Source organism: Streptomyces sp. NBC_00654 (assembly GCF_026341775.1).
Classification (GTDB): Bacteria; Actinomycetota; Actinomycetes; order Streptomycetales; family Streptomycetaceae; genus Streptomyces.
On record NZ_JAPEOB010000004.1, the window covers coordinates 1 to 230,686 of the forward strand.

Annotated in this window: 190 protein-coding genes and 3 pseudogenes (1 of these 193 cut by a window edge); 127 read left to right on the top strand and 66 right to left on the bottom strand. The window is 70.7% G+C overall.

The features are described from left to right. Positions 1–149: 149 nt before the first annotated feature. From OHA98_RS38275 to ltrA, 6 genes are all read left to right on the top strand, one after another. Positions 150–1,169 carry a methyltransferase gene (locus tag OHA98_RS38275; RefSeq protein ID WP_266932665.1) on the top strand — a complete coding sequence of 340 codons (1,020 nt, stop codon included), beginning with the start codon at positions 150–152 and terminating at the stop codon, positions 1,167–1,169. 33 nt (positions 1,170–1,202) lie between these two features. Beyond that, positions 1,203–2,426, top strand: coding sequence for a cytochrome P450 (locus OHA98_RS38280; RefSeq protein WP_266932667.1), 1,224 nt, complete (start codon positions 1,203–1,205; stop codon positions 2,424–2,426). Positions 2,427–2,484: 58 nt separating this feature from the next. Continuing rightward, positions 2,485–3,504 carry a methyltransferase gene (locus OHA98_RS38285; protein WP_266932669.1) on the top strand — a complete coding sequence of 340 codons (1,020 nt, stop codon included), beginning with the start codon at positions 2,485–2,487 and terminating at the stop codon, positions 3,502–3,504. Between the two features lie 53 nt (positions 3,505–3,557). Then, entirely contained in the window at positions 3,558–4,841 is a 1,284-nt protein-coding gene (locus OHA98_RS38290; protein WP_266932670.1) for a nucleotide disphospho-sugar-binding domain-containing protein, read from the top strand. 28 nt (positions 4,842–4,869) lie between these two features. Then, a complete protein-coding gene (locus OHA98_RS38295; protein ID WP_266932671.1) occupies positions 4,870–6,063 on the top strand; it encodes an acyltransferase in 1,194 nt (397 codons plus the stop codon). 696 nt (positions 6,064–6,759) lie between these two features. Beyond that, positions 6,760–8,190: a group II intron reverse transcriptase/maturase gene (gene ltrA / locus OHA98_RS38300; RefSeq protein ID WP_266932673.1), complete on the top strand. Its 1,431-nt coding sequence runs from the start codon at positions 6,760–6,762 to the stop codon at positions 8,188–8,190. Positions 8,191–8,319: 129 nt separating this feature from the next. On the opposite strand, the pseudogene OHA98_RS38305 reads toward ltrA, so the two are convergent. Together OHA98_RS38305 and OHA98_RS38310 are read right to left on the bottom strand one after the other, a co-directional pair. Then, positions 8,320–9,170: pseudogene (locus OHA98_RS38305) on the bottom strand (IS5 family transposase); the annotation flags it as partial. A 2-nt stretch (positions 9,171–9,172) separates the two neighbouring features. After that, complete coding sequence (locus OHA98_RS38310) at positions 9,173–9,784, bottom strand: S1 RNA-binding domain-containing protein (protein ID WP_266932675.1); 612 nt, start codon at positions 9,782–9,784, stop codon at positions 9,173–9,175. Between the two features lie 341 nt (positions 9,785–10,125). On the opposite strand from OHA98_RS38310, the gene OHA98_RS38315 reads away from it, so the two are divergent. The 4 genes from OHA98_RS38315 (at position 10,126) to OHA98_RS38330 (ending at position 14,463) form a co-directional block, all read left to right on the top strand. Next, positions 10,126–11,241, top strand: a complete 1,116-nt coding sequence (locus tag OHA98_RS38315; RefSeq protein WP_266932677.1) for a winged helix DNA-binding domain-containing protein — start codon at positions 10,126–10,128, stop codon at positions 11,239–11,241. Positions 11,242–11,365: 124 nt separating this feature from the next. Continuing rightward, positions 11,366–12,382 carry a methyltransferase gene (locus tag OHA98_RS38320; protein ID WP_266932679.1) on the top strand — a complete coding sequence of 339 codons (1,017 nt, stop codon included), beginning with the start codon at positions 11,366–11,368 and terminating at the stop codon, positions 12,380–12,382. Next, on the top strand, positions 12,372–13,094 hold the full coding sequence (locus OHA98_RS38325; RefSeq protein ID WP_266932680.1) for an SDR family oxidoreductase: 723 nt from the start codon (positions 12,372–12,374) through the stop codon (positions 13,092–13,094). Before OHA98_RS38320 ends, OHA98_RS38325 begins: the two co-directional genes overlap by 11 nt. A gap of 94 nt (positions 13,095–13,188) precedes the next feature. Next, complete coding sequence (locus OHA98_RS38330) at positions 13,189–14,463, top strand: nucleotide disphospho-sugar-binding domain-containing protein (protein WP_266932682.1); 1,275 nt, start codon at positions 13,189–13,191, stop codon at positions 14,461–14,463. Positions 14,464–14,539: 76 nt separating this feature from the next. On the opposite strand, the gene OHA98_RS38335 is transcribed toward OHA98_RS38330, so the two are convergent. Continuing rightward, the gene (locus tag OHA98_RS38335) at positions 14,540–14,905 is read right to left on the bottom strand and encodes a hypothetical protein (protein WP_266932683.1); all 366 of its coding nucleotides are present in this window, start codon (positions 14,903–14,905) and stop codon (positions 14,540–14,542) included. Between the two features lie 203 nt (positions 14,906–15,108). On the opposite strand from OHA98_RS38335, the gene OHA98_RS38340 reads away from it, so the two are divergent. Continuing rightward, positions 15,109–15,552 carry a nuclear transport factor 2 family protein gene (locus OHA98_RS38340; RefSeq protein WP_266932684.1) on the top strand — a complete coding sequence of 148 codons (444 nt, stop codon included), beginning with the start codon at positions 15,109–15,111 and terminating at the stop codon, positions 15,550–15,552. Positions 15,553–15,572: 20 nt separating this feature from the next. Further along, positions 15,573–16,724: a nucleotide disphospho-sugar-binding domain-containing protein gene (locus OHA98_RS38345; RefSeq protein ID WP_266932685.1), complete on the top strand. Its 1,152-nt coding sequence runs from the start codon at positions 15,573–15,575 to the stop codon at positions 16,722–16,724. 27 nt (positions 16,725–16,751) lie between these two features. Here the strand turns inward: OHA98_RS38345 and OHA98_RS38350 are convergent, their stop codons facing one another. From OHA98_RS38350 to OHA98_RS38360, 3 genes are read right to left on the bottom strand one after another with little or no spacing between them, the layout of a single operon-like run. Continuing rightward, a complete protein-coding gene (locus OHA98_RS38350) occupies positions 16,752–17,675 on the bottom strand; it encodes an MBL fold metallo-hydrolase (protein WP_266932686.1) in 924 nt (307 codons plus the stop codon). Further along, the gene (locus tag OHA98_RS38355) at positions 17,672–18,208 is read right to left on the bottom strand and encodes a flavin reductase family protein (RefSeq protein ID WP_266932688.1); all 537 of its coding nucleotides are present in this window, start codon (positions 18,206–18,208) and stop codon (positions 17,672–17,674) included. The genes OHA98_RS38350 and OHA98_RS38355 overlap by 4 nt, the downstream gene beginning before the upstream one ends. A gap of 26 nt (positions 18,209–18,234) precedes the next feature. Further along, entirely contained in the window at positions 18,235–19,020 is a 786-nt protein-coding gene (locus OHA98_RS38360) for an SDR family NAD(P)-dependent oxidoreductase (RefSeq protein WP_266933025.1), read from the bottom strand. A gap of 192 nt (positions 19,021–19,212) precedes the next feature. On the opposite strand from OHA98_RS38360, the gene OHA98_RS38365 reads away from it, so the two are divergent. From OHA98_RS38365 to OHA98_RS38390, 6 genes are all read left to right on the top strand, one after another. Continuing rightward, complete coding sequence (locus tag OHA98_RS38365; protein WP_266932689.1) at positions 19,213–19,677, top strand: SRPBCC family protein; 465 nt, start codon at positions 19,213–19,215, stop codon at positions 19,675–19,677. A 32-nt stretch (positions 19,678–19,709) separates the two neighbouring features. Next, positions 19,710–20,825, top strand: a complete 1,116-nt coding sequence (locus tag OHA98_RS38370; RefSeq protein ID WP_266932690.1) for a hydrolase — start codon at positions 19,710–19,712, stop codon at positions 20,823–20,825. A 192-nt stretch (positions 20,826–21,017) separates the two neighbouring features. Next, on the top strand, positions 21,018–21,548 hold the full coding sequence (locus tag OHA98_RS38375; RefSeq protein WP_266932691.1) for a nuclear transport factor 2 family protein: 531 nt from the start codon (positions 21,018–21,020) through the stop codon (positions 21,546–21,548). 77 nt (positions 21,549–21,625) lie between these two features. After that, positions 21,626–22,846: a cytochrome P450 gene (locus OHA98_RS38380; protein ID WP_266932692.1), complete on the top strand. Its 1,221-nt coding sequence runs from the start codon at positions 21,626–21,628 to the stop codon at positions 22,844–22,846. A gap of 84 nt (positions 22,847–22,930) precedes the next feature. Next, a complete protein-coding gene (locus OHA98_RS38385) occupies positions 22,931–23,953 on the top strand; it encodes a YafY family protein (protein ID WP_266932693.1) in 1,023 nt (340 codons plus the stop codon). A gap of 158 nt (positions 23,954–24,111) precedes the next feature. Then, complete coding sequence (locus tag OHA98_RS38390) at positions 24,112–25,533, top strand: MFS transporter (RefSeq protein ID WP_323179709.1); 1,422 nt, start codon at positions 24,112–24,114, stop codon at positions 25,531–25,533. 62 nt (positions 25,534–25,595) lie between these two features. Here the strand turns inward: OHA98_RS38390 and OHA98_RS38395 are convergent, their stop codons facing one another. Continuing rightward, complete coding sequence (locus tag OHA98_RS38395) at positions 25,596–26,564, bottom strand: Gfo/Idh/MocA family protein (protein WP_266932696.1); 969 nt, start codon at positions 26,562–26,564, stop codon at positions 25,596–25,598. Next, positions 26,561–28,027, bottom strand: coding sequence for an NDP-hexose 2,3-dehydratase family protein (locus tag OHA98_RS38400; RefSeq protein ID WP_266932698.1), 1,467 nt, complete (start codon positions 28,025–28,027; stop codon positions 26,561–26,563). Before OHA98_RS38400 ends, OHA98_RS38395 begins: the two co-directional genes overlap by 4 nt. A 213-nt stretch (positions 28,028–28,240) precedes the next feature. Between OHA98_RS38400 and OHA98_RS38405 the strand changes: the two genes are divergently transcribed. The 5 genes from OHA98_RS38405 (at position 28,241) to OHA98_RS38425 (ending at position 33,590) form a co-directional block, all read left to right on the top strand. Continuing rightward, entirely contained in the window at positions 28,241–29,482 is a 1,242-nt protein-coding gene (locus tag OHA98_RS38405; protein ID WP_266932700.1) for a class I SAM-dependent methyltransferase, read from the top strand. Positions 29,483–29,487: 5 nt separating this feature from the next. Then, positions 29,488–30,111: a dTDP-4-dehydrorhamnose 3,5-epimerase family protein gene (locus OHA98_RS38410; protein WP_266932701.1), complete on the top strand. Its 624-nt coding sequence runs from the start codon at positions 29,488–29,490 to the stop codon at positions 30,109–30,111. Further along, positions 30,108–31,094, top strand: coding sequence for an NAD(P)-dependent oxidoreductase (locus tag OHA98_RS38415; protein ID WP_266932702.1), 987 nt, complete (start codon positions 30,108–30,110; stop codon positions 31,092–31,094). The genes OHA98_RS38410 and OHA98_RS38415 overlap by 4 nt, the downstream gene beginning before the upstream one ends. A gap of 117 nt (positions 31,095–31,211) precedes the next feature. After that, a complete protein-coding gene (locus tag OHA98_RS38420) occupies positions 31,212–32,333 on the top strand; it encodes an epoxide hydrolase family protein (RefSeq protein ID WP_266932703.1) in 1,122 nt (373 codons plus the stop codon). Between the two features lie 27 nt (positions 32,334–32,360). Further along, the gene (locus OHA98_RS38425; protein ID WP_266932704.1) at positions 32,361–33,590 is read left to right on the top strand and encodes a cytochrome P450; all 1,230 of its coding nucleotides are present in this window, start codon (positions 32,361–32,363) and stop codon (positions 33,588–33,590) included. 65 nt (positions 33,591–33,655) lie between these two features. Here the strand turns inward: OHA98_RS38425 and OHA98_RS38430 are convergent, their stop codons facing one another. Continuing rightward, on the bottom strand, positions 33,656–35,140 hold the full coding sequence (locus tag OHA98_RS38430) for an alpha/beta fold hydrolase (protein ID WP_266932706.1): 1,485 nt from the start codon (positions 35,138–35,140) through the stop codon (positions 33,656–33,658). Positions 35,141–35,239: 99 nt separating this feature from the next. After that, positions 35,240–36,682 carry a DHA2 family efflux MFS transporter permease subunit gene (locus tag OHA98_RS38435; protein ID WP_266932707.1) on the bottom strand — a complete coding sequence of 481 codons (1,443 nt, stop codon included), beginning with the start codon at positions 36,680–36,682 and terminating at the stop codon, positions 35,240–35,242. A 146-nt stretch (positions 36,683–36,828) separates the two neighbouring features. On the opposite strand from OHA98_RS38435, the gene OHA98_RS38440 reads away from it, so the two are divergent. Next, positions 36,829–37,152 (top strand): 2Fe-2S iron-sulfur cluster-binding protein, encoded by a 324-nt coding sequence (locus tag OHA98_RS38440; RefSeq protein ID WP_266932709.1) that lies wholly within the window; start codon positions 36,829–36,831, stop codon positions 37,150–37,152. Beyond that, positions 37,152–38,387, top strand: coding sequence for an NAD(P)/FAD-dependent oxidoreductase (locus OHA98_RS38445; protein ID WP_266932710.1), 1,236 nt, complete (start codon positions 37,152–37,154; stop codon positions 38,385–38,387). The genes OHA98_RS38440 and OHA98_RS38445 overlap by 1 nt, the downstream gene beginning before the upstream one ends. A 50-nt stretch (positions 38,388–38,437) precedes the next feature. Here OHA98_RS38445 and OHA98_RS38450 read toward each other — a convergent pair whose 3' ends face one another. Next, positions 38,438–39,538 carry a winged helix DNA-binding domain-containing protein gene (locus OHA98_RS38450; protein ID WP_266932711.1) on the bottom strand — a complete coding sequence of 367 codons (1,101 nt, stop codon included), beginning with the start codon at positions 39,536–39,538 and terminating at the stop codon, positions 38,438–38,440. Positions 39,539–39,706: 168 nt separating this feature from the next. On the opposite strand from OHA98_RS38450, the gene OHA98_RS38455 reads away from it, so the two are divergent. Then, positions 39,707–40,933, top strand: a complete 1,227-nt coding sequence (locus OHA98_RS38455) for a cytochrome P450 (protein WP_266932713.1) — start codon at positions 39,707–39,709, stop codon at positions 40,931–40,933. A 449-nt stretch (positions 40,934–41,382) separates the two neighbouring features. On the opposite strand, the gene OHA98_RS38460 is transcribed toward OHA98_RS38455, so the two are convergent. The 3 genes from OHA98_RS38460 to OHA98_RS38470 form a co-directional block, all read right to left on the bottom strand. After that, positions 41,383–42,420 carry an NADP-dependent oxidoreductase gene (locus tag OHA98_RS38460; RefSeq protein ID WP_266932714.1) on the bottom strand — a complete coding sequence of 346 codons (1,038 nt, stop codon included), beginning with the start codon at positions 42,418–42,420 and terminating at the stop codon, positions 41,383–41,385. Positions 42,421–42,478: 58 nt separating this feature from the next. Beyond that, the gene (locus OHA98_RS38465) at positions 42,479–43,945 is read right to left on the bottom strand and encodes an MFS transporter (RefSeq protein WP_266932715.1); all 1,467 of its coding nucleotides are present in this window, start codon (positions 43,943–43,945) and stop codon (positions 42,479–42,481) included. A gap of 165 nt (positions 43,946–44,110) precedes the next feature. Then, complete coding sequence (locus OHA98_RS38470; RefSeq protein ID WP_266932716.1) at positions 44,111–44,893, bottom strand: SDR family NAD(P)-dependent oxidoreductase; 783 nt, start codon at positions 44,891–44,893, stop codon at positions 44,111–44,113. A gap of 220 nt (positions 44,894–45,113) precedes the next feature. On the opposite strand from OHA98_RS38470, the gene OHA98_RS38475 reads away from it, so the two are divergent. The 5 genes from OHA98_RS38475 to OHA98_RS38495 all read left to right on the top strand — a co-directional run bounded on the left by OHA98_RS38475 (position 45,114) and on the right by OHA98_RS38495 (position 52,026). Continuing rightward, positions 45,114–46,349 carry a CaiB/BaiF CoA-transferase family protein gene (locus OHA98_RS38475; RefSeq protein WP_266932718.1) on the top strand — a complete coding sequence of 412 codons (1,236 nt, stop codon included), beginning with the start codon at positions 45,114–45,116 and terminating at the stop codon, positions 46,347–46,349. Positions 46,350–46,431: 82 nt separating this feature from the next. Beyond that, entirely contained in the window at positions 46,432–48,063 is a 1,632-nt protein-coding gene (gene cimA / locus OHA98_RS38480; RefSeq protein ID WP_266932720.1) for a citramalate synthase, read from the top strand. Positions 48,064–48,089: 26 nt separating this feature from the next. Further along, positions 48,090–49,124 carry a ketoacyl-ACP synthase III family protein gene (locus OHA98_RS38485; protein ID WP_266932722.1) on the top strand — a complete coding sequence of 345 codons (1,035 nt, stop codon included), beginning with the start codon at positions 48,090–48,092 and terminating at the stop codon, positions 49,122–49,124. Between the two features lie 76 nt (positions 49,125–49,200). Next, positions 49,201–50,160 carry an aromatase/cyclase gene (locus OHA98_RS38490; RefSeq protein WP_266932723.1) on the top strand — a complete coding sequence of 320 codons (960 nt, stop codon included), beginning with the start codon at positions 49,201–49,203 and terminating at the stop codon, positions 50,158–50,160. A 126-nt stretch (positions 50,161–50,286) separates the two neighbouring features. Next, the gene (locus OHA98_RS38495; RefSeq protein WP_266932724.1) at positions 50,287–52,026 is read left to right on the top strand and encodes a fatty acyl-AMP ligase; all 1,740 of its coding nucleotides are present in this window, start codon (positions 50,287–50,289) and stop codon (positions 52,024–52,026) included. A gap of 44 nt (positions 52,027–52,070) precedes the next feature. Here OHA98_RS38495 and OHA98_RS38500 read toward each other — a convergent pair whose 3' ends face one another. After that, positions 52,071–52,685 carry a response regulator transcription factor gene (locus OHA98_RS38500; RefSeq protein WP_266932725.1) on the bottom strand — a complete coding sequence of 205 codons (615 nt, stop codon included), beginning with the start codon at positions 52,683–52,685 and terminating at the stop codon, positions 52,071–52,073. Positions 52,686–52,691: 6 nt separating this feature from the next. Continuing rightward, complete coding sequence (locus OHA98_RS38505) at positions 52,692–53,828, bottom strand: sensor histidine kinase (protein ID WP_266932726.1); 1,137 nt, start codon at positions 53,826–53,828, stop codon at positions 52,692–52,694. A 609-nt stretch (positions 53,829–54,437) separates the two neighbouring features. On the opposite strand from OHA98_RS38505, the gene OHA98_RS38510 reads away from it, so the two are divergent. From OHA98_RS38510 to OHA98_RS38535, 6 genes are all read left to right on the top strand, one after another. Then, the gene (locus tag OHA98_RS38510; protein WP_266932727.1) at positions 54,438–55,229 is read left to right on the top strand and encodes an AfsR/SARP family transcriptional regulator; all 792 of its coding nucleotides are present in this window, start codon (positions 54,438–54,440) and stop codon (positions 55,227–55,229) included. Positions 55,230–55,555: 326 nt separating this feature from the next. Next, positions 55,556–56,818: a beta-ketoacyl-[acyl-carrier-protein] synthase family protein gene (locus tag OHA98_RS38515; protein ID WP_323179710.1), complete on the top strand. Its 1,263-nt coding sequence runs from the start codon at positions 55,556–55,558 to the stop codon at positions 56,816–56,818. After that, the gene (locus tag OHA98_RS38520) at positions 56,815–58,035 is read left to right on the top strand and encodes a ketosynthase chain-length factor (protein ID WP_266932730.1); all 1,221 of its coding nucleotides are present in this window, start codon (positions 56,815–56,817) and stop codon (positions 58,033–58,035) included. The genes OHA98_RS38515 and OHA98_RS38520 overlap by 4 nt, the downstream gene beginning before the upstream one ends. A 31-nt stretch (positions 58,036–58,066) precedes the next feature. Continuing rightward, positions 58,067–58,339 carry an acyl carrier protein gene (locus tag OHA98_RS38525; protein ID WP_266932732.1) on the top strand — a complete coding sequence of 91 codons (273 nt, stop codon included), beginning with the start codon at positions 58,067–58,069 and terminating at the stop codon, positions 58,337–58,339. A 160-nt stretch (positions 58,340–58,499) separates the two neighbouring features. Continuing rightward, on the top strand, positions 58,500–60,191 hold the full coding sequence (locus OHA98_RS38530) for an acyltransferase domain-containing protein (RefSeq protein ID WP_266932734.1): 1,692 nt from the start codon (positions 58,500–58,502) through the stop codon (positions 60,189–60,191). After that, positions 60,191–60,370 carry a DUF6059 family protein gene (locus OHA98_RS38535; RefSeq protein ID WP_266932736.1) on the top strand — a complete coding sequence of 60 codons (180 nt, stop codon included), beginning with the start codon at positions 60,191–60,193 and terminating at the stop codon, positions 60,368–60,370. The genes OHA98_RS38530 and OHA98_RS38535 overlap by 1 nt, the downstream gene beginning before the upstream one ends. A 123-nt stretch (positions 60,371–60,493) precedes the next feature. On the opposite strand, the gene OHA98_RS38540 is transcribed toward OHA98_RS38535, so the two are convergent. Both OHA98_RS38540 and OHA98_RS38545 read right to left on the bottom strand, forming a co-directional pair. Continuing rightward, positions 60,494–61,531: an alpha-ketoacid dehydrogenase subunit beta gene (locus OHA98_RS38540; RefSeq protein WP_266932738.1), complete on the bottom strand. Its 1,038-nt coding sequence runs from the start codon at positions 61,529–61,531 to the stop codon at positions 60,494–60,496. Between the two features lie 33 nt (positions 61,532–61,564). Then, the gene (locus tag OHA98_RS38545) at positions 61,565–62,548 is read right to left on the bottom strand and encodes a thiamine pyrophosphate-dependent dehydrogenase E1 component subunit alpha (RefSeq protein ID WP_266932740.1); all 984 of its coding nucleotides are present in this window, start codon (positions 62,546–62,548) and stop codon (positions 61,565–61,567) included. 660 nt (positions 62,549–63,208) lie between these two features. Between OHA98_RS38545 and rfbA the strand changes: the two genes are divergently transcribed. Continuing rightward, positions 63,209–64,081, top strand: a complete 873-nt coding sequence (rfbA, locus tag OHA98_RS38550) for a glucose-1-phosphate thymidylyltransferase RfbA (protein ID WP_266932741.1) — start codon at positions 63,209–63,211, stop codon at positions 64,079–64,081. Positions 64,082–64,239: 158 nt separating this feature from the next. Here rfbA and rfbB read toward each other — a convergent pair whose 3' ends face one another. The 7 genes and pseudogenes from rfbB to OHA98_RS38585 form a co-directional block, all read right to left on the bottom strand. Next, positions 64,240–65,235: a dTDP-glucose 4,6-dehydratase gene (gene rfbB / locus OHA98_RS38555; protein ID WP_266932743.1), complete on the bottom strand. Its 996-nt coding sequence runs from the start codon at positions 65,233–65,235 to the stop codon at positions 64,240–64,242. Positions 65,236–65,497: 262 nt separating this feature from the next. After that, a pseudogene (locus tag OHA98_RS38560) lies at positions 65,498–65,599 on the bottom strand (DUF3892 domain-containing protein); the annotation flags it as partial. Between the two features lie 71 nt (positions 65,600–65,670). Further along, on the bottom strand, positions 65,671–66,225 hold the full coding sequence (locus tag OHA98_RS38565) for an XRE family transcriptional regulator (RefSeq protein ID WP_266932744.1): 555 nt from the start codon (positions 66,223–66,225) through the stop codon (positions 65,671–65,673). A 9-nt stretch (positions 66,226–66,234) separates the two neighbouring features. After that, positions 66,235–68,340: pseudogene (locus OHA98_RS38570) on the bottom strand (multiprotein-bridging factor 1 family protein). 17 nt (positions 68,341–68,357) lie between these two features. Then, on the bottom strand, positions 68,358–68,744 hold the full coding sequence (locus OHA98_RS38575) for a hypothetical protein (RefSeq protein ID WP_266932745.1): 387 nt from the start codon (positions 68,742–68,744) through the stop codon (positions 68,358–68,360). Positions 68,745–70,101: 1,357 nt separating this feature from the next. After that, positions 70,102–71,841, bottom strand: a complete 1,740-nt coding sequence (locus OHA98_RS38580) for a hypothetical protein (protein ID WP_266932747.1) — start codon at positions 71,839–71,841, stop codon at positions 70,102–70,104. Between the two features lie 384 nt (positions 71,842–72,225). After that, a complete protein-coding gene (locus OHA98_RS38585; protein ID WP_266932749.1) occupies positions 72,226–74,604 on the bottom strand; it encodes a DEAD/DEAH box helicase in 2,379 nt (792 codons plus the stop codon). 227 nt (positions 74,605–74,831) lie between these two features. On the opposite strand from OHA98_RS38585, the gene OHA98_RS38590 reads away from it, so the two are divergent. From OHA98_RS38590 to OHA98_RS38605, 4 genes are all read left to right on the top strand, one after another. Further along, positions 74,832–75,851 (top strand): TniQ family protein, encoded by a 1,020-nt coding sequence (locus OHA98_RS38590; protein WP_266932751.1) that lies wholly within the window; start codon positions 74,832–74,834, stop codon positions 75,849–75,851. Between the two features lie 86 nt (positions 75,852–75,937). Beyond that, positions 75,938–78,301 (top strand): Mu transposase C-terminal domain-containing protein, encoded by a 2,364-nt coding sequence (locus OHA98_RS38595; RefSeq protein WP_266932753.1) that lies wholly within the window; start codon positions 75,938–75,940, stop codon positions 78,299–78,301. After that, positions 78,298–79,344 (top strand): TniB family NTP-binding protein, encoded by a 1,047-nt coding sequence (locus tag OHA98_RS38600; RefSeq protein ID WP_266932755.1) that lies wholly within the window; start codon positions 78,298–78,300, stop codon positions 79,342–79,344. The genes OHA98_RS38595 and OHA98_RS38600 overlap by 4 nt, the downstream gene beginning before the upstream one ends. A 33-nt stretch (positions 79,345–79,377) precedes the next feature. Beyond that, on the top strand, positions 79,378–79,551 hold the full coding sequence (locus tag OHA98_RS38605) for a hypothetical protein (protein ID WP_266932757.1): 174 nt from the start codon (positions 79,378–79,380) through the stop codon (positions 79,549–79,551). Between the two features lie 82 nt (positions 79,552–79,633). Here the strand turns inward: OHA98_RS38605 and OHA98_RS38610 are convergent, their stop codons facing one another. Beyond that, the gene (locus OHA98_RS38610) at positions 79,634–81,532 is read right to left on the bottom strand and encodes a hypothetical protein (protein WP_266932759.1); all 1,899 of its coding nucleotides are present in this window, start codon (positions 81,530–81,532) and stop codon (positions 79,634–79,636) included. Between the two features lie 506 nt (positions 81,533–82,038). Between OHA98_RS38610 and OHA98_RS38615 the strand changes: the two genes are divergently transcribed. The 8 genes from OHA98_RS38615 to OHA98_RS38650 all read left to right on the top strand — a co-directional run bounded on the left by OHA98_RS38615 (position 82,039) and on the right by OHA98_RS38650 (position 88,676). Then, positions 82,039–82,245 carry a hypothetical protein gene (locus OHA98_RS38615; protein ID WP_266932760.1) on the top strand — a complete coding sequence of 69 codons (207 nt, stop codon included), beginning with the start codon at positions 82,039–82,041 and terminating at the stop codon, positions 82,243–82,245. Positions 82,246–83,390: 1,145 nt separating this feature from the next. After that, a complete protein-coding gene (locus OHA98_RS38620) occupies positions 83,391–83,699 on the top strand; it encodes a transposase (RefSeq protein WP_266927975.1) in 309 nt (102 codons plus the stop codon). Positions 83,700–83,725: 26 nt separating this feature from the next. Next, positions 83,726–84,301 carry an IS3 family transposase gene (locus OHA98_RS38625; RefSeq protein WP_266933026.1) on the top strand — a complete coding sequence of 192 codons (576 nt, stop codon included), beginning with the start codon at positions 83,726–83,728 and terminating at the stop codon, positions 84,299–84,301. 32 nt (positions 84,302–84,333) lie between these two features. Then, positions 84,334–85,731, top strand: a complete 1,398-nt coding sequence (locus OHA98_RS38630) for an IS30 family transposase (protein ID WP_266927527.1) — start codon at positions 84,334–84,336, stop codon at positions 85,729–85,731. A gap of 64 nt (positions 85,732–85,795) precedes the next feature. Next, positions 85,796–86,068: an IS3 family transposase gene (locus OHA98_RS38635; protein WP_266932762.1), complete on the top strand. Its 273-nt coding sequence runs from the start codon at positions 85,796–85,798 to the stop codon at positions 86,066–86,068. Between the two features lie 348 nt (positions 86,069–86,416). Further along, positions 86,417–87,277: a hypothetical protein gene (locus tag OHA98_RS38640; RefSeq protein ID WP_266932764.1), complete on the top strand. Its 861-nt coding sequence runs from the start codon at positions 86,417–86,419 to the stop codon at positions 87,275–87,277. 103 nt (positions 87,278–87,380) lie between these two features. Continuing rightward, positions 87,381–87,716 (top strand): hypothetical protein, encoded by a 336-nt coding sequence (locus OHA98_RS38645; protein ID WP_266932766.1) that lies wholly within the window; start codon positions 87,381–87,383, stop codon positions 87,714–87,716. Positions 87,717–87,974: 258 nt separating this feature from the next. After that, entirely contained in the window at positions 87,975–88,676 is a 702-nt protein-coding gene (locus OHA98_RS38650) for a DUF3592 domain-containing protein (protein ID WP_266933028.1), read from the top strand. A 73-nt stretch (positions 88,677–88,749) separates the two neighbouring features. Here OHA98_RS38650 and OHA98_RS38655 read toward each other — a convergent pair whose 3' ends face one another. Then, a complete protein-coding gene (locus OHA98_RS38655; protein WP_266932768.1) occupies positions 88,750–90,150 on the bottom strand; it encodes an amidase in 1,401 nt (466 codons plus the stop codon). Between the two features lie 47 nt (positions 90,151–90,197). Here OHA98_RS38655 and OHA98_RS38660 point away from each other — a divergent pair, with 47 nt between their 5' ends. Together OHA98_RS38660 and OHA98_RS38665 are read left to right on the top strand one after the other, a co-directional pair. Next, positions 90,198–90,848, top strand: a complete 651-nt coding sequence (locus OHA98_RS38660) for a TetR/AcrR family transcriptional regulator (protein WP_266932770.1) — start codon at positions 90,198–90,200, stop codon at positions 90,846–90,848. After that, positions 90,845–91,717, top strand: coding sequence for an alpha/beta fold hydrolase (locus OHA98_RS38665; RefSeq protein WP_266932772.1), 873 nt, complete (start codon positions 90,845–90,847; stop codon positions 91,715–91,717). Before OHA98_RS38660 ends, OHA98_RS38665 begins: the two co-directional genes overlap by 4 nt. A gap of 21 nt (positions 91,718–91,738) precedes the next feature. Here OHA98_RS38665 and OHA98_RS38670 read toward each other — a convergent pair whose 3' ends face one another. Then, on the bottom strand, positions 91,739–92,869 hold the full coding sequence (locus OHA98_RS38670) for a hypothetical protein (protein ID WP_266932774.1): 1,131 nt from the start codon (positions 92,867–92,869) through the stop codon (positions 91,739–91,741). Between the two features lie 34 nt (positions 92,870–92,903). Beyond that, positions 92,904–93,974 carry a GlxA family transcriptional regulator gene (locus OHA98_RS38675; protein WP_266932775.1) on the bottom strand — a complete coding sequence of 357 codons (1,071 nt, stop codon included), beginning with the start codon at positions 93,972–93,974 and terminating at the stop codon, positions 92,904–92,906. A gap of 98 nt (positions 93,975–94,072) precedes the next feature. On the opposite strand from OHA98_RS38675, the gene OHA98_RS38680 reads away from it, so the two are divergent. Further along, positions 94,073–94,897, top strand: a complete 825-nt coding sequence (locus tag OHA98_RS38680; RefSeq protein ID WP_266932777.1) for a dienelactone hydrolase family protein — start codon at positions 94,073–94,075, stop codon at positions 94,895–94,897. A gap of 74 nt (positions 94,898–94,971) precedes the next feature. Continuing rightward, entirely contained in the window at positions 94,972–95,139 is a 168-nt protein-coding gene (locus OHA98_RS38685; protein ID WP_266932778.1) for a hypothetical protein, read from the top strand. Between the two features lie 163 nt (positions 95,140–95,302). Here the strand turns inward: OHA98_RS38685 and OHA98_RS38690 are convergent, their stop codons facing one another. After that, on the bottom strand, positions 95,303–95,572 hold the full coding sequence (locus OHA98_RS38690; RefSeq protein ID WP_266932780.1) for a hypothetical protein: 270 nt from the start codon (positions 95,570–95,572) through the stop codon (positions 95,303–95,305). Between the two features lie 4 nt (positions 95,573–95,576). After that, on the bottom strand, positions 95,577–96,089 hold the full coding sequence (locus OHA98_RS38695) for a hypothetical protein (RefSeq protein ID WP_266933030.1): 513 nt from the start codon (positions 96,087–96,089) through the stop codon (positions 95,577–95,579). 153 nt (positions 96,090–96,242) lie between these two features. On the opposite strand from OHA98_RS38695, the gene OHA98_RS38700 reads away from it, so the two are divergent. The 4 genes from OHA98_RS38700 (at position 96,243) to OHA98_RS38715 (ending at position 98,966) form a co-directional block, all read left to right on the top strand. Beyond that, complete coding sequence (locus OHA98_RS38700) at positions 96,243–96,584, top strand: PadR family transcriptional regulator (RefSeq protein ID WP_266932781.1); 342 nt, start codon at positions 96,243–96,245, stop codon at positions 96,582–96,584. Further along, a complete protein-coding gene (locus OHA98_RS38705; protein ID WP_266932782.1) occupies positions 96,581–97,261 on the top strand; it encodes a permease prefix domain 1-containing protein in 681 nt (226 codons plus the stop codon). The genes OHA98_RS38700 and OHA98_RS38705 overlap by 4 nt, the downstream gene beginning before the upstream one ends. Before the next feature lie 350 nt (positions 97,262–97,611). Continuing rightward, positions 97,612–98,565, top strand: a complete 954-nt coding sequence (locus tag OHA98_RS38710; protein WP_266932784.1) for a nitroreductase/quinone reductase family protein — start codon at positions 97,612–97,614, stop codon at positions 98,563–98,565. After that, on the top strand, positions 98,562–98,966 hold the full coding sequence (locus tag OHA98_RS38715; protein ID WP_266932785.1) for a VOC family protein: 405 nt from the start codon (positions 98,562–98,564) through the stop codon (positions 98,964–98,966). The genes OHA98_RS38710 and OHA98_RS38715 overlap by 4 nt, the downstream gene beginning before the upstream one ends. A 36-nt stretch (positions 98,967–99,002) precedes the next feature. Here OHA98_RS38715 and OHA98_RS38720 read toward each other — a convergent pair whose 3' ends face one another. The 4 genes from OHA98_RS38720 to OHA98_RS38735 form a co-directional block, all read right to left on the bottom strand. Beyond that, a complete protein-coding gene (locus OHA98_RS38720) occupies positions 99,003–99,560 on the bottom strand; it encodes an XRE family transcriptional regulator (protein ID WP_266932786.1) in 558 nt (185 codons plus the stop codon). 9 nt (positions 99,561–99,569) lie between these two features. Continuing rightward, positions 99,570–101,867, bottom strand: a complete 2,298-nt coding sequence (locus OHA98_RS38725; protein WP_266932787.1) for a helix-turn-helix transcriptional regulator — start codon at positions 101,865–101,867, stop codon at positions 99,570–99,572. A gap of 124 nt (positions 101,868–101,991) precedes the next feature. Next, entirely contained in the window at positions 101,992–103,164 is a 1,173-nt protein-coding gene (locus OHA98_RS38730; RefSeq protein WP_266932788.1) for a ParB/RepB/Spo0J family partition protein, read from the bottom strand. After that, positions 103,161–104,402, bottom strand: a complete 1,242-nt coding sequence (locus tag OHA98_RS38735; RefSeq protein WP_266932790.1) for a ParA family protein — start codon at positions 104,400–104,402, stop codon at positions 103,161–103,163. Before OHA98_RS38735 ends, OHA98_RS38730 begins: the two co-directional genes overlap by 4 nt. A 713-nt stretch (positions 104,403–105,115) precedes the next feature. Between OHA98_RS38735 and OHA98_RS38740 the strand changes: the two genes are divergently transcribed. The 6 genes from OHA98_RS38740 (at position 105,116) to OHA98_RS38765 (ending at position 110,355) form a co-directional block, all read left to right on the top strand. Then, complete coding sequence (locus tag OHA98_RS38740; protein WP_266932791.1) at positions 105,116–106,228, top strand: bifunctional DNA primase/polymerase; 1,113 nt, start codon at positions 105,116–105,118, stop codon at positions 106,226–106,228. Beyond that, on the top strand, positions 106,225–107,772 hold the full coding sequence (locus OHA98_RS38745; RefSeq protein ID WP_266932793.1) for a phage/plasmid primase, P4 family: 1,548 nt from the start codon (positions 106,225–106,227) through the stop codon (positions 107,770–107,772). Before OHA98_RS38740 ends, OHA98_RS38745 begins: the two co-directional genes overlap by 4 nt. Next, entirely contained in the window at positions 107,769–108,170 is a 402-nt protein-coding gene (locus OHA98_RS38750) for a DUF6009 family protein (protein WP_266932794.1), read from the top strand. Before OHA98_RS38745 ends, OHA98_RS38750 begins: the two co-directional genes overlap by 4 nt. Before the next feature lie 168 nt (positions 108,171–108,338). After that, a complete protein-coding gene (locus OHA98_RS38755; RefSeq protein WP_266932795.1) occupies positions 108,339–109,298 on the top strand; it encodes a hypothetical protein in 960 nt (319 codons plus the stop codon). A gap of 130 nt (positions 109,299–109,428) precedes the next feature. Next, positions 109,429–109,830, top strand: coding sequence for a DUF6009 family protein (locus OHA98_RS38760; RefSeq protein WP_266932796.1), 402 nt, complete (start codon positions 109,429–109,431; stop codon positions 109,828–109,830). Positions 109,831–110,031: 201 nt separating this feature from the next. Next, complete coding sequence (locus OHA98_RS38765) at positions 110,032–110,355, top strand: nuclear transport factor 2 family protein (protein ID WP_266932797.1); 324 nt, start codon at positions 110,032–110,034, stop codon at positions 110,353–110,355. Positions 110,356–110,464: 109 nt separating this feature from the next. Here OHA98_RS38765 and OHA98_RS38770 read toward each other — a convergent pair whose 3' ends face one another. Next, complete coding sequence (locus tag OHA98_RS38770) at positions 110,465–111,910, bottom strand: phage/plasmid primase, P4 family (protein WP_266933031.1); 1,446 nt, start codon at positions 111,908–111,910, stop codon at positions 110,465–110,467. A gap of 619 nt (positions 111,911–112,529) precedes the next feature. Beyond that, complete coding sequence (locus OHA98_RS38775; RefSeq protein WP_266932798.1) at positions 112,530–113,447, bottom strand: ScbA/BarX family gamma-butyrolactone biosynthesis protein; 918 nt, start codon at positions 113,445–113,447, stop codon at positions 112,530–112,532. A gap of 161 nt (positions 113,448–113,608) precedes the next feature. Between OHA98_RS38775 and OHA98_RS38780 the strand changes: the two genes are divergently transcribed. Both OHA98_RS38780 and OHA98_RS38785 read left to right on the top strand, forming a co-directional pair. Further along, positions 113,609–114,256 (top strand): ScbR family autoregulator-binding transcription factor, encoded by a 648-nt coding sequence (locus OHA98_RS38780; RefSeq protein WP_266932799.1) that lies wholly within the window; start codon positions 113,609–113,611, stop codon positions 114,254–114,256. A 168-nt stretch (positions 114,257–114,424) separates the two neighbouring features. Further along, the gene (locus tag OHA98_RS38785) at positions 114,425–115,147 is read left to right on the top strand and encodes an SDR family oxidoreductase (RefSeq protein WP_323179716.1); all 723 of its coding nucleotides are present in this window, start codon (positions 114,425–114,427) and stop codon (positions 115,145–115,147) included. An 80-nt stretch (positions 115,148–115,227) separates the two neighbouring features. Here OHA98_RS38785 and OHA98_RS38790 read toward each other — a convergent pair whose 3' ends face one another. After that, a complete protein-coding gene (locus OHA98_RS38790) occupies positions 115,228–115,833 on the bottom strand; it encodes a TetR/AcrR family transcriptional regulator (protein WP_266932800.1) in 606 nt (201 codons plus the stop codon). A 320-nt stretch (positions 115,834–116,153) separates the two neighbouring features. Here OHA98_RS38790 and OHA98_RS38795 point away from each other — a divergent pair, with 320 nt between their 5' ends. Beyond that, a complete protein-coding gene (locus OHA98_RS38795) occupies positions 116,154–117,383 on the top strand; it encodes a transposase (protein WP_266932801.1) in 1,230 nt (409 codons plus the stop codon). Positions 117,384–117,450: 67 nt separating this feature from the next. Here the strand turns inward: OHA98_RS38795 and OHA98_RS38800 are convergent, their stop codons facing one another. Together OHA98_RS38800 and OHA98_RS38805 are read right to left on the bottom strand one after the other, a co-directional pair. After that, positions 117,451–117,897: a hypothetical protein gene (locus OHA98_RS38800; RefSeq protein WP_266932803.1), complete on the bottom strand. Its 447-nt coding sequence runs from the start codon at positions 117,895–117,897 to the stop codon at positions 117,451–117,453. Positions 117,898–117,946: 49 nt separating this feature from the next. After that, positions 117,947–118,510, bottom strand: a complete 564-nt coding sequence (locus tag OHA98_RS38805; protein ID WP_266932804.1) for a hypothetical protein — start codon at positions 118,508–118,510, stop codon at positions 117,947–117,949. A gap of 143 nt (positions 118,511–118,653) precedes the next feature. Between OHA98_RS38805 and OHA98_RS38810 the strand changes: the two genes are divergently transcribed. The 9 genes from OHA98_RS38810 (at position 118,654) to OHA98_RS38850 (ending at position 132,522) form a co-directional block, all read left to right on the top strand. Beyond that, a complete protein-coding gene (locus OHA98_RS38810; RefSeq protein ID WP_266932805.1) occupies positions 118,654–119,097 on the top strand; it encodes a helix-turn-helix domain-containing protein in 444 nt (147 codons plus the stop codon). Between the two features lie 139 nt (positions 119,098–119,236). After that, entirely contained in the window at positions 119,237–120,220 is a 984-nt protein-coding gene (locus OHA98_RS38815; RefSeq protein ID WP_266932807.1) for a DUF1702 family protein, read from the top strand. A gap of 95 nt (positions 120,221–120,315) precedes the next feature. Next, positions 120,316–121,302, top strand: coding sequence for a DUF1702 family protein (locus tag OHA98_RS38820; protein ID WP_266932808.1), 987 nt, complete (start codon positions 120,316–120,318; stop codon positions 121,300–121,302). Beyond that, entirely contained in the window at positions 121,299–123,227 is a 1,929-nt protein-coding gene (locus OHA98_RS38825) for a CRTAC1 family protein (RefSeq protein WP_266932809.1), read from the top strand. Before OHA98_RS38820 ends, OHA98_RS38825 begins: the two co-directional genes overlap by 4 nt. Before the next feature lie 2 nt (positions 123,228–123,229). Then, a complete protein-coding gene (locus OHA98_RS38830; RefSeq protein WP_266932810.1) occupies positions 123,230–124,342 on the top strand; it encodes an enediyne biosynthesis protein in 1,113 nt (370 codons plus the stop codon). Next, entirely contained in the window at positions 124,339–130,155 is a 5,817-nt protein-coding gene (locus OHA98_RS38835) for a type I polyketide synthase (protein ID WP_266932811.1), read from the top strand. Before OHA98_RS38830 ends, OHA98_RS38835 begins: the two co-directional genes overlap by 4 nt. 5 nt (positions 130,156–130,160) lie before the next feature. Next, a complete protein-coding gene (locus OHA98_RS38840) occupies positions 130,161–130,631 on the top strand; it encodes an acyl-CoA thioesterase (RefSeq protein ID WP_266932812.1) in 471 nt (156 codons plus the stop codon). Further along, complete coding sequence (locus tag OHA98_RS38845) at positions 130,628–131,176, top strand: flavin reductase family protein (protein ID WP_266932814.1); 549 nt, start codon at positions 130,628–130,630, stop codon at positions 131,174–131,176. The genes OHA98_RS38840 and OHA98_RS38845 overlap by 4 nt, the downstream gene beginning before the upstream one ends. Further along, positions 131,173–132,522, top strand: coding sequence for a cytochrome P450 (locus OHA98_RS38850; RefSeq protein WP_266932815.1), 1,350 nt, complete (start codon positions 131,173–131,175; stop codon positions 132,520–132,522). The genes OHA98_RS38845 and OHA98_RS38850 overlap by 4 nt, the downstream gene beginning before the upstream one ends. A gap of 82 nt (positions 132,523–132,604) precedes the next feature. Here OHA98_RS38850 and OHA98_RS38855 read toward each other — a convergent pair whose 3' ends face one another. Further along, entirely contained in the window at positions 132,605–133,381 is a 777-nt protein-coding gene (locus OHA98_RS38855) for a helix-turn-helix domain-containing protein (RefSeq protein WP_266932817.1), read from the bottom strand. A 25-nt stretch (positions 133,382–133,406) separates the two neighbouring features. Further along, on the bottom strand, positions 133,407–134,486 hold the full coding sequence (locus tag OHA98_RS38860; RefSeq protein WP_266932819.1) for a transcriptional regulator: 1,080 nt from the start codon (positions 134,484–134,486) through the stop codon (positions 133,407–133,409). Positions 134,487–134,755: 269 nt separating this feature from the next. On the opposite strand from OHA98_RS38860, the gene OHA98_RS38865 reads away from it, so the two are divergent. The 5 genes from OHA98_RS38865 (at position 134,756) to OHA98_RS38885 (ending at position 139,912) form a co-directional block, all read left to right on the top strand. Beyond that, positions 134,756–135,334: a DUF5987 family protein gene (locus tag OHA98_RS38865; RefSeq protein ID WP_266932821.1), complete on the top strand. Its 579-nt coding sequence runs from the start codon at positions 134,756–134,758 to the stop codon at positions 135,332–135,334. Then, positions 135,331–136,989 carry an FAD-dependent oxidoreductase gene (locus OHA98_RS38870; protein ID WP_266932823.1) on the top strand — a complete coding sequence of 553 codons (1,659 nt, stop codon included), beginning with the start codon at positions 135,331–135,333 and terminating at the stop codon, positions 136,987–136,989. Before OHA98_RS38865 ends, OHA98_RS38870 begins: the two co-directional genes overlap by 4 nt. Positions 136,990–137,203: 214 nt before the next feature. Continuing rightward, the gene (locus OHA98_RS38875; protein ID WP_266932825.1) at positions 137,204–137,680 is read left to right on the top strand and encodes a thioesterase family protein; all 477 of its coding nucleotides are present in this window, start codon (positions 137,204–137,206) and stop codon (positions 137,678–137,680) included. A 306-nt stretch (positions 137,681–137,986) separates the two neighbouring features. Next, positions 137,987–138,790, top strand: coding sequence for a TIGR03084 family metal-binding protein (locus tag OHA98_RS38880; RefSeq protein ID WP_266932826.1), 804 nt, complete (start codon positions 137,987–137,989; stop codon positions 138,788–138,790). 69 nt (positions 138,791–138,859) lie between these two features. After that, a complete protein-coding gene (locus tag OHA98_RS38885) occupies positions 138,860–139,912 on the top strand; it encodes a prephenate dehydrogenase/arogenate dehydrogenase family protein (protein WP_266932827.1) in 1,053 nt (350 codons plus the stop codon). 62 nt (positions 139,913–139,974) lie between these two features. Here OHA98_RS38885 and OHA98_RS38890 read toward each other — a convergent pair whose 3' ends face one another. After that, positions 139,975–141,009, bottom strand: a complete 1,035-nt coding sequence (locus tag OHA98_RS38890) for an alkylhydroperoxidase (protein ID WP_266932829.1) — start codon at positions 141,007–141,009, stop codon at positions 139,975–139,977. 149 nt (positions 141,010–141,158) lie between these two features. After that, positions 141,159–141,617 carry a hypothetical protein gene (locus OHA98_RS38895; RefSeq protein WP_266932830.1) on the bottom strand — a complete coding sequence of 153 codons (459 nt, stop codon included), beginning with the start codon at positions 141,615–141,617 and terminating at the stop codon, positions 141,159–141,161. Between the two features lie 595 nt (positions 141,618–142,212). Here OHA98_RS38895 and OHA98_RS38900 point away from each other — a divergent pair. Both OHA98_RS38900 and OHA98_RS38905 read left to right on the top strand, forming a co-directional pair. Further along, positions 142,213–142,695 (top strand): hypothetical protein, encoded by a 483-nt coding sequence (locus OHA98_RS38900; protein WP_266932831.1) that lies wholly within the window; start codon positions 142,213–142,215, stop codon positions 142,693–142,695. Positions 142,696–142,804: 109 nt separating this feature from the next. Continuing rightward, on the top strand, positions 142,805–143,515 hold the full coding sequence (locus OHA98_RS38905; protein WP_266932832.1) for a 4'-phosphopantetheinyl transferase superfamily protein: 711 nt from the start codon (positions 142,805–142,807) through the stop codon (positions 143,513–143,515). Between the two features lie 77 nt (positions 143,516–143,592). Here OHA98_RS38905 and OHA98_RS38910 read toward each other — a convergent pair whose 3' ends face one another. The 3 genes from OHA98_RS38910 to OHA98_RS38920 all read right to left on the bottom strand — a co-directional run bounded on the left by OHA98_RS38910 (position 143,593) and on the right by OHA98_RS38920 (position 147,134). Further along, on the bottom strand, positions 143,593–144,567 hold the full coding sequence (locus OHA98_RS38910) for a proline dehydrogenase family protein (RefSeq protein ID WP_266932834.1): 975 nt from the start codon (positions 144,565–144,567) through the stop codon (positions 143,593–143,595). A gap of 80 nt (positions 144,568–144,647) precedes the next feature. Further along, a complete protein-coding gene (locus tag OHA98_RS38915; protein WP_266932836.1) occupies positions 144,648–145,523 on the bottom strand; it encodes a hypothetical protein in 876 nt (291 codons plus the stop codon). 375 nt (positions 145,524–145,898) lie between these two features. After that, a complete protein-coding gene (locus OHA98_RS38920) occupies positions 145,899–147,134 on the bottom strand; it encodes a helix-turn-helix domain-containing protein (protein WP_266932837.1) in 1,236 nt (411 codons plus the stop codon). 307 nt (positions 147,135–147,441) lie between these two features. On the opposite strand from OHA98_RS38920, the gene OHA98_RS38925 reads away from it, so the two are divergent. The 5 genes from OHA98_RS38925 to OHA98_RS38945 all read left to right on the top strand — a co-directional run bounded on the left by OHA98_RS38925 (position 147,442) and on the right by OHA98_RS38945 (position 153,223). Continuing rightward, a complete protein-coding gene (locus OHA98_RS38925) occupies positions 147,442–148,074 on the top strand; it encodes an acyl carrier protein (protein WP_266932839.1) in 633 nt (210 codons plus the stop codon). A gap of 503 nt (positions 148,075–148,577) precedes the next feature. After that, the gene (locus tag OHA98_RS38930) at positions 148,578–149,111 is read left to right on the top strand and encodes a carboxymuconolactone decarboxylase family protein (RefSeq protein ID WP_266932841.1); all 534 of its coding nucleotides are present in this window, start codon (positions 148,578–148,580) and stop codon (positions 149,109–149,111) included. 241 nt (positions 149,112–149,352) lie between these two features. Further along, positions 149,353–150,351, top strand: coding sequence for a class I SAM-dependent methyltransferase (locus OHA98_RS38935; protein ID WP_266932843.1), 999 nt, complete (start codon positions 149,353–149,355; stop codon positions 150,349–150,351). 92 nt (positions 150,352–150,443) lie between these two features. Then, complete coding sequence (locus OHA98_RS38940) at positions 150,444–152,108, top strand: thiamine pyrophosphate-binding protein (protein WP_266932844.1); 1,665 nt, start codon at positions 150,444–150,446, stop codon at positions 152,106–152,108. Between the two features lie 101 nt (positions 152,109–152,209). Then, positions 152,210–153,223 carry a GNAT family N-acetyltransferase gene (locus tag OHA98_RS38945; RefSeq protein WP_266932846.1) on the top strand — a complete coding sequence of 338 codons (1,014 nt, stop codon included), beginning with the start codon at positions 152,210–152,212 and terminating at the stop codon, positions 153,221–153,223. A 134-nt stretch (positions 153,224–153,357) separates the two neighbouring features. Here the strand turns inward: OHA98_RS38945 and OHA98_RS38950 are convergent, their stop codons facing one another. After that, entirely contained in the window at positions 153,358–154,941 is a 1,584-nt protein-coding gene (locus OHA98_RS38950) for a 4-hydroxyphenylacetate 3-hydroxylase family protein (protein ID WP_266932847.1), read from the bottom strand. A gap of 257 nt (positions 154,942–155,198) precedes the next feature. On the opposite strand from OHA98_RS38950, the gene OHA98_RS38955 reads away from it, so the two are divergent. From OHA98_RS38955 to OHA98_RS38965, 3 genes are all read left to right on the top strand, one after another. Next, complete coding sequence (locus OHA98_RS38955) at positions 155,199–156,380, top strand: acyl-CoA dehydrogenase family protein (protein ID WP_266932848.1); 1,182 nt, start codon at positions 155,199–155,201, stop codon at positions 156,378–156,380. A 104-nt stretch (positions 156,381–156,484) separates the two neighbouring features. After that, a complete protein-coding gene (locus tag OHA98_RS38960; protein ID WP_266932850.1) occupies positions 156,485–156,916 on the top strand; it encodes an SgcJ/EcaC family oxidoreductase in 432 nt (143 codons plus the stop codon). Positions 156,917–156,957: 41 nt separating this feature from the next. Further along, positions 156,958–158,307: an NAD(P)/FAD-dependent oxidoreductase gene (locus OHA98_RS38965; protein WP_266932852.1), complete on the top strand. Its 1,350-nt coding sequence runs from the start codon at positions 156,958–156,960 to the stop codon at positions 158,305–158,307. Positions 158,308–158,531: 224 nt separating this feature from the next. On the opposite strand, the gene OHA98_RS38970 is transcribed toward OHA98_RS38965, so the two are convergent. The 4 genes from OHA98_RS38970 to OHA98_RS38985 all read right to left on the bottom strand — a co-directional run bounded on the left by OHA98_RS38970 (position 158,532) and on the right by OHA98_RS38985 (position 164,475). Continuing rightward, on the bottom strand, positions 158,532–159,776 hold the full coding sequence (locus tag OHA98_RS38970) for a cytochrome P450 (protein WP_266932853.1): 1,245 nt from the start codon (positions 159,774–159,776) through the stop codon (positions 158,532–158,534). A 144-nt stretch (positions 159,777–159,920) separates the two neighbouring features. After that, a complete protein-coding gene (locus OHA98_RS38975; protein WP_266932855.1) occupies positions 159,921–161,162 on the bottom strand; it encodes an acyl-CoA dehydrogenase family protein in 1,242 nt (413 codons plus the stop codon). Between the two features lie 44 nt (positions 161,163–161,206). Continuing rightward, on the bottom strand, positions 161,207–162,583 hold the full coding sequence (locus tag OHA98_RS38980; RefSeq protein ID WP_266932857.1) for a condensation domain-containing protein: 1,377 nt from the start codon (positions 162,581–162,583) through the stop codon (positions 161,207–161,209). Positions 162,584–162,699: 116 nt separating this feature from the next. Continuing rightward, positions 162,700–164,475 (bottom strand): non-ribosomal peptide synthetase, encoded by a 1,776-nt coding sequence (locus OHA98_RS38985; protein WP_266932858.1) that lies wholly within the window; start codon positions 164,473–164,475, stop codon positions 162,700–162,702. 326 nt (positions 164,476–164,801) lie between these two features. Between OHA98_RS38985 and OHA98_RS38990 the strand changes: the two genes are divergently transcribed. From OHA98_RS38990 to OHA98_RS39025, 8 genes are all read left to right on the top strand, one after another. Then, entirely contained in the window at positions 164,802–164,981 is a 180-nt protein-coding gene (locus OHA98_RS38990) for a hypothetical protein (RefSeq protein WP_266932860.1), read from the top strand. Positions 164,982–165,110: 129 nt separating this feature from the next. Continuing rightward, positions 165,111–167,216, top strand: coding sequence for an MMPL family transporter (locus tag OHA98_RS38995; RefSeq protein WP_266932862.1), 2,106 nt, complete (start codon positions 165,111–165,113; stop codon positions 167,214–167,216). A gap of 262 nt (positions 167,217–167,478) precedes the next feature. Further along, on the top strand, positions 167,479–168,225 hold the full coding sequence (locus tag OHA98_RS39000; RefSeq protein ID WP_266932863.1) for a flavodoxin family protein: 747 nt from the start codon (positions 167,479–167,481) through the stop codon (positions 168,223–168,225). Positions 168,226–168,236: 11 nt separating this feature from the next. Next, positions 168,237–169,646 (top strand): phenylacetate--CoA ligase family protein, encoded by a 1,410-nt coding sequence (locus OHA98_RS39005; protein ID WP_266932865.1) that lies wholly within the window; start codon positions 168,237–168,239, stop codon positions 169,644–169,646. Positions 169,647–169,662: 16 nt separating this feature from the next. Continuing rightward, positions 169,663–171,147, top strand: coding sequence for an anthranilate synthase component I family protein (locus tag OHA98_RS39010; RefSeq protein ID WP_266932867.1), 1,485 nt, complete (start codon positions 169,663–169,665; stop codon positions 171,145–171,147). Further along, the gene (locus tag OHA98_RS39015; protein ID WP_266932868.1) at positions 171,144–171,800 is read left to right on the top strand and encodes an aminodeoxychorismate/anthranilate synthase component II; all 657 of its coding nucleotides are present in this window, start codon (positions 171,144–171,146) and stop codon (positions 171,798–171,800) included. The genes OHA98_RS39010 and OHA98_RS39015 overlap by 4 nt, the downstream gene beginning before the upstream one ends. 205 nt (positions 171,801–172,005) lie before the next feature. Beyond that, positions 172,006–173,286: a phenylacetate--CoA ligase family protein gene (locus tag OHA98_RS39020; RefSeq protein WP_266932870.1), complete on the top strand. Its 1,281-nt coding sequence runs from the start codon at positions 172,006–172,008 to the stop codon at positions 173,284–173,286. After that, positions 173,255–173,527 carry a DUF6052 family protein gene (locus OHA98_RS39025; protein WP_266932872.1) on the top strand — a complete coding sequence of 91 codons (273 nt, stop codon included), beginning with the start codon at positions 173,255–173,257 and terminating at the stop codon, positions 173,525–173,527. The genes OHA98_RS39020 and OHA98_RS39025 overlap by 32 nt, the downstream gene beginning before the upstream one ends. A 69-nt stretch (positions 173,528–173,596) precedes the next feature. Here OHA98_RS39025 and OHA98_RS39030 read toward each other — a convergent pair whose 3' ends face one another. Next, positions 173,597–175,006 (bottom strand): extracellular solute-binding protein, encoded by a 1,410-nt coding sequence (locus tag OHA98_RS39030; RefSeq protein WP_266932874.1) that lies wholly within the window; start codon positions 175,004–175,006, stop codon positions 173,597–173,599. A gap of 35 nt (positions 175,007–175,041) precedes the next feature. Further along, the gene (locus OHA98_RS39035; RefSeq protein ID WP_266932875.1) at positions 175,042–176,220 is read right to left on the bottom strand and encodes an epoxide hydrolase family protein; all 1,179 of its coding nucleotides are present in this window, start codon (positions 176,218–176,220) and stop codon (positions 175,042–175,044) included. Positions 176,221–176,513: 293 nt separating this feature from the next. On the opposite strand from OHA98_RS39035, the gene OHA98_RS39040 reads away from it, so the two are divergent. Continuing rightward, positions 176,514–178,061, top strand: a complete 1,548-nt coding sequence (locus tag OHA98_RS39040) for a class I SAM-dependent methyltransferase (RefSeq protein WP_266932877.1) — start codon at positions 176,514–176,516, stop codon at positions 178,059–178,061. Beyond that, positions 178,058–179,440, top strand: coding sequence for an FAD-binding protein (locus OHA98_RS39045; protein ID WP_266932878.1), 1,383 nt, complete (start codon positions 178,058–178,060; stop codon positions 179,438–179,440). Before OHA98_RS39040 ends, OHA98_RS39045 begins: the two co-directional genes overlap by 4 nt. Before the next feature lie 144 nt (positions 179,441–179,584). Here OHA98_RS39045 and OHA98_RS39050 read toward each other — a convergent pair whose 3' ends face one another. Beyond that, on the bottom strand, positions 179,585–181,237 hold the full coding sequence (locus OHA98_RS39050) for an MFS transporter (RefSeq protein WP_266932880.1): 1,653 nt from the start codon (positions 181,235–181,237) through the stop codon (positions 179,585–179,587). A gap of 338 nt (positions 181,238–181,575) precedes the next feature. Between OHA98_RS39050 and OHA98_RS39055 the strand changes: the two genes are divergently transcribed. Next, positions 181,576–182,583, top strand: coding sequence for an NAD(P)-dependent alcohol dehydrogenase (locus OHA98_RS39055; protein ID WP_266932882.1), 1,008 nt, complete (start codon positions 181,576–181,578; stop codon positions 182,581–182,583). Between the two features lie 112 nt (positions 182,584–182,695). Here OHA98_RS39055 and OHA98_RS39060 read toward each other — a convergent pair whose 3' ends face one another. Both OHA98_RS39060 and OHA98_RS39065 read right to left on the bottom strand, forming a co-directional pair. After that, the gene (locus OHA98_RS39060) at positions 182,696–183,148 is read right to left on the bottom strand and encodes an SRPBCC domain-containing protein (RefSeq protein ID WP_266932884.1); all 453 of its coding nucleotides are present in this window, start codon (positions 183,146–183,148) and stop codon (positions 182,696–182,698) included. Continuing rightward, positions 183,145–183,489, bottom strand: coding sequence for a helix-turn-helix transcriptional regulator (locus tag OHA98_RS39065; protein WP_266932886.1), 345 nt, complete (start codon positions 183,487–183,489; stop codon positions 183,145–183,147). Before OHA98_RS39065 ends, OHA98_RS39060 begins: the two co-directional genes overlap by 4 nt. 318 nt (positions 183,490–183,807) lie before the next feature. On the opposite strand from OHA98_RS39065, the gene OHA98_RS39070 reads away from it, so the two are divergent. The 3 genes from OHA98_RS39070 to OHA98_RS39080 all read left to right on the top strand — a co-directional run bounded on the left by OHA98_RS39070 (position 183,808) and on the right by OHA98_RS39080 (position 187,294). Then, on the top strand, positions 183,808–184,677 hold the full coding sequence (locus OHA98_RS39070; protein ID WP_266932888.1) for an alpha/beta fold hydrolase: 870 nt from the start codon (positions 183,808–183,810) through the stop codon (positions 184,675–184,677). A 314-nt stretch (positions 184,678–184,991) separates the two neighbouring features. After that, a complete protein-coding gene (locus OHA98_RS39075) occupies positions 184,992–185,960 on the top strand; it encodes a methyltransferase (protein ID WP_266933035.1) in 969 nt (322 codons plus the stop codon). A 98-nt stretch (positions 185,961–186,058) separates the two neighbouring features. After that, positions 186,059–187,294 carry a cytochrome P450 gene (locus tag OHA98_RS39080; protein ID WP_266932889.1) on the top strand — a complete coding sequence of 412 codons (1,236 nt, stop codon included), beginning with the start codon at positions 186,059–186,061 and terminating at the stop codon, positions 187,292–187,294. A gap of 127 nt (positions 187,295–187,421) precedes the next feature. On the opposite strand, the gene OHA98_RS39085 is transcribed toward OHA98_RS39080, so the two are convergent. From OHA98_RS39085 to OHA98_RS39095, 3 genes are all read right to left on the bottom strand, one after another. Beyond that, positions 187,422–188,741 (bottom strand): acyltransferase, encoded by a 1,320-nt coding sequence (locus tag OHA98_RS39085; RefSeq protein WP_266932890.1) that lies wholly within the window; start codon positions 188,739–188,741, stop codon positions 187,422–187,424. Positions 188,742–189,120: 379 nt separating this feature from the next. After that, positions 189,121–189,546: an SRPBCC domain-containing protein gene (locus OHA98_RS39090; protein ID WP_266932891.1), complete on the bottom strand. Its 426-nt coding sequence runs from the start codon at positions 189,544–189,546 to the stop codon at positions 189,121–189,123. A gap of 163 nt (positions 189,547–189,709) precedes the next feature. Beyond that, the gene (locus tag OHA98_RS39095; protein ID WP_266932892.1) at positions 189,710–190,150 is read right to left on the bottom strand and encodes an enediyne antibiotic chromoprotein; all 441 of its coding nucleotides are present in this window, start codon (positions 190,148–190,150) and stop codon (positions 189,710–189,712) included. A gap of 392 nt (positions 190,151–190,542) precedes the next feature. Here OHA98_RS39095 and OHA98_RS39100 point away from each other — a divergent pair, with 392 nt between their 5' ends. From OHA98_RS39100 to OHA98_RS39150, 11 genes are all read left to right on the top strand, one after another. After that, positions 190,543–191,082, top strand: coding sequence for a carboxymuconolactone decarboxylase family protein (locus OHA98_RS39100; RefSeq protein WP_266932893.1), 540 nt, complete (start codon positions 190,543–190,545; stop codon positions 191,080–191,082). A 13-nt stretch (positions 191,083–191,095) separates the two neighbouring features. Continuing rightward, complete coding sequence (locus tag OHA98_RS39105; RefSeq protein WP_266932894.1) at positions 191,096–192,400, top strand: MFS transporter; 1,305 nt, start codon at positions 191,096–191,098, stop codon at positions 192,398–192,400. 134 nt (positions 192,401–192,534) lie between these two features. Continuing rightward, a complete protein-coding gene (locus OHA98_RS39110; RefSeq protein ID WP_266932896.1) occupies positions 192,535–192,822 on the top strand; it encodes a DUF4287 domain-containing protein in 288 nt (95 codons plus the stop codon). Positions 192,823–192,997: 175 nt separating this feature from the next. Further along, positions 192,998–193,834: an alpha/beta fold hydrolase gene (locus tag OHA98_RS39115; protein ID WP_266932897.1), complete on the top strand. Its 837-nt coding sequence runs from the start codon at positions 192,998–193,000 to the stop codon at positions 193,832–193,834. Between the two features lie 123 nt (positions 193,835–193,957). Further along, positions 193,958–194,887, top strand: coding sequence for an LLM class F420-dependent oxidoreductase (locus OHA98_RS39120; protein WP_266932898.1), 930 nt, complete (start codon positions 193,958–193,960; stop codon positions 194,885–194,887). 207 nt (positions 194,888–195,094) lie between these two features. Then, complete coding sequence (locus OHA98_RS39125; RefSeq protein ID WP_266932899.1) at positions 195,095–195,604, top strand: hypothetical protein; 510 nt, start codon at positions 195,095–195,097, stop codon at positions 195,602–195,604. A gap of 365 nt (positions 195,605–195,969) precedes the next feature. Continuing rightward, positions 195,970–196,860, top strand: a complete 891-nt coding sequence (locus tag OHA98_RS39130) for a DUF4097 family beta strand repeat-containing protein (protein WP_266932901.1) — start codon at positions 195,970–195,972, stop codon at positions 196,858–196,860. A gap of 42 nt (positions 196,861–196,902) precedes the next feature. Continuing rightward, a complete protein-coding gene (locus OHA98_RS39135; protein ID WP_266932903.1) occupies positions 196,903–197,946 on the top strand; it encodes an ABC transporter ATP-binding protein in 1,044 nt (347 codons plus the stop codon). After that, on the top strand, positions 197,943–198,734 hold the full coding sequence (locus tag OHA98_RS39140; protein WP_266932904.1) for an ABC transporter permease: 792 nt from the start codon (positions 197,943–197,945) through the stop codon (positions 198,732–198,734). The genes OHA98_RS39135 and OHA98_RS39140 overlap by 4 nt, the downstream gene beginning before the upstream one ends. Positions 198,735–198,903: 169 nt before the next feature. Next, positions 198,904–199,665 (top strand): MerR family transcriptional regulator, encoded by a 762-nt coding sequence (locus OHA98_RS39145; RefSeq protein WP_266932905.1) that lies wholly within the window; start codon positions 198,904–198,906, stop codon positions 199,663–199,665. A 181-nt stretch (positions 199,666–199,846) separates the two neighbouring features. Next, positions 199,847–200,911 carry a cobalamin-independent methionine synthase II family protein gene (locus tag OHA98_RS39150; protein ID WP_266932906.1) on the top strand — a complete coding sequence of 355 codons (1,065 nt, stop codon included), beginning with the start codon at positions 199,847–199,849 and terminating at the stop codon, positions 200,909–200,911. A 333-nt stretch (positions 200,912–201,244) separates the two neighbouring features. Here OHA98_RS39150 and OHA98_RS39155 read toward each other — a convergent pair whose 3' ends face one another. Beyond that, positions 201,245–202,054, bottom strand: a complete 810-nt coding sequence (locus tag OHA98_RS39155) for a nucleotidyltransferase domain-containing protein (RefSeq protein ID WP_266932908.1) — start codon at positions 202,052–202,054, stop codon at positions 201,245–201,247. Positions 202,055–202,134: 80 nt separating this feature from the next. Further along, positions 202,135–203,040 (bottom strand): endonuclease/exonuclease/phosphatase family protein, encoded by a 906-nt coding sequence (locus tag OHA98_RS39160; protein ID WP_266933036.1) that lies wholly within the window; start codon positions 203,038–203,040, stop codon positions 202,135–202,137. 433 nt (positions 203,041–203,473) lie between these two features. Here OHA98_RS39160 and OHA98_RS39165 point away from each other — a divergent pair, with 433 nt between their 5' ends. The 3 genes from OHA98_RS39165 (at position 203,474) to OHA98_RS39175 (ending at position 206,053) form a co-directional block, all read left to right on the top strand. Further along, positions 203,474–203,752: a polyprenyl synthetase gene (locus OHA98_RS39165; RefSeq protein WP_266932909.1), complete on the top strand. Its 279-nt coding sequence runs from the start codon at positions 203,474–203,476 to the stop codon at positions 203,750–203,752. Continuing rightward, on the top strand, positions 203,745–204,797 hold the full coding sequence (locus OHA98_RS39170; protein ID WP_266932911.1) for a polyprenyl synthetase family protein: 1,053 nt from the start codon (positions 203,745–203,747) through the stop codon (positions 204,795–204,797). Before OHA98_RS39165 ends, OHA98_RS39170 begins: the two co-directional genes overlap by 8 nt. 89 nt (positions 204,798–204,886) lie before the next feature. Further along, complete coding sequence (locus tag OHA98_RS39175; protein ID WP_266932912.1) at positions 204,887–206,053, top strand: oxygenase MpaB family protein; 1,167 nt, start codon at positions 204,887–204,889, stop codon at positions 206,051–206,053. Between the two features lie 45 nt (positions 206,054–206,098). On the opposite strand, the gene OHA98_RS39180 is transcribed toward OHA98_RS39175, so the two are convergent. Continuing rightward, positions 206,099–206,680, bottom strand: coding sequence for a MarR family winged helix-turn-helix transcriptional regulator (locus tag OHA98_RS39180; RefSeq protein ID WP_266932914.1), 582 nt, complete (start codon positions 206,678–206,680; stop codon positions 206,099–206,101). 68 nt (positions 206,681–206,748) lie between these two features. Here OHA98_RS39180 and OHA98_RS39185 point away from each other — a divergent pair, with 68 nt between their 5' ends. Continuing rightward, positions 206,749–207,468: an SDR family NAD(P)-dependent oxidoreductase gene (locus OHA98_RS39185; protein ID WP_266932915.1), complete on the top strand. Its 720-nt coding sequence runs from the start codon at positions 206,749–206,751 to the stop codon at positions 207,466–207,468. A 381-nt stretch (positions 207,469–207,849) separates the two neighbouring features. Here OHA98_RS39185 and OHA98_RS39190 read toward each other — a convergent pair whose 3' ends face one another. Then, positions 207,850–209,118 carry a choice-of-anchor A family protein gene (locus OHA98_RS39190; protein ID WP_266932916.1) on the bottom strand — a complete coding sequence of 423 codons (1,269 nt, stop codon included), beginning with the start codon at positions 209,116–209,118 and terminating at the stop codon, positions 207,850–207,852. 627 nt (positions 209,119–209,745) lie between these two features. Between OHA98_RS39190 and OHA98_RS39195 the strand changes: the two genes are divergently transcribed. Beyond that, positions 209,746–211,089 (top strand): helix-turn-helix domain-containing protein, encoded by a 1,344-nt coding sequence (locus OHA98_RS39195; RefSeq protein WP_266932918.1) that lies wholly within the window; start codon positions 209,746–209,748, stop codon positions 211,087–211,089. A gap of 143 nt (positions 211,090–211,232) precedes the next feature. On the opposite strand, the gene OHA98_RS39200 is transcribed toward OHA98_RS39195, so the two are convergent. Continuing rightward, entirely contained in the window at positions 211,233–211,382 is a 150-nt protein-coding gene (locus OHA98_RS39200; protein ID WP_266932919.1) for a hypothetical protein, read from the bottom strand. A gap of 271 nt (positions 211,383–211,653) precedes the next feature. Between OHA98_RS39200 and OHA98_RS39205 the strand changes: the two genes are divergently transcribed. Beyond that, a complete protein-coding gene (locus OHA98_RS39205) occupies positions 211,654–212,916 on the top strand; it encodes an alanine--tRNA ligase-related protein (protein WP_266932921.1) in 1,263 nt (420 codons plus the stop codon). 94 nt (positions 212,917–213,010) lie between these two features. Here OHA98_RS39205 and OHA98_RS39210 read toward each other — a convergent pair whose 3' ends face one another. Beyond that, entirely contained in the window at positions 213,011–213,952 is a 942-nt protein-coding gene (locus OHA98_RS39210; RefSeq protein WP_266932923.1) for a helix-turn-helix transcriptional regulator, read from the bottom strand. A gap of 721 nt (positions 213,953–214,673) precedes the next feature. On the opposite strand from OHA98_RS39210, the gene OHA98_RS39215 reads away from it, so the two are divergent. The 5 genes from OHA98_RS39215 to OHA98_RS39235 all read left to right on the top strand — a co-directional run. Further along, the gene (locus OHA98_RS39215) at positions 214,674–214,943 is read left to right on the top strand and encodes a phosphopantetheine-binding protein (RefSeq protein ID WP_266932925.1); all 270 of its coding nucleotides are present in this window, start codon (positions 214,674–214,676) and stop codon (positions 214,941–214,943) included. Positions 214,944–215,120: 177 nt separating this feature from the next. Then, positions 215,121–215,306 carry an MbtH family NRPS accessory protein gene (locus OHA98_RS39220; protein ID WP_266932926.1) on the top strand — a complete coding sequence of 62 codons (186 nt, stop codon included), beginning with the start codon at positions 215,121–215,123 and terminating at the stop codon, positions 215,304–215,306. A 56-nt stretch (positions 215,307–215,362) separates the two neighbouring features. Continuing rightward, positions 215,363–227,602 carry a non-ribosomal peptide synthetase gene (locus OHA98_RS39225; protein ID WP_266932928.1) on the top strand — a complete coding sequence of 4,080 codons (12,240 nt, stop codon included), beginning with the start codon at positions 215,363–215,365 and terminating at the stop codon, positions 227,600–227,602. Continuing rightward, positions 227,596–229,221 carry an amino acid adenylation domain-containing protein gene (locus tag OHA98_RS39230; RefSeq protein ID WP_266932929.1) on the top strand — a complete coding sequence of 542 codons (1,626 nt, stop codon included), beginning with the start codon at positions 227,596–227,598 and terminating at the stop codon, positions 229,219–229,221. Before OHA98_RS39225 ends, OHA98_RS39230 begins: the two co-directional genes overlap by 7 nt. 6 nt (positions 229,222–229,227) lie before the next feature. Beyond that, positions 229,228–230,686: the 5' end (the start) of an amino acid adenylation domain-containing protein gene (locus OHA98_RS39235; protein ID WP_266932930.1), read on the top strand. It continues 1,835 nt past the right edge of the window; the window shows 1,459 of its 3,294 coding nt (coding positions 1–1,459); the start codon lies at positions 229,228–229,230; its stop codon lies off the right edge, out of view.

Genomic DNA, 230,686 nt, shown 5'->3' on the forward strand with positions numbered 1-230,686 from the left:
GGCTACTGGCAGCATCGCGGCGGTACACCGTTCGCTGCGTTCATGCGTCGTGCGAGGCGTACTGTGCCCCCGCTCATGCCGGCTCGGCCAGGGTGAGGCCGTACCGAGTGCCCGCCCACGGGACTTCTGTGACCTTCCGGAGGTACGCGATGACGTCCGCCCCGCGCGATACCAGCGAGCTGAGCGCGCAGCTGTCGGAACACATGAACGGCTATCTGTACACCGCCTGTCTCTACACAGTGACGAAGGCGGGCATCGCCGACCACCTCTCCCAGGGCCCCCGCACCGCGGCCGAGCTGGGCGAGAAGACCGGCCTGCACGGCCCTCACCTGCACCGCGTCCTGCGCTACCTCGCCACCCGCGAGGTATTCCGCGAGGACGAACACGGCCGCTTCGCCCTCACCCCCATGGCCGAACTGCTGCGCACCGACATACCCGGCTCCCTGCACGACCCCTTCCTCATGCTCGGCGAAGACCTGTACTGGAAGCCACTCGCCCGCATGTACGACACGGTACGGACCGGGCACACCGTGTTCGACGACATATTCGGCACCGGCTTCTTCGCCCACCTCCAGACCGTCCCCGAAACAGCCTCCGTCTTCAACGCCGGCGCAGCAGGGTTCTCCCGGCTGTGGAACGAACACATCGCCACCAGCTACGACTTCCCCCACGGCGCCAGGATCATCGACATCGGCGGCGGCACCGGCAGCCTCCTGCGCGAAATCCTCACCACCCACCCCCACACCACCGGCACCCTCTACGACCAACAGTCCGTCATCGCCGAACACCAACTCGACACCCCCGACACCACCGGCCGCTGGAACGTCGCAACCGGCGACTTCTTCGACAGCGTCCCCACCGGAGCCGACTACTACATCCTCAAATCCGTCCTCCACGACTGGAGCGACACCGACTGCCTGCGCATCCTCAAGTCCGTCCGCGAAGCTGTCCACGACAACAGCAAACTCCTCGTCGTCGACCCCGTCATCCCGCCCGGCAACCAACCCCACGCCAGCAAAACCATCGACGCAATGATGATGGTCATTCACGACGGCAAGGAGCGGACCCAGGCGGAGTTCGAGGACGTCCTGGGCAAGGGCGGTTTCACCGTCACCCGGATCCTGCAGACCCCCTCCCTGATGTCCATCGTCGAGTGCGTCCCCGCCTGAACGCGTGCTCCGAGACGGAAAGAGATCCCTGGGATGAGTGAAGAGGCAATCGTCGATCTGGCCGCGCTGGGACCGGACTTCGCGCGCGACCCGCACCCGACGTATGCGGATCTGCGCAGGCGGGGACCCGTGCACCGGGTGCTGCTGCCGGAAGGTTTCACTGCCTGGCTCGTCGTGGGATACGAGGAAGCCAGGGCATCACTGTCCGACCCACGTCTGTCGAACGACTGGCGCAATTCGCCGGGTGCGGCGGACACGGACGACGACCCGTGGTCCAGTCCTCACATGCTGATCTCCGATCCGCCCCGGCACACGAGGCTGCGCAAGCTGGTGGTGAAGGAGTTCACTCCCCGGCGTGTCCAGGCGCTCGGGCCCCGAGTGCAGGAGGTCACCAACGAGCTGATCGAGGCGATGCTCGCCCGCCCAGACGGCCGTGCCGACCTCGTCCAGGACTTCGCGTTCCCCCTGCCCGCAGCGATCATCTGCGAGTTGCTCGGAGTTCCGTTCAGCGACCGTGACAAGTTCCATCGCTGGACCACCCAGGTGACCAAACAGTGGAACGGGGCCGAGGCGGAGGCGGCCCTCGCCGAACTGGACGGCTATCTGACGGCACTGCTGGAGGACAAGCGCGCGAACCCGAGCGACGACCTGCTCAGCGGGCTCGTCCGCCAGCGCGAGGAGGACGAAGACTCCCTGTCCGACACCGAGATGGTAGGTCTTGCCGTGCTGCTCCTCGTCGCCGGGCATGAGACCACCACAGGCCTCCTCTCCAACGGCATGCTTGCGCTGCTCCGGCATCCGGATCAACTGAGCGCGCTGCGCGCCGACTTCTCGCTCCTGGACGGAACCGTCGAGGAGATGCTGCGGCACAGCGGGCCGACCGGAACCTCACTGCACCGCTTCACCACCGAGCCCGTCCAGATCGGCGGCACAACCATCCCCGGCGGGGGCGAACTCGTTCTAATCGGGAACACTCCCGCCAACCGCGATCCGAGCCGCTTTCCGGACCCGGACCACTTCGACATCCGGCGCGGAGCGGCCAACCATCTGGCCTTCGGGCACGGCGTTCACGCTTGTTTCGGCGCCCCTCTGGCCAGACTGGAGGCAAGGACTGCCGTCCGGTCTCTGCTGGAACGCTGCCCGGACCTGGCCCTCGATGCCGATCCCTCCTCACTGACCTGGTACCCAAGCGCGATGATGCGCGGCCTGCCCCACCTCCCGGTCCGTGTGCGCTCCGCGGACCATACCGGTTCGTGACCTTCTGATCACCTGTACCCGTCCATCCCCCGCTTTCGCCATCTTCCGGAGGTACGCGATGACGTCCGCCCCGCGCGATACCAGCGAGCTGAGCGCGCAGCTGTCGGAACACATGAACGGCTATCTGTACACCGCCTGTCTCTACACAGTGACGAAGGCGGGCATCGCCGACCACCTCTCCCAGGGCCCCCGCACCGCGGCCGAGCTGGGCGAGAAGACCGGCCTGCACGGCCCTCACCTGCACCGCGTCCTGCGCTACCTCGCCACCCGCGAGGTATTCCGCGAGGACGAACACGGCCGCTTCGCCCTCACCCCCATGGCCGAACTGCTGCGCACCGACATACCCGGCTCCCTGCACGACCCCTTCCTCATGCTCGGCGAAGACCTGTTCTGGAAGCCGTTTGCCCGCATGTACGACACGGTACGGACCGGGCACACCGTGTTCGACGACATATTCGGCACCGGCTTCTTCGCCCACCTCCAGACCGTCCCCGAAACAGCCTCCGTCTTCAACGCCGGCGCAGCAGGGTTCTCCCGGCTGTGGAACGAACACATCGCCACCAGCTACGACTTCCCCCACGGCGCCAGGATCATCGACATCGGCGGCGGCACCGGCAGCCTCCTGCGCGAAATCCTCACCACCCACCCCCACACCACCGGCACCCTCTACGACCAACAGTCCGTCATCGCCGAACACCAACTCGACACCCCCGACACCACCGGCCGCTGGAACGTCGCAACCGGCGACTTCTTCGACAGCGTCCCCACCGGAGCCGACTACTACATCCTCAAATCCGTCCTCCACGACTGGAGCGACACCGACTGCCTGCGCATCCTCAAGTCCGTCCGCGAAGCTGTCCACGACAACAGCAAACTCCTCGTCGTCGACCCCGTCATCCCGCCCGGCAACCAACCCCACGCCAGCAAAACCATCGATGTGTCCATGCTCGCGGTGGTGGACGGCAAGGAGCGGACCCAGGCGGAGTTCGAGGACATCCTCACCAAGGGGCGCTTCACCGTCACCCGGATCCTGCAGACCCCCTCCCTGATGTCCATCGTCGAGTGCGTCCCCGCCTGAACAAAACCCGTCGGCCCGTCAGCGGCCTCGCGTCCGACCGGAGGAGACCCCAAATGCGCGTCATGATCGTCGTGTGGCCCCTGCCGGCCCACCTCTATCCCGCACTCCCACTGGCCTGGGCGCTGCAGGGCGCGGGACACGAGGTCTGCGTCGCCTCGCACCCCGATCTGGCCAGTGTCATCACAGCGGCCGGGTTCGACGCGGTCACGCTCGGCAACCCGGAGACGATGCCCTCGCCGTCGGCGGTGGGCGACTTCCTCCCCTCCGAGGAACAACGAAGGCGTCTCACCGAGGCGCTCTCCCTGTCGCCGGAGGACCATGTGTGGGCGACCTTCAGCACCTACACCTACGCGTCCTCGCGGATCTTCCACCCGGAGGACGGCGCCCCGGAGGAGTGCTGGGCAGGTGTGGACGCCCTGGTCTCCAAGGCACGTCACTGGCGTCCGGACCTGGTGCTCTGGGATCCGAACTGGCCGTCCGGGGCGGTGGCGGCGCGGGACTGCGGCGCGGCACACGCACGGGTGCTGTGGGGGCACGACTTCGTCGGTTGGGCTGCCCACAGGACCGCCCAGGGCCGGGAGGCGCTGAGGACGGCCGGCCTGGCCGATCCCGTGACGGAGCTGGTGCGGCCGTGCGCCGAGCGGTACGGCGTCACGGTCGACGACGAACTGCTACTCGGCCAGTTCACCGTCGACCCGATGCTGCCGGACATGCAACTGCGGGCTCCGTGCCGCAGGGTTCCGGTCCGCCGCATCCCCTACGGGGGGCCTGATGTCGTCCCTGCGTGGCTGCACACGCCGACCGGCCGACCGCGGCTGGCAGTGTCACTGGGCACGACACAGCGCGCGTACGACAACGACCGCGGCCTGGTCGCGGATCTACTCGACGTAGTGTCCGGTCTGGATGTCGACGTGGTCGCGACCTTCGACGCGTTGCAACTGGCGGGCAGGCCGGTGCCGGACAACGTACGCACGGTCAGCTATCTGCCACTCGGCCTGCTGCTGCCGACCTGCTCGGCGATCGTCCACCACGGCGGCATCGGCACGCTCACGGCGGCGGTCGCGCACGGAGTGCCCCAGTTCGTGGTGGCGGACGCGACGGCGGCGTACGCGGGCAACGCGCGCTATGTGCACGACTACGGAGCCGGCCTGACCGTCGGCCCGGGGACGGCTGCGGACGAGATGCGGAAGAACCTGGTGCGGGTACTGACGGAGCCCTCGTTCCAAGACGCCGCAGAGCAGTTGCGCCGCGACTGGCTTGCCGTGCCGAGCCCCAACGACATCGTGCCCGTGCTAGAGGGACTCGTGTCGTCGCTTCGCCAGGGTCACCGCATCTGACTGCCGTACTGGACGCAAAGGAGGCATCATGACAGCGTCACCGAGCACGTCGTCGACCGCGAGCGAGCGGTCACGGTTACCCTCTCTCACCGGTGCCAGGTTCCTCGCCGCCTGCATGGTGCTGGTCTGTCATGTGGGCGTCTCCTTGATTCCCCGGCTCGGAAACACACGGGCGGCCGACTATCAGCGTTACTTCGACGCCGCGGGAAACGTCGGCGTGTCCTTCTTCTTCGTGCTGAGCGGTTTCATCCTCACCTGGGTGAGCAGGCCGGACGCCCCCCCGGGGCGTTTCTGGCGCAGGCGTCTCGTGAAGATCTTCCCGAACCACCTCGTCACCCTGGCGGCCGCGCTGTTGCTGATGCTGTCCGCGAGTGTGGCAATCACTGCCGTCAACACGGTACCGACGGTCTTCCTCGTGCAGAGCTGGATCCCCGACCAGGAGGCGGTCATCAACTACGGTGCCAACGCGCCGAGTTGGTCCCTCGCCTGCGAGTTGCTGTTCTATCTGTCGTTCCCCCTGCTGCTTCGGCTGACGCGGGGCATCCGGCCGCAGCACCTGTGGCGGTGGGTGGTGGGCGTGGCCGTCGTGATCGCCCTGGTTCCGCTGTTGGCCCGGCTGTTGCCCGGACAGCCGCGGATGCCGTTGACGAACGAGCCGTGGTGGGAGGTGTGGTTCACCTACTACTTCCCCGTCACCCGCATGCTCGAGTTCGTCCTCGGTGTCCTGATGGCACTGATCGTTCTGTATCGGCGCCGGATCCCCCTCGGGCGCGGGCCGGCTCTGCTCCTGGCAGCGGGGGCCTTCGTCGGCGGGTCGCACCTGCCCGGCATGTACGACCGGGTGGCGGCGACCGCGCTCCCCATCGCCCTGCTGATCGCCGCCCTCGCCAAGGCTGACGCGCTTGACCGGGGCAGGGTGCTGGGCAGCCGGCCCATGGTCCGCCTCGGCGAGATCTCGTTCAGCCTGTATCTGGTGCACTACCTCGTCGTGTGTTACGGACCGATCGGTGCCGTCCACCCGGAAAACTGGGCGAAGCAGGTGAGCGTCCCCGAGGCGCTGGGGTACGGGATCCTGACGCTGGTGATCAGCCTGGTCCTGGCGTGGCTGCTGTACACGTTCGTGGAGGCCCCGGCCATGCGGCGCTTCAGTCGCCGGGCGCCCGGGAAGGTTCCTCCGCGCCTGGAGGAACCCGCCACGGAGCGGCCGGCCCCCACCATCTAGGACTTGTCCGGGCGATCACGTGCGGAGCCAGATGACGAGGGCTGCTGCGGTGGCGGTGCCGAGGAAGACGTAGCCGCGCTTGTCGTATCGAGTGGGTGCGCCACGAGGCGCCGTGGAATCGAGTGAGGTGAGAGACCTTCACCGCCAGTTTGTCGCAGCAATCCGGCTGAAGCTGGGGGCAGTTCGGCTCGGGGGATGCCGAGTCGAGCGGTAAGCAGCCCCGACAACGTCGGGACGGGCTGGCACTGCCAGACAGCCCGGGTCCGGCAAGTGAGATGGGAAGGTGCACGCGAGGAATCAGTGCTTGACGCCCCGTAATTACGACACCGGCTCCAACCTGGCGGATATGGGCCGGACGCAGTGCACGACCGCCATTGACTGGTGGTCGACTCCGAAGCCGACTCCACTTATCGGCGGGGAGGCCACGCCGAAAGCCTGCGGCGTAAGCGTGGCGATGCTGTCGGGGTAGAGCTGGGCACCTCACCCGTCGATCGATTCCGTGGTGAACGTGGGAACTGCCCACGGTCGCCCCAGGCCGGACCTCCAGTTCGGTCGAGGGCAGGTCCATCGCCGGCTGATGGCCGTCGGGCAGGGCGGAGGCTCCGTAGTACTCCGAGGCCGGGAGAGCCGGCCACACGGGGAAGGGAGCCAGCAAGTCAGCAGTAAGGAAACTGGAATGCCAGGAGGTTGTCGCCGGTGAATACCGACGAGCTGGAATGGGCCTTGATGAAGGCCGAACGCCGGGTACTGGAGATCCAGACCAAGCTGCACCGTTGGGCAACCGATGATTCTCATCGCAGGTTCGACGATCTGTTCAATCTCGTGGCCGACCCCGCCTTTCTGTTGATGGCGTGGGATCGGGTCCGGGGAAACAAGGGTGCCCGCACGGCCGGAGTGGACGGCAAGACCGCACGCTCCATCGAGGCCGGGCAAGGAGTCGAGGCTTTCCTCGGCACGCTGCGAACTCAACTGAGAGAACGTAGCTTCCAGCCGGTCCCTGTCCGTGAACGGATGATCCCGAAGGCGAACGGCAAGCTCCGTCGTCTCGGCATTCCGACCGTGGCGGACCGGGTGGTCCAGGCATCCTTGAAACTGGTGCTGGAGCCGGTGTTCGAAGCGGATTTCCTTCCGTACTCGTACGGATTCCGCCCGAATCGCCGGGCTCATGACGCGATCGCCGAGACGCACTACCTTGCCAGCCATTCCTACGAATGGGTGGTGGAAGGCGACATCACGGCGTGCTTCGACGAGATCTCGCACACGGCTTTGATGGATCGGGTGCGGAATCGGATCGGGGACAAGCGGGTGTTGCTCCTGGTGAAGGCGTTCCTCAAGTCCGGGATCATGTCCCGGGACGGCGCCTTCACGGACACACGCACCGGAACCCCGCAGGGTGGAATTCTCTCGCCCCTGCTGGCCAACATCGCACTCTCGGCCCTGGACGAACACATCGCCCAGGCTCCCGGAGGACCAGGCAGTACCTCCGGGGAACGGCGCAAGAGACGTCGCCGAGGGTTACCCAACTACCGGCTGGTCCGGTACGCGGACGACTTCCTCGTACTCGTCTCCGGCAGCCGGGAGCACGCCGAGGAACTGCGAAGGGGTGTCGCAGAGGCGCTGACACCGATGGGCCTTTGCCTGTCGGTCGAGAAAACGAGGATCACTCACATTGACGAGGGCTTCGACTTCCTCGGATGGCGCGTCCAGCGTCACCGGAAGCGAGGCACTGACCGGCAGTACATCTACACCTATCCGGCGCGGAAATCTGTGCGCTCGGCGACGGCCAAGGTGAAGGAACTGACCGGAAGACAGAATGTCGGTCTTCCGTTGACGTCCCTACTGCACCAGCTGAACTCGGTGCTGCGGGGATGGTGCGCGTACTTCCGCCCCGGGGTGTCGAACGTCGCTTTCTGCTACCTCAGCCACTTCGCATGGATGAGGGTTATTCGGTGGATCCGGCGCAAGCACCCAGGGATTACGTGGAAGCAGCTTCGCCGCCGCTACTGCGACGGCGGCTGGTGGCCCGCCACCGAGGGCGGAGAACTGTTCAATCCGGCGAAGGTAAGCACGACCAGATACCGATACCGAGGAACAGTGATCCAGAGTCCGTGGCCCACTACGGCATGAGAATCGGAGTGTCCCAATCGGGGCTTGTGGAGAGCCCGGTGCCCGGAGACGGGCACGCCGGGTTCGGGAGGCGGCTCGGGGAAACCCACTGGTGGAAACACCAGCAGGGCGCCCCGAGTCGACCTCACCGACGGCTCTGGCGTGCTTGAGCTTGTTGATGGCTCGCTCGACGGTGTTGCGTTTCTTGTACCGCTCTTCGTTGAACGCGGGCGGTCGCCCGCCGCCTGAGCCTTTGCGTAGGCGGGCGGCCTGGCTGTCGGTCTTCTCCGGGATCGTGTGCCGGACGCCTCGGCGCCGCAAGTAGTCGCGGACGAGGCCGTTGCTGTAAGCCTTGTCCGCAGCAAGGCTGTCCGGCTTCTTGCGGGGCCTGCCCGGCCCGAGACGGGGGACCCGGATCTTCTCCAGCACCGATTTGAACTGGGTGCAGTCCGCCCGCTGCCCTGGCGTGACGACCAGGGACAGCGGACGGCAGCGGCCATCCGCGCTCAGGTGGATTTTGCTGGTGAAACCGCCCCGCGAGCGGCCCAAGCCCTCGCCTCCCGCACCACCTCCACCAAGCGGCCGTGAAAACTCTGCCACGGCGTCTCGTCCTGGTGTTCTGCCTTCGCGGCCCCCTTTGAAGCGGGGGCCGGCGGCGGGCCGGTGCGGGCGCCGGCCGCATGCTGATGCGCACGCACGACGGTGGAGTCGACAGAGATGTCCCAGTCGATCCCCCCAACCGCGTCGGCCTCGGCCTGGACCTGCTGGAGCAGACGCTCCCAAGTCCCGTCGGCCGACCACAGACGGTGGCGTTCATAGACGGTCTTCCACGGCCCGAACCTCTCGGGCAGATCACGCCACTGCACTCCGGTCCGCACCCGGTGCAGAATCCCGTCGATCACCTGCCGATGATCCCGCCACCTGCCACAACGCCCGTTACTGACCGGCAGAAACGGCCGCAGCCGTGCCCACTCGGCATCCGTGAGATCGCCCCGCCCCATGCTCACCTAAACGATTGGGCACCGCGGCCGTCACGCAGGCAGCACGACACCTGCGTACTGGCCGCTCTCCGCCTGGAGAGGAACACCCGGCGGGTTGACAGTTCGATCTCTGCGACGACGACGGCAATATCCTCTCCGACCTCGAAGTGCCCTGCCGGACTCGCCGCAGGGCGGTCGTCGATCTCTCTGAAGGAGACCAGCCCGAAGATCCCATCCCCGAGGCCGACGAGGACACCGATGGGAAGCACCTTCTCAACCGTCCCGCGGAATTCCTGGCCCACCACTGTGCGGTCGGCGAAAGCCTCCAGGGGGTCGGGCTCCAGTGCCTTCAAAGACAGTCTGGCCTCAGCGTTGTGGGTATCGAACCCCATGAACTCGCACGCGACACGCTGCCCTACCTGAACAGCATCGGCGGGATCATCGAAGCGCCGCCAGGACAGTTCGGGGATACCGAGGAACCCGACACCGGGCAGGGTGGGATGACCAGGCCCGTCGTCCAAGGCCACGAAGACCCCGAATTCTTCGATCACCGCGACGGTGCCGGACAGGATGTCGCCGGGGTGCAGGGACTTCAGGAACGCCCAAAGCTCCGGGCTACCAGATTGCCAATCCATACCCGCAACCCTGGCACACGTGTGCCAGTCATGTCCTTGAACCGAGGCCCCGTCCGTAATCCCGCCATGCCTCAACCGCCAGCACCTTGATCGCCCGGACAAGTCCTAGGCGCCGCCCGGGCGCCGTCTCAGCAGTTCCGGGCACGGGCCTTTCGAGGCGCTGTGACCGGTGACCGCCCATGTCGCGGTCGGTCGTCCACGGACGACCGACCGCGACATGGGCGCTGTTGTGCCGCTGCTAAACTCGCTGCTCCTTTTGCGAGCCATCAGAAAATCGGAGGGCCTTTTCCATGAACTTCGACGCTCCAGGTCTGTCGTGGCCCGAAGTCTCCGCGAGGCGCATGGACCGAAGCTCCCTTTCCGTGCCTTCGCGACAAGCTGGTCCCGCCGAGATCGTCAGCGCCCTGTGCGGCGCGCACGCACAGGTGCTGTCGGCTGCCGAACTGTCCGTGGCGCTGCGGATCGACGGCGCCACCCGCAGCGATGTCCGCACCGCGTTATGGGACCGGCGGCAGATGGTGAAGATGTACGGTCCGCGCGGCACAGTTCATCTGCTGACCACCGCCGACCTCCCCGTGTGGATCGGTGCGTTCAGCTCCATCCCGCAGTCTCCCAGCCCCTTCCCCAAGGACGTCCGCATGACCGAGGACCAGACGGAACAGGTCGTCGCGGCCATCGGAAAGTCGTTGGAGAACACCGAGCTGACGATCGACGAACTCACCGACGCTGTGGTGGAGGCCACCGGTCCCTGGGCGGGAGACCTCGTCATGGAGGCTTTCCAGGGGAAGTGGCCGCGCTGGCGGCAGGCCATGACCCTGGCCGCCCATCGAGGGGTCCTGTGCTTTGCCCCGAACCGTGGCCGCAAGGTGACCTACACCAACCCGCTGCTCTACCTGAGCGGCGTCAGCCCGCTCGACGGACCCACCGCCCAGCGCAAGCTGGTCCAGCAGTACCTGCACGCCTACGGGCCAGCCACCCCGCAGAACTTCGCCCAGTGGCTCAGCGCACCCCGGGGGTGGGCCAGTGACCTCTTCCGCTCCCTCGACGGCGAGATACAGCGTGTCGACTTCGAGGGCGCCACCGCCTGGGTCAACGCCGGCGACATCACGGCCCCCGCCGACCCCCCTCGGGGCGTGCGGCTGCTGCCGTACTTCGACGCCTACGTGGTGGCCTCCCAGCCACGCAACCACCTCTACCCCGGCCGCGCCGCCGAGCGTGCCCTCACCCCGTCCGGGCAGGCGGGCAACTATCCGGTTCTGCTGGTCGACGGCACCATCGCGGGGGTATGGCACCAACGCCGCTCCGGGCGCAGGATCCACGTCACTGTGGAGCCCCTCGAACCCCTGTCCGCCGCCCACCTCGCCGAACTGGACGAACAGGTCGAGCGTGTGGGAGCCGTGCTGGAGGGCAAACCCGAACTCACGATCGGCACGGTGACCGTGGGCGGGCACGCCTGAGCCGTCCGGTCGCCGCCGCGTCCACGGACCGGCCGCTTGCGGTGCATCCGTCCTCAAGCCCTCGTTGAGTGCTCTGCCGCACGCTGTTACCCCCACCGTCATGACGAAGGAGTGGAGACAGCGGATGAGCAGCGCTCTGGAACAGGACAGCAGTCTGCGCCTGCTGGCGCTCGGTGACGGCTTCATCTACGCACGGGCGCTGCACCTCGCCGCGGAGCTGGGCATAGCCGATCTGCTGGCGGACGGCCCACGGCCCGCAGAGGAACTCTCGCGGCTCACTGCGACCGATCCGGGCACCTTGCACAGCATGCTGCGGGCCCTGGCCGGCTGCGGTGTGTTCACGGAGCAGTCACCCGGTTGCTTCGCGCTCACCGCGGTCGGCGAGTGCCTGCGGTCGGACCACCCCCGTTCGGTACGGACCACGATCGCCCAGTCCGGGCGGATCACAGCCCGGGCCTTTCAGCACGCCGATCACGCTCTGCGTACCGGCGACGGAGCGTTCACCGAGGCCTTCGGCCAGCCGTTCTGGGAGTTCCTGCGGGACAACCCGGAGGAGGGCGCCGCGTTCAACACGGCCATGCAGGAGCACAGCCGGGTCGAACGGGGGACAATCGTCGAGGCGTACGACTTCCCTGACACGGGCCGGATCATCGATGTGGGGGGCGGGGACGGCACACTGCTCGCGGCGGTGCTCCAGGCTCGTCCCAAGACGACCGGCGTGCTGTTCGACCTGCCGCACGTGGTGGAGCGGAACTGCATCGGGGATGTGGGACTCGCCGAGCGCTGCGAGGTCGTCGGCGGCGACATCTTCGGGGAACTGCCCTCGGGCGGGGACCTGTACCTGATGAAGTCGGTACTGCACGGCTGGACCGACCACGACGTGCTCACCATCCTGCGCGGCTGCCGACGAGCTATGAAGCCGGACAGCCGGCTGCTGCTCATCGAGCGGGTAATCCCCCCGGGCGATGTCCCACACACGAGCAAGGCGTTCGACTTCGCCATGCACGTCATGGCGGGCGGCCAGGAACGTACCGGCGACGAGTACACGCGGCTGCTCGCCGAGGCCGGGTTCGCCGTCGGCCGGGTCATCGCGACAGGCTCGGTGCAGAGCATCGTGGAAGCGGTGCTTCATGGCTCCTGACGGCAAGATCGCCCTGATCACGGGCGCCAACAAGGGAATCGGATTCGAAATCGCGCGGCGCCTGGGCGCCTTGGGCGCCGTGGTGTTGGCCGGGGCCCGTGACAAGGCCCGCGGCGAAGCCACCGTGGAGCAGTTGCGCGGCGAAGGGGCCGACGCGCACTTCCTTCATCTGGACGTGACGGACCCGGGCCTGATCGAGCGGGCCGCCCACCGTATCGACGAGCGCCACGGTCGGCTGGACATCCTCGTCAACAACGCCGGGATTAACATCGAGTGGCCGTTCAACGTCCCCAGCAAGGTCAGCGTCGAGCAGCTCAGGACCACGTTCGAGACGAACGTGCACGGTGTGGCGGCGGTGACGAACGCCGTCCTTCCGCTGCTCCGCCGGTCGGCGGCGGGCCGGATCGTCAACGTCTCCAGCGAGATGGGGCTGCCCGCCTGGCTGGACGGATCCGAGATGCCGGCGATCACGGCGTACAGCGTGTCCAAGGCGGCGCTGAATATGCTGACCCTGCTGTACGCCAACGAGCTGCGAGACACCTCGATCAAGGTGAATGCCTGCTCACCGGGGTTCGTGGCAACGGACATCAACGACGGCGTCGGTGAGCGCACGGCCGAGGAGGGTGCCGCCATAGAGGTCCGCCTCGCCACGCTCGACGCGGACGGCCCCACGGGCCGGTTCGTCACGGACGAAGGCATCCGGTCCTGGTGACCGCCCGACGGCCCCGCCGTCGCAGCAGCACAGGTATCCGACGATCCGGCCTTAGGAACCCAACGCCCTGGTGAGCCCTCCGAGGAGTTCTCTTATGCGCATCCTGTTCGTCGTCTGGCCCATGGCGGCGCATCTCTACCCGATCGTTCCCCTGGCGCGTGCATTCCAGGCCGCAGGGCACGAGACCCGCGTCGCCTCACACCCCGCCCTGGTCGAAGAGATCACCGCCGCCGGCCTCGCCGCGGTCTCGGTGGGCACACCGGACACCATGCCGAAACTGTCCGAAGTGGGCGATTACGTAGTGCCCGAGGAGGAGCGGAACCGTCTGGCCAAGGCGTTCAACGTCACCGGTGCCGACGAGCACGCCTGGTTCATGTTCAGTTACTTCGCTCTCGCCGGGACCCGGATCTTCCACTCCCCCGGCGCCGCGTCCGACGGAGCCATTCCCGGAACGGACCACCTGGTGGATCTCGCCCGCGCCTGGGAACCCGATCTCGTCCTCTGGGACATGTGGCCCGCCGCGGCTATCGCCGCACGGGTCACCGGCGCGGCGCACGCCCGTTTCCTGTGGGGGCCCGACTACTGCGGCTGGGCACGGCAGCGGTACCTAAGGCTCGGCGGAGCGGAGTGGACGGGCCAGCAGGACCCGCTGACGGAGGCGGTGACGGAGGCGGCCCGGCGGCACGGCGTCACGGTCGACGACGAACTCCTCCTCGGCCAGCTGACCCTGGACCCGACGCCGACGGCGCTGCGCCTGGACACCCCGGCACAGACCGTCTCGATGCGCCGGGTGCCCTACACCGGGACGGATGTCGTGCCGGACTGGCTCCACCAGCGTCCGCAGCGGCCCCGGGTGGCCGTGTCCCTGGGCATGTCGGGCCGGGAGTACGCGACCAACGGGGCTCTGATCACGAAGTTGCTGGAGATGGTGGCCGACCTGGACGTCGAGGTCGTCGCCACCCTCAACGAGGTCCAGCTGGCCGGGCAACGGGTCCCGGACAATGTCCGTGTCCTCGACTATGTCCCCTTAAACCAGTTGCTGCCCACCTGTTCGGCGATCGTCCACCACGGCGGCAGCGGCACGGTCATGGCCGCCGTGGCCCATCGGGTGCCGCAACTCATCGAGGAGGAGGGACTGGAGTCGGCAACGTACGCGCCCTATGTCATGCGGCACGGGGCTGGACTGACCCTCGATCACAAGCGGCAGTCTGTCGACGTGATGCGCGCGCGGCTCCTGCGGGTGCTGCACGAGCCCTCGTTTCACGCGGGGGCGGACTCCCTGTACGCCGAGTGGCTGACCATGCCGTCTCCGCGTGACGTCGTGCCGGTCCTCGAGGAGCTGACGAGGCATCACCGCCTGCGTGGCTGAGAAAGGCACGTCATGCTTCGACGGAACGCGCCGCACCCACGTCGGAGTGCGGCGTGCTCCGGCGGTGCCGGGGCCGTCAGGCGCGGGTCGACCTGCCCTCGGCACGCACACTGGCCAGCAGTCGGTCGTCCGCGTCGTAGACGTGGGAGATGCCAGTGCAGGTAAAGGTGTCACCGCTCAGCACTCCCGCCTGATCGATGTCCACCCAGCCGGAGAAGATCCCGCTCTCGTCAAACTCCAGTTCCACGATCCGGAACGAGAACGTATCCGGGCCGGTCCTGCTCCAGTACCCCGCTCCGACGGAACCGGGGCGTGGCCCGGCGAGGATCATGGCCCGTCCGTTCTCGGTGAAACGCAGCGTGCTCGTGTACGACTGCCCCTCAACCGTTAGGTGTTCGGTCCAGGTGCCAGCCAGCGTCGTAGTTCCCAGAATGTCGTCCATGCCTTTCCCACCCTCTCGGCTGCGGTGCGCTGACGGGTTCACGGTGCGTCCTCCGGCTCGACGAGCGCTTGAGGCCGGGCCACATGCACAGGAGGCGGCGGGCCGCACCTCGTACATCGTCCGATTGACCTGGTCTCCAGCAGAGTTGGAGGGGGGGCAGGCACCGTTGATGGCGTCTCGTACATCGTCTAAGGGGAGTCGCCGTGTCCCAAACCGTGCACCACGCCGTCGCGCAGGTCACCGGAGACCTCTACGCGGAGGTCCAGACGTTCTACGCCCGTCAGATGCGGCGGGCCGACTCCCTCGACATCGAGGGCTTCGCCGAGACGTTCACTGACGAGGGCGAGGTAGTGCACGCCGACGGTGGGCGGACCCGCGGCCGGGCCGAGATGATTGCCGCCATGCGGGCCAGGCTGTCCCGATACCGGGGCGTGTCGACCCAGCACTGGTTCGGCCAGTTACTCATTGAGCCGCTGGCCGACGGCGCCCTGGGCATCTCCTACTACACACTCGTTGCCCAGGTGGACGAGCAGGGGCTGTCCTTCCAACCGACCTACACCGTGGACGATGTGCTGGTGCGCGAGCCAGGCGGTGACCTGCGGACGCGTTCGAGGGTCATCCGCCGAAGCGCCCCCGCCCAGCGGTGACGGCGAGGCCGGGAAGATCCATGAGGGTTCTTTTCAGCACCGTGCCCCTTGCGGGGCACTTCCTGCCGCTGGCGCCACTGGCGTGGGCACTGCGCGCGGCAGGTCACGAAGTCCTGGTGACGACACCGGACAATATTGTCGCCTCTGTTCTGGGTTCGGGACTACCGGTCGCCTCCTGCGGCCCGCAGGCTGAGTTCACCGGACTCATCAGACGGGAAGACCTGTCCGAGGTGCCAGAGGGCCTCGTGCCTCAGCGCTATCTGCACGGGCGCGCCTTCGGCCGTATCGCGGGCGGTTCGCTGGCCGGCATCGCCGCGCTGGCAGAGTCATGGCAGCCAGACCTGCTGATCTGCGAGCGGGCCGAGTTCGCCGGACCGCTCGTCGCCGCCTCACGGAACGTCCCCTGGGTGCAGTATCACTGGTCGGTGGCGGAACTGCCCGAGTACCGACACGCCGCGGCGGAGGAACTCAGCACGGCGATGGCGGCGTCGGGCATCCGGGATCTGCCGCGGCCTGCTGCGGTCTTGGACCCCTGGCCTGCCAGCCTGCGTCTCGGGCACGCGGCGGGCCACCAGGAGATCCGTCATGTCCCGTCCCACGGTGACGCCCAGGTGCCCAGCTGGGTGTTCGAACGGCGGAGCCGGCCGCGGATCTGCCTCACATTCGGCACGGTCCTCCCCCAATACGGCGGCGGTGGCCTGCGCGGCCTGATGACGGCTCTGGCGCAGGCCCTGGCCGAGACCGGGGCGGAGCTGCTGCTCGCGGTGGACGACGCCCTGGCCGTCCAGTGGACGGCACCGCACCCGGCGATACGCCACATCGGCCGGCTGCCGCTCGCCGACACCTTCCCCACCTGCGATATCGTGGTCCACCACGGAGGGCAGGGCACGTCCCTGACCGCGCTGGCGGCGGGACGGCCGCAGTTCGTGTTGCCGGAGCTGGACGACCAGTTTGACAATGCCCGGGCCCTGGAGACGGCTGGGGCGGCCGTCGTGCTGCCCATGGCGGCCGCCGCCCCGGAGACGGTGGTCAAAGGGTGTCTGCGGCTACTCGAGGACGACCGGTATGCCAAAGCCGCGGCGCGTCTGGCCGAGGTGTCCGCTCTGATGCCCGCGCCCTCGGCGCTGGTGGCACCGCTCGAGGCACTGGCCCTGGCCGGGACGGGCCCGTGACGCACTGGTGCGTCACGGGCCCGTCCCTCAGGCGCGGCACTCCGGCAGACCGCCGTGGAACTCGCACATCTCCTTGAACGACCCGGATACGTCGATCCGGGCCCCCGGTGGCAGTCCCTCCAGCTCGGCGTAGGCGCGATGGAGGTTGCCGACGAGGCGTTCCGGGTCGGTCAGGGCGGCGTACGGGCCCGGCTGGGCCCGCCGGGCAGCCTCGAGCGGGGACAGACCGGCCAGCAGGCCGTCCTGCGCCAGTCCTCGGCACCATCGCAGGTACTCCTCGGTTTGGTCCAGCAACTCCGGGCCTCCGACCGCGCCGTGGCCCGGCACCACCACCCGGGGCCGCAGCGCGCGCATCCGGGCCATGGCCTGTAGCGAACCGGCCACGGACCCCATGAGCACGTACGGCGTGACGCCCGACCAGACCACGTCACCGGTGAACAGCACACGCCGCTCGGGAACCCAGACGGCGACGTCGGTCGCCGTGTGAGCGGGTCCGATGTGCAGTAGCTCCACGCGCGGACCGGCTCTGCCCAGGTGCAGCGTGAGTGCGGTGCGGAAGGTCAGCGTCGGCAGGGCGAGGGGGGTCTCGCCCCACGCGACCTGCGGCCACAGGCCGCGCAGGCCCAGTCCCGCCTCCGCCATGTCGGCGCGGGTCCCCTCGTGCGCGACGATGGTCGCCCGCGGCGCGAAGAGGCTGTTGCCGAAGACGTGGTCGCCGTGGAAGTGGGTGTTGACGACGATGTCCGGGCCGCCCCCGGCGACCGCGTCGACCTGGTCTGCCAGGTGCCTGGTACGGGCTTCGGTAGCGGCGGTGTCCACCAGCACGGAGGCTTCGGGGCCGACGACGAGTCCGGCGTTGTTCAGGCACCAGCCGCCCGGAAGCTGGAGATAGGCGTACACGCCGTCGGCGAGCCGGGTCAGCCGTCCGGGCGGGGCGACGACGCCGGTCACGGCCGTACCCCGGGCGGGTCGGGCAGGGCTGTGTAGCCGCCGCCGTGGAAGACGAGGGGCTGCCGGCCCGACGCGCCGCCGGAGACGGCGACCACCCGGCCGACGAGCAGCGCATGGTCCCCGGCCTCGAACTCGTGGTGAAGCTCGCACTCGAACCAGGCAGCCGCCGAGGGGACCACGGCGTTCCCCGTGATGCCGGGCACGCCACCGAGGCGTCTCATGGCAGTGGCGCCCTCAGGCCGGTCCGGTAGGCAGAACTCCCGTGCCAGGTCGTGCTGGTCACTGTTCAGCACACTGACCGCGTAGCCGCCGTGGGCCCGCACGCGCGGCCGCATCCGGCCGTCCGCCTTGACGGACACCAGGATCAGCAGCGGGTCCAGGGAGACGGAGGTCAGGCTGTTGAGGGTCATGACGACCAGGTCGTCGTCCCGGCCGCACGTGAGCAGGGTCACCCCGGTGGGGAAGCAGCCCATCGTCGCCCGGAAGACTGCCGCGTCCGGACGCGTCTGTGTGGTGGCGACCGGATTCGTCATCGTTTCGCTCCGGATAGTGGGAGTCATCAGTAGTTGCCGAGTCCACCGCAGACGTTGAGTGCCTGGGCCGTGATCGCGGCGGCGGCGTCCGTCGTCAGGTAGCCCACGAGCCCGGCGACCTCCTCCGGTGACACATAGCGCCCCATGGGGATCCGCCCTTCGAACCGGCTCCGGATCTCCTCTTCGCTGACGCCGTGGTAAGAGGCGTGTCCCTGGCGGACGCGTTCGGCCATGGGGGTCTCGACGAAGCCGGGGCAGACGGCGTTCACGGTGACGCCGGTGCGGGCCAGTTCCAGGCCGACGGCCTTGGTGAAGCCGACCACGCCGTGCTTGGACGCCGAGTAGGGGGCGGCCAGCGCCACGCCCTGCTTGCCGCCCGTGGAGGCAATGTTGATCACTCGCCCCCAGCCGGCTTCGACCATTCCGCCCCTGGCCAGCACTTCGCGGGTGACCCTGAAGACACCGTGCAGGTTGGTGTCGATCACGTCGAACCATGTGGCGTCGTCGAGCCGCGCGGTCTCGCCGCCGCCGTTGCGTCCCGCGTTGTTGACCAGCACGCCGATCGGTCCGTGGGCGGCGACCGCGTCCGCCACGGCCGCCCGCACCTGCTCCGTCGAGGTGACGTCGCATACCGTGCCTGAAACCTCCAGTCCTTCCTCACGCAGCCTCTTCACGAGGCCACGCACGTTCTCCGCACTGCGTGCGCACCCGAAGACCGCCATGCCCTGGCGGGCCAGCAGCTCGGTCACGGCCAGGCCGATCCCGCTGGTCGCACCAGTGACGAGGGCCACCCGGCGTTCCATGCCTGTCATCGTCATCCTGCTCTCCCGCCATCGACAGTCCGCCGTGCACGACCGTGGCAACGTCTGCTTGCGCGGGTCTCGAAACGGGCTGGAGGCCCCGGCCGGTCGAGCACGGTTCGACGGTGCGTCGAGGCCCCGGCGCAAGAGTGGACGACGTCCGTACGCGCGGGCACCGCGCCGCCCGGAGTTGAGGAGTTTTCGATGCCCGAAGAGATCCCTGACGTCAGGAAGTCGGTCGTTGTAGCAGCGTCCATGGAGCACTGCTTCGAGGTCTTCACCCAGCGTCCCGCCGACTGGTGGCCGCCCTCACACGTACTGGTGAGGAAGGAGCGCGCGGGTCTGGCCTTCGAGCCCTTCGTCGGCGGCCGCTACTACGAGTGGGACGTCGACGGCGCCGAGATCGCCTGGGGCCGCATCCTGGAATGGGATCCGCCGCACCGGCTCGCCATGACCTGGCGGATCGACGGCCGCTGGCAGCCCGTTCCGGACGACGACCGGGCCAGCGAGATCGAGGTCGACTTCACCGCGGCCGGCAGCGGAGGCACACGGGTGGAGCTGGCGCACGTCAAGCTGCACCGGCACGGCGACGGCGCGTGGAACATCCACAAAGCACTGGACGGCCCGGACCCGGGAGAGACTCTGGCCCGTTTCGCGAACGCCATCTGACCCGTCACAACGGCCGGCAGGAAGGGCACGAGATGTACGAGGCCACCCCACGGAGCGCCGAACCGACCGGCCCTGTCGAGAAGTTGTGCACCCTCGCCGCACAGCAGGCCGATACCGCCGACCACACCGGCCGGCTCGCGCCGGAGGTCACCGACTCCCTCCGGGAGGCCGGGTTCGCCCGGCATTTCGTGGCCACCCGGTGGAGCGGCTCCGAAGGATCGTTCGCCGACCTCACGCGGGCGGTCGTCGCCCTGGGGCAGGCGTGTCCGGCCACCGCCTGGTGTGCGTCGCTGAGCGCTTACTCCGCGCGATTCGCCTGCCACCTTCCGCCCGAGGGACAACAGGCGCTGTGGGAGGGGGGGCCGGACACCGTGATCGCGACGGCGCTGATGCCTGGCGGACGAGCCGAGGCCGCCGGGGGCAGCTGGCGGCTGGCGGGCCGGTGGAGTTACGTCAGCGGCATCGACTTCGCCGACTGGGTCCTGCTCTGCGCCACCGTGGACTGCGGTGACGGGGCTCCCCGGCTGAGGTTCTTCGCCCTTCCCCGGGGCATGTACACGGTTCACGGTGACTGGGACAGCGTCGGCATGCGGGCGACTGCCAGTCACACCGTCGTCGTGGACTCCGTCACCGTCCCGGACCATCTGACGTTCGACCGGAGTGTCATGATCACCGGAAGCAATCCGCACTCCGACGTCCCCGCCCACAGCGTGCCGTTCCAGGCGGTGGGCGGACTGACCTTCATCGCACCGGTGATCGGCGCGGGGATCGGCGCGCTGAGCGCCTTCGCCGCCGGTCTCACCGGACGTCGGCGTACAGCGGCCAACGAGTCAGCTCTGGTACGTGCCTCGGGTCGGGTCGACGCCGCACGCCACCTCGTCGAAGAGAACACCCGGGTGCTCGACGAGCGGTGGTTCACGCCCGACCACATGGCGCGCAACGAACGCAACGCCACCTACGCCGCGGAGGCTGTCAGGGAAGCCGTCGGTCTTCTCATCTCCGCAGCGGGCACCGCGGGTCTCGGGTCCCGGCATCCGCTGCAGCGGTTCTGGCGGGACGTCACCTCCGCGACGAGCCATGTGGCACTGCAGTACGACACTGCGGCCAGGAAGAACTACTCGGCGGTACTCGCTGGACCGGCGCGGTGAGGGCCCCGTTCGCCGACCGGGCGACGTGGCAGATCAGGAGAGACGGCGAGGGGCAGGCTTCGCCAGGCAGACGGCGGTCGGCCCGTGGTGGCCCTAGCAGCGTTCCAGGGCCGGTCCAGCCCACCGCACGAAGGTGAGGAGCGGCGCGCGAGGCCGGGACCTGCACGTACTCCGAGGTCATGAGGAGATCAGGTGACACACGCATCGCAGCGTTCCGTTCGGCGGGTCAACGCGGAACTCTACGTCGATGTCCTGCAGTTCTACGCCCGGCAGATGCCGTTGCTGGAGGAGCGGCGTCTGGAGGAGTTCCTGGAGACGATGACCGAGGACGGCTCCATCGAACACGTGCCCAACGGTTGGCGGATCGAGGGCAGGAGCGCCCTGCTCGCCGAGATGCGTGCTCGCCGGGGCGATCCCGGCCGGCCGCTGGTCGGGGAGGTGTCAGCGCGTCAGGCGCGGGGGGACGACGTGGCCTACTACGACGGGATCGTCTACCGGTACTGGTTCGACAGGATGCGCATCGAGCCGGAGTCGGACGACGTCCTGAGGGTTGGCTACCAGGCGATGGTCAGCATGACGGACGCCACCGGCAAGGTGAGCTTCGAGCCGACGACGACGGTCGAGGACGTACTGGTCCGCCATGACGGCGAGTGGTACACGCGGTCGCGACGGGTCACCCACGACTCGCCCAACTGGGCCGACAAGATCCATAACCCGTCGTGACCGGGTGCCCGGCTCTCATTCCGACGTTCCCAGCCGCATGCCCACCGGTAGTCGACACCAACGGAGGTGCCACGATCGTGTCATCGTCTCAAGAACCCGAGGTCTTCCCCTTCGAGGGCTCCTCCTACAGGGGGCCGGACCCCCGGTACGCCCGGTGGCGGGCCCAGGAGCCGGTGAAACGCGTCCGTACGGCGGGCGGGGTGGATGCCTGGCTCGTCACCCGGTATGAGGACGTGCGGGCGGCCCAGGCCGACCCCCGTCTGAGCAGGGCCCTGGCCTGCGGCCCCGGCGCTCCCCGGATCGGCGGCACCATGTACACGACTCCCGACATGATCATTTCCATGGACTCGCCCGAACACTCCCGCCTGCGCAAGCTGGTGGCCGGGGCCTTCACAGGCCGCCGGGTCGAGCGGATGCGGCCGCGTGTGCAGTCGGTGCTGGACGAGCTGCTCGACGGTATCGAGGCCAAGGGTTCGCCGGCGGACCTCGTACCGCAGCTCACCCTCCCCTTTCCCCTGACGGTGATCGGCGAGCTGCTTGGCGTCCCGCCCGAGGACCTGCGGAAGTTCGAGGTGTGGGCCCGTGCCTTCGCCACCGTCGACGACCGGGCGGGTGGCGAGGCGTCGCTGGAGGGCCTGGCGAAACTGAGCGAGTACATCGTCGGCCTGATCGCGGACAAGCGGACCGGGCCGGCGGACGACATGCTGTCGGAGCTGATCGCGGCCCGTGACCAGGACGACCGGCTCAGCGAGCCGGAGCTGGTCACGTTCGGCTTCACTCTCATCGGCGCGGGTTTCGACACGACGGCCAATCAGCTCGCCAACTCGGTCCTGGCACTGATCGCGCGCCATCGCGACCAGTGGGACCTGCTGGTCGAGGACCCCGCCCGCGTCCCGGCCGCGGTGGACGAGCTTCTCCGTCACGTCAATCTGTTCGCCACGGACACGTCCGGCTTCCCGCGGATCGCGGCACAGGACATGGAGATCGGCGGTGTCAAAATCTCCGCCGGTGACGCGGTCCTTCTGTCGCTGGCCTCGGCGAACCGGGACGAGACCGTTTTCGAGGATCCGGACCGCTTGGACCTGGGCCGGGTGCGCAACCCGCATCTGTCCTTCGGCCACGGTCTCCATCACTGCCTCGGCAAGCACCTCGGCCGGATGGAGATGGAGATCGCGCTGACCGGCCTGGTCCGGCGCCTGCCGGACCTGCGCCTGGCGGTGGACGAGGGGGAACTGCCCTGGCATGTGGGCGAGATCAACCACACCTTGACGTCCCTGCCGGTCACCTGGGGACCCTGATCCCGTGGCCGAGACATCGCCGCCGTTGGTACGGCCGCGGACGGGCCCCGGGGCCGCCTGCGAACAGCTGACATCCTGGACGCCATGAGTGAGACCTCAGCCCGATTACTGAAGTTGTTGTCCCTGCTGCAGACACCGCGGGAGTGGCCCGGCAGCGAACTCGCCGAACGCATGGGCGTCAGTCCCCGTACCATCCGCCGGGACATCGACCGCCTGCGTGACCTCGGGTATCCGGTCCACGCCACGAGAGGCGCGGTGGGCGGCTACCGTCTGGTCGCGGGAGCCGCCATGCCCCCACTCCTGCTGGACGACGACGAGGCCGTCGCCATCACCGTCGGACTGCGCACGGCGGCACACGCGGTGGACGGCATCGAGGAGGCCGCCGTGCGGGCGCTGGTGAAGCTGGAGCAGGTCCTGCCGTCGCGTCTGCGGCACAGGGTGAGCGCCCTGGGTGCCGCAACCGTACCGTTGCCGGGTTACGGACCCGGGGTCGCCGCCGAGCATCTGACCGTGCTCGCCGCGGCCGTTGCCGGCCGGGAACAACTGCGATTCGCGTACCGGTCGGCATACGGCCGGCCCAGGCAGGAGCCGAGCCGGCCGCAGGACACCCAACGGCTCGTGGAACCTCACCGGCTGGTGTCGACCGGCCGCCGCTGGTACCTCGTGGCGTACGACAACGAACGTGAGGACTGGCGGACGTTCCGTGTCGACCGCATCCGGGGTCCGCGGCCGACGGGCGTACGCGTGCCAACTCGGTCCCTGCCGGTCGAGGACGCCGCCGCGTATGTCACCCACCGGCTCTCGGAGCTCGCTCCCCTCTACCGGGCTGTGGCCACCTTGTACGCCCCGGCGAGCGAGGTCGAGGACCGGCTCGGGGGCACCGGCGACGAACTCGAGGAACTGTCCGAACACAGCTGCCGGTTGCGCACGCAGGCGGATTCCCTGGGGTGGCTGGCGTTTCGGCTGGTGAGCATCGGATGCCCGTTTGACGTGCACGAACCGCCCGCTCTGGTGGCATACATGCGTGATCTGGGCGCCAGGGCCAGCCAGTCCGTCGACGGCTCCGCACGGCCTCCCGTGGGGCGGGCCATCTCGGACACCCCCTGACCTATATGGGGTCTAGCGTCGAAGCGTCCGTGGGACGACACCCCGCACCCCTCAAATCTTCAGGAGCGAAGGCCATGAACCCTGCCCAGGAGGCTCCTCCGGGCTCTGCCGAGGACCGGCGCCGATGGATCGCGCTGGCCGTAGTCCTGACCGCGTCCTTGCTGGACCTGGTCGACGCGACCATCGTCAACGTCGCGATCCCCGCTATCCAGCGGGACATCGACGCCTCGTACAGCGCTATCCAGTGGATCACGGGCGGCTACACCCTCGCGTTCGCCGTGGGTCTGATCACCGGCGGGCGGCTCGGCGACATCTGGGGCCGCAAGCGGGTCTTCCAGCTCTCCATGCTGGGCTTCACTGCGGCATCCGCCCTCTCCGGTCTGGCGATGGGCCCCGAGATGCTGATCGGCGCGCGTATCCTGCAGGGCCTCATGGCCGCCATGATGGTGCCGCAGGTGCTGTCGATCATCCATGTGACGTTCAGTCCCCAGGAGAGCGGTAGGGTCTACGGGCTGTTCGGCGCCATCAGCGGCATCGGCGCGGTGTCCGGACCGGTCATCGGTGCGCTGCTCGTCGAGGCGGATCTGTTTGGCCTTGGCTGGCGACCGATCTTCCTCATCAACCTCCCGATCGGCCTCGTCGGTCTGGTCCTGGGCCAGCGCTACCTCACCGAGTCAAAGGCGCCGCACGCCGTCCGTCTCGATCTCATCGGGGTCGCCCTGGCCTCGCTGAGTCTCCTGCTGCTGGTCTACCCGCTCACCCAGGGCAGGGAGGCGGGCTGGCCGGCCTGGAGCTTCGTGGCCATGTGCGCGAGCATCCCCGCCTTCGTCGTCTTCGTACTGCATCAGCGAGCCAGGATCCGCGCCGGTAGCACCCCGCTCATCGAGTTGTCGCTGTTCAGGATCAAGAGCTTCGCGGCCGGCATCACCGTTCAGTTGAGTTTCGGCACCACGTTCGGCCTTTTCTCGCTCACCGGCGCCCTGTACATGCAGATCGGGCTCGGCTGGAGTGCGATCCACGCCGCTCTCACGAGCTTGATGTTCGGTGCCACAATGGCTTTGTCGACCAACGTCGCCATGCGAGTGCTGATGCCGAAGTACGGGCGCACGGTGCTCCAGGCCGGTGCCCTGCTGATGATCGCCGGGCTATTCGGCTATTACTGGGTCGCCGACAGCCAGGGAATCGGCACCACGTCCTGGGAGCTGGCGCCGGTCATGGTCGTGGCGGGCTGGGCTCTTGGCATGATCATGGCACCCTTGATGAGTGCGGTCCTGACCGACGTCCCGTTCCAGCACGCCGGCTCCGCTTCCGGACTGACCAACACCGTCAACCAGATGGGCATGGCGCTCGGTCTCGGCCTGGCCTCGGTGGCATACTTTGCCGTCGTCGACGACGCCACCGAGGCGGATCAGGCCAGTGGTGCCGCCTTCGTCGACGCTTTCATCAACACGTTGTGGTGGGTGATCGGCGGCATGGTGCTCGCCTTCCTCCTCATGTTCGCGCTGCCCGCGATGAAGCCTGGCGCGAAGGCAAAGGAGCGGGAGGCCGTCCCCGAAGACGTCTCCGAGCCGACGCGCTGAGGACCCGTACGGTGGGCGGGCTCCGGCACTCGGCCGGGGCCCGCCCAAGGCTCCGTGGAGACTCAACCGCGCAGCGAAGCCGCCGCACGCACGTCGTCGAGCAGGCGGGCCTGCTCCAGGCAGACACCGTCGGGCGTGCCCCCGGCACGGGCCGCCGCCGCGAACGCCATCACGGTGTTGTACGCCTGGTCCTCGGGGGGAACAAGCAGGTCCCGTGGGCCGGAGCCGTCGTCCACTCGGATGACCGGCCGATGGTCGGCGGGGGGTGTGAAGGCCTGGCCCACCGTGATGCTGCCGCCGGTTCCCCACAGGGCGTACGTGCTGCAATAGGCGTGATCCAGACCGAAGGAGACGTGCACGCCGGTGCCGTCCGGTGCCACAAGAAGCGCCGACCCGGCCGAGTCGACCTGGTGCCCGCTGCCCCGCACCAGGGACGCACCGACAACCTCCAGACCCGGCCCCAGGAAGTGGCAGGCGGCGCGCAGCGGATACACACCTGTGTCCCACAGGGCGCCGCCGCCCAGCTCGGGCCGACGGCGAATGTCGTCCTGGGCACGTCGAGGCACCATGAAGTGCGCCTCGAAACCGCGTAATTCACCGACGGCCCCCTCATCGAGGAGTTTCCGAACGACGGCGTGCAGGCCATGGTGGACGAACATGACGTTCTCCATCAGGGCCAGACGCTGGCTCCGGGCCAGTTCGACCAGCCTGCCGGTCGACTCGCGGCGCAACGACAGCGGCTTCTCCACAAGCACGTGCTTGCCCGCGAGCAGTGCCGCTTCGGTCCATTCGGCGTGCAGGGCCGCCGGCAGCGGCACATACACGGCCTCGACCGCCTCGTCCGTCAGTAGCGCCTCATATCCGTGCACCGCCCGGCAGCCGTAGACGTCGGCCAGTTCTGCGGCGCGCGCCGGGTCACGGCTCGCCACCGCGACGACCTCGGTCCGCGGAGCGCGAGCGATGGCGGGGAGCATTCTGCGCCTGGCGATGTCCGCGCACCCCATGACCCCGATCCGAAGCGGTTCCGTCACAGCTTCACCGCCCCGCTGTTGAGGGCCGACAGCAGAGAGCGAGCCTGCACGTTCACATAACGGCTGTGCCGTACGAGCCAGTTCAGCTGCCCCGGGGTCACCCAGCGGTATCCCGGAGGCGGCGTCGACAGTCCGGCGGCGGCGACATCATCGATGTCCACGACGAGATGACGGCTGACTGCGTTGAGGAAACGGCCGCCTTCCTCGGAGTGCAGCGCGGCGTAACGGATGTTCGTCGGCGCGGCGTCCAGCACCAGGTCGAGAAAGCGCGGGGCGGCGGGCTCCGTGTACCCCTGGTAGTTGTCCGGGACGCACTGCACGGTGGGTCCCAGTTCCACGGTCTCGAGGAACCCGCCCTCCGCCCGGGCGTGGACCAGCACGTGCGGCACCCCGTCGAATCGGCCCGCCAAGAAAGCCGTCACGCCGGTCGCGACCGGCTCGAACAGCGGCTGCGTCCAGCCGGACACCTCCCGGTTCGCCGCCTCGGCCCGAACGGCGACCACCTGGAAGAACCGGTTGTCGGGACGGCGGACGGCTGATTCGGTCCGCACCCATCCGTCCACTTCGGCGAGCGGCAGCGGCTCGGCGCGCACCTGGTGCCGGGCCTTCTCCCTCGTGACCCAGGACAGCAGATCGGTGTCGGAGGACAGCGCGTCCGGCTCGGCCCGGAGGTTCGGTGCGCACGCCAGGACCGTCCGTGCGTCCATGTTCACCACGTGGTCCTGCAGCAGCAGTTCGCCGAGCTGGCCCAGGGTCAGCCAGCAGAAGTCCGGGTCGGCCGGCACGTCCTCGCGCGTCTCGACGATGACGTTCCGGTTGGCCTTGTGCAGGAACCACGACCCGTGCTCGGACTGCAGGACGTCGACGAGGACGCGGGCCGGGCGCAGGCCCGTAAAGTACTCAAGGTATTTTACGGCCGCGCCGCCGTGCGCCTTGGTGTAGTTGCTGCGGGTGGCCTGCACGGTCGGCGAGAGCTGGACCAGCCGCGGATTGCCCGGCTCCATCTTCGCCTGCATCAGGAAGTGCAGCACGCCGTCGAACTCCTTGGCGAGGATGCCGAGGATGCCGACCTCCGGCTGGTTGATGATCGGCTGCTGCCAGTCATGGGCTCCCTCCCCCACCTGCACTCGCAGACCGTGCACGGTGAAAAAACGCCCGCTGTCGTGGACCAGGTTTCCCGTGGACCGTTCGAACGACCAGCCCTCGAGCTGGTTGAACGGAATCCTGTGCACCCGGAACGGATGAGCGGCACTGCGCTCGGCCATCCAGCCGAAGAAGTCCGCAGTAGGCATCCCGGCACCGGACCCGGCGGCCTCCGCGGAACGCCGGAATCTCTCCGGCAGCGCGGCATCCGCACGGGGCCGCAGGAGGGTGGCCCCTGTCGGGAGGTCACCCTTCAGCCTCGTGCGCTGTGCCCACCCCGCAGAGGTGTCGACCAGCGCCGCTTCGGTCAGTTCGCTCATGCCGGTGTCCCTTCCAGAAGGAGCCGTCGGCCTCTGATGGCGCTCACCGTAGAAGCAGGGTCTGGAGACCCGGTCGTACGGTCCTCGGTCCACTCGGCGGACCACGAAGGAGCGAGTCGACGGATCCTCAAGGCCCTCATGGCACCGTCTCGACTCACTGGCTTCTGCGGAGCCGGTCGGGACAAGAGGGCGCTTTCACCACCAGGAGGACGAGTGGTCATCGATCGCTGCCGCGTCTGCGGCAACCGCACGCTGCTGCCCGTACTGGACCTCGGTCCACAGGCCCTGACCGGTGTCTTTCCCCGGTCGCGCGAGGAAATCGTCCCCGTCGTCCCGCTCGAACTCGTCCGGTGCTCGCCGGACGGCTGCGGCCTCGTGCAGCTGCGGCACGTCGCCGACTTCGGCCTCATGTACGGCGGCAGTTACGGCTACCGCTCGGGCATACGCCCCTTCATGGTCCGGCACCTGGCGAGCAAGGTGAACGCGGTCATGAAGCTGGTCACTCCCGGCCCCGGTGACCTGGTGGTGGACATCGGCAGCAATGACTCCACCTTGTTGCGGCAGTACCCAGCGGACGGCCCGGCCCTGGTGGGCGTGGACCCGGTCGGTGCCAAGTTCCGTCATCTGTACCCGGCCCGGGCGGAGTTGATCACCGACTTCTTCTCCAAGAAGGTGTTCACCGAGCGGTTCGGTTCGCGCCGGGCCAAGGCCGTCACCTCAATCGCGATGTTCTACGACCTGCCGCACCCCCTGCAGTTCATGCAGGGCATCCGCGACATCCTTGCCGACGACGGGGTGTGGGTGACCGAGCAGAGCTACCTGCCATCGATGCTTGATGCCACCGCCTACGACGTCGTCTGCCACGAACACCTGGGGTACTACAGCCTGCGGCAGATCGAGTGGATGGCCGAGCGGGTGGGGCTGACGGTCATCAGGGCGGAACTGACCGACGTGTACGGCGGCAGTCTGGACGTCACCTTCGCCAGGACCCCCACCCGTCACCGGGTGGACGAGACGGGCCTGGCCGCGATCCGCGCGCGGGAGTCCGCTCTCGGTCTGGACGGCCCGGCCCCGTTCGCCCGGTTCGCGGAACGGAGCAGGCGATACCGCGACGCGCTCCGGGAGTTCCTCGACGACTCCCGCAAGGCCGGAAAGCTGACGGTCGGCTACGGCGCCTCAACCAAGGGGAACGTGATCCTCCAGTACTGCGGGCTGGGCCCGGACGACCTCCTGTGCATCGGCGAGCCCAACGAGGAGAAGGCCGGGTGCTTCACTCCCGGCACCGGGATACCGATCGTCTCCGAATCCGAGGCCAAGGCGTATGGGCCCGACCAGTTGCTGGTACTTCCGTGGATCTACCGCGACGGGTTCGTCGAGCGGGAGCGCGACTTCCTCGACGGCGGGGGAAAGCTGGTCTTCCCGCTTCCCGTCCTCAGCGTCGTCGAGGGGCGGTGACCGGGATGCGCACCCGCGCGCTCGCCGTGGCCGGAGCCTTCGAGTTCACGCCCGAGGTGCATAGCGACGAGCGCGGTCTCTTCGTGTCCCCCCTGCAGCAGTCCGCGTTCGTGGCCGCGGTCGGCCATGGTTTCACAATCGCCCAGACCAATCACAGCAGATCGGCGAAGGGGGTCCTGCGCGGCATTCACTTCACGACCACTCCGCCGGGGCAGGCCAAGTACGTCTACTGCGCGCGGGGACGCGCGATGGACGTCGTGGTGGACATCAGGGTGGGCTCACCGACCTTCGGCCGGTGGGACGTCGTCCACATGGATCCCCACACTTTCCGGGCGGCGTACTTCCCGGTCGGGGTCGGACACGCCTTCCTCGCCCTCGAGGATGACACCGTCATGTCCTACCTGGTCAGTTCCGCGTACCGAGCCGAACTGGAGCTGGCCATCGACCCGTTCGACCGCTCACTCGGCGTGCCCTGGCCGAGCGGCATGGAGTTCGTCGTCTCCGGGCGGGACCGGGCCGCACCGGGTCTGGCGCAGACGGAGGCCGCAGGCGGACTTCCGCGGTACGCCGACTGCCTGGACCTCGAGGACGGCCATCCGGCCGCCGGCCGCGCCGGCGGTCCGGAGTGACCCAGCACGGAGCGGCCGGGGCGGTCGCGGTCCTCGGCGGCACTGGCTGCATGGGCCGCCACATCTGCGCCGCGTTCGCGGAACAGGGCGCTCACGTCGTGGCCGTCTCTCGCCGCCGTACACCCGCCGTCGACGGGTACCGGTTCCTGCCATTGGACGCCGCCCGGTGCACGGCCGAGGAACTGGCCGCCGTGCTGGCCGCCGAGAAGGTCGACACGGTCGTCAACGCGACACTCGGCTGGGGCCGGACCAAGGAGGAAATGGGCTACACCAACGTCCGTCTGGTGGAGCGGCTGCTCTGCGCCCTGCGCAGCATGGCGCATCCCCCGCGCCTGGTTCATCTGGGCACCATCCACGAGTACGGCCCGGTGTCGCACGGCACGCTGATCGACGAGGACGTGCCGCCGCGGCCACAGACGCTGTACGCCCTGGCAAAGCTCACCGCCTCGCACATGGTGCTGGAGGCTGTTCGGGCCGGCCGGCTGGACGGCACCGTGCTACGGGTAACGAACACGATCGGCCCGCATCCGGCCCCGGAAAGCTTCTTCGGCGCGCTCGCCGCCCGGCTCCGGGACAGCGGAGCGGCCGAGGGCATCGAGCTGACCATCGCCGACGCCCGACGGGACTACGTCGATGTCAGGGATGCGGCCGACGCCGTGGTCCGGGCGGCCCAGAGCCCGCTCGCCGGTCCTCTGGTGAACATCGGCCGAGGTGAGGCTCTGCACATCCGCGAGCTGGTCGACGCGCTGGTCAGGGCGACGGGGCTGGCGCCGGAGAGTGTTCGTGAGCGTCGGGGCGCCGTGACCGGCCGGAGCGCCGGAGCCGACTGGATCCGGGTCGACAACTCCCGTGCCAGGCAGCTCCTGGGTTGGCAGTCCCGCTACGGCATTGACGAGTCCATGCAGGACCTGTGGGACACCGTTCGTCCGGCGTCCGCCCCACCGGCGCCAGTCCCCACCAGGGACGACCGGCCCCGGCGGTGACGCGTCGGTGCCGGGCCGGGTCACCGCTGCACGCGGACTCTAGCCCCGTTCGACAGCAGCACGCGACCTTGTTGCCCGGCCGCCCGGGCCGTCCCGAGGATCCCAAAAGGAGCCTGTATGAGCCCGCCCGTCACCCCTTACCTGGTGCACATCCCCGACGCGCAACTCGCCGATCTGCGGCACCGGCTGGCAAGCGCCCGGTGGCCGGAGGCCGAGACGGTCGGCGACTGGTCCCAGGGGATGCCGCTGACGTACGCGAAAGATCTGGCCGCGTACTGGGCGCAGCGGTACGACTGGCGGGCCGCCGAGGCCCGGCTGAACGCCGTTCCCCAGTTCCGCACCGACATCGACGGGCTGGGGATCCACTTCCTGCACGCCCGCTCGCCTCATCCACGGGCACTTCCCCTGCTGGTCAGCCACGGCTGGCCCGGGTCGGTGGTGGAGTTCCTGGACATCGTCGATCCGCTCACCGATCCGCCGGACCCCGCAGACGCCTTCCACGTCGTGTGCCCGTCACTGCCCGGATATGGATTCAGCGGCAAGCCGTCGGACTCCGGCTGGCCGGTGGACCGGGTCGCCGGCGCCTGGGCGACGCTGATGGGGCGACTCGGTTACGACCGGTACGGGGCGCACGGCGTGGACTGGGGGTCCTTTGTCACTGCGGCCATGGCGGAGACCGACACCGGCAACCTGGCCGGCATCCATCTGACGATGCCGTTCGCCCGGCCGCCCAAGGAGCAGGTCGCGCTGGACGAACGCGACCTGGCAGGGCTGGCCGCGATGAAGGAGTTCCAGCAGCAGGAGGGTGGCTATTCGGTCGTCCAGAGCACCCGCCCGCAGACGCTCGGCTACGCCCTGAGCGACTCGCCGGTGGGGCAGCTGGCCTGGATGGCTGAGAAGTACTGGGCCTGGAGCGACCACGACGGGGATCTGGACAAGGTCATCCCCAGGGACCGGCTGCTGGACGCTGTGTCGGTCAGCTGGTTCCGCTCGACGGCAGCGTCCTCGGCCCGCATTTACTGGGAGAGCCAGAACAAGCTGGCCCTCGGCCCGGTCCGCGTGCCAGCCGCGGTCTCCAACTTCCCGAAGGACGGCCGGATGCCGCGGCCGTGGATCGAACACAGGTTCACGGATCTGCGCCGCTGGACGGACCATCCCGTCGGTGGTCACTTCCCGGCTCTCGAACAGCCTGACGCCCTCGTCGGGGAACTGCGCGCCTTCTTCCGCACCCTGCGTTGACGACATGCCATCAGGAGGGATTCACCCGTGACGACGAGTTCGACCGAACCCGAGGCCGGCACCGAACCGGAGGCCAAGACCTTCCCGTACCAGCGGAAGTGCCCCTTCAGCCCGCCGCCGGAGTATGCGGCGATGACCGAGCAGAACGTCTCGCAGGTCGTGTTGCGGGGCTCTGGCCTGCGGATATGGACGGTCACCGGATACGACACCATCCGTGGGCTGCTCACGGATCCGCGCGTCAGTGCCTCTCGCAAGCACGCGAACTTCCCCTTCTACTTCATCGCCCCGCCGGAGTACCGCACCGAGACGTCCTTCATTGGCTATGACGGCGACGAGCACGTACGCACCCGTCGCAAGGCCGCGCTGACCTTCACCAACCGGCAGGTGCAGCGACTGCGCCCGCGCATCGAGGAGATCGTCGACGCGCATCTCGACAAGATGTTGTTGCTCTCCCCGCCGGTGGACATGCACCGGGTCTTCTCGCTGGCCGTCCCGATGACCGTCATCTGCGAACTGCTCGGTATTCCGCAGGACCGGCACGACTTCTTCATCAAGCACGGGACGGCGCTGCTGGGTGGGCACAGCAGCACCGAGGAGCGGCAGGCGGCGATTGTGGAGGTCAACGCCTACATCAGCGACCTGATCCGGGCCAAGCGCCGTGAGCCCGGGGACGACCTGCTCAGCCGCGCTATGGCGGACTACGAGTCGTCGGGCGAGGAGTACACGGACCGGGACCTGTTCAACATGGTCCGGTTGCTCATGAACGGCGGGCACGAGACCACCGCGAGCCAGATCTCTCTGGGCACCGCCTGCCTGCTGGAGCACCCCGACCAGTTGGACCTGCTCCGCAGCGATCCCTCGCTGGTGAAACCTGCCGTCGAGGAACTCATCAGGTTCGCCACCATCGGGGACACGGCCGTACCCCGGGTCGCTCTTGAGGACATCGAGATCGGCGGCAGGCTGATCCGCAAGGGCGACGGCATTCTCTGCCTGGGGCTGGCCGCCAACCGGGATCCGGAGGTCTTCCCGGACCCCGACCGCCTCGACATCACCCGGGGCAGCCGCAAGCATCTCGGCTTCGGCCACGGGGTGCACCACTGCATCGGTGCGGACCTGGCACGCCTGGAGCTGGAGATCGTGTGGAGCAAGCTCTTCCACCGTATTCCGACACTGAGGCTCGCCAAGCCCTTCGACCGCGTCCCCCGCAAGGAGGGCGCGGTGATCTACAGCCTGTGGGAGCTGCCGGTCGCCTGGTGAACCCCCGTTGTGCGGACGGCTCCGTCCCGGGGCTGGCCTCGGGACGGAGCCGTCCGCACAACGGTTCAGGTGGGGTCGGCAGGGATGTCCGGGCGGGGCGACACGCCCCGGCAGAAGGTGTTCTCCGCGGGCAGTCGGCCGTCCACCAGGTAGCGGTGAACGACTGCGTCGACGTGCGGATTGGCACCGAGAACGTAGATCTCGTGCTCGCCGGCATCCTCGACCGTCAGCAGCCTGTGGCCCAGCAGCTCCGCCATGGCGACGCCACCCGCGTAGTGGTCCATCGGGTCTCCGTCGGCCTGGACGACCAGGCCCGTCGGATAGCCGTCGCGGCGCAGGAGCGTCGGCGGCTCGGCCGGCTGGAATGTGCGGAACGCCCCGACCCAGGGCTGAGCCCGCAGCACTCCGTAGCCGTACGGGAAGCTTTTGCGGAAGTCACGCATGTCGTTGTAGTAGACCTCCAGATCGGAGGGCCACTCGTGTTCGAGGGTGACGGCCTCCAGCACACCGATGCGCATCGTGCCCTCGCTGTCCGCAGGCCGCCAGGTGGCCTGCTCGGACAGCAGTTCCTCACAGGCCCGCGGGCCTGCACCACCGGGTGCGGCCGCGGTCAGCAGCGCGCCGACGACCTCGGCGAGTTCCGCCCAGCGCCCGCGGTCGGCGGAGCGGGTCCCCACCGCCCCGTCGAAGAGCGTGCGCAGCCGAACGCCGCCGGGCTGGCGCTCCAGCAGATCGGCGGCCTGCTCCACGGCCGCGAGCACTTGCCCCCTCCCCCGGCCCAGCCCGAAGACGGTGTGGCGCTGTCCGGTCCACCGGGCCCAGTGGCTCACGTTGCGGTGCACGGCGTCGCCCTGCCACAGGAACTGTTCGCGCCAGGTCCACCGGGGTCCGACGCAGGAGTCCAGCACACTGCGGTCCAGATGCGCCGGGAACATGCTGCCGTACACGGCCCCGACGTAGGCTCCGTATGCATAGCCGACGAAACTCAGGTGTGCCTCACCGAGCACCCGGCGGATCATGTCCATGTCCCGGGCGGTGTTGCGGGTGCTGATATGGCGGCGCAGGGCGCCCCCGGCCCGGTTGCAGGCCAGCTCCCGCTGCCGCATGTCCTCCGCGAGCTGGGGGAACGCCGAGTCGGGGGGCCGCGAATCGAACGGCGCGGTCGGGACGGAGACCTCGGCATAGAGCCTCGTCGACTCACCGGTGCCCCGCGGGTCGAAGCCGATCAGGTCGTAGACCTGATGCAGTTCGGTCTCGGCGAACCGCTCCGGCAGGGCCCTGCCAAAGCCCCCCTCGCCGCCGGGACCGCCGTTGACGGCCAGCAGGATGCCACGGCGTCGTGCGGGGTCGGCGGCGCGCAGCCGGCTGATGGCGAGCGTGATGCGTTCTCCTGAGGGGTCCGCGTAGTCGCGGGGCACTTCGATGGTCGCGTACTCGGTGCCGGAAAAGCCTTCCCGCTCGGCCAAGGGCTTCGCCGACCAGCACGGTCGCTGGGTGTGGAACTCCTCAGGAACGGGCGCCGCATCGGTGCCGGGCCAGATTGTTGCCACCTCATACCTCCGTTCGGATCAGGGTGTCCAGGGTTGCGGATGCGCCTCGAAGGCCCCTGGAACAGGGTTGGACCGTCATCGGCCGCGACCGGTGCGGCGTCAGCGGGGGGAGCGCCCCGCCCGCGCCGGTACGGTGAGTGCCGCCAGGAAGCCGAGCACGGCGCAGCCCGCCGCACCGGTGAAGGCCGCTCCGTAGGCGGACGCCAGAACCTCAGGGGCCGCCTCGGTGCCGTTGGCTTTGCCGGTGCGGGAGGCGGCGAGGGTGGCCAGGGCCACCAGCCCCACCGCGCTGCCGAGTTGGCGCGTGGTGTTCAGCAGCCCGGAGGCCAGCCCGGCACGCTCCGGTGGGAGGCCGGAGGTGGCAGCCGCCGTCGTGGCGTTGAGCACCACGCCCATGCCGAGGCCGAGCAGCAGCGAAGGCCCCAGTAGATCGGCCGCGTACGTGGCGTCCACGCCGGCCCGTGACAGCCATACCAACGCGGCGCAGGCCGTCCCCAGACCGCACAGCATCACCGGCCTCGGCCCGATGGCGGGTATCACGGCGGAGATCCGCCAGCCGGCGAGGGCGATCCCGGCGGACAGGGGCAGATAGGCCAGGCCGGTCTCCAACGGGCTGTAGCCGAGGACCTGTTGGAGAAGCATGGTGAAGAAGTAGAAGGTGCTGAACAGCGCCGCAACGCCGAAGAAGGCGACCAGGTTGGCCGACGCCACCGCGCGGTTGCGGAACACACCCAGGGGCACCAGGGGCGACCGGGCGAACCAGCGCTCGACGACGAGGAAGAGCGACAGCAGCACGGCCCCCGCCGACAGGGCGCACACCACCCGGGGCGACGTCCAGCCGTGACTGCGCGACGCGGCGATCCCGTACACGGTGGCCATGAGGCCGGCCGTGGCGGTCACAGCGCCTGACAGGTCGAGTGCCTGGCGCCGGTGCGGTTGCTCGTCCTGCGGCAGCAGCCACCCGACAGCGACGACGAGCAGCGCGCCGAGGGGCAGGTTGACCAGGAGGGTCCAGCGCCAGGAGAGCCACTGGGTGATGATCCCGCCGAGGAGCACGCCCACCGTGCCGGCCGATCCGCCCACCGCGCTCCACGCTCCGAAGGCCCGGGCGCGAGCGGCGGGCTCCGTGAAGGTGACACTCAGGACGGTGAGCGTGGTCGGGGCCATGGCAGCCGCGCCCAGTCCCTGGAAGGCGCGGGCGATGACTAGGGTCGACGGATCCGTGGCCGCTCCTGCGACGCTGCTGGCCAGCGTGAACATGACCGCGCCGCAGAGGAAGACCCTGCGCCGTCCGTACAGGTCGGCCAGCCGCCCGCCGAGCAGCAGGAAGCCGCAGAGCACGACGGCGTACGCGTTGTTGACCCACTGGAGCGCCTCCTGCCGGAACCGGAGATCAGAGGCCAGGACGGGCAGCGCGACGTTCACGACCGATGCGTCGACCACGATCATGAACTGGGCGAGGCAGCAGACGGCCAGGACCAGACCGCTCCGGTGTCGTCCGAGCCGTCCTGACGTGGTGGCCCGCAGCGGCTGAGTACTCATGCGCGCACTCTTGCGTGTGGTCGTCGACGGCCGGTAGCGGCCAGGTCGAGCCAGGCGGCTTCGAGGTCTTCTCGACCCCGCTCCCAGCGGAGGCCGTCACAGTCACCCGCTCAACCGGTCACGCGGCCTGCCACGAGGAGGGCACCATGGCCAAGATCACGTACCAGCATCCCGACGGCACGGAGACCGTCGTGGAGGTGGCGGCTCCCAACACGGTCATGCGGGGCGCGAAGCTGAACAACATCGAGGGCATCGTGGCCCAGTGCGGCGGCTCGGCCCAGTGCGGGACGTGCCACGTGTACATCGACGAGGGCAACACACTGCCGCTCCCCGAGATGCACGAGGCCGAGGACGACGTGCTGTGCGGCACGGCCGCCGAGCGCCGGCCCACCAGTCGGCTCAGCTGCCAGCTGCCCGTCTCGGAAGCCATCGACGGGTTGATCGTGCACCTTCCGACGACCCAGATCTGATGGGCACCGGACCAGTCGTCATCGTCGGAGCGGGCCATGCCGCGCTGGAGGCCGCGGCGGCCCTGCGAGCGGAAGGTCACACCCGTCCCGTCATCCTGGTCGGCGCGGAGACCGCACCTCCGTACGCGCGACCGCCGTTGTCGAAGGACTACCTCACCGGGCGGATCCGGCCGCACGAGTTGTGGCTGCGTCCCAGGAGCTTCTTCGCCGAACAGCACATCACCGCGATGCTCGGAGACAGGGCCGTCGAGATCGACCGTGACGCAAGCCGGGTGAGACTCGCGTCAGGAGAGCGGATCACCTACGACAGGCTGATCCTGGCTACCGGGTCCAGACCGCGTCGGCTGAGTGTCCCGGGGGCGGACCTGGAGGGTGTCGTGGCCCTGCGGAGCCTTGCCGACGCCGAGGAGCTGCGGTGCGCGCTGCGCGACGCCGGTGATCTGCTGGTGGTCGGCGGTGGCTTCATCGGCCTGGAGGTGGCCTCCGTCGCCCGGGGGCTGGGTCTGCGGGTCACCGTCGTGGAGTCCGGCCCGCACCTGATGGGCCGTTCGGTCAGCCGGACGCTGTCCGCCCACCTCGCGACCCTGCACCGGGCCGAGGGCACCCGGGTCCTGCTCAATCGGGAGCTGGTCGCCCTGCGGGGTGAGAGGGGCCATGTCCGTGTCGCCGAACTGAACAACGGCGCACGTGTCGCCGCCGACGTGGTGGTGGTCGGCATCGGCGTCCTGCCGAACACCGCACTGGCCGCTCAGGCGGACCTGACGACGGGTGACGGCGTCATCGTGGACCGGTGGCTGCGCACCTCTGACCGGAGCGTGTACGCCATCGGAGACTGCGCGCGCTTTCCCAGCCCCCACACGGCGCGCCCGGTGCGGCTGGAGTCCGTCCAGAACGCGTCCGACCAGGCCCGTTGCGTGGCCGCCGCGCTCACCGGACACCGGCGGCCGTACATTTCTGTGCCCTGGTTCTGGACCGAGCAGTGCGGTGCCAGGGTGCAGATGGCCGGCATCACCCGGGATCACGACCGTACGGTCGTCTCCGGCTCACCGGCCGAGGGGCGGTTCTCGGTCTTCTGCTTCCGCGGCGGGCGCCTCGTGGGGACCGAATCGGTGAACCGGTCGGCCGACCACATGATCACCCGTCGGCTGCTGGCCAACGGCGCGGCGGGACTGGCTGCAGACGACGTCGCCCGTCCCGGCTTCGACATCCGGCGGTGGCCGGCACAACCCATCTGACCGGGGACCAGGGCCGTTGCGGCGGTGGACCGCCGCAACGGCCACTCCCGTCACGCGCTTCGATCCGGTTCAGGGCCAAGCCGGACGTCCGGCCGGGCACCATCCGGGAGCACGAACTCCGCCAGCCGCCACGACTCCTCCAGTACGGCCGCGAGATCGGTCTTCGGCAGGGTACGGAACGGGGAGACCAGCAGCCGCCTCTCTTTGACCGACCAGGTGCCGCTCACGAAGCCGTCGACGAGGAAGGTGGGCCGTACCATCGCCTGCCCGGGAGCAACCAGCTTCCGGTACTCGTCCGCGATCACCCGGCTGCGGTCCGCGTGGCCGAGGAGGAGGTTGTCGAAGGACGGCAGGAAACGCACCGGCGCCGGGCGGTCAGGGTCGCCGGGATCCGCCTGCGGCAGATCGAACAGTTCCCTGCCGTGCTCGTCGCGGTGGACTCGCAGCCGCGGCCGGAGTTCGTCGACCACCTCGCGCAACCTGCTCAGTCCCGACCACGCCTGGATGTCCTTCACATCGGCCGGGCCGAAGGCGGCCAAATACCTGGTGACCATCGCCTGGATCCGCGGTGCCGGCTCCAGCGGCTGCCCTATCCAGTCTTCCGCGAGCGTGCACGGCACCGCCCCTCGCCGCCCCCACAGACCGCTCGGCGGGGGATGGACCATCGCCACCAGGAAGTGCGCGGACACGGCGAGGGCGTTGGCCCGGTGATCCGGGAAATGCTCGGCGAGCAGAGTCCCCAGTTCCTGTCGGGTCAGGGTCCGGCCCGCCAGCAGCCGTCGTCCGGCGGCGGCGAGTTCGGCCAGTTCAAGCCCCTCGATGTCGCGCCGCAGGCCCCCCAGCGGAGCGCGGTCCAGCCGGGGCTGGAGCAGCGGACGCAGCCAGAGGAAGTCCTCCGCGAGAGCAAGGTGCTGGGTGGTGCGCAAGTGGGCTCCGCGCACGATCCGGCGTTCGTGCAGCAACGACGACAACGCGTCGTGCCGGAAGCCGGCGATCCGCGTCCAGAGTCCCACGTACGGTGCGTCGGGCTCCTGTCCCTGCATCGCGACCAGGCGCCCGACCACCTCGGGCACGGACCACTCAACGCGGTCGAGCAGTAACTGGCGTTCCAGCAGGGACCGGTTGAGCGCGCGTGTGGAGAGTAACGGCATGCCGCTCATTATCACCGGGCCTCGCTGGCCTCATGCCCCGTCCGAAGAGGCGGTCCTGCCCTTCATGAGCTGGGCACGAGCGAAGGTCGAGGGCCACGGCCTACGTTTTCGGACCGGGCGCCTGCCGCTCCTGCGTAGCCATCACCGTTCCGACTCCCTGGAGCCGTCATGACCGAGGCCCTGGTCGCCGATCTCACCGGATCCGACCCGAGTTTCACCGCCGACCCCTATCCGCTCTTCGCCGAACTGCGCGAGCGGGGTCCGGTTCACCGGGCCCGCGTCCTGGACGGACGTGACTGCTGGCTGATCACCGACTACGAGGTAGCGCGGGCCGCCTTCACCGATCCGCGGCTGAGCAATGACATCCGACATCTGAAAGCGTGGGAGAACCTCGGCCGGAACGTCGTGGGTAAGACCTTGATGCAGGTCGACCCCCCGGACCACACCCGTCTGCGCAGGTTCATCGCACGGGAGTTCACACTGCGCCGCGTGCAGTCCATGCGCCCGCGTGTCGAGCGGATCGCCCACGAACTGCTCGACTCCATGCTGTCGTTGGGTGAGGCGGACCTGGTCAAGTCCTACGCGCTGCCGCTTCCCATGTCCGTCATCTGCGAACTGCTGGGCGTCCCCGAGGGGGACCGCGCGGACTTCCACCGGTGGTCGAGCGATCTGTCGGCGCCGCCGACACCCGAACGGGGAAACGCCGCGCAGGAAGCGATGACTGCCTACCTGTCCGCCCTGGTGGATACCAAGCGCAAGAAGGGCGGTGAGGATCTGCTCGGCGCGATGGCCCGTGCTGTGCAGGAGGACGGCGACCGGCTCTCCCCGGAGGAACTCCTCGGTATGGCGTTCCTTCTGCTGGTCGGCGGGCACGAGTCCACAGCAAACGTCATCTCCAGCGGAACGCTGGCGCTGCTGCGCAACCCTGATCAGCTCGCCGTGCTGCGGGCCGACTGGTCTCTGCTGGAAGCCACTGTCGAGGAAGTCCTGCGGTTTGACGGGCCGGTTGAGGTGTCCGCGTACCGCTACACCACCGAGCCGGTGCTCATCGGCGACACCGAGATCCCGGCGGGCGAGGTGGTACTGATCGGTATGTCGGCCGCCGGGCGGGACGCTCGGCGGTTCCCCGAGGCGGACAGGTTCGATCTCGGCCGGGAACTGCGCGAGGTGCGCGCGCACCTGGCGTTCGGGCATGGTGTCCATCACTGCGTCGGTGCCCCGCTGGCACGGATGGAAAGTGCCATCGCCCTGCGCGCGTTGCTGGAGCGGTGCCCGGATCTGGCGCTGGCGGTGTCATACGAGGACCTCGCATGGAAGCCCCCCACGTTCCAGTTGCGGGGTCTGCAGCACCTTCCGGTGCGGTTCACGCCGGTCGGACCGGCCTCCCGTTCGTAGCCGGGCAGGTGTCCGCGGCAACGGCGGGAAAGCCACCGCCCCGTGCTCCTTCGACCCTGGTCGGCACCTGGACGGCTCGGGTGAGCAGGCCAGGAGGCGACTCAGTCGGCTCGTTCTGCTTCACGGCCTACGGACACGCACTGCTCACCGCGGGTGGGATCGGTGCCGGGCGCTGGTCGTCGCTCGGGCCGGGTGGCTTTCTGTTCCGTATCACGGAGCCGGTTGTCGACGACGGCGGACGTTGTGTCGGGTGGGTGGACATCGAGCAGCACGCAAGCCAGAGCGGCCGGTCCTTCGCCAGCCGGGGGACTTCCCGGGTCTACGACGCGGACGGCCGGCTCGCCAGGGCCGTACCTGTGGAGATCCACGCGACTCGCGTCGGGTCTTGAAAACGATGGCGACACGACGGTGGCGGGTGCCGGACGGCACCCGCCACCGTCGTCGTACTGTCAGCCGGAGGTAACCCGTACGGCGACGTTTCCTCGGTAGCGCCCCTTCAGCAGCGCGAGCATCGCCTCGGGGGCCTGCGTGAGGCCGCCCTCGACGGTGGTGTGCGGGAAGACGAAGCGGCCCTCGCGGTGCCACTGCACGAAGTGTTCGTACCAGGCGTTGATCTGCTCGGGTGTGTGGTAGCAGGCGAACGGCCTGATCTCCAGGTGCCTGGTGATGGCCCGCATGAGGTCGAACTTTGGGTGACCGGCCTGACCGTCGCCGATCTGACCTGCCAGCGCCCCGCACAGAGCGAAGCGCGCGTGCGGGGCCGCTACCTGGACCGCGGCCTCGAACTGCTCGCCGCCGACGTTGTCGAAGAACACGTTGATCCCGTCGGGCGCGAGTTCTCGCAGGTGATCGACGACGGGCCCGTCGTGGTAGTCGAAGGCGGCGTCGTAGCCGAGTTCGTCGACCAGGTAGTCGGCCTTCTCCTTGCTGCCGGCGCTGCCGATCACCTGGGCGGCACCGCGGCACTTGGCGATCTGTCCCGCGAGGGACCCGACCCCGCCCGCAGCACCGGAGACGAAGACGACGTCCCCCTCGCCCGCCCGGGCGATGTCAGCCATCCCGTAGTAGGCGGTAGGGCCCTGGCTGAGGAAGTACACGGGGCTCGGGAAAAGGCCCGGCTCAAGCTTGACGTACGCCTCGGCGGGACCTGCCGAGTACTCCGACCAGCCGCTCATCGACTGAACCAGGTCTCCGGCTGCCAGTGTCTGGCTGGCGGAGCGCACCACCGTGCCCAGCACACCGCCGCCGAGGCGTTCGCTTGGCAGGAAGGGGGGAACCGGTAACTGGCAGCCGGGCCGCATGAGGTCTGCGTAGGCCGCTGCCAGGGACAGGTAGTCGGTGCGGACGAGCACCTCACCCCTGCTCGGCTGCGGGACCTGCGTCTCGACGATGTCGAAGTGGTCGAGGGTCAGTTCCCCCTCCAGCTGTTTGGTGAGCCGGACCTCCCGAGCCGTCTTCGGTATCTTCGGAACGTTCCGCGTGCTCATCGTTCTCCTTCCGTGGTGATCTTGTGGGCGAGGTGGGGCCGCGGCCGCGCACGGTGGCTCAGACGGCCGAGGAAGTGCCGCCCGCCGCCACGCCGGGCGCCCGGGACACCTCCGACGGATGCCGCCGAGGATGCCGAGGCAGCGCAAAGGTGAGCAGGAAGGCCGTCGCGAGGAGACAGGCCAACCACCGCAGGGTGTGGGAGAAGGCCACGGAGACCGGATGTCCGGTGTCCAGCAGCCCTGGGAAGGCCACCGGGAGCAGGATCATCCCAAGCGCTGTCCCCAGCTGATAGGTCGTGTTGCCGAGCGCCGCCGCAGACCGCAACCGCTCGTGAGACACATCGGCCAACAACACCGTTGACAGCGGTGCCACTGTCAGTCCCATGCCGCCGCCGAGCAGGACCAGTACCGGCAGAATCTGCCACGGTTGGATGTCCGTACCGTAGTGCTGCGTCTGCCAGCCGTACACCAAGGCCCCGGTCAACTGCGTGAGCGCTCCGGCCTGAAGCACCTTCCGCCCGTACCTCGGGAACAGCGTGTCACGCGACAGTCCGGCGAAGACGGCCACCGCCGCGCCGAAGAACAGCATGCACAGGGCGGCTCGCAACGGGGACCAGCCGAGCCCGGCCTGCATGTGAAAGCACCAGGCGAGAAAGTAGATGCCGCCCAAAGTGCCGTAGAGGAATTCGATTCCGACGCCGACGGCGTAGCTCCGGATGGTGAAGAGGGATGTCACCACCAGCGGACCGCCGCGTCGGCCGCCCCTGGCCCGTTCATGGCAGACGAAGGCGGCCAACATGCCCGAGCCTCCTGCAATGGACAGAAGGCCCCACGGCGACCACCCCGTCCCCGGTCCGCGGCTCAGCGGGTAGAGGATCATCAGCAGTCCGGTGGCAGCCACGGCCGTCCCCGGCCAGTTCGAGGCGGAGGTCAGGCGGTCCCGGCGCTCGGCGATACACAGGCGTCCAAGTACCAGACCCGCGAGCCCGATCGGCAGATTGACCAGGAGCACCGAACGCCAGCCGAGGCCGAACAGGTCGCTCTCCAGGAGAGCGGCACCGAACACCGGGCCAGCCACCGAGCCCAGCCCGATCACCGCGCCAAAAAGGGCCACAGCCTTCCCCTGCCCGCCTGCGGGGAACACGGCGTCGATGATGAAGGGCACCTGCGGAACCATGAGCGCCGCCGCCGCACCCTGCGCCACCCGGGCGGCCACCAACGTCTCGGGGCCGGGTGCGAGCCCGCCCATCGCAGACGCGACAGTGAAGGCACCCATGCCGACGAGGAACACCCGCCGGCGGCCGTGAATGCCGCCCAGCCAGGTACCAGGCGCGAGGACGACGGCGAACGCGAGAGCGTAACCACCGGTTATCCAGGGGAGCGTGCCGGAGGGAACGCCGATGTCGGTCCGGATGTTTGGAAGGGCGACATTGACCATGGTGAGGTCGACCAGGTCCATGAGGCTCGCTGCCATGACCACGGCCATGGCCGACCGGCGCATCCGGGCGGCCGCCAGCTTCGGCACGGGCGCTTCGCTTGCCGCAGGACGAGACGTGAACCTCATTGGATTTCTCCCTGCTCACAGTGGTGGTGGACCCTCGTGAGCGACGCTAGGTGCCATTTAGGTCAGGTGACGTCCGCGAGGGGCAGCGCACCAAGCCGAACGGCACACGATCCGGCGCGCCCTTTCTCAGCGGTCATGGCCAGCCTGGTCCGAGCCCGTGTCCATGCCTCCGTCGACGGTGATGATCTGGCCGGTGACCAACGACGCCGCCGGGTCGGCCAACCGCGTGATCCACGGGGTGATGTCGTCGACGTCCGCCACCCGCCCCAGCGGAATGTCTGGGGTGATCGCGTCGAACAACCCCGCCACCTGCTGCGGTGTCATGCCGTTGGCCTCGTAGGCCTCGGTACGCACGAAGCCGGGGGCCACCGCGTTGACCCGGATCCCGTGTGAGGCAAGCTCTGCCGCCCAACTGCGGGTCAGGCTGTGCACGCCCGCCTTGGTAGCCGCGTACACCGAACTTCCGGGGCCCGGGTTGTGACCAGCCCGGCTGGAGACCAGGACGATGCTTCCGCGCTGCGGGAGCAGGTACGGCAGCAGGTGCCCGGTGACGAGCAACGGTCCCAGGAGGTTGGTGTCCAGCACTTCCCTCACGGTGTCCGGCCCGAGCCCGGCAAGCGGTGTGAAGCGGAAGACACCGGCGCTGTGCACCAGGACGTCCAGCGCGCCACCGCGGGCCCGCACCTCGACGGCCAGCGCCTCCGCTCCCGCTTCGCTCGTCACGTCGGCGGTCACCGGTACGACGGCCGGATGCTCGGCCGCGACCTGGTCCAGACGTTCCTTGCGGCGACCGCAGACGATCACGGTGGTGGCGCCCTGCGCGGCGAAGGCCAGCGCGGTGGCGCGGCCTATGCCCGTGCCCGCGCCGGTGACGACGACGGTGCGGCCCGCGAAGGTTCGGTCCGGCATGGTTTCCCTCCTCGAAGCGGTCGGCTGAGGGCGGACCGGCGACCCACCGTGCCGCCGTGAGCCGAAGACGGTCGGACGGCCAGCGTGGACCACCACGGTTGTGCCCCTCTGGACCTCGGGTGGACCTGTCTGCGCGAGGGCGCTTCCTGCGTTCGAGCCGCTCTTGACCGGTGTAGCGAAGGCTGAACCGCAACCGTGTCGCCGATCGACGGAGCGTGTCATGTCAGCATTCGGTGGTCACTCACCCGCAGGAGCGCAGGCGGAAGCGGGGTCAAAACCGCTGTCCGGTCTGCGCGTACTGGAGTTGACCGGCATCGGCCCGGCGCCCTTCGCCTGCATGCTGCTGGCCGATCTGGGGGCCGAGGTGATCCGGGTCGACCGGGCCGACGGCGACCGCCCCTTCGCCGAGTGGCACCGGGTGCTGGACCGGGGGCGCCGCTCGGTCGCTCTCGATCTGAAGAATCCCCACGCGGTGCGGGCCACGCTGCGGCTGGCGGAACAGTGCGACGTCCTCGTCGAGGGGTTCCGCCCGGGAGTGGCCGAGCGTCTGGGCATAGGGCCGCACCAGTGCCACGCCCGCAATCCCTCCCTGGTGTACGCCCGCATGACCGGGTGGGGACAGCACGGCCCGCTGGCCCAGACACCGGGGCACGACATCAACTACATCGCGCTGACCGGCGTCCTAGACGCGATCGGCCCGGCCGGAGGGCCCCCGGTTCCTCCGGTCAACCTGCTGGGCGACTTCGCGGGCGGCGGGATGCTGCTCTTCGGCGGCATCCTCGCGGCTGTGCTGGAGCAGCGGCGGACGGGCCGGGGCCGGGTAGTGGACGCGGCCATCGTGGACGGCACGGCACTGCTCATGAGCATGCTGCTGGGCATGTCGGGCACCGGGCAGTGGCAGTCCGCCAGAGGCGGCAACCTGCTCGACGGCGGAGCGCCGTTCTACTGCGTATACCCCTGCCATGACGGGAGGTACGTCGCCGTGGGAGCCATCGAGGACCGGTTCTTCACGGCCCTGGTACGGGGTCTGGGACTGGACCCCGGCCGGTTGCCGGACCGGTGGAGGCGCGCCAACTGGGACGCGCTGCGCACCGTGTTCGCGGAACGCTTCGCCCGGCGTACCCGGGACGAGTGGGCGTCCGCTTTCGCCGACACCGACGCGTGCGTGACCCCGGTGCTGAGCGTTGAGGAGGCGGCCCGCCATCCGCACCTGAGGGCCCGCGGATCGTTTCTGCCGGACGGGTCGGCCCTCCAGCCCGCCTCCGCGCCGCGGTACGACGGTGGCGAACCGCCTCGGCCCGCGCCGCCCCCGATTCCCGGCCAGCACACGCGCGAGGTCCTGGCCGAGTCCGGGTGGTCCGAGGAGGAGATCGAGCGGCTGCTGTCGTCCGGCGCCGCACGCGCCGGCACCGAACCCGCCGACGGTGTGCGTCGGGGCGCGCCCAGCCGCTCTTGAGCGCGACGCGAGCACCCGGCCGCACGCTTTCGCGTCGCAGCCGACACGACCTGGTACCCCACCAGCACCGGAGGACGGGCAGATGGCAGGACAAAGCTTCCAGCTCTACGACACGACCCTGCGGGACGGGATGCAGCAGGAAGGTCTCGTGCTGTCGGTGGAGGACAAGCTCGCCGTGGCGCGTTGCCTCGACACGTTGGGTGTGGGGTTCATCGAGGGCGGCTGGCCGGGAGCCGTACCGAAGGACACAGAGTTCTTCCGGCGCGCGGCCACCGAACTGCACCTGGACAACGCCGTACTGGTGGCGTTCGGCGCCACCCGCAAACCCGAGACCTCGGCCGCCACCGATCCGCAGGTGCGGGCGCTCGTCGCTGCCGGAACTCCGGTCGTGACCCTGGTGGCCAAGAGCCATCCCCGGCATGTGGAACTGGCCCTCAGGACAACCCTGGCCGAGAACCTCGCGGCGATCGGCAACACCGTGCGGCACCTGGTCCTTGCCGGCCGGAGGGTCTTCCTCGACGCGGAGCACTTCTTCGACGGCCACCGGGCCAACCGCGACTACGCCCTGGAAGTCGTGCGCACCGCCGCGGAGGCCGGCGCCGAGACCGTCGTGCTGTGCGACACCAACGGCGGTTCGCTGCCCGACGAGGTGGGCGCGGTAGTGACCGACACGCTCCAGAGCACGGGTGTGCCGCTGGGCATCCACTGCCACGACGATTCCGGGTGCGCGGTCGCCAACACGATGGCGGCGGTGGCGTCCGGGGCCCGCCACGTCCAGGGCACGGTGCACGGCTACGGCGAGCGGTGCGGCAACGCCAATCTCCTCACGCTCGCCGCGAACCTGATCCTCAAGCGCGGTGTGCCGGCCCTGCCGCCCAGCCGGTTGGGCGACCTGGCCGCCGTAGGCCGCGCCATCGCCGAGATCACAGGACGCTCCCCGGCCGCCGGCGCCCCGTACGTGGGAAGGTCGGCCTTCACGCACAAGGCGGGTCTGCATGCCTCCGCGCTGCGGGTGAACAGTGAGCTGTACCAGCACGTCGACCCTCATGACGTCGGCAATGCCATGCGCACGCTGGTGTCCGACATGGGCGGCCGGTCGTCGGTCCTGCTCAAGGCTCGAGAGCTGGGCTACGACGTCGCCTCCGCAGGGGACGCGGTTGCACGGCTGGCTACGAAGGTCAAGGAGCTGGAGCACCGCGGCTACAGCTTCGAGTCCGCGGACGCCTCCTTCGAGTTGCTGCTGCGCGCGGAGCTGTCGACGGACCGCACCGTGCCGTCGGTCGATGTCCTCTCCTGGTACGTCGGCACGGAGGCGGGCGGCGCCGGCCGGACGCGGTCCAGCGCATCGGTCAGTCTGCGTGTGAACGGCATGCCGTTCGAGGGCGACGGCGCCGGCGCCGGCCCGGTCGACGCCCTCGAACGGGCCGTGCACCAGGCCCTCGACCCGTGTTTTCCCCGGCTGCGGCAGCTGCGGCTGGCCGACTACCAGGTCCGCCTCCCGGCCGGCGGGTCCGGCGGCCGAGTGACGGCCCGGGTTCTCGCCTCCTTCACCGACGGCCCCGCCCGGCTGAACACCGTGGGGGTGGACGGTGACACCGGGTCCGCCTTCTTCCAGGCTCTGATGGACGCCGTGCGTTACCTGCTGACGCCGGTCGACGGCCTGAACCCTGAAGCGCGGGCCGCCGGCCACGAATCGGCCGCCACAGCGCACTGACGGACCGAGCCCCAGGACGGAAGATCATGCGTTTGGAAGGCATCTTCATACGGGCCACCGGCATCCGGCTCCCGGCCGCGCTGCGGGTGAGCGACGCGGTCGCCGCGGGCGAGTGTCCGCCACGGACCGCCGACACCACCGGCATCGTCTCGGTGGCGTACTCGCCCGACGAGTCGGCGGCGGAGATGGCGGTCTCGGCGGCCGCCAGCGCCCTCGACCGCGCCGAGGCGCAGGCGGACGACATCGACCTGATCCTGCACGCGAGCACCTACCACCAGGGCCAGGATCTCTGGCCGGTGGCCTCCTACATCCAGCGGGAGACGCTCCGTAACTCCTGCCCCGCTCTGGAGATCCGACAGATGTCCAACGGCGGCCTGGCCGCGCTCGACCTGGCCGCCGCGTATCTGAGGTCCACGCCCAGCCGCCACGAGGCTCTGCTCACCACCGCCGACCGGTTCTGTCCACCTGGCATCGACCGCTGGCGCACCGACCCCGGCACGCCCTACGCCGACGGAGGTACCGCACTGGTACTCTCCCGACGCGCCGGGTTCGCGTCGGTGTCCTCGCTGGCGTTGTTCGCCGACTCCGAACTCGAACCCCTGCACCGTGGCAACACTCCGTTCTCACCGGCGCCGTTCACCCATGGCATGCCCGTCGACTTCGACGCAGCCAAGCAGTCTTTCGTCGAGCGCATGGGTATCTCGTACGCCGTCGCCCGCAGCAGTGCGGGGCAGTACAGCGTCGTCAAAGAGGCGTTGTCGGACGCCGGGATGGAACTCGCCGACGCCGCGTGGGTGATCCTTCCGCATTTCGGCCGCCGTCGGCTGCAGTCCATCTACTACAGGCCGTTCGGAATCGATCCGGACCGCACCACGTGGGACTGGAGCCGGACGGTTGGCCACCTGGGCGCCGGCGACCAGTTCGCGAGCCTGGACCAACTCGTCGTGTCCGGCCTGGCCGTGCCCGGTGACCGCTGTGTCCTGATGTCGGTGGGCGCGGGATACAGCTGGGGCTGCGCGGTGGTCGACATCCTCGACCGTCCGGCCTGGGCCGCTGGCTGACGTTCTGTCCGGTGTCCGACCGACCCTCGACCCCGGAAGACGCCGCTGCGGCGGCCCTGCTGAAAGGAAGCGTCCTGTGGTGCGTAGCAGTGCGGCAACGACCCATGTCGCGGAGCACAGTGTCATCGTCGCGGCGCCTGCCGCAGACGTCTACGGTCTCATCGCCGACGTGGCCGGCTGGCCCGATGTCTTCGGTCCGACGGTCCACGCCGAGGTGCTGGAGGAGACCGGGCAACACCAGTTGCTGCGGATCTGGGCGTTCGCGAACGGCCAGGTGCGCAACTGGACCTCTCGTCGGTCCCTCGACCCGTCGGCCAGCACGGTGACGTTCCGTCAGGTGGTGTCCGCGCCGCCGGTGGCGTCGATGGGCGGCGTGTGGCGGATCGAGGAGACGGCGGGCGGCTGCCGGGTGACGCTGCTGCACGACTACCGGGCCGTCGACGACGACCCCGAGGCGCTGCGCCTGATCGAGACCGCCGTGGACACCAACAGCACAGCGGAGCTGCATGCGCTGAGGACCACGGCCGAGCGGTTCGCCGACTTCACGCAGTCGAGGTTCACCTTCAGCACCCATCAGGACATCAGCGGCAGTCCGCGAGAGGTATTCGACTTCCTGGCACGGGCCGAGTCGTGGCCGAGCCGTCTTCCGCACGTCGCCCGGCTCGAGCTGAGCGAGGACGAGCCCGGCGTGCAGCACATGACCATGGACACCTACGGCCCGGACGGCTCCGTGCACACGACGTCCTCGGTCAGGCTTTGCTTTCCTGACCGGGGGCTGATCGTCTACAAGCAGACGACGCCACCGCCGGTGATGACCGGCCACACGGGGCGATGGGTCGTGGATTCCGTCCAGGACGAGTCCGGTACGCCCGTGGTACGTGCCACCTCCTGGCACACGGTCGTGCTCGACCCGGAGGGCGTACGCCGGGTGCTGGGGCCCAGCACGAAGCTGGCCGAGGCGCGTGCCAGGGTCCGTCGGTCCCTCGGCACCAACAGCTCCGCGACCCTGCTCATGGCTAAACAGCACGTGGAGTAGCGCGCCCGACGGCGGGGCGCCAGGGACGCTTCGTCCCAGTCCTCCGCCGCGCGGTCGCCGTTCGAGACCACCGATGCGTGACCCGGGGCGATTGCCGACGGGCCCGGCTGCTTTCCAGGGGGAGCGTTGAAGAACGACCGTACGTATGGCGAGGTGATCCGCGAGAGGGCCGCGGCGACCCCCGACCGGGAGGCGCTGGTGTCCCTGGGCGAGAACGGCACAGGCACGCCGATCGAGCGTCTGACCTACGGTGAACTCGACCGCGGCGCCGCGGCACTGGCTGGCTGGCTGCGGGAGCACGGCCCCGCCGGTCAGCACGTGCTGGTGCTGCAGCCCTCCCCCCTACTCTTCGCGGTCAGCATGCTCGCCTGCCTGTACGCCGCCGCGGTCGCTGTGCCTGTCGCGGTGCCGGGTGCGAGCCGCCATCACGCGGAGCGGGTGCTCGGGATCGCCAGGGACGCGTCAGCCAGGGTCGCCCTCACGGACGCTGCGACGGCCCCGGACCTCTCCGTGCTGCTGGCCCGTCACGGCCACGACCGGATCAGCTGCCTGGCGGTGGAGTCGGTGCCGGACGGGGACGGACTGCGCACGCCGATGGCCGACGCCGACGAACCGGCGCTCGTGCAGTACACGTCAGGTTCCGCCAGGGAACCCCGTGGCGTGGTCCTGACCCACCGGAACCTGCTCGCCGGCCAGCGGGCCGTCGCCCGGGCGCTGGACACGCGGCCGGGCGACCGAATCGGCGGCTGGCTGCCGATCCACCACGGCATGGGCCTGGTCGGACAGTTCCTGCACCCGCTCTGGCTCGGAGGCACCTGCATCCTGCTGAGTCCGAGCGTGTTCACCCGGCGACCGGCGGCCTGGCTGGAGGCCGTCTCGGCCCACCGGATACGAGTGAGCGGAGGTCCCGGCTCGGCGTACGACCTATGTGTGCGCCAGGTCGGTGACCGGGAACTGGCCGGGCTGGACCTGTCGGGCTGGGAGACGGCCGTCAGCGCGTCGGGGCCAGTCCGGCCCGAGACGTTGCGCGCCTTCGCCGACCGGTTCGCTCCGGCGGGTTTTCGGTCCGACTCGCTCAGGACCTGCTACGGACCGGCCAAGGTCCCCCTGCTGGTGTCCGGTCTCGGACCGGGTGCCGAAGCGGCCCACCGCACCGTGGACGTGGCAGGACTGGAACACCAGGAGCTGTGTGATCCGGTTCCCGGCCGCCCTACGCGCACCCTAGCGGACCGCGGCACCCCGGTCGGTGCCGAACTGCGCATCGTCGACCCGGTGAGCCTCGAGGTCCTGCCGGACGGACGGACCGGCGAGATCTGGGTCCGGGGGTCGGCGGTTGCGCACAGCTACTGGAACCGTCCTCGGGAGACCGCCGAGACGTTCAACGCCCGAACCGGCGACGGCGCGCGCGGCTTCCTGCGCACGGGAGACCTCGGCGCGCTGTCGGACGGCCGTCTGTATGTGACCGGACGGATTGAGGACACCGTTGTGCTGGCCGACCGCCATCTGTTTCCCGGGGATCTGGAACGTGCTGTCCGCCAGGTCAGCAATCTGTTCGGGGCCGGCGCCGCTTTCGGGGTCGGCGCTGAGCGCGAGCACGTGGTGGTGGTCCTGGAACTGCGGGGGGACGGCCACTATGACGTCGATCTCCCCGCTCTCGTCAGCGCGGTGCGGGAATGCCTCGCCGCGGAGTTCCAGCTCACCCCGGGCGGGGTGTTCCTCGTACGATCCGGGACGATACGCCGGACAACCGGCGGCGCGCTGAAACGCGGCGAGTTGCGTCAGCTCCTGCTCAGCGGCGAACTCAAGGCCATCCATCAGCTGGTGGCGCGCGACGTTCAGGAATTCATCGGCGCCGGGGACGCCTGAGCCGCCACATCGAGGCGGCCCGTTCGGCGCTCCCCTGCCGGCTCTCAGGGGATCCACCCCGCCTGTTCGGCGATACGGATGGCGTCGACCCGGTTGCGGGCGTTGAGCTTGGTCACGATGGACGTCAGGTAGTTCCGGACGGTGCCCTTGGACAGGTACAGGCGTCCGGCGATCTCCTCCGCCTCCGCGCCCTGGGCCGCCAGCCTGAGCACCTCCAGCTCTCGCCTGGTCAGGGGACTGTCCTGGACGTCCCAGGCCGACAGTGCCAGTTCGGGATCGATGGCACGCTGCCCCGCCGCGACGGCACGAATGGCGTGGGCGAGTCGTTGCGGATCGGAATCCTTGAGCAGAAAACCGGAGACCCTGGCGTCCAGGGCACGGCGCAGTGTGCCCGAGCGGCCCAGCCCGGTCAGCATGATGGTGCGGCAGTTGGGCAGTTGTCGGTGCAGCTCCATCGCGGCGCTCAACCCGTCGATGCCGGGCAGGCTGATATCTATGACGGCGACGTCCGGCTGAGTCCTGAGGGCGGTCGGCACGATCGCGTCCCCGCGTCCGACTGCCGCCACCACTTCCAGGTCCCACTCCAGTTCCAGCAGGGCGACCAGGGCCCCACGAAGCATAGAGACGTCTTCGGCAATGAGCACTCTGACGGACAACATGGACCTCTAATCTCCCTGTCGGGAGGCTGGCCGGACGGATTCCAGTGGGACGGCCAGGGGAATCTCGCCCACCAGGTGGAACCAGCCGTCATCCATCACTCCCGCGACGATGCGGCCCGCGACGACATCGAACCGGCTGGCCAGGTTGTGCAGACCGCTGCCGTCGGAACAACGTTGTCCGGATGCCGTGCTGACTACGCCGTCGTTGGCCACCATGAGCCGGACCTTCCCCTGCTCGTCGACCACCCGAATCGTGACGTGCCTGACGTGGGCGTGTCGGAGGGCGTTGGTCACGCCCTCGCGCACCGCGGTGGCCAGGACGGTGTCCACGTCAGGTGGCAGACTCCCGCACCGGATGTCCACGTGGGCGACGACGCCGAGGGAGTTCAGCACCGACTCCGCGGAAGACGCTTCCCCCTCCAGCGACATGCCCCGGTAGCCCCTCGCCACCAGCCTCACGTCCGACAGGGCCTGGCGGGAGATGTCGAGGATCTCGTCGATCTCCTTGCGCGCCTGATCCGGCTGGTTGGGCACCAGCCGATAGATCAGCTCGCTCTTCAACGCGATCGACGACAGGCTGTAGCCGAGCAGGTCATGCAGGTCCATGGAGAAGCGGAGCCGCTCGCGCACGACAGCCGTGCGAGCTGCCTCCGCGCGCGAGGCCCATGCCTCCGAGACGAGATGGGTGAGCCGGGCGAGGCCGAAGACGACGAGCCCGCTCAGACCGGCGGCCAGAGCGAAACCGACGGAAGGCAACAGAGCTGCCCCGTGAACCGCGGCACGCACGGGTGCGCTGACGACGACTAGTGCGTAGGCGCCCCACGCGCGGACTCCGGGCAGCAACAGCAGCGCGGAACCGGCCAGTGGCGCGGCCAATCCATTCCAGTTCGCTCCGCCGAACACGACGGCGACGTACGTAGCTGTCCCAACGAAAAGGAAAACAGAAACTCTGCATGTCGACGCCCATTGCCGATAGGGCAAGAATGGGAGAACGGCTTGAAAACCGAGCAGCGGTACCGCACACAGCACACAGGCGACGATTTCACCCGCCCCCCGAGCGCGCTGCGCAACGTCGGCCAGAACCAGCACACCGTGGCTCAACACCACAGCGACGACCAGCATCCGGGCATTTCGCAGAGCCATACAGGTGAGGTTTGATCGCCTCCCGGCACGGGACTCACCACGAAATAAGGAATCCATGCATCCCCCGAATACCTGAATTCAAAAATGCCCTATTGGTCATATTATAAAACCATTGGCATATCGAACTGATAATAACAGGAGGACAACTGCGCCCATCCGTGCGATCACAGGCAGTGATTTAAACCTGCACAAATCAGCCTCCCTCGGCTCAGAGCTCACTCCAGCGACGCGGCCGATCCCGGACCCGGGGAGTCCGGAACTCACGCCCCACTGCGAGCAGTAGGGCGAGAACCGCCTACTCCAGTTGCGACTCAAAACATGGCTGGTTCACTGCGGTATATCGCTTCTGGAAGAAGTGGCGCATAGGGGGCGCATCCCGCGAGACTGCCCGCCACGCGCTCCCTGCTCTCACGATCCCCACAGGCAGTGGCCTGTGCGGCACATCGTCAGTACAGATCCTCAGTGCAATTCTGTGGCTCTTGGTAGTGCAGCCTTCACACACTCGGTATGACATATTCACAACGCCGCTCGTGTCTCCCTCACTGTGCCACGGAGCAGCCGGAGTGCGAGGCTCCACCACTGTCGTACCGGTGTGCGAGGGGAGCGCAGATGGAAATCAAGGTACTGGGTCCGCTAGGCGCTGAAGAGCGCGGGATCTCGGTGGTGCCGAGTGCGGCTAAGCCCAGACAGATCCTCGCTTTGCTCGCCCTCCAGGCAGGGCGGGTTGTCACGGTGTCCACCCTGATGGAGGAGATCTGGGGAGAGGCCGTGCCCCGCAGTGCCGCGACCACGCTGCAGACCTACATCCTCCAGCTGCGCCGCAAGATCACAGCGGCGTTCCCGGACCGTCCCGGACGGGGGGCCAAGGACGTTCTGGTCACCCGCCACGGCGGCTATCTGCTCGACATATCCCCAGGGCAGGTGGACGCTGAGGAGTACGCGCGGTATGCGTCCGCCGGGCGGGCCGCGCTCGACGCGCATGACGACCACGCGGCGTCCGAACTGCTCAGTACGGCCCTCGGCATGTGGCGGGGGCCGGCCCTGGTCGACGTGCGCGTCGGAAGGGTGCTGGAACTGGAGGTGCTCCGGATCGACCAGGACCGGCTGGCGGTCCTGGAGCGGCGTATCGGCGCCGACCTGCGGCTGGGCCGCCATTCCGAACTCGTGCCGGAGCTAACCGTGCTGACGGCCCGTTACCCCATGCACGAGAACTTCTGCGCGCTGCTCATGCTGGCCGCCTACCGCTCCGGCAACGCCTGGCGGGCTCTTCAGGCGTTCCAGCAACTGCGGTCCACTCTCGTCGAAGAGTTGGGCCTCGAGCCTTCCCCCCGGCTGCGGCGGCTGCATCAGTCGGTACTGACCGGTGACCCGGCGCTGGACCTGGAAGTCGCCGCGCTCTGAACCGGTCCGCTCGCCCGAGGTGTGGACGTGCCCTCGGCACGTCCACATTTTCGCGTCGGCGTGCCCGCCTCAGCCCCAGCGACGCGCTCCATGTCGGCACAAGCGTTCATCGAGGGGGCCACCGAACGATGAACCGGATCGACAGCGGCGGCGCGTCACGAGCGCACCCCGACCGATTCAGCGGGCGGGACGCGAAGGCAGAGACCCTGCGGCGTCTCGCCCGCTGGCCCGGCTCGATGAGAGAGGAAACCCACAGTGACTGGCACAGCTCGGCCCGGCCCACGAACCCGCAGCCGCTCGGTCCTCACGGAAACGAGGTGACGAACTTGCGCAGAGTCGCCATCACGGGTCTGGGGGCGGTAGCCCCGGGAGGCATCGGGGTGAAGGAGTACTGGGAACTCCTCACCGCCGGCCGGTCCGCCACACGCACCATAAGCTTCTTCGACCCTTCGCCCTTCCGCTCACGGGTCGCGGCCGAGTGCGACTTCGATCCGGTGTCCGCGGGCCTGACGCCGCAGGAGATCCGACGACTCGACCGAGCTGCCCAGTTCGCCGTGGTGAGCACCCGCGAGGCACTCGCCGACAGCGGCTTGGACGTCTCCCGCCTCGACCCTGGCCGGATCGGCACGTCGATCGGCAGTGCAGTGGGGTGCACCACGAGCCTGGAGCGCGAGTACGTGGTCGTCAGCGACGGCGGGCGCAAGTGGAACGTTGACCACGAGTACGCCGTACCGGAGCTGTACCGGCATTTCGTACCCAACACGATGGCGGCCGAAGTCGCCTGGGTCGCACAGGCCGAAGGCCCTGCCGCCGTAGTGTCGACCGGCTGCACCTCGGGGCTCGACGCGCTCGGTCACGCGGTGGAGCTGATCCGCGAGGGAAGTGTCGACGTGATGGTCGCGGGCGCCACCGAGGCCCCGATCTCCCCCATTACCTCCGCCTGCTTCGACGCCATCCACGCCACCACCCCGCACAACGACGAACCGGAACGCGCCTGCCGGCCCTTCGACCGCACCCGCGCCGGCCTGGTGCTGGGGGAAGGCGCGGCGATCGTGGTCCTCGAGGAGTGGGAGAGCGCCCGGAGGCGTGGGGCACACATATATGCCGAGATCGCCGGGTTCGCCTCCCGTTGCAACGCGTACCACATGACGGGGCTCAAGCCGGACGGACGCGAGATGGCCGAGGCCATCGACGCCGCCCTGCAGGAGGCCCGCCTTGCGCCGGATGCCATCGGCTACATCAACGCTCACGGCTCCGGCACCAAGATGAACGACCGCCACGAAACGGGCGCGTTCAAGCGCAGTCTGGGCGATCACGCCTACAAGGTGCCGATCAGCTCGGTCAAGTCGATGATCGGGCACTCGCTCGGCGCGATCGGCTCCCTGGAGATCGTCGCCTGTGCGTTGGCGATGGAACACGGTGTGCTGCCCCCGACCGCCAACCTGCACGAGCCCGATCCCGAACTCGACCTCGACTACATCCCGTTGACGGCGCGCGAGCGGCAGGCAGACGTGGTGCTCAGCGTCGGCAGCGGCTTCGGCGGTTTCCAGAGCGCCATGCTCCTCACCCGTCCGGAGACGCGGTCATGACCGCCGCTGTTGTGACGGGCCTCGGTGTCGCCGCGCCCAACGGCCTCGGAACGGAGGCTTTCTGGAAGGCTACCCTGGCGGGGCAGAGCGGTCTGGCCCCGCTGACCCGCTTCGATCCCGCCCAGTACCCGTCCGTGCTCGCCGGTGAGGTCAAGGGCTTCGTCGCCGAGGAGCACATACCCAGCCGGCTGATGCCGCAGACGGACCACATGACCCGGCTCGCACTCGCCGCCGCCGACTGGGCCATCGGCGACTCCGGTGCCGACCTGCGGCAACTGCCCGAGTACGGCATGGGTGTGGTGACCGCCGCCTCCGGCGGGGCCGTCGAGTTCGGCCAGCGGGAACTGGAGAACCTGTGGAGCAAGGGCAAGGAGTACGTCAGTGCCTACCAGTCCTTCGCCTGGTTCTACGCGGTCAACACCGGCCAGATCTCCATCCGGCACAAGATGCGCGGCCCCAGCGGAGTCCTGCTCACCGAACAGGCCGGGGGCATCGACGCCATCGGCCACGCCCGGCGGCACGTCCGCAAGGGCACTCCCCTCGTCGTGTCCGGCGGTGTGGACGCGGCCCTGTGTCCCTGGGGGTGGGTGCCCCAGATCGCTTCCGGCCGCATGAGCACCGTCACGGAAGCGGACCGCGCCTACCTGCCCTTCTCCACGGACGCCTGCGGGTACGTCGTCGGCGAGGGAGGTGCCGTCGTCATTCTCGAGGACGCCGCGTCGGCGCGGGAACGCGGTGCTCCACGCGTCTACGGCGAGGTCGCCGGCTATGCGGCGACCATGGACCCGGCGCCGGGCACCGGCCGGCCATCCGGCCTGCGGCGGGCGGCCGAGAACGCCATCACCGACGCGGGCCTCACCCCACAGGGCATCGACGTGGTCTTCGCCGACGCGGCGGGCGTACCCGAACTCGACCAGGCCGAGGCGGCGGCCATCACCGGGCTGTTCGGGCGGCGCGCAGTGCCGGTGACCGCTCCCAAGACCATGACCGGCCGACTCCTCGCCGGAGGCGCCGCCCTCGATGTGGCCACCGCGTTGCTTTCCCTGCGTGACGGGGTGATTCCCCCGACCGTCAACGTGCGCGTCCCCGCGCCCGCGTACGGGCTCGACTTGGTCACAGGGCAGCCCCGCGACACGAACCCGAGCTCGGCCCTCGTCCTGGCGCGCGGATACGGGGGCTTCAACGCGGCCCTCGTCCTGCGCCGTACCGAGAACTGACCGTCCGACACCGAACGAGAGGATCCCTGGCATGTCTGCCACGACCACGGTAACCCTGACCGACCTCACCCGGATGCTGCGTGAGAGCGCGGGCGAGGAAGAAGGTGTCGACCTGGACGGGGACGTCCTGGACGTCCCCTTCGACGAACTCGGCTACGACTCCCTGGCCATGCTCCAAGTCATCGGCCAGATCCAGCGCGAATACGGCATCCGGCTGCCGGACGAGGCAATCGCCCACGCGGACACCCCGCATGCCCTGCTGACGCTGATCAACACCAGTGGGGAAGTACCGCAGGCCGGCTGAAGCACCACGTGCCCGCCCCCGGGGCGGGCTGGAGGCCCCCTCTGCCCGGGCGCTGCCTCTCGCCACCCGGGCCGACGGCCGACCAACGCGGCACCCACCCCACGTCCGGACGGCGGGTTGCCCCGACCGTCGTCGGCCCATGCGACCCCAGGAGACACAGATGCTCTGCACAGCTCTGGCCGTGGTCACACGTGAGCTGACAGTCCCCGAGGAGAACCCGGCGATTTACCCGCCGGCCGACCGGCAGGGCGTCAGTGCCGCACTCGCGGCCTACGGCCTCACCAGTTCGATGCGCTCCAGGACCGTCGTCTTCATAGTGAGCGGCGATTGCCCGCTGCCAACCGGCTCCGGCATCGAGGGTATCGCCGTGCACATGGCGGAGTCGATGGTCGGGGCCCTGATGCTGGCACACGCCGCACTCACCGACGGCACCAAGGACGTGGCGCTGGTCCTGGCCGGTCCCAGTGAGCCCGGCACCGTCCGGGCCAGCCGGGTGACCCTGCGCAGGATGCCGTCGCAGGACCGCACGGCACCCGCATCCGGTTCGTTGCACGGACCGCTGTACGACGCCGCGCGGATGCTGCTCTGGTCCGGCCGCCATGCGAGCGACGAGGCACAGACCCGTGCTCAACTGCGCTCGGTGGTCGACCGGATGACGGACCACGTGTTCCGCGCCCTGCCCGCCGTGGTGCCCTGCGGACAGGACGCAGGTCCCGTCCGGGCGGCCGCGCTGTGCAGCCGTGAGGACCCCACCGCCGCGCTGGACGCGGCCCGCGCGGTCACCGTCGGCAACCCCCGTCCAGTGGCCCTGCTCTTTCCGGGCCAAGGCTCCCAACACACCGCGATGGCCTGCGGGCTCTACACGCACGAGCCGGTGTTCACCGAGGCCGTCGACACGGTCCTGGACCTCATGGGCGACGAGGGCGCAGCCGTCCGCGCCGACTGGCTCGCCCCACGGGAACGGGCCATCGGCATCGACGACGTCCGGCGCGCGCAGCCACTGCTGTTCGCCGTGGACTACGCGCTCGGCAAGGTGATCATGAGCTGGGGAGTCCGTCCGACGGCACTGCTCGGCCACAGTGCCGGCGAACTCGTGGCCGCCACCTTCGCCGGCGTCATGTCGCTTGAGGACGCTGTCATGATGATGCGTGAGCGCGTCCGCCACGCACTGTCCGTTCCGGCCGGGGGAATGCTCGCGGTCGCGGCGTCCGAGGCACAACTGCGCCCCTACCTGGTCGGCGAGGTGGCTATCGCCGCGGTCAACACCGGCTTGCAGACCATGCTGGCCGGACCGGCGGAACAGTTGCTCTCCGTAAGGAAACGGCTGCAGGCCGACGGCCACACCGTCATGCCGGTGCCGGCGACCAGCCCCTTCCACTCTCCCGCGATGGCCCCGGCCGCCGACGCCATCGAACGGGAGTACGCCCGGATCGGGTTCCGTCCCCCGCGCCTTGCGCTCTACTCCGGTTACACCGGGGAGCTGATGAGCGAGCGGGACGCGCTGAGCCCGCGGTTCTGGGCCCGCCAGATCACGGACACCGTGTACTTCAGGCCGGCCCTCGACCAGTTGCTCGCCGCGCAGGACATGCTCTTAGTCGAGGCCGGACCGCTCCAGACTCTGACCGCGTTCGCACGCCGGCACCCTGCAGTGCGGAGCGGGGCGAGCGCGGTGGTGCCTATGCTTCCAGCCCGCCCCCAGGGGCAGGCAGCGGACCGGCGGTCCCTGCTCGGCGCGGTGGCCCGGCTGTGGACCGAGGGCCATGATCTGAACGCCGCCTCACTCAGTCAACTGTGGGCCGACGGCGAGAGCCATGCCGCCCGCCGGTCACCGGTCGCACCGGGACGGTCGTGATGCTCGTGCGACTCCTGCGTGCCGTTGCCCAGGCGATGATCGCCGCAGGGAGCATCTGGGTGTACGTCCCGCCCGTCCGCCAGCTCGACGAACCCGGCCCGGGACATCCCGAGAGAGTCGTCCCGCTCAGCGACGTCGAGCGCAGCCTGGAGCGTGCGCTGCTCGGCGAGTGCGAATGACGGCGGATCCTCGCCCGGACACCGTGGGGGAAGCCGACAGGTCGCGTCACGCCGGCCCACCCGGCGTCCGGGTGGGCCGGCCGCTGACGGTCTGCGAAGCGGTACGCGGGCCGCCCGCGGCGGTCAGTATGGTCCCTGAAATCCGGCGGCAACGTCCGCCAGCGCGGGCAGGTCCACCGGTGCCTGTCCGCACAGTTGCAGACATGCCTCCACTATGCTGCCAGCACCGGGGTGGAACGCCTCCTCCAGCGGCCAGGACACCGGCGCCGGACAGTCCGGCAGCGCCAGCCGCCGTACCGGCGCCGTCAAGGCGTCCGGTATGTGCTCGGCCACCACCGCCGCCACCTCTGCGGTGAATCCGTACCGTGCCCAGCTGGTGTCGGCCACGACCAGCCGCCCCGTCCTGGCAACCGACTCGCAGATGATCCGCTCGTCCAACGGCCGCAGGCTGCGCACGTCGATCACTTCCGCGCTGATCCCACGTTCGGCCAGCTGACCGGCCGCCCGTTCCGCCTCGTGCACCATGAGCGAGGTCGCGACCACGGTGACATCGTCGCCTCGTCGCGCGATCCGTCCGACGCCGAAGGGGATTCCGATGGCCTCCGCCGGCACCTCTCCGGTCAGCGGATACAGGTTGCGGTTCTCCACGAGTACGACGGGTGTGTCACCGGTCAGCGCCTGGACCAGCAGCCCCTTGGCATCGGCCGGCGACGCGGGTGCCGCCACGTACAGTCCCGCGTAGTGGGCGAAGGTCGCGTGCGGGCTCTGCGAGTGCGTCGCACCCTGTCCCCAGCCGCGGCCGACCACGCCTCGCGTGACGACGGGCACCCCGCCCTTGTCGCCGCCGTACATGTAGCGCCACTTGGCGGCCAGGTTCACCAGCGGGTCCAGCGCCAGGAACATGAAGTCGGCCCGCGTGTGCACCAACAGGGGCCGCAGTCCGCCAGCTGCAGCACCCACGGCGAACCCCGCCGTGGCGTTCTCGGAGTTGGGCACATCGATCACGCGGCTCGCGCCGAACCGCGCGAACGCCTCCTTCGTGGTGCCGAAGGTGCCCTTGACATCGTCAACTCCCTCCCCCGCGATGAAGATGCTCTCGTCCGCCTCCATGCACTGCACGGTCGCCTCGCTGATCGCCTGCCAATAAGTGAGAGTACGCACGTGTGCTGGTCCTCTTCGTCGAGTGCACCGGAGTCAGCGGGGCACGGGCTGGTAGACACCGTCGAGCAGCGCTTCGATGTCAGGGAAGGGCTGCTCCTTGGCGTAGGCGACCGCGCTCTGGATCTCGTCGTCGAACCGCACCCGCCACTCTGCGACCGTCCGGTCGATGTCGGGGTCCTGCTCACGCAACGTTTCGGTGGCACGCAGAATCGGGCAGCGGGCCATCCACCCCTCCGTCTCCTCCACCGGGCGGTACCCGTGGTCATGGCCGTGGTCGAAGCCCGGCCCCACGTGTTCCCGCCACCGATAGGTCGCGAGTTCCAGCAGGTACGGACCCCTGCCTTCCCTGCAGTGCCGCAGCGCTAGTCGCGCTGCATCGTGCACGGCGAACACGTCGTTGCCGTCCACCTGCACTGCCGTGACCCCGGCTGCCTCGGCACGGTCCCGGATGGTCGAGCCCGCAGGCTGCCGGGCGCCGATCGAGGAAGAGATGGAGTACAGGTTGTTCTCGCAGACGAAGACCACCGGAGCTCGACGCACCGCCGCCAGGTTGAGCGACTCGGCGAACACGCCCTCCTCCGTCGCACCATCACCGAAGAAGGTGATCGCAGCCCTCGGTTCGCCGCTGCGTGCGAAGGCCCAGGCCGTTCCCACCGCCACCGGGATCATCTCGCCAAGGATGGCCGCCGAGCCCGCGAAGCCGACCTCGCGGTCGACCAGGTGGATCGAACCACCGCGACCGTGTGCGCAGCCAGCCTGCTTGCCGTACAACTCGGCGACCATGGCCTTGAGGTTGCCTCCCTTGGCCAGGTAGGGGGCATGGGAACGGTGGGCGGTGTAGACCCAATCCCGGGTAGTCGTGGCGGCGCAGACGCCTACGGCGGTCGCCTCCTGACCGATCGAGAAGTGCGTGGGGGTACGCATCTGCTGCTCGTCGCGATAATAGTCGGCGAGCGTTTCCTCTACTACGCGGATACGCACCATGTCGCGAAGCAACCGGGCACGGCCGGACGTCATGTTCGAGCCTCCCTACAATCAGTTTCGGGGCGCCGCCAAGGACATCGAGTTCTCCTCACGCGCGCTGCCCGGTCGTTACCTGCCCGCCGACGCCCGGCGCGGCCTTCACTCGGAACGGACCCGGTGGCTTCCGCTGACCTTCTGACGGCACGCATCCGAGTCGCCGCCCGAAGAGAGCGAGAGCCGCCACACCCGCGCGTGCCGCAGTGGGATCCTGTGATCGGCTTTCTCCTCCCTCCGAACGGTGCCGACCTGCCGGACGACGACCCCATCGGGGCCCTTATCGTCGGAGCATCGCCTAGAGGGCTGGTGAAGTCGGACTGGACGCCCCTGGGGACGCCCGCTCGCGGGCGGAGTCCGTCGACGCCTCTGTGGCCAGCACCAGGAGTCGAGCCTCGTTCAAGAGACAAACAAGCCGTGTGCGGTGCTGTGGATGCCTTCGCCTGGACTGGTGATGAGGTGTTCAACGGGGTAGCAGGTGCCGATCACCTGCCTGTGACCACCGCGCAGGGCGGCGGGAGCCGATCGCCGCGCTGGCCGACCCCGGACCGGCCAGCGCGGTGCCGGCACGGACCAGTCCTCACCCGCGACACGGAACGGGCCCGCAGCGCCGCCTCGCCGGGACACGAACCCAACGCGATTCCGAAGGGGCACGCGCACATGAAGGGCATCATTCTCGCTGGCGGGACAGGAACCCGTCTGCACCCGATCACCATCGGCACTTCCAAGCAGCTTCTTCCGGTGGGCGACAAGCCGATGATCTACTATCCGCTCTCGGTGCTCATGCTCGCCGGCATCCGGGACATACTCACCATCACCAACCCCTCCGACACACCGAGGTTTCAGGCACTCCTGGGAGACGGTTCCCATCTCGGACTGCGCATCACCTACGCAGAGCAGAACGCCCCGCGCGGCATCGCGGACGCGATCCTCATCGGTGCCGAACACATCGGGGACGGTCCGGTGGCGTTGGTCCTCGGTGACAACATCTTTCACGGCAACAACTTCTCAGAGACGCTTACGGAGAACGTCGGGAACGTCCGTGGATGCGTGCTGTTCGGCTATCCGGTCAACGACCCTCAGCGGTACGGCGTGGGAGAGACCGATGCCAACGGCGCTCTCGTCTCCATCGAGGAGAAACCCCTGCGCCCCCGCTCCAACCGTGCGATCACCGGCCTCTATCTGTACGACAACGACGTGGTCGACATCGTGAAGAACCTCCGGCCCTCGGCGCGCGGCGAACTGGAGATCACCGATGTGAACCACGTCTACATGGAGCGGGGTCGGGCCCGGCTCGTGGACCTGGGCCGGGGATTCGCCTGGCTGGACACCGGAACGCCGGAATCGCTTCTCCAGGCGGGTCAGTACGTCCGTACGCTCGAGGAGCACCAGGGTGTGCGGATATCCTGTATCGAGGAGATCGCGTTGCGCATGGGCTTCATCAACGCCGATGCCTGTCACCGGTTGGGGTCGCGGATGGCCGCCTCGGACTACGGCAAGTACGTCATGGCCGTCGCCTCCGAATTGGAGTGATCCGACGGCCGTCGGATCCGTACCAGAAGTTCGCGGGCAGACCCGCATCGGGCCTCGTTCGGCGGGCATCCTGCGGGGCTGCCCGGGCGCGCAGCCGCGTACGCACCACGCGGCGTGATCGCGTGCTCTGGCGTCGAGCACAGCTGGTCCAGGACCCGTCAGCCGGCGGGGGCGCCGAATGTGGTGGCGCGGCGGGCGAGCGGCTCCCACCACGCCCGATTCTCGCCGTACCAGCGGACGGTGTCGGCCAGCCCGTGTGCGAAGGTGATCCGGGGTTCAAAGCCGAGTTCCTCCCGGATGCGCGAGGCGTCCAGGGAGTATCGCCGGTCGTGTCCCGGGCGGTCTTCAACGTACTCCACCTGATCCCAGCCGACACCGAGTTCGGAGAGTACCTTCCGAGTCAGCTCACGGTTGGTCAGCTCCGTCCCGCCGCCAACGTTGTAGGTCCGTCCCGCCCTGCCCGACTCCAGGACGAGGTGGATCGCACGGCAGTGGTCGTCGACGTGCAGCCATTCACGTACGTGCATGCCGTCGCCGTACAGCGGCGCCTTCGCGCCGTCGAGCAGACGCGTGACGAAGAGCGGGATGATCTTCTCGGGGAACTGAAAGGGGCCGTAATTGTTGCTGCACCTGGTGACGGTGGTCCACAGACCGTACGTGCGGTGAAAGGCCCGGACGACCAGATCGGCAGCGGCCTTGGAGGCTCCGTAGGGCGAGTTGGGCTCCAACGGGGACGACTCGGTCCATGAGCCCTCCTCAACCGACCCGTACACCTCGTCGGTCGAGACGTGCACAACGCGTTCCACGCCGGTGCGCCGACAGCATTCGAGGAGGGTGTGCGTGCCGACTACGTTGGTCGTGATGAAGGGCGTGGAACCAGCGATTGACCGGTCCACGTGCGATTCGGCGGCGAAATGCACGACCGCATCGTGCCCCGGCAGGACGTCCATGAGCAGGACGCGGTCGCAGATGTCGCCCTGCACGAACGTCAGTCGCGGGTGCCCGTACGGAAGACTGGTGAGCGTGCCCGAGTAGGTGAGCTTGTCCACCACGGTGAGCCAGGTCTCCTCGTGCCCGGGGTACACACCGGCGAGGAGACTGCGGACATAGTGGGAGCCGATGAAACCGGCGCCCCCGGTGATGAGGAGCTTCACGGCCGCCGACCCTCCGAGTCGCGCCCGGGCCCACCGTCGGACACCAGATGGTTTGGATACCCCCCGTGGATGTGCATGTTGACGCCGTCCCTCACACCGATGGGGAACACCCCTGTCGCGCGCCGCGTTCCGTCCCGATCCGAGGTCATCTGCCACTCCTTCCGATCGCCGTGTTGGTCCCGTCGAGAATGGCAGCCATCCGGTCGCAGGGCCGTCGACAATCGCTCGAACCCCTCTTCCTTCTAGCCCCGGGGCGAGACTCTCAGCGGCGGGGAAGGGCCAGGAGGTTGTTGGTCCACACACCGTCGGCGCGAGTCCGCAGGTACTTCTCGCCGCGCGGCGGAGTCACCACTGCGACCTCCGCCCGGCTGCCGCTGTGACATCAGTCGTGCGCCGGTTCACCTGGGATGTGCGGGCAGATTCCTTGCCCATCCCTCAGAAGCCGAGTTCGACGTAGTCGATGTCGGTGAAGGCCACTTGCAGGCCGGGGGCGCGTTGTCCGCGGTCTTTGAAGTAGACCTCCTGCAGGCCTTCGGCGGCGATCTCCTGGAGCTGCTGGTCGGTGGCGCCTGCGGTGTGGGCGTCGAGGAGGCGGGCCGCGTAGTGGGGCGGCAACTGCTGGGTGATCAGGCGGATGCGGGCGTTGTCGGTGGTGCCTGGGGCGGCGGTGAAGCCGAACCGGGCGCGGGTCTCGATGACGATGCCGCCGGTGGTCGCAGCATGTCTCTTGGCCCGTTCGCGCACCCGGGGCTGCCAGCGGCGGCGTACCTCGTCCACCAGGCGGGTGGCGAGGTCCGGGCGCGGCTGCTTGATCTGTCCTTTGAGGTAGCGCTCCACGGTGCGCTGGGAGATGCTCAGCGCTTCGGCTGCGGCCCGGGTGCCTTTGGCGGTTTTGACGAGGAAACGCATCTGGGCCTGCGGGGACTTGGGCAGGGGGCGGGTGAAGGTGTTGGCGGTGGCTTTGTCGAGGCTGTCGCTGAAGATGCCCATGTGCGGTTCCTACTCCCCGCCCGCAGCGGCGTCGGTGCCCTTGATGTGCCGGGCGGGGTTGTGGCCTTCGTCTAGCATCTTCACCGCCCACATCAGTGACTGGGTGCCTTCGTGCTTGACCATGCCGGGGCTCACCCCGAGGCGGAAGCCGCCGGGCAGCGGCTTGTCCTCGGGGGTGCGGGGCAGGAAGTCCAGCGGGGTGGGGCCGTCGGAGAGGTAGACGGCGCAATCGGACAGCACGGCGATCGGGAACAGGCCGGTGGCGGCGAGTCTGAGCATCTTGCGGTGCATGTTGACGCGGGCGGCGGCGATGACGGCGGCGCGGATGTCGGGCCGCCAGGTGGGGCGTTCCAGCGCGGGCCAGCGCTCGCCGGGCCGGTAGCCGGCGCCCTGGGGGCGTTCGCGGAGCTTCCCGATGCCGCCCTTGACGGTTGCCTTGATCGCGGAGAGGACGGCGGCCTGGGCGGGATCGGTGTCCTTGTGGTGTTCCATGGCGGCCAGGAAGTCCGCCTAGTTCATGCCCGCGCTGACGCCGAGGCGTTCCATGGTGGCCAGGTAGGCGTCGCGCAGCCGGGTGTACCAGCCGTCCAGGTAGGAACCGGACTCGGGGCGCAGCCAGGCCTCAAGCGGGTTGATGTCGCAGCCGAGCTCGGCGGCGTAGGCGACGGTGGGGGTCGCGTACCAGGCCGGGCCTTCGGGCCGCAGGCCGTGCGGGGTGAAGGGGTTGGGCAGGCGGGTGTCGAGGTCAATGTGGGAAAGGTCGACGAGCCAGCTGCCGGGCGTCTTCTTGTCGAAGCGGGGGTGGTTGACGTGGACGGGGGCGCCGAGGCCGACGGTGAGCCGGTTGACGGCCGCGGCGAAGGCCATGTTGACGTCGACGCCCACCGCGAACGGCTTCGCGCATTCGTCGTCGGTGAGCTGTTCCGGGTCGCGGATCCACTCGAAGGCTTCTTCGTCGAGGACTTCGGCGGGGGTGCGCTGGTGGCCGCGCGGGGAGCGGGCGGTGACGACGGGGTGCTCGTCGGGTGCCTCTGGCGGTGCGGGGTCGACCGCCTGGGTGAGGGCGCCGGAGTTCGGTCCGGAAGTCCAGGTGCCGGTGGCGGGGTCTTTGACGGGGCGGGTAGGCGGGCGCAGTGCGGTCATGAGTTCCAGACCGCACACGGCCGCTGAGCCGCGCGGGGTGATCACGCGTGTGGCGTAGTCGCCGAGGACCTGGGCCAGTTCGGGGGCCGGGAGCTGGCGAGCACTCCCCCAGGTGCGGGTATCGAGGGCGTCCCAGGGAAGCACGGCGAGCTGGACGCACTGGCGTCGGCCGCCCTCGGCGGGCCGGTAGACGCGGGCCCAGGGGCCGAATCCGCGGCGCGTCAGCTTCCACTTGGCGCGGGCGAGTTCACGCACCACCGGGTGGTTGTCGGCCAGCCGCAGTGCGCGGCGGTCCTCCAGGGCGGGGGGCAGGCCGAAGCGGGCGGCGGCCTGGGCGGTGAGGAGGATCAGCGGATCGGAGTCCTTGCCGTGGCGGTGCAGCCTCTCGGCACCGAGCCCGGACTTCTTCACTGCCCAGTCGGCCAGTTGCGCGATGGTGGCCGCGGGGCACTCCAGCAGTACTCCGCCCCTGCAGTACGCGGTGCCGTCTGCGTCCAGCACCGCCAGCGGCCCGTTCGGGAACCATGAGTCGGCGGCGGGCGTGGCGTCCGTCGGCCGGGCAAGGCGCCGCGCAACCGGCGTGGGCGTGTGTGGCGTGTCCTGTGCCGGGGGTGCCGTGGGTGGAGCCGTCGCGGCGCCCACTGCTGCCTGGACCGACGGCACGGAGAGAGGCTCTGCCGGGATCGCGGGGCTGCCGGGGGGCGGGGCGGGTGCGGGATGGCGCTGGACGAGGCCGTCGAGCAGTCTGCGGTAGGCCTCGCGGCGCTCCCCTTTCGGCTCGGCCCGTCCGGCCTCCCATGCCTCAATGCTCGGCACTCGCGTGCCGAGAGCCTGGGCGAGGGCCGCCTGAGTCAGCCCGGCTGCTTCACGCAGCCTCACCCGCTCGGCCGGGAGGGGCAGCACGGTGCCGTCGTCGACGGCGGCAAGCAGCGAGTCGACGGCTGCGAACAGTTCCTGGGGCTGGTCCGTCATCTGTGCTCCTCCTCCCTCTACCTGACGCCCTGGCGGATCTCTTCGAGGCGGGTCATCAGCCGCTGATAGCGCTGCGAGGCGGCCTGGGAGGAGTTGAGCCCCTGGTACTGGGCGATCTGTCGCCATTCCATGTCGCGGCGCCTGGCTTCGATGACCACCTGGGTTTCCAGCCGGTCCAGCGACAAGCGCATGTCCTCGAACAGACTGAGCGCCGCACCCACATCGTCCGGGGCCACGTCCGCCGCCCGCCCGGCGCTTTGCTGATGGCTCGCGGCAGCCATCAGCAGCCGCCCCAGCAGTGCGGCATCCTCTTCCAGACTGCGTGCCGGGGCCCAGTGGGCGGTGGGGTCCGCCGCAAGCGCGGACAACTGCCGGCGGGCCTCGTCGCGAGCATCACGTGCCATGCACTCAGCCTACTGCAATGATTCAACGAAACAACGTACCGTTGTTTTATTTTCCACATCGCAGAGCGGTCGGAGGGCAGGCATCCTGCCGCTTGGGGGACGATGAGGACATGCCCCTTCAAGAGGGACGCCGGATGCGCCTCCCCTGCAGATCCCTCGCCGCATCCGGTCCGTCGGCCCGGGCTGGCACCCTGTGCTGCTCCGCCTGCACGAGCAGTTGGGCGCCGTCTGCCCCGGCTACCGCGTTGTCGATGTGAAGGAGAAGTTCGGCGGCCTGCGGGTGTACATCGAAACCGCTGGAGGAAACGCCCGCGGTCCGCTCGCGTCTCTCATCAGGGCCGCCGAGGCGGATGCTTCCGTTCTCTGCGAGTTCTGTGGTGCTCCTGGACGGGCAAGGTCTCGCGGTGACGCACCGGCAGAGTGGATCAAGACGGTGTGCGACAGATGTCACCGGGCATGGTCGGCTCGCGAGTTGATGATCGTCAGCGGTGCGGTCCGGGCATCCGGCCGAGGCCCGGACACCTCTGCGGCACAGGCCTGACGGCCGGACCGCCCATGCCGAACTGCTCACCGTCTTAAGCCGGTTGCTGTCTTCACCCGGGGAGGGCGGCAGCCCAGCACTTGGGCAGCAGCCGGCAACCGGCCGTGCCGGGCGAGTTGGCGCACTTGCTCAGTTCGGGCGTGGCGAACGTCGTCGGTTCCGTGGTCCGTCGGGCAGCAGCCGCGATCTGCGCGGCGGGGGCAACGCCACGTAAGACAGCCGGAGTTCTTGTGCATTCCTCGGCGGTCCGGGCTTCGGTCAGCACGGACCGCCTCAGCGAGGTCCGCAGAGTCCGCGGAGACGGCCCAGAAGCGCAGGAACGGCGCGAGTGTCCCGGAGGAGGCCATGATCCATACGTTGAGACCGGTGTCCTTGCGGGACTCGGCGTCGTTCATGACCACTGTGACCACACCGGCCATGAAGCCTGGCGCCGTGCAGAAGCGACCCGGACGGCCTCCGCGGAGCGGCGGCGGAACCGGTAGAACAGCAGCAGCCTGCTGACCGAGACATGCGATTCCTCGTCGGTGTCGGCCTGCTCGGCCGCGCGGACGCCCCGTCCAGCCAGCCGTTCGCCACCACGGTCGGGGTCTGGAGCGCTTCCGGTGTACCGGCGGTCAGCTGCTTCGCCTTCCACCACTCGGCGGCGAAGGCCACCTGCCGGGCCGCGTCCTCGAAGGCCAGTCGGCGGCGGCCCGCTCGCGATCGGCGCACCCGCCGGTCCTTCGCCCGCAAACTCACCACGCCGGCGGCCACGGTCACGACAGGGACCAGCATCGCCACAGAGGCAGTCACCATGCAGGGACCCACGCTCACCGCTCATCCGGTGCTGTCCTCCCGGAACCCGAGCCGGTCCGCGATCATGTCCGTGGTCTCGTGCAAGGCGGCCTCAATGTCGTCGGGACGGCCGATATTGCGGCCGCCGAACCGCAGAGTCAGGAAGCTACGGAAGGACGTCTTGCTGTACTCGGATGCCTGCCAGTCGGCCAGCAGGTCCGGCAGGGTGAGGTGCAGGTTCTGGTGCAGGGCCTCGCAGGCTTCCAACTCCTCCATGTCCAGCAGGGCCAGGTCCTGAATGCCGCCGTGCTGGAAGAGCCTTTCGTCGGCGAAGCACTCTTCGAGGTAACGGCGGGTGATCGGGTTGACGGGGAAATGACCGCCTCGGACCGCGACCGGGAAGATTTTCTTTGCGGGCCCGGTGAGCGGGGAGTGTGCCGGCTGCGGATCGGTGAGGAGGTTGTGGGCCGTCACGGAGAGCTGTCGTGCTTTCTTCACGACGATCTTCTCCGCGTCCTTGCGGAAGGCATCGGCATCGGCGTGCTCGCGAGTGGCGACACTGACGGTCGCGCTCACGATCTCGACCAGCACGGTGCTGGTCCCGAAATCGATACCGACATCCGCCGCCTTGGTTTTCGGGAAGGCCAGGGCGAGATCGTCCTCGGTGAAGAGGGTGCTGGCGCCGGCCCCCACGAGGGGTGGAGCCAAGCGGCGCAGCTGCTCCTTCACCCGGTCTTCCACCATCGCCGCGTAGACCTGGGTCCATTGCAGGCGCGCCCTCTCGCCGTGCTGGTACTTCTCGTGGTCGTGGACCAGCCAGTACAGCCCTTGGGTGGCCCGCTCCAGGAGATAGCGCTCGTCCAGGACCACGACGCTGTCGTCCAGGCGCAGCAGCGGGCGGTCCTGGATCGGGAGCAGTTGCCACGGCAGCGGGCAGTCACGCAGTTGTGCGGCGAGGTCATCGGGGCGAACCGCGAAGCGGTCGAGGAAGCGTTCGATCACTTCGGGGTCGACGGCGATGCCGGTGAAGGCGTTCACCGCGACGGGGTTGTCAGGGGCGTGCGAGGCGATGCTGGAGTAGTAGACGAAAGCGAGGGCGATGATGTCGTCGAAGGCCAGGCCGGTGGCCTCTTCGAGCATGCTCACTGGGCGCGCCCTGGCGCCCGCCACGCGGTCTCCGTGCAGGATCCACAGCAGACGGTGTCGCGCGAGTAGGTCGCCGGCGTCGTCCGGCTCGTTGAACAGGTTGTTGGCGATCATCTCCATCGCCAGGGACTGCGGACTGCCGCCGAGCAGGGGCTCCCGGGGCGTCCGCTCGCGGGTGAGGGTGTCCCCGACCAGGTGGACCAGCAGGACCGAGGCACACTCCAGATCGAGTTGCCCGACCGCGGTGGCGATCTCCGCCTGCACGCTGTCGATCTCGGGGCGGGGTGACACCAGGACCAGGCTCATGGTGCGCAGCACGATCTGCCGCGCCAGGAACCAGCGCTGCTGTCCGTCGACCCCGCCTGCCAGGGCCGTACGCAGGAGCTGCGCTGCGTCGGGGGCGAGCCGGGCGAGGAACCGTTCCTGGTAGACCTCCGTCAGCACGTCACTGGTGGTCGCGTGGTTGAGGGCCGCCAGGACATGCAGGTACTCCTCGCGGGAGTACCTGGCCAGCAGCGCGGTGATCCATGCCGCGCAGTCCAGTTCCCGGCCACGGGCGTGTTCGGCGGGTCCCAGGTACTCGCGGGCGATCACATAGACCCGGGCAAGCTCCAGCCATGAGGCACTGGCAGGCACCGGGGTGAGTCCCAGGCGCTGCGCCGCCCACGCCCGGCCGGGCTGGGCCGACCCCGCTCCCGCAGCGCTGCCCGCGGCGGGCGGCAGAGGAAGGAAGAGGCGGGGGCCATCTGACGGAAGATCAGGCACGGAACAACCCTACGCTTCGCAATCCCCGCAGGGCCGTGGGATATCCACCGCCTCTGCCGGCCAAGACGTGCCATGGTGCGCGCCGTCCAGAGCCATGACCAACTCCGTCCGGCGTCATGGTGACGGAAAGCCAGGACGCTGGGTGTAGCCGTCCCCGGCCCCGGCACGGAGAGCTGGTGGCGGGCCGACGGGCTGACTGCGGGTCGACGCCGAGGGCGGCACCGGCCTCGCCGCGGCCGGTGCTGCCGGCTGTGCTCAGGCGGCGCGCAGTGCCCCGCTGTGGTGGTATGCGGTAGGGCTGGTGCGGGGGGCGTGGCTGTGCCAGACCATGCCCAGTGATGTCAGCGCGAGGATCTCATAGGGGGTCAGGCGGCCACGGTTGGTGCGTTGGCGGGACAGCCAACGGCCCAGGTGGAACCGTTGCCGACGGCTGGTCTCCACGTACCGGTAGGGGACGTTGAGGTGTCCTTCGCGGGCCCGGTGGGCGGCTGCGGCCAGCAGACCGGTGTGGAAGGCGGTACCGCGGCGTCCGGTCAGCCGGTGGCGCAGGAAGTGGTCGGCGGTGGGGGTGGCTCCGATGTTGGTCAGCAGGTGGCGCTGGGTGGGGTGCAGGCGCAGCCAGGTGACGTGCTGGCGCTCCAGCCAGAACTCCAGGTCCTGTCCGGTGGGGGTGAGGTCGTCGGTGGGCGTGTCCGGGCCGCGGTCTTGGCCGGCCTGGGCGCGGGCGAGGTGGTAGGCGCGCTGCCAGGTCAGGGACCAGGGCGGGTTCCAGTAGGGGTCCAGGGCGGCGAGGGCCTGGGCGTGTGCGTGGGGGAGCGGGCGGTGGCGCTGGGCGGAGAGCCAACTGCCCAGGCGGTGGCCGCCGACGGCGTGCCGGGTGGGGACGGCGAGGTGCCCGTGCCGGCGGGCGTAGGCGGTGGCGACGGCGAGGTGGCGGTCGAAGGTGTTGGCGGGCCGCTTCCACAGCATGCCGATGTGATCGAGCGCCTCGACGCGCTCGGGAGCCAGGTTTCCGGTGGCGTGCAGTTTGCGCTGGTGGGTGATCCACAGGCCGATCGGGCGGTGACGATCGTCGGTGTAGCGGGCGGGGATGTCCAGGTGTCCGAAAGTGTGCAGGTAGTCGATGGCGGCGTCCAGGCCCATGCCCCAGGAGCCGTTGTCGGGCTGCAGCATGCGCAGGCCCATGACCATCGCGATCTCGTTCACGCGTTCGGGTGCGTCGGGCCCGGGCTGCTCGACGGTGGCCAGCAGGTCGCGCAGGAGCGGCTCGAGGCGTTCGCGGAAGCGTTCGTCGTGGGCGCGCAGGCCCTGCAGGATCTGCCACAGGGTGCGGTAGTCGGAGGAGTTCAGGACCGATTCGACGTCCTGGCCGCGGGCGATGTAGACGGGGACGACGATGGTGGCCTTCTTGCCCTGGCCGGGGGCTTGGCGAAGGGCGCGGCCGACGGCCTGGATGGCGGCGATGGCGCTGCGTTTGGGGGCCAGGAAGACCACCGCGTCGATCGCGGGCGCGTCGACTCCTTCGCGGAAGACGTTGACGTTGGCCATCACGGCCCGGCGCAGCCGTGCCCGGGTGCGGCCGGTGGCCGCCAGGGGGTGGGCGGAGAACTCGCCGATCAGCCGGCGGCGGGTGGCGGGTGAGTGGCGGCCGCTGACGTAGGCGGTCCACAGGTTGGCCAGGCGCAGGTGGTCTGGGGCGGCTGCGGCGGTGGTGGCGAAGGTGCGGGCGAAGACCTCGGCGTGGCGCACACTGGAGGTGAAGACCAGCACGCTGCGCAGTTTCTTCTCGTTCATGGCGCGCAGCACCATGGCCTGCTTCGCGCCCAGGCGCAGGCGGTCGAAGTCGGCGGTGGTGCCGTCGGGGATCGCGGCGAGGATCCCGTGCAGTTCGCTGTTGTTGATCTGCGGGACGATGACCTCGTAGTCGGCGAGGATGCCCATGCTGATGGCGGTGGGCAGGTCGAGGCGGAACACCGTGGGGCCGAAGATCTTGGGGTCGTCCATCGAGGCGGCGGGTGCGGTGTCGGGGCCGAGGCCGCGGTCGGTGTCCTTCCACACGCGCGGGGTCGCGGTCATGTAGAGGCGGCGGCGGGCGGGGACCTTGGTGTCCTGGTGGATGGCGGCCCAGGGGCTGGTCAGGGCGCCGCAGGTGCGGTGGGCCTCGTCGACGACGACCAGGTCCCAGGGCGGCAGGCGGTACTGCTTGTGGGCCTGTACCAGGCGTTGCAGGGAGGCGTAGGTGGCGAACACGGTGACCGGGCCCTCGTCGTGGTCGCGTACGTGGCGGGCGATCGCGGCCGGGGCGGTGGTGACGGCGTCGAAGCCGGCGCGGGCCGGGTCCTTGGACGGCAGGTGGTAGACGCCGATCCGCGCTCCCCGACGTCCTGTCTGGGCCCACTCCCGGGCGGTCTGGGTGAGCAGGTCCACGCTGGGGACCAGGACCAGGACCCGGCCGGCGGGGGCCAGGCGCAGTGCCGCGTGCGCGGCCATGATCGTCTTGCCGGTGCCGCAGGCCGAGACCACGGTGGCGCGTGGCAGGTGTTCCAGCGCGGCGGTGATGGCGTCGACCGCCTGCTCCTGGTGCGGCCGCAGAACCTTGGCTGCCGCCGTGCCCGGTGGGGTGCCGGTGGTCAACGGACGCCTCCCGCACGGATGTCGGCGTATGGCGGCGCGGGTGCTGCGCCCTGCTTGTCTGAGCGTCGGCGGTCGGGGGCCGGCCGTGGCGGCGATCCGCGCCAGGATTCACCCGAAGGGGTGACACCGGGTACTGCACGGTTTGGATACTGGGGTGCGGTGGGCAGGGGGCGCCGCGAGCCGCCGTCCGGGCCGCAGGGGGCGGGCACGGGCGCAGGGAGGCCGGGGTGCCGCGCACGCAGGAGCAGGGATCCACGCTCGAGGGTGGGCCGGCCGTTTGGGACAGCGGCGAGTTCGAGGCGTGGGAGCTCGATGACCGTGCCGCCTGGCGGCCGGCGGGGGCGTTGCCGGTCAGGGTCCGGGCGCTGGGCGGGGAGTCGAACGGCTCGTACCTGGACCGGCTGGCCAGGGGGAACGGGCTGGCCCTGGACCGGCTGCTGCGCGGCCTGGGCGAGGGCGCCTTCGCCTCGGAGCCGGATGCCGCCGAGATCTACTTCAACCAGGCCTCCGCGCAGTTGCTTTCGGTGGTCTGCGGGCGGCCGGTGGAACATCTGCGGCGGGCCCTGCCGAGCCTGGCGCCGCAGCGGATGCTGGTCCAGGGGCCCGATCCGGTGTGGCAGTGGCCCTGGCGGCGCGCGTGCACGCTGGTTCCCGCGTGCCAGTTGTGTGCGGCGCGTCACGGTGCGCAAGGTCCGGTGTGGCTGGCCAGCGCGGACGGGTGGCAGGTGTGCGCCCGGCATGGGCGCTGGCTGGACGACGGGCGCCGGGCCGGTCGCGGTTTCGTGGACCTGGGCCCGCTGCCTCAGGTCCTGGCCGCGCACCGGGAGCGGATCGCCCTGCTGCTGGACTTCGCCCCCGACATCCGGACCTTCTCCTCGTGGCCGATGCGGCTCGTCTGGCCCCACGCGGACGGGAGCGACCGCACGATGGTGCCCGACTTCTTCGCCCGCCGCTGCGACGGGGCCGGCCTGCTGGTGGCCTGCCCGCCCGCTGACGGATCCTCCCGAAAGTGGGACGCCCATCAGGCGGTGCTCGGACAGGTGTGCGTGCAGGCTGACTGGCATCTGGCCACCCCGCAGGTCCCCGACTCCCCGGCCATGGCGGTGCTGGCGATGCTCGGCGAGTACCGCACGGTGCCCGCGCCGCGCCCCGATCTGGAGAAGCAGCTCCTGGAGGCGTTCGCCCGGCCACGGCCTCTAGAGGAGGCGGTGGCCTCGGTGGGCGACCCGATCGCGCTGCTGCCGTGAGCCTATCACCTGATGTGGCGCCAGCTGCTGCGCCTGGGCTTCGCCAGCCCCCTGCATCTGGGCGCCCTGGTGTGGGCGCAGGCGTCATGAGCGCGGTGACGGCGGGGGTCCTCGAACCGTGCCAGGGCGTCCTGGTCGTCGGCGACCAGGTGCGCTGGGACGGGAACCTGTACCGGGTCGCCATGCTGCGCGGCAGCATGGTCCATCTGGAACCCGAACCCGGCACGCCTGGAGTGGCACGGCTGGCGGACGTGAGCCTGCTGGCCGCCGCCAGCCGCTTCGAACTGGCCGCGGAGCGCACCATGATGGTGCCCGACCTGCCGCCCACCGACCTGCTGGCGGGGCTGGCCGAGCACGCCGAACAGGACGCGCGGGACTGGGAGCCGCACATCATCGAGTGCCACACCGGCCTGATGCCCGGGCGCACCGTGCCCAGGACCGGCTACGACCCGGCCGCCACCACCCTGGTCCAGCGCTACCAGGCCAAGTCCGCGGAACTGGCCGAACAGGGCGCGGAGGTGTCCTGGCAGACGATCCAGCGCAAACGCCTGCGCTGGGTCGAAGAGGGACTGTGGGGCCTGGTGGACAAGCGGCACACCCGCTGCGCCACCGCGTTCGGGCGGGTGGACGCGCGCGTGGTCGACGCGCTGCGCGCGATCCGCCGCAAGGAGGCCGAGGACCGGGAGTCCCCCGGCAACGGCAAGCGGCTCCAGGAGCGCCTGGAGCGGTACATCAGCGACCACACCAAGGACTGGGGAGGCGATGTGCCCAGGCTCCCGTCGAAGACCACCTTCTACAACCTGCTGGTCAAGCTGGGCATCCGGCCGCGCCGTCACGCCCACCTGGAACGCGGCGGCGGCAGGAAGCCGTCGACCGCGTACGCACCCACGCTGGCGAGCAGGCCCGGTGAGGCCGTGCAGATGGACACCACCGATCTGGACGTGATGGTCATCGGGTCCTTCGGGCAGCCGGTGCCGGTCGAGCTGGTGCTGGCCGTCGACGTGGCCACGCGCAGCATCTGCGCGGCGGTCCTGCGCGAGAAACTGACCGCGGAGAAGGAACCGCGCCGCAGCCGCGCGAAGGGACGCAGGAGCCGTAGAGGGAAGAAGCAGGCGAAGCGGCGTGTGCTGCGGCGCGGCCGCGCCCACAAGGGCATCGACTGCGCTCTGCTGCTGGGGCGGATGCTGGTGCCCGAGCCGATGCGCCCCACCTGGCCGCAGCGCGCCGCGATGACGTCCTCGCGGCTGCCGCACCAGCGGCTGATCGAGATCGACGCCCGCCTGGGCCAGGCGACCGCCCGCCCCGTGATCACGCCCAAGCACGTCTACATCGACCAGGGCGGCCCCTACATCTCCCAGACGTTCCTGGACGCCTGCGCCAGCATGCGGATCGTGGTGCACCCGTGCCGATACGTCACCCCCACCGACAAGTCGGTCGTCGAGCGGACCAACCTGTCGGTCAAGACCCTGCTCGCGCAGCACCTGAAGGGCTACACCGGCGGCGACCCCGCCCACCGCGGCCGCGGTGCGGCCGCCGGCCCGCTGTTCACCCTGTACGAGGCCAACGAGATCCTGCAGCAGTGGATCGTGTTCGGCTGGCAGGAGCGCGAGCACGACGAACTGCGCGACCCGCAGGTGCGCGGGCGGGCGCTGACCCCCAACGAGAAGTACACCGCGTGCGTGGCCACCGCCGGCTACCTGCCGGTCCCCATGGACGCCGACCGCTACCTGAGCCTGATCGACACCACCTTCGCACCGGTCACCGACCAGGGCATCGAGATCGACCACCGCCGCTACGACAGCGACGAGCTGGGCGAATACCGGCGCACCCCCTCAGGGCTCAAACGCACCCCGAAGTGGATGATCCGCCACGACCCCTACGACCTGTCGCGGGTGTGGCTGTGCGACACTCGCGGCCCCGAGCGCCGCTGGGTCCCGGCCCTGTTCACCGACCTGTCACTGGTCGGCGGCCCGTTCACCCAGGACATGTGGGAAGCCGCCCGCCAGCAGCACCTGAGCGAGGGCGGCCGCAAGGACGACCAGGACGCCATCGCACGCCTGACAGCCGACCTGCTCGCCCGCGCCAGCGCCGGCCCCAAGGCGCTGCGCCCGGAACTGGTCGCCGCTCCCCCGCCCCTGCTGACCGCCCGCCCGCCCCTGCCCGGCGACCAGCTCGACCTGACCGGCCTGCCGCCGCTGGACCCCGCCACCGTGCAGCCTTTCGGGGAATTCGACCCCGACGAAGACGAGAACGCCTACACGTTCGGCCACCCCCCACTTCCAGGCCGTCGCCCGCCGCCCCGCCCAGCCCCGCCCCAGCAAGCCCGCAGCCGCCCCGCTCACCGTGCAGGAAGCCGCCCGCATCAAGGCTCTGGGCAACGCCGAGGACGACGACTAGCCCCCACCCCAGCGCACCGTATGCGTCCGAGCGAAGGAAGCCGGCCACGATGATGCAACCGCCCCCGCAGGACCCCGCCCCGGACGCAGTGCCGACCCCCGGCCCCGGCCCGGACGCAGACGCGGAGCGCAACGAGCTGCCCATCACCTTTCCCGCCTGGCACGCCTTCGCCGAACGCGAACTGGTACGCCCCGACCTGGCACTGTGCCCGCCCGCGGGCACCAAACTGCTCCCGAACCACCCGAGGATGCGCTACCACAGCAGGCTGACCGTGGTGCGCACCCCGGCCCTGGTAGAAGCACGCAAACGCGTCGCCCAGCTGGTGCGGGTGGGCTCCGGCCGCGACGGGGTCCACCTGGGCCTGGTCCTGGACGGCCGCGGCGGCACCGGCAAGACCACGATCCTGCAGCAGGTAGGCCGCGCCCACCAGCGCCGCCAGTACCCCCAACTGGACGACACCATCCCGGTCGTCTACATCGCCCTGCCCGCCCAGAACGACCGCAACAACGCCTACAACATGTTCGTCGCGATCGCCGAGTTCCTGCAGTTGCCCACCACCGGGTCACTCACCAGCCTGGTCGCCTCGATCCGCACGGTGATGGACCGGGCCCGCACCGAGCTGATCCTGGTCGACGAGATCCATCTGCTCGCCGACGCCGCCGACCGCGAGCACACCTCGGACCACCTCAAGACCCTCAGCGAGCGGCTGTCCGCGACGATCGTGTATGCCGGCATCGACGCCTGGAACATCATGACCTCGGGCACCCGCGGCGAACAGATCGCCCGCCGCAACCAGCGTCTTCAGATCCGCCCGTTCAACTACACCACCACCGAGGAGCGGGCCCTGTGGCACAGCGCGGTCGCCAGCTACGACGACGCCCTGTGCCTGTTCCACCACATCCCCGGCGAGCTGACCGCGCTCGCCGACTACCTCTACGACCGCACCCAGGGCTTCATCGGGGCCCTGTCCTACCTGGTGTGCATCGCCGCCCAGGAAGCCATCAGCGACAACACCGAACGCATCACCCGTGACCTGCTGGAGAGCATCTACATCGACGGCGCCAGCGAGCAGGGCCACGGCGGCCACGCCGCCTGACGGCTGCCGCGCAACGAGCCGAGGAGCGCCACTATGAGCGAGCCGGACACCGATTTCACGATCGTCCCCTCCACCTGCACCCAAGGGCCTGTCCACATCGTGCTGGGCGCGGACCGGGCCACCGGCTCGATCGTCTTGGGCACGGTGACCGACCGTTCCCCCACCGCGGTGATCGAGGAGTTCCTCGCCACGCGGAGGACGTCCTGACGGACCCTCACCGACCGGACCTCCTCCCTGCGCGGAGCCGGCGGCCGGTGACACCGGGACGCAGCCGTGGCCGGTCTCGGTGTCACCGGCCGGGGACGATGCTGCCGGCCAGCCTGGCCCGCAGCGCGGGAACGGACAGGTCGGCGCCGAGCAGCCGGACGAAGTCCTCCAGCCCCCAGGTGATCAACTGGCCGCTGCGGGTGAGGTAGAAGCCCACCTGGTCCAGGCCAAAACGGTCCTCGAAGTCCAGCAGTGCGTACCCGGCGAGCTGGTACAGCGCGGACGGGGCGAGCCGGACCGGGTCCTTCAGTGCCTTGAAGTCCACCAGCAGGCTGCCCGCGATCAGGTCCGCGTCGGCGCCGCCCACCGCGTGCGAACCCGCGAAGGTGGGCCCGGAGTGGCAGTTGTCGCGGCCGGTTTGGGCGCGCAGCCCGGCGAGTGCGTGTTGCGCGAGGCGCACCTGCACATCCAGGTCCCGGACCACGTAGCCGGGGACCTCCGCCAGGAGGGCGGGCAGCGTCAGACCGGCGCCGAGGCGGGCGATCGGGCTGGTCACGGCGAGGACGCCGCTGCGGTACACCTCCTCGAACCAGACCATCGCCACGCACAACCGGTCCAGGCGTTCTTCGGCCGCCGCCTCCAGGAGCACGGGCCGGTCCCGGTCGTCGGGACGCTCCCGCTCCAGCAGGCCGGCCAGTTCGGCCACCAGGTCGGCGCCGACGGCCAGCAGAGCCTCGGCGTGCTCGGCACGCCGCGCCTGGGCCGCCAGCCCCGCCGTGTACTCAATGCCTTGGCGAACGGCTCCGTCCACGATGTCGCAGCAGGTGAAGGCGTAGCGCAGGCGGTGGTCGATCGCCGCGCCGATCGTGCCCCATACCGGCCTGGTACCCGGGGGCGCTCCCGGCTGCCGTGGCACCGGTGCGGCGCGAGCGGCTGTGCGGTAGCCGTCCATCACGGTTCGCTGGCGGGGCAGGTGCCGGGCGGCGAACATCGCGAACGGGCTGTCGGGCGCGCTGATCTGTGAGGTCAGGGACACGGCCACGGCCCCCTTCCCGGGGAGCGTGCGCGAGCGGGGTGCCGGATACTCCGCGCGCAACAGCGCCATCGTCGCGGCGATCCTGCCCCGACGGTGGTGCTTCAGCAACTGCGCCACCGGCGCACGGAGGCACCCGACCGTCCGCGGCCCAAATGGTGTGCGCCGGAGCGCAGTTGACTGTCCGGCGAGAACCCGGGCCCAGATCGCACCGTGCCGGGGCGGCTCAGCGTCCCCGGTGTTCACGGTAGGCCGCCGACAGTTCCTGGAGGTCCTCCTGACGGGCCTGGAGCAGGTCGTCGGGTTCACGCAGCGCCGTGTCCAGGAGCCATACGCCGCGCCGGAAGGGGCGGAAGCCGACACTCTCCCACAAGGCGGCGATCTTCGTCTTCGCCGCTGCCGGTAGTCCTCGGTGACCTCGTCCCGGTTGCCGGAGTACTCGGACATCGCCGGGTAGGCCGCGACCGCACAGCATCCGCCGGACAAGCGGCGGATCGCTTCCGCAGCGCACAGCGGCCCGAGCCCGAAGCCGCGCCATGCCTTGTCCAGCCGGACCCGGTCCAGGATCAGCAGGTCACCGAACGGCAGCTCGATGGCTTTGTCGAAGGCCTTCGCGTACGTACCGTGTTTGCGGGAGAACACCGCGCTCGCAATGACCTCCAGGTCTCCCGAATGCGCGTCGGCGACCTGCCAACGGTCGCGTCCGGTGACATCCCGCAGCCGGTACAGCATGATGCCGCCCACCGACGCACCCAGCGCGGGCTGTTCGGGCAGATCGCTGTCCTCGTCCTCATCACCGGGAAGTCCGTAGGTGATCGCGACGTGCCAGCACTCTAGAGTGTCCTCGTCGCCCCACTGTTCGACCGGATGGCCATGACTGTAGGAAAAGTACAGGCGGGCTGGATCGCCCGGGAGCTCATCAGCGGGACGCGTGAGTGTGCGGCTCATCCCGGGAGCGTAACGGCCGGGTGTGACAAGCAGCCTGCGGTTCCGCCAGAGTGAGGCCCGCCGAGTGGCGGAGTGGCCCAGGGCCTCCTCCAGCCCCCGGACCACGCCAAGATCACGTCCGTCGGCTCCCCCGCCAACTTCGGGTATCTGCCCCCAGCAACCGCCGCTTACCGGCCGAGTCGCGCCACCGCCACGGATCACCCGGACAAGATCCCCACGCCCAACCAAGGTCAAAAACCCAAGAGTTGATCACCATTACACCCGCCCACAAGGCGGACAAAATATGGCAATAAAGACTCAAGATCGCCACCGGCTTCCTACGCGCGACCCGAGACGCCTGCGACATCCCATCAGACTTGCAACATTGATCTACAGCCAATGGCGAAAATCATTCGCATTCAACCCAAAGCCACCTGACAGGCCATCAAATATCGCAACCATCTGAGGAAACGATCTCCAAGATTCTTTCGGACATATTTAAAACAGCACAGGCCAGAGATCCGCCGATGTCGCAAGAGCATCGGGCGGCGACAGGCCGCTACCGCAGCTACTTCATCCACCCGTACTTCGCCGGGTACTCCGACATGGAGGAGATGGAAGAAGCGCTGCGCAACGCGATCGAGGCCATCAAAGCCGGTGAACTCGCCGAACCGGCGCTGCCGACCCCTCCCAAGCGCCACCTAGCCGCCGTACCCACACGCCGAACCGTATAGCCAGCAGCCCGGCTATACGGCACGACACCAGTGGCACGGCCAAACGAGGAGCGGGCAAGCCCCGCCGGACGGCAAGGCCAGCGCATGCGTCATCCCGCACGCCAAACGAGGATCCGACGGCGCCGCACCTCCGAGTACGGCGCCTACCGCATACCCGCCCGCACCCACGCCGGTAGCACCAGGTGAACCGGATTGTTCTAAGTGTCCAGAACAACCAGCTGCTGCTCGGACCGCAGCGGATCCATGCAGCAACTGTGCATGGATCTCGCGCGGAGCATCGCAGATCTGTGATGCTCCGCAGTCGCCGGAACAGGTCTCAGCTACTGCACCAGCCAAGGCGGGACTGCACGCGAGCAACCGCGTGCAGTCCGGGTCGTACGCAGCAGCGCCAGCCTCCCGACAGCACCCCGCGAAGCCCCACCACCACCAGGACCACGAGCAGCACGACCAGAAGCACCAGCTGTCCTCAGGGGGCAGCGGCGAGGGCGTTGTCGAGGGTGTCGCCGATCTGGTCGTACAGCGGGGCGAGGAGTCGGCGGCCTCGGTGTCGGACAGCTACGCGGGGCGACTTCGAGCATCAGCTCCCGAGCCGGTGCACTGCGTGCGCGCCGCACGGAACCACAAGGAACCACAAGGCGAGCGGCCGTCTCACACCCGGCGCGGCCGCGCCGGGTGTGAGAAAAGGGAGACTCACACGGCCTTCCCTGTGGTCGGAATGGAAATGTACTCCGTGCGTCCGAAAACGAAATATCGAGCCCTCTCCACGGTCACGAATTCCACCACCAGGCCGCACTGTCAATTCCGTCCCACCGGAAAGGAGGGCCCGTTGTCGCTTCCGGGATTGGTTTGTGCGGGAGCGTGGCCCGTCGCTCCGGCCCGTCGCTCCGGCCCGCCGCGCCGCCAGGACTGCGGCCGCGTGGAAGGGTCAGAAAACAACGGTCAGGTGGTGCCGACTGGATCAGTGAGCCTTTTCCAACCTTGCTCTGGAGTGCGGCAGTCAGTCTGGCAACAGGGCGAAGTGCCCGGTAGACGTGTTTTCGACCAAGAGACCCCTTATATGCGGATACCGCCCGCAGTGAGGTTCCCCCGAGATGCGGAGTCGGTTGACAGCAGGTCAGATGGGACTCATGAGAGGAACATCGACCATGGCTGCTCCCCGGAAATACTCGCTTGAGTTGCGTGAGCGTGCGGTACGGATGTATCGCACTACTGAGCCGAAGCCGCAGATCAAAAAGATGGCCGTCGACCTCGGCGTGCACCCCGAGGCTCTGCGCGGCTGGATCCGCCAGGCCGAGGCGGACGCCGGCGAGCGCGACGACCGTCTCACCACGGACGAACGCGCCGAGCTCACGGCCCTGCGTAAGGAGAACGCCCAGCTCAAGCGGGCCAACGATGTCCTGCGGACAGCCTCGGCGTTTTTCGCGGCGCAACTCGACCCGACCCGGCCCAGGTAACGGCGCTCGTCAGCGAGCATCCCCGCCTGGGAGTCGAGTGCGTACTTCGGGAACTGCATATCCCCTCCTCCACCTACTACCGCTGGCGCCGCGCCGAGAAGGAGCCCTGCGAACGCCGGCGCCGCGACGTCGAGCTGACCGAGCGGATCAAGGAAATCCATACGGAGTCCGGCGGGATCTACGGCTCTCCGCGCGTGCACGCCGTCCTTCATCGCGAGGGCGCCCGGGTGGGCCGCAAACGGGTCGAGCGATTGATGCGCGAAGCCGACATCTCCGGGGTCAGCCCACGCCGCAAGGGCTTCACCCGCCGGGATCCCAAGGCCACCCTCGCCCCGGACCTGGTCAACCGGAACTTCACCGCACCGGCGCCGAACCGGTTGTGGGTCACCGACCTGACGATGATCTCCACCGGGGAGGGGCCGCTGTGGCTCTCGGCGATCCGCGACGCCTTCTCCCGCCGGGTGGTGGCCTGGGAGACCTCTGCCCGCGCGGACGCCGACCTGGTGCTGACCACGTTGGAGTACGCGCTCGCCAGCCGCGAGGTCGAGCCCGGAAAGCTCATTCACCATGCGGATCACGGCTGCCAAGGTGGATTCAACTGATCGTCGCAACACCTCGACCCTGGAGGTGTTGGATGGGTCGGCCAGCGGGATGGGCCACGCGGCTGACGGGGCGTCCGGCAATGCGGTCGCCGGGACGGCCCCCAATCCGTCGGGAGGTGGAGCGGGCTTTCTGGATGAAGATCGCCGAGGGGATGACCAGCGAGGCGGCGGCGGTCTCGTGCGGCGTATCCCCAGTGGTGGGGTCCCGTTGGTTCCGTGAACGTGGCGGCATGCCGTCGATCCAGCTCAGCACGCCCTCGGGCAGATACCTGTCCTTCACGGAACGCGAAGAAATCGCGCTGCTCAACGCCCAGGGCCTGGGAGTCCGCGAGATTGCACGCCGCCTGGGCAGGGATCCGTCGACCATCTCGCGGGAGCTGCGACGCAACGCGGCCACCCGCGGCGGGCAGCTCGGCTACCGGGCCTCGATCGCCCAGTGGAAGGCGGAACTGGCGGCACGGCGTCCGAAGACGCCGAAGCTCGTGGCCGATGAACGGCTGCGTGAGTATGTGCAGGACCGGCTCGCCGGGGATGTACGTCGTCCGGACGGAACACAGGTCACCGGGCCGAAGACGCCTCGGTGGAAGGGACGGAACAAGCCCCGCCGTCAGGACCGGCGGTGGGCGACGGCCTGGAGTCCCGAGCAGATCGCGGGCCGGCTCAGGACGGATTTCCCCGATGATGAGTCCATGCGCATCTCGCACGAGGCGATCTACCAGGCGCTTTACATCCAAGGACGTGGAGCCCTCAAGCGTGAGCTGGTCGGCTGTCTGCGTACCGGGCGTGCGCTGCGGGTTCCCCGCGCCCGAGCCCGACGGCGGGCGAACGGGCACGTCACCCCCGAGGTGATGATCAGCCAACGACCGGCCGAGGCCGAGGACCGGGCAGTCCCGGGACACTGGGAAGGCGACCTCATCATCGGCACCGGCAAGTCCGCGATCGGCACTCTGGTCGAGCGCACGACCCGGTTTACCATGCTGCTGCACCTGCCCCGGATGGAAGGCTTTGGCACCGAGCCGAGGGTGAAGAACGGGCCGGCGCTGGCCGGTCTGGGGGCCGAGGCCGTCAGGGACGCGATCGCCTCCACGATCACCACGCTGCCCGAGCAGCTGCGTCGCTCGTTGACCTGGGACCGCGGCAAAGAACTGGCACAGCATGCCCGGCTCCGCGTCGACACCGGCCTCGAAATCTACTTCGCGGACCCGCACAGCCCGTGGCAACGCGGCACGAACGAGAATACGAACGGGTTGCTGCGGCAGTACTTTCCGAAGGGCACGGACTTGTCCCGATGGCAGACAGACGACCTCGCAGCCGTTGCACTCGCCCTCAACAGCCGCCCCCGCAAAACCCTCGGATGGAAGACACCCGCTGAAGCCCTCAACGAACACCTACTCTTGACTCAAGAAGCCGGTGTTGCGACAACCGATTGAGTCCGGGCAATACACATCCATCAAGCTCACAACCCGGTTGATGCGGTCGGGAGCTGAGGCGTCCATGGGGTCCGTCGGAGATTCATACGACAACGCCCTCGCGGAGAACCTCTGGATGCTCATCAAAACCGAGGGACTCCGCGGCCGCACCTTCGCCACCCGGGCCGAGGCGAACGTCGCGCTCTTCGAGTACATCGACGGCTTCTACAACTCCCGCCGCATCCAGGAACGGCTCGGCTTCCTCAGCCCGATCGAGTTCGAGGAAAGGCACTACGCCGAGCAGGCGACAGCCAAACAAGCGAACCTGAACGCCCGCCAACCCGTCCTGACCAGCTGATCAGCGACTCCCGAGTGACGGGGGAACCTCACAGTCGCCTCTCTTCTTCCGCCAGCCCGGCACGCCTCCCACCCCCGGCAGACATCAGTCGCCTGGCCCGAGCAGTGCAAGGTCCGGAGCCGGTGGAAGGCGTTCTACACACGCCAAACGAGACGAAGCGTCGCGGAATCCGTTTTGGACCATGCGGATGCCGCCCTCTCAGTTGACTCACTCTCTTTCGGAAACAGCTCAGTTCCGGAATCATGTGTGCATGTCACCTACAGATTTAGCGAGTGCCGTCGTCACGCCCTCGCTTCAGGTGCCGCGTCCGGTGCTGGCACCGCTGCCTTCACTCGCCTCGTAGAGCTCGTGCGCAGTCGCCTCGGCCGCTCGGATGAGGGGCGCGGGGCACTCGGCCTGTGGGACGCGGAACCCGGATCGGAGCAGGCGGCGGAGGCGGTGCGGGCACGCCTGACCGTGGAGCTGGAGGGGGATCCCGGTCTCGCCGAGCAGTTGCGGGCCGCTCTGCAGCACGGGCCTCCACCGGTTCCGACGCACCCGCCGGCGATTGTCCAGCGTGTCCACATCGGCGGCGACGCCAACCGTGCCACCATCAACGTTGGGCCGCTGCACCTGAAGAAGACCACGGGCGTGGTGGCGACCCTCGCTGTCATCGGCGTGGTGTTGGCCCTGCTGGTCACACTGGGCCTCCGCAGCGTGGTGCAGTCGCTCGACGACGACGAAGGTGAGCGCAAGGTGGCTCCCCTCTCCGAGATGGCCACCGTCAAGAGCGTCCTCCCCGACAGCGACAGCCTGCCGGCCGAGTTCAAGAGCCAGGGCGATCCGGTGGTGACCACGGATGAACAGGGCTGTCAGCCCGTATGTAAGGGGCTTCTGTTCGCTGCCAGTACGACCATGGGGCGCGAGAGACCGCAGAAGACGGCCGCGCTCTACGTTGCGGCCTACGACAGCGCCCCGCACGCTGCCCAAGCGTTCGAGAAGATTCGTAGGGACTTGACCGACTCGTCGGAGAAGACCCTCATCTCGTTCCCGTCCATGGGCGACACCAGTACCGCCTACCAGTTCACCCCCGGCAACGTCGTCCTCGTCCGCTACACAACCGCGGTAGACGACCTGGAGCCGTCGCTCACCGCACTCGCACGGATGCTGGCGGACCGGGCACAACAAGCGCAGAACGGGAACAGCCCCTCTGCCACCGCGTCCTTCTGATGCCTGCGAGGTGCCGGTGCTCACCTGGTCGGCCCTCCAGAGGAGCCCAGCCCTGACTGCTCTCAGCGGCCCGGATGAATGAGCCTTTTCCGAGCTGGTGGTGATGGCCGCGAGTTGGACGGGCCTGCGCAACGACGAAGCTCCTGAGCCGGTCAAGCTCGGCGGGGAACAAGGCGGGCGTGGTCTGGTCACCGTGACGCTCACCGGACCTCAGCTGGTCGAGTACCTGCGGATGCTCGACTACGACGCGCACGGCGGCGCCAACGCGAACAGCGACGACGGTCCCATGGCGCGGCGCATGTACAACGCGCTCACCCCGGTCATCGACCGCATCAAACCGGGCCAGCCGCCCACAGACGTCCCCCGAGCCGTCGTCGACGACGCAGCCGTCCCGGCCGGCCCCGCCCCCTCCCCTCCACCTGCGCCCTCCAAGAACTGACTCGCAGGAAGCGGCGGGGGCCTTCACCAGCGTCAGGCCCCCGCCCGAGCGGGCACAGACGGATGGCGGCGCGCGTCAGAGCCGCCACACGGCGTTGGGCTCGGCAGCGCGTGACGAATCCAGCTCAGACCCGCCAGGACCGGATGCGGTCCGCGGCGTCGTACGCGTCGGTCCGTCCGGCGTCGATGTCGCGGGCCAGCGCAGGGACGACCTCGTGACGATCCTCATCGACACGAAGAACGAGATCAAAACAGCGGTCTGAGGTTCCCCCGAGATGCGGAGTCGGTTGACAGCCCGGCCTCCGGTCAGAAGGTCACGGTGACCAACGACGGTGAGCGGGGCGAAACGATCACTTGTGCGTGGGAGGGCCGGGAGATCGGGGTCAGCCACCCGCGGGGCAGACCGCACGCCTACCGGTTCTCCAACACTCCGGAGGAGCCCAGCCGTGGGCTGGGATGGCCGGTTTTCGCGGTCTTCCTGGTCTACGTGGGGCTGGTGGTCCTCGCCGCGGTCGGCTGGGGGTGGCCATGGGCGCTGATCGGCTTCTGCGGGCCTTGGGCGGTCTCCACCGCCGTTTATCTGCCCGGGGCAGTACGCGCCAAGAACCGCCGCGTCGAGAGACTGGCCACGATGGAATCCGTGCAGGGACGGGTCGTCGCGGTTCTGAAGGACGTCAGCGTCGACCAGGACGGCGGCCACACCTCGACCACCATCACCCCGGTCGTGTCGTTCACCACCCGTGAGGGCGCGGCCGTCACGGCCCACTGCGTGTCGCACCTTCCGGACCCCGCCGGCGCGTACGGCCGTGACGTCACGGTCCACTACGCGTCCGCCGACCCGGCCGGGTTCACGCTGGACCGTGCGGCCGCACACCGCTCGGAGGGGCGGGAGGTGACGTTCAGCGTTCTGTTGTTCGTCGTGCTCGTGGCGACGGCCGTGGTGGGAATGACGATGCTCTGAGGCCCGGGCCCGGACCGATCGTCCGGGCTCGCGGTTCGGGGCGGCCCGCCAGGGCCGACGAGGCGCTGCGCCCTCAGCCGCCGTAGCGGTGGGCCCATGGCAGGGCCTCCTCCAGCGCGGCAGAGACGCCGAGCAGGAGGTCCTCGCGGCCCCAGCCGGCCGTCAGCGAGACTCCCAGGGGGAGCCCCTGGGAGCTCCAGCCCAGCGGCAGGCTGATGGTCGGGTATCCGGTGGCGTTCCCGATGACGGTATTGCCCGTGAAGGCGGTCATCGCCGCCAGTTCCGCCGCCGGATCGTCGTCGTCGCGGAGCCGGCCGATGAGTGTCGGCGGGGTCGTCACGGTCGGGGTGATCACGATGTCGGCGTCCGCGTAGTCGAGCGTCCAGGCCCGGGCGCGGGCCTGGACGACACCGATGGCGGCCGCCAGTTCGCCCGAGGTGCACTGCTGTGAGCGGGTCCGCAGATGACGGACGATCGGGCGCAGGGCCGTCTCGTCGAACGCCATGACCCTGGAGCCGACCAGCGCGGTGAACATCACCTGGAACCCCTCGGTGAACTCCGGGTCCGGCGCCTGGTCCCGGGCGAACACCTGGTGACCCTGCTCGGCCAGTGTCCGGGCGGTGAGTTCCGCCGCCGCGGCGACCTCGGCGTCCACCCGGGACCCCGAGACCGACCCCTGTGCGAGCGCCACCCGGAGCCTGGGCACGGGTGCGTCGCAGGCGTGTTCGTAGCTGTCGGCACGGAACGGATGCACGGTCCCGGCTCCCGTACGGGTGGTCAGCGCGTCGAGGAACGCGGCCGTGTCGCGTACGGTGCGGGCGAGCGGACCCCGTACCGAGAGCCCCATCCCGTCGGAAGCGGCCGGCCCGGCCGTGACGAGCCCGCGGCTGGGCTTGAGCCCGACCACACCACAGGCGCTCGCGGGAGAGCGCACGGATCCGGCGGTGTCACTGCCCTGCGCGAGCGGCACCAGCAGAGCACCGACCGCGGCCGCCGCACCGCCACTGCTGCCCGCCGCGCTGCGGCTGAGGTCGAACGGGCTGCGCGCGGGCTCCGACACCTCGGGCTCGGTGTAGCAGGCCGCCCCGAACTCCGGAACGGTGGTCTTGCCCAGGCTGATCAGCCCGGCGTCGGTCATGACGTCGACGATCTCGTCGTTGTGTCCGGGAACCCAGTCACGGAAGAGCGTGGAACCCAGCGTGGTGCGTACACCCGCCGTCGCTTCCAGATCCTTCACCGCGGTGGGCACACCGAACAGACGTGGCAGCCCGGCGCGGTCCGACGAGCGCAGCGTGTGCGCGGCCCCGGCCGCCGCTTCCCGGGCCCGGTCGGCCGACACCGTGGTGAAAGCCCCCACCCGGTCGCCGCCTTCGATGCGGGCCAGCAGATGGTCCACGACTTCGGTGGGACTCGTCTCTCCGCACCGGTACGCGGTGGCAAGTTGAAGGGCCGAGAGGTCGTGCAACTCCGTCATGGGCGCTCCCATTGATGTTTCGTTACGCGTATCGATATGGTGCGGGCATGGCAGGCGAGAAAGCAAGTGCTCCGAGGAACGGCCGTCCCCGGGCGGTGACGCTCGACGCGGTCCTGGACGCGGCGACCGGGATGGCCGACGCCCGGGGCCTCGACGCGGTGACCTTCCGGGCGCTCGCCGACCGGCTCGGGGTGTCTCCGATGGCCATCCACCGCACGACCGGCGGGATCGAGGCACTCCAGCACGCGCTGGTTTCCAGGATCGTCGGCGAGGTGACCCGGTCCGTGATCTGGCCGGACGACTGGCGCGGTGTCGTCCGGCTGTTCGCGGACTCCCTCCACGACCTGCTCATGCGGCATCCCGTCGTGCTGGAGGCGCACCGCCGCGCCCCCCTCGTCGGGCCGGGCGCGGACGACACCGCCCACCGGGTCGTCGCGGCACTGCGCTCCGCAGGGCTGGACGACGAGTCCGCCGCGTACGCGTACGGCACCCTGCACGACTTCGTCACCGGCCATGTGGCGATCCGCCTCGGCCGCCGTGCCCCGCTGCCGGGCGGGGACGGGTCCGGCAGCGGGGCCAGGTCCGTCTTCACGGACCACCACGACTACGACCGCCGGTTCGCCTTCGGTCTCGACCTCGTCATCGGTGGAATCGCCGCCGCTGCCGCCACCTCCGTATCGCCCGAGGAGCAGAGATGACCCCCTCCTTGCAGGACCTGCCCGAGACGGTCCGTCTGACGGCCCCCGGCGGGCGCCGTATCGCCTATTGCTCGTACGGGGACCCCTCCGCCCCGCCCGTGATCGTGCTGCACGGCACCCCGGGCAGCCGTTTCGAGGGGGTCGCGCTGCGGCAGGCGGCCACGGACACGGGCCTTCACCTGGTCTTCCCGGACCGTCCCGGGTACGGCGAGACCGATCCCGTACCCGGCCGGGGCTTCCACCGCTGGAACGACGACTTCGTGGCCCTGCTCGACCACCTCGGTCACGAACGGGCGCCGCTCGTGGCGATCTCGGGCGGCGGCGGATACGCGCTCTCCGCCGCCCAGGCTCACCCCGAGCGGGTGACGAAGCTGATCCTCGCGTGCGCCGCCGTCCCCGGAGCGCCCCGGGAGGCGTACGCGCGCCGGATCCCGATCGTGAAGTGGCTGAACGGGCTGGTGCGCTGGGCCCCGGTGATCGCCCGGCCGATGCTCGCCGGGACGGGGATCTTCAAGGGCATGAGAAACAGTGAGCCGCGCCTCGACGCCTGGCCGCTCGCCGATCAACTGATCATGAGGGAGAAGGAGTTCCAGGAGCTGTCGGAGCTGGACACCACCGAGGCCCGGCGTCAGGGCATGGACGCCGCCATGGCCGATCTCGCCGGATACTCCCGCCCGCTGCCGAAATCACTGGGATCGATCCGGGTGCCGACCGTGTTCATCCACGGGGAGGCGGACGGCAACGTCCCCATCGAGGTGGCGCGTTGGGCGCACGCGCAGATCGACGGCGCGGAACTGCGCACGATCCCCGACGGCGGGCACCTCTTCCTTCTCATGGATGCGGATCCGCTCCTGCGGGAACTCACCTGACCGCTGCGAGCACAGCCGAGGTCAGCGCTCGGAGGTCTGCGGCGTCCAGACGTACAGGGCGTCGCGGGACTCCGACAGCGTCGACCAGGCGCCGTTCCCGAGAGCGGCCGGCTGACTGTCGACCGGCGACGGATAGGCGACGGGAGCGATCCCGTGCGATCCCGTGGTACCGACCAGCCAGTGCCGGCTTCGGCCCCATTCCTCGTCGCTCTCGACGGTCGAGACGACGAGGGTCGTCTCATCGACGAAACCTCCCGCCCAGTCCCAGCAGACCGGCGGGTCATCGTCATCGTCGTCGTCACCGGCCGAGGGGGCATCGGGGTGCCGGGGGATCACCGACTCGGCGTCCCACTCCAGCCCCTGGACGACAGCGCCGCCGCAGTCGCGTACGGCGAGCGAGACCTGGTCGTGGGAGACCGTCATGAGCCGCTCGCCCGAGGGGCTCACGCTCAGCAGGCAGAGGTCGTCCCCCAAGTGCCCGGCCTGTGCCCGCTGTCCGTCCCATCGGCCCCAGCGCAGGGGCGCCCCGTCCTGCCCTTCGCCGATGCTCAGTCCCATCTGATGCGGATCGGCGGGGTGGGGGACGTGGAAGCTGCCCGCCGCCGCGGTCCCGGCGTCGACCCGCGCGAGCACCCGGCCGTCCCGTGCGTCCAGTACCAGCCACTCGTCGACCGTGTCCGGAGTCAGTTCACCCTCGGGCAACGGGCCGCGTACGTGCGCCCAGACAAGTGCGCCGTCCGCCGAAATGCCGGCTGAGCCGCTGTCCGGGTACCGATGGTCCCGGCGGTCCGCGTACTCGTCGTACGACGTGTGCGTCTCCCGGCAGCCCTGCCAGCAGCCGTGCCGGACCTCCCAGCGCGTCGCACCCGACGGCTCCACCGCCCGCACGGCATGGACTCCCGCGAAGACGGCCAGATCCGCGTCCGGCGCCACCACCCACGTACCGCGCCCGCGCGGCCAGGGCGCGGGGAAGCGGACGCTCTCCCCGGGGCGCGCGACGAAGGCGTCGTCCAGGAGCTGTGCCACGATCTCCTCGTCGCTCCGCTGGAGGAGCATCCTGCGCCCCGGCTGTCCGGCGATGTCCGGCGGGTCCGCCAGTGACACGGGCATGAGGGCGGGGACGGTGGCACGGAGCCGGGCACGAACAGACACGCAGATCTCCCGATGCAGCGAAACTCCGCGAACACTACGGCACACGTCGGACATCCGGCCGTGCGCCGGGTGACTCGGCTCCCCCTCCGTCGGATCGGTTCGCCGTCCGCCGGGCCGCCCCGTCCTGGTCGCTGCCGCGGTGGAATGTCGCGCGGTACTCCCTCGGGCGCCGGCCCGTGTGTCTGGCGAAGATGCCGCTGAACGTCCCGGGGTCGCGGTAGCCGACGTCGGCGGCGATGGCCGCGACGGTCTTCCCGGTCGTCTCCAGCAGGTGCCCGGCCCGGCGCACCCGGGCCGTCTGCAGGTACGAGAGCGGCGTCTCGCCGGCCTCGTCGCCGAAGCGACGGAGCATGGTCCTCGTGCTCACGTGGAACTCCCGGGCGAGGGCGGGCAGGTCGTAGCGGGCACTGAGGTTCTGGTCGAGCCACCGCTTGACCCCGAGCGAGAACTCCCTCCCCGCGGTCGGGATGAGCCCCGTGTCGACATAGGGGGCCTGTGTGGAGCGTGCGTCGTCGACAAGCGCGATGCGCGCCGTGCTGCGGGCGACACGGGGGCCGTCATGCTCACGGATGAGCTGGAGCGCGAAGTCGTACATGGCGCTGAAGGCCGCTGTGGTCGTCACCCCCCGGTCGGTCACGACCAGGCTCTCCGGGCGCAGACGCACATCGGGGTACCGGCGGGCGAACCGATCCGCGAACAGCCAGGACGTGGTCGCCTCTCGCCCGCCGAGGAGCCCGGCCTCGGCGACCGGGAAGGCGCCCACGCAGATCGATACGACAGCGGTCCCCGAGGCCGCCTGCGATCGGATCGACGCCACTTCCGGTCCCAGGCCCGCGAGTGCCGCGTCGAGGTCGAGCGTGGGCGACAGCTCGAAGCCCGGCACGATCAGGACGTCGGCCTGGCGCACCGGCGAGACATCGATGGCCGAGCCGCCCGACGCGACCACCCGCCGCCGGGGAGAGACCACCGTCACCTCGTACGCCGACGGGAACGCCCCCTGCGCCGCGGCGACATGAGTGGCCATCGTCAGGAGGTCGGGAACTCCGAACACCTCCGACGCGAAGCAGCCGGGGTAGGCGAGCACTCCGATTCGCAGCGGACTCATACGGCCCTCCGGCATCGTGGAACGGGTGGCGATATTACCGGGGAACATGGCGATTCCGCCGCTTCTCAGAAGGGCGGCCATTGATCATCATCTCGGTCATGAACATCTTGCGAGGAGAGCGCGACCCCCTGGACGACTTCACGCGCAGAACCGTCGGCGTCGAGGGCGTCGACAAGACCGTGTACGTTGCCGGGTCGGGACCGGCAGTCGTCCTGATGCCCGAGATGCCGGGCATCAGTCCCGACGTCGCCCGGTTCGCGCGCTGGGTGCGCGATGCCGGATTCTCCGTGTACCTGCCCTCCCTGTTCGGCGTCGACGGTGCCTATCCGCTCGCCGACGCCCAGGAGACCGTCGTCCGGCGCGCGTGTGTCAGCGCCGAGTTCCGGGCCTTCGCCGGTGGAGGCACCAGCCCCGTCGTCAGCTGGCTGCGCGGCCTCGCCCGCCGGGCGCACGCCGAGTGCGGCGGGCCGGGCGTCGGCGCCGTCGGGCTGTGCTTCACCGGCAACTTCGCCTTGACCATGGCTCTCGAACCCGCCGTCATCGCACCGGTGGTCAACCATCCGTCGCTTCCGCTGGACGACGCCGGCGGGCTGGAGATCAGCGACGAGGACGCCCTTGCCGTGGCCGAACGCGTGGCGCGGGACGGACTGAAGGTTCTCGCCTACCGCTTCGACGACGACAAGTGGTGCACCGGCCAACGGTTCGCGGCGTACGAAGCGCTGCTCGGGGACGCGTTCGACGGGCGCGTACTCGAAGGCGGGACGGCGAACTCGAACCCTCCGCCCTTCTTCCGTGATGTCGTCGGCTGTGCCCACAGCGTCGTCACGGCGCACCTCGTCGACCAGGAGGGCCACCCCACCGTGCGGGCCCGGAACGAGATCATCGCCTTCCTGGCCGAGCGGCTCGGAGCGCGTCCGGAATGAGCCCGGGGCTGTCGTCGCGGGCGGCGGAGGGCCGCCCGGGGTTACGCCGTCGCCCACGGCGGTACGCTCCGGGCATGGCGGAACAGAAACCTCCGGCGGGCTACCGGCCACCGGAGATCACGTACATCGGATGCGCACAGTGCGGCACCCAGATCGCCGGGCTCGACGGTCGGTACGCCTGCCCCGGGTGCGGCTGGGTGAACGACTGGTCCGAGGGCCACGCACCGCTCTCCGACAGCTGAGCGTCCCTCACACCGCGCCGGGAGCCGTCGTACCGGCGGGGCGGCACAGCGCGCTGGATACCCGTTCGGTATGAAGATCATCCTGAGGATGTACGCAGCCGTCGCGGCGGTGTCCAAGCGCCGGTGCCCCTTGTCGCCCGTCGTCCGTCCCGTACGGGAGCCGTCAGCGGACCGCCGCGGGGCCGGTGGCCTGCCGCCGCATCCGACGCAGCGCGAGCAGACCTCCGACGCCCGGGATGACGGCGCGCCATCTGGTGCCCGGGAGCGGGGTGCCGGGGGTGTTCCACACCACGAGGACGGTGACGAGATAGGCCGTGCCGTGCACGGGGCCGCCCAGCGACGAGACGAACCCGGCGTGCACGGTGAACAGGTTGAGCAGCAGCAGTGCGAGGGACACGGCCTCGACCGCGGCCGCGATGCGCAGAGTTCTCACGGTTTCAGGCTCCTGTCGTGGATCCGGGACGGACGATCATCAGCACGACGACGGCCGCCCAGAGCAGGTTGAAGATGCCGGTGGTCATGGCGAGGCGCGCCGCCGCCGTACGCATCGCCGCCGCGCCGCTCCCGGCCGTGGTCGCGCCGGTGCCTGCTCCGGGGACAGCGGGGGCCGCGTGGTGGGCGAGCAGCCGTCGCTGTCCCGGCAGGACCACCATCAGCAGCAGGGCCGCCGCGACGGCCGTCAGCACGATCGACGCGAGCAGCCAGGCATCGGTCAGGACGCCGAGCTGGGCGCCGGTGGCGACGCCGAACACCGGTACGGCTATGCCGACGGCCGTGTACCCGCAGCAGATCTTGTGCAGAAACGCCGCGGTCCCGCTGTCCCGCTCCCCCGGGCCCTCGCCGTCCGCGGGTGGCTTGGCGTAGCGGGGGAACATCGAGGCCGCGACCGTGATCGGCCCGATCGCCAGGATCGCCGCCAGGACGTGCAGGGACAGCAGCAGTTTGGTCACGGGAGCCCTCTCCGGGCCGATGGCCGCGAAGCCGCTCATCAGCCGCGCGAAGCCGCTCATCGCAGATCGGCCATCAACAGGTTGGTTGCCAATGGATTGGTTGCCAACCGATAAGTAGCACATCCACGCACCGTTTGGGTAGGCTGCCTGACTATGAAGACGGACGCGGTACGCGGGCATCTGGACGGGCTCCTGCTGTCCGTCCTGGAATCCGGCCCCCTGCACGGCTACGCGATCATCACCGCGGTCTCGGAACGCAGCAACGGCGTGCTGGAGCTGCGCAAAGGCACCATCTACCCCGCCCTGAACCGGCTGGAGCGGCTCGGACTGCTGCGCAGCGTCTGGGAGTCGGTGGGCGAACGGCGCCGGCGCTGCTACGAACTCACCGACGCCGGCCGCCGCGGCCTGGCCGCCGAGCGCACGACGTGGCGGGAGTTCACCGCCGCGATCGGCTCGGTGCTGGAACCCACGCCGTCCCCCGGGCATGCGACATGAGGACGACCGGGCCCCGTACCGACGACCCCATCGAGTCCCACCTCGCCGATCTGACGGCAGCCCTGCACGGCCCTGCCGGGGCAAAGGGCCGGATGGTGGCCGAACTGCGCGAGGGCCTTCTCGACGCCGCACGGGCGATGTCGGCCGAGCCCGGAAGCGACCGCGACGCCGCCCGTCGTGCCGTCCGCGAGTTCGGCACCGTGGCCGAGCTCGCACCGAGCTTCCAGCACGAACTGACCATGGCCCAGGCCCGCCGCACCGCGCGCACCGTGCTCCTGATCGTCCCCGGGCCGGTCCTGTGCTGGTACCTGGTGGCACTCTCCGCCGGTACGGCCGTCCACCGGCTGCCCGGCCCGGTGCAGCTGTGGATCGCCCACCTGGGAGGCACCGCGGCCCTCACCGCGCTGCTGGCCGGGGTGCTCCTCGCCGCCACCGGCTCCCTCGCCCGCCTGCTGCCCACCCCGCAGCGGCTGCCGCTCGTCGTCGCGTGGACCGGCACCACCGCGGCCGCCGCCCTCGCGCTGAGCGCACTGACGCTCACCGTGGCCTCGGTCCTGGCGGCGAACTGGCCGCTGAGCGCGGCCGCCTGCGTCGTCACCATCGCCCTCCACACACGTCTCGCCGCCTCGGCACGCGCCTGCCGCGAGTGCGCGCGTCTGCCCGCCACCGGGCCCTGAGCATCCGGCCCGGGGCGCGAAGCCGCCTCGTGATCCTGCGTGTTGACAGGTTGCGGTCGCCCACATGTAATGGAGCCGGTGTCGCGTGACGCCGGTCAAAGAGCAGTGGGCCGGCCGGTGATCGGGCGAGCACCCAGCATCGAGGGGTCCGTCATGAGTTTCCACTCCGCGCCCTGTATCTGACGTAGCGCAAGCCGCACGTCGTCCTCGCGTTCCGCCGTCACCCGGCGTGCGCTGTTCGTCCTTCGCACCGTGCGGCCGCTGCGCCCCGCGCACCTCATCACCGGCCATGACCGCAGTCACTGCGGACTCACCGGACTCACCCGCGTCTTCCGGAGACACACAGCCGTATGCCCACGTCTTTCAATCAATCGGTCATCGAGGAATTCCGCGCCAACGGAGGGAAGGCAGGCGGCCCGTTCGAGGGCGGGAACCTGCTCCTGCTGACGACCACCGGCGCGAAGTCGGGAGCCGAGCGGACCACTCCCCTCGGCTATGTCCGCCACGGCGACACCCTCCTGCTCGTCGCCTCCAACCTCGGCGCACCGGCCCACCCCGCGTGGTACCACAACCTGCTCGCCCGTCCCGTGGTCCGGGTGGAACTCGGCACCCGTACGTTCGAGGCTCTCGCGGTCCCCGCCGAAGGGGCCCGGCGCGACGAGCTGTTCGCCCATGCCGTACGGGCGGAGCCCGGGTACGGCGACTACCAGGACCGGACCTCCCGGGTGCTGCCCGTGGTGGTGCTGGAGCGCGCCGAACCCGACGGCTGGGAGCAACCCGCCGACGTACGGACCCTCGCCGACAAGCTGATGGAGGTACATACCTGGCTGCGCGCCCAGGTACGTCAGGTGGGCGCGGAGGCCGAGGCCCACTTCGCCCTGCGCGCGGCTCACCGGGGGCCCGGTGAGCCGCCGGGCCCCGGGCTCGGGCTCCAGATCCGGCAGCGTTGCCTGGCGTTCTGCCAGGCGCTGGAGTTCCACCACACCAGCGAGGACGCACATCTGTTCCCGGGGATCGCGCGCTATCACCCCGATCTGGGGGACGTCTTCGACCGGCTCCGTGCGGAACACCGCACGGTCGCCCGCATCCAGGGCGAACTGGTGGAGCTGCTGGCCGGGATCACCATCGCCGAACCCCGGCGCTTCCGCGTCGAGTTGGAGAGGATGTCGGCACAGCTGAACGCGCACCTCGACTACGAGGAGGCGACGATCCTTCCGCTCCTGACCGGGGTTCCCTGGCCTCCGGTGCCTCCGCAGGCTCCACCGGAGCGGACGGGTCCGGACAAGGGGATGATGGATACATGAGAGAGCGAACGCACGTGCGGGTCAAGGATTTCGATCACCTCGTACTCAACGTGCAGGACGTCGAGCGCGCCCTGGAGTTCTACTGCGGGCCACTCGGCCTGGAGCCGGTCCGGGTGGACGAATGGCGGGCCGGAAAGGTCCCGTTCCCTTCGGTACGGGTCAGCCCGACCACCATCATCGATCTGCTCGCCCGCCCGCGCGGCGAGTCGAACGTGGACCATATCTGCCTCGTCGTCGATCCGTTGGACTGGCAGCAGGTCATCGACTCGGGCACCTTCACCGTGCTGGAGGGCCCTGTCGACCGTTACGGTGCCCGGGGCGACGCGCAGTCGGTCTACGTACGGGATCCCGATGGCAACACCGTCGAGCTGCGCTGGTATCCGCAGGACACGGAGAGCTGACCGAGGGCCCTCGCGTCGTCCCTGCCGGGGCGGCTGTCAGAAGTCCAGCTCCACGTAGTCGATGTCCGTGAACTCGACCTGAAGGCCCTCGGCACGGCGGCCGCGGTCCTTGAAGTACTGCTCCTGAAGGCCCTCGGCAGCGATGTCACGCAGCTGCCGCTCTTCGGCGCCCGCGGTCCGGGCGTCGAAGAGGCGGGCCGCGTACACCGGGGGCAGATGCTGGGTGATGAGCCGGATGCGGCCGTCGTCGGTGGTACCGGGGGCGGCCGTGAACCCGAACCGGGCCCGGGTCTCGATCACGATGCCGGTCTCCGTGGCGGCCTGCTTCATCGCGCGGTCGCGCACCCGGGGCTGCCAGCGCTTGCGGACCTCGGCCTCCAGGCGGGCGGCGAGCTCCGGGCGCGGCTGCTTGATCCGGCCCGTGAGATAGCGCTCCACGGTGCGCTGCGAGACGCCGAGCAGCTGGGCGGTGGCCCTGGTCGAGCCCTTGAGCTGCTTCACCAGGAAGCGCACCCGGGCCCCGGCCGACTTGGGAATCGGGCGGGTCGCCGTGTTGGCGGCCGCCTTGTCGAGGCTGTCTTCGAAGATGCCCATCGAGGTGCTCTACTCTCCGTCGTCCGCGGCGTCGTTGCCCTTGATGTGCCGGGCCGGGTTGAGACCCGCGTCGAGCATCTGCACGGCCCACAGGAGATCCTGGGTGCCCTCGTGCTTGACCATGCCGGGGGACACACCGAGACGGAAGCTGCCGGGGGCCGGCTTCCCTTCGGGCGTGTGCGGCAGGACGTCCAGCGGAGAGGGGCCGTCGGAGAGATAGACCGCGCAGTCCGACAGCAGTGCCACCGGGATCAACGCGTCCTCGCCGAAGGTGAGATGCCCGTCGGGAGCGGGCGAGGACTGGGTGGCGAGCGCCGTCCTGAGGATCTTGCGGTGCATGTTGATCCGGGCCGCGGAGATGACGGCGGCCCGGATGTCGGGACGCCAGGTGGGGCGTTCCAGCGCGGGCCACCGCTCCCCGTACTTGTACGAGGCGCCCTGCGGGCGTTCCCGGAGCTTTCCGATGCCGCCCTTGACCGTCGACTTGATCGCGGACAGGACGGTGCCCATGCCCGGGTCGGTCTCCTTGTGGGTGGTCATCGCCGTGAGGAACTCCCCCTCCCCCATGCCGGAGACGATGCCGAGGTCGGCCATCGTCTCCTTGTACGCCTCGCTGAGGTGCTTGTACCAGGGGTCGAGGTACGGGCCCGAATCGGGCCGGACCCAGGCTTCCAGCGGGGCGAGGGTGACGGGCAGCCGGTAGGTGGCGATGAGTTCGTACGCGTACGCCACCGTGGGCGTCGCGTACCAGGCCGGGCCTTCGGGACGTACGCCGTGCGGGGTGAAGGGGGACGGCAGACGGGGGTCCGGCTCGATGCCGGACAGATCGATCAGCCAGGAGCCGGGCACCGTCTTGTCGAAGGCGGGCCCCGTGACATGGACCGGGGCGCCGAGGCCGACGGGGAGACGGTTGGCGGCGGCGAGGAAGGCCGTGTTGACGTCGATGCCGACGGCGTACGGGCGCTCGCACTCGGCGTCGGTGAGCAGTTGGGGATCACGGACCCACTCGTACGCCTCTTCGTCGAGCACCTCGGCCGGGGTCCGCTGGTGTCCTCGGGGGAACAGGGCGGCGACGACGGGGTGTTCGTCGGGGGCCTCCGGGGGGGCCGGGTCCACCGGTTCGGTCAGGGAGCCCGGGACGGGGCCGGACAGCCAGCCGCCGGACGCCTCGTCCCGCACCGCGCGGGTCGGCGGGCGGAGCGCGGTCATCAGTTCCAGGCCGGACACGGCGGTGGAGCCGCGCGGGGTGATGACCCTGCGGGCGAACGTGCCGAGCACCACCGCGAGTTCCTCCGGCGGCAGGTGGTCGGCGCCGCCCCAGGAGCGGGCGTCGAGCGCACCCCACGGCAGGACCGCGAACTGTACGCACCGGCGCCGGCCGGAGTCCGCCGGGCGGTAGATCCGAGCCCAGGGGCCGAAGCCGCGCCGGGTGAGCTGCCAGTGCGCCTTGGCCAGCTGCTTGAGCACCTTGTGGCCCTCGGGCAGCCGCAGGCCCCTGCGGTCCTCCAGCGTCGGGGGCAGTCCGAGGCGTTGGGCGGCCGCGTCGGTGAGGACGATGAGGGGATCGCCGTCCTTGCCGTTGCGGTTCAGCCGGGGGGAGCCGAGGCGCGACTCGTCGAGGGTCCACTCGACCAGTGAGGCCATGGTCGTGGCCGGGCAGTCCAGGACGAGGCCGCCGACGCAGTACAGCGAGCCGTCGCCGTCGAGCACACCCAGCGGACCGTTGGCGAAGCGGGGGTCGGGGGGTACGGCGGTGGCTGTGGCGGTCTTCGCCGGGGTCCTCGTGACCTTCGTGGAGGCCCTGACGGGAGCCTTCGTCGCGGGAGTCTTCGGGGCGGGCGTCGGGCGTCGGGGAGGTTGCTCGGCGGTCGTCGGCTCGGCACCACGGATTATCACGCCGTGATAATCCGGCCGGGGAGGGACCGTCCTCCCCGCCACCGGAGCCACGGGGGCCGGTTCGGAGGTCGGGGCGGGGGCCGGGGCCGAGGGGGCCAGAGGTGCCTGGGCAGGGAGGGCCGGGGCCTGGACGGGGGGTGCCGGGGGTGCCGGTTCAGGCTTCGGCGGTTCGGCGGGGTAGAGCTCGGCGAGCTGGTTCAGCAGACGTGCGTATGCCTCGCGCTGGGGCGGGCGCGGCTCGGTCTTGCCGTTCTCCCACGAGACCACCGTGGCACGGCGGACCTTCAGCGCCGAGGCCACCTGCTCCTGGCTCAGCCCGTGGGCCTTGCGCAGCCGCTCCCGCTCCGCTGTCGGGGGCAGCGGGGACTGCCCGGCGATCAGAGCGTCGACGGCGTCGAACAATTCGGACATGAACACCTCCCGTCGCATCGTATCGATGGGTGCGGACTTACCGCGTACTCAGGGCGTACACCTCGCGTACAGGCCCGGGGGGCCCCGGGCGGCAGAACCGCTGGGGCGCCCCGGGCCGGGATGGTCAGCCCTTGAGATCGGCGCGGTTCTTCTCGGCCAGGAGCAGGGTCAGCCGGGTGCGCTCCTGGTAGGGCATGTGCTCGCAGATCAGGGCGGCGAGAGCTACCGGGTCGTGCCAGGGCACTCCCCCGTCGACCGTGTTCTCCCGTGCTCGGGGAGCACCGGTCGTGCCGGGCTGAGAGGGCAGCGCGGCACCGGTCGGGTCGCTGTCCGCGATTATCACGGCGTGATAATCGCCCGTGGGGTCCGGCTCCCCCGGCGACTGGTCGTCGCGGATTATCACGCCGTGATAATCCGTGGACCGCTCGGACTCCCCCGCCGGATCGGTGTCAGCGATTATCACGGCGTGATAATCGCCTCCGGGCTCGCGCTCCCCCGTCGGCTCGGCATCGCGGATTATCACGGCGTGATAATCCGGAGCCACCGGCTGGGCCGGCTGGGCCGGCTCGGGCTTCGGCCTGCGGCGGCTCCGGTCCGCGTCCAGGGCCCGCGCGTCCGCTGCCGCTCGCTGCTCCTGGGGGTTCAGCTTGCCGAGGTTGCGTACGTGTTCCACCTGGCGCTCTCCCGCCAGCAGCTCGGCCTGGAGGTCCGGTGACAGCTTGAGCAGGGAGAGCTTGGAGGAGATCGAGGCCTGGGAGAGGCCGAGACGCTTGGAGGCCTTGGTCTGACTTCCGTAGAACGTCACCAGCGCGTCGAGCGCGTGGGCCTGTTCCAGGTCGGTCATGTTGTCGCGCTGCACATTGGAGACGAAGGCGGCTTCGAGCAGTGCCTCATCGGTCGCGACCCGGGCGTTGTCGACCTGGACCTTGATGGTCCGCAGACCGGTCCGGCGAGCGCCTTCGAGACGGCGGTGGCCGTCGATGACGATATGGGTGGTGCCGTCGTCCAGATCCGCTGTCCGGTCGGGACGTTCGCGGAGGTAGGCCTCGACGGTGGCGACGGTGATGGCGTTGACGACGCCGAGCTCATGGATGCTCTCCGCCATCCCGTCCAGGTCCCGCAGATGGTCGCGCGGGTTGTCGGGGTTCTGGCTGATGGCGCCGACGGGCAGTTCCGTGGGGTCGGGAACACCTGTCGTGGGGGCGCCGGTGGCGGCGCCGATCGCCGCGCGCCGGGCGCTGACGGCTCGGGCCTGGCCGAACGAGGCGCCGGCTCCGAGCTTGTCGGCCTTGCTCATGAGATCTCCCGTGCGAGGGCACGCATGCCGACGGCCTGGTCGGACTTGGGGGCGTACGCGAGCAGGGGCCGCTTCAGCCGTACCGCTTCCTTCTGTTCCTTCAGGTCACCGATGACGCCGACGACGCGTGGTTCCTTTATGTCCATCCAGGCCTGGAGCGAGGAGGTGGCGATGTACCCGCGGCGGGCGTCGTAGTGGTTGACGACGATCCCGAGGTAGTCGAGTTCCAGGGCCAGGTCCCCTCGGAGGTCCTCGATCTGAGTGGTGAGCAGATCGTAGGCGTCGGCCGAGCTGTCCTCCGCCTGGACCACGATGAGTGCGCCGGAGGAGCCCGGGGCCTCATTGCCGCGACGGCGGCCGTAGTGCACGGCGGCGTCCATGCTCAGTCCCAGGCTGGGCGGGCAGTCGACGATGATCACGTCGAAGTCCGCCTCCACGGGGGCGAGCGCGCGCTCCAGCGCCGCCTCCCGGGCCCGTACCCCGGAGAGGCGTACGTCGAGGAGGAAGGCGTCATTGCAGCTCGGCAGCAAGTGGAGCCGCTGCCCGAAGCGTTCCTCCTCGATGGGGACGATCAGATCCCGGAGCTCTCCGGTGGTGTCGCCCGCCATGTGCTTGGTGAGGCTGTCGCCGTCCATCGGCAGGGGGGTGTACCCGAGCTGCTTGGTGAGGTGGCACTGCGGGTCGAAGTCGACCAGCAGGACCCGCAGGCCCATGCCGGGAAGGTCTTCCAGCGCCAGCGGGTCGGCGGAGCCGTTCTCGTCGAGGAGTGCGGCGAAGTGCTTGGAGACCCGTACGGGATACAGGGCGCCGGAGTCCTCGGCCAGGGCCTCACCGGTCCCGGCGGTGATCGCGGTCTTGCCCACGCCGCCCTTCTGGTTGCAGACGATGATGCGGCGGGGGATCTCCGGACGTTCCACGGTGGGGGCCGGGTTGGCCTGCAGCCAGACCTGGACGGCCTGGGCGAGCCCTTGGATGAGGGAGACCTTGCGGTCGGCCGCCGTCGCCTTGAAGGCGTCCCACTGGCCGACGGGCAGCCAGGTGGAGAAGGAGTCGGCGCCCGAGGTGTCGACCTGGGCCGACACCGAGGCGAGACCGCACCAGATGTCGACCGACTGCTCGACGGCCGTCTGGATCTCGATACGGAGCTGAGCGGCGCGGACCTTGAGGTCCTGCCGGAGCTGTCCGGGCAGTTTGGAGACGACCTTCTCGCGGTCGCCGGGGGTAGCGGGGGAAGCCATGGAGTGAACTTTACTAACGAAGAGATGATGTTGGGGCAGCGACACGTTAGTTTTCACTACTTGGAAGGTCGATTATCACGGCGTGATAATCAACGGCCCGGTGGCGGTGGGGTACTGGGCGATTATCACGCCGTGATAATTCGTGATCTTGGTCCAGCCTTGGGGCGGCTGGGGGTGACCCGGCGTCAAGGCATGTTCCAGCCGGGACGCGCCGGGGCGGGTGCGATTTTCGGTCGCTGCTACGAGGGGACGGGGGAGTCGTTCCGGCGGTTCAGTCGCTGCGGTCGCTGCCGGCTGAGCGGCCTTCCCGGCTCAGCTACTGAAGGGCAGCGACCGGACGGAACTTCAGTAGCTGCCCTTCAGAAACACAAAACACCAGGTCAGAGGGGTATTGGTCAGTGGACAGCGACTCAAGCGACCGAAGGTCTGGGTATATGAAGACATTCACGTGTGCGCGTGTGCGTCATATATAGGTGAGTTGAGTCGCTTCAGTCGCTGTTTTGACTCCGGCATATGCTCTGACCTGCGGTTTTGCGAGTCGGGGTCAGACAGCGACTCAACGGTTCCAGTCGCTGAAGCGCCCGGCGTCGGGGGACCGGGGCCCAAGGTCGACACGATGCAAGATTCGGGGAGCTACGTTCCGTACGCCGGGCATGTCTTCGCTAATCTATGTTCGTCGTTGAGTCGCTTCGGTCGCTATGAGGGGGATGTGGATGGCTCCTGAGCTGCGCCTTGTGGGCCTCGACTCCTCGCGGTCGGCCCCGGTGCACCCGGTCGTTCCGCAGGCTGTGGCCACCGCCCGGTGGTGTGCCGAACAGGGCTGGCCGGTGCACCCGCTCGCTGCCGGGCGCAAGACGCCCGCGGGGAACTGCGACGCCTGCCGCCGGCCCGGTCACACCCACCGGGACTGTGGCTGTGCTGCCGAGGGTCGCTGGTGCCACGGCTTCCATGCCGCCACCCGTGACGCCAACAGGATCGATCAATGGTGGGGGAGGAACCCCGAGTTCGGGGTGGGGGTCTCGTGCGGTCCTGCGGGACTCGTGGTGATCGACATCGATGCCCATCCGCAGAGCCTGCCCGCGCGGGAGCGGCTGCTGCCGGGCATCCCGATCCCCGAACAGGTCGACCTCACCGGTCTGACCCACGGCTTCCACACGCTCGCCGTCCTGGCCGCGCTGCGGGGCGCCCCCGACCCGGCGGCCGACGGGACGACGTTGCGGGTACGGACCCCCTCGGGCGGCCTCCACGTCTGGTACCGGGCCCCCGACACCCGACAGTGGCAGTGCTCCACCGGCTCGGGCAACGGGCGTGCCCTGGCCTGGCAGGTGGACGTCCGCGCGCACGGCGGCTACATCATCGCGCCCGGCACCACCACCGCCGCGGGCACCTATACGGCGCTCGGGACGACCCGGCACCCGGCGGTCCTGCCCGGCTGGCTGGCCCAGGAACTCGAACGCACGGGACACCTGCCCCCGGAGCGGCTCCCCGGCCCCCGTCCCGTCCCCTCCAGGGCCCTCCAGGCGGTCATCGCCGCCGGTGGCGGCCGGGAACGTACCGCCGGTGCGCTCGGCGCCGTGCTGGCCGAGGTGACCGCTTGTGCGGCCGTCGCGGAGGGGGCAGGGTTCTCGGAAAAGCTCAACCGCGCCTCGTACACCGCAGGCGGACTCGTCACCGCCGGACATCTCACTCATGAACAGGCCGAACAGATCCTTCAGTCAGCCGCCGCTGTCGCCCGCCCGGGGCAGGACCGGCGAGCCGCCCAGATCATCCGTAGCGGAATGAGCGCCGGTTCGCGCCGGCCGCTGTACCTGGGGAGGCACGGATGACTCCGACCGGCGACGGCTCGCTGTTCGATTTCGACGCCCAGGCAGTGGCAGCCGACATCATCGCCCGGACCACGAACCGCGCGGGCACCTCCACGGCGGAGCCCGCGGTACCCGCGCCGGTCCCGGCGCAGGGCGGGACGTCCCTGCTCCAGGAACATGTGTCGCCCGCCGGTCTGATGCCCGACACCCTGACGGACCGGGGCAACGCCAAACTCTTCGTGAAGCTCTACGCGCACGACTACCGGCATGTCACCGGCCTGGGCTGGTACCGCTGGGACAACACCCGCTGGCAGAGCGACGAGGACGACACCGTGCTGTGGGCCGCGGGGGAGATGGCGGAGAACATCGCCACCACCGACCCCCGGGGCGTGCACTCCGACGCCGCCCTGCGCAAGCACCGCCGCCGTGCCCTGAGCACATCGGGGATGAACGCGCTTCTGGTGCAGGCGAGGTCGGCGCCGGGGATGGTGTTGAGTGCGGGGGTGCTGGACGCGGATCCGTATGTGCTGTGCACTCCGGCGGGGATCGTGGATCTGCGGTCGGGGGTGCTGCGGGTACCGGACCCGGACCGGGACTTCCATTCACGCTCGACCTCGATCGGGCCGCGCCGGATGCCGACCCCCCGCTGGGACCGGTTCCTGACCGACACGTTCGGCGACGACGACCAGGGCGAGGAAATGATCCGCTTCCTCCACCTCCTCCTCGGCTACTCCCTCACCGGAGACGTCGGCGCCCAGGTCATGCCCTTCCTCTTCGGCTCCGGGAAGAACGGCAAATCGGTTCTCCTCGACGTCCTGATCAAACTCCTCGGCGACTACGCCGACGCCGCACCCCCCGGCTTCCTCATGGCCCGCCCCTTCGAAGGACACCCCACCGACCTCGCCGAACTCCACGGCCGCCGCGTCATCGTCTGCTCCGAAGTCAAACCCGGCGACCGCTTCGACGAAGCCCGCGTCAAACTCCTCACCGGCGGCGACCGCATCAAAGCCCGACGCATGCGCCAGGACTTCTTCTCCTTCGCCCCCACCCACAAACTCTGGCTCCTGGGCAACCACCGCCCCGAAGTCGGCACCGGCGGCTACGCCTTCTGGCGACGCATGCGCCTCATCCCCTTCGAACGCGTCGTCTCCGACCACCGCAAAATCGACAACCTCGCCGACATCCTCGTCACCGAAGAAGGACCCGGCATCCTCAACTGGCTCATCACCGGAGCCCACCACTACCTCAACAGCCCCCGCGACCTCACCGGACCCGAAACCGTCCGCATCGCCACCACCGCATACGCCGAAACCGAAGACCACACCGGCCGCTTCCTCAACGAAAGCTGCACCCTCCAACCCCACCACCGCGTCGAACAAGCCCACCTCTACAACGCCTACAAAACCTGGTGTCAGAATGAAGGGGTCACCGCGGTCTCCTCAAGAGCCTTCGCCGCTCGCGTGCGAGAGCTGGCGGGACTCTCTTCGCCGAAGGAGATGATCCTGTCGAACCAGCGCAAGTACTACCCGGGCGTGGGTCTGCTCGTCGAGGAGGAGTCAGGATGAGTGCTCTCATCGGGGAGGACGAGATTCGTGACGAGTCGGAGCTGGTCTGGCTGGAGGACGTGTCCGTACTGGACTACGTACGCCAGAGTCTGGACCGGCTGCCCACCCGGCGCGGGCGTCCCGCCTATCACCGTGACGGACGCATGGTCGGCTACGCCGTGCTCGGTCCGCAGGCCAAGGCCTCGCGGTCGTCGGGCACCTTCCGCCGGCGGGTGTTCTGGCTGCTGCCGCACGACCGTGACACCGACCCCGAGGGCCTCTACGCCACCGGGGCACCCGCCGAAGCCGTGGACCCGGGCACCCTCACCGTCTGTACCAAGGGCTACAAGACGGAGCGCTCCGAGGGCGGGCCGCCCTCCAGCGCCATGCGCGAACTGGGCATAACGCTCCCCCTGTGAGGAGGCCTCTGTGAGGAGGCCCCTGTGCGGGGTGCTCCCCCTGCGCGGGGTGGGGGAGGGCCGCCCCTCCGCAGACCGAGGATGCCGGGCCCGCATCCTCGAAGACGTAACGCGGAGCCGCCCGCTTCTATGCTGTCACCGGTCCGACAGCCGACAAGGAGCTCTGTTGTGGCACGTATCGCTGACATACCGGTTCGTGAACGCGGAGACCTCACAGGGGAGAACGCGGTCCGGCGACGCGGACTTCTGCTGATTCTCAGCACGGTCGCCGGATTCCTTCTGACGGTGATCTGGTCCGCCGAGTTCGTCGACAGGACCGTCGGCGGCAACATCGCCGAGTCGATCCTCGGGCACGACCCGGAGACCTCCCCGCTGGCCTCGGTCGCCGCCGGGATCGCCTTCGCCTTCACCTCCGGGCTCGCCGGTACGTTCACCGCGTGCAACATCGCCGTGTTCGGTACGGTCGCGCCGATGCTGGGCACCGTCGACAGCCGTGCGGGCCGGGCCGTCCAGGCGCTCAGGCCGCTCGGCTGGCTCTTCCTCGGCATGGCCGCGGTCTCGGCGGTGTACGGCGCGGTGGTCGGCCTGGTGGGTACGTCGATGCCCCAGTTCTCCGAGGCGCAGGCCGCGCCCGGGGTGCTGTCGGGGCGTTCGGTGCAGTCGATGGTCACCTTCGGGGTCATCGGACTGGCGATGCTCTACATGGGGCTGAGCTCGCTGGGGTACACCCGCGATCCGTTCGCGAAGACGGCCCGCCGCTTTCCCCACGCCCAGTCGGTGTTCATGGGTGTGCTGGTCGGCGGCTTCCTCGTCGGGCGGCCGTATCCGCTCTTCCGCCAGCTCTTCCGTGATGCGGCCGAGAGCGGCAACCCGCTCTACGGGGCCGCGGCCTTCGTGCTCCAGTCGGTCGGCAACGTAGTGATCATCGCGGTGCTCTTCTTCCTGATGGCGTACTTCGCCGGGGGCCGGCTGTCCGCCTGGATGACGGCCGGTCCGGGCCGGATGGCCGCCGTGACGGCGGTGACCCTGATCGTGGCGGGCGTCTTCACCTTCCTCTACTGGGACGTCAGGATGCTCGCGCGCCGGGAGATCATCCCCTGGTATCCGATCGCACCGTGGGCGGCCTGACCGGGGGAGACCCGGACCGGCAGGTGCCATGCCGCCCCCGTGCGGGTGAGCTATGTGGCGGCAGGCTGCCCCTCGCCGCGCCCCGGTGTCAGAATGAGGCGGTAGGTCTGCTCGTCGAGGAGGAGGCAGAGTGAGTGCTCTGATCGACGAGGACGAGATTCGTGACGAGTCGGAGCTGGTCTGGCTGGAGGACGTGTCCGTACTGGACTACGTGCGCCAGAGTCTGGACCGGCTGCCCACCCGGCGCGGGCGTCCCGCCTATCACCGTGACGGACGCATGGTCGGCTACGCGGTCCTGGGCCCCGGGGCCAGGGCGTCGCGGTCGTCGGGCACCTTCCGGCGGCGGGTGTTCTGGCTGCTGCCGCACGACCGTGACACCGACCCCGAGGGCCTCTACGCCACCGGCGCCCCCTCCGAGTCGGTCGACCCCCGGACTCTGGCCGAGGCGACCAAGGGCTACAAGACGGAGCGCTCCGAGGGCGGGCCGCCCTCCAGCGCCATGCGCGAACTGGGCATCACACGGCGGCAGTAGCCGCTCCGGACCGGTCCGTGGATTATCACGCCGTGATAATCCGGGGCCGTGCGGGCGGGGGAGTGGCCAGGAGGCTTTCTCCGGCTGGGCTTTGGCGGGCGGGCGGCCATCTGGCGGTGTGGGCGTGTCCTCCTGGCGGCACGTCGGGTTGCTTGCCCGAGGGCGTCGACCCACGTCCCACGATCACCGGAGGAGCCCGTCATGACCGTTCCCCTCGACAGACTCGGCGATCCTGCCGTGCGCGCGTTCGTGACTGCCGTCAACGCCGGCGACCGTGCGGCCTTCTTCGACTGCCTCACCCCCGGCGCGAGCATGTCCGACGACGGCTCGGACCGTGACCTCGCGGCGTGGGTGGACAAGGAGATCTTCAGCAGCGGCGGCCATATGGAGGTGGAGACGGAGGAGGCTGCGGGACGGGAGCTCGTCGCCAGGTTCCGCAACGAGACCTGGGGCGAGATGCGGACGCGCTGGCGTTTCGAGACCGACGGCGACCGGATCAGCCGCTTCGAGACCGGCCAGGCCTGACTCCGTAGCTCTCGCTCCTCCCCCTCTCCGGCCCTCTCGTGCTTCGGTGAGCGGTGGCCTGGATTATCACGCCGTGATAATCCAGGCCGGGAGCGGGGAGCGGGTGGGGTCACCCCCGGTCCGGCGTTTCCTCATGGCCGGTGAGGAGTCCGATGCCGGGGTAGTACTTGCGCTGGTTCGACAGCAGCATCACGCGGTGATCGGCGAGGCCGATCGATTCGCGGACCCGGACGGCGAACGCCCGTGAGGAGACGGGGCTCGTGTCCTCCTGTGCGCACCAGGTTTTGTAGGCGTTGTAGAGGTGGGCTTGTTCGACGCGGTGGTGGGGTTGGAGGGTGCAGCTTTCGTTGAGGAAGCGGCCGGTGTGGTCTTCGGTTTCGGCGTATGCGGTGGTGGCGATGCGGACGGTTTCGGGTCCGGTGAGGTCGCGGGGGCTGTTGAGGTAGTGGTGGGCTCCGGTGATGAGCCAGTTGAGGATGCCGGGTCCTTCTTCGGTGACGAGGATGTCGGCGAGGTTGTCGATTTTGCGGTGGTCGGAGACGACGCGTTCGAAGGGGATGAGGCGCATGCGTCGCCAGAAGGCGTAGCCGCCGGTGCCGACTTCGGGGCGGTGGTTGCCCAGGAGCCAGAGTTTGTGGGTGGGGGCGAAGGAGAAGAAGTTCTGGCGCATGCGTCGGGCTTTGATGCGGTCGCCGCCGGTGAGGAGTTTGACGCGGGCTTCGTCGAAGCGGTCGCCGGGTTTGACTTCGGAGCAGACGATGACGCGGCGGCCGTGGAGTTCGGCGAGGTCGGTGGGGTGTCCTTCGAAGGGGCGGGCCATGAGGAAGCCGGGGGGTGCGGCGTCGGCGTAGTCGCCGAGGAGTTTGATCAGGACGTCGAGGAGAACCGATTTGCCGTTCTTCCCGGAGCCGAAGAGGAAGGGCATGACCTGGGCGCCGACGTCTCCGGTGAGGGAGTAGCCGAGGAGGAGGTGGAGGAAGCGGATCATTTCCTCGCCCTGGTCGTCGTCGCCGAACGTGTCGGTCAGGAACCGGTCCCAGCGGGGGGTCGGCATCCGGCGCGGCCCGATCGAGGTCGAGCGTGAATGGAAGTCCCGGTCCGGGTCCGGTACCCGCAGCACCCCCGACCGCAGATCCACGATCCCCGCCGGAGTGCACAGCACATACGGATCCGCGTCCAGCACCCCCGCACTCAACACCATCCCCGGCGCCGACCTCGCCTGCACCAGCATGGCCCTGATTCCGCAGGTCGACAGAGCCCTCCGGCGGTGGCGGCGCAGGGCCGCGCCGGTGTGGTCCCCGGCCGGGTCGGTCACCGCCAGGGCTTCGGCCATCTCCCCGGCCGCCCAGAGCACCCGCTCGTTCTCGTCGAGCTCCCAGCGGCTGCCCGTCCACGCGTACCAGCCCAGCCCCGGTACATGGCGGAACCGGCTGCTGTGCAGGGAGGCGAAGAGTTTGGCGTTGCCCCGGTCCGTCAGGGTGTCGGGCAGCAGCCCCGCCTCGGCGTCCGGTCGGGGGACGGCGGAGTACGGGTGCCCCGCGGACTGGTGGAACAGACCCGAGTACAGGGCAGGGGGGAGACCGACGACACGTTGTCCGGGCTGCGGGGGAGCGGGGGTCCGTTTCCCGGCCGGCTGAGGCCGGGGGGCCGGGGTGTCCGGGACGCTGTGCACGATCTGGAGAAGCCTGTTCTCCCGTCCGGGCTCCTTGGCCGCGCTCTGTCTCTGCCGGTCGGGGGCCGTTGGCGCTTCGGGTCTGACCCCCTCAGCCACGGCCTCTCCCTGCCGTCGGCCGGACAGCTCTCTGCCGTAACGGTGTCTGGTGTAACGGTGTTGTCCGTGGGCTCCGCGCCTTTGCGGCGGGCCCACGGATCTCGGCGGTCTTCGAGCGATGGAGGTAGGGGGTGCGCAGCCCCGAGCCACTTCCGTGAAATCCCAGATGAAGGGGCAATGCGCTTCCTCTCAGCGACCGAAGCGACTCAGGGGCCAAACCATGTGCCGAGCAAGGCGCGAGTACCACGGTGACCGTTCCCACCGCGTGAGAGCTGCGGAACGGAGATAACATAATCCGTACTCATTTTACTTGTCGACGCCTGTCCACAGGTGCGTGTCAGAAATGGTTCGGCCGGAGTGCGGCGGCGGGCCGGCGAAGGCCGGTGCGGGTGCGTGGGCGTCTCTACGCGGGTGCGGTGGTGACCATCGCCGACGCGGTCACCGTGTCCCCCTGTGTGGCGACCAGCTTGACGCTGGAACGGGTGAGTGCTTCGGCCTCGATCAGGCAGGGCTGGTCGAGTTCCACGTACCGCTTGAAGACCGCGTCGAAGGACAGGGGCCGGACGGCTTGCGGTGCGCAGACTATTCCGGCGGCCTGACTGAACGCCTCCAGGAGCACCATGCCCGGGATGTGGTCGTGCGGGTGGTCGAACAGTACGGAATGCGTGAGGTCGGCCCGCAGGAACCAGAGGTTGTCGTGGGTCGTCGGGCTGAGGACCACATCGCTGTCGGACTTCCGGCCCACCAGGGCGGGGTTCACCGGCCGGCCGGGCGGCAGTGCCCTTGCGCAGGACTCGGCCGCACTGGCGTAGCGCCCGCGCAGCCGGCGGTAGACGTTCTCCGGGTAGGCGGTGTACCTGATCTGGGCGCTGCCCATCCGTACACCGTCACGGGTGGCCTCGATCTCCGCGGTCAGACGGGCGCAGCCCAGGCGCCGCCTGTTCACCGAAGTGTGGGTGATGTGGAGTTTCACCTCCGCCGGGGACCCCGCGGTGCGCAGCCCTTCGGGGGTGGTGGAGCAGCTGATGTACTCCCAGCCCAGCCGGTGGTCCAGGGGGATTCCGAACTCGGTGTGGGACAGGAGAGCCAGGGCCTGCCGTGTGCTCTCCGTGAAGAGCAGAGGGCTGTGGATCTCCTGCTCCGGGGTGTAGAACGGGTGTGAGCAGGGCCATTCGGTGGTGACGACGTGCTGGGTGTCCGAGATTTCGTACCACTCAGTGACGAGCACTTCTGTGGGGTCCGTCTTGCGGACGAGGAGATTGGCTACGGTGGACCGCTGCGGGTGAAGGGTGGTCGAGCCGTGGCCGCTGAATGAAGTCATCACGTGCACTCCCCATGGATCATCGAAGCTGACCGTGCTTGGGTGCCTGGATGTGCAGATGCTCGAAGCCGGCGTCGGGCACCTGTGCTGTAAAATAAGGATTATTCTTTTTTTTGTCTACGAGGAAAGGCGTGGTGTCCGAATTGCCTGACAAACGTCCAGTGAAGCAGGAGCGTGCACTTCGGACACGGGCGAGCCTCATCAGAGCTGCCGCAGAGGTCTTCGCCGAGAGTGGATTTGCTGGAGCGAGCGTCTCGCGGATCGCTGACCGAGCCGGGGTGACGCTGGGGGCGATGTACTTCCACTTCAAGAACAAGGAGGCGCTGGCGCGTGAGATCGTCCGCAGTCAGCCCGAAATCGTCTCGCCGCCGATCCCCTCGGACGGTCTCCAGAAGCTGATCGACATCACGCTGACCTGGTCCTACCAGATGCTCGACGAGCCGCTCCTGCTGGCCGGTGCCCGGCTGGTGACGGATCAGGAGCTCTTCATCTCCACCGAGGAGAACTCGCACCAGCAGTGGACCGAGGTGGCCATGTCGGCATTCACCAAAGCGAACGAAATGGGGCAGCTCCGGGAGGGCGTCAACATCCCGGCTCTCGCCCGGATGCTGGTGAGCGCCTGTACCGGGGCGCAGATGCACGCGCAGATGGAATCCGGACGCCGGGACCTGCCCGACCGGGTCGAGGAGATCTGGCACTGCATGCTTCCCGCGATCGCGGTGCCGGGCGTCGCCGAGCAGATGGTGTTCGGCGAGGCGCGGGGCCGGTCGGCCGCCCGCCGCAGGAAGGCCGCGTCCGTGGCCGGGTGAACCGGGCCACAAAAATTCTGCTGTCAGGTCTCGGGGGTTCATCGACTGCCCGCTATGGTCATCCCCCGGGAATGCGGTGACCGCTATCACACTCCGCCGTCGGCGGAGTGTGCGGGGGAGGGGTCGATGCGCGAGATGTCGAACGGATTACTGCACGGCAAGAGAGTCATGATCACGGGCGCGTCCAGTGGGATCGGGGCCGCCGCAGCCCGTCTCTTCGCCGCCGAAGGGGCGTCGGTCGTCCTGATGGCCCGACGTCAGAAACCTCTGTGCGACCTGGTCGACGAGGTCCGCGCCGCGGGCGGGCGCGCCGTCGCGGTCACCGGTGATGTCACCTGCCCCGGGGACGTCGAGCGGGTGATCTCGGTGGCGGTGGAGCGTTTCGGAGGGCTGGACGCGGCGTTCAACAACGCGGGCTGGGGGTCCAGGGGCACCGATCTGCACGAGACCGAGGACTCCGCGTACGACCAGATCATGGACGTCAACGTACGGGGGGTGTGGAACTGTCTGCGCCGTCAGATCCCGCTCATGCTGGACCAGTCGACCGGCGGGACGATCGTCAACACCTCCAGTACCGCGGGGCTCTTCGCCACCGGGGCGCTGGCTCCCTATGTGGCCGCCAAGCACGCCGTGCTCGGGCTGACGAAGGCCGCGGCCGCCGAGTACGGCGCCAGGGGGATCAGGGTCAACGCCCTGGTGGTGGGCAGCACCTTCACCGAGCTGACGGAGGCGAGCGCCGGGTCGGGGCGGCCCGTGGCCGCACGCGCCATCCAGCGCAGGCTGGCCGATCCTTCCGAAGTCGCCCAGGCCGCCGCCTGGTTGTGCAGTGACCGATCGTCCTTCGTCACCGGTGGTGCCGTTCCGGTGGACGGCGGGTGCAGCGCGGTCTGACCCGCCGCGGGGGCCTCACCGCATGCTCCGGAAACCGGGCCCGTACCGGGCCGGGGCCGGTCTCCGGCAGGACCATCGCCTCAGAGGCGCGCCGCCTCCGAGGACGAGACCCCCGTCAGGACGAGCTGCCAGATACGGGCCAGCAGGTCAGCGGCGCTCTCGGGCGCCGGGGCCCCGGCGGAGCGGTGACGGCGGAGCACGATCTCGGCCCCGGCCACCAGATGCACGACCAGGGTCGCCATGGCCTTGGGGTGCGCGGAGGCGCGCAGGTCGCCGCTGTCGTAGGCGCGCCGCAGCAGTTCATCGGCCGTGGGCAGCCAGATCTCCGTCCAGGGGGCGGTCGCCGCACGCTCCCGCTCCAGCCGCAGCAGGGCCCGCACGGTGTCCTCCTGCTCGATGAGCCGGGCGAGTTCCAGGGTCAGGTCGGCCAGCTGCTGCAAGGGGGCGGTGGGGGAGTCCGACATCCGCCGCAGGGTACGGGTGACCTCGTCCCGGCCCGCTTTCTCGACGGCCTCGGCGAGTCCCGCCTTGTTCGGGAAGTGGAAGGTCACCGCACCCAGGGAGATGCCGGCCGCCCGGCTGATCTTGGACAGTGAGGCCCCCGCGTAGCCCTCGCGGTCGAACTGCGCCGCCGCCGCCCTCACCAGGGTCTCGCGGGTCCTCGCGGCCCTCTCCTGTTTCACCATGGTGTCCCCGAAAGCACCGGCGGGCGCGGCGCTCCTGGCGCGGCACCCGGCAGCCGATGCGGTGTTCCGGTGTTCCCTTCCGCCGGACGACATGAATCGGCCCAGCTTGGGCGGACCGGTCGCGCGAGGGCAACGCGGAGTTGCCGAAGTGGGAAAAACCCTTGGTCAGCGTGGTGATCGGCGTTCTGGTGCCCGGCCTGTGGCCGCATCGTTTCTCCTTCCGCCGAGGAGGAGCGCCGTTCCTCCGTTGGAAAAAAAGATAACGTTCGCTATTCTATAGTGGTAGTCGATCGGATGACCGAAGCCGGAGGGAACCAGTCATGGCCGCACAGGACTTGGACCGCGCGCACCTGCCGGTCTCCGCGTTCACCGAACAGATCTTTGGGCACCTGCCGAGGGCCGACCAGCGCGGCTGGGCGCAGGCGTATCTGACGGGCCTGCTCACCACCGAGGGGAAGAAGTCGGTCCGGCGGATCGCCGCCGCGGTCTCCGGCTCGCCGACCGCCTCGCAGTCCATGCACCAGTTCGTCAACGCCAGCCCCTGGGAGTGGGACCCGGCGCGGGCCGAGCTGATGCGATGGGTCGAACAGCGGCTGACCCCGCGCGCCTGGACCCTCGACGTGGCGGTCCTGCGCAAGCGGGGCGACCACTCCTGCGGGGTGCACCGCCGCTTCGTCCCGGCCACCGGACGCTCGGTCAACTGCCAGCTCGGAATAGGCGCGTTCCTGACCACCGAGAGGGAAGCCGTACCGGTCCACTGGGGCCTGCTGCTGCCCGGCCCCTGGGTCAACGACGAGCAGCGGCGCTCCCGCGCCCGCATCCCCGACGAGGCCGGTCACCGCACCATCGAGCAGCACGCGCTGGACCTGGTCGACGCGCTGAGCGACAGCACCCACCTCAGCGCCCCGCCGGTCGTGGCCGACCTCAGCTACTACACCGGTGTGACCTCGCTCGTACGCGGACTCAGCGCCCGGGGCCGCGACTTCGTCATCAGCCTGCCCGCCCGGACCCCGGTGGTCCCCGCCGGCCGGACACCGGCCCCGCAGGCGTACGCCTCCGAGCTGCCCGCGGCCGTCGAGGCGCAGCGTCTGTTCGAGCTCAAGCGCAGCGGCCACCTCCGGCTCGACACCCACGACGGCCTCGGCGGCCGGGCGGACCGCACCTCGGTGATGACCGCCCTGGTGCGCCTGCCCGAGGTGCGGCTCGCCCGCCACGCACCGCACCACACCTACCGGCTGTTCGCCGTCCGCCCGTTCGCGGGACGCCGCTCCCACCGGATGTGGCTGACCAACATGGTGCACCGGCGCACCGACGAACTGGCCGCGCTGACCCGGCTCCAGCGCCGGGCGGGCACCACGGTGCAGGGACTTGAGGACGACTTCGGCCTCCTCGACTTCGAGGGGCGCTCCTACCCGGGCTGGCACCACCACATGACGCTGGTGTCCGCGGCCGGTGCGTACAGCCGGCTCGAACTGAACGCCACGCTTCCCGCGGTGCCGCCGATGCCCGTGATGCCGGCGGTGTCCGCCCTGACGGCCGTACCCGTCTGATGCCGTATCCGTTCGGCGCGAACGGCAGCGGGTGTGCCCGGCCTCTACGCCGGGCACACCCGCTGTTTCACGCTCCGGTGGCCCGCGCGGGCACCGGCAGGGACGGCGGCCGGGGCAGCGACGGCGGCATCAGATGCCGTCCGGCCACGACCGCGAGCAGCACGTACCCGGCGATCAGCAGCAGCGCCGTGAAGATCCACTCATGGGAACCGGCCGGGTCGTAGACCCGCCCCGCGTTGCCCACGTCCACGGCCGCCGCCTTCTGGCCGGCCTCGAACGTGTCCCGGCCGCTGCCGTACAGCTTGACGCCCCGCAGTTCCACGGTGCCGTCGGTGGAGCGGAACGTTCCCGACCACTCGCAGGTCTCGTGCCCGGGATGGCTCACACAGCTGAGCCGGCCCGCGGTGAACGTGCCCCGTGGCCCGTCGGCGGTCGCCGCCCTGGCCGCGTTGCCCAGATTCGGCAGCGCCACGTACAGCAGCAGAACTCCCGTCAGCAGAAGCAGCAGGGACACGAACCCCGAGGGTTTTCTCTTCCTCCCGCCTGTGCTCATGGCCGCCGTGTCAGTCCTTGGGGGCGCAGGCGCAGCGTGCGTCGGCGTTGTCGGACCGGCCCGCACGGGTGTGGTAGTACATCGCCACAACCATCGGGATGGTGACCAGCGTGTTGTAGAAGAGGTGCAGTTCCACGCGCGGTGCGATGAGCTGGATGATGCTCGTGGGAACGGCCTTGCCCATCAGGTAGGAGCCGGCGAGGACCTGGACCAGGAGCAGCAGGTGCTCGAAGTGGTGCCACACCTGGATGCCGAACGACACCTTCCACCAGGTGCCCGAGCGGCCGGTGAACCCCGGGCGCAGCAGGAAGAGGCCGATCATCATGATCAGGGCGTAGCCGTAGTGCATCCACTCCGAGGTGACGAGCCACGGGAAGGGCACCCCGAGGACGCCTCGCGCCTCCGGTATCGGCCAGCCCATGACATAGATCTGGACCGCCTGGACGAGGTGCTCCGCCCAGTGCGCGACCACGATGAACATGAAGATACGCAGGCCGAGTTGATGGTGCCTGCTGTTGAGCGAGTCGAGCCCGCCCCGTAGCGGATGCGGTGGCGCTTCGGTGCTGGTTGCCATGAGTGAACCTCCATGATCCGGGACCGGTGGCTCATCACAGCACAGCAGTCGCGCCGGTGCGGGGGCTTCTTCCTGCTTGCCGAATTCGTTTCCGCGGGCACCTGTCCGGGTCCTTTCACGCAACTCACGGCTACGGTCGAAGGATGCTGCCAAGAACGTATGAAGGACAGGACTGCTCGCTGGCCCGTGCCCTCGAAGTGATCGGGGAGCGCTGGACCCTGCTGATCGTCCGTTCGGCCCTCCTGGAGGTCAAACGGTTCGACGGATTCCTCGAACAGCTCCCGATCGCCCGCAACGTACTGACCAACAGGCTGGCCCGCCTCGTCGACCTCGGCATCATGGAGCGGGTCCCGTACCAGGACAAGCCGGTGCGTCACGAGTATCCGCTCACCCCCATGGGCCGGGACCTGACCGTGGCCGTGATCGCCCTCATGCAGTGGGGCGACCGGAACCTCCCCACCGAGCTCGGACCGCCGCGGCGCGCCGAGCACATCGGCTGCGACGGCGATGTACGGGTCCGGATGGAGTGCGTCTCGTGCGGCCGTGACATCCACGACGAGGAGGTCGCGGTGCGCCGCACGCGCTGAGTTGACGCGCCCGTTCCGGGGGCCTCAAACCCCTTTCAGCGCACGGGTGTTGCGCATTTGCGAAGATGCCCTGATCTTTGCCGCCAGCCGACCATGAGGCCGTTCGCCACCGCCCGGTGGCCGGTCGAGGAGGCGTCGCGTGGCAACGGCAATGGGCTCTGTGCGCAGACTGATGATGGCTCCGTCCCTGCGTGACGTGAGCTTCGCCGGACGTGGCTTCCCGGTGGTCGAGACCGCCGCCACCAGACAGCTGGAGGCCATACCGCAGACGGTGGTCACCGGTTTCGAGTGGGGCATCGAGTCGAGGGACCTGTGGGAGACCGAGCGTCGGCTGTCCCTCGTCGACCTCGAACTCCAGGGCTTCGCGTACGAGGGCGCGACCATGGCCTCGGTCATCCGGGACTCCATGCCCGGCCGCGGCGGACGTACCGCGGAACTGCTCCAGGGGGCCGGACGGCGGCACATCTTCCTCAACTACATCGGCATCGGATTTGCGATGGCCAAGCTTCCGAGGCCGCTGTGGAAGAAGGTCATGCCCGACGATCTCGACGGCGAGGAGTTCTACCCGCCGATGACCTGGCTCGCCGTCGACGGCTACGGCTTCGACCGCGCCTACTTCGACCCCGCCCGCTGGGTCGACGGCCAGCGCCTGGACGCCCCGTACGCCTGGGACGGGCGCCCGGACTACTTCCAGCGGGCGGTGGACCAGGGCATCGGGCGCGCCCTGTGGTTCATCCACGGCGCGCACGTCGAGCACGTCTGCGCCGCCGTGCGCAGGTTCGCCTCCGAACGGCAGCCGGATCTGTGGGCCGGCGTCGGACTCGCCGCCACCTTCGCGGGCTGCTCCACGGCCGACGAACTGGCCGTGCTGCGCACCGAGGCCGGTGAGCTGCGCGGCCATGTGGCGCAGGGCTCCGTCTTCGCGGCGAAGGCCCGCCACTTCTCCGCCACCATCCCCGAGCACACCCGGACCGCGCTGCACGCGCTGGCCGGGATCACCGTCGAGGCGGCGGCCGCGCTCGCGGACGGCGCCGCGCCCGCGCCGAGCGCCGCCGGTGCGGTCCCCACGTACGAACTCTGGCGCCGCGCAGTACGTGAACAACTGCTCGTGAATGCCCTTTGAGCATTTCTGGAGTAGACGGTCGGATACCCCGACTCAATATGTTCGATTTAACGAACGGGAAATTCAGGTAAAGGAATCGAGGGGCGGTCTTTTAGGTGTCCATCTTGCGTGCGCTGAGGCGCCGAGTCCTCACACCCAATGTCCGGGAAACGCAGCTGGAAACACGCGGATTCCACGTCAAGAACGCGGAGGCCAAACAGCAGCTGGAAACCGTCGGGGCGAGCTTCCTCCAGGGATACGCCTACGCGGTCGAGGCGCGTTCCGCGGGCCAGGCCATCGAATGGCTGGAGACCGTTCCCCGGGCCTTCCGCGGGTTCGCCTACGAGGGTGCCGGCATGGGTGCCGTCATGCTCGACTCGCTGACGGGCAGCGACAAACGGCTGACCGGAATCCTGGAGGGCGAGGGACGGCACCACAACTACATGATCTACGTCGGCATCGGCTGGGCGATGGCCAGGCTGCCCAGGTTCCTGTGGCCCGACGTGAGCCGGACCGATCCGGTGCTGCGCTGGCTGATCCTGGACGGATACGGCTTCCACCAGGCGTACTTCAAGACCGACGCCTACGTCCGCGAGCCCGGCCGCACCCATCCCTTCAGCTGGAAGGGAGGTCCGGACGCCTACAGCGCCCGGGTCGTCGACCAGGGCATCGGCCGCGCCCTGTGGTTCGTCGGCGGCACCGACCCCGATGTCGTCGCCGACCTCATCGGCGCCTACCCCGCGCACCGCCACGGCGACATGTACGCCGGTGCCGGGCTCGCCTGCACCTACGCGGGCAGCGCCGACGAGAGCGAGCTGCGGCGCTTCGCCGAGCACGCGGGCGTGCACCTGCCGAACCTGGCACAGGGCTCCGCGTTCGCCTGCGAGGCCCGTGAGCGGGCGGGCACCACCATCGCCCATACGCATGTGGCGGCCCGTGTCCTGCTGGGCGGCCGGACCCCCGAGGAGGCCGCGCGGGTGTGCACCGACTCGGCGCCCGCGGGCTGCGACGGCGGCGAGATCCCGGCATTCGAGAAATGGCGGCAGCACATCGCCGCAGCGATCACTTCCGTTCCGCACGCGCAGAAAGGCGCCGTCGCATGACACATCCCATTTCCTGGCTGCGGAAGCAGGCGCCCGGAGTCGTGGCCCTTGCTCTTATGGTCAGCACCTTCTATGCGGTGAAACCGCACGAGTCGAGTGCCGCCGATAAGGCGGAGCTGGCGCAGAGTTTCGCCTTCGAGCCGATGGCGATTGCGATGCCGGGCGGATACAAGCAGCAGACCATCCGCAAGGTGAATAAGGCCTACAAGCACATCAACGCCTGGATCTCCTCGGTCGGCGCGGGTGTCGCCATGAACGACGTCGACGGCGACGGCCTGCCCAACGACCTCTGCATCACCGACCCGCAGATCGACCAGGCCGTGGTCACCCCCGCGCCGGTGCCCGGCCGGAAGAGCGCGTCGTACGCCCCGTTCGTCCTGGACCCGTCGCCGCTGCCCAAGAGCGACATCATGGCCCCCATCGGCTGTGTCCCCGGTGACTACAACGAGGACGGCGCCATGGACCTCCTCGTCTACTACTGGGGCCGCACCCCGGTCATCTTCCAGGCGAAGAGGGAACCCGGGCACACCACGACGACGATGGACCCGAAGTGCTTCGAGCCGGTCGAACTGGTGCCCGGCCAGGGCGGCAGCATCTACACCGGGCCGCTGTGGAACTCCAACGCCGCGGCCGTCGCCGACTTCGACGGCGACGGGCACAACGACATCTACATCGGCAACTACTTCCCCGACAGCCCCGTCCTGGACGACACCAAGGACGGCGGTGTGACGATGAACGACTCGCTGTCGCACGCCCAGAACGGCGGCGGCGGCCACTTCTTCCGCTGGACCCCGTCCGGCTACGAGCAGGTCAAGAACGTCCTGCCGGACAGCATCGACAAGGGCTGGACGCTCGGTGTCTCCGCCACCGACCTCGACGGCGACCAGCGCCCCGAGATGTATCTCGCACACGACTTCGGGACCTCGGCGCTCCTCTACAACAAGTCGACTCCCGGGAAGTTCAGGTTCAGCCAGGTCAAGGCCAGGCACACCGCGACCACCCCGAAGTCCAAGGAGATCGGGCGCAGCTCCTTCAAGGGCATGGGTGTCGACTTCGGTGACCTGGACAACGACGGGATGTACGACGCGTTCGTCTCCAACATCACCACCTCCTTCGGCATCCAGGAGTCGAACTTCGCCTTCATCGGCACGGCCAAGGACAAGGCCGACCTGCGGGCCAAGTTCCGCGACGGCGTCGCCCCGTACAAGGACGAGAGCGCCCCGCTCAACCTCGCCTGGTCCGGCTGGGGCTGGGACGTGAAGATGGGCGACTTCGACAACAACGGCATCCAGGAGATCACCCAGGCCGTCGGCTTCGTCAAGGGCAAGCGCAACCGCTGGGCCCAGCTCCAGGAGCTGGCCACCGCCAACGACGGGCTGGTCAAGAACCCGTACTTCTGGCCCCACGTGGAAGAGGGCGACGACCTCGCCGGTGACCAGCACCTCCGGTTCTACGTCAAGAACAAGGACGGCGACGCCTACAGCGACCTGTCCAAGCAGCTCGGCCTCGCCGTGCCCGTGCCGACCCGCGGTATCGCCACCGGTGACGCCGACGGCGACGGCCGCCTCGACCTGGTCGTGGCCCGGCAGTGGGAGGACCCCGTCTTCTACTGCAACATGAGCCAGGACGCCGGCGGCTTCCTGGGCCTCAACCTCACCGACGAGACCGGATCGCCCGTCATCGGCGCGCAGGCCACCGTGACCCTGTCCGACGGCAGTACGCGCCTGGGCCGTGTCGACGGCGGCAGCGGCCACTCCGGCAAGCGCAGCCAGGATGTGCACATCGGCCTCGGCCAGGACGCCGACGGACCGGTCCAGACCCATCTGACCTGGCGTGACCGCACCGGACAGGTGCGCAACCAGGACCTTCAGTTGAGCCCCGGCTGGCACTCACTCCAGCTCGGCACCGATGCCAAGGAGAAGTGACCGTGCCTGCCGAACCGACCAAAGCTGCCGCTCCACGGCACGACGTGAAAGTCATCACCGCGCTCCGCAGGTTCGCGATCTCGATCTCGGTCCTCAACATCGCCGGGTACACCTTCCTCGGCTTCGAACAGCCCTGGCTGTGGCCCTTCATCGCGGTCATCACCGCCTACACGGTGGAGATCGCCCTGGAGGCGATCAGCGCCCGCGGCGAGAAGCGCGCACCGCGCTACGCGGGCGGCGGCTTCAAGGGCATGGTGGAGTTCCTCTTCCCCGCGCACATCACCGGTCTCGCGGTGAACATGCTGACGTACGTCAATGACCGTGTCTGGGTCATGATGTTCGGCGTCATCGTCGCCGTCGGCACCAAGTGGGTGCTCCGCGCCCCGCTCAAGGGCCGCATGCGGCACTACATGAACCCGTCGAACTTCGGCATCGCGATCATCCTGCTGCTCTTCCCGTGGGCCAGCATCGCACCGCCGTACCACTTCACCGAGTACCTCTACGGCCCCGCCGACTGGGTCCTCCCGGCGATCATCCTGATCCTGGGCACCATGCTGAACGCCAAGCTGACGGGCCGTATGTGGCTGATCGGCGCCTGGCTGATCGGCTTCGCGCTCCAGGCCATCATCCGCGGCCTCGTCATGGGGACCTCGATCCCCTCGGCGCTCGGCATGATGACCGGGGTGGCCTTCATCCTCTTCACGAACTACATGGTCACCGACCCGGGCACCTCGCCGTCCAAGCGTTCCTCCCAGATCGCCTTCGGCGGCGGCGTCGCCGCGATGTACGGGGTGCTGACCGGGCTCGGCATCGCGTACGGCATCTTCTTCGCCACCGCCCTGGTCTGCCTGATCCGCGGCGGCTACCTGTGGGGCCTGCACTTCATGGCCAAGCAGCGTGCGGCGGAGGCCGAGCAGGCCGAGCAGGCCAAGCAGGCGCAGGCGAAGCCGGCCGAGCAGCTCGTCGCCGTACCCGCCCCCGCTCCCGTACCCGCGGCGGCCGGCGTGGTCGTGGCGGTACCCACCGGTGACCCGTGCCAGGACGGCACCTGCTTCCACGGCAAGTGCGCCGCCGCGCGGGCGGAGAACGACAAAAAGGTGGCGATGCCCGTATGAACAGGATCGCGATAGTCGGGGTGGCGTGCAGCTACCCCGATGCCACCACCCCACGCGAGCTGTGGGAGAACGCGGTCGCCGGCCGGCGGGCCTTTCGCAGGCTGCCCGACGTCCGCATGCGCCTGGACGACTACTACGACCCGGACCCCACGGCCCCGGACAAGTTCTACGCCCGTAACGCCGCGGTCCTGGAGGGCTGGGAGTTCGACCGCATCGCCCACCGCATCGCGGGCAGCACCTACCGCTCCACCGACCTGACGCACTGGCTCGCACTGGACACCGCCACCCGGGCGCTGGCCGACGCGGGCTTCCCGGTCGGGGAGGGGCTGCCCCGCGAGCGCACCGGCGTCGTCGTCGGCAACACCCTCACCGGCGAGTTCTCCCGCGCCAACGTGATGCGGCTGCGCTGGCCGTACGTACGCCGGGTGCTCGCCGACGCCCTCAAGGGGCAGGACTGGGACGACGACCGGCTCGGCGAATTCCTCGAAGGAGTGGAGGACGCCTACAAGAAGCCGTTCCCCGCCATCGACGAGGACACCCTCGCGGGCGGCCTGTCCAATACCATCGCCGGCCGGATCTGCAACCACTTCGACCTGAACGGCGGCGGCTACACCGTCGACGGCGCGTGCTCCTCCTCGCTGCTGTCGGTCACCACCGCGGCCTCCTCGCTGCTGGGCGGCGACCTCGACGTCGCCGTCGCCGGCGGCGTCGACCTGTCCATCGACCCCTTCGAGATCATCGGCTTCGCCAAGACCGGCGCACTCGCCAAGAAGGAGATGCGGCTCTACGACCGCGGCTCCAACGGCTTCTGGCCGGGCGAGGGCTGCGGCATGGTCGTGCTGATGCGCGAGGAGGACGCCATCGCCGGCGGGCACCGCGTCTACGCCTCCATCGCCGGCTGGGGCATCTCCTCCGACGGACAGGGCGGCATCACCCGCCCCGAGGTCAGCGGCTATCAGCTCGCCATGGCCCGCGCCTACGAGCGGGCCGGATTCGGCATCGACACCGTGCCGCTCTTCGAGGGCCACGGCACCGGTACCGCCGTCGGCGACGCCACCGAGCTCACGGCCATCATGGGCGCCCGCGCCCAGGCCGACCCGAACGCCCCCAGCGCCGTCATCAGCTCCATCAAGGGCATGATCGGCCACACCAAGGCCGCCGCCGGGATCGCCGGACTGATCAAGGCGGCGATGGCCCTGGACGCGGCGATGCTGCCGCCCGCCATCGGCTGTGTGGACCCGCACGAACTTCTCACCGGCGAATCCGCCAACCTGCGGGTGCTGCGCAAGGCCGAGGCCTGGCCGAAGAACGCCCCGCTGCGCGCCGGGATCACCGCCATGGGCTTCGGCGGGATCAACACCCATGTCGTCCTCGACAAACCGGTACCCGCCAAGCGCCCGGCCGTCAGCCGCCGCGCCACCACCCTGGCCAACTCGCTCCAGGACGCCGAACTCCTGCTCCTGGACGGTGAGTCGCCCCAGGCACTCGCCGAACGCCTCACCCGGATCGCCGACTTCGCCGCACAGGTCTCCTACGCACAGCTCGCCGACCTGGCCGCCACCCTCCAGCGAGAACTGCGCGAACTGCCCTACCGGGCCGCCGTCGTCGTCACCTCGCCCGAGGACGCGGAGCTGCGGCTGCGCCGGCTGGCCGGCACCGCCGCCGACGAGGCGGCGGGCGACGGCCCGGTCCTCTCCTCCGACGGACGCACCTTCCTCGGCCGGGCCTCCGACAGCGCCCGTATCGGCTTCCTCTTCCCGGGCCAGGGCTCGGGCACCTCGACCGGCGGCGGCGCGCTCGCCCGCCGCTTCACCGAGGCCGCCGAGGTGTACCGGCGGGCCAAGCTGCCCACCACCGGCGACATGGTCGCCACCGACGTGGCCCAGCCGCGCATCGTCACCGGCTCCGCCGCCGGACTGCGCGTCCTGGACGCGCTCGGCATCGAGGCGGACATCGCCGTCGGCCACAGCCTCGGCGAACTCTCCGCCCTGCACTGGGCGGGCGCCCTGGACTCCGCCACCCTGCTGGAGGCGGCCCGGGTACGCGGAGCGGCCATGGCCGAGCACAGCGCCTCGGGCACCATGGCCTCGCTGGCCACCACCCCCGAGGAGGCCGGGGCGCTCATCGAAGAGCTCCCCGTCGTCATCTCCGGGTACAACAGCCCCCGGCAGACCGTCGTCGCCGGAACCGTCGACGCCATCGCCACCGTCGCGGAGAGGGCCGGGCGGGCCGGTGTCACCTGCACCCGCCTCGCGGTGTCCCACGCCTTCCACTCGCCGCTCGTCGCCCCGGCCGCCGACTCCTTCGGCGACTGGCTCGCCGGAGCGCGCCTGGACGAGGTGGACCGCCGGGTCGTCTCCACCGTCACCGGTGAGGAACTGGACGGCGACACCGACCTCGCCAAGCTGCTGCGGCAGCAGATCACCGAGCCGGTGCTGTTCACCCAGGCGGTACGGTCGGCCGCCGCCGACGTCGACCTGTTCATCGAGGTCGGCCCCGGCCGGGTGCTCGCCGGCATGGCGGCAGCCGCCGCCGACGTACCGGCCGTCGCCCTGAACACCGACGACGAGTCCCTGCGCGGACTGCTCCAGGTCGTCGGCGCCGCCTATGTGCTGGGCGCCCCGCTCATCCACGAGCGGCTCTTCAACGACCGGCTGACCCGGCCGCTGGAGGTCGGCGCGGAGTTCAGCTTCCTGACCAACCCCTGCGAGCAGGCACCCGATGTCGTCCTGCCGGCCGCACGCGGCCCGCGTACGGAGGACTCCGGCGACGGCGCCACCGCACAGGCCGGCAGCTCGGCGGGGGAGTCGGCGCTCGACGTGCTGCGCGCCCTGGTCGCCGAGCGGGCCGAGCTGCCGCCCGAGCTCGTCGACGAGAACAGCAGCCTCCTGGACGACCTGCACATGAGCTCGATCACGGTCGGCCAGATCGTCAACCAGGCCGCCGTCCAGCTCGGCCTCACCGCCGCCCACGTACCGACCAACTTCGCCACCGCCACGGTGGCCGAACTGGCCGAGGCGCTCACCACCCTGGCCGAGACCGGCGGAGAGGGAGCGGACACCGCGTCCGTCGTGGCGGGCTCCGCCGCCTGGGCCCGCCCGTTCGCCGTCGACCTCGACGCGATCACGCGGCCCGCCGCCGTACCGGGCGGGGAGAACGGGAGCTGGGAGCTGTTCACCGCCCCGGACCACCCCTTCGCGAAGGACGTGCAACGCGCCCTGGAAGGGGCCGCGGTGGGCTCCGGTGTCCTGGTCTGTCTGCCGCCCGGCTGCTCCCAGGAGCAGATCGCGCACGCGCTGGACGGAGCCAGGGCCGCCCTCGCGGGCGACCGCGAACGCCGCTTCGTCCTGGTGCAGCACGGCCGGGGCGCGGCCGGACTGGCCAAGACCCTGCACCTGGAGGCACCGCACCTGCGGACCACCGTCGTCCACACCCCGGTGGCCGAGGGCGCCGCGGACCGGGTGGCCGCCGAGGTCGCCGCGACCGGCCGCTTCAGCGAGGTCCACCTCGCCGCCGACGGCAGCCGCCGCGTTCCGGTGCTCCGCGCCCTGCCGGTCCGTGCCGAGCGCACCGACCAGGTGCTGAACTCCTCCGACGTCCTGCTCGTCACCGGCGGCGGCAAGGGCATCACCGCCGAGTGCGCGCTCGCCGTGGCCCGGGAGACCGGAGCCGTGCTGGCCGTCCTCGGCCGGTCCGACCCCGCGCAGGACCAGGACCTCGCCGCGAACCTGCGGCGCATGGCGGACAGCGGGGCGACAGTGCGCTACGCCGCCGCCGATGTCACCGACCCCGTGCGCGTCGCCGCGGCCGTCGCCGAACTCACCGAGGCGCTCGGCCCGGTCACCGCCGTACTGCACGGAGCGGGCCGCAACGAACCCGCCGCCCTCACCGGCCTCGGCATGGACACCGTCCGCGCCACGTTCGCCCCCAAGGTCGACGGGCTGCGCACCGTCCTGGACGCCGTCGGCGAGGAGAACCTGAAGCTCCTCGTCACCTTCGGCAGCATCATCGGCCGGGCCGGACTGCGCGGCGAGGCGCACTACGCCACCGCCAACGAATGGCTGGCCGACCTCACCGAGGAGGTCGCCCGCAACAACCCCGACTGCCGTGCCCTGTGCATGGAGTGGTCCGTATGGTCCGGCATCGGCATGGGCGAGAAGCTCTCCGTCGTCGAGTCCCTGTCCCGCGAGGGCATCGTCCCGGTCTCGCCCGACCAGGGCGTCGAGATCCTGCTGCGGCTGATCTCGGACCCGGACGCGCCCGTGGTGACGGTGATCAGCGGACGTACGGAAGGCATCGAGACCGTACGCCGGGACCTGCCGCCGCTGCCGCTGCTGCGGTTCACCGGCGCCCCGCTCATCCGCTACCACGGGGTCGAGCTGGTCACCGAGGTCGAACTGAACGCGGGTACCGACCTCTACCTCGCCGATCACCTGCTCGACGGCAACCTGCTGCTGCCCGCCGTGCTGGGCATGGAGGCCATGGTCCAGGTCGCGGCCGCGGCCACCGGGCGCACCGACGTACCGGTCATCGAGGGGGCGCGGTTCCTGCGGCCCATCGTGGTGCCGCCCGCCGGGACCACCCGCATCCGCATCGCGGCCACCGTCACCGACACCGACACGGTGGACGTAGCCATCCACGCGGAGGACACCGGCTTCGTCGCCGAGCACTTCCGGGCCAGGCTGGACTACTCCGGTACGGCCATCCCCGACGGGCCCCCGGCCCAGGTGGGCCCGGACGTCCCGGCCGCCCCGCTGGACCCGGCGGCCGACCTGTACGGCGGCGTCCTCTTCCAGGGCGAGCGCTTCCAGCGGCTGCGCCGCTTCCACCGGGCCGCCGCCCGGCACGTCGACGCCGATGTGGCGATCGGCGCGCCGTCCGGCTGGTTCGCCGGCTTCCTGCCGGGCACGCTGCTGCTGGCCGACCCGGGGATGCGGGACGCGCTGATGCACGGCAACCAGGTGTGCGTCCCCGACGCGACCCTGCTGCCGTCCGGCATCGAGCGGCTCTACCCCATGGCCGCCGGCACCGATCTGCCGGAGGAGGTGCGCTACTGCGCCACCGAGCGCTACCGGGACGGCGACACCTATGTGTACGACATCGCGGTACGCACCCCCGACGGCACCGTCGTCGAGCGGTGGGAGGGGCTCACCCTGAACGCCGTCCGCAAGTCGGACGGCTCCGGACCGTGGGTCGCGCCGCTGCTCGGCTCGTACCTGGAACGGACCCTGGAGGAGGTGCTCGGCACCCATCTCGACGTCGCCGTCGAACCGGACCTGCCCGGCGCCGGGAAGTCCGCCGCCGATCGCCGCGCGGCCACCGCGCGGGCCGTTCAGCGGGCCCTGGGCGAGAGCGCCGAGGTGCGCTACCGGCCCGACGGCCGCCCCGAACTCGACGACGGGAGCCACCTCTCGGCGGCCCACGGTCTGGGGGTGACCCTCGGGGTCGTCGCCGCGACGACCGTGGCCTGCGACGTCGAGGCGGTCAACATGCGCAGCGCCGCCGAATGGGAGGGACTGCTCGGCGAACACGCCGGGCTGGCCGCCCTGGTGGCCAAGGAGACGGGGGAGACCCCCGACACCGCGGCGACCCGGGTGTGGGGTGCCGTCGAGTGCCTGAAGAAGGCCGGACTGCTCGGCGGGGTGCCCCTGACCCTGGTCCCGCAGACCCGGGACAACTGGGTCGTCCTCACCTCGGGCGGACTGCGCATCGCCACCTTCGTCACGTCGCTGCGCAACGCCCTGGAACCGGCGGTGTTCGCCTTCCTCACGGACGGCCGGGAAACCGAACGGGCCGAGGGGGCGGCGGGGTGAGCGCCATGACGGCGACGACGGGTACGGACAGCCACTCCGTGTACCGGCACACGGTCGCCTTCGCCGAGACCGATCTCTGTGGCACCGCCGACTATGTGACGTACATGATCTGGCAGGGACGCTGCCGCCGGGAGTTCTTCCGCGAGGCGCTCGGCCACGCGGAGGACCGGGCCGACGGTACGAGGCTGTTCACCCTCCAGGCGGACTGCGAACTGCTGGAGGCGGTGCAGGCACGCGACCGGCTGTCCGTCCGTGTACGGGTGGCGGACATCGGCCACACCGAGTTCGGTCTCGTCTTCGAGTACGTCAAGGAGACACCACAGGGTGAGGTGCTGGTGGCCCACGGCCGGCAGCGCGTCGCCGTCATGAGCGGTCCGCCCACCGCCCCCGTTCCCGCAATGATCCCCGACGTGCTGGCGCGAGTGCTGGCACTTTACGCGGCCGGTTCCCGGCCTTCGGCTGGGAGGCAGATATGAGTCTGATGGCTGCTCCGCCCGCGGAGCTCGTCGACGTGCTGGACAGCAAACAACTGAGGGCGACCTTCGGGGCGTTCCCCACCGGGGTCACCGTGGTGACCGTCGGCGGGGATGCCCCGCGGGGCATGACGGCCAACTCCTTCGCCTCCGTCTCCCTCGCCCCGCCGCTGGTGCTGTTCTGCGTCAACAAGGACGCGGTGATGCACCACAACCTGGAGCACTCGTCCACCTTCTCCGTGTCGGTGCTGGGCGCCGGCCAGGAGGCGGTGGCCCGGCACTTCGCCAACCGGTCGCGCCCCGCCGGAGCGGGCCAGTTCGGCACCGTCGGCTGGACGCCCGGACAGGTCTCCGACGCCCCGCTGATCGAGGGGGCGGTGGCCCACCTGGAGTGCGGGAAGTGGCAGGTGTACGACGGCGGTGACCACACGATCTTCCTGGGCAAGGTCCTCACGGCCGCGCGCTGGCCCGACCGGGAGTCCCTGCTCTTCTCCGACGGGCGCTTCCGCGGCTTCCTCCCCGAACACCGCGAAGGCAGGGCGGCATGAGCGTCGACCCGCCCGGACCGCCGGTCCGGGCCCTGCCGGGGCTCCTGAGGAAGCTCTCCGTCGACCGGCTGGGCATGATGAAGGACGCCGCCGCCCTGGGCGACGCCGTCCGGGTGTCCATGGGACCCAAGAAGCTCTACATCTTCAACCGGCCCGACTACGCCAAACACGTCCTGGCCGACAACAGCGCCAACTACCACAAGGGCATCGGCCTGGTGCAGGCCCGCCGGGTGCTGGGCGACGGCCTGCTGACCAGCGACGGTGAGGTCTGGCGCAACCAGCGCCGGGCGGTGCAGCCCGCGTTCAAACCGGGCCGTATCAACCAGCAGGCCGACGCCGTCGCCGAGGAGGCGGCCAAGCTCGTCGCCCTGCTGCGCACCCACGAGGGCGGCGGCCCGGTCGACGTCCTCCAGGAGGTCACCGGGCTCACCCTCGGGGTGCTCGGCCGCACCCTGCTGGACTCCGACCTCACGGCCCACGAATCCGTCGCGCACGCCTTCGAGGACGTCCAGGACCAGGCCATGCTGGAGATGGTCAGCCAGGGCATGGTGCCCTGGTGGCTCCCGCTGCCCGCGCAGCGGCGCTTCCGCGTGGCCCGCCGGGAGCTGTACCGGGTCGTCGACCTGCTGGTCGCCGACCGCAGCGCGCGGATGGCCGGCGGTGAGCCGGCCGACGACGCGCTGTCCAGGATCATCGTGGCGGCCCGCAAGCAGCGGCACGACCCCGCCGGGGTCCGCAAACGGCTGCGGGAGGAACTGGTCACGCTGCTGCTCGCCGGGCACGAGACCACGGCCAGCACCCTCGGCTGGACGCTCCACCTGGTGGAGCGTCATCCCGAGGTGCGCGCCGCGGTCCGCGCGGAGGCCCGCGCCGTCCTCGGTGACCGGGTCCCCGACGTGGAGGATCTGCACCGGTTGACGTACACGACCAAGGTGGTGCAGGAGGCGATGCGGCTGTACCCGCCGGTGTGGGTGCTGCCGAGGGTCGCCCAGCGGGCCGACGAGGTCGGCGGCTTCCGGGTCTCGGCCAAGGCGGACGTGCTGATCTGCCCGTACATCATGCACCGCAATCCGAGCCTGTGGGAGGAGCCGGAGCGGTTCGACCCCGAGCGGTTCGACCCGCAGCGGGTCGCCAGCCGGCCCCGGTACGCGTACATCCCGTTCGGCGCCGGACCCAGGTTCTGCGTGGGCAGCAACCTCGGGATGATGGAGGCGGTGTTCGTCACGGCCCTGGTCACCCGGGACCTGGAACTGCGTACCGTCCCCGGCCACCGGGCGGTGGCCGAGCCCATGCTCTCGCTGCGGATGCGCGGCGGGCTGCCGATGACGGTGCATCCGGTGGGCTGAGGCCCCCGGGCATGACGACGCGGGGCCGGACACAACCGATGTGTCCGGCCCCGCATCGTCATGCCCGGGGGGCGCCGCGAGGTCAGCGCAGCGCGCCCCGGGAGAGGGTGTCGGCCGAGCCGAAGCGGGCCAGCAGCAGCGGCGGGTCCAGCTCGTCCACCGGGCGCAGCAGGATCTCCACCGGCCGCAGGATCTCACCCGGGTGGACGGAGACGGGCCCGTGCTGCCCGACGGACAGCATGTCCGTTTCCCCGGAGCCGAAGGACTGGTGCTCGTGCCCGTGGGGGACGGAGTGGCCCAGGACGTACCAGGCGCCGTTGGGTACGTCCTTGAGCTCGAAGTCCCCCGGACCGTCGAGCATCGTCCAGCGCACCGGCCGGCCCTGACGGACCCGGCTGGGGAAGAGCCCGACGAAGACGTCACCGGGCCGCTGGCCGGGGGTGAGGAGCACCCGGCCGCGCAGCGACAGACGGGTGTACGCGAAGGACGAGGCGCGGGTGACGGTCGCCGGGAAGTTCGGCAGCACACCGCCGAAATCGCGGTACGCGCTCGGTGAGAGCCCGACGCAGGCCTTGAAGCGGGAACTGAAGGTTCCGACGCTGCTGTATCCGACCTGGCTGCTGATATCGGCGACGCTGAAATCCGTGTTCACGAGAAGTCTTTTGGCTTCCTGGATCCGCAGCGCGGACAGAAAACGGCCCGGCGATGTTCCGGTGACGTCACGGAAGATCCGGGTGAAATGGAATTTGCTGAACATGGCCGTACGCGCCATGTCGTCGATCGTGAGGTCCTGACCGAGGTTGACGTGCATGTAACCGATCACCCGGCGGACAGCGTGCTCGATGGTGTTGGTGGTCACCGTATCTCCCTGTCGAGGCATTGCGTCAACGTCGAGTTGGCTGAGTCGTACGGATTTCCGCGATCTGCGTTCCCGGGGCGTGCCGGCGCTTGGCCAGGTCGTCGGCGAAGCGCTGCCAGACCTCGGAGCAGTGGTGGGCGAGATCGGCGACGGCGTCGACGGAGTGGGCGGGTACCGCCTCCGCCCGCTTCCTCCAGGCCTCGTCGACGATGAAGCGGCTGTGCAGCCACCGGACGAACTCGCGGCCGTTGTCGGAGTGGCGCAGGGACGGGTCGTTGGCGAGCTTGCGCAGGGTGTCCAGCGGCGCGCGGGACCGGGGGGAGACCGGGGGCTGGGTGCCGGCGGGAGCGGGCCGTACGGGTTCCGGGGCGGCGGCTGCCGGGGAGTCGTCCGGCGCGGCCGCGGGCTCGGTCGCCGGCGCGGCCGCGCCGGTGGACTGCCGGCTGCGCGGAACGGGGTTGTCGCCGCGCAGCAGCCGCTTGCGGACGTCGTGGGCGGTGCCGAGCGAGAGCCCGGTGCGTTCGACGACGGTGCGCAGCGGCAGGTCGGGGTTGCTGGCCAGCAGCGAGGCGGCGTGCATCCGTTCGGCGGTGCGGTCCAGGGGATGGGCGCGGCCGTCGACTCCCGTACGTATGTTCAGGAGCGGAGAACCCGCGGCTGAACAGACGCGGACGCCCGCCACGGTCTTGGCGTCCAGCCCCACATGGGCGGCGACGGCGCGGTCGGAGAGGCTCGGGTGGGAGGTCAGGATGCGGGCGGCGGCCGTCTTGCGGTCGGCCACCGACAGGGGCAGGCCGTTGGTGATGTTCGCCGACACGGACTGCAGGAAGATCTGGTCCTCGGCGCCCTCGTAGAAGCGGACCTCGACCGCGTCCAGGCCCTTCAGCTCGGCGGCACCGATGCGGTGCATGCCGTCGACCACACGCATGGTGGGCCGGTGCACCAGCACGGGCGGGAGCGAGGCGTACATCGCGGCGAGCCGGCGTACGTGCGCCTGGTCGATGCCGTTCAGACGAGGTGAGTCGGCAGGGCGGAGTTCATTGATCCGCACGAACTGCGGGGATTTTTGATCCTGTTCACGCTGGTCAGCGTCCGTGCCTTTCACGTTTCCCCCAAGCATGAGACCAGGCCCACTTCTGCGTGCCCGTGTAGGAGCAGAAGGAATGTCACGTGCGGGTGCTGAATACAGCCAGGTAAGGAGCCTAATGAGGAGAGTGCAGATCAGGCCTGTTCCCGGGCCGCGAAGAGACAACTCAGGGGAGTCGGAGAATCGCTCACGACGACTTTGGCGAGTTGATTGAACGGCGTGACCGGTTCTAGCTTTCCATCACGCCGCAAGGCGCCCCACTCCGCACGATCCGAAAGGAGACCGAGTTGCGAAGCGAAAATGAGCGAGTGGCGCCGGACGGCGAACTCCGGACCATCACCCTGGAGGCCTATGCCGACACCATCGTTCCCGGGCAGAAGCGTCATGACGGTGACCGCGCCATCGCCGGAGTCGCCACCGGCGGCGGCGCGGTCCAGGCCGGAGCACTGGAACTCCTCCAGTGGGACGCCACCGGCATCCACGACGGGCTGGACGACCTGGCCCGCCTGGTCAACGAGCACGCCACCGCCTACGCGGCGGAGCGGAGCATCGCCCTCGACCCGTCCGTACCGCCCTTCGTGGCACTGGAGTACGACGACCGTGCCGCCCTGATCCTGCTGCTGACAACCCCCGGACACCCGGAGAAGGACTTCTGGGTGATGCTCTCCCTCTTCTGCAACATGGCCTTCGACTCGGCGGCCCATCTGCCCACCGCACAGGCCCTGGCGGACGGCCACCCCGGTCTCGCCGCCATGGGCCTCTCGCACCCCGACGCGGACGGGCTCTGGCGCTTCAAGGACTTCGGCTACGGCCGTGAACTCGCCCGACTCCACCCCGACACCACGCCCTCCGGGAGCCCAGCATGAGCAGCACGGCCGAGCACACGGACGTCCTCGTCATCGGCAGCGGATTCGGCGGCGCCATCGCCGCGTACCACCTGGCCGCCGGCGGGGCCAAGGTCACCGTCCTGGAACGGGGGCCCTGGCTGAAGAGCGCCGACTTCGAGCACGACTACAAGCTCGGCTCCTCCTACACCCGGGCCTTCGACTTCGTGGTCGGCGACGGGATGAGCATCCTGGGCGGCAACTGTGTCGGCGGAGGGAGCGTCGTCTACTTCGCGGCCATGCCCCGGGCCCCGCGCTTCGTCTTCGACCGGCAGGGCTCCATCGGCCGCCGTATGTGGCCGGGCGCGGTCAGCCGGGACACGCTCGACCCCTGGTACGACCGGGTCGAGGAGTCCCTCTCGGTGGCCAAGCAGGACTGGAACGACGTCAGTTACGCCGGCGGCCTGTGGGCCGCGGCCTGCGACCACGCCGGCCGCACGGCCAATCCGCTCGCCGTCGCCATCGACAACACCAAGTGTGTCAACTGCAACTGGATGATGGCCGGGTGCCGGTTCGAGGCCAAGCAGTCGCTGCTGGTCAACTACCTTCCGGCCGCGCTCGCCCACGGGGCGGAGATCCGCCCGCTGCACGAGGTGCAGCACATATCGCGCACCTCGGACGGCGACTACCGCGTGCACTACAACGTGATCCACGACGAGGACTACCGCCTCCAGGCCGGCAGTGGCGTGATCGAGGCGAAGATCGTGGTCATGGCCGCCGGGGCCGGTGCCACCCCGGTCATCCTCCAGCGCAGCGAGGCCCACCTCGGCACGATGCCCAGGGCGGTCGGCCGCTACTTCTCCGGCAACGGCGAGCGGCTCAACACCGCCATCATCGACGAGAAGAGGGCGGCCGAGCTCTTCGGCCTGGACCGGGGCGACGGACTGGCGTACGCGGCCAACCAGATCGGCAAGGGCCCCACCGTCGCCAGCTGGGACAAGCTGGACGGCTCCCTGCCCGAGTACTCCCGCTACTCCCTGGAACAGCTCTACTTCCCGCCCGGCCTCGGCACGATCCTGGCCCAGGTCCCCGACGCCGCCGGGCCCACCTGGTTCGGCAGGGAGAAGAAGGAGATCCTGAAGAAGTGGACGTCCTGGCTCACGATCTTCTCGATGATCGAGGACGACAACGAGGGCGTCTTCGGCCCGCCGCCCGCGACCGGTAACGCGCACCGCATCTCCCAGCAGATGCTCGGCCGGGGCAACCTCCGCTACGACCCGACCAAGAACACCCTGGGCGCCTGGGCCGCCTCCGACGCCGAGGTCAAGGAGATCCTGGAGAAGGACGGCCTGGCCAAGGTGATGCCCTGGACCAACGACCTGGTCGGTGCCTACACGGTCCACCCGTTGTCCTCCTGCCGGATGGGCGACGACCCCCTCACCTCGGCCCTCGACGACCGCAACGAGCTGCGGGACCACCCCGGAATCTTCGTCACGGACGGCTCCGCCGTCCCCGGCGCGCTGACCGTCAACCCCGCGATGACCATCGCCGCCCTGGCCGAACGCGCCGTCCCCGGCATCGTGCAGGCCGCCCAGCGCAAGGGGATCTCCGTGACCTACGGTGCCCCGGCCCCCGACGGCTCCCGCAGCGGCCGCAAGAAGGTCCTGCCGCTGCTGCCCACACTCACCCGGACCTGATTCCGCCCCGGGTGCGCCGGGCCCGCCCGGCGCACCCCTGCGCACCCGCCGCTCCACCCCACCGGCACACCCCGCGTCCGCACGGCGAGGTATCGCCCCGGGCGGACGCGTCCGGACAGTGGGTTGTTTCAAGCAACCGGCGAAGGGCCGGACCCGATACGACCTGACGGCACACGGACCACGGACCACGGACCACGACGAAGGGCTACGGACGATGACGACCACGACCACCGACTACTTCGAGTACACCCACACCGTCGGCTTCGAGGAGACCAACCTCGTCGGCAACGTGTACTACGTGAACTACCTGCGCTGGCAGGGCCGCTGCCGCGAGCTGTTCCTGAAGCAGAAGGCGCCGGCGGTGCTGGCCGATGTGCAGAACGACCTCAAGCTCTTCACGCTCAAGGTCGACTGCGAGTTCTTCGCCGAGATCACGGCCTTCGACGAGCTGTCGATCCGGATGCGGCTGTCGGAACTGGGCCAGACCCAGCTGGAGTTCACCTTCGACTACGTCAAGGTGGCCGAGGGCGGCGGCGAGACGCTGGTGGCTCGGGGCAAGCAGCGGATCGCCTGCATGCGGGGACCGAACACCGCGACCGTGCCCTCCGTCATCCCCGAGGCCCTGGCCGAGGCGCTCGCGCCGTACACCGGCCGGCTGCGTCCGCTCGCCGGCCGGGCCGCCGCCGCCTGACCGGCCGCGCCGCCCCGCACGGCGGGAGCCCGCGCAGGGTCCGCCCCGGACGGCCGGTACGACCCCGTGGTCCTGTCCTCCGCCCCTGTGTTCCGCCCCTGTGTTCCGCCCCTGTGTTCCGCACCCGTGTTCCGCACCCGTGTTCCGCACCCGTGTTCCGCCCGTGTGTTCCGTATCCGTGCGTCACCGCTCAGCCGCTCCGTGCGTCACCGCTCAGCCGTCCCCATGGCCGGTGAGTTGCTTCACAGGACCCGATCGGGTCCACCCCGCAGAGCCCTCGAAGACCGTATGAGAAGGAGACGAGAAATGAACACGCTCAACGACGTTCTCAAGCACCTGGCCGCCGACATCGACGAGATCGCCGGCATCGTGGAGAACCTGGACGACGAGGCATGGCAGACCCCCACCCCCGCTGCGGGCTGGACCGTCGCCGACCAGATCGCCCACCTCACCTTCGTCTTCAACCTGGCCAGGACGGCCGCCGCCGAACCGCAGGCGTTCCAGGCCATCACCGCCGCGGCCGCCGGTAACTTCGACGGAGCGGTCAACGCCGCCCTCGCCCAGTTCAAGGCCTTCCCGCCCCGCGAACTGGTCGCCCGCTTCCGGGCCCTGGGCCAGGCGTCCATCGACGCGCTCGCCGCGGTGCCGGCCGGTCAGGTGGTGCCGTGGCTGGTCAACCCGCTGCCGCCGGTCGTCCTGGGCTGCGCCGGAATCATGGAGGTCTTCGCCCACGGCCAGGACATCACCGACGCCCTCGGAGTCCGCAGGGAGCCCACCGATCGGCTGGGCAACATCGCCGACTTCGCCTGGCTGACCCGCGACTTCGGCTACGAGTCGCACGGTCTCACCCCGCCCGCCGAGCCCTTCCGCTTCCTCCTGACGGCCCCCTCCGGCGAGGTGTGGTCGGTCGGTCCCGAGGACGCGGCCGAGACGATCCAGGGCCCCGCGCACGACTTCGCCCTGCTGGTGACCCGCCGCCGGCACCGCGACGACCTCGCCCTGACCGCGACCGGACCGGCCGGTGAGCAGTGGCTGAGCATCGCGCAGGCCTACCGGGGCCCGGCCGGTGAAGGGCGCAAGCCCGGCCAGTTCGCGGACGCCGGACAGTGAGCGGCGGCCGGCCACCGCGTACCGCGCGCCCCCGCCACAGCCGTGCCAGAAGCCCACCAGGGAGAAGACATGACGAGCACCAGGCCGGATCGAGTCATCGTGATCGGCTGCGGTCTGATCGGTACGTCCGTCGCACTGGCCCTCACCCGGGCCGGGGTGCGGGTCGCCCTCGACGACGTGGACACCGCGGCCCTGGACGAGGCCTGCCGGATGGGCGCCGGGACCGCGCTGACCGAGGACACCCCGGTCGCGGACCTCGTGGTGATCGCCACCCCGCCGTCCGCCGTCGTCGACACCCTGTACCGGGCCCAGGCCCGCGGGCTCGGCCGGGCGTACACCGATGTGGCGAGCACCAAGGAACACATCTGGGCGGAGGCGGCGCTGCGCGGCAGCGACCTGCTGGGCTACGTTCCCGGCCACCCGATGGCGGGCCGGGAACTGTCCGGCCCCGGTGCGGCGGTGCCCGACCTCTTCGCCGGACGCCCCTGGATCCTGTGCCCCTACCCGACGGTCGACCCCGAGGCGCTCGCCGCCGTCGACGCACTGGTGAGGCTGTGCGGGGGCGTCCGCCGGGATCTGACACCCGCCGCCCACGACCGGGCGGCGGCCGCGCTCTCGCACGTGCCGCAGGTCGTCTCCTCCGCACTCGCGGGACAGCTCGCCGGGCTCGGCCCCGACATCCTCGCGCTGGCCGGGGCCGGGGTGACGGACACCACCCGGACCGCGGGCAGCGACCCCGCGCTGTGGGCCGACATCCTCGGCCAGAACGCCTCGGTGGTGGCGGAGGCGGTGGAGCGGCTGGCCGGTGAACTCGGCTCCCTGGCACGTGAGTTGAGGGCAGGCGGCTCCGGTCCCTCGGACGGGGTGCGTGAGCTGCTCGACCGCGGCAACGCGGGCCGCGCGGCGCTCCTCGCGGCGGCCGGGACGACCGCCGCGAACACGGCCGCGGCCGGCCCCGCGGCCGGTCCCGCCGCACCCGCACCCGCGCGCACCCGTGCGGCGGCGGCGGGCACGAGGACCGGACCGCCGTACCTGCCGCCGCACCGGCCGTACCGCTCACCGCTCCTGCGGCCCGGCCGGCCGGCGGGCCCGGTGCCGCGCATCCGCCGCTTCGCCCGGTGACCCGCCGCTCAGCGGCCGGGCACCGCTCAGTGGCCGGGCACCGCTCAGTGGCCGGGCACCGCTCAGTGGCCGGGCACCGGCCGGGGGCCGGCCAGCCTGCCGCCCACGCAGAGGGCGGTGGTCAGTGAGGCCCACGACGTGAGTTCGACCAGCTCCCGGTCGGTGGGATGGAACGCGCGGAACGCGGCCACATCGGCGTCGGTGATCCGGTGGGCGGCGAAGGCGGTCAGCAGCGCCAGCCGGATCACGGGCACCTGTGGCGCCGTCAGTCCGGCCGAGGCCTCCTGGAGCCAGGGGATGCTCAGACCCGCCGGGCCCCCGTCCCATGCGGCCAGCCGGCCGGCCAGCCGCTCGCGGACCGGCTGCGGCACCCAGTCCGCCGCAGCGTCCACGGCCGCCACCGCCCGGCCCAGCGCATCGGCCACCACCGGACTTCCGCCGGCCCACTCCGGAAGGGACGGCCGCGGTGCGGAGGGCAGCAGGCCCAGCGAGGTTCCGGCCGGCACCGGCCCCGGACCGACCGGCCGCATGGAGCGGGCGACCGTACGCATGATGGGTCCGCGGAGGAATCCGGGGGCCTGGTCGGGCATCGGGGAGTCGGCCAGGAAGACAGCGGCCATCCGGTTGATGTAGTGGAAGGTGACGGCCACCCCGCAGAGTTCGGCCGCCTCGGCGGCCGAGGCCGCCGGAACACGCGGGCCGTCCGCGGCGCGCAGGCCCGTGGCGCGGGCCCAGGCCGCGAGCGCGGCCTCGGCCTCGGCCGGTTCCGGCTCCAGCGTCTGCAGGGTGGCCCGGTGCACATCGACGCAGTACGAGCAGGTGTTGGCCTCGGAGACGGCGGTCGCGGTGACCTCCTTGGCGGCCCGGCTCGCCTCCCCGTCGACCAGCAGGGTCTCCCGCAGCATCAGCCAGGCCGCGGCGAGTGCCACCGGGGCGGGGGAGTGCAGGGCCAGGGGCGGAGCGAGCACCCCGAAGTCCCTCTCCGCCTGCGTGTACACCGCGGCCACCAGCCCGCGGGCCCGGCCCGGGGGCACCGCCTCCACGTACCGCACCTGCTTCAACGCGCCTCGCAGCACTGTCCTGACAACAGGTCTCACCGCCGCGCACCTCCTCGGCCAGGGCTCCCCTTACGGCTCTCGGCGGCCGCGGGCCAGCGCACCGATCCTGGCCGCGCGGTCCACGTCGGCGCATCCTCAGGACTGCTCCGCACCGCCCGGCCCCGCTCCGCCCTGCCCTGCCCGGGACTTCAGGCGGCCGGGGGCACCGCCCGCAGCCGGGATGCGCGGGACCCGGCGCGGGCCACCGCCTCCCCCAGCAGCCGCAGCCCCGGGCCGGCCGGCTGACGCTCCAGGGCGGGCCGGTTCGCCTCGGCGCGGGCGACAGCGGCGCACATCCGGTCCCAGTCCGTGGGTTCGGCGGCGGCAGGAGCTGCGGCGGCCGCGACTTCGGCGGCGGTCCCGGCATCGGCCCCGGTGGCGGCGGCCCGTAAGGCGTCCGCGTCCCCGAGGCCGTCCTCGTCGGGAACGGCCCCGGCGAAGCCGAACACCCCCTGCTCCATGAACATGCGCACCAGCGCCGTGGCCGCGCCCTTCGCCGCCGCCGAGGTGTACGCGGTGGAGGCGGCGGCCGCCGCCCCGAGCACCTGTGCCGGCGCGGCCGCCGGTTCCTTCTCGGCCCCGTGGGCCGCCGGGCGGATATCGCTCATGCTCTGCCTCCCATGCCGGGTCTGGCACCGGACCGGTGGTGCGGTTCGGCGTGCACGCGGCGCGGTGCGCGGCGGGGGCTCCGTACCGGGTGGGTCCGTGCTCCGGTCCGCCGGGCGGCCCGCCACCCCGTGCCGAGAAGCATCATTCTCGGACCGGTGGCCGGGGGCGGGCGTCTCCTTCCGTGCGCAGAAACGATCGGTGCACCTGCGCGGAATCGATCGGTGCACGTACGCGGAAACGATCGGTGCACGTGCGCGGAGACGATCGATGCGACACCGCCGGATCGTCCCCGGACAGCCCTTCGGACCTGCCTGAATGCGTGCCGGCCACGGATTGTGCCGCGACTTGGCCATCTTCGCGTGCCTGTCGGCGGCCGCCGCGACTTGGATGGGGCGTGACCGCCCGCGCGTGATCCCGCGTGCCGGACACGGCGGACGGCAGGCAGCCCCCGACCCCCGGAGACCCCTCTCCGGACCCGTCACCGCACCGCTGGACGGGACCCGCCGGCCGTGTGCGGTGCCGGAACCGCCGGAGTGCTCCGCCCACGTCGGGGCCGGTCCGCCTCCGACACCCGTTCCTCCATGAGGAGTCACCATGCCGAACGCCCCCGTACGGTCCCCGGGCACGCCGCAGCCGTCAGCGGTGTGCCCGTGCGGCTTCCTGTCCGCGGTGTGCCCGTGCGGTTTCCTGGACGCGCTCGTGGCGGACGCGCGCGGTGGCTCCTGGACCCCCACTCCGCTGGAGCGGCGCATCGCCGGCCTGCTCGCGATGGCGGCGGCGGGCGACGGCCTGCTCACCGCGGACCGGGTGCGCGCCGCGCTGTGGGAGGGCTCCCTCGCACTCGTCCAGGAGAACGACGGGAGACTGGCCCGGCTCCTGGCCGGACTGCTGTCCCTGCCGGTGGAGTACGGGGCGTACGGGGCATACGGGGATGTGCCGTACGGGGAAGCGCCTTACGGGGATGCGCCTTGCGGGGACACGCCGGACCGGGACTCCGACGCCGCCAGGCAGAGCCGGCGGACCCTGGACGCCGCGTACCGGTTCGTCGTGGCGACGGCCTCCGGTCATGCGTACTGAGCCCAGCGTCCGGAGCACGCGGGGTGCGGCGCCCGTGGTCCCGGGGCTCCGGGCTCCCCGGCCACTGGTCTCGCGGCCGCTGGTACCCCGGCCGCTGGTTCCCCGGCCTTTGGTTCCCCGGCTGTTGGTTCCCGGCGCCGCGCTCGGCCCGGTGCGCCCGCCCGGGGGCGCCTGCCAACTGTGGCTCGCCGACGCGAACGTACGGCCCGGGGCGGTCGACGACCTCGCCCGGCAGATTCTGGACGATACGGAACACGACCGTGCGGCCGAGCTGCACCGCCCCCTGGACCGGCGGTGCTACGTCACCGCCCATGTCGCCCTCCGGGTCCTGCTCGGTGCCCATCTGGGCATCGCGGCGCACCGGGTGCGCTTCCGCCGCGAGCCCTGCCCCTGCTGCGGCGAGCCGCACGGCAGGCCCGCGGCCGAGGACCTCCGGGTGCCGCTGCACTTCTCGCTGTCGCACAGCGGTGATCTGGCGCTCCTCGCCTTCGCCGACGCACCGGTGGGCGTGGACGTGCAGACCACGGGTTCGGTGGAGGCCGCCGACGAGATCAGGGGGGTGCTGCATCCGCGGGAGGAGGCGGAACTGGCGGCCTGTGAGGAGCGTGTGCGCCCGGACGCGTTCGCCCGTGTCTGGGTACGGAAGGAGGCCTACCTCAAGGGTCTCGGTACGGGCCTGGCCCGGAGTCCCTCGCTGGACTATGTGGGCACCGGGCCGACGGCCGCCGCACTGCCCGGCTGGCGGGTGGAGGATGTCGCGGTGCCCCTGGGGTACGCGGCCGCGGCGGCGGTCGCGGCCGGGGGACCGCTGTCCGGCTGACCGTGCGGCGGCGGTCGTGGCCGTCCGCTCTCCGCACGGGCGCCGGCGGCTCTTCCCGCTTCCCGCTTCCCGCCGGGTCAGTAGCTGTTCTCGGCGGGGGCGGCGCCGTCCGTTCCGATGTCGGCCAGTGCCCGCAGCACCATCGGCGGGTGCTCGGCCAGCCGTTGCAGCAGATGCGGCCACCAGCCGGTGCCGTAGGGGGCGTGGATGCGGCACACCAGCCCGTCCTGCCGGAAGCGGCGCAGCAGGGCCGGCTGCACGCCGTGGAGCATCTCGATCTCGACGGTCCGCCGCAGCAGTCCTCGTTGCCGCGCCGAGGCGAGCAGCGCGGGGTCCTGGGTGGCCAGACTGAGCCGGACCCCGCGCTCCAGGAGCAGTTGGGCGAGATCCAGGTATCGGTCGTCCAGCGCCGGGCCGCGCGGCAGGGCGATATGGCCGGGTTCCGGTGAGGCGCCCTTGACCAGCCGGATCGTGCAGCCGGGCCGGGCCAGTTCCGCCGCGTCGTGCGGGGTGCGGTGCAGATGGGCCTGGAGGGTGATGCCGAGGTTCGTGTGGCTGGCGCGGAGCTCGCGGTAGGCGTCGAGCACGGTATCGACGCCGGGGGCGGGCCCCATGCTCAGGACGACCTCGCTTCCGCGGCTGGCCGCGGCCGTCACGATCCGGCCGGTGTTCCGCGTGGCCAGGCGGGCCGACCGGGCCAGGCCGACCTGGGCCAGGTCGAAGCCGAGCCGCTCCGGCACCGGTTCGTGGGCGAGCAGGGCGAGGTACTCCGCGACGGTCCGCTCGACCTCCGCGGGATCGTCCGGGTACGGGCGGTCGGTGGTGTACTCGGCGCTCAGCAGATAGCCCTTGGTCCGCAGCCGGTCGGCGCGTTCGAGGAATCCGGCCCGGTCCGGCGCGGGCACGTAGCGCCGCGCGGCGGGGGCCAGGATGTCCTGGAGGACGGAGCCGGGCCCGGTCGGGGCGGTGCGGACGAGGGAGTCGGCGGCGAGCTTGCGCAGCCCCTCGGACGCGGCCTCCAGCAGGGCCCGCTGGGAGAGTTCGTCGGTCATGGCTGCGCCTCGGTGTCGGTCCTCGGAGCGTGACAGGGCTGCGGTGCGGGCGGCGTCCGGCGCCGGGGCCGGGGCCGTGGTCAGCCGGGGCACGAGGCCTTCTCCTGAGGCCGGGTCAGCCTGCGGATGCGCAGCCGGTCCAGTGCCAGCTGCCGGCGGGACCGGTGCAGGGTGTGGATGACACCGGTGCAGGCCCGGCGGCCGGCGGCCGTGCGGACAGCGGTGCCCGGCCGCGTACCCGGGTCGAAGCAGTAGACGGAGGGCAGCGACTCGATCGCGTCGATCACGTCCTGGCCGAGCCGGTCGGCCGTGCCGTGCGGCTCCACCCCGGTGACGAGGACATCGGCCTCGCAGAGGGGGGAGTAGTCCGCTCCCGCCCACCGGTCCAGGAATTCCTCGGGCCGCGCATGGGCCAGTGCGGTCAGATCGGCCAGGTTGGTGCCCAGGCACAGGTCGTCGTATCCGGGCAGGACATCGCCGAGGAGGGGGAGGGCCGATACCGGTTGCGGGCCGCGGGAGGTGAGCACCAGACAGGTGCGGGCCGGGCCGTGGGTGATCCCGAGCGCGTCGAGCGTGTCCCGGGTACGGGCGATGAGCGCGGACACGGGACCGTGACCGGGTGCTGCCAGCGAGGTGCGGTCGGGCACGGTGAACGGCCCCTGCCGCCGGGTACGGTGCCGTCGGACCGCGACGACGACATGCCGACCGGCGCACGAGACGGTCTCCACGGTGTACTCGCGCTCGTCGGACCGGTGGGGGGCACGGGGGAAGGCCGCCCGGGGCAGAGGCGGCGGAACCGGGACCCCCGGCAGCCCGAGCCGTCCGGCCAGCGCCGCGGCGAGCGGTACGCCGGAGGCCCGGCCGGCGATGACCCCCAGGGGGTGGTGCCGGGCGATCAGGGCCGCGGTCCGGCAGGGATCGGCACCGGAGTCGCTGCGTACCTGGACGACGCCCACGCCCCATTTGGCAAAGGATGTTGGCAATATATTGCCAAGCGGCTCGGTGTCGACGAGTACCGCCACAGCGGAGAATTCCCTGTTCGATCTCGCGATTTCCACGGTCCGCCACCTCTGGTCGGAAGTGTCACATCCGGGCTCAGTATTCACGTTTCCATGTGTAGGCAAAATATTGCCACACCCTGGCACGCGTTGGCAACAGTGCGGACGGGTGAGCGGGGCATGCGACCGCCTCCCCTCTCCCGGCGGCACCGGGGGAGGGGAGGCGGTGGGACAGCCCGAAGGGGAAGGGCGAGAAGGGCGGCTCGGCGAGGAAGGGAGAGGAAACGAAGAGGGAGGGAAGAGAACGGGCTCGGCCGGTGGGGCCGCCGGGGGTCAGCCCGCTGCGACGCCCTGCTTCTTGCCCCGCGCCTCCATCAGGCACTCCGCGGCCAGCCGCCAGATTTCGGCGGCGAGATCGATGTTGGCGTTCTCCTGTGCCTGCAGGGCCAGTTGCTGCAGGCCGGCCAGGCCCTCGTCCTCCTCGCCGCCGAGAATGCGCAGCTGATTGCCGAGCACTTCCAGGCGTATCCGCGTCTGGTACGGCAGGCGCAGATCGGTCCGGCCGAGCCGGTCCAGCAGGGCGCGGGCGTCCGCCGGCCGGCCCTCGTGGAAGGCCAGACGGGCGCGCAGGGCGGTCAGGGACTGCTCCAGTGCGGGCGTACGGGCGAAGGGCAGAGCGGCCTCGGCGGCCTCGATGCAGCGCTGGGCGGCATCGAGGTCGGGCGGGAACCTCTGCAGCTGGAGCTCCGCCATGGCCACCCGCAGCCGCAGCCAGATGGTGAGGTTCTCGCGGCTGTCGAAGCCGTCCAGAGCGCGCTGGAACAGGGACTCGGCCGCGTCGAACTCGCCCTCCCGCACCTTCAGGGCGCCCGCCGTCCACAGGGACTCGGCCCACAGGGTGTCGGAACGCCCTTCGACCAGGGCGGTCAGCTCGTCCGCGTGCCGGCGGGCGTCCGGCATCCGTCCGGCCTCCGCCTCCACGGACACCAGGACCAGCAGTGTGGCCGCCACGTCCTGGGTGGAGAGGCTGTTGTCCCGGGCCAGCCGGTACGCCGTCGCCGCGGCGTCGACCGCCGGGGTGATCTCGCCGGAGACGCGCAGGCACCTGGCGAACTGTGTCAGGGCACGCGAGCGCAGCTCGGCCAGGCCGATCTCCTCGCTGAGCACGACGAGCTGGTCGAGGTAGGCGCGCTCGGCTTCCTGGTCGCCGTGCCGTCGCTTCCACTGGCCCAGCAGCCACAGGGCCTGCCAGCGGAGCATCGGCTCCTGACCGTGCGACGACTCCAGTGCCTCGGCCAGCAGCTCGCTGGTCTCATCGGATTCGAGCGAGGTGGCGAGGGAGAGTATCTGTGCGAGTGAGGTGGCTCTGGACTCCTCGAACTCGGCGGCGCTGATGCCCAGCTGGCCCGCCAGGTGCGCCACGGCGCGTTCGGTGGGCTGGCGTGCGCCCGATTCCAGACGGGAGAGATAGCCGGTCGACATACCGTCCCCGGCGACGACGGCCTGCGACAGGCCGCGTTCGGTCCTCAGCTGCCTCAGTCGGCGGCCGAAGGATGGCTGCTCCAGCACGTGCACGCCCCAACGGGTGGATGGATTACGGATGATTCCGGCCCTGGCACATGTTGCCGTAGTCGTGTCACACCGCTCGTTCCAGTTATGCCACAGGATATCCATGAACCATTCCGCTTGGCAAACGTCTGACCTCGGAAGCTATCGCTGCTGGCGGGATACGTACCACCCTGCCTGGCAAAGGATCTTGCCCAAACCTTGGTAAGTTGTTGTCAAGTCGGTCGGGGCTGCCCTAGGCTGACTTGGCAACACACGGAACGGATCGAGCCGATACGGCGAACCCACCATGCCCACGGGAGTGGCCGAAATGACCAGTGACCGCTTTGCAGTCATCGCCGCCACGGGCGCCCCGGCCGACACCCCGGCAGCCCGGAGCACGGAGGCGGACGAGCCCGTCCGGCCCGCCGATCCGGTGTGCGAGGTCCGGGAGTTCCTCTTCGAGGCGTGGAGGGACCTGCTCGGCTGCGCCGGCCTCACCGAGCACTCCGACTTCTTCGCCCGCGGTGGCGACTCGCTCCTGATCACCCGGCTGGCGCGGCGCGTCGGCAAGCGGTTCGGCGTGGTGGTCACGATGCACGACATGTCGCGCCGCAACCTCGGGGACCAGATCGTCCTCGTCCGCACGAGGCTCTCCCGCGGGCCGGCGCACCGGGCCCGGCCCGTCGTGACCACCCGGAGCATCCGTACCTTCGTCGCCCGGCAGTGGGCCGAACTGCTCGGCTGCGGTGTCCCCTTCGACCACTCGGACTTCTTCGCCCTCGGCGGCGACTCGCTGCTCGGCACCCGCCTGGTGCGGCGTCTGGAGAAGGAGTTCGGCGTCGACGTCCCGGTGCGCGACATCCTGGGCGCCACCACGCTGGCCGGCCAGGTGCTGCTGCTCGGTGGACTGCTCGCCGAGTCCCCGCGCCCCGCCCACACGCCGCGCAGCCGCGCCGCCTAGCACTTCCGCCTTCTCACTCCTTCCGCCTTCGCGCTCCCTCGCCCTTCGTTCCCCGCCTCCTCGCCCCCTTGCGTCCCTTGCCCCCTTGCGTCCCTCGGCCGGCTCGCGCCGTCCGGGGGCGTTCGTGTGTCCGGAGCTCTCCGCCGCTGCGCCACCAGGGCTTCCGCCCGTACTCCGGGTACGCCGCCCGCACTCCTCGTACTCCACCCGACGCCCCGCCCGTACTCCGCTCATACAGGCAAGTTGCCAAAGTCTGGCAAATCGTTGCCATGGGAGCCCGTCTTCACTAGCTTCCTGTCATCGGCGGATGCCCATCGGCCGATGACCGCACCGCAGTCCCGTACGAGGAGCAGCCATGAACATCACGCACCCCGCGCCCGCGCCCGGTGTCCGGACCGGTTCCGGCGAGAACGTCGAGTGGCCCTGATCCACACCCTCCGGCCGAGCAGCCTCGACCGGCCGCCGGGCCGAGTTGCCCCGATCCGCCGTCAGAAGGACATCCCGTGACGCACATAGCGCTCGACAACGATCTGCCCGGCATCAGCGGACTGATGGCGCACCGGCCGGACACCGGCGAACCGCTGGGCAGGCTGGCCGACGCCCTGCTGACCGCGCCGTCCTCGCTGAGCCGGGGCGAGCGCGAGCTGATCGCCGCCTATGTCTCCGAGCTCAACGGCACCGCGTTCTGCTCCGCCTCCCACAGCGCTTTCGCCGCCGCCCAGCTCGACGGCGGCCGGGCCCTGGTCGACGCGGTGCTCACCGACGCCGCCACCGCGCCGGTCGGTCCCAAGCTGCGCGCCCTGCTCCGTATCGCGGCCGAGGTACAGGCCGCGGCGCGCCCGGTGTCCGACGAGGCCGTCGCGGCCGCCCGCGCCGAGGGTGCCGACGACACCGACCTCCACGACACCGTTCTGATCGCCGCCGCCTTCTGCATGTTCAACCGTTACGTCGACGGCCTGGCCACCGCTCTCCCCTCCGACCCCGCCGACTACACGCGGACGGCCGAGCGAATCGTCGAGCGGGGCTACCGGGGCTGAACCCCGCTCCTGACCGGGCCGTCTCCCGCGCACCTCGTCCACACCTCGTCCGCACCTCGGCCCCGTCCACCTGAACAGACCGCGCCGGACACCACGGCGCGGCTCAAAGAGCTGAGCAACGCCGGAGATGCCCGCCCCGACGGGGCGCTCGGAACATGGACCGCGAATCGCCCACCGGTCCCGCCGGTGGGCCGGGGCGGGGACGACCCGTCGCAGGACCACCGGGATGAGGTGCTCAGCAGTGACCGTTGACATCGCGCCGACCAGCGCGCGCAGCGTTGCCACGATCTACAACTCGGCCGTCGCGGCCTTCGCCATCGCCGCCGCGTGGGAGGTGGGGGCGTTGGAGGAGCTCTACCGCGAACGCACCCTGGACACATCCGAATTCGCGGAGCGCCGCGGCCTCGACGCTCTCTCCACGACCGGTCTCTTCCGGGCCATGGCCTCGGTCGGACTCGTCCACCGCGAGGGCACCGCCGTCATCCCGCTGTCCGGGTTCGACGCGGTGTACCACAACAAGTCCTTCTTCCACTGGCTCGGCCGGGGCAGCGCCGAGCTTTTCCAGCAGATCCCCCGGGTGCTGCGCAACGAACAGCGCACCGGCGCCTACTACCGCAGGGACCCGGCGGCCATCGCGTTCGCCTGCCGCGAGATCGACGACATCACCTACGCCCCGGCCTACTGGGGTGCCATCGAGCGCCTCGACTTCCCCGTCACCCGTGTCGCGGATCTCGGCTGCGGCAGCGGCGGCCGGCTGATGGACCTGCTGCACCGCTTCCCCGGCACCACGGGCATCGGGGTCGACATCGCCGCTCCGTCCCTGGAGGTGGCACGCAAGGAAGCCGCCGACATCGGTCTGTCCGACCGTTCCGAGTTCGTGCGGGGGGACGTGCTCCGGCTGGAACCGCGCCCGGAGTTCGCCGACATCGAGCTGGTCACCTGCTTCATGATGGGCCATGACTTCTGGCCGCGCGAGAACTGCGTGGCCACCCTGCGCCGGCTGCGCGAGGTCTTCCCGGCCGCACGCCGGCTGCTGATCGGCGACGCCACCCGCACGGCGCTGCCGGACACCGAACTGCCGGTCTTCACCCTGGGCTTCGAGCTCGGACACGATCTGATGGGGACCTTCCTGCCGACCATCGACGACTGGGAGTCGGTGTTCGCCGAAGGCGGCTGGGAGCTCGTGCGCACCAACCGCATCGAGCTGACCGTCGGGGAGGTCATCTTCGAACTGGCCTGATCCGTCCGCTCCCCGGTACCTCATGCCCGGCTGCCGTCACCGCCCCCGGAAGCCGGCACCTCCTGTCGGCCCGGGGCGTGTAGGAGAACCCGATGCCCACGCTCGCCGCCGCCGTCGCCCGTACCCTCGCAACCGCCGGCGTCCGCCATGCGTTCGGTCTGGTCGGCGGCGGCAACATCCTCGCCGCCGCGGCCCTGACCGAAGCGGGCGTCCACTACACGGCGGCCCGCCACGAGGGCGGTGCCATGGCGATGGCCGACGCCTACTTCCGGGTGACGGGGGAGGTGGCGGTCTGTACGACGACCCATGGGCCGGGGCTCACCAACGCGGCCACGGCGCTGGGCGAGGCGGCCAAGAACCGTTCCGCCGCCGTCCTGCTGTGCGGTGACGCGCCGACCGGTGGGCCCAGGCCGCACGACATCGACCAGAGCGCGCTGGTCACCTCGCTCGGTGTGCCCGTCGTACGGCTCACCGATCCGGCCACCGCCCTCGCGCGGACCTCCGCCGCGCTGGAACTCGCCCGTACCCGGCAGTGCCCCGTCGTCGTCATGCTGCCCGGTGATCTGCTGGGTGCCGAGGTGTCCCCCCCTTCGGCACCCGGCGCCAACCCGATCGCGGCACCGGCCGCGACGGTCCGGCCCGACGTGCCGGCGGCGGTGCTCCGGGCCCTGGCCCGCTCCCGGCGGCCCCTGGTACTGGCGGGAGCGGGCGCCTGGCGCTCGGGGGCCGGCAAGGTGCTGCGCGACCTCGGGGACCGGCTCGGCGCGCTGTTCACCACGACGGTGATGGCCAACGGGCTCTTCGACGAAAGCCCCTGGTCCCTCGGGATCTGCGGTGGGTTCGCCGCCCCGGAGCCCGCCGGGCTGATCTCCCGCGCCGACCTGGTGCTGGCCTTCGGCGCGAGCCTGGACACCTTCACCCTGCACGGCGGACGGCTGCTGGACCCCGACGCCACCGTCGTACGGATCGACCTGGAGCCGGGTCCGGGACCGGCCGGGCGCGCGGACCTCTCCGTGGTCGGGGACGCCTCGCTCGTCGCCACCCGGCTGCTGGACGCCCTCGGCCCGGCGGCTCCGCCGGCCGGTCCCGGTACCTGGCGGTCGGCGGCCGCCCGCACGGCGGCCGCCCGCCGCTGGGACACGGTGCCGTGCGAGGACGCCTCCGGCGCGGGGCGGATCGATCCGCGCACCCTCACACGTCACCTGGCCGGACTGCTGCCCGCCGAGCGCACCCTCGTGCTGGACGGCGGCCACTTCATCTCCTGGCCCGCCATGTACTGGCCGGTGCCCGACCCCGCGGCGATGGTCTTCACCGGGGCCGCCTTCCAGAGCATCGGCCTCGGGCTGGCGGGGGCGGTCGGCGCCGCGGTCGGCCGCCCCGACCGGACGACGGTGGCGGCGATCGGCGACGGCGGCGGGCTGATGGGGCTCTCCGAGCTGGAGACCCTGGTGCGCAGCGGGCGGTCCTGCCTGGTCGTGGTGTACGACGACGCGTCGTACGGATTCGAGGACCACATGTACACCCCGCGCGGGGCGGACCCCGCGATGGTGAACTTCGACGACACCGACTTCGCCGGGACGGCCCGCGCGCTGGGCGCCCGCGCCGTCACCGTACGCGTTCCGGCGGATCTGGCCGAGGTGACGGCCTGGCGCGAACGCGGCTGCCCCGGCACCCTGCTGCTGGACTGCAAGATCGTGCATACGGTGGTGGCGCCGTTCCTGGAGGATCTGCTGGCCCCGGCGGACCACCGGGGGTGACGCGGCCGCTGCCGGGGTACGCGACCGGCGGCCCCGGGCAGCGGTACGGGTGCCGGCCCGCGTGCATGCGAAGGGGCCACCCCGACGGTAGGTTGCGGACGGTGCTGACGACTGAGGAGTTCGAGGTCAGGGAGTCCGGCCCGGAGGAACTGGCGGCCTGGTGCCGGGTGTTCGCGGACGGGCAGGCAGAGCTGTCCGGAGTCGCGACGGAGCCCGGTGCGCCGGCCGAACGGCTGCGCGCCGGGCCGGGGGACGGGGTACGGCGGTGGGCCGCCCGGGAGGCCGGGCGGATCTGTGCGGTGGCCGACCTGCGGCCGCAGCGGCACGATCCCGCGGTCGGGTTCCTCCGTCTGACCGTGGCGCCGCGGGCACGGTGCCGGGGCACCGGGGCGGCGTTGCTCGCCCGGATCGCGGCAGAGGCCGGGGACCGGGGGACGGAGCGGATCCAGGCGCTGGTGCCGGCGGGGACGCCCGGCCAGCGGTTCGTTCGCCGGTGGCGCGTGATGCTGCGGTTGGAGCTGCACGAACAGCGTCTCGACCGGGACGTCCTGAGGCGCTGCCACGAGCTGGCGGCGGATCCTCACCCCGGCTACCGGGTGGTGTCCTGGCAGCGTGCGGCGCCCGCGGAATGGGCGCCCTCGTTCGGGCGGGTGATGGGCCATGTGCTGGACGCGCCCGGAGCCGAGCTGCAGATGGCCTCCCGGGCCTGGGACACCGCGGCGGTCCGCGCCTGGGAGGCGGAGATGGCCGGGCGGCGACTGCTCGTCAGCGCGGTGGTCCATCTGCCCTCGTGCGAGGTCGTCGGCGCGACGGTGGCCACGGTGGCCGATACCGGTGCGCGGGCGGCCGACCAGCACGACACCGCCGTACTGCCCGGACACCGGAGCGGTGGGCTGGCCCGCTGGATGAAAGCCCGCCACACGCTGCGGCTGCACGAACTGTTTCCCGAGGCCGGGTCGGTCACGGTCACCGTGAACCGGGAGAACGCCCCGATGCTCGCCGTGAACCGGATGATCGGCTACCGGCTCGTGCGTGAACGGCTGCTGGTGGAGACCCCCACGGCCGGTATTCCCACGGCCGGTATCCCCACCGGCGGCACCGGACCGAACGGGTGACGGACCGGGACACCTGAACGGCTGTCCCGGTCACACCCCTGCCGCTACCGGTGGACGCCCGCGCCGAGCTGCCGGTGGGCACGTCCTGCCGCTACCGGTGGACGTCCGCGCCGCCTCCGGTGGGACGGCGCGGGTCAGCTGCCGGGCAGGTTCCTGCGGACGCCTCTGAGCCCCTCGAACGAGGACAGGTCGGGCACCGTCCAGCCGTCCAGGTCGTACTCCGACATGCACTGGTCGACCATCGCCTTGTAGTCGTCGATCTGCCCCGAGGCGGTCTGCGCGAACAGCAGCTCGGTGCGGGTGTTCTCGTGGTTGCCGGCGTAGTTGCGCTCGTAGAGCTCGTGGCGTCCGCCGAACTCCGTTCCCACCGCGTCCCACAGGAGTTTCAGCACCTTGACCCGGTCCACGGCCTCGATGCCGTTCGAGCCCCGTACGTATTTGTCGAGGTAGGGGCGGATCTCGGGGTTCTTGAAGTCGTCCGCGCTGGAGTTGAGGTAGATCAGGCCGCTCGCGACGTCCTGCTCGATGATCTCCTTGACGCGCGGGTAGCCGATCTGCATGAACCAGCGGTAGGCCATGCCGTACTGCGGGTTGGGCAGTACCGCCCCGTTGTGCCACTTCACCGGGTTGCGCGCCGCCGCGTCCGAGAGGCCCCAGAAGAGGTTGCGCCAGGCCAGGACCTCACCGAGGCGGGTCTGCACACCCCGGAAGTCCTGGGTGCCGGTGACCTCCAGGGCCTTGGCGAGCGCTCCCGCGATGAACTCCAGCTTGACGGCCAGCCGGGTGCAGCCGTGGAAGGTGAAGCGCTCCATGAAGCCGGACTGCGAGGAGAACATCTGGATCTTGGCCATGTCCCCGTAGATGAACACGTTCTCCCAGGGGATGAGGACCTTGTCCATCACCAGGATCGTGTCGTTCTCGTCGAGCCGCGAGGACAGCGGGTAGTCGAACGGGGTGCCCATCACGGCCGCGGTGGCGCTGTAGGAGGGGCGGCAGATCAGCTTCACCCCGGGGGCGCCGGTGGGCACCGTGGCCACCAGCGCGAACTCCTTCTTCTTGATGGGCAGTCCGTAGTGCGCGATGAAGTTGTGGTGGGTCAGCGCCGAGCCGGTGGCGACCACCTTCGCACCGCTGACCACGAGCCCCGCGTCGGTCTCCTTCTCCACGTGCACGAAGACATCGGCCACCTCGTCCGGCGGCAGACTGCGGTCCACCGGCGGATGGACGATCGCGTGGTTCCAGTACAGGACCTTCTCCTGGGCCTCGCGGTACCAGCGCCGTGCGTTGTCGGCGAAGGGCCCGTAGAACTCGGAGTTGGCCCCGAGCGTGCCGAGGAAGGCCGCCTTGTAGTCGGGGCTGCGGCCCATCCAGCCGTAGCTCATCCGGGACCACGCGGCGATCGCCTGCTGGTCGGCGACGAGGTCCTCGGCGCTGTGCGGTGTGGTGTAGAAGCGGTGGGTCAGTCCGCCGCTCCCCGTGTCCGTCCGGGTGGTCAGGACGTCCTGGGTGGCCGGGTCGTGCAGGGCGTCGTAGAGACGTGCCGTCATCCGCACCGGGTTGTGGAACGCCGGGTGGGCGGTGATGTCCTTGACGCGCTCCCCGTACAGGAACACCTGCCGGTCGTCGCGCAGGCTCTCGATGTACTCGTCGCCGGTGAGCGGCCGGCTCACCGAGGACCCGGGACGGCTCTCGGCGCCGGAGCGGTGCTGATCGGTCATGAGCCCTCTTCCCTCGAATCCCCTCACCGCCCGACACCGGGGCGCGGCGGCGGGCGTGCCGGGCTGCCATCGTGGCAGCCGGCGGAGGCCGGGGCTTCTCCCTGCGTGCGGGACCACCGCACGGGGCGGCGCGGTCCTCGTGCGCCGTGCCGCCGGTGCCAGGTGCGCAATTCAAAAGGTGCCTCTCGTCCCCTGCCGGTGTGACGGTCTCTCCAGCACTGCCCCTCTCCACGATCGTCACGTCCAGGAGGAAACCGATGCTGACCGCCGACATCCCCACGCGGGCGCAACTCGTCCAGCGCGCAGTCGAGCTGGCACCGCTTCTGAAGAAGAACGCCGCGCAGGCGGAGCAGGACGGAAGGCTCCAGGACGAGACCGTCGAGGCACTGGCGGACGCCGGACTCTTCCGGCTGCGGGTGCCCAAGCGCTACGGAGGCTACGAGTCCGACACCCGTACGCTGGTCGACGTCGCGGCGGCTCTCGGCCGAGCCGACGGCGCCGCGGCCTGGACCACGGCCGTCTACTGGATTCCGACCTGGATGACGTGCCTGTTCCCCGACAGCGTCCAGGACGAGGTCTTCTCGACCCCGGACGTCCGGATCTGCGGCACCCTCAGCCCGTCCGCGCTGGCCACGCCGGCGCCCGGCGGTATCACCGTCAACGGCAAGTGGGGCTTCGTCAGCGGTGCCCGGCACAGCCACTGGCAGGAGATCATCGCCGTCCTGCAGGGTCCCGACGGACCGCCGCAGCCGGTGATGGCGCTGGTGCCGATCGACGAGCTGACGATCATCGACGACTGGGACACCTCCGGTCTGCGCGCCACCGGCAGCGTCAGCACCGTCGCCCAGGACCTCTTCGTCCCGCAGGAGCGCGTCCTGCCGCTCGGCGCCATCCTCCAGGGGAGTTACGCCTCCGAGCTCAACGCCGACACGCCGGTCTACCGCGTCCCGCTGCTGCCCGTCGCCTCGGCTTCCTCGGTGGGCACCGCACTGGGACTGGCCCATGCCGCCCGGGACACCTTCTTCGAGCGGCTGCCGGGACGCACCATCACCTATACCTCGTACCAGCAGCAGGCCGAGGCGCCGCTCACCCACTTCCAGGCCGCCGAGGCGACGCTCAAGTCCGACCAGGCCGAGTTCCACGCCCACCGGCTGGCCGCGCTCGTGGACGGCAAGGGCGAGTCCGGCGACACCTGGACGCTGGAGGAGCGTGCCCGTGCCCGTGCCGACCTGGGTGCGGTGTGCCGGCTGGCCAAGGAGGCCGTCGACCTGTTCGCCTCCGCCAGCGGCGGCTCCTCGATCTACCGCGACATTCCCATCCAGCGCGTCGTCCGCGACATCCAGGCGATCAACCTGCACGCCCTGATGAACCCGAACACGAACAACGAGCTCTACGGCCGCATCCTGTGCGGCCAGGAGCCGAACACGCTCTACATCTGACGCCTCACGCACCCGACAGAGGCAGCACGCACCGCAACAGTCCCAGCCCGCACAGCACCGCACCAGACGAGACCGCATTCGACGCGACCGAGGAGCCCACGGACATGACTGCTCAGACCACCGACGCGCCCATCATCGAGATCTCCGACGAGGACAAGGCCGCCGTCGCGGCTGTGCCCGGCCGCATCGTCGCCGCCTGGGCCGCGCACGACGCCCAGGCGTTCGCCGATGTCTTCACCCCCGACGGCACGATGATCCTGCCCGGCGTCTTCCAGCAGGGCCAGGAGGCCATCGCCGGCTTCATGGCCGAGGCGTTCACCGGCCCCCTCAAGGGCACCCGGGTCACCGGCACCCCGGTCGACATCCGCTTCGCCGACGCGGAGTCCGGCATCCTCATCACCCGCGGCGGCATCCTCGCCCCGGGGCAGAGCGAGCCGAGCCCCGAGCGTGCCGTCCACGGCTCCTGGGTCGTGGTCAAGCGCGGCGGCGGCTGGCACCTCGCCGCGTACCAGAACACCCCCCTTCACGCCGCCTGACGTCCCGTCCGCTCCGTACTTGCCACAAGGAGGTGACCGCGATGGCCGTAACGAACGCAGGCCGCGCGGTGGTTCTCGGCGGCAGCATGGCCGGCCTGCTGGCCGCCAGGGTGCTCGCCGACACGTACCGCGATGTCGTGGTCGTCGACCGCGACGACATGTCCCCCGGCGCCGAGGCGCGCCGGGGGGTGCCCCAGGGCCGCCATGTGCACGGTCTGCTCGCCCGCGGGCAGCAGATTCTCGACGAGCTGTTCCCCGGCTTCACCGAGGAGGCCGTGGCGGCGGGCATCCCCACGGGTGACCTCGGGGAGCTGCGCTGGTACTTCAACGGCCGCCGGCTCAGCCCCGCCACCACGGGGCTGGTGTGCGTCTCCGCCACCCGTCCACTGCTGGAGGGCCGGGTACGGGAGCGGGTCGCGGCGCTGGAGAACGTGACGTTCCGCGACCGGCACGACATCGTCGGCCTCGTCACGGACGGCGCGCACTCCACCGTCACCGGGGTCCGTGTCCAGGGCCAGCGGCCCGGGGACGCGGAGCAGGTCCTCGATGCCGGGCTCGTCGTGGACACCAGCGGCCGGGGCTCGCGCACACCGACGTGGCTGGAGGAGTTCGGGTACGAGCGTCCCGAAGAGGAACGCATCAAGATCGACCTCAGTTACACCACGCGCCGCTTCCGGCTGCCGGACCTCTCCGTGCTGAACGGCGACCTGTCCATCAACCCCGTGTCCTCGCCCAGCCACCGGCGCGGGGCGTTCCTCTCCCGCATCGAGGACGGGCTCGTCACCGTCTCGCTGACCGGTGTGCTGGGCGACAGCGCACCGGCCGACCTGGAGGGATTCCTGGCCTGGTCCAAGACCCTTCCGGTCTCCGACATCTACGACGTCCTCCAGGACGCCGAACCCGTCGGGGACGGCGCGACCTTCCGCTATCCGGCGAGCGTGCGCCGCCACTACGAGCGGCTGCGGACGTTCCCCGCCGGGCTGCTGGTGATGGGCGACGCGGCGTGCAGCTTCAACCCGGTCTACGGGCAGGGCATGACGGTCGCCGCGATGGAGGCCAAGGTCCTCGCCGGCCACCTGAGCCGCGGTCCGGTCCCGCAGCCCCTGGAGTTCCATCGTGACGTCTCCGGTGTCATCGACGTCCCCTGGGACTTCTCCGCGGGCGGCGACCTCGGATACCCCGAGGTCGAGGGCGTACGGAACGCCAAGGTGCGTACGGGCGGCGCGTACATGGCGCGGCTCCAGGCGGCGGCGGTCCACGACGGCCGCATCACCGGCACCTTCATGCGGGTGGCGGGCCTCGTCGAATCGCCGCAGGCCCTGATGAGCCCGCGCATGATGTACCGCGTGCTCAAGGGCTCACGGCGCGGCAAGCAGACCGCGGCGGCCTGACCGGTCCGCCCAACGCACCAGGCCAGCACGACGCCCGCCCACGACGCCCGCCCACGACGCCCGGCCGGATCCCCGGCCGGGCGTCGTGCTGTCCTTGTCCTGTCCTCGTCCTGTGTACGGGCGGCGGGCCGCTGTGGTCCGGGCGTGCCTGCGGGAACGCCCGAAGGGCTGCCCCGGTCCGGCCGGGGCAGCCCTTCGGCGTGCGTGCGGTCGCGGAGGTGGCGTCAGGCGGCGGCCGCCGGGACCGGGGCGGTCAGGCGGACCGGGAGGCTGCGGTGACCGTTCATGATGAACGTCGGCAGCGGCTGGAGTTCACCGGACTCCACGGCCAGCGACAGGTCCGGGAACCGCTCGAACAGCTGGGACAGCCCCGTCGTGGCGACCAGCCGGGCGATTCCGGCCCCCAGGCAGTAGTGCGGGCCCACCCCGAAGGAGAGGTGCGCCTTGTCGGGCCGGGTCAGGTCGAAGGTGCCGGGGCTGTCCGGGTGGAGCCCGGGATCGCGGCCCACGGCGCTGTAGTTGACCAGGATCGGGTCGCCCCGGGGGATGGTGACCCCGTCGAGCTCGATGTCCTCGGCCGCGTAGCGCAGCGGCAGGTGCGCCAGCGGTGACTCGACGCGCAGCGTCTCGTCGATGACGTCGTCCCAGGTGGCCCGGCCGGAGCGGATGAGCTCCAGTTGCGCGGGATCGCTGAGCAGGGCGGTGATGGCGTTGTCGAAGAAGTTGATCGTGGTCTCCGAACCGGCACCGAGGATGGCGAAGATGGTGTCGGCGAGTTCCTCCTCCGACAGCGCCGTACCGTCCTCGTCCCGCGCGGCGACCAGGTCGCTGGTGATGTCCTCGCCGGGCTCGCGCCGCTTGTCGGCGATCAGGTCGGCCATCGCCCCGCGCCAGCCGGCCAGCACGGCCTGCGCCTGCTCGGGGGTGACCGTCGTGTCGACCATCGCGTCGATGACCTTGGCGGTCTTCGCGCGGGCCTCCTCCTCCATGCCGATCAGGTCGGCGACGAGCCGGGCCGGCAGCGGGTAGGCGAACCGCTCCCGCAGGTCCACCACCTCGTCGGGCCCGGCCGTCTCCAGGGCGTCCAGGAGCTGCTTGGTCAGCTCCTCGACGCGCGGCCGGAAGGCCTCGGTGCGGCGCGGGGTGAACGCCTTGCCGACCAGCTTGCGCAGCCGTACGTGGTTCTTGCCGTAGGCGGTGACCATGTTGTCCATGGCCACCCAGCTGATCAGCTCCCAGTCCGGCGGTATCTCGCCGTTGACGAAGGCCGGCCAGTGGGACCGCGCGCTCTTGGTGACCCGCGGGTCGGTGAGCGCCTTCCTGATGACGTCATGGCTGTTGAGCGACCAGGCGACCACTCCGCCGGGCAGTTCCACCTGGGTGGCCGGGCCCTGCTCGCGCAGGGTGGCGGCCTCGCCGTGGATGTCCCGGCCGGTGGTGTCGAGGGCGAACGGGCAGCGTTGCTCCATGGGAGTATCCGGTTTCTCTTCTGGCCTGGGACGGCGGGGCGGGCGGCGGTACGGGGCGGTGCGGGAGCAGGCGGCGGTGCCGTGCGGGAAGCGGCGGGCCCGGTCGGCCGCTTCCCGCACCGCACCGGGAAGCGGCGGGCCCGGTCAGCCGCGCGGGCCGAAGTGGGCCTGCGACAGCTCGCGGTTGGCGTGGGTGGCGAGGAAGATGCCGTTGCCGGCGTGGCTGTGCAGCATCGACAGGTCGCGCCACACCCGCTCGATCCGCTCGCCGTGCCGGACCGAGCTGGACCCGGCCGTGGGGAAGAGCTGGCTCTCCACCGCCCGCCAGCACAGCCGTACGGCTTCGCGGCTGACCGTGGCCAGCCGCAGCTCCTCCTCCCGGGTGAAGGCCGCCGCCTCGCGGTGGCACAGTGCCTGCCACTGACCGACCGCGTGCAGCACGGCCGCTTCGGCGGTCGCGATGAGCCCGGTGGCCTCGCCGTAGCGGAACTGGTAGTCGGGGTCCTCGGTGCGCGGCACGATCGGGAAGAAGGAGGTGGTGCGCTCGCGCATCAGCTCCTCGTACGCGTCCAGTGCGCCCTTGGCCATGCCGACGGCGAGCACGCCGAGTTCGAGCAGCATGAAGCTGAGCGGGCCGCCGCCGTACTCACCGCCGTGCAGGACCCGGCCGGGCAGCTCGTCGGTGACGGGCAGCCGGCTGAGGTGCCCGACGAGGGTGTGGTGGGCCGGGACGCGGGCGTTCTCGACGCGCAGGCTGTGGGAGCCGCTGCCGCGCAGACCCAGCTGGTCGCCCCAGTCGTCGAGCCGTTCGAACTGGTCACGGGTGACGACGAACATCAGCGGCGCGGGCGGCTGCCCCTCCCCCTGCGGAATCAGGGTGTGGCCGATGAAGTGGGTGGCGTACGGCGCGCCCGAGCAGTAGTTCCAGGTGCCGTTCAGCACCCAGCCGCCCTCGCCGTCCGGCTCGGCCGACCCGGTGGGGGCGACGGTCGCCGGGCAGATGAACTCGCCGCCGGCGAACAGCTCCTCCTGCGTCCGCTCGTCGAAGACCGCACCCGCCACCAGCGCGTGGGCGGCCCCGAACAGATACATCCAGCCCGTCGAGGGGCAGCCGCGGGCCAGCGCCGTCGCGACCCTGACGAAGGTCTCGGGGCCGAACCCGTAACCCCCGTAGCGCCGGGGGACGAGGATGCGGTAGAAGCCGGCCTGCGAGAAGGCCTCGTGGGTGTCCTCGGCGTAGTGGCCGCGCTCCTCGGTCTCCGCCTGCCGCCCGACGAGCGTCGCGGCCAGGGCCTCGGCACGGGCGACCAGTTCGTCCGGGGTGAGGCCGGGTTCCGGAGGGGACACGGGGCCGGCCGCGAAGGTGCCGGGCAGAGTCGTCGTCATGGATCTGGTCCCTTTACGTCTCGGTGGGCGCGGGCGGTGCGGGCTCAGCCGGCGTCGACAGCGGTGTCCGGAGCCGTTGCCAGCGTGTGCAGCAGGGCTCGGAAGCGCTCCACGAGCGCCACGGCGGTGGCCTCGTCGAACCGGTTGTTGTCGAACTTGAGGCTGCCGGCCAGATCACCGTCCGGCAGGACGTCCATGGCCCACAGCCCGCCGTCCGGGATGGCGGAGCTGACGTTCTGGGACAGGACCCGGCGGCGGATCTCGGCGAACCGGGGGCCGTCCGTCCCGCCGTTCTCCCCGGCGAACGGGGACTGGAGCACCTCGAAGGCGACGACGGCCAGGAAGCCGTCGGCGAAGGGGGCGAGCAGCGAGGGGCTGTCCTGCGCGATGTGCGCGAACGGGATCTCGTGCTGGTACGCCCCCAGGCAGGCGGCGCGCGCCTGCTCCAGCACCGCGCCGAAGGTGGCGGAGCCGGTGGTGTCGATGCGGATGGGTACGAAGTTGAAGAACGGGCCCACCGAGTCCGCGAACCGCTCCTCGTACCGTCCGGAGGAGAAGGTCGGGAAGACGACGTCGGTGGTGCCGGTCAGGCCGCGCAGCAGCAGGCTGTAGGCCGCGGCGAGGACCATGAACGGGGTGCTGCGGGTGGCCTTCGCGTACCCGGTGACGGCCTTGGACAGCTCGGTGTCGAAGACGAAGCGGTGCACACCGTAGGCGGCGGGCACGTCCTCGCGCGGGCGGTCGGTGGTGATGCCGGTGATCTCGGCCCCCGCCAGCCGCTCGCTCCAGTACGCCCGCTCGCGCTCCGTGCGCGGCCCGTCGGCGCTGTCCTGCTGCCACTGGGCGAACTCCTGGTACTGGTGCACCGGGCCGGTCTCCTGCGGTGCCCGGCCCGCGGCCCGGTCCGTGTAGGCGGTGGCCAGGTCGCGCATCAGCAGCTGTACGGACCAGGCGTCGGTGGCGGTGTGGTGGGTGACCAGGACCAGCACCCCGTCGGTGGCGTCGAAGCGGCCGAACTCGGCCCGCAGGTGCGGCAGCACGGAGACGCTGAAGGGAGCGGCGTCCAGCTCGTTGAGGAAGGCCTCGGCGCGCTCGTCGCGCGGGCGGCCGTCGTCCGGCAGGTCCACCACCCGCAGCTCGGCGGGCGTGGCGGGGTGGACGACCTGGTGACTGCCCGACTCGTCGCCGTGGATCGAGGTGCGCAGCACCTCGTGGCGCTCCACGATGTCGTTCAGGGCCTGGCCCAGCACCTCGGTGTCGAGCGTCCCGGTCACCCGCCAGCCGCACACGAGGGTGTGCCGGTGTCCGAACGCGCCATCGGTCTCGCCCTTGTCGAAGCCGCGCAGGAACTCCTGGTTGAACGACAGCGGGATACGGCGGCCGGGCTCGGCGGTCTCCGGGGACACGTCGGTGATGGTCACGTGGACCAGTCCTTTCTCCTGCGATGACCGGTCCGGGATGCCGACCGGGATGGACCGTGCGGTGGTGGGGAGGCGCGAAGGGGCTCGACGGGCGGCGGACGGGCGGGAGCGCCCGGTCACCCCGCGATCGCGGCCGTGGACAGCTCGGTGAGGTGGCTGTCGAGCTCGGCCACCGTGGGGTTGTTGAAGACATCGCCGACCGTCAGCTCGGCGCCGAACTCGGCCTTGATGCGCGCGATCAGCCGCATCGCCTGGAGCGACTGCCCGCCCAGGTCGAAGAAGCTGTCGTCCGGGCCGATCTCCGGCACTCCGAGCACCTGGGCGACCAGCGTGCACAGCAGGCGCTGGCGTTCGCCGGACGGGGCGGAGGCGGTGGCGGTGGCCGCGGGCGCGGGCGCCGCGGGCTCGGGCAGCGCCGCCCGGTCCAGCTTGCCGTTGGGCGTCAGCGGCAGGGCCGCGAGCTCCGTGAAGGTGTCGGGCACCGCGTACTCCGGCAGCAGGCCGCCCAGCGCGGTGCGCAGGTCCCCGGGGCCGGTGCCGCGCGGAACGACGTACGCGGCGAGCCGCTTGTCGCCGGGCTGCGGCTCACGGACCACGACCGCCGCGTGCGCCACACCGGGCAACTGCCCGAGCACGTGCTCGACCTCGCCCGGCTCCACCCGGTAGCCACGGATCTTGACCTGGTCACCGGAGCGTCCGGCGAACTCCAGCAGCCCGCCGGGGCCGCGGCGCATCAGGTCGCCGGTGCGGTACATCCGTGCGCCGTCCGGGCCGGTGACGAAGTGTTCGTCGGTCAGGGACGGGCTGCGGAAGTACCCGGCCGCCAGCCGCTCGCCCGCGATGTGCAGTTCGCCGACCTCGCCGTCCGGCACCTCCGCGAGCCGGTCGTCCAGCAGCCGGGCGTCCACGGTGTCCAGCGGGCGGCCCACCGGCACGCCCTCGCGGCAGTCGTCCACGGAGGTCATCGCCGCGTGCGCGACGAACGAGGACACCTCCGTGGCGCCGTACATGGCCCGGACGACCAGCCCGGGGCAGGCTTCGAGGACCCGGCGTACCGCCGTCGGCGCGATCACGTCGCCGCCGGTGAGGACCTCGGACAGGGTCGCGAAGCTCTCCGGCGCCTCCTCGGCGAACACCCGGAACAGGCCGGCGGTCAGGTGCACCGCGCCGATCCGCTCGGCCACGAACAGCCGGCGCAGCGTGTCCAGGTTCAGTTCGCCGGTCGGTGCCAGCACCAGATGGCCGCCGCGCAGCAGGGGCACCCACAGTTCGTAGGTCGACACCCCGAAGGCGTACGGGGCCACGGACAGGATCCGCCGGTGGCCCTCGCCGTCCCAGCAGGAGTCGGCGGCCAGGCCGAGCACCCCGCGGTGCGTCACGGCGACGCCCTTGGGCTCGCCGGTCGATCCGGAGGTGTGGATGACATAGACGACATGGTCGGGGTGCGAGGCGACGCCGGGGTCGTGGTCGGGCATCGCGGCCAGGGCCTCGTCGGTGGCCGGTTCCAGCAGACGGCCGCCGAGCACACCGGCCCGGCCGCGCATCACGGCGTCGGTCAGGATCAGCGGGCCCCCGGCGTGGTCCACGATCTTCCGCATCAGCTCCACCGGGTGGGCACTGTGCAGGGGCAGGTAGCAGGCGCCCGCCTTGACCACGGCGAGCAGGGAGACGACCAGGTCCGCGGAGCGCTCCATCAGGACCGCGACCGGCTCCTCGGGGCGCACCCCGAGGGCGAGCAGCCGGTGGGCGAGCCGGTTCGCGCGGCGGTCGAGCTCCCGGTAGGTGAGGGACCCGTCCGGTCCGGACAGGGCCACGGCGTCGGGCGTCCGTGCCGCCTGTGCGGCGAAGCGCCGCTGCACCGAGGCGGTGTCCTCGGAATTGCTGAAGGCCATCGTCCGTCCAATCCGCTCAGCCGTATCCGCGTCCGCGGGCGATGTGGCCCGGCACGGCGCACTCTCGGGTATGGCGCCACGCTCACAGAACGCGCCGTGGGGCCGCATCTCCTGGATTGCCGTGCAGACCTGACGGAACGTCACCCATGCCCGGACCTGCCGGGAACCAGGATCCGGCCGCCCGCACGCGGTCCTCGCGCCGCGCCCGGTTCCCGCCCGCGATCACGGAGAGCACGCTCGAAGATGCGCACCGGGTCCGTCGCCGGGCAGCCTGATCGCGGCACCTCCGTGTGCACCCGCGTAAAAGCCGCTCATCCAGGAGAACCATGAAGACCGTCCAGCTCGCCGACGGTGACGCCATCGCCCATGTCCACTCCGTGGAGGAAGGGGTGCCGGTCCTGGCCGGCGGACCGTTCGGCGCGTGCGCGGGGCACGGAGCGTACGGAGCCGGAGCCCGCCGTGCGCTTCGCCGTCCACGGCCACGGCAGTCGCGGCGACAGCGCTGACTCCGTGCCGCCGGCCTTCACCGGACCCCACCGCACCCCGGCTCAGCACGGCCGCAGCCCGGACCCGCCCGCTCGAACGGCCTGGGCGCGTCCGGCGCCCAGGACGTCCCCACCGAAAAGGAGTACCCCATGCGAGCTTGGCTCAAGGCAGGCATCGCCGTGCCCGCCGGTCGACGCAGCAAATGGATCGTTCTCGCCGGCTGGCTGATCGCCGTCATGGCGTTCAGCACCCTGGCAGGGAAGGTGGGTGAGGTCCAGGACACGAGCGCGAACGCGTTCCTTCCGCGCGGTGCCGAGTCCACACAGGTCAACACCGAGCTGGAGAAGTTCCGTACGGACGAGCTCATGGCGGCCGTCGCGGTCTACAGCGGCGACGAGGTCCTGGGCAGTGACGTCCGCGCGGCCGTGGAGGCCGACCGCACCGCCTTCGCGAAGATCGCGGCGAAGGGGCAGCAGATCCCCGAGGCGGTCCCCTCGAAGGACGGCAAGGCCCTGATGGTGGTCGTACCGCTGTCCTCCACGGACCAGGCGGTCATGGCGGACAAGGTCGAGGAGCTGCGTACCGTCGCCGCCGCGCAGGCACCGCCCGGTGTCACGACCGAGGTCGGCGGCATCGCCGCCGTGACGACCGACGCCGTGAAGATCTTCGAGACGCTCGACAGCACGCTGATGGCGGCCACCGCACTGGTCGTCATCATCCTGCTCCTTCTCACCTACCGCAGCCCCTTCCTGTGGCTGTTCCCGATCTTCGCGGTGGGCTTCTCCTCCGTGCTGACCCAGGCGGGGACGTACCTGTTCGCCGAGTACGCGGGTCTTCAGGTCGACCCGCAGAGTTCGGGCGTCCTGATGGTGCTCGTCTTCGCGGTCGGCACCGACTACGCCCTGCTGCTCATCTCCCGCTACCGCGAGGAGCTGTACCGCAACGAGGACCGGCACGCCGCGATGCGGATCGCCCTGAGCCGCTCGGGCCCCACGCTCCTCGCCTCCGCCGCGACCGTCGCGGTCGGCCTGGCCTGCCTGGGGCTGGCCGACATGAACTCCTCGCGCTCCATGGGCCTGGTCGGCATGATCGGCGTCGTCTTCGGCTTCCTGGCGATGGTCACCATCCTGCCCGCCCTCCTCGTCATCGCCGGCCGCTGGCTGTTCTGGCCCCTCATTCCCCGCTACGGCACGACCCCGCGCGCCGCCCTTTCGGTGTGGGACCGCGTCGGCAACGTGGTCGCCGCCCGTCCGCGCCGGTCCTGGCTGCTGTCGCTGGCCGTCACCGGCGTCCTGGCCCTGAGCGCCTTCGGCGTCAACATGGGCCTGGGACAGTCCGAACTGCTCGAAGGCAAGCCCGACTCGGCGGCCGCCCAGGAGACGCTCGCGAAGCACTACCCCTCCGGTGCCGCCGACCCGGCCGTCGTCATCGTGAAGACATCGCAGACCGATGCCGTGACCAAGGCGGTCCAGGGGACCGACGGCGTCGTCGACGTCACCGTCGCGGGCCGCACACCGGACGGCGAACTGACCCAGCTGGCCGTGGTGCTCGAAGGCGCCCCCGCGGGCGAGGCCGCACAGGGAACCGTCGAGAAGCTGCGCGAGCGCACGGACGCGCTGGTCGGCGGCCAGGCGGCGCAGACCCTCGACAAGGTGAACGCCACCGAGCGCGATCTGTGGGTCGTCGTTCCCGCCGTGCTGCTCGTCATCCTGCTGGTGCTGACCCTGCTGCTGCGTTCGCTGGTCGCCCCGCTGGTCCTGCTGGCCACCGTGGTCGCCTCGTACTTCGCCGCCTTCGGATCCGCGAGCCTCCTGTTCGAGCACGTCCTGGACTACCCCGGCATGGACTGGTCGGTCCCCCTGCTGGGCTTCGTCTTCCTGGTGGCGCTCGGCGTCGACTACAACATCTTCCTCATGCACCGTGTGAAGCAGGAGTCGGCGCTGCACGGCCACGCCCAGGGGGTCATCGCGGGCCTGCGCAGCACCGGCGGTGTGATCACCTCGGCGGGACTGGTGCTGGCCGCGACGTTCGCGGTCTTCGCCGTACTGCCGCTCGTGGCCATGGCCCAGATGGGCGTGATCGTCGGTATCGGCGTCCTCATCGACACCTTCCTCGTCCGGACCATCCTGGTTCCCGCGCTCGCGCTCGATCTCGGCGCCCGCCGCTTCTGGTGGCCCGCGAAGCCGGCCGACCGGGAAACCGCCGCCCCCGGCACGTCCCTCGACGGCAAGGAGCCCGAGCTGGAGCGCGTCTGAGCCGGAGCGCGTCCGAGCGACGCCCGACGGTCCCACCACTGCTCCGCCCGTGCCGCCGAGGCCCTCCCAGGGAGGATCTCGGCGGCACGGGCGCGTTTGCCCCCGGTGCCCTCGCCCGGAACGGACCACGTCTACCCAGCATTTCAAGAGATGCCTCCTCACACCCGCAGACGCGACGATTTCGCGGAGTCGCCGAAGTGGCAGCGACCCGAAGCACGGCGGACCCGGTGCCCGCAGCCGAATCCAGCGAAGGAGACATCCCGTGACCACACCACTCAAGATCCTCGCGATCAACGGATCGGAACGGGACGGCAACACCAGCGATGTCCTCCGCCATGCCGCGGCAGTCGCCGCGGCGCGGGGGGTCGAGTGGGAGACCATTGACCTGCGCGACATCCGGATGTCGCGCTGCGGACCCTGCGGCGACTGCAACGACCGACCGGTCCCGTGCGCGCTGGAGGACGGGGTGCCCGGGGTGATCAGGAAGATGGTCGCGGCGGACGGGATCGTCTTCGCCGCTCCCGTGCACGGCTTCGGGACGGCCAGCCTGATGCAGACCTTCATCGAACGGGCCGGGGTCGGCTATCTGCGGTTCGACCGGCCGCTGAGCAACAAGGTCGCGGGTGTCATCTCCCTCGCCCGCCGCTACAGCGCCGGCGAGGTCTGGGCCCAGCTGACGGTGAACGCGCTGCTCAACCGCATGATCGTGGTCGGCAGCGGGTTCCCCGCCACGGTCCACGCACTGCATCGGGGAGACGCGCTCAAGGACGACGAGGGCCTGACCAACGTCCGGCGCCTGATCGACCGGATGACCGACATGATGGAACTGCTCGACGAGCACCGCGGCCTGACCGGACGTGACAACCTGCTCGCCGCGCGCGAGGTCAACGAGCGCATCGGACTCGCCCTGAACGAGACGGGCCCGCCCGCCGCCGGGAAGGCCGCACCGGACGTGGCGGCTCCCGCGGCGGAGCAGCAGCCCACCGGCGAACTGTGGGCACGGCTGTGAGCGCGCCGGCCATGCCCTGTGCCCCGGCCGGCGCGGACCTCCAGGACTTCCTCACCGGCTACCGCCGTGTCAGCCGGGCCTTCCACGACCGCACCCTGTCGCCCGGGGAACTGGACGACTGGCGCGCCCGGCGGCTGACCTCGGTGCTCCGGCACGTCACCGGCCGCTCCCCGTTCTACCGGCGCCACCTGGCCGGCGTCGACATCGAGGCCGTCACCCCCGCCACCCTGCACACGCTTCCCTTCACCACCAAGGACGACCTGCGCCGCGAGATGTACGACGTGCTCAGCGGCCCCCTCTCCGGGGCGAGCATCTACTACGAGACCAACGGCACCACCGGGGCCGCCACCCCGTGCCCCCGGGGCGCCGTGGACATCGCCACCTCCAACGTCTCCGTCGAGGAGTCCTGGCGCCGCCTGTTCCGTACGCACTTCGGTGACCGCATGCCGGTGGTCGGGCTCATGGGGCCCTCGGAGCTGTACGCGTTCGGTGATGTGTTCACCGATGTCGCCGCCTCGATCGGCGCCTGTCACGTCAAGATCTGGCCGGAGTCCCCCCGGGTCGGCTTCCGCAAGGCCCTGCGGCTCATCGAGGAGCTGGGGGTCGAGGTCGTCGTCTGCGCCCCCGCCCTGTGTCTCAGCCTGGCCAAGGCGGCCCTGCACTACGGGTACGACCTGGCGGAACTCCCCGTCAAGCTGTTCCTGGTCCTCGGTGAGATCTGCACCCCCGAGTTCGCCGCCAACGTCTCCTCCGTGTGGCCGCACGCCGTCGTCCGCCCCGCCCTGTACGGCTCCCAGGAAGCCCTGTGCATCGCCACCGGTGCCGACAGCGGCGCCCTCCACCTGGCCACCCCCAACTACCTGGCGGAGCTGGTCGATCCCGACACCGGGGCCCCGCGCGGCGAACACGGCGAGGGCGAGCTGGTCCTGACCATGCTCGTCGACGGCATCAAGCCGCTGGTCCGCTACCGGACCGGGGACCTCGTCCGGATCTCCCCGGCGCCGCCCGGAGCGGCACTGCCCGGCCCGGTCGTCGAGGTCGTCGGGCGCGCCGCCGACCGCATCCCGCTGGGCGAGGCCCTGCTGCGCCCCGCGGAACTGGAGGCGGCCGTACTGGGCGGCGTACGGGGCTGCCTGGGATACCAGGTCGTCGTCGACGGCGGCCCCGACGGCGACCGGATCACCGTACGGATGGACCTGCTGCCCGGTGCGGCGGACCCGGCGGCCGGCATCGCGGCCCGGCTGCGCGAACGCACGGGCGCCCAGGTCGACATCGCCGTCGACGCGGACATGGACCCGGTCACCCACACCGGCTCCTTCGTCAGCTGGAAGGCCGCCCGGGTCCTCGACCACAGGTCGGGCCTCGACCGGGCGGTGCGTGCCGCCCGGAAGGTCGCGCACCGCTACGCGATCACGACATGAACGGGAGGAGCACGCGATGACCCCGCAAGCACCGGCGGTGAGCACCGTCGGCGTGGCCACCCGGACGCGCCGCCTGCCTCCTGTCGACCTGCTGAACGCGTACCGCAATCTCTGCGCGCGGTTCGGCCCCGACGAGGCGTACCTCCTCGAATCCGCGGCCGGCCCGCTGCGCGACCGCAAATACCAGTTCACCGGGTTCGGCGCCCTGCTGTCCCTCTCGGTCACGGGGAACGCCGTACGGGTCGAGGGCAGGCCCGCGCTGTGCCGGCTGCTGCTGGAGCGGGCCGGGCCGCTGCTCACCGAGGCACCCGGCCAGGGGCTGAGACTGCGTGGCACGGACGATCTGTGGGCGCTGCTGCGCGCCGCCCGGGGCATGTTCGACGCCCGGGGATCGGCGGATCGCTTCCGCTTCGGGTTCCTCGCCTACTTCGGCTACGACACCGCCCGCTACGTCGAGGAACTCCCGTACCTCATCGAGCGGAACTCCGCCATGCCGGACATCCATCTGGTCCTCCACCAGGGCTGTGTCATGACGGACCTCACCGACGGCGGCACCGAGTTGCTCCTGCACGAGTCCGAGCACTGGCCGCCCCTGGACGAGGAGGAGATCGCGGCGCTGCTGGTCCGTGAACCCGACGCCGGTTCCCCGTACTTCGACGACGCGGACCCGCCCCCCGCGACGGTCACCGACGACAGCGACCCCGAACGGTTCCGGGCCGATGTGGAGCGGTGCCTGGAGCACATCGCGGTCGGTGACATCTACCAGGTGCAGATCGGCCACGAGCTGACGATGCGCTCCGAGGCGGCCCCCCTCGACGTCTACCGCAGGCTGCGGCAGCGCAACGCCTCCCCGTACATGTATATGGCGAACGTCGGGGGCCACTGCACCATCGGCGCCAGCCCCGAACTGTTCGTCCGCATCGAGGGCGGCAAGGTCGTGATGCGGCCCATCGCCGGGACCCTGCCGCGCACCGGTACGGACGACGAGGCCGCCGCACGGACGCTGGCCCACGACCCCAAGGAGATCGCCGAGCACACCATGCTCGTCGACCTCTGCCGCAACGACATCGGCCGGATCTGCCGGGCCGACACCCTCGATGTGCCCGACCAGCTGGTCGTCGAGCGCTACTCGCACGTGCTGCACCTCGTCTCCACCGTCGAGGCGCGGGTCGAGGAGGGCGAGGACAGTTTCGACGCCATCGCCGCGCTCTTCCCCGCGGGGACGATGACGGGCACGCCCAAGATCCGCGCCATGGAGATCATCGAGTCCGTCGAGCGCAGCCGCCGCGGCCTGTACGCGGGCGCGCTCGGCCTGATGGACATCGGCGGCTACACCAACCTGGCCCTGTGCATCCGCACCCTGTTCCACCACGACGGCGCCTATCGCACCCGGGCCTCGGCGGGCATCGTCGCCGACTCCCGCCCGGAGAGCGAATGGCGCGAGACGCTGGCCAAGATGAGCGCCGCCTACTGGGCGGTCACCGGAAAGGAGTTGCTGTGAAACTGCGTGTGGCAGACCCGGCCGGTGAGCGGGACACCGGGCGGCCGCGTGTGCTGGTGGTCGACGCGTTCGACAGTTTCGTCGACATCCTGCGGCAGTACCTCATGTCGGCCGGGGCGGTTCCCGTCATGGTCCGCTCCGACAAGCTCCGGCTGGACGAGGTGCCGCTGATGCGCCCGGACGGCATTCTGCTGGGCCCGGGACCGGGGCACCCGGATGTGTCCGGGCACGTCGAGATCGTCCGGGCGTTCGCCGGGCGGCTCCCCCTGTTCGGGGTGTGCCTGGGGCAGCAGGCCATCGCCCGCGCCTACGGGGCGAGCGTGCTGCCGGCCGACCATCTGATGCACGGCAAGACCAGCCGGATCCGGCACGACGGGCGTGGGCTCTTCGCCGGGATGCCCGACGGCTTCCTGGCCACGCGCTACCACTCCCTCGTCGTACCCGAGACGACCGTACCGGCCTGCCTGGAGGTGACGGCCCGGTCCGCGGACGACGGGTACGTGATGGGCCTGCGGCACCGGGCCCTGCCGGTCGAGGCGGTCCAGTTCCACCCGGAGAGCTTCCGTACCGAGCACGGCATGCGCATCATCACGAACTTCCTGTCCGGGGTGCGCGCCTTCACGACGCCCCTGCCCGACGCCGAGGCGGCGTGACGCGGAACCACCGAACCCCGAACCACCGAACCCCGAACCACCGAACCCCGAACCACCTGATCACCGAATACACCGAACCACCGGACACCGGACACAAAGTGCGCACATCCAAAGATGCCGGGCCCTCGCCGAGCGAGAAGAGTCAGTGGTGTCGGCACTGTGCAACGGAGGCGTCGTGACGTACTGGAACACTAGGGCGGAGACCATGCCCCGCCCCCAACTAGAGACATGGCAATGGCGCAGGCTCCGGCAGGCCCTCGACCACGCCAAGCGGAACTCGCCGTTCTGGAACGGACGGATACCCGACGGCATCGATTCCCCGCAGGACTACGCGGCGCGGATGCCCCTGCTGTACAAGAAGGACCTGCTGGCCGCCCAGGCGGCCGCGCCTCCGTACGGCACCTGGCCCTCGCTGGACCCCTCGCGCGGAGTGCGCCACCACCAGACCAGCGGCACCAGCGGCAACCCGCCCATCCGCACGTTCGACACCGAGCGCGACCTGGCGTGGTCCGTGGACACCTTCTGCACCGCGCTGCACGCCAACGGGGTACGCCCGCACCACAAGGGGCTGGTGGCCTTCGGCTACGGCCTCTTCGCCGGGTTCTGGGGCATGCACTACGCGCTGGAGCGCATGGGCTGCACCATCGTCCCGGCCGGCGGCCTCGACTCCAGGACCGTCGTACGGCTGCTGGTCGACTACCGGATCGAAGTGCTCGGACTCACCCCCAGCTACGCGATGCGGCTGATCGAGACCGCCCGCGACATGGGCATCGACCTCGCCCGCGACGCGAACGTCCAGGTGATGCTCGCCGGTGCCGAACCGCGTTCCGACTTCACCACCCGGACCATCGAGGAGGCCTTCGGCGCCCGCGTCTTCAACGCGGCCGGTACCACCGAGTTCGGCGGTGTCTTCATGTTCGAGTGCCCGCAGCGGCGCGGCGCCTGCCACATCAATGAGCCCTCCTGCTACGACGAGGTGCTGGACCCCGAGACCCTCCAGCCGGTCGGCTACGGCGAGGAGGGCGTCCGCGTCACCACCGGCCTGGCCCGTGAGAGCATCCAGCTCTTCCGGCACTGGACCGAGGACGTGGTGGTCAAGCGGCCGTACGGCGAGTGCGGCTGCGGAAGGACCTGGGACTTCTACGACGGCGGCATCCTGCGGCGCGTCGACGACATGCGCAAGATCAGGGGCGTCTCCATCACCCCCGTCATGATCGAGGACGTCGTACGCGGCTTCGCCGAGGTCAACGAGTTCCACTCCGCGATCCGCACCGTCCGCGGTCTCGACACCATCCACGTCAAGATCGACGCGGGAGGGCTCGGAACGGAGGCGGCGCGCCTGCTGTGCGCGCGCATCACCGAGGAGTTCAAGCGCGAGATCGGCATCCGGCCCCAAGTGGAGCTCGCTCCGGCGGGCAGCCTGCCCCGAACGAACTGGAAGGCGGCACGACTTCATGACGAACGAGTCCTCACAGCTCACGGCTGAGCCCCCGGCGGACATCCTGACGCCCCGGCAGCCCGCGGCCGAGCACGAGTACCTGACCGCGGAGCAGGAACTCCACCTCCTGGAGAGCTACCGCACGCTGGGCTACCTCGCGGAGAACTGCCGGGTCCCGTCCGTGCTCGCCGCCGTACGGGCCTCGCTCGCCGAGCTCCGGATCGCCCTCGACGGGCAGGCCGTGGAATTCGACTACTACCGGAACACCGACCGGGTGCTCAGCGCGTGACCACCCGGTGATGCCGAAGGGGCGGTACCCCGGCCGGGGTACCGCCCCTTCGGCATCACCTCCCGCTGATCAGCCGGCGCTGCCCCGCACCGCGTTCTCCAGCTGCGCCCCGGTGTAGACCTCCATACCGGTGAAGTACTCCACGCGCAGGCTCTGCGGGCTGCGGACCCCGTTCTCGTCCCGGTCCTTCTCATAGGTGTCCAGCAGCTGCTGGGCCTCCTCGGTCGCCTGCGCGAAGCGCTCGACCGGGTCCACGCCGTCCAGCAGCACGTCTCCCATCGCCCGCGTCATCACGTCCTGGGCCCCGGCGAAGTCGCCGAACAGCGCGCCGCGGCACGGCGGGACACCCTCGCCCTCGCCCTCCGCGTAGGTGTTGAGCTGCGCGCTCGCCAGACCGTGGAAGGGGTTCTCCTCGAACCAGCCCTCGCTCTCCAGCAGCCGGTAGGAGGAGCGGGTGACCGGCACGAAGCTGCTCGCGACATGACGGTCGGCGGCGTTGCGCGGACTGTTCATGAACTGCATGAACGCCAGCGCGCCGTCCTGCGTCACCTCGTCCAGGCCGTTGGCCAGCCACAGCGACGTACCGGCGATGATGTTCCCGCCGTACGGCTGACCGTCGGGTCCCGGGCAGCGGCCGACCGCCATCTCGAAGCCCGAGTTCTGCGCGGCCTGCGCCATGTAGTTCAGGTCGTTGGAGGACGTGATGCGCAGCGCGACGTCCTGGTCCGCGAAGGCCTTCATATTGCCCTCCCAGTCCGGGATCTTGCCGGTGTAGAGGTAGTGCCCGTCGCTGTGCAGCCGCTGCCACCACTGCACCCAGCCGAGCATCTCCGGCGAGGAGAGGTCCAGCCGGCCGGCCCGGCCGGAGCGGCCGTTGTCGTTGTCGGCCAGCTGCCCGCCCTGGACGGCCAGCGCCTGCTGGAAGAACAGACCGTGGTTCGACCAGGTCACCCCGTGCGACGGCCCGTTCTCCAGGGCGGCCACCGCCTCGCACGCGGTCTCGATCTCCCCCCAGGTCCGCGGCAGCTCGTCCACACCGGCGGCCCGCAGAAGGTCCTTGTTGCCGTAGATCAGCATGGCCGTCACCACGGCCGGCATCGAGGTCAGGTCGCCGTCGACCGAGTAGTACTCCCGCACGGCCGGCAGGATGTCGCCGAGGACGACGGGCTCGCCGAGGATCTCGGTGCGCCCGGCGACGGCCTTCTCCACCGAGGTGAACAGCGGCCTGCCGTCGCGGGTCCGTGAGTCGCGGGCCGCCTGGGTGACGGCGAAGTAGTACTCGGCGACCGCCGGCGGACGGCCCTGCTCGGCCGCCTCCGCTATCTCCTCGGAGAGCGTGCGGAAGTCACGCCCCTCCAGGTTGATCCGGTACTCGGGGTGCGCCTTCTCGAACGCGGCGGCCAGCCCGTGCAGCCGGTCCATGTAGCCGGGGAACGTCAGGTCGGCCACCCAGACGTCGATCACGGTTGCGGCGGTCATGAGATACCTCTTTCTGCTCTTCGGTGGCGAACGGATCAGACGGCGGCGACAGCGGCGGCCCGGACCAGGGTCCGGGCGAACGTCCGGACGTCCCCGGCCAGTTCGGCGGGCTTCTCCAGTGCCGCGAAGTGACCGCCCCGCTCGAATTCCGTCCAGTGGGTGAGGGTGGGGATGTCACGGTCGGCGAAGCGGCGGATCGGTACGAAGATGTCGTCGGGGAAGACCGCCACTCCCACCGGAACGGTGAGCGGCGGCGGCACGGCCCCGCCCGCCGCGGCGCGCACCGCCTCGGCCCCCTCGTAGTAGTACTGGGCGGACGAACCGGCCGTCGCCGTCAGCCAGTAGACCGACACGATGGTCAGCAGACGGTCGCGGTCGACGGCCTCCTCCGGCAGCCGTTCGGCCCCGGTCCAGTCCAGGAACTTCTCCGCGATCCAGGCCAGCTGGCCCACGGGGGAGTCCGTCAGCGCGTACGCCAGCGTCTGCGGACGGGTCTGCTGGACCTTCATGTAGCCCGACAGCTCGGCGTCGAAGCGGGAGAGCTTGCCCAGCCGGGCCAGGTCCCGCTCGGCCAGTCCCTCGAACTCCGCGGGGTCGCCGGAGGGGAACGTCATCAGCATGTTCACATGCACCCCGAGCACATGCCCGGGGTCGGTGCGGCCGAGCTCCAGCGAGATCACCGCCCCCGCGTCACCGCCCTGGGCGATGTAGCGGTCGTATCCGAGCCGGGCCATCAGCTCCGCCCAGGCCCGCGCGATACGGGCGGTGTCCCAGCCCTTCTCCGGCAGGGGGGTGGAGAACCCGTACCCCGGTATGGACGGGATGACGAGATGGAAGGCGTCCGCCGGGTCACCGCCGTGCGCACGCGGGTCGGACAGCGGGCCGATCACATCCAGGAACTCGACGACGGAACCGGGCCAGCCATGGGTCAGGAGCAGCGGGGTGGCGTCCGGCTCGGGCGAGCGGACATGCAGAAAGTGCACCGGGGCCCCGTCGATCTCCTCGACGAACTGCGGATACCGGTTCAGCTCGGCCTCGGCGGCACGCCAGTCGAAGGAGGTGCGCCAGTACTCCGCGAGTTCCTTCAGATACTCCAGCGGCACCCCGCGGTCCCAGCCGACGCCGGGCAGCTCGTCCGGCCAGCGGGTGGACCCGAGGCGGGTACGCAGGTCGTCGATCTGGTCCTGCGGGATGTCGATACGGAAGGGACGCATAGAGCACTCCGTGATGTCCGGGCCGGAAGGTGTCGTCGAAGGAGGATGGAGGGCTCACTGACAACCGGATCGGACCCGGCTGAACCTGGCGCGCCCGGCTGTATCGTGCGCCGCCGCCGAATCCGCCCGCATCTCGCGAATTGCTCCATGAGCCGTACGCGTAACCGCAGTTCAGAAGATGCGAGCGGCCTCCGCCGACTGGCAGCATCACCGTCCGGGTGACCGGCCCGGCGCGCTCGGCCGTGTCCCGCGCGGCGCAGGCCCTGCCGCACCGATCCCGAGAGGACGCGTAGATGAACTTCCCCACCGCTCACGCCGCAGCCGGTCTGGTCGACGCCTTCGCCGACGCGGCCCCGGAGGCCCGCGAGGCAAAGTTCCGCGCTCTGGTGGACGGCCTCTGGCACGAGGGCGGCCTCTCGCCCGCCGCGCTCACGGCGGTGCCGTCGCTGGTGGCCGCACTCGAACGGGAGGGCCATGACGGCCGCGGCCATCTGGCGATCCTGCTCGGACTGCTCGCCGAGGCCGAGTACCCGGCGCCCGGCCCGGTCACCGAGGAGGTCCGCTCGCACCTCGGCAGCTATCTGGACCTGGTGCGCACGGACGGCATCGGTACGCCGCTCACCCTCGCCCTGCTCTATCTCCTCGCGCACTTCCCGGCCGACCGGGACACGATCCTCGCCGCCACGCTGGACCTCGGCCTGGAGCCCGAGGACCTGTCCCGGCTGAACCGCGCCCTGAGCGAACTGGACCCCGAGCGGCCCGACCTCGGCCGGGTGTGGCCCTCCCCGTCGGCCTGGACCCTCAACGAGGACGAGCGGGCCTTCGACGCGAGCTGGATCAAGGCACTGAGCCGCGAACAGATCCTGACGGCCTGGGAGAACGACACCCGCACGGTCCTCGGCTGCGTCGGCGCCCGCGCCTACTGGGCGGTCCTCAACGGCGACCCGCAGGACGCCCCCGCGGCCACCGTCCCGGACCGGGCCCACGCCAGCGCCCCGGCCGCCGACACCTCCCTCTTCGCACCGCACACCGCCGCGCTGCGCTGCCCGGACTGCCACGGCACCCTGGAGCCCGGCGAGGACTTCCTGAACTGCACCGGCTGCGCGGCCCGTTACCCCGCCGCGAACGGCATCCTCGACCTGACCGCGCCCGCCGCGGGTGACGGCGCCGTCGACGACTTCCTGGAGAAGCTCTCCCAGGTGCCGAGCATGGGGCTGTTCTACGAGGCGGTGGCCCGGCCCTCCTTCCTGCGCGTCTCCGGATCCAACTGGGGCGGCCAGGTGACACCGGCCGACGAGGACCGCTACATCGCCACGCACGTACGGCCGGTCGAGGGCCCCGTGGTCGACCTCGCCGCCGGTGCCGGACGCTGGACCGCCGTCGTCGCCGAGACCGTGGGCGCCGCCCGGCTGGTCGCCGTCGACAGCTCGCTGCCCATGCTCAACGTGCTGCGCGGCCGGCTTCCCGACGTCCCCTCGGTCCTGGCCGGAGCCTGTGACCTGCCCTTCGCGGACGCGTCGGTCGGCGCGGTCGTCTGCTGGAACGCCCTCCAGGCCTTCTACCACGAGGCCGAGGCGGCGATCACCGAGGTCGGCCGGATCCTCCGGCCCGGCGGCACCTTCACGGTGCTGACGTTCCGCCGCTCCGAGGACCCGGTCTACAGCTACTTCCAGTCGGCCCACCGCTTCCCCCAGCACGACGGAGGACTCCAGCTGTTCGACCCCGAGGACCTCCGGCGCTGGTTCGCCGCCGCGGGCCTGACCGTGCGCGAGGAGAGCGGACCGGGCACGTTCGTCTTCCTGACCGCCGTCCGCGACGACCGTACGGAGACCCGTTCATGAGCGCGGCCGAGGTACGGGACGACACACTCGCCGAACCGGGCACCCCCCGGTACGAGGAGGCCGCCCGGGTCTTCAACCTGGCCGCCCCCGCCCGCCCGGCCGCGGCCGTCACCGCGTGCGGGCCGGCCGAGGTACGGGCCGCGGTGCTCGCGGCCACCCGCCGGGGGCTGTCCGTCCGGGTGCACACCTCCGGGCACGCCTCCGGTGCCGTACGTCCGGTCGACGGCTCCGCGCTGATCCGCACCGCCCCGTCCGGCAAGGTCGAGATCGACGCGGCCCGGCGGACCGCCAGGATTCCGGCGGGCGCGCGCTGGGGCGACGTCGTCGAGGCGGCGGCGCCGCACGGGCTCGCGGCGGCACACGGATCCGCGGCCGATGTCGGCGTGGTCGGCTATCTGCTCGGTGGGGGAGTCAGCTTCTACGGCCGCCGCACCGGGCTGGCCGCGAACACGGTGCGGGCGGTCGAACTCGTCGCCGCCGACGGCGAGAGCGTCCGCGCCGACGCCACCACCGAACCCGAACTGTTCTGGGCACTGCGCGGAGGCGGCGGCGGCTTCGGTGTCGTCACCGCCGTCGAGGTCTCCCTCTTCCCGGTGGCACGGGTCGTCACCGGCGCGACGTACTGGCCGGCCGCCGACGCCGCACCTCTCCTGGCCGCCTGGCGCGCCTGGACGAAGGACGCGCCGCGCGAGGCGACCACCTCCCTGCGCCTGATGAACCTGCCCCCGGTCCCCGGTGTCCCGCCGCAACTCGCCGCCGGACCCGTGCTCTGCGTGGACGGCGCCGTCCACGCGCCGACGGAACAGGACATCCCGGCGGCCCAGCGGCACGCGGACGAACTCCTCGGAGCACTGCGGGAGATCGCGCCCGCGCTGCTCGACACCTGGGCGCTCACCGGCCCGGCCGGGGTGCTCGACGCGCACATGGATCCGGCCGACCCGGTCCCCTTCATCGGTGACCACCTCCTGCTGCGGGAGTTCGGCGACGACGGGGCCGAGGCGTTCCTGGGCGCCGTGGGAGCGGGCTCCGGCTCGCCGCTGGCCGTCGCCACGCTCCGGCAGCTCGGCGGCGCCTTCGCCGAGGAGGATCCGGCGGGCGGCGTCCTGAACCAGGTGGACGCGGCGTACGCCTACATGGGATCGGGCCCCCCGTTCGGCCCGGTGACCGTGGAGGCCCTGGAGCGGCACTGCGCGACGGTGCGCGCGGCTCTCGCGCCCTGGGACACCGGCCGTACGGTGCCCTCCCTCGTGGAGGGGTTCACCCGGCCGCAGCGCCACCTCACCGATGACCGGGCGGCGGACGTCGACCGGATCCGCCGCCGGTACGACCCGCGCGGCGTCTTCGCGGACGACGTCTCCGCCGGAGCGGCATCGCTCTGACACCCGAGCGTGTGTGGGCCCCCGGGGCACGTCCGGGGGCCCACACACACGCGCGCGCCCGGGACACGGGCCCCGTGCACGGCAGATGGCCCCCGTCCCGCGACGGGGGCCATCTGCGGATGGTTCAGGGACGGTACGGGGCCGTCACACCTTCAGCGACGTGTCCGTGGTGCCCGGTGCGTCCGGCGTACCGGCGGGGTCCACCGGAGCGTCGGCGGATGCCGCGGTCTCCTCCGCGGACTCCTCGGAGGCTTCCGCCCCTTCCGGCGGGCCCTCGGCACCGACCGGCGGCACATCGCGAAGCAGGAGGACGAAGAACACGCCGGCGATCCCGATCAGGATGGCGCTGACCGCGGCGACGGTGTGCAGGCCCCCGGTGAACGCGACCCGGGCGGCGTCCATCAGCATGTTGCCCACCTGCTCGGGCAGGCTGTCCGCGGCGGCGGACGCCCCGGCGACACTGTCCCGGGCGGCCTCCGCGGCACCGGAGGGCACTGCCCCCGGCACGGAGTCGGCGATGTCGGACCGGTAGATGGCCAGGCCCAGGGTGCCCAGGGTCGCCACGCCCAGCGCCGCCCCGAACTCGTTGCTCATCTGGGACAGGGCGCCGGCCGAACCGGCCTTCTCCGGCGGAACGGTCCCGACCACCATGTTGGTCCCCAGCGCCACGATCGGAGCGCCGCAGAAGGAGAACACGGCGAAGCCCACGATCAGAACGGCCGTGCCCGACTCCGGGTTGAGCTGGGAGAAGGTCAGCAGCACGGCGACCACACCGGCGATGCCCGCGCCGATGACGTACGCGGGGCGCACCTTGCGGGCGATGATCGGGCACACCATGAAGGAGACGGTGGCCGCGGCCATGCCGGGCAGCAGCCCGAGACCCGCCTCGAACGGCGACATCCGCTGCGCCGACTGGAAGTACTGGGTCATGAACAGCATGATCGTGCCGCCGATGAGGCTGTAGGCGAGCAGGGCCAGCAGCGCGGCGGTGAAGCGGCCGTGCGCGAACAGACCCACGTCCAGCAGCGGGCTCGACAGACGGCGCTGGCGCTGCACGAACAGCACACCCAGCACCAGGCCGACGACAAGGACGACGACGGGCAGGGCCTCCCAGCCGTTGCGGGCGAGTTCCTTGATGCCGTAGATGACCGGGATGGTGGCGCCGACGTTCAGCAGGACGCTCGGGAGGTCGATTCCGCCCGCCTCGCCGCTCTTGAACTCCGGCAGGACGCGCGGCCCCACGATCAGCAGCAGGACCATCACCGGCACACCGATGAGGAAGAGGGAACCCCACCAGAAGTACTCGAGCATGACGCCGCCGAGCAGCGGGCCGATGATGGCGCCCAGGGTGAAGCAGCCGGCCCAGAGGCTGATGGCGACCGTCCGCTGTTTGGCGTCCTGGAACATCGTGGTGATGAGGGAGAGGGTGGACGGCGTCAGGCTCGCACCGGCGATGCCGAGCAGGACACGGGCGGCGATCAGCATGCCGGGACTGGTGGCGAACGCGGCGGCCAGTGAGGCCGCGCCGAAGGCCGCCGCACCGATCAGCAGCAGCTTGCGACGGCCGATGCGGTCACCGAGCGTTCCCATCGTGACGAGGAATCCGGCGACCATGAAGCCGTAGATGTCCATGATCCACAGCTGCTGGGTGGAGTCGGCACCGAGATCCGCGCTCAGATGCGGCAGCGCCAGAAGGAGAACGAACACGTCGAGGGCCACAAGAAGGGTGGGGAGGGCGAGAATGCCCAGCCCGATCCACTCCTTCCGCCCTGCCTTGGGAGCACTGCCTGCAGTCATGCCTACTACTTTCCGTCGTCATGAAGGGATGGTGGTGGAGCCTGGTGCCCCGCTCGGATACGGGCAGGCTTTCGCTGACCGGCACCGTCTGTGTCGTCGGACTTACCCCACAGGGTCCTCCGCGCCGTGACCCGGCGCATCTCACGGCGTGCTGTTCCCGGGCGACTTGACCAAGTCCGCTTGCGGATACCGGAACACGAGGGATGTGATGACTCCCGAAGCCCCCATACGACAGGAGGCAGGGACATGGTGAAACGGCTTTTCACCTCGGAATCCGTCACCGAGGGTCACCCCGGCGCCGCCTGTGCCGGGAACCGCACGGCACGGGCGATGACGACGTGAGGTACTACCACCTGACCGGCTTCTCGGGCGTGGACGCGTTGCGGCTGGACGAGCGCCGGGTGCCCGTGCCGGGGCCGCGCGAGGTCCTTGTCCGGATGAGGGCCTGGTCGTTGAACCACCGGGACCTCATGATCGCCGACGGCCGGTACGGGCGGGGGATGAAGCCGGACGTGGTGCCGCTCTCCGACGGCGCGGGGGAAGTGGTGGACGCCGGCTCCGAGGTGACGCGCTGGAAGCCCGGGGACCGGGTCACCAGCGTCTTTCTGCCCCGGTGGATCTCCGGCCCGGCCGACGCGGCCAGGACGGCCGGTGCGCTGGGCGGTCCGGTCGACGGCGTGCTCGCCGAGTACGTGGCGTTCGACCAGGACGCGCTGGTGGCCACGCCGTCGCACCTGGAGGACGCCGAGGCGTGCACCCTTCCCTGTGCCGCCGTCACGGCGTGGCACGCCCTGGTGGTGTACGGCGGAATCGTCCCCGGTCAGTCCGTCCTGACCCTGGGCAGCGGCGGAGTCTCCGTCTTCGCGCTGCAGTTCGCCGTGCTGGCCGGTGCCGAGGTGACGGTCACCTCCAGCAGCGACGCCAAACTGGAGCGGCTGCTGGCGATGGGCGCGGTGGCCGGTGTCAACTACTCCCGGACCCCGGAGTGGGGCAAGCACATCCAGCGGATGACGAACGGCGGCGTCGACCACGTCGTGGAGGTCGGCGGCCCGGGCACGCTGCCGCAGTCGGTCAGGGCCGTGCGGGCGGGTGGGCGGGTGAGCGTGATCGGTGTACTGAGCCAGGGGCCCGGCATCGATCCCGTACAGCTGCTGCGCAGGGCGGTGACGGTCCAGGGGATGCAGGTGGGGAGCAGAGAGACGTTCGAGGCGATGAACCGTGCGGTCGAGCTGCACCGGATCCGTCCTGTCATCGATCATGCGTTTGCGTTCTCCGATGCCGGGGCGGCCTACCGGCGTCTTGAGTCCGGTGGCCACTTCGGCAAGGTGGTCATCGCGGCCGACTGACGGCCGCGGGCCCCGGCGGCCCGCCGGGAGCCCGACGGGTGACCTCCGGTCGGAAGGTCACCCGTCGGGCTCTCCGGGGCGCCGGGCCGGGCGCCGCCCGGTCGGCGGTCCGTCAGGCGGACTGCGCCAGCAGCTCGGTCAGCCGGTCGAAGCTGCTGTTCAGGCCGGCCACGGCCTCGGGGGTGCGGAACTGCGCGGAGACGTTGGTCTGGTGGACGACCAGTTCGGTCCGGCCGTCGACGTCCGAGAAGGTCATGGTCGAGACCAGGCCCGTGGCGTTCACGGTGAAGGCGATCTTCTCCGGCTCGACGACATCGAGGTAGGTGGCGCTCATCGGGTACTCGGTGCCATCGGCGTCGGCCACCATGACCGTCTCGAAGGCGCCGCCCGGACGGGCGTCGATCGTGATCCTGTCCACCGGGAGCGAGGTGCCGACCGGGCTCCAGAAGCGGGACAGCTGCTCGGGCTCGATGAACGCCTTGAAGACCTGCTCCCGGGGCGCGTTGAACACGCGGGTGACGGTGAGTTCTCCGAGGTCTGTGCCGGCCGTGCTCGGAAGTGTCATGTTTCTGTCTCTTTCTGCTTTCGTTGGGTTTCCTGCAGGTGCTGGTCGAGGCGGTCGAACCTCGACTGCCAGACCTGTGCCTGGCTCTCGATCCATTCCGCGGCGGCGTCCAGCGGTGCCACCTCGAGTCGGCAGGGCCGCCACTGCGCGTCGCGGCCCCGCGTGATCAGTCCGGCCCGCTCAAGGACCTTGAGATGCTTGGAGACCGCCTGAAGACTGATCGTGAATGGTTCGGCCAGCTCATTGACCGTTGCTTCCCCAGCGGCGAGGCGGACCAGGATCGCCCGGCGGGTCGGATCCGCCAGGGCGGAGAAGGTGTTGCTGAGCTCGTCACCCGTCATCTCATATTCAACCTACCAATTGATCAACCAGATGGTTTATGATGCCTCTCGAGGCGGTGTGCGTCAAGGACGAAAACCTCCGGTGGGACCGGCACATGACCGCCTGTTCCCCTGATGGGGCGGCCGTCCTCCGCGCTCACTCGATCAGCGGAACCGTGCGCGTCGGGGTCACTCATGGCCCCTGACGCCTGATTCCCGCACCGTGAGGGCGCCGGAAGCACCGGTCCCCGTCGGGGATCCCGTAGCAAGACCCTTCAGGACGTTGTGTCCTGGCAGTTCCCGGACAGCCAGGAAAGTCAAAACCGAGAGGACCATGCGATGTCTGCAACGAACGTGGAAAACCTGGAAGTTCCGGGCGCAACACTGCACTACGAGGTCAGTGGGCAGGGCCCCGTTCTCCTCCTCATCTGTGGCGGACCGACCGACGCCGCGATCTACGGAGGACTCGCCGCGGCTCTCGCCGAGAACTACACCGTCGTGCGGTACGACCCGCGGGGAAACTCGCGGAGCAACCTCACCGGCACGCCCACGGACCAGGAGATCGAGGTCTACAGCGACGACGCCCACCGCCTGCTGGCGGCCCTCGGGGACACCCCCGCGTTCGTCGTCGGAAGCAGCGGCGGCGCACTGGTCGGGCTGGACCTCGCCGCCCGCCACCCCGAGCAGGTGCAGACCCTGATCGCGCACGAGCCGCCGGCGATGGAGCTGCTCACCGACAGCCAGCGGTGGCGTGACCACTTCCAGGACGTGCACGACACCTACCGCAAGGACGGCGTCGGCCCGGCCATGGGCAAGTTCATCGCCGGTGTGGAGGAGCCCGACGGCCCGCAGGCGGGCGCACCGGCACCCCAGGCGGCCCCCCCGGGCCCGGAGATGGGCCCGCCGGACCCGGAGATGATGGAGATGATGGGGCGGATGGCGGCGAACGCCGAGTTCTTCCTCGGCCACGTCATGGTGCCGTTCAGCCGCTTCGTTCCGGACGCCGACGCGCTGAAGGCCGCGTCGACGAGGGTCGTCCTCGCCGCCGGAGAAGCGAGCAAGGGCACGCCGATCCACCAGGCGGGCGTGGTCCTGGCCGACCGTGTCGGATCGGAGATCGTGGACTTCCCCGGCGACCACCAGGGCTTCCTGACGCACAGCCCGCAGTTCGCCGAGCAGGTGCACAAGGTGCTCACCGCGGGTCAGTGATCCCGTTCGGGGCCGTGGTGCCACCGTCCGGGCCGCGCACCGTACGTCTGCGCGCGGCCCGGACGGGGCGACGTGAGGGGACCTCTTCCGCCGCTGCGGAGGAAGGGCCGCTCTCCGCCGAAGCCGCGGCCCCGTGCGGCGACACGCCCGGCCGGCAGGAGCCATCGCACGCTGGAAGATGCGGCACGGCAGGCCTCGACGCGACGATTCGATCAATGACTGGCAAACATGATCGAGTCGGTGCGCCGGGGCGCACCGTGGCCGAGGGGGACGTGTTGGCGGGCAAGGACGAGGCGAGCACCAGGCTCTGGGCCATGGCTCACCTGGCGACCCCGATGGCGATACGTGTCGCGGCAACCCTGCGGGTCGCGGACCACATCGCGGAGAGCCCGAGAACGGCGGCGGAACTGGCCGCACTCGCAGGCGCCGACGCCGGCGCACTCGACCGGGTGCTGAGACACCTCGCCACCAGGGGAGTGCTGGACCGGGACCGGTCCGGCCGCTACGCGCTGACCGCCGTCGGCGAACCGCTCCGCTCGGGTCACCCGGCGGGCCTGCACGCCATGCTGGACATCGAAGGGGCGGTCGGCCGCGCCGAACTCTCCTTCGTCCAGCTGCTGCACAGCGTCCGCACCGGAGAGGCCGCCTTCCCCGTACAGTTCGGGCGCTCGTTCTGGCAGGACCTGGCCGAGGACCCCGCGCGCGGCGCGTCCTTCGACGCCCGGATGGGCGCCGACCTGGCCGCGGCCCGCGGCGACGACATCGTCTCCGGCTACGACTGGGGGTCGCTCGGGCGCGTGGTCGACGTCGGCGGCGGCAACGGTTCGCTGCTGATCGCCCTGCTGAACGGACACCGTGCTCTGCACGGCACGGTCCTCGACCTGCCCGACACCGCGGAGGTGGCGCGCGGGGCACTCGCGGCCGCGGGTCTCGCCGACCGCGGTGACGCCGTATCCGGCAGCTTCTTCGACCCACTGCCGCCGGGCGCCGACGGCTACCTCCTCTCATCGGTCATCCATGACTGGGGCGACCGGGAGGCACGGGCGATCCTGCGCCGCTGCGCCGAGGCCGCGGGCGCCGGGGGGAAGGTCTTCATCGTGGAGCGCATCGGCGCCGACGGTGAGTCACCGGGCACCGGAATGGATCTGCGGATGCTCGCCTACTACGGCGGCAGGGAACGCGGGGCCGCCGAACTCACCGCCCTCGCGGCGGACGCCGGGCTCACCCAGCTCGCGGTGCACCCGGCCGGCATTCTGTCGATCATCGAACTGGCCACGCCCTGAGGTAGCGGCGGCACGCACCCCGATGCCGCGCCCGTCGCACGATCCGGGGTGCGGTCTTGGTGTGGGTCGGCCCTCATGTCCACGCTGAGGAGATACCGATGACCGAGTACGTGATGTCCATGCGGCCGCGTGAGGCGCTGGCGGCACTCGTGAGCCCGGAAGGGCGCCGCGACCCCTATGTCTTCTACGACGCCATCCGGGAACACGGGAACCTGGTGCGGATCAAACCGGGCCTGATGGCCGCCGTCGGGTACGACGAGTGCTCGCGCGCGCTGCGGGAGCCCCGGCTGCTGGTCCAGGACGCCAAGAGCCACGACCTGCTCTATCCCGACTGGCGCTCGCACTCCTCGCTGCGCCGCTTCACCGACTCCGTGCTCTACAGCAACCCGCCGGACCACTCCCGGATGCGACGCGTGATGAGCCGCGCGTTCACCCCGCGGCGGGTGGCCGAGCTCGAACCCGCGATCGTCCGGATGGCCGACCGGCTGCTGGACCGCATGGCGGACCTCGGATCGGACGGCACACCGGTGGAGTTCATGGCCGAGTTCGCCTACCGGCTCCCGGTCGCGGTGATCGGAGAGATGCTCGGGGTCGCCGACGACGACCGGATCTGGTTCCGCGCCGCGGTGGAGGACGTGACCGTCGCCCTGGAGGGCATCAGCCGGGTCTCCCGGCTCGACGCCGCGAACCGGGCGATGGACGAGCTCGCCTCCTACTTCGCCGAGCTGGTCGACCAAAGGCGCCGCCACCCCGCGGACGACCTGGTCAGTGCCCTGGTCACCTCCGCGGACACCGATGGGGAGCGGTTCAGCCACGACGAGCTCGTCGGCAACCTGGTACTGCTGCTGGCCGCCGGATTCGACACGACGACCCATCTGCTCGGCCAGGGCCTCCAGCTGGCCTTCGAGAACCCGGACCAGGCCGCCGGGCTGCGTACACAGCCCGCTCTCGCCTCCGGATACGTCGAGGAGACGCTGCGGTTCGCGGCCCCGGTGCACGCCACCAGCCGCTTCGCCGAATCGGACATGGACGTGCTGGGCACCTTCGTGCCCGAAGGAACCAAGGTGCTCGTTCTGCTGGCCGCCGGCAACCGGGACCCGCTGCGCTACCCATCGCCGCACCGCTTCGTCCCGGACCGGCCGGACAACCAGCCCCTGAGCTTCGGCGCCGGCGCCCACTTCTGCCTGGGGGCACCGCTCGCCCGGGTGGAGGCGCGGATCGCGCTTCCCATGCTGCTCCGCCGCTTCCCGCGCCTCGCGCCCGCGGGCCCCGCGACGTACCGCGACCGGCTGGTCGTCCCGGGCCACGAGCGGCTTCCGGTAGCGGTCGGTTAGAGGCGGTCCCGCGACCTCCGGCGGATCAGCGTGCGGCCCCGGCCCGGTCCGTCGTGTCGTCGTACCTCCGAAGTGCCACCGGACCGGGCGCCTTCCCGCCCGGCACCCAGGTGCCGGGCGGGCGACGTCAGACCGACGCCCGCTTGGGCTCGTTCTCCTCGACCGCGGGCCGGCTCCCACCGGTGTCCGCCGCGCTACGGGCGTCCCTCCGCTTCTTGATGACCCGCTCGCCCCAGTTCAGCAGCGGACGCTCGAAGAAGTAGTAACTCACCGTGGCGAGCACGAGCGTGCCCGCCACCACGACGGCCAGCATCTCCCAGAATCCGACCTTCCCGACCAGGAAGGCGGCGGGCACCGGCGGGGCGCCGAAGATGCTCCCGCTCTGGAACCAGAGGTACATCACCACGAAGTGCCAGAGGTAGATGCCGTAGGAGATGCGCCCGAGGAAGCGTGTCGGGCGATTCGTCAGCACCCTGTCCATCAACGGCGAACTGGCGTCGGGCGCGACCAGCGGGACCATCAGCAGGAAGGCGAACGCCAGGAACGATATGTGCTGGAGCATGGCGAACTGCGGTGTTCCGTAGTCCCAGGTGCCCCATTTGCCCAGAGGGGAGGTGCAGTTGACGAGGTAGGCCACGAGTGCCCCGACCCAGAACAGGTTCGGCCTCCTGATGGCCAGACGGTAGAGCGCGGGCATCTCGCCCGGCGACTGCTCCGCCCGGACCGAGAGTATGGCCATTCCCATGCCTATCCCGAAGAGGCCCAGACGGCTGAACGGCCACCAGTACTCGGGCGGCCAGGGGCCCATGGACTCCATGTGCATGTATCCGGTGAACAGGAACCCGACCACTATCATGACGGCGAGGGGGATCATCATCCGGCGTATCTTCCGCGCCGGGTCGACGACCCGGCCCGCGAGCCAGTGCATCAGCCAGGCGAGCAGGGGCAGCACGAGGTAGAACTGGGCCTCGGTCGGAATGGTCCACGTCGGGTCCATGCCCGCGTACCAGACGTAGTCGTAGTCCTGCATCAGCAGGATCGGACGCAGCACGTACCAGATCGAGTTGATGCTCGAGAAGTTGAGGAGCAGCAGACAGACCGCCGTCAGCAGCCAGTAGGCGGGCATGAGCCGCAGCCCGCGGCGGAGGAAGAACTCGCCCAGCACGGGCTTCCGGGCCCCGCCGAGCGTGGCACGGGCGAAAGGCTTGTAGAGCAGCATGCCGGACAGGATGAAGAAGGGCCCCAGACCCACTTCCGCGCCGACCGACAGGATGGACCAGATCCCCTTCTGGGGCGGTCCGGATTCGGAGCCGAGAACCACACCTGTGCTGAATGCGACGTGGGTGATGACCACGACCATCGCACAGAGTCCGCGAACCCCATCGAGGCTTCCGATGCGTTTCTTGTCGTGGGGTCTCACAGTGGACCCGGTCCCGAGTGCCGTCATGGCGGATACCTCCAGTTTCAATGGGCCGCATCAGCTTGCTTTCAAGACATTCGTGGCGCATCTCTTGGGTTGCGGTATTCGACGGAAGCCCTGACTCCGGGAACTTTTCCTGCTGGGTGGCGTCTCTCCGGGCGCTTCCGCCGCACGAAGAACACCCGGTACCGGGGGATTGCGGAACAGCCCTCGGTACCGAGCGGCCGGCGGTATCGGCGGCGGTACCGGCGGGACGGCACGGAAGACTCGTGAACCCCCGCCGAGGTATCGGCGGGGGTTCACAACGGGTCCGGCGCGAAGGAACTGACAGCGCGAAGGAACTGAAGGCGCGAGGGGATGAAGGTGCGAGGGGATGACGGCGTGAGGGAACTACGGAACCGGGAAGCTACGGGTGGGCGTCGGCCCGGCCCGTGCTGTGGAACACCGAGGTCCGGGTCCGTCCGTCACCGAGGTCGGTGAAGACCAGGCTGGAGACGATGCCCGAAATGGAGTCCCGGTAGGAGAGCAGTTCGGGTTCGACCACCGCGAGAAAGACGCATGTCATCGCGTACTCGTCAGCGTCCGCGTCCCTGACGGCGGTGCCTTCGAACCGCCCGCCGGCCCACGGCTCGATCGTGATGCTGGAGGGTGACACCGTCGTACCTGCCGGGCCCCAAAAATTGACGAACTGTTCCGGCTCGACAAAGGCTCTGAAAACCAGTTCTCGCGGGGCGTTGAAAACTCTTGTGGCAGTGAGCTCACCGAGAGCGGAACCTCGTGGGCTCCTGTCGAGGGCGGCCACGTACTCGTCGGTGGTGGCGGAATTCGCCACGTGATCTCCCTGAATTCTTCTGGGGATGGCTTTCGCGCCCAGTTTTTCAGAGGCCACGGGAGCACGCATCTTCGAGGTTGCGCAGTTGTGGTGGTGCGCATTCCTCGGCCCCGGCACGTCGCGGGGCGACATGCCGGGGCCGTGGAGTGGGAAGCCGCGCGGGTTACAGGAAGTTGATCGGCTGGCTGCCGCCGTCACCCGTGGCGCTGAGTACGACGATCTGGGTCTGGGTGGCCTTGGCGTCCACGGTGCCCCAGACGGTGCCGTCGGAGCCCACGACCGCCTGGAAGGAGGTGTGGACGGTGATCGAGCTGTTGATCTTGCCCTGCGCGTCGGCGGTGACGTTCACCGAAGTGGTCTTGTCGCAGCCGAACTTGCCGGGCTCCACCAACGCGCACTGACCGACCTGGAACTGCGTGTTCGGCGTCAGACCCGTGGCCGCGACCGAGATCTGCTGACCGTCGGACAGGCCCGTCGACTGCGACACCGTGACCGCGGCGGCCGCGGCCATGGCGCCGGGCTGGACGGCGAGCGCCAGTCCGGCGGCGACCGCGGCGGTGGCACCGATGCGAGCGATGAGGCCGAGCTTGTTCTTTGCAGTCATTTTCTCTGACTCCCTGTCGTGTGCGTCGTGTGCGTCGTGTGCGTCGTGTGGAGGGGCGGGCTGTTCCGACCTGTGAATGAATCTAGTAATCATGAAAGGCATCGGCATCTTCCAGGTTGCTTCATGAAACTCAGCAGTTGGCAGGGGTGCTGACGGTCCCGCACGGGAGACGACCGATCCGTGGCGATGACGGTGGCGGTGCCGTTCGCACCCCCGGAGCCCGTGTCCTGCCCCGCTGCCGGGGCGGGAGGAAGACGCCGGCGGGACGCCCCGGGAACCGGTTACCGGGCCACGCCCGGATCTGCGCACGACAGGAGTTGGCCCCCCATCGAGCGGCTGCCGACGATGAACAGATCCATCCGTGAGACAGCCACCAGCAAAGGACACACCCGGTGCCGCACATAGCGATCAGCAATGGCCTTCCCGGCATCAGAGGCCTGATGGCCGAACGCCCCGACACCGCCGCCCCGCTCAACGCGCTCGCCGACGCCCTCCTGCGCGGACCGTCACCGCTGAGCCGCGGGGAACGCGAACTGATCGCCTCGTACGTCTCGGAACTCAACGAGACCCGTTTCTGCGCCGACACGCACGGCGCCGCCGCCGCGGCGCAACTGGCGGGCGGAGCGGACCTGGTCAAGGCGGTCCGGCACCACGTCGGGACCGCGCCGCTGTCCCCGCTGCTGCGGGCCTTGCTGCGGATCGCCGCGGAGGTCAAGGACGCGGCCCGGCCCGTCTCGGACCGAGCGGTGGCCGCGGCACGCGCCGAGGGAGCCACGGACGCGCATCTGCACGACACCGTCCTGATCGCCTCGGCGTTCTGCATGTACAACCGCTACGTCAGTGGCCTCGCGACCGAGCTGCCGGGCGAACCCGGTTACTACGAGGAGTCGGGCCGGCGGATCACCGCCCACGGCTACGCCCCCATCATCTGAGAGGCGGGACCACATGCCCGGGCAGCCACGCAAGCCGCTCTCCCCGAAGCGCGCCCATCGCCGAGCGGTCACCGCGACCGTCGTCGGCAACTTCGTCGAATCCTTCGACTGGCTGGGATACGGGCTCTTCGCCCATCTCTTCGCAGCCCGCTTCTTCCCCTCCTCGAACCCGGTCACGTCCCTGATCGGCGCGTTCGCCGTACTCGGCATCGGCGTACTGGTCCGGCCGCTGGGCGGCATCCTGCTGGGCCGCCTCGCCGACCGGCGCGGGCGGCGCCCCGCCCTGATGCTCGCCATCAGCCTGATGACCGCGGGTTCCGTACTGATCGGCATCACCCCCACCTACGACCAGATCGGCCTGCTCGCCCCGCTGGTCCTGATCCTGGCCCGTATCGCCCAGGGCATCTCCTCGGGCGGCGAGTGGCCGGCGGCCGCCGCGTACCTCATGGAGGTGGCGCCCCAGCGCCGTAAGTCCCTCTACGGCAGCCTCTTCTCCCTCACCACCGTCGCGGGCGCGTTCACCGCGTCCCTCCTAGGTGGCGGCCTGACGGCGCTGCTCGGCCCCGATGCCATGGCCTCGTGGGGCTGGCGCGTCCCGTTCCTCGTCGGCGGACTCTTCGGCGCGGTACTGATGATCATGCGTCGCCAGCTCGCCGAGACCGAGGTCTTCCGGCGCGAGGCCAGCGAGCGTCCTGCCCGTGGGTCCCTGCGCAAGGTCCTCGTCACCTACCGCCGTCAGGTCCTCAGGTCCGTGCTGTTCATCGCGGGCATGGCCGCGGTGGGCGGCGTATGGACCTCCGTGGTGCCGGCCATGGGGCAGAAGCTGGGTGCCCCGGGACTGATGTTCTGGGTCGTCGTCTGCGCCACGGCGGTCCTCATGGTGGTCAACGTTCCGATCGGCCTGCTCGCCGACAGAGTGGGTCCCCGGCGCTTCCTCCTGTCGGCGAGCGTCGTCTTCGCCGCCGCCGGTTCCTACACCTACCTGACCATCGAGGGCACTTTCACCAGCCTGCTGCTCACCTACCTCAGTGGCACGGTCTACCTGACCTGCGTCACGACGACGCTCCCCGGCATCCTCTCCGAGCTCTACCCCACGGAGAACCGTGCGCTGGGGCTGGGCCTGCCCAACGCCGTCACCTCGGCCGTCCTCGGCGGCATCGCACCGGCACTGGCCACCTATCTGGCGGAACGCGATGCGTCGGGCTGGACCATGGCCTGGGTGATGGCCATGGTCCTGCTCGCCTGGCCGGCGGCCTTCATGCGCTCGCCCGCCCCCGCACCCGCCGCCCCATCTCCCGGATTCAGCCTGGTGGGATGAGATCCTGCCCACATGAGCGATGAGTTTCCGGCCCGGACGAGGTCTACTCCCCGAACGGCTGTCAGGCTCCCCGCACAGGGGACCAGGACCTGAACACCGGACAAGCAACAGAGCCACGGGCGCGGGAGATAAGAATGTCGTTTCAGGCGTATCTGGACACGATCGAGGACAAGACCGGACTGACTCCGCGAGAGTTCATCGCGCTCGCGCACGAGCGCGGCTACGACGACCCCTCCACCAAGGCCGGAACGATTCTGGAGTGGCTCAAGACGGACTACAACCTGGGCCGCGGGCACGGAATGGCACTGGTGCACGTCTTCAAGAAGGGCGCGACGATCGACGCGAAGCACGTCGGATCGTCCGGCTCGCACCGCGACGAGTCCGACACCCTCTGGCTGGACGGGAAGAAGACCCGCCCCTGACCTCCGGATACCGGTACATCCTTCACCAACGGCAGGCTGTTCGCCCGACCTCGTAGCGGGCGAACGGCCTGTCCGCGGTTCCGGAGCCGCTGGACCGATGAGTTCTCCGGTGAACCGCTGTCATCTCTGGGTCAGGGGGTACGACGCCCCTCCCGAGCGAAGCGGAGCACACCGTATGTCAGCAACGCACGAGCAGGCGGCCACTGTGAGGTCGACGGTCGTCTCGAACGACGGCACGACCATCGCGTTCGAGCGGTCGGGCGGTGGGCCTGCCGTGATCCTGGTGTCCTCGGCCCTGGCCGACCGCTCCGACACCAGGAAGCTCGCCGGCCTCCTCGCCCCGCACTTCACCGTCGTCAACTACGACCGCCGCGGCCGGGGCGCCAGCAGCGACGGCGCCGACTACGCGGTGCGGCGCGAGATCGACGACATAGCGGCCCTGATCGAGCACCTGGGCGGCTCCGCCTCGGTGTTCGGCAGCTCATCCGGCGCCGTGCTCGCCCTGCGCGCCGCCGCGGCGGGACTGGACATCGAGCGGCTCGCGCTCTACGAGCCGCCCTTCGCCGTCGTGCCCGGCGACTTCGGACCGCCGGAGGGCTTCGCCCGGCACATCGACGGTCTGCTCGCCGAGGACCGGCGCGGCGAAGCGGTGAAGGCCTTCATGACCAAGGCCCAGGGCATGCCCGGGTTCATGGTCGCGACGATGCGGCTGATGCCCGGAGTGTGGTCGAACCTCACGGCGATGGCCCACACCCTGCCGTACGACATCGCGGTCATGGGCGACACCCAGCAGGGCAGGCCGCTGCGCGCCGAGGAGTGGTCGTCCGCGGCCGCGCCGACCCTCGTGATCACCGGCTCCAAGAGCCCCGACGGCTTCCGGAGCGCGGCGCGAGCGGTCGTCGAGGTGCTGCCCGACGCCGGTCATCGGACGCTCCAGGGCCTCAGCCACGGAGCGGTGGTCATGGCGCCCAGGAAGCTCGCGCCGGGGCTCGTCGAGTTCCTCCGGGGCTGATCCCCACCCCGGATCACCGCCTCCACCGCCGTCACCGCACTCCTGGACGCGGTGACGGTCTGGAGCCCGACTCCGGATCGGCATACGGTGGTTGCCCCGCCGCCCGTACGAAGGAGTGCACGCATGCCGGTCCCCCTCGGTCTCGGTCTTCCCCAGATGAAGCGGTACGACCTCAGCCGCGATGTCGCCGACGTGGCACGGGCGGCGGAGGAGACCGGGTACGACAGCCTGTGGGTCTTCGAGCGTGTGCTGTTCCCCGAGAACACGGCCCAGGGCCTGTACGGCGTTCCGGGGATGCCCTGGCCCGATCGGTACCGCGGCATCGCCGACCCGCTGATCACGCTCACCCTGGCCGCCGCCGCCACGGACCGGGCCCTGCTCGGGACCAGCGTCCTGGTCGCCCCGCTGCACATTCCGTTCCAGCTGGCCCGCTCGCTGGCCTCCCTCGACGCCGCCGGCGGTGGCCGGGTGGTCGCGGGCTTCGGCACCGGCTGGTCGCTCGACGAGTACGCCGCTGCCGCCGTGGCCCCCTTCGAGAAGCGCGGTGCCGTCCTGGACGAACTGCTCGACGTGTGCGCCGCGGTCTGGGGTCCGGACCCGGTCGCGTACGAGGGCGAGCTGACGGCCATCGCCCCCTCCGAGGTCGGCCCCAAGCCGGTCCGGCCGATTCCGGTGTACCTCGCCGCGGGCGGCCCGCGCGCCGTCCGCCGCCTGGTGGAACGGGCGGACGGCTGGATGCCCGTCGCCATGGGCGCTCGGCAACTGGGTGAGCAGTGGCGGCGGATCCAGGATCTCGCCGCCGAACACGGCCGCGACCGCCCCCTCCGGGCACGCGTCCGCGCCAACGTGATCTACAGCGCCAAGCCGGTCGAGGACCGGGACCGCGCCGCCTTCCACGGGAACGTCGCGCAGATCGTGGACGACCTGGCGGCCCACGCGGCCACCGGCGTACCGGAGTTCCTGCTCGACCTCCAGGCCACGGCACGCGACGCCGCCGAGCTGACGGACCTGGCCGCCGAGGTGTACGAGACGGCTCGCGCCGCAGGGATCTGACGCGGCAGAACCCCTCATCCCTCATGCCTCATCCCTCATCCGGCATCCCTCATCCGGCATCCGGCATCCCTCATCCGGCATCCGGCATCCGGCATCCGGCATTCCAGGATCGCCCCATGCGAACAGCTGAGGACACCGCGCACATGACTGAGCCCGTGCAGCGCCCTGCCGGTCACGTTCCGTCGGACGTCACGGGGGAGGCTCACCATGTCTGACGAGCACGAGAACCCGGCCGAACTCGTACGCGCGCGCTACGCCCTGTACGTGGAGTCGCTCCGGGCCCGGATGCCGCAGGAACAGTTCGCCCTGCTCATGGAGATCGTCCGCCTGTGGGTACGGGGCGGGGGCGGTACCGCGCGGCTGGAGCTGGACGGCCCGGAGAGGGAACTGTTCACCCCGGAGGTCCAGCAGGAATTCCTGAACCTCATGGGTCTGATCGGCGCGATGCAGCCGGGTCACGAGGACCGCGCCGACCATGTCGTCGCCCGGCTCGGCGATGGCGAGCACACCAGGGGCGCCATGTCCCTCGTCCCGCCGGACGTCGCCGCCGACCCGGAGAAGCTGCGCGCGATGAGGGACCGGATCGACGCCGAGCAGGGGCAGCGGACGCGGGATCAGCGGACGGTGGAGGAGATCGCCCGCGCGAGCGGCATGAGCACCTCGGATCCTTCGGACACCTCGGGTCCCTCGGGACCCACGCAGGCTGAGGACAGCTGACCGAGGACGGCTGACTGAGGACGGCTGACTGAGGACGGCTGGCTGGGGGCGCGAAGCGTCCTCAGCCATGGCGCCGATCTCTGTGGACGCTGGCGCCGGAACCTCCCCCTAGTGGCGCCACCATGGCGCTGCGCAATGCCATCGCATCTCATCTCCCCGCCGGGGTGATCCTGGTGCGCGCACATGTCTGAGAGAAAACTCCAGGTCAGAGAGGTATGCGCCAAGCGGGCGTCAATCTGGCTCGCTATGGCGCTATCGATGTGCCATGATGGCGTCATGGGCCTCACGCCCTAGCCGAAAGCTCTTCCGGCGCCCGCCCCACCTTCACCAGCGTCACCCGCACGAGCCAAGAGGACGGAACAGCCATGCCTTCTTTCGAGACCCCCGGACCGATCACCGCGACCGTCGAGCTGGACTTCGGCACCGCCCGTATCACCGCGGGCAAGCGCACCGACACGGTCGTGGAGGTGCTGCCGAGCAACGGTTCGGACGACGACGACGTACGTGCCGTGCGGCAGACCCAGGTCAGCTGCACGGACGGCCGCCTCAGCGTCAGGACGCCCAAGAAGCGGTCTCCGTTCGGCACGGCGGGATCCATCGAGGTGAGCATCGAACTGCCCGCCGGATCCGATCTCCGGGGAAGCACGGGCCTGGGCAGCTTCCACTGCGAGGGCCGCTTCGGGGAGGTCGCGCTCACGTCCTCGCTCGGTGACCTCAAGGTCGACGAGGCGGCCGGTGCCGACCTCAGGACCGACCACGGCGGCATCCGCCTGACCCGTTCGACCGGGGACATCGAGGTCGTCGGCTCGGGCCGCATCGAGCTCGGCAGCGTCGCCGGCGCGGCGACCGTCAAGAACCTCAACGGCGCGACCGAAGTCGGCGAGGTCACCGGTGGTCTGACGGTCGGCGCGGCCAACGGCGACATCTCCATCGGCATCGCGCACGGCAGCGTGGGTGCCACATGTGCGAACGGCCGGATCGAGGTCGGGGTCGCCCGCTCCGGAGTCGAAGCGACGTCTTCCAACGGCGGCATTCGCGTCGGTGAGGTCATCCGCGGCCGTGTCGACCTGCGTACCTCCGTCGGCGACCTCGACGTCGGCATCCACGAGGGCACCGCCGCCCGGCTCGACCTCAACCCGAAGTACGGCACCGTACGCAATTCACTCGACCCCGCCGACGGCCCCGCGGGCTCCGGCGAGCCGGTCGAGGTGCACGCCCGGACCACGGCCGGCGACATCATCATCCGCCGCGCCTGACCCTGCCTGCCCCCACTCCCCTTCCCCGAAAGGAAAAACGGCATGACTGCCACTCAGGCATCCGCGCCGACCGTCGGCACCACGTCTACGTCTACGTCTACGGCTCCGGCGATCACGGTCACCGGTCTTCGTAAGTCGTACGGTGGCAAGGTCGTGCTGGACGGTGTCGATCTGTGTGTTCCGGCCGGGTCGGTGTTCGCGTTGCTGGGGCCGAACGGTGCCGGTAAGACGACCGCGGTGAGGATCCTGTCCACGCTCGTCACGGCGGACGGTGGTGATGTGCGTGTGGGGGGTCATGATCCGGCGGTCGAGCCGCAGGCGGTGCGGGCGGCGATCGGGGTCACGGGGCAGTTCTCCGCGGTCGACGGGCTGATCACCGGCACGGAGAACATGCTCCTCATGGCGGACCTGCACCACCTGTCCAGGGCGGAGGGGCGGCGGGTCACCGCCGGGCTCCTGGAGCGGTTCGGTCTGACGGAGGCCGCGGGGAAGCCCGCCTCGACGTACTCGGGCGGGATGAAGCGGCGTCTGGACATCGCGATGACGCTGGTCGGGAGCCCGCGGATCATCTTCCTCGACGAGCCGACCACGGGCCTGGACCCGCGCTCCCGCCACAACATGTGGGGCATCATCCGTGAACTCGTCTCCGGCGGGGTGACGGTCCTGCTCACGACCCAGTACCTGGACGAGGCCGACGAGCTCGCCGACCGTATCGCCGTCCTCCACGACGGCCGGATCGTCGCGGAGGGCACCGCCGACGAACTGAAACGGCTCGTGCCCGGCGGACACGTACGGCTCCGCTTCACCGACCCCGCCGCCCACCGCTCCGCGGCGTCCGCCCTGCACGGGTCCACCCGGAACGACGAGGCGCTCACCCTCCAGATCCCCAGCGACGGCACCCAGCGCGAACTGCGCTCCATCCTCGACTGGCTCGACTCCGCCGGTGTCGAGGCCGACGAGCTGACCGTCCACACCCCCGATCTCGACGACGTCTTCTTCGCCCTGACCAGCACCAGCACCGCCGGCACCGCCGGCACCGCCGGCACCACGTCCCAGGCAGACCAGTCCAAGGAGAACGCCCGATGAGTTCCCTCTCCCTCGCCGTCCGCGACTCCTCCACGATGCTCCGCCGGAACCTGCTGCACGCCCGGCGCTATCCGTCCCTGACACTGAACCTGCTGCTCACGCCGGTCATGATGCTGCTGCTCTTCGTCTACATCTTCGGCGACGTGATGAGCGCCGGCATCGGCGGCGCGGGCGCCGACCGCTCCGCCTACATCGCCTACATCGTGCCGGGCCTGCTGCTGATGACGATCGGGAGCACCACCATCGGCACGGCGGTCTCGGTGTCCAACGACATGACCGAGGGGATCATGGCCCGCTTCCGCACGATGGCGATCCACCGCGGCTCGGTCCTGGTCGGGCATGTCGTCGGCAGTGTCCTGCAGTGCGTGATGAGCGTGCTCCTCGTGGGCGCCGTCGCCGTCGCCATCGGGTTCCGCTCCACCGACGCCACGGCCCTGGAATGGGCCGCGGCCCTCGGACTCCTCGTCCTCTTCGCGACCGCGCTCACCTGGATCGCCGTCGGTATGGGCCTCGTCAGCCCGAACGCCGAGGCCGCCAGCAACAACGCCCTCCCGATGATCCTGCTCCCGCTCCTGTCCAGCGCCTTCATCCCCGTCGACACCATGCCCGGCTGGTTCCGGCCGATCGCCGAGTACCAGCCCTTCACCCCCGCCATCGAGACCCTCCGCGGCCTGCTCCTCGGCACCGGGATCGGCCACAACGGCTGGCTCACCCTCGCCTGGTCCCTCGGCCTCACCACCCTCGGCTACCTCTGGTCCACCTCCAAGTTCCACCACGACCCGAAGTAACCACCCTGAGCACGCGGGCCGACGCCCCGCCCCCGGCCACCCGGGGCGGGGCGTCGGCCGTGCCACCCGCGGAACCACGGGCTTGAAGCTTCCGCAGCGGCAGCCTCTACCTTCGTGAGCAGGGCCGGAGAGGCCGGCCCGGTGAAGCGACTCGTGAGGGGAGACGGCGATGGCCTGGCCGACCGCGGAAGTGGCCCGGATGTCGGGCGTGACGGCCCGCACCCTGCGCCACTACGACGAGATCGGCCTGCTGCCACCGGCCTGGACGGGCACCAACGGCCACCGCTACTACGAGGAGCGCGAGCTGCTGCGGCTCCAGCAGATCCTCGTACTGCGGGCACTGGGTCTGGGCCTGCCCGAGATCGGCCGGGTCCTGGCCGCGCAGGTCGACGAGCTGGAAGCCCTGCGCGGCCATCACCGCAGGCTGCTCGCCGAGCGCGACCGGCTCGACGCCCTGGCCGGCACCGTCTCCCGCACGATCACCGAACTGGAGCGATCCAGAGAGAACGGTGGTCCCATGACCGGCATCAACCGACCGGAGAACCTGTTCGAGGGCGTCCGCCCCGCCATGTACAGGGAGAGCCTGCGCGACTTCCCCGAGCTGGCCAGGGAGGTCGAACGCCGTACCGCGACGATGACCGAAACCCAGATCGAGACCGGGCACCGCGAGCGCACGGCACAGATGATCCGGCTGGCCGAACTGCTGACCGCCGGTACACCCGCCGACGCGGCGCCGGCGCAGGCGGAGGCGGACGCCCAGTACCGCACGCTGAGCGAACTGCGCGCCGTGACCGCCGAGGAGTACCGGGCGATCGGGCGCTCCTGTGTGGAGAACGAACCGTGGCGCGCGGCATACGAGGCGATCGCGCCGGGTCTGGCCGCGTACCAGCGCGACATCATCGAGGCGTACGCCACGACCCGGCTGAGCTGAGCCGAGCCGAGCCGAGAACCGGATCCGGTGCACCGGGGGCTCCGGGGGCCCTGTGCGGTCCCCGGGGCTCCTACACCACACCCGGCCCGCAGGTCTCGACATTTGATCAACTACAGCGAATTCAGGGGTACTTCGGAGGACTTTCGAGTGGGCTTCCGAGGCCTTCCCTATCCTCCCGATCATGAGTATCCCCACCGAGCTGATCGGTAGTATCCCGCGCCCTTCGGACCTTCACTCCGCCCTCACCGCGCACGCGCGGGGGCGGCTGAGCGACGCCGACCTGACCAAGCACCAGGAGCAGGCCGTCGCGGAGACCCTGGCCCGGCTGGCGGAGCTGGGCAGCCCCGTCCTGGTGGACGGGGAGCAGGCCAAGCCGAGCTTCGCCACCTACCCGGTCGCCGGCCTGGCGAGCCTTTCGCCGGACGGCGTCGTCATCCCGTTCGCCGACGGACACACCCGGCAGCTGCCCTGCATCACCGAGGGTCCCTTCCGGTACCAGGTGCACGCGGAGACCTATCTGCGCGAGGCGCAGCGGCTCACCGACCTGCCCGTCAAACAGGCGGTCATCGCCCCCTCCGCGCTCAGCCTGCTCTATCCGGCCACGCCCATCGAGGGGTACTCCCGCGAGGAGTTCCTGCGGGATCTGGCCGACGAGGCGGAGGCCGACATCCGCGGCTGCCTGGACGCCGGGGCCCATGTGGTGCAGCTCGACTTCACCGAGGGGCGGCTGTCGCTGAAGCTGGATCCGAGCGGCGGTGTCCTGGACGACTTCATCGCTCTCAACAACACGGTCCTCGACCGGTTCAGCGACGCCGAACGCGCCCGGATCGGCGTGCACACCTGCCCCGGCGGGGACCAGGACTCCACGCACAGCCTCGATGTCGACTACGCCGGGCTGCTGCCCAAGCTCTTCCAGCTCAGGGCGGGCAACTTCTACCTCCAGCTCGCGAGCGAGGCGGACCCGGACCGGGTGCTGAGCATCGTCGCGGACCATCTCCCGCCAGGGGCAAGGGTGTTCATCGGTGTGACCGACCCGATCGATCCACGGGTGGAGACACCGGAAGAGGTACGTGACCGGGTGCTCGCAGCCGCCCGTCACCTTCCGGTGGAACAGCTGGGCACCTGTGACGACTGCGGCTTCTCCCCGTTCGCGGACGACGCCTCCACCTCACGCGACCTGGCGTTCGCGAAGATCAACGCGCGGATTCGGGGTACGGCCATGGCCGCCGAGGCCCTCGGCGCCTAGGGCGTGTGTCGAAAGTAGCGCCGTCCGCCCGAAGGGCGGGGCTCACGGCGTCCGGTGCGTGCGATCGCGAGGCGGAGGAGTGTTCTCGTACTGGACGTACGAGAACACTCCGACAACGCCGACAACGCCGACAACGCCGACAACGCCGACAACGCCGACAACGCCGACAACGCCGACAACGCGGCGAGCGTGCGTGCCGGGCGTCGCGAGCCAGGCGGGACTTTCGACACACGCCCTGGCCCCGGGCCACGCGTCCGGCCTGCGGACCGTGAGTGGCGTACGGGCCCTGCGGAGGACGGCCCGGCACGGGGGTGTTCCCCGGCCGGGCCGTCGTCAGGCGGAGCCCCGCAGCGCCGCGAGGGTCTCCTCGGCCAGCACCCGCGCCCGGTCCACCGTCGCCGTCAGCGCCCCGGCGCTCACGCCCGGCGCTCCGAGCAGTTCACGGACCCGGGGGCCGAAGTCCGCCGGGGCGCCCGGGAGCGACTCGGCGACGGCCAGCGCCCCCTTCTCGTTGAGGCACCAGCGCCGGTCCCCGGCGAACAGCGCCTGTACCAGCACACCGACGGCCCGGGACAGGCACAGCGCGACGTACAGCGTGTCCCCCCGGGCCGCGCCCTTCCCCGCGGCGGTGACCAGGAACTCCGCCTCCCAGGCTCCCGCCGTCAATGCCTCCCGCAGCGGCTCCGGATACGTCGTCGCCCGCAGCCGTAGGTCCGTCAGCTCGCCCGAGGGATCGGCCAGCACCTGTCCGAGTGCCACCTCGCCCGCGTAGCAGGGAGACCAGAACCCGAGCGGATGCCCGGCCTGCACACCGACCTCGTACCGGCCCTCGCGGCAGTCCTCCCACACCCGCTCGACCCGGTCCAGGTCCCGCAGGATCCAGTCCACCGCGACACCCTCGGCCTGGAGCCACGCACCGCCGTTCACCCACGGCCCCCAGCCACCGGGCCCGGCCACCTCGACGTCCGGTCCGGCCAGCGCGCGCAGCGCGTCGAGGTCGAGTCCGGCCCGGTAGTAGACGCCGAGGTCCCAGTCCGAGTCCGGCCGGTGCTCCCCACGCGCCCGGCTGCCGCCGAGCAGCACGCCCACGACTCCCGGTACTTCGGCCAGCCGTGCCGCCATGTCTTCGATGATCACTCGCATGGAGCGAGTCTGGCAGCCGACCGGACGGACGGGCCAGCCGGTTTCGTACCGCGGCGGCGGAGGCGGGAACCGCACCCGCCTCAGTCCAGTGTGATCCGGGCGGCGACGGGCAGGTGGTCGCTGCCGGTGGCGGGCAGCGTACGGATGTGGCCGACGGTCGCCGAACGGGCCATGACCTGATCGATCCGGGCCACCGGGAAGGCGGCGGGGAAGCTGAGGGCGAAGCCGCGTCGCGCCGTGTTCATCCGCGAGGTCAGCGGGGCCAGCCCATGGTCGTCGACCGTGCTGTTGAGGTCGCCCAGCAGGATCACCCGGCGTACCTTCTCGGCGGCGACGGCCTCGCCCAGCAACCCGGCACTCTCGTCACGGCGGGCGGACGCGAGGCCGCTCGCTCCGATCCGGACCGAGGGCAGGTGTGCGACATACGCCGCGACCTCGCCGCGCGGTGTGTGGACGACGGTCCGCAGGCCACGGCTCCAGCCCTCCGCGATTCCCCGGGGCCTGATGTCCAACAGCCGGGTGCTGGACATCGGATGCTTCGACCAGAGTCCGACGGTGCCCCGGACCGCGTGGTACGGGTAGTCGGGGGCGAGGGTCTTCTCATAGACCGTCAGCGCCGGAGGCACCAGCTCCTCCAGTGCGATGAGATCCGGCTCGGCGTCCGCCAGCGCGCGGGCCGTGGCCGCCGGGTCGGTGTTCTCGTCGCTGACGTTGTGCTGCACCACGAGCAGATCGTCCGCCCCGGGCCCGTCCCCGGGCAGCAACAGCCCGCCGAAGAGGTACGCCCAGGCCGTCACCGGCAGCAGCAGGGCCACCAGCGCGACGGCCGAACGGCGCAGCAGGACCAGGCCGAGCAGCAGCACGGCCACCAGCCCGAGCCAGGGCAGGAACGTCTCCAGCAGACTGCCCGGACCGCCCGCGAGGTCGGCGACGACTCCGTGGAACACCAGCAGCGCGGCCGTCAGCACCGCGAGCGCGGCGAGCACCCGCCCCCGTCCCCGGGGCGACCGGTTCCCCGGGCGCCCCTCCGTGTCCCCGCCCCGTTCCGCCCACCGGAACGCCGCCCCCGCTCTCGACGCCGTACCGCTGTCCGCCCGCCGCACCATGTATCCCCTTCGCTTGCTCCTGCCCCCTCCAGGACGTGCGGTCCGGCTGATCGGTTTCCGGGGTGCCGCCCGGACCGACCCGGTCGGCGAGGTCCTGAAGGCCGGTGGCCGGTGGCGGCGGACCGCAGCATGTACGCGGCCTGATCGGGCGTGGAAACCCGAAGAGTTGTCGGCATGCGGTCAGCCAAACGCCTCCGTCGTCCCTGTCACCCGTTCGTGAGTTCCCGGGCCACCGGGGCCCCGGAAGCCGCACCCTCGCACAGAGCGGCCGACGACCGTGCCGCCCGAGCGCAACGGCTACAGGGGGAGAGGCATGACCCGAGCGGAGAACGGCGGAGGGCCGGGGGAGCGGACGGTTCTGATGGTGGTGGGGCTGGCCGACCTGGCGGTGGACACACTCGGCACCACCGTGGGCACGCTCCGGTCGCTGCTCGGCCGGTCGGACATGCCCGAGCTCGCGGCCGACGCGAAGTCGGACCTCCGGGCCCGGGGCCGGCTGGCGCTGGACCGGTACACGACGGTGCCGCCCGCGTACCTGGAGGTGCTGGCCCGGCACGCCGTGGCACGCCGGGCGGCCGACCGCGATGCCTGACCCGTACGGGGCGGACGCCTTCAAGGGCCGTATCGACGGGGTGCTGAGCGGTTTCGTGGCGCGGGAGACGGACGAACTCCTCGCCATCGACGCCGATCTGCGCCCGGTGGCGGACCAGGTGGAGGCGGCGGTGGCCGAGGGGAAGCGGCTGCGGGCGGCCTTCTGCTACTGGGGCTGGCGGGCCGCCGGTCAGCCGGACAACGACGCGCTGGTGCGGGCGGCGGCGTCCATGGAACTGGTGCACGCCGCCGCCGTGGTGCACGACGACATCATCGACGACAGTCCGCTGAGGCACGGCAGGCCCACCGCGCACCTCGCCCTGGGCACGGCTCTCGGGCCCCGGCCCCGGGCGAGGAGCGCGGGCCGGGCGCTGGCGATGCTGGTGGGCGATCTGCTGATGTCGCTGGCCGGGCAGCTGTTCGTCAACAGCGGCCTGCCCGCGGCCTGTCTGGCCCGCGCCCGTCCGCTGTGGGCGGCTCTCGCCCGTGACCTGATAGCCGGGGAGTGCCTGGAGATCCTGCGTACCGGTGCCGTCCCGGACACCGGCGACTCGCTGAAGGTGATCCGGTACAAGACCGCGAAGTACACCGTCGAACAGCCGCTGCTCATCGGCGGCGCCCTGGCCGGTGCGAGCGGCAGGCTGCGGGAGGGGCTTTCCGCCTACGGGGTGCCGCTGGGCGAGGCGTTCCAGCTGCGGGACGATCTGCTCGGCCTGTTCGGCGACCCGGCCCGCACCGGCAAGGCGAGCCTGGACGACGTGCGCGCCCACCGGCCCACCGCCCTGCTGGCGGAGACCTGGCGGCTGGCGGGCGAGCCGGAACGCGACCTGCTGCGCCGCCTGCTGGGCAGAGCGGACATCGGCCCGGACGGGCTGGAGGCGGTACGCGGGGTGATGAGCCGTCTGAAGGCGCCCGAGCGGATCGAGCGGATGATCCGGGCGCGGGCCGAGGAAGCCACCCGCGCCCTGGACGGGACGGACATCCCCGAGCACGCCGAACGCGCCCTGACGGCGCTGGCCCGGTCCGCGACCGTCCGCCACCACTGAGAACCCGCACCGCACGGCGGCCCGGCAGCGCTCCGGCGATCTGCCGGGTGCGTGCGCCCCGGGCCGGAAGAGAAGCCGAGGAACCGAGCATGATCTACACCGAGTCGTCGATGGACGCCCTGCGACAGGGCGGCGACGAGCTGGCCGACGCCACCGTGGCCACGCTGTTCGAGCGCGGGGAGGTGGGGAAGTTCAACACCCTCATGCGGTACGTGTCCACCGCGGGGAGCCCGCTGCCCGAGGGGCTGCCCGAGGTCGCGCTGGAGTATCTGCGCGCGACCGGTGCGCCGCCCGCGTGGGTCGACTGGGGCGAGATGGAGAAGGCGCGGCTGTTCTTCATCGACAACAACGTGCACATCTCCACCGCGCTGTCCTTCGCGTCGATGCCCGCCTGCTACGTCGTCCCGCACGTGGCGAAGCTGCTGTCGGCCACGCACGCGCTGGAGTACCCCTCCCAGCGGATGGCGGAGACCGGGCAGTTCACCGTCCACCTGATGCGGCCCGACGCGTTCGAGGCGGGGAGCCGCTTCGTCCCCGCCGTGCAGAAGGTCCGTCTGCTCCACGCCTCCATCCGCCACCACCTGCGCAGGGAGGGCCGCTGGGACGTCGGGACGCTGGGGACCCCGATCTGCCAGGAGGACATCATCGGCGGTCAGATGTTCTTCTCCCTGCTGGTCCTCGACAGCCTGCACCGGCTGGGCATCCACATGAGCGTCGACGGCGCCGAGGCGTACTTCTACGCCTGGCGCGTGGTCGGCGCGATGCTGGGCGTCGACCAGGACCACGTACCCGAGGACCTCGACTCCGCCCGGCAGTTCCTGGACCTGTACATGACCCGGCACATGGGGCCCAGCGAGGAGGGCGCCCGCCTCACCCGGCAGCTGATCGACCTCTACGAGGAAGTGGTCCCCGGCACGCTCCTCGACCCGGTCGTCCCGGCGCTGATCCGCCATCTCATCGGCGACACCTGCGCGGACTGGCTGGACGTGCCGCGTTCCGCCTGGGACACCCTGGTCAAGGCCGTGCCCCGGCTGCTCGGTGTTCTGGAGACCATCGAGGACCGGTCCCCGCTCGGAGCCCGTGCCCTGGACCGGCTGGGCCGGCTCACGACGGTCCTGGAACTCTCCTCCCTCACCCGCGGCCGGGTCATGCACTACGCCATTCCGGAGCAGCTGAAGAAGGACTTCGGCGTCTCCGCCGCCGTCTCGCGCACCCGGCGCTGGGCCCCGCCCGCGCCCACGGTCGGCCCGCGCTGACCGCCACCGCCGGCCAGGGGCCTCCCGCGGGTGCCGGGAAAGCCCTCAGGGCCGCTCGCCCACCTGTGTGACCCGTTCGTCGCCGAGCCGGTGCTGCACGTCCTGGAGGAGCACCCGCAGCAGCCCGTTCAACTGGCTCTGCTGCTCGGGCGTCAGAGCGGTGATCAGTTCCGCCTCCCGGTGGAGCACCTGGTCGACGGTGGCCTCGACCAGTGCGTGGCCCGCCGGGGTCAGGGTGACCAGCACGGTTCGCGGGCGTCCCTGGGCGGGCTGCCGGACGACGAGCCCCTCGCGCTCGGCACGGGCCACCCTCTGGGAGACCGCGCCTGCGGTGACCAGGGAGCGGTGCCCCAGTTCGCGGGTGCTCAGGGTGTACGGGTCACCGCTGCGGCGCAGCACGCTGAGCAGGTCGAGCGTGGCCGTGTCCACGCCCGCGTGGGCCAGGACCCGGCGCCGGTCGTCACCGAAGAGCTTGGCCAGCTGCCAGATCGGGGTGACGATCCCGATGGAGGAGACGGGCGTCCCGGGACGCTCGCGCTCCCAGGCGGCCGCGATGTCCTCGGCGGACGGAAGGCCGGAATCCCCGACCCTACCGTCCGACGCCGGGACCAGGGGTTCTCTTGCCATCGTGCCACTCCCAGGTGTTACGTTTAGCTCTAAATTTAGGTCTACACCAACCATACGGAGCTGAGTCCATGGCACGCAACATTCTGGTCACCGGCGGTTCCACGGGCATCGGCCGAGCCCTCGCCGGCCACTTCGCCGAGCGCGGCGATTCCGTGATCATCACCGGCCGGCGACCCGGTCCGCTCAAGGAGACGGCCGCCGCGATCGGCTGCCGCGGGCTGGTCTGCGACCACACCGGCCCGGAGGCGCTCACCGCGCTGCTCACGGAGCTGCCCGAGCGGATCGACGTACTCGTCAACAACGCGGGCGGCAACACCGACTTCGACGCGGACGGTGCCGACGACCTCGCCGCGTACGCCCGTGACTTCCGTGCCAACCTCGACGCCAACCTCGTCAGCGCGGCCCTGACCACCAAGGCGCTGGAGAGCCGTCTCGCACCCGGTGGCGCGGTCGTGCACATCGGCTCCATCGCAGCGGACCAGGGCGCGGGCTCCTACGGCGCGTCCAAGGCGGGCCTGGCCGCCTGGAACCTCGATCTCGCACGGCAGCTCGGTCCTCGCGACATCACCGCCAACGTGGTCGCGCCCGGTTACACCGGCGGCACGGAGTTCTTCCGCGACCGCCTTCCCGCCGAGCGACGGGAACACCTGATCGCCGACACACTCACGCACCGCCCCGGCACACCGGCCGACATCGCGGAGGCGGTCGGCTTTCTGGCGTCTGTGGCCGCCCGGCACATCACCGGGCAGGTGCTGCACGTCAACGGGGGCGCCCTGACGACCCGGTGACACTCCACCCGCAGCCGGCACACGCACGACGGCGGCTCCTCGGCCCCCTGGGGGCGGGCTGCGGCGCCCGCGGGCCGTCACGGCGGACACAACCGGGCCCATGGGGCCGGGGCCGGTGGGCTCCGAGGTGGCCACCGCGGCGTTCTCCGGATCAGCGGGAGGCGGCGGGGCCGACGTTCGGTGGCTGGACGAGCAGGCGTTGAACCGCGGCCGCACGTCGCCTGAACCGGCCCGGCGGCCACGCCGCTGTCCGCCGGCCCGTACCTGCGGACCCGGGTCCGTAACCGCCCACGGCCCGGCCCGGCTCCCTCATCAGGAGCCGGGCCGGGCCGGCGGGCGTGTCCGTTGCCGGGCGGACGGGGCGGGTGACGCCGCCGGGTGTCAGGCTCGCTTGGACCTGCGGCGGGCCGCCAGGACCAGGCCGGTACCCACGGCGAGTACCGCGGCGGTCCCGATGATCATCGGGACGGTGCCGCTGCTGCCCGTCGAAGCGAGGTCGCCGCCCTTGCCCGGCGTCTTGCTCGACGACGGGGCGGGCGTGCCCGGTACCGCGGGCTCGGAGGAACCGGAGGACGGGGTGCCGCTCTCCGTGGGCGGCGTCACCGAGGCGGACGGCGTGGCGTCCACCGGCGGCGTCGTCGTGGGGGTGTCGCTCGGCGTCGGTGTGGTGGTCGGGGGCTTCCCGGTCTCCGGAAGGCAGCCGGTGAAGGGGAAGTGGTGCGTCTCCGCGCCGCCCGAACCGTGCAGCGAGGCGACCCACACCGAGCCGTTGACCGGTGCGCCGGTACCCAGCTCCAGATGTGCCCGGGGTGCCAGCACGCTGCCGGGCCAGGCCGCCTTGCTGCTCTTGGTGACCGTGCGGGCCTCGGGGAAGTTCCACAGCAGCCGGGCACGGACCTTGCCGTCGGAGGCGCTCTGGAGCTTGTCGTCGAGTACGTAGTCCTGCCCACCGGACAGGAAGAAGCCGGTGGTCCCCGCCTTGGCCATGTCGTACGTCTCGCCGCTGACGTTGACGATCGCGGTGGCACCGGCCGGGATCTTGAGGTAGATGTCCTTGGCCTGCTCCAGCTGACCGGCGGTCACCTTGAAGATGTTGCGCCCGGTGTCGCTGCCCTTGAGGGTGAGCTTGGTGCCCTCCAGCGCGACGTCCGTGCCGCTGGTCACCGCTTCCCCGGCCAGTGCCGAGGAGTAGGCGCGGAGCTTGGTGAACTCGGCGTCGAAGTCGATCAGCCCGGCGTCCTTGCGGAACGTGCCGGAGTGCAGCTCGACCGCGCGGTCGCGGACCTCGCCGCCGACGACCGCGTTGCCCTTCATCACCGCGGTGACCGAACCGCCGTTGAGCAGGTCGCCGCGGACGACGAGCGAAGCCCGGCCGGGCAGCGCGTCGACCTCGGCCGCGGTCAGCTCATTGGCGACGCTGAATCCGCCGCGGAAGTCGGCGTTGCCACCCACGGCCACCGCGCCCTCCGCGTCGGGGGAATGGACATCGTCGCCGAGGACGAACTCGCCGTACTTACCGGCGATTCCGAAGGCGTCGGTGGTGCACCCTGCCGAGTCGGCGGGGGCGGCCTGTGCGGCCGGGACGGCCGTGAGGCCGAGAACGAGAGCTCCACCGAGCATGGCTGCTGCGGCGGTTGCGGTTATGCGCATGGGGCGTGATTCTCCAGCGGAGGTGGTTGTAAAGATTCCGTGGCGGTTGCCCATAGTTTTCACACAATCAGATATTGGTCAAGACCAATGCCCAAAGGGCTGGCGAAAAGCGTCAAATGACGGATTTGTTCGACTATGTGGGATCGGATGCGGCGCGGCCGGGCGGGGTCGTCGCCCCGCCTCTTCAGGCCAGAACACCCCCGCCGCCCGCACGTGGGAGGGGTGGTTCCCCTCGAAGGCGGGGGCGTGCGGAACCGGCCGGACATGGCGGGGCGCCGTCGCTCGCTCGCCGCGCGCCCGCCTCCCGGCCCGTGGTGACGCGCCGGGAGAGTTCGGCGCGGGCCGCGGGAAACGGGGCTGACTGTCCTGGGAAAGAATAGGTTGCTGTCAATCTGAACGTTGACTAGAATTTTACTAGGTTGGTCAGTATGCTTGTCGCGCCACGTTCGTTTGATCCAACCGGATGGCCCGTACCGCCTGCATTACGATGATCTCGCAGATCAGGACGGCGGCAGAAGGCGCGGCCACGTCTGAAACTCCGGTGAAGACATATACGCCATATCCGCCGGTCCGGGAAAAGTTCGCTTCAGGCTCGCTTTCTCGAGACCTGTCAAGTGAGGGGTCACAGTGACCGCGATCGAAGGGCTGGGATCACGTATTCGGCGACTGCGCAGAGCTGCCGGTCTTTCCCAGGAGGCACTGGCCCGTCCCAACCTCTCCCCCAGCTACGTCTCCCTGCTGGAGGCCGGAAAGCGCGTCCCCTCGGAGGACGTCCTCGCGCAGCTCGCCGAGCGGTTGGGGTGTGATCCGGCCTATCTCATAGGGATGATCGCCAAGCCGGACTCGGTGGATCTGGAGATCGAGCTGCACTACGCGCAACTCGCCCTGCGCAACGGCGAATCGCAGGCGGCGCTGGAGACCTTCACCGCTCTGCTGGCCAAGTTGCCGGCCACCGACCGGACGGATCTGCGGTTCGCCGTGGAGCTCGGCATCGGCCAGTCCCTGGAGCATCAGGGCGAGCTGGAGGAGGCCGCCCGGAACTTCGAGTCACTGCTGCAGTGGTCCGCGGCGCAGGGGCGCGGCATCCTGGACCGGCTCAGCGTGGTCATGCCGCTGTGCCGGTGCTACCGCGAACTGGGCGACCTCTCGCACGCCATAGACGTCGCCGAGGAGGTGCTGGCCGAGGCGGACGCCGCGGACCTGCCGCCCACGGTCACACAGCTGGAGCTGCTGTCCACACTGATCGGTGTGTACTGCGAACGCGGTGACCTGCACCGGGCGAACTTCCTCGCCGGCGAGGCGATCAGCCGTGCCGAGGTCATGTCCGACCGCCGGGCGCTCGGCGGCGCCTACTGGAACGCGAGCGTGGTCCTGCACCGGCGCGGACGGTCGAGCGAGGCCCTGGACCTGCTGAAGAAGGCCGTCGCCATCTATGCCGAGGGCGACGACGAGCGCGCGCTGGCACGGGTGCGCAATGCGCACGCGACGGTGCTGCTGCAGTCGGACGACCCCAACCCCGAGGTCGCCAAGACGCTCCTCGAACAGAGCGCCGCCACCCTGCGCACCCTGGGCAGCAGCCTCGACGTGGCCTACGTCGAGACGGCGCTGGCCCGCGCGGAGGTGATGCTCGGCTGTGCCGGGGCCGCGATCGAGCACGCCGGGGTCGCCCTTGACCTGCTGGGACCCGAACACCGGCTGGAGAGCGCGCGCGTGCATCTCGTGCTTGCCGCCGCCCATCTGCTGCGCGACGACTACGACGCCGTACAGGCCGCGTACGAACGGGGGGCGTTGCTGCTCGAAGCCTCCGAGGCCGGGCGCCAGGCCGCCTTCGCCTGGTCGGAACTGGGCGAGATCCTGGAGAAGAGCGGGGAGAGCGAGCGCGCGGTATGGGCCTACCGCCAGGGGATGCGTCTGATGGGGCACCGCAGCTCGCTCGTCGCGAACACTCCGCGCCGGGTCCGGCAGGACTGACGCTCCCTCACACCCTCCGCGCGCCCATCCGCCCCAGCGCCCCAGCGCCCCATGAGACCTCTCATGGGGCGCTGCATGCTGTACGGGGGCCGGTGCCGGGGCGCGGGCCTGTGGTGCGGCGCGGCGCGGGTACGGCCCGGACGTCAGCAGCAGAGTGGGATGTCGGTGTCGATCTCGCTGTTGTCGAGCATGACCGCCTCCGAACCCACGCCGCCCGCGACCGTCTCCACGGCGGCGGAGCTACCGGGCAGGAGAAGCAGGGCGGCCAGTAAGTAGACGGCGATCTTCTGCATTGCAGACACCTCTCATTTGCCACGGCGATGGCCGTAGGGAGTGCGACGGGATCGAGCATGACAGTCCTCGACTGGGCCAGTCAATAAAACAAAGACGCAGGCGAATCATCTGTATTGCCTTGTTTATGCACCGTATCTACCGTGCGCATTCCGGTATAATTGATGACATTTTTACGGCAATATCGAAGGGGAAAAAGTTTGTTACTCTGTGAGTCATATTTGAGTCATTAAGTTTGGAGGCAGGGTGTCCGGCAGTGGGGCGAGGTGGCCGGTGCGGAGTTCGCCCGGCGCCATTCATCAGGTGGCGGACGCCCTGGCAGCCCGCGGCTACCGCTGGCAGCCGCCGCCCCCGCTGGGAGAGGCCGGCGGCTCGGGACCGTTCGCGCACTACGGCGCCGCGTCCTGGATCGACCCCCTGCTCCCGCCGTTGTCCCACTCGCGCGGCGGGGTGCACACCGTGCGCTGGTCCATCAGGACCCACCGCCTGCACGGCGTGCCGACCGCGATGCCGCCCTCGGCCCAGCGGGTGCTGAGCGCGGTCTGGGCGGGCCCCCGCCCGCCGCAGGTCCCCGTCGGCGACGTGACCGGCGCACTGGCGCACGCGGGCCTGGACCCGCGGCGGCTGGCCTGTGTCGTCTCGGCGCGGCCCCCGGACGGCAACGCCGTGCACGAGGCGCTGACGGCCCATCCGGTCACCGCCGCGGGACAGGTGAGCATCGACACGTGCGCCGGCGCGGCGCTGCGGCGTACGGTGCTGGCGGTGCGGGCGCACGTCAGCATCGAGTATCCGGTCGGCGCCCCCTGCAGCGGCACCTGCCGTCCCGGCTGCCGGTGCGGCCGCTATCTGGTGCTGGCCCGGCTCCAGTTCGGGGAGACGTCCCGGGGCCGCTCCCTGCTGGAGGCCGTCGTCCTGGAGAACGGCCTGCTCGGCGCCCTGGGAGACACGCGCGAGCCCTTCGCCGTCCGGCGGTTCGCGCCCCTGGTGCGCAGCGCCCACGAGTCGCTGCCGGACCAGGTGGCGGCCGCCGCCGGTGCGGAGCACGTACGGCTGCTCGTCGACCGCTGCTTCACGGCCGCGCTGCTGCTCGGGCAGGGGGTCGTGCCGGGTGCGCGCGGGCGGGCCCATGTGGTGCGGCGGCTGCTGCGGCAGGCCGGGGTCCGGCTCTTCCTCGCGGGCGGCTCGCTGACCCGGCTCGACCACCTCGTGGGGGTGGCGGACGGCTCGGTCCGCGCCGAACTGGGCTTCGCCCCCCTCACGGTCGTCCTGTCCGACACCGTACGCACCGAGCGCGAGGGCCTGGCGCGGGTGCTCGCCCGTGCGCCCGTACTGCTGCACCGGGCCGTCGCGGGCCACCGGGAGCCGGCCGCGCGGGCGGACGCCGTACTGCGTCTGCGCAATGAGCACGGTGTGCCCCTGGACCTGGCCATGACGTGGTGCCGGGAGAACGGCATCTCCGTCTCGCTGAGGGATGTGGCACGGCTGGAACGGAGCGCGCGGGGGCCGGCGAGGCGGGGTGTCCGGCCGGAGGGCTGAGGCGGGGCGCGCGGCGGGGCGCCGGCGCGGCGGGGCGAGTACGGGCGCGGGGCGAGCGACGAGGGGCGCGGGGCCGCCCCTTCCGTACGGGAGGTCAGTCGGCGGACGCGGCGTGCAGGGGTTCCTCGTCGAGGAGGCCCTGCTGTGCGGCGAGCACCCCGGCCTGGAACCGGCTCTCCGCGCCGAGTTCCTCCATGATGTCGGCGATGTGCTTGCGGGCGGTCCGCAGCGACATCCCGATGCGGCGGGCGATGGTCGCGTCCTTCATGCCCGCCGTGAGCAGCCGAAGGATGGTCCGGTCGATGTCCTTGGCGACGAGCTCCAGGCCGTCGGTGGCGGCGTCGGAGAACGGGGTGGCCTGCGTCCACTCCTGCTCGAACACGTCGCACAGATAGCTCACGATGGACGGCTCCCGGATCACCACGGCGCCCCAGGTGTCCCCGCGCTCGGGTATGAAGGCCAGCTTGCGGTCGAAGACGATCAGCCGGCCGAACAGTTCGTGCCGGGTACGGTACTCGGCGCCGCGGGCCGAGAGGGTCGCGACATAGGCCTGACTGGGGCCGTTGAAGCGCGCGGTGTGGTGGTAGAGCGTACGGATCCGCACGCTGCGGGCCAGCATCGCGGTGTCGCGGGGGAGGGCCTCCCGCAGCACTTCGGGGACCCGGTTGCCGCCCGGCTGGCTGGTGAGCATCTCCTGCGTGCACTCCTGGGAGGCCAGGGTCAGGGCGGCGCGCACCTCCTGCGGTCCGGGGATGATCTCGAAGCCGACGGGCAGCCGGCTCAGGCTCTCCAGGTAGTGGCCCCGCAGGCCCGCGAACTGCTCGCGGATGTCGTGCAGTTCGGCCTTCTGGCTGCGGATCGCCGACTCCATGGACGTGGTCACCACGGCGGCCACGAGATCCGGGTCCACCGGGCGGAGGCGGTCGGGGTCGTCCACTTCCGGCCGGAGGAGTCCGAGTTCGGTCAGGGAGGCCACGGCCGACTCCAGCTCGGCGCGGTCCAGGCCCAGTTCGCGGCCGGCGTGGTCGGGGTCCATCCTGCCGTTCCTCGCCACCCACCGGTACAGGGCGACTTCCGTGTCGCCGGGCCGCGTGGGCGGTGCGGGCGACCGGCCTTGGTTCACTGCGAACACTACGTCCCCTGTTCCTCTGGCCCGTGGGACAGCTTGCCGGATGCCCCGGCACGCATCGGGCCCGCAGGGGGCGCGACGGTGCCGAAGTCCGTAGGAGCGGTGCGGGAATCAGTCCGGGATCACCGGACCCGTTTCCCTGTCGCCCCTTTATCGGTCCCCCCGTCACCCTACTGACCGCGAGCCTAGAGATTCGAGTCATGCCTGTCAATATTCGTCAGTCAATAAACCGTGAATCCGAAGTGTGTGGTTGACGGGCGAGCCGCCGTGCGTACCAGGCGGCCCGTAACTCGCCGCAGCTCCCCGCAGCTCCCCGCAGCTCCCCGCAACTCCTTGCTTCGACCGCCCGGTTTGCCCCTTTGCTCACGCTTCGCAGTGATACGCGCCCGCCTCGTTTTCTTGTCGGGCAGGTTGGTGAGCAGGGGCGGGACTGGGTGGGACGGGCCGTGACAGTCACAGTGAAGGAGCGGTGCCGAGCCGCCTCCCGAAAAGGGATTCGGCCGCTGTGCCGTACACGCAAGGCATTCCTAGTATTTCCGCGTTCACCCGCCCGGGGTGGCGTGGATTCTGGTCCCGCACGTCTTGTGCGGGCCTGTGAAGGTAAACGTCCGGGGAAGGAAAACGGCGGATGAGTGTGGAAGTCGGTTCCAAGGACGCGCAGGACATCGCCCTGCGTATCGCCGGGATCTTCGGGGAGGTCCTGGGCGCGGACGGCGCGCCCACCACGGACAGCGCGTTCCTGGAGATCGGCGGCGACTCGCTCACGGCCGCCCGCGCGGTGTCGCTGGTCAGCACCGCGGTCGGCGTCCGGGTGACGGTCCGTGATCTGTTCCGGGCCAGGACGGCCGACGGTCTCGCCGCCGTGGCCGCGGGCCGGATGAGGGCCGCCGCCCCGTAGAGGCGGTCCAGCGGTCCCTGACGGGCCGCGGTCCCCGACAGGCGGCCGTCCCCGACAGGCCGCAGTCACCGACAGGCGCACGAGGAATCACCGGACAGTCCCTTGAGGCTTGAGGGCCGTTCCGCAGGTCCGGGCGGTGTCCGCCCGGTTTTCACGACGACTCTGGGAGGAAACGGCATGGCGTCCCAAACGTTCCGCGTGGTGGTGAACGGTGAGGAGCAGTACTCGGTCTGGCCGGTCGGCCGGGAGATGCCCGAGGGCTGGTTCGACGAGGGCACGTCCGGCTCGAAGGAGGAGTGCCTGGCCCATGTCGAGCAGGTCTGGACGGACATGCGCCCGCTCAGTCTCCGACAGGCGCGGTGAGACGACCGACATGAGCACGCCGAACAAAGCAGCTGCGGAATCCATGGGAGGACGTCGTGACCAGTGAAGGGCTGGGGGAGAGGCGCGTACTCACCGCGGCGAAGCGTGAGTTGCTGCGCCAGCGGCTGCGCGGGCGCCCGGCGCCCGCGCCGGACCGGCGGGAGCCCGCGGACGGCATTCCGCGGCGGCCGGCCGGGGAAGCCGCACCGCTGGCGCCCGTCCAGCACAACCTGTGGGTGGCGGACCGTCTGCTGCCGGACAACTCCACGTTCAGCGTGCACCGTGTACTGCGGCTGACCGGCACGCTCGACCGGGCCGCGGTCCGGCGCGCGCTCGACGCGCTGGTCGAGCGCCACGAGTCGCTGCGCCTCGTCTTCCGCGACGGGCGTCCGCCGACGCAGACCGCGCTGCCTCCGGCCCCCGCCGCGCTCCGCGAGGCCGACCTGACCCGGCTGCCGCCCGCCGCCCGCGCGAACGCCGCCGTGCGGCTCGCGGAGGAGGAGATCGGCACACCGTTCGACCTGGAAGCGGGACCGGTCTTCCGGGCCGTCCTCGCGAAGCGCGACGAGAGCACCCACCTGCTGGTCCTCAACCTGCACCACTGCGTCGCCGACGAATGGTCCTGCGGCGTGCTCGGGCGCGAGTTCGGTGCCCTGTACGCGGCCTGCGCCGAAGGCGTCGAGGACCTGCGCACGGTGCTGCCGGAACTTCCGGCGACGTACACCGACTACGCGGCCTGGCAGTCGGCCCGGCTCTCCGGCGACCTGCTCACCGTCCAGCGGGACTACTGGCGCAAGGCTCTCGACGGTGTTCCCCCGGTGCTGGAGCTGCCGGCCGACCATGTGCGCCCGCCCGCCCCGACGTTCTGGGGGCACGGCGCCCGCCGGCGGCTGACCCCGGAGGCCAGTGCCGCCCTGCGCGCCTACGCCCGCGCCCGGGGCGTCACCCTCTACACGGCCGTCCTCGCCGTCTACGCCGCGTTCCTGCACCGCTGGAGCGGAGGGCAGGAACGATTCTCCGTACTGACGCCGGTGTCGGGCCGGGTCTCCGCCGATACCGAACCCCTGATCGGCATGCTGGCCAACACGCTGCCGCTGCCGATGGACACCACGGGCGCGCCGGCCTTCACGACGCTGACCGACCGTGTCAACGCGGTCGTCCTGGGCGCGCTGGAGCACCAGGACATCACCTTCGAGCAGCTGGTCGCCGACGCGGGGCTCCCCCGGGACACCTCGCGCAACCCGCTGGCCCAGGTCATGTTCCAGTGCATCGAGGCCGGCGAACACGTCTGGGAACTGCCGGGCCTGGCCGTCGAGCGGGAGCGGGTGAGCAGGGCGTCGGCCAAGGTCGACCTGTCGCTGATCGCGGTGAACCTCGACGACGGCGTCCAGCTCGACCTCGTCGGCGAGACCTCCCTGTTCGAGCCCGCCACGGTGGAGCGCATGCTCGACTCGCTGGTCGAGGTCCTCACCCGCGCCGTGGTCCGGCCGGACACCGTCGTCGGCGCCCTCGACCTGCTCTCCGCCGCCGACCGGGAGCGACTGGCGGCGGAGTGGAACCCCGCCGCCACCGGCGCCCCGCCGGCCGGCACGGTGCTCGACCTCTTCGACGCGAGCGTGGCGGCCACCCCCGACGCGCCCGCGGTCGTCTTCGGGGACACCACCCTGACGTACCGCCAACTCGACGCGGCGTCCGACCGGACGGCGGAGCGGCTGCTCGCAGCGGGCGCGGCGCCCGGCGAGCTGGTCGGTATCCACCTCTCCCGCAGTGAGCGGCTCGTGGTCGCGCTGCTGGGCACCTGGAAGGCCGGCTGCGCCTATCTGCCGCTGTCCCTCGACCATCCCGTCGAGCGGGTGCGGACCACGCTGGAGGACGCGGGCGCCGTTCTGGTGCTCGGCGAACGCGGCCGGACCGCCCTGGGCGACGGCCCGCCGGTCCTGTACATGGACGACGAGACCGGCACGCTCGGCGCGGCCGGCGAGACCGGCGCGGCCGACGAGACCCGCAGGACCCGCGCGGCCGGCGAGACCCGTGCGGCCGGCACCGACCGCGCCACCGCGCCCCGCGTCCGCCCCGCCGTCCCCCCGATGAGCCTGGCCTATGTGCTCTACACCTCCGGGACCACCGGCCGCCCCAAGGGCGTGGCGGTGCATCACGCCGGGGTGCTGAACTTCCTGTGCGGCCTGCGGGACGAGCTCGGATCCCGGCCGCAGGACGTCTGGTTCGGCATCACCGGCCCGACCTTCGACATCGCGGTGGCCGAGACCTTCCTGCCGCTGATCACCGGCGCCCGTGTGGTGGTGACCCCGGACGGAACGGAGCGGGACCCCGCCGCGGCGGCGGAGATCATCCGCACGCACGGGGTGACCCATGTCCAGATCACCCCGTCCGGCTGGCGCATCCTCCTGACCGCCCCCCGGCTGCCCCGGATCGCCGTGGCCATGGCCGGCGGCGAGGCGCTCCCCCCGTCGCTCGTCGCCGAAATGCGCCTGGCTGCCCGGCGCGTGCTGAACTGCTACGGCCCGACCGAGATCACCGTCTACGCCACCTACGACGATGTGACCGACCCCGGCACCGGCATCACCGTCGGTGCCCCCGCCGCCCATGTCACGGCCCATGTGCTGGACGAGGCCATGCGGCCCGTGCCGCCCGGTGTGGCGGGCGAGATCTACATCGGCGGGGCCGGTGTGGCCCACGGCTACCACGCACGCCCCGGACTGACGGCGAGCACCTACGTCCCGGACCCGTTCGGCCCGCCCGGCGCGCGGCTGTACCGCTCCGGCGACCTGGCGGTCCGGCGCACGGACGGCCGGATCCGCTTCCTGGGCCGCAACGACCACCAGGTCAAGATCCGCGGCCACCGCATCGAACTCGGCGAGATCGAGGCCCGGCTGACCGAGCACCCCGAGGTCTCCGAGGCCGTGGTGACGGTCCAGCAGGCGCCCTCCGGTGCCCGCCTGGTCGGTTACGTCGTCGGCGGCGCCCGTGAGGAGGAACTGCGCCGCCACCTCGGTGCGGCGCTCCCGGCGGCCATGGTGCCCGCCGTCTTCGTGATGCTGGACAGCATGCCGCTGTCCGCGAACGGCAAGGCCGACCGCAAGCGCCTGCCCGCCCCGCAGACCGTGCCCGACGACGCCGCGACCGAGGAACTGCCCGCGGACGGGCCGCAGCGCGTGCTGGCCGGACTCTGGTCGGAACTGCTCGGCGTCGAACGGGTCGGCCCGCGCGACAGCTTCTTCGCCCTCGGCGGCGATTCCGTCAGCGCCGTGTTCCTGGTGTCCAAGGCCCGTGAGGCCGGCTACGTCCTCACGGCGCGCCAGGTGCTCGCACACCAGACCCTCGCCGAGCTCGCCGCGGTCGCCGTCCCCCCGGCCGTCACCCCCGCCGTACCGGCCCCCACCCCCGAGGACTTCCCGCTCGCCGGTCTCGGCCAGGACGACCTCGACCGCGTCCTGTCCGGCACCGGGACGGGCGACGTCCAGGACATCTACCCCTGCACCCCGCTCCAGGCGGGCATGCTGTTCGAGGCCGTCCACGACCCCGACGGCGACGCCTACTTCACCCAGTACCGCTGGGAGATCGAGGGTGACCTCGACCCGGACACCCTCGCCGCCGCCTGGCAGTACGTCGTCGACCGGCACGACGCCCTGCGCTGCTCGTTCCGCTGGGAGGGGCTGCCCCGGCCGTTGCAGGTGGTGCACCGGAGCATCCCCCTCGGCCTCACCACGCTGGACTGGACGGACACCCCCGCCGGGGAGACCGGCGCCCGGCTGGACGCCCTGCTCGCCGAGGAGCGCCGGCGCGGCTTCGACCTGTTCCGTACCCCGCCGCACCGCCTCCATCTGATCCGTACCGCGCCCGCCACCCACCACCTGGTCTGGCACAGTCACCACATCCTCGCCGACGGCTGGAGCGTCGGACCGGTCCTCAACGAGGTCTTCGCCACCGTCACCGCGCTGCGCCGGGACGGGCATCCGCCGCGTGACCTGCCCGCGCCGGTGTCCCACCGCAGCTATGTGGAATGGCTGGAGAACCAGGACCCCCGCGCGGCCGAGGACCACTGGCGCGAGACCCTGGCCGGACTGACCGAGCCCACTTCCCTGCCCGTCGTCCGCCCGGCCGGTGAGGACCGTCCCGCCGGCCGCGCCCGCACCGTCGAACGCGGCCTCGCCCCCGGGCTGATCGAGGAGCTGACCCGGCTGGCCCGCGCACGGCGCTGCACGCTCGGCACCGTGCTCCAGGGCGCCTGGGCGCTCCTCCTCGGACGCTGGAGCCGGAGCGACGACGTCATGTTCGGGCTCACGGTCTCCGGCCGGTCGGTGGACCTCCCGCAGATCGAACGGACCGTGGGACTGCTCTCCAACACCCTTCCGGTACGCGTCCGCTGGAGCGGGGATGACCGCCTCGGCGACTGGCTCGGCCGCCTCGGCGGGGAGCTCGGCGCGCTGCGCGACGTCGAGCACTGCTCCCTCGTCGACATCCACGGCTGGTCCGACGTGCCGGGCGACCGCAAGCTGTTCGACAGCATCCTCGTCGTGCAGAACCTGGCCGCCGCCGGACGCGCCGACCTCGGCGGACTGCGGGTGCGCATGGGCCCGGTCCACCAGAACAGCGGCTACCCGCTGATGCTGAACATCCGGCTCGACGCCGACGGGCCGTGCGCGCAGCTCATCCACGACGACGCACGCGTGGACACCGAGGACGCCGAACGGCTCCTCGCCTCGTTCGGCCGGCTCCTCGCCTCCGCCGCCGAAACGCCCGACGCGCGGATCGCCGATCTCGCGATCCTGCCGGAGACCGATCACGACCTGGTGGTCCACCACGGGAACGCCACCGCACGGGAGTACCCCGCCGCCACGACCGTCCCCCGGATGATCGCGGACCAGCTGGCCCGCACCCCCGGGGAGACAGCCGTCGTCTGCGGCGCGGACGAGTGGTCGTACACCGGACTCGACGTCCGCGCCGAGGAGTTGGCGGACCGGCTGCGCGCGGCGGGAGTACGTCCGGGGGACCGGGTGGGGCTGCGGCTGGACCGTTCGGCCGCCCTGTTCGCCGCGGTCCTCGCCGTGTGGCGGGTCCGCGCGGCCTACGTACCGGTCGACCCCGAGTACCCCGCCGAACGGACCGCCCACGTGCTGTCCGACGCGGGCGTACGCGTCCTGATCACCGACAGCGACGAGAGCACGCCGCCCGACGTGACCCGTGTGGACGTCCGCGCCCCGGCGGCCGGGACCCCCGCGGAGCGGGCCACCGACGCCGTGCGCCCGCCGGACCCGGACGACCTCGCGTACGTGCTGTACACCTCGGGTTCCACCGGCTTGCCCAAGGGCGTGGAGATCACCCACCGCTCGCTCGCCCGTCTGGTCGCCGCCATGACCGACGTGGTCGCGCCGTCCGGGCCCCAGGTGTGGCTGGGGCTGACCGCCCTGTCCTTCGACATCTCCACCGTCGAGATGTTCGTTCCCCTGACCACGGGCGGCCGGGTCGTGGTGGTGCCGGAGGAGGCCCGCTGGGACGCCCCCGCCCAGCGCGCCCTGATCCGCCGGCACGGCGTCACCCACGTCCAGGCCACCCCCTCCGGCTGGCGGCTGCTGCTCGCCGCCGGGTTCGGCCCGCACGACGCCGTGACCACGGGTCTGGCCGGCGGCGAGGCGCTGCCCGTGTCGCTCGCCACCGAACTCACCGCGTGCCTGCCCCGGCTGGTCAATGTCTACGGCCCCACCGAGGCCACCGTCTGGGCCACGTACGACGAGGTCGGGGACGGCGACGGGGAAGTCACCATCGGCAGGCCCCTGCCCAACGTCACGGCCTATGTGCTCGACGACGCGATGCGGCCGGTGCCGGCCGGGGCACCGGGCGAGCTGTACCTCGGCGGTGCCGGGGTCGGGCGCGGCTATCACGCCCGACCCGCCCTCACGGCGCGCGCCTTCGTACCGGACCCGTTCGGTCCGCCCGGTGCGCGGCTTTACCGCACGGGCGACCTCGCGGCCCGGCGCGGGGACGGCCGCATCCGGTTCCTGGGACGCGCCGACCACCAGGTCAAGGTCCGCGGCCACCGCATCGAACTCGGCGAGATCGAGGAGGCCCTGACCCGCCATCCGGACGTCGGCACGGCCGCGGTGACGGTGTGCCGGGACGAGAGCGGCGAGGCGTTCCTGGCCGGCTATCTGACCGGCACCGCGCCCGATCCGTCCGAGGTGCGCGCCTTCCTGCGCACGGAACTCCCCCGTGCCATGGTGCCCGCCCGGCTGACCGTCCTGGAACGGATGCCGCTCAGCCCCGCGGGCAAGATCGACCGCCGTGCCCTGCCCGCCCCCGGGGCAGGCGATGCCGGGACCGTGGCCCGCACCGCCCCGCGCACCCCCGCCGAACGGACCCTCGCCGGGATCTGGTCGCAGGTCCTCGGCGCCGCCGAGGTCGGCGTGCACGACGACTTCTTCGCGCTCGGCGGCAACTCCATGAAGGCGGTCCTGGTCGCCGCGCGCGCCAGGGAGGCGGGGCTGTCCCTCACCACCCGCCGGATCTTCGCCCACCCGACCGTCGAGGCGCTGGCCGCCGAGGAGAGCACGTCCGCGGCCCCGGCTCCCGCCCCGGCCACCCGCCCCTTCGAGCTGTGCGGACTCGAACCGCGGACGCTGGACGAACTGCTCGACGCCACCGGGCGGGAGGAGACCGAGGACGTCCTGCCGCTGTCCCCGCTCCAGACCGGGCTGCTGCTGCACACCCTCGCGGAGACCGCCGACTACGTCCGTACGTTCGCCGTCGACATCGAAGGCGACTTCGACGCCACCGCCTTCGAGGAGTCGTGGACCCGCCTCGTCGACCGGTACGCGATCCTGCGGTCCTCCTTCCGCTGGGCCGGACTGCCGCACCCCGTCCAGGTCGTGCACCGCGAGGCACCGCCGCGCTTCGAGCACGTCGACCTGACCGGCCTGCCCCCGCACGACCGGGAGGAGCGGCTCACCGGGCTGACCGGGGCGGAGGGGCGGACCGTCTTCGACCTGGCCGCCGCGCCGCCCGCCCGCTTCCTGCTGATCCGCGTCGCCGAGGACCGCCACCGGTTCGTCTGGACCACCCATCACATCGTGTTCGACGGGTGGAGCCTGTACACCCTTCTCACGGAGGCGTTCGAGGCCTACCGCACCCGGCGGGACACCGGCAGCCTCCCCGACACCCCGGCGCCGCCGCCGTTCCGCGACTACCTGCGCTGGCTCGCCGAACGCAACGCGGCGGACGAGGCCGAGGCCGATGCCGGGGCGCGGGCCGAAACCGGGGCGCGGGCCGAAGCCGAAACCGGGGCGGACGGCACCGGGAGCGGCCACTGGCGTACGGCCCTGGCGGGCTTCACCCGGCCCACCCCGCTGCCCGGAAGCCGCACCACCGGCGACACCGAGGGGGTGTGGACCGCGCGCCGGAAGCTGGACCCCGGTCTGGTCGCCGCCCTGGAACGCACCGCCCGCCGCCACCACGTCACCGTCGGCACCCTGGTGCACACCGCCTGGGCCCTGCTGCTGGCCCGGACCAGCGGCGAACGGGACGTCGTGTTCGGCACCACCGTCTCCGGCCGCTTCGGTGACGTCGACGGTGTCGACCGCATGGTGGGGCTGCTGATGAACACCCTGCCCCTGCGGGTCGTGGCCGAGCCCGGCCGCCCGCTCACCGAACTGCTCGGGGACGTCCACGCGCGGATCACGGAGGTCGCCGGACGCGCCCATGTCGCCCTCACCGCCGTCCAGCGGGCCGCCGAAGTGCCCGTGGGACGACGGCTGTTCGACAGCCTGGTCGTGTTCACCGACACCGGGGGCGCCACCCTGCCCGCCGGGGTCCGCCCGGTGGCCGAGAGCGAGGCCCGGGACACCGGCTATCCCCTCGTCCTGGAGGCCGCGCGCTCCGACGGCCTCACCCTGGAGGTCGGCTGCGCGCGCACCCACTACGACCGGCCCACCGCCGGGCGGCTGCTCGCCCAGACCGAGACACTGCTGACCGGCCTGTGCGCCCCGGAACCCGGCACCGCCGCAGAGGTGCCGATGCTGTCGGCCGGGGAACGCGACCTGGTGCTCCACACCTGGAACGCCACCGCCACCCCCTTCCCCGACGACCGCACCCTGCACTCCCTGGTGGAGGACCGGGCCGCCGCCACCCCGGACGCCGTCGCCGTCCGTACGGTGGCCGAGGGGATGACGTACCCGGCGGCGGCCGGGGGGATGACGTACGAGGCCGCCGAAGGGCCGGCGTACGAGGCCGGGGCGCTGACGTACGCGGAACTCAACACCCGGGCCAACCGCGTCGCCCACCGGCTGCGCCGGGCCGGGGTCGGCGCCGGCTCCCTGGTCGCCCTGTGCACCGAACGCTCCCCGGAACACGTCGTCGGCCTGCTCGGCATCCTCAAGTCCGGCGCGGCGTACGTCCCCGTCGACCCCGAGCACCCCGCCTCGCGCCAGGCGTATCTGCTCGCCGACGCGGGGGCACAGGCGGTGCTCACCCAGAACCGTCTGCTGGACACGCTGCCCGGCACGGACGGAACCGGTGTGCCGGTCCTGGCCCTGGACGACCCCGCCCTGTGGGCGGACGGGCCGGACCACGACCCGGAGCCCCTCGCGCGCCCCGCCGACCTCTGCTCGCTCTACTACACCTCCGGCTCCACCGGCGCGCCCAAGGGCGTCGCCTCCCACCACGCGGGCTGGGTCAACCGGATGGCGTGGATGCAGCGGCGCCACGGACTGCGCCCCGGTGACGCGGTGCTCCACAAGACCACGCTCACCTTCGACGACGCGGCCGTGGAGATCCTGTGGCCGCTGATCGAGGGCGGCCAGGTCGTGCTGCTGCCGCCCGGCGCGCACCGCGACGCGCACGCCATCGTCGAGGCCGTCGTCCGGAACGCGGTCGTCCACGTCCAGTTCGTGCCCAGCGTCCTGGAGGTGTTCCTCGATGTGCTCACTCCGGCGCGGGCCGCGGGGATGACCGCCCTGCGGTCGGTCCTCACCAGCGGTGAGGCGCTCCGCCCCGGCCTGGTGCGCAGATTCCGGGAGCTGTTCGGGGACCGGGTGAGCCTGGACAACACCTGGGGTGCCACCGAGGTGTCCATCGACTCGACCTGCCGGGTGTGCACCGCCGAGGACGCCGCCGCCGGGAGCGGCGCGGTCGCCCTCGGACTGCCCTTCGACAACAACACCGTCCATGTCCTCGACGCGGACATGGAGCCGCTGCCGGCCGGCGTCACCGGCGAGCTGTACATCGGCGGCACCGGCCTCGCCCGGGGCTACCACCGGCGGCCCGGCCTGACCGCCGGACGCTTCGTCCCCGACCCGTTCGGGCCGCCCGGCAGCCGGCTGTACCGGACCGGAGACCTGGGACGGCGACGCGCGGACGGTGTGCTGGAGTTCGCCGGCCGCGACGACCACCAGGTCAAGCTCGGCGGCGTACGTGTCGAACTCGGCGAGATCGAGGACGCGTTGCGCCGTGCGCCCGGGGTCCGCGACGCGGTCGCCGACGTCCGTACCGTGGACGGCGCGAAACTGCTCGTCGCCTATCTGACGGGCGACGCCGACCCCGACCGGACCCGGGCCGCGCTGCGGGCCGAGCTGCCGGACGTGATGGTCCCCAGGGCGTTCGTCGTCCTGGACGCCCTCCCGCTCAACTCCAACGGGAAGACCGACCGGGCCGCCCTGCCACACCCGGAGCCCGGCGGCGCGGCGGACCCCGGTGACGCGCACGTCGCCCCCCGCACCCCGACCGAACAGGCGCTGGCGGACATCTGGGCCCGTGTCCTGCGGATACGGCACATCGGCGTCCACGACAACTTCCGTGTCCTGGGCGGCGATTCGATCCTGCTGATCCACACCGTGGCCCGCGCCCGCGAGGCCGGTCTGACCGTCACCCCGCGCATGGTGTTCGACCATCCCACGGTCGCGGAGCTGGCCGCCGCCGCGGACGCCGAGGCAGCCCGCGGCCAGGTGCCCGTCCACGCCGAACAGGGCCGCGTCACCGGCGAGGTGCCCCTCGGACCGATCCAGCGGCACTACGCCGAACTGGGCCCGCACGACCGCTTCAACCAGACACAGCTGCTGCACGTCGGCCCGGAGACGGGCGCCGACACCCTGCGTACCGCGCTCAGGGCCCTCGTCGAGCACCACGACGCGCTGCGGCTGCGCTGGACCCGCGGCCCGGACGGCTGGCGGCAGCACCTGACGGCGGACACCCCCGACGACGACCCGCTGCACGTGGTCGTCGACCCGGCGGACACGGACGCCGCCGTCGAGGCAGCGCACGCCGGGCTCGACCTCTCCCGCGGACGCCTGCTGCGGGCCGTCCTGGACCGGCCGTCGGGCCGTCTGCTGCTGGTGGTCCACCACGTCGCCGTCGACACCGTCTCCTGGAACATCCTCGTCGAGGACCTCACCACCCTGTGCGGCGGCGGGCGCCCGCCCGCCAAGACGACCTCCGTACGCCACTGGGCGCGGCGGCTCCAGGAGTACGCGGACAGCGAGGAGTTCGGCGCCGAGGCCGCCTACTGGGCGCTGCCGCGCCCGGCGGTGAAGCCCCTCCCGGTGGACCGCGAGGGCGGCAGCGACACCGAGGGCCGCTCCCGCACCGAACGCGTCGTCCTGCCGGCCGCGCTCACCGAGGCGCTGCTCCGGCAGGCCGCCGCCGCACACGGTGCCGAGCCCGAGCACCTCATGCTCGCCGCGCTGGCGGCCGCCCTCACCGAGTTCACCGGCGGCGACACCTGCGCCATCGACGTCGAACGCCACGGCAGGGAGCCACTGTTCGACGACGTCGACCTGTCCCGGACCGTGGGCTGGTTCACCAGCGTGCAGCCCCTCACCCTCACCCGCCCCGCGTCGGGCGACACCGCGGACTGGGTCGCCGCGGTCCGGGAGCACGTCCGCACCCCCGCGGGCCGCGGCATCGGCCACGGCCTCGCCCACCAGCTGCGCCGGAGCACCGCCGGACCGTCCGGCACCGGGGCGCAGGTCGCCTTCAACTACCACGGGCGCAGGGACACCGCAGCGCCCTCCGACGCCCTGCTGCGCCCCCTGCCGCACACCCTCGGCACCCCGGTCGACCCCGGGCAGCGGCGCTCGCACCTCATCGAGGCCGACTCGGCGGTCCTCGCGGGCGAACTCCACATGGAATGGCGTTACGCCGCCGACTCCTTCGACGCCGCAACCGTGCGCGGCCTGGCCGAACGCACCCTGCGCAGGCTGGCCGGGCTGGTGGAGAGCGCCACCGTGCCGGGCGCGGTACGACGGCCCGCCGAGCCGTTCGTCGCGCGGCTCTTCCCCGGCAGCCCGGTCCCGTTGCCGCCGATGCTCCGGCACCGGGTGCCCGGCGTGGGCATCGCGGTGATCGCCGAGGGCGAGCTGCGGGGAGCCTGGGGCTTCGGCACCCTGGGCGCCGACGACTCCACCCCCGTGGACGGGCGGACCCTCTTCCAGGTCGGCTCGGTCAGCAAGCACATCACCGCCCTGGCGGCCATGCGGCTGGTCCAGGACGGCCGGCTGGACCTCGACACCGACGTCAACAAGCTGCTGACCACCTGGCGGCTGCCCGGCGACGGGGTCACCCTGCGCCATCTGCTCACCCACACCTCCGGCCTGGGCGCCCAGGCCTATCACGGCCATCATGCGGACGAGCCGGTCCCCACGCTCCGCGAGATACTCGACGGCCGCCCGCCCGCGCCGACCCCGCCGGTACGGCCCGAGGGCCCGCCCGGCTCGCCGTACCTGTACTCCAGCGGCAACTACACCGTCGTCCAGCAGCTGCTGGAGGACGTCACGGGCCAGGACTTCGTACCCCTGATGCGGGCCCTGGTCCTGGATCCGCTGGACATGCGGGACAGCGACTTCGCCCTCGACGCCCCCCGGCGTCACGACGGCACGGTCGCCCGCAACCACGACTCCGCGGGCAGGCCCCTTCCCGAGGGCCCGCACCTCTACCCCGAGGCGGCGGCCGGCGGTCTGTGGTCCACCCCGCGGGACGTGGCCCGGGTCGCGATCGAGATCCAGCGGGCGGTCACCGGCGGCCCGGCGGCCTTCCTCGGCGCCGACGCGGCGGCGCAGATGCTCCGGCCGCACCCCGGCACACCCGGCGGACTCGGCGTGGTCGGCAAGCCCTACGGCGACCGCCGCTGGTTCGGCCACACCGGGGGGGTCCCCGGCTTCCGCGCCCTGACCTGGTCGGACCCCGACCGGGGCCTCGGACTGGTCGTCACGGCCAACTCCGACGCGGGCGAGGACTTCCTGCGCGAGCTGCTGCACGAGCTGGGTGTCGGACTGGAGGACGCGCGATGGTGACGATCGACGAGGCATTCCGCCGCTGGACGGCCCGCACCCCCGACGCCGTCGCCCTGCACGGCACCGGCGTCCGGCTCACCTACCGCGAACTGGACGAGGCGGCCACCCGGCTCGCGGACCGGCTGCGGCGCCTCGGCGTACGCCACCAGGAACTGGTCGGCGTCGCCGCCGCCCCGTCACCGCAGTTCGTGGTGAACATCCTGGCCGTCGTCCGGGCGGGCGCCGCCTACGTACCGCTCGACCTGGCCTATCCGGACGACCGGCTCGCCCACATGCGCCACGACAGCGGCATCCGCGTGCTGATCGCCGACTCCCGGGAGGAACTGCCCACCGCGCTCGCCGACTGCCGGATCCTCGACCCGGACCGGCCGGGCGACGACACCCCGGCCGGGGGGCCTCCCGCCGGGGGTACGTACGACGACGGCACGCACACCGGGAACGGCCCCGTGCCCGGCGGCCCCGTGCCCGGCGGCCCCGTGGCCGCCGCGCCCGGAGACCTCGCGTACGCCATGTACACCTCCGGCTCCACCGGCCTCCCCAAGGCGGTCCTGGTCGAACAGCGCAACGTCACCGCCTTCTGCCGCGCACAGGATCTCGCCGCCCCCGGTCCCGGCCGCACGATGCTGCGGAGCAGCTCGTTCTCGTTCGACGCGTCGGTGCTGGAGATCTGGGGCGTGCTGCTCAACGGCGCGTGCCTGGCCTTCCCGCCCGACGACGTGTTCGGCGCGGCCGACCTCGCCGAGGCCATCGAGGCCCGGCAGGCCACGGACCTGTGGCTGTCGGCCGGACTCTTCCACCAGCTCGTCGAGGAGGACCCCACGGCACTCGCCGCGCTGCACACCGTCGTCACGGGCGGCGACATCGTCTCGCCCACCCACGTGCGGCGCGCCCTGACCGCCAACCCGGGACTGACCGTCGCGCACATCTACGGCCCGACCGAGACCACCGTCGCGGTCTGCCGCCAGCTGCTCACCGACCCCGGCCGGCTCGAATCCCCGCTGCCGCTGGGCACCGCCCTGCCGGGAGCGCGCCTCCACGTCGTGGACGAGGAGGGCCGCCCGCTGCCGCCGGGGGAGACCGGTGAACTGCTCATCGCCGGGGAGACCGTGTCCCGCGGCTACCACAACCGCCCCGGACTGACCGCCCGGCGCTATGTCACCGAACCCGGAACGGGACGGCGCGCCTATCGCAGCGGCGACCTCGCCCGGATGCGCCCGGACGGCACGGTGGAGTTCGCCGGCCGCGCCGACCAGCAGGTGAAGATACGCGGATTCCGCGTCGAACCCGGCGAGATCGAGGCAGCCCTCGGCGAAGTCCCCGGCGTACGGGCCTGTCTGGTCGTGGCCCGTACGGCACCGCCCGGCGACAGACGCATCGTCGCCTATGTCGTCCCGCACCCCGGAACCCGGCTGTCCGCGGCCGACGTCCACCGGTCCCTCGCCGGCCGGCTGCCCCGGCACATGCTGCCCGCCGAGTACCTGGCGCTCGACGCGCTGCCCCTCGACGCCAACGGCAAGGAAGACCGGCGCCGTCTGCCCGAACCCCGGTGGGGACGCGGCACCCTCGCCGCTCTCGACCCCGCCACCAGCCCGCACACCGCCCAGCCCGAGAGGATCTGACCGACCGTGACCGCCGCCCTCGGCCCCACCGGGGTCCAGGTACCGCTCAGCCGCGACCAGGAACGCACCTGGTTCGTCGACCAGATGAGCAGCCATCCCTCGGACTACCTCATCCCGCTCCGGCTGCGTCTCGCCGGCCCCCTCGACCGGCCGGCCCTGCGCCGGGCCCTGACCGCGCTGGTCACCCGGCACGAGGTGCTGCGCACCGCCGTCGTCGCGCACGGCGGGACCCCCGTCGGGCTGGTCCTGCCGCCCGGGTCCGTCACGCTCCGCGAGACGGACGCCGACGACCCGGCCGCCCGTGAGCACGCGCTCGCCCAGGAAGCCACCACACTCGTCGACCTGGCCACCGGACCGCCGATGCGCGCCCTGCTGGTGCGCCACGGCCCCGCGGAGCACACCCTCGCCCTGACGGTCCACCATGTCGCCGCCGACGACTGGTCCTGCGCCCTGCTGTACGAGGAACTCGCCGCCGCATACGCGGCGTTCACCACGGACTCCGACCCCGGCTCCGAGACCGCCACCGGCTCCGGCTCTGCCACCGACCCCGGCTTCCCGGTGTCCGTACCCGCCGAGCCCTACCGCACCACCGCGGCCCGGCTGGACGCCCTGGCCGCAGAAGAGGCGGACTCCGGCGGACTCGACCACTGGCGCGAGGTCCTCGCCGACCTCACCCCGTTCGAGCTGCCCGGGGACCGGCCGAGGCCACCGGTCCGCGCCGGACGCGGCGCCGGGCGTACCGCCTTCGTCCTGCCGCCCGCCGTCGCGGACCGGCTCACCACGCTCGGCCGCTCCCTCGGCGCCACCCCCGCGATGGTGCTGACCGCCGCCGTCCAGGCCGTCCTGCACCGGTACACCGGCCGCACCGACGTCACCACGGGCACCACCTACGCCCGCCGGGACGACCCCGCCACCGAACGGCTCGTCGGCGTCCTGATCAACATGCTGCCGCTGCGCGGCCTGCCGCACCCGGACCTCTCCTTCCGGGAGTACGCCGAGCAGATCCGGGACGTGTCGCTGGACGCGTACGACCACGCCGAGGTGCCCTTCGACCGGCTGGTCGAGGAGATCGCCCCCGAGCGCGACCCCTCCCGCACCCCCCTGTTCCAGATCCTCGTCAACTTCCGCAGCGGACGCCGCCGCGCACCCCGGCTGCCGGGCCTGACGGTGACCGAGCTGCCGATGCCGTACGAAGGCGCGAAGTACGACCTCTGCGTCAGCTTCGAGCACACCCCCGACGGGCTGTGGTGCGGCGTCAACTGGGACACCGACCTCTACGACGCCACCACCGTCGACCGGCTGACCGGCTGGCTGCAGCGGCTCCTGGAGCATGTCGCCGAACACCCCGACAGCCGTCTCGACGACATTCCGCTCCTCTCCGGCGCCGAACAGGACGCTCTGCGCGCCCTGTCGCTGCGCCCGTCCGCCGACACGCCGAGCGCGTGCCTGCACGAGCTGGTCGCCC

Excerpts from the sequence above, each read along its gene's own strand:
- OHA98_RS38275 (WP_266932665.1), top strand. The coding sequence starts at position 150 with ATGACGTCCGCCCCGCGCGATACCAGCGAGCTGAGCGCGCAGCTGTCG.
- OHA98_RS38280 (WP_266932667.1), top strand. The coding sequence starts at position 1,203 with ATGAGTGAAGAGGCAATCGTCGATCTGGCCGCGCTGGGACCGGACTTC.
- OHA98_RS38285 (WP_266932669.1), top strand. The coding sequence starts at position 2,485 with ATGACGTCCGCCCCGCGCGATACCAGCGAGCTGAGCGCGCAGCTGTCG.
- OHA98_RS38290 (WP_266932670.1), top strand. The coding sequence starts at position 3,558 with ATGCGCGTCATGATCGTCGTGTGGCCCCTGCCGGCCCACCTCTATCCC.
- OHA98_RS38295 (WP_266932671.1), top strand. The coding sequence starts at position 4,870 with ATGACAGCGTCACCGAGCACGTCGTCGACCGCGAGCGAGCGGTCACGG.
- OHA98_RS38310 (WP_266932675.1), bottom strand. The coding sequence starts at position 9,784 with ATGGATTGGCAATCTGGTAGCCCGGAGCTTTGGGCGTTCCTGAAGTCC.
- OHA98_RS38315 (WP_266932677.1), top strand. The coding sequence starts at position 10,126 with ATGGACCGAAGCTCCCTTTCCGTGCCTTCGCGACAAGCTGGTCCCGCC.
- OHA98_RS38320 (WP_266932679.1), top strand. The coding sequence starts at position 11,366 with ATGAGCAGCGCTCTGGAACAGGACAGCAGTCTGCGCCTGCTGGCGCTC.
- OHA98_RS38325 (WP_266932680.1), top strand. The coding sequence starts at position 12,372 with ATGGCTCCTGACGGCAAGATCGCCCTGATCACGGGCGCCAACAAGGGA.
- OHA98_RS38330 (WP_266932682.1), top strand. The coding sequence starts at position 13,189 with ATGCGCATCCTGTTCGTCGTCTGGCCCATGGCGGCGCATCTCTACCCG.
- OHA98_RS38335 (WP_266932683.1), bottom strand. The coding sequence starts at position 14,905 with ATGGACGACATTCTGGGAACTACGACGCTGGCTGGCACCTGGACCGAA.
- OHA98_RS38345 (WP_266932685.1), top strand. The coding sequence starts at position 15,573 with ATGAGGGTTCTTTTCAGCACCGTGCCCCTTGCGGGGCACTTCCTGCCG.
- OHA98_RS38355 (WP_266932688.1), bottom strand. The coding sequence starts at position 18,208 with ATGACGAATCCGGTCGCCACCACACAGACGCGTCCGGACGCGGCAGTC.
- OHA98_RS38360 (WP_266933025.1), bottom strand. The coding sequence starts at position 19,020 with ATGACAGGCATGGAACGCCGGGTGGCCCTCGTCACTGGTGCGACCAGC.
- OHA98_RS38365 (WP_266932689.1), top strand. The coding sequence starts at position 19,213 with ATGCCCGAAGAGATCCCTGACGTCAGGAAGTCGGTCGTTGTAGCAGCG.
- OHA98_RS38370 (WP_266932690.1), top strand. The coding sequence starts at position 19,710 with ATGTACGAGGCCACCCCACGGAGCGCCGAACCGACCGGCCCTGTCGAG.
- OHA98_RS38385 (WP_266932693.1), top strand. The coding sequence starts at position 22,931 with ATGAGTGAGACCTCAGCCCGATTACTGAAGTTGTTGTCCCTGCTGCAG.
- OHA98_RS38400 (WP_266932698.1), bottom strand. The coding sequence starts at position 28,027 with ATGAGCGAACTGACCGAAGCGGCGCTGGTCGACACCTCTGCGGGGTGG.
- OHA98_RS38410 (WP_266932701.1), top strand. The coding sequence starts at position 29,488 with ATGCGCACCCGCGCGCTCGCCGTGGCCGGAGCCTTCGAGTTCACGCCC.
- OHA98_RS38420 (WP_266932703.1), top strand. The coding sequence starts at position 31,212 with ATGAGCCCGCCCGTCACCCCTTACCTGGTGCACATCCCCGACGCGCAA.
- OHA98_RS38435 (WP_266932707.1), bottom strand. The coding sequence starts at position 36,682 with ATGAGTACTCAGCCGCTGCGGGCCACCACGTCAGGACGGCTCGGACGA.
- OHA98_RS38440 (WP_266932709.1), top strand. The coding sequence starts at position 36,829 with ATGGCCAAGATCACGTACCAGCATCCCGACGGCACGGAGACCGTCGTG.
- OHA98_RS38445 (WP_266932710.1), top strand. The coding sequence starts at position 37,152 with ATGGGCACCGGACCAGTCGTCATCGTCGGAGCGGGCCATGCCGCGCTG.
- OHA98_RS38450 (WP_266932711.1), bottom strand. The coding sequence starts at position 39,538 with ATGCCGTTACTCTCCACACGCGCGCTCAACCGGTCCCTGCTGGAACGC.
- OHA98_RS38455 (WP_266932713.1), top strand. The coding sequence starts at position 39,707 with ATGACCGAGGCCCTGGTCGCCGATCTCACCGGATCCGACCCGAGTTTC.
- OHA98_RS38460 (WP_266932714.1), bottom strand. The coding sequence starts at position 42,420 with ATGAGCACGCGGAACGTTCCGAAGATACCGAAGACGGCTCGGGAGGTC.
- OHA98_RS38470 (WP_266932716.1), bottom strand. The coding sequence starts at position 44,893 with ATGCCGGACCGAACCTTCGCGGGCCGCACCGTCGTCGTCACCGGCGCG.
- OHA98_RS38475 (WP_266932718.1), top strand. The coding sequence starts at position 45,114 with ATGTCAGCATTCGGTGGTCACTCACCCGCAGGAGCGCAGGCGGAAGCG.
- cimA (WP_266932720.1), top strand. The coding sequence starts at position 46,432 with ATGGCAGGACAAAGCTTCCAGCTCTACGACACGACCCTGCGGGACGGG.
- OHA98_RS38485 (WP_266932722.1), top strand. The coding sequence starts at position 48,090 with ATGCGTTTGGAAGGCATCTTCATACGGGCCACCGGCATCCGGCTCCCG.
- OHA98_RS38500 (WP_266932725.1), bottom strand. The coding sequence starts at position 52,685 with ATGTTGTCCGTCAGAGTGCTCATTGCCGAAGACGTCTCTATGCTTCGT.
- OHA98_RS38505 (WP_266932726.1), bottom strand. The coding sequence starts at position 53,828 with ATGGCTCTGCGAAATGCCCGGATGCTGGTCGTCGCTGTGGTGTTGAGC.
- OHA98_RS38510 (WP_266932727.1), top strand. The coding sequence starts at position 54,438 with ATGGAAATCAAGGTACTGGGTCCGCTAGGCGCTGAAGAGCGCGGGATC.
- OHA98_RS38520 (WP_266932730.1), top strand. The coding sequence starts at position 56,815 with ATGACCGCCGCTGTTGTGACGGGCCTCGGTGTCGCCGCGCCCAACGGC.
- OHA98_RS38525 (WP_266932732.1), top strand. The coding sequence starts at position 58,067 with ATGTCTGCCACGACCACGGTAACCCTGACCGACCTCACCCGGATGCTG.
- OHA98_RS38530 (WP_266932734.1), top strand. The coding sequence starts at position 58,500 with ATGCTCTGCACAGCTCTGGCCGTGGTCACACGTGAGCTGACAGTCCCC.
- OHA98_RS38535 (WP_266932736.1), top strand. The coding sequence starts at position 60,191 with ATGCTCGTGCGACTCCTGCGTGCCGTTGCCCAGGCGATGATCGCCGCA.
- OHA98_RS38545 (WP_266932740.1), bottom strand. The coding sequence starts at position 62,548 with ATGACGTCCGGCCGTGCCCGGTTGCTTCGCGACATGGTGCGTATCCGC.
- rfbA (WP_266932741.1), top strand. The coding sequence starts at position 63,209 with ATGAAGGGCATCATTCTCGCTGGCGGGACAGGAACCCGTCTGCACCCG.
- OHA98_RS38565 (WP_266932744.1), bottom strand. The coding sequence starts at position 66,225 with ATGGGCATCTTCAGCGACAGCCTCGACAAAGCCACCGCCAACACCTTC.
- OHA98_RS38575 (WP_266932745.1), bottom strand. The coding sequence starts at position 68,744 with ATGGCACGTGATGCTCGCGACGAGGCCCGCCGGCAGTTGTCCGCGCTT.
- OHA98_RS38595 (WP_266932753.1), top strand. The coding sequence starts at position 75,938 with ATGAGCGCGGTGACGGCGGGGGTCCTCGAACCGTGCCAGGGCGTCCTG.
- OHA98_RS38600 (WP_266932755.1), top strand. The coding sequence starts at position 78,298 with ATGATGCAACCGCCCCCGCAGGACCCCGCCCCGGACGCAGTGCCGACC.
- OHA98_RS38605 (WP_266932757.1), top strand. The coding sequence starts at position 79,378 with ATGAGCGAGCCGGACACCGATTTCACGATCGTCCCCTCCACCTGCACC.
- OHA98_RS38610 (WP_266932759.1), bottom strand. The coding sequence starts at position 81,532 with ATGAGCCGCACACTCACGCGTCCCGCTGATGAGCTCCCGGGCGATCCA.
- OHA98_RS38615 (WP_266932760.1), top strand. The coding sequence starts at position 82,039 with ATGTCGCAAGAGCATCGGGCGGCGACAGGCCGCTACCGCAGCTACTTC.
- OHA98_RS38620 (WP_266927975.1), top strand. The coding sequence starts at position 83,391 with ATGGCTGCTCCCCGGAAATACTCGCTTGAGTTGCGTGAGCGTGCGGTA.
- OHA98_RS38630 (WP_266927527.1), top strand. The coding sequence starts at position 84,334 with ATGGGTCGGCCAGCGGGATGGGCCACGCGGCTGACGGGGCGTCCGGCA.
- OHA98_RS38635 (WP_266932762.1), top strand. The coding sequence starts at position 85,796 with ATGGGGTCCGTCGGAGATTCATACGACAACGCCCTCGCGGAGAACCTC.
- OHA98_RS38645 (WP_266932766.1), top strand. The coding sequence starts at position 87,381 with ATGGCCGCGAGTTGGACGGGCCTGCGCAACGACGAAGCTCCTGAGCCG.
- OHA98_RS38655 (WP_266932768.1), bottom strand. The coding sequence starts at position 90,150 with ATGACGGAGTTGCACGACCTCTCGGCCCTTCAACTTGCCACCGCGTAC.
- OHA98_RS38660 (WP_266932770.1), top strand. The coding sequence starts at position 90,198 with ATGGCAGGCGAGAAAGCAAGTGCTCCGAGGAACGGCCGTCCCCGGGCG.
- OHA98_RS38665 (WP_266932772.1), top strand. The coding sequence starts at position 90,845 with ATGACCCCCTCCTTGCAGGACCTGCCCGAGACGGTCCGTCTGACGGCC.
- OHA98_RS38675 (WP_266932775.1), bottom strand. The coding sequence starts at position 93,974 with ATGAGTCCGCTGCGAATCGGAGTGCTCGCCTACCCCGGCTGCTTCGCG.
- OHA98_RS38680 (WP_266932777.1), top strand. The coding sequence starts at position 94,073 with ATGAACATCTTGCGAGGAGAGCGCGACCCCCTGGACGACTTCACGCGC.
- OHA98_RS38685 (WP_266932778.1), top strand. The coding sequence starts at position 94,972 with ATGGCGGAACAGAAACCTCCGGCGGGCTACCGGCCACCGGAGATCACG.
- OHA98_RS38700 (WP_266932781.1), top strand. The coding sequence starts at position 96,243 with ATGAAGACGGACGCGGTACGCGGGCATCTGGACGGGCTCCTGCTGTCC.
- OHA98_RS38705 (WP_266932782.1), top strand. The coding sequence starts at position 96,581 with ATGAGGACGACCGGGCCCCGTACCGACGACCCCATCGAGTCCCACCTC.
- OHA98_RS38710 (WP_266932784.1), top strand. The coding sequence starts at position 97,612 with ATGCCCACGTCTTTCAATCAATCGGTCATCGAGGAATTCCGCGCCAAC.
- OHA98_RS38715 (WP_266932785.1), top strand. The coding sequence starts at position 98,562 with ATGAGAGAGCGAACGCACGTGCGGGTCAAGGATTTCGATCACCTCGTA.
- OHA98_RS38720 (WP_266932786.1), bottom strand. The coding sequence starts at position 99,560 with ATGGGCATCTTCGAAGACAGCCTCGACAAGGCGGCCGCCAACACGGCG.
- OHA98_RS38725 (WP_266932787.1), bottom strand. The coding sequence starts at position 101,867 with ATGTCCGAATTGTTCGACGCCGTCGACGCTCTGATCGCCGGGCAGTCC.
- OHA98_RS38730 (WP_266932788.1), bottom strand. The coding sequence starts at position 103,164 with ATGAGCAAGGCCGACAAGCTCGGAGCCGGCGCCTCGTTCGGCCAGGCC.
- OHA98_RS38735 (WP_266932790.1), bottom strand. The coding sequence starts at position 104,402 with ATGGCTTCCCCCGCTACCCCCGGCGACCGCGAGAAGGTCGTCTCCAAA.
- OHA98_RS38740 (WP_266932791.1), top strand. The coding sequence starts at position 105,116 with ATGGCTCCTGAGCTGCGCCTTGTGGGCCTCGACTCCTCGCGGTCGGCC.
- OHA98_RS38745 (WP_266932793.1), top strand. The coding sequence starts at position 106,225 with ATGACTCCGACCGGCGACGGCTCGCTGTTCGATTTCGACGCCCAGGCA.
- OHA98_RS38750 (WP_266932794.1), top strand. The coding sequence starts at position 107,769 with ATGAGTGCTCTCATCGGGGAGGACGAGATTCGTGACGAGTCGGAGCTG.
- OHA98_RS38765 (WP_266932797.1), top strand. The coding sequence starts at position 110,032 with ATGACCGTTCCCCTCGACAGACTCGGCGATCCTGCCGTGCGCGCGTTC.
- OHA98_RS38775 (WP_266932798.1), bottom strand. The coding sequence starts at position 113,447 with ATGACTTCATTCAGCGGCCACGGCTCGACCACCCTTCACCCGCAGCGG.
- OHA98_RS38785 (WP_323179716.1), top strand. The coding sequence starts at position 114,425 with ATGATCACGGGCGCGTCCAGTGGGATCGGGGCCGCCGCAGCCCGTCTC.
- OHA98_RS38790 (WP_266932800.1), bottom strand. The coding sequence starts at position 115,833 with ATGGTGAAACAGGAGAGGGCCGCGAGGACCCGCGAGACCCTGGTGAGG.
- OHA98_RS38795 (WP_266932801.1), top strand. The coding sequence starts at position 116,154 with ATGGCCGCACAGGACTTGGACCGCGCGCACCTGCCGGTCTCCGCGTTC.
- OHA98_RS38805 (WP_266932804.1), bottom strand. The coding sequence starts at position 118,510 with ATGGCAACCAGCACCGAAGCGCCACCGCATCCGCTACGGGGCGGGCTC.
- OHA98_RS38810 (WP_266932805.1), top strand. The coding sequence starts at position 118,654 with ATGCTGCCAAGAACGTATGAAGGACAGGACTGCTCGCTGGCCCGTGCC.
- OHA98_RS38825 (WP_266932809.1), top strand. The coding sequence starts at position 121,299 with ATGACACATCCCATTTCCTGGCTGCGGAAGCAGGCGCCCGGAGTCGTG.
- OHA98_RS38835 (WP_266932811.1), top strand. The coding sequence starts at position 124,339 with ATGAACAGGATCGCGATAGTCGGGGTGGCGTGCAGCTACCCCGATGCC.
- OHA98_RS38840 (WP_266932812.1), top strand. The coding sequence starts at position 130,161 with ATGACGGCGACGACGGGTACGGACAGCCACTCCGTGTACCGGCACACG.
- OHA98_RS38845 (WP_266932814.1), top strand. The coding sequence starts at position 130,628 with ATGAGTCTGATGGCTGCTCCGCCCGCGGAGCTCGTCGACGTGCTGGAC.
- OHA98_RS38850 (WP_266932815.1), top strand. The coding sequence starts at position 131,173 with ATGAGCGTCGACCCGCCCGGACCGCCGGTCCGGGCCCTGCCGGGGCTC.
- OHA98_RS38870 (WP_266932823.1), top strand. The coding sequence starts at position 135,331 with ATGAGCAGCACGGCCGAGCACACGGACGTCCTCGTCATCGGCAGCGGA.
- OHA98_RS38875 (WP_266932825.1), top strand. The coding sequence starts at position 137,204 with ATGACGACCACGACCACCGACTACTTCGAGTACACCCACACCGTCGGC.
- OHA98_RS38880 (WP_266932826.1), top strand. The coding sequence starts at position 137,987 with ATGAACACGCTCAACGACGTTCTCAAGCACCTGGCCGCCGACATCGAC.
- OHA98_RS38885 (WP_266932827.1), top strand. The coding sequence starts at position 138,860 with ATGACGAGCACCAGGCCGGATCGAGTCATCGTGATCGGCTGCGGTCTG.
- OHA98_RS38895 (WP_266932830.1), bottom strand. The coding sequence starts at position 141,617 with ATGAGCGATATCCGCCCGGCGGCCCACGGGGCCGAGAAGGAACCGGCG.
- OHA98_RS38900 (WP_266932831.1), top strand. The coding sequence starts at position 142,213 with ATGCCGAACGCCCCCGTACGGTCCCCGGGCACGCCGCAGCCGTCAGCG.
- OHA98_RS38910 (WP_266932834.1), bottom strand. The coding sequence starts at position 144,567 with ATGACCGACGAACTCTCCCAGCGGGCCCTGCTGGAGGCCGCGTCCGAG.
- OHA98_RS38925 (WP_266932839.1), top strand. The coding sequence starts at position 147,442 with ATGACCAGTGACCGCTTTGCAGTCATCGCCGCCACGGGCGCCCCGGCC.
- OHA98_RS38940 (WP_266932844.1), top strand. The coding sequence starts at position 150,444 with ATGCCCACGCTCGCCGCCGCCGTCGCCCGTACCCTCGCAACCGCCGGC.
- OHA98_RS38950 (WP_266932847.1), bottom strand. The coding sequence starts at position 154,941 with ATGACCGATCAGCACCGCTCCGGCGCCGAGAGCCGTCCCGGGTCCTCG.
- OHA98_RS38955 (WP_266932848.1), top strand. The coding sequence starts at position 155,199 with ATGCTGACCGCCGACATCCCCACGCGGGCGCAACTCGTCCAGCGCGCA.
- OHA98_RS38960 (WP_266932850.1), top strand. The coding sequence starts at position 156,485 with ATGACTGCTCAGACCACCGACGCGCCCATCATCGAGATCTCCGACGAG.
- OHA98_RS38965 (WP_266932852.1), top strand. The coding sequence starts at position 156,958 with ATGGCCGTAACGAACGCAGGCCGCGCGGTGGTTCTCGGCGGCAGCATG.
- OHA98_RS38970 (WP_266932853.1), bottom strand. The coding sequence starts at position 159,776 with ATGGAGCAACGCTGCCCGTTCGCCCTCGACACCACCGGCCGGGACATC.
- OHA98_RS38975 (WP_266932855.1), bottom strand. The coding sequence starts at position 161,162 with ATGACGACGACTCTGCCCGGCACCTTCGCGGCCGGCCCCGTGTCCCCT.
- OHA98_RS38985 (WP_266932858.1), bottom strand. The coding sequence starts at position 164,475 with ATGGCCTTCAGCAATTCCGAGGACACCGCCTCGGTGCAGCGGCGCTTC.
- OHA98_RS38990 (WP_266932860.1), top strand. The coding sequence starts at position 164,802 with ATGAAGACCGTCCAGCTCGCCGACGGTGACGCCATCGCCCATGTCCAC.
- OHA98_RS38995 (WP_266932862.1), top strand. The coding sequence starts at position 165,111 with ATGCGAGCTTGGCTCAAGGCAGGCATCGCCGTGCCCGCCGGTCGACGC.
- OHA98_RS39005 (WP_266932865.1), top strand. The coding sequence starts at position 168,237 with ATGCCCTGTGCCCCGGCCGGCGCGGACCTCCAGGACTTCCTCACCGGC.
- OHA98_RS39010 (WP_266932867.1), top strand. The coding sequence starts at position 169,663 with ATGACCCCGCAAGCACCGGCGGTGAGCACCGTCGGCGTGGCCACCCGG.
- OHA98_RS39020 (WP_266932870.1), top strand. The coding sequence starts at position 172,006 with ATGCCCCGCCCCCAACTAGAGACATGGCAATGGCGCAGGCTCCGGCAG.
- OHA98_RS39025 (WP_266932872.1), top strand. The coding sequence starts at position 173,255 with ATGACGAACGAGTCCTCACAGCTCACGGCTGAGCCCCCGGCGGACATC.
- OHA98_RS39030 (WP_266932874.1), bottom strand. The coding sequence starts at position 175,006 with ATGACCGCCGCAACCGTGATCGACGTCTGGGTGGCCGACCTGACGTTC.
- OHA98_RS39035 (WP_266932875.1), bottom strand. The coding sequence starts at position 176,220 with ATGCGTCCCTTCCGTATCGACATCCCGCAGGACCAGATCGACGACCTG.
- OHA98_RS39040 (WP_266932877.1), top strand. The coding sequence starts at position 176,514 with ATGAACTTCCCCACCGCTCACGCCGCAGCCGGTCTGGTCGACGCCTTC.
- OHA98_RS39045 (WP_266932878.1), top strand. The coding sequence starts at position 178,058 with ATGAGCGCGGCCGAGGTACGGGACGACACACTCGCCGAACCGGGCACC.
- OHA98_RS39050 (WP_266932880.1), bottom strand. The coding sequence starts at position 181,237 with ATGACTGCAGGCAGTGCTCCCAAGGCAGGGCGGAAGGAGTGGATCGGG.
- OHA98_RS39060 (WP_266932884.1), bottom strand. The coding sequence starts at position 183,148 with ATGACACTTCCGAGCACGGCCGGCACAGACCTCGGAGAACTCACCGTC.
- OHA98_RS39065 (WP_266932886.1), bottom strand. The coding sequence starts at position 183,489 with ATGACGGGTGACGAGCTCAGCAACACCTTCTCCGCCCTGGCGGATCCG.
- OHA98_RS39070 (WP_266932888.1), top strand. The coding sequence starts at position 183,808 with ATGTCTGCAACGAACGTGGAAAACCTGGAAGTTCCGGGCGCAACACTG.
- OHA98_RS39075 (WP_266933035.1), top strand. The coding sequence starts at position 184,992 with ATGGCTCACCTGGCGACCCCGATGGCGATACGTGTCGCGGCAACCCTG.
- OHA98_RS39080 (WP_266932889.1), top strand. The coding sequence starts at position 186,059 with ATGACCGAGTACGTGATGTCCATGCGGCCGCGTGAGGCGCTGGCGGCA.
- OHA98_RS39085 (WP_266932890.1), bottom strand. The coding sequence starts at position 188,741 with ATGACGGCACTCGGGACCGGGTCCACTGTGAGACCCCACGACAAGAAA.
- OHA98_RS39095 (WP_266932892.1), bottom strand. The coding sequence starts at position 190,150 with ATGACTGCAAAGAACAAGCTCGGCCTCATCGCTCGCATCGGTGCCACC.
- OHA98_RS39105 (WP_266932894.1), top strand. The coding sequence starts at position 191,096 with ATGCCCGGGCAGCCACGCAAGCCGCTCTCCCCGAAGCGCGCCCATCGC.
- OHA98_RS39110 (WP_266932896.1), top strand. The coding sequence starts at position 192,535 with ATGTCGTTTCAGGCGTATCTGGACACGATCGAGGACAAGACCGGACTG.
- OHA98_RS39115 (WP_266932897.1), top strand. The coding sequence starts at position 192,998 with ATGTCAGCAACGCACGAGCAGGCGGCCACTGTGAGGTCGACGGTCGTC.
- OHA98_RS39120 (WP_266932898.1), top strand. The coding sequence starts at position 193,958 with ATGCCGGTCCCCCTCGGTCTCGGTCTTCCCCAGATGAAGCGGTACGAC.
- OHA98_RS39125 (WP_266932899.1), top strand. The coding sequence starts at position 195,095 with ATGTCTGACGAGCACGAGAACCCGGCCGAACTCGTACGCGCGCGCTAC.
- OHA98_RS39130 (WP_266932901.1), top strand. The coding sequence starts at position 195,970 with ATGCCTTCTTTCGAGACCCCCGGACCGATCACCGCGACCGTCGAGCTG.
- OHA98_RS39135 (WP_266932903.1), top strand. The coding sequence starts at position 196,903 with ATGACTGCCACTCAGGCATCCGCGCCGACCGTCGGCACCACGTCTACG.
- OHA98_RS39140 (WP_266932904.1), top strand. The coding sequence starts at position 197,943 with ATGAGTTCCCTCTCCCTCGCCGTCCGCGACTCCTCCACGATGCTCCGC.
- OHA98_RS39145 (WP_266932905.1), top strand. The coding sequence starts at position 198,904 with ATGGCCTGGCCGACCGCGGAAGTGGCCCGGATGTCGGGCGTGACGGCC.
- OHA98_RS39150 (WP_266932906.1), top strand. The coding sequence starts at position 199,847 with ATGAGTATCCCCACCGAGCTGATCGGTAGTATCCCGCGCCCTTCGGAC.
- OHA98_RS39155 (WP_266932908.1), bottom strand. The coding sequence starts at position 202,054 with ATGCGAGTGATCATCGAAGACATGGCGGCACGGCTGGCCGAAGTACCG.
- OHA98_RS39165 (WP_266932909.1), top strand. The coding sequence starts at position 203,474 with ATGACCCGAGCGGAGAACGGCGGAGGGCCGGGGGAGCGGACGGTTCTG.
- OHA98_RS39170 (WP_266932911.1), top strand. The coding sequence starts at position 203,745 with ATGCCTGACCCGTACGGGGCGGACGCCTTCAAGGGCCGTATCGACGGG.
- OHA98_RS39175 (WP_266932912.1), top strand. The coding sequence starts at position 204,887 with ATGATCTACACCGAGTCGTCGATGGACGCCCTGCGACAGGGCGGCGAC.
- OHA98_RS39180 (WP_266932914.1), bottom strand. The coding sequence starts at position 206,680 with ATGGCAAGAGAACCCCTGGTCCCGGCGTCGGACGGTAGGGTCGGGGAT.
- OHA98_RS39185 (WP_266932915.1), top strand. The coding sequence starts at position 206,749 with ATGGCACGCAACATTCTGGTCACCGGCGGTTCCACGGGCATCGGCCGA.
- OHA98_RS39190 (WP_266932916.1), bottom strand. The coding sequence starts at position 209,118 with ATGCGCATAACCGCAACCGCCGCAGCAGCCATGCTCGGTGGAGCTCTC.
- OHA98_RS39200 (WP_266932919.1), bottom strand. The coding sequence starts at position 211,382 with ATGCAGAAGATCGCCGTCTACTTACTGGCCGCCCTGCTTCTCCTGCCC.
- OHA98_RS39210 (WP_266932923.1), bottom strand. The coding sequence starts at position 213,952 with ATGGACCCCGACCACGCCGGCCGCGAACTGGGCCTGGACCGCGCCGAG.
- OHA98_RS39215 (WP_266932925.1), top strand. The coding sequence starts at position 214,674 with ATGAGTGTGGAAGTCGGTTCCAAGGACGCGCAGGACATCGCCCTGCGT.
- OHA98_RS39220 (WP_266932926.1), top strand. The coding sequence starts at position 215,121 with ATGGCGTCCCAAACGTTCCGCGTGGTGGTGAACGGTGAGGAGCAGTAC.
- OHA98_RS39230 (WP_266932929.1), top strand. The coding sequence starts at position 227,596 with ATGGTGACGATCGACGAGGCATTCCGCCGCTGGACGGCCCGCACCCCC.